Source organism: Aeromonas sp. S2(2024) (assembly GCF_041402505.1).
Classification (GTDB): Bacteria; Pseudomonadota; Gammaproteobacteria; order Enterobacterales; family Aeromonadaceae; genus Aeromonas; species Aeromonas media.
This window is the reverse complement of the sequence record NZ_JBGLRL010000006.1, coordinates 1-223142: the sequence shown is the minus strand read 5'-3', so window position 1 is coordinate 223142 and position 223142 is coordinate 1. Positions and strand designations below refer to the sequence as shown.

Sequence of the window (223142 nt, the reverse complement as noted above, 5' to 3'; positions counted from 1 at the left end):
CACCGCCTTTGCCAGCGACGCCGACGCCACCACCAATGCCGTCACCTACAGCCTGTCCGGCAATCCCGGCGGCCTGTTTGCCATCGATCCCGCCACCGGTGTGGTCACCGTTGCCGCCGCCATCGACCGTGAAGCCCTCGGTGCCAGCGTGAATATCGAGGTCACCGCCATCAGTGCCGATGGCTCCAGCCAGGCGCAGACTTTCACCATCGCCATCAACGATGTTGACGAGTTCGATGTCACTACCCCGACCGACACCAACGCTGCCACCAATGCCGTCGACGAGAACATCGCCATCGGCTCCCTGGTCGGCGTCACCGCCTTTGCCAGCGACGCCGACGCCACCACCAATGCCGTCACCTACAGCCTGTCCGGCAATCCCGGCGGCCTGTTTGCCATCGATCCCGCCACCGGTGTGGTCACCGTTGCCGCCGCCATCGACCGTGAAGCCCTCGGTGCCAGCGTGAATATCGAGGTCACTGCCACCAGTGCCGATGGCTCCAGCCAGGCGCAGACCTTCACCATCGCGGTCAACAACCTCGACGAGATCGCACCGACCATCACCTCCGGTGGCACTGCCGCCGCTATCAATGAAAACAGCGGCGCCGGTCAGGTCGTCTACACCGCCACCGCCGACGACAGTGCCGACATCAGCGCAGGCGTGACTTTCAGCCTCGCCGGTACCGATGCCAACAAGTTCACCATCAACGCCATCACCGGTGCGGTCACCTTGCTCGGCAACCCCGATCACGAGACCCAGTCCAGTTACAGCTTCAGCGTCCTGGCCAGCGATGGCGTCAACCCGGCCACCGAGCAGGCCGTCACCCTCGCGGTCAACAACCTCGACGAGGTCGCTCCGACCGTACTCTCCATCACGGGCATCAGTTCACGTAGCGGCAACTCCGGCACCGCGACCTTCACCGTCACCTTCTCCGAACAGGTCAACGGGGTCAGCGCCGAAGACTTCACCCTGTTCGGCAGTGCTACCAGCGTTTCGCCCTTCCCCAGTATCACGGGCGTCTCAGGCTCCGGCTCGACCTGGACGGTGACTGTTGCCTACGATGGTCGACAGCCAGCCAATGGCGACCGAGGTAACACTCTAGGGCTAAACCTGAATGCGGGTAACAATGTGATCGATAGCAATGGCAATGTCGCCACATCAACTTCCTTCGGCACACCACAGATTGCATCTCTTGCACCCGCTGGTATTGCCGGTGAACCGATCCACCTGGCCCTGGAAGCCCCCGAGGGGCTTATTGGCCTGATCTCGATGAAGATATCCGGCGTTCCCTCGGGTTGGACCATAAACGGCGGCAACGACAATGGCGACGGCACCTGGAGCCTAATGACCGAGGATCCGAGCGGCCTCACTGTCACCACCCCGGCTGACTTTGTCGGGGCCGCAGTCCTGGCTGTCAACATGAGCTGGACCAACGTCGACGGCAGCATGGGCAGCGCCTATATCGCCGACAACGTCGAGGCCTATGCCCCAGGCTCCCCCATCTTCGCCCTGTCGCAAGACGACAACCTGACCGGCTCATCCGGTGCGGATCAGTTCGTGTTCGCCCAACCCATCGGCAACAACGTCGTCTACAACTTCGACGTGACCACCGACAGGCTGGATCTGATCGGCTTTGCCGGCGTCACCAGCATGGCAAACGTGCAAATAGGCAATGACGCCGATGGCAATGCGGTGATCAGCATTGGCGAGGGCCAGAGCATCACGATCAAGGGGGTCGATGGGGCGTTGCTCGGCGAGGCGAACTTCGAGTTCAACGTCGATCCGGTGACCCGCAACGGCGGTACCCTCACCATAGATGACGGGGCCATCATGCCGTTTGGTGGCAGTCTCATCAACGAAGGGATGATTGCCCTTGGTGGCCACGACAGCGGCGCCAGCCTGGAGATCCTGTTCCGCGGAGCCAGCCTGAGTGGCGGCGGGCAGTTGGTGCTCTCCGACAGCGACCACAATGCTCTGTTCGGTGGCAGCGCCGATACAGTGCTGTTCAACATCGACAACAGCATCCGCGGTGCAGGCCAACTCGGCGCCGGGCAGCTGATATTGAACAACGCAGGCAGCATCATCGCCGATGGCAGTCATGCCCTGGTGATCGACACAGGCGATGAGGTCATCATCAACTCCGGCATGCTGGCAGCGATCGGGGCCGGTGGTCTGATCATCGACAGTGGGCTCGACAACAGCGGCCTGCTGTGGGCCAATGGCGGCAATGTGACCTTGAACGCGGCTGTCAGCGGTACCGGCAGCGCCTTGATCAGCGGCATGGCTACGCTGGCTTACGCTGCTGCGTCGAACATGGACACCGCTTTTGCCCTCGAGGGGGATGGGATCCTAAGGCTGGCACATGCCGCCGACTTCACCGGCACTGTCTCTGGCTTCAACGCAGGAGATAAGTTCGAGCTGGCCGACGTTGGCAACGCAACCATCAGCTATGTCAGCAACGCCACCGCGAGCGGCGGTGTGCTGACCATCGACGATGGTACCCACCGTAGCGAAATCCAGTTGCAGGGCACCTATACGACAGCCGGTTTCCAGATGACACAAGGAGAGGATGCGAGCACCACGATCAGCTACCACGCGATACTGGCTGATCAAATACTGACGGGGACAGAGAGCGATGACGGCCTGGTGGGCAGCGATGGCAACGACACCCTGAACGGGCTGGTTGGCCATGATGTTTTAGTCGGCGGGGAAGGAAGCGATACCTTCGTCTTCGGCCGCGAAGGGGGGGTGGATACCATAACCGACTTCAATGGTGCCAACCTGATACAGGGGGGAGACGTATTGGATCTGCGAGATCTGTTCCAGGATACGACGGGCGGCGACCTGTCGGACTATCTGGCGGTGCGGGAAGAAAATGGCAGCACCATCCTTAGCGTGGATAGGGATGGTGCAACGGGGGATGCCGGCTTCCAGGATCTGGTTCTGCTGCAGGGCACCACAGGCCTGCATCTCGACGAGCTGCAGCAGCAAGGCAACCTGCTGACCCACGGATAACCCCAGCTCACGCCATCCAAAAAAGCAAAAGCCCTGGCCGCACACGCGGCCAGGGCTTTCGTCATAGGGGCACCAGAGGCCGCTACTGTGCCAGCAGGTGGCCCACCAGCTCATGACGCCAGCCTTGCAGCAGCATGGGCTTGTCGGCACGTGCCCGCTCCTCGGCGCTCATGCGCCAGCTCCAGGTGAAGTACTGGTGGATGATCTTCTTGCTCGCGACCAGCTCCGGCGGGATGTTGCTGGCCTTGGCCTTCTCTTCCACCATGGCCTTGATGCGCTTGAGCTCGGCCTTGTACTGGGGGAAGTCCACCAGTCGGCGAATGGGCTCTGGCCAGCTGTCAGGATCGCTCTGCTGGGCGGAGGCGACGATGTCCAGCATCCGCTTGCCGTGGATCTTGATCTCGATGGGGGCCAGCCCCAGCTCGTTGAGATCCCGCAATGAAGTGGGTCGGCGCTCCGCCACCTTGAACAGGTGCAGCTCCTTGACCACGAAGTTCAGGGCCAGATCCCGGCGCACCGCCTCTTGCTGACGCCAGGCGGCGAGCTCGCGCAGGATGGCCAGCTCACGCCGACCCAGTTGCCAGGCGTTGATGATCTCGAGGTAGGCCTGACGGGGATCGTTGCCCTGGGTCTTGCGGGCGGAGTGGTTCTGGCACTCCTGCTCGAACCAGGCAAACTTGCCGCTTTCATGCAGCCTGGCCATCACCTTCTCGTAGAGGGGCATCAGGTAGAAGACATCCGCCGCCGCGTACTCGAGCTGGCGCGCGGTCAGGGGGCGGGCCAGCCAGTCGGTGCGGGCCTGATCCTTTTCCAGTTCCACCCCGAGGAACTCTTTCACCAGGGCGCCGAAGCCCACCGAGACGCCGTACCCCAAGAAGGCCGTCGCGAGCTGGGTGTCGTGCATCTGGTTGGGCAGGTGGCCCGCCTGATGCTGGATGAGCTCCAGATCTTCACCGGAGGCGTGCAGTATGGCGATCTGCCCTGCCCGGCCGAGCCGCTGCCACAGGCCGGAGAGATCCAGAGTCAGCGGATCCAGCAGAGCGAGGCGTTCGCCGTCATAGATCTGGAACAGACCGAGCTGGGGATAGTAGGTACGGGTGCGAACGAATTCGGTATCTATGGCCAGGGGAACGTCGGCCAGGGAAGCGAGATACTGCTCCAGTTCGGCTTGCTGTGAAATGAGTTGATATTGCATCTTTGCCTGCACGTTGGTCGGGACCCAGAAAGAAAAAACCGTGGCATGACCCACGGTTTTGCATAACGACAGCGCTTGACTGCAGAGCAGTGCATGCCGGTTACTGCTTGGCAATCTCCTCGTCGCGCAGCACGCGCCGCAGGATCTTGCCCACATTGGTCTTGGGAAGTTCGTCGCGAAATTCTACCAGTTTCGGCACCTTATAGGCAGTCAGATGTTTGCGGCAGTGGGCAATTATCTCGTCCTCCGTCAGCTTTGCATCTTTCTTGACCACGAAGATTTTCACCAGCTCGCCGGAAACCGGGTTAGGCACGCCGACGGCAGCCACTTCCAGCACCTTGGGATGGAGCGCCACCACGTCTTCAATCTCGTTCGGATAGACGTTGAAGCCGGAGACCAGGATCATGTCCTTCTTGCGATCGACGATCTTGAAGAAGCCCTGCTGGTCGCACACCGCGATGTCACCGGTACAGAGCCAGCCATCCTGCATCACCTCGGCGGTCGCCTCGGGACGCTGCCAGTAGCCCGTCATCACCTGGGGGCCACGCACCTGCATCTCGCCGGGGGCGCCCAGCTCGGTGATAACCAACCCCTTGTCATCCACCAGCCGGATCTCGGTGGAGCAGACCGGCAGACCGATGGAGCCGTTGTAATCCACCAGATCGTAGGGGCAGACGCTCACCAGGGGTGAACATTCGGTCAGGCCATAGCCCTCCAGCAGCGGGGTCCGGGTCAGCGTCTTCCACTGCTCGGCCACCGCTCGCTGCACCGCCATGCCGCCGCCTATGGTGAGCTTGAGCTTGGAAAAGTCCATGCCCTGGAACTCGCCATTGTTGACCAGGGCATTGAACAGGGTGTTGACCCCTGTGATGCAGGTGAAGGGGTATTTCTTGATCTCTTTGACAAAGCCCGGGATGTCGCGGGGGTTGCTGATGAGCAGGTTGTAGCCACCCAGGCGCATGAACAGAAGGCAGTTCACCGTCAGGGCGAAGACGTGGTAGAGCGGCAGCGCCGTGACCACGAACTCCTTGCCCCGCTCCAGCACGGGACCATAGACACCGAGGCACTGCTCCACGTTCGCAATCATGTTGCGGTGAGTCAGCATGGCCCCCTTGGAGAGACCCGTGGTACCGCCTGTATATTGCAGGAAGGCGATGTCCTGGTTACTGATCTCCGGCTTGATGTACTGCAGGTAGCGCCCCTTGGCCAGGGCCTGGCGCATAGTGCTGGCGTGCGGGAGGTTGTATTTGGGCACCAGCTTCTTGACGTACTTGACCACGAAGTTGACGAGGGTGCCCTTGGCCAGGCCGAGGTTGTCCCCCATGCGGGTCAGGATCACGTGCTTGACCGGGGTGTCGTAGACCACCTTCTCCAGGGTATGGGCGAAGTTGGAGACGATGACGATGGCCTTGGCGCCGGAGTCCTTGAGCTGGTGCTCCAGCTCGCGCGGGGTATAGAGGGGGTTGACGTTGACCACCGTCATACCGGCCCGCAGTATGCCGAACACGGCGATGGGGTATTGCAGCAGGTTCGGCATCATCACCGCCACCCTGTCGCCCTTGCCGAGCTTGAGCTCGTTTTGCAGGTAGGCGGCAAAGGCACGGGACTGCTCTTCCAGCCGGCGATAGGTAATGGTCTGCCCCATGTTGACGAAGGCGGGCTGGTCGGCGAACTGGGTCACCGACTCTTCAAACATCTCGACCAGGGAGCCGTATTGGTCTGGATTGATCTCGGCGGGCACCCCTTCTGGATAACGCTTCAGCCAGACTCTTTCCACGAACTTCTCCTGCATAACTAGCACCTGTGCGCTCACTGTGTTGCCTCCGTCCCTGTCACATCCATTTCAATCAGTTGTTTTAAGCTACAGCTCTAATGCCGCACATAGTTACATAAGGCAACATCGATTAACAGCAAATTAACAACGAGAAGTGTGAGGGAGAAAGCAAACCTGACATGATTGAAAGCCGGCGATCCTACCGGATCTGACAGAAGTTTTCGATATAAACGGCGGTTTTGGCCGAATTTTCCATATGGAAGTGATGATTTCCCGCCACTTGTACCATTTCAATCTGGCCAAAGAGTGGTCCCCGCTGCTGCCACTGCGCCAGCAGACCCTGGAAGCCCTGCTCGCCACGGATGAAGAGCACAGGGCATTCGATGGCCCGGATCAGCGCCTGGGCCTGGCCTTCGCTCATGCGCATGGGCGAGAGATCCCGCAGACGGGGATCGCTGCGCCAGTGCCAGCGCCCTTCCCGCACCTCCAGCTGGCGCTCGCAGATGAGGCGCGCCGCCGCCAGGGAGATCTCCGCCACCTTGCAGCGGGCCGCCACCGCCTCGTCGAGGGAGGCAAACCCACCGGACGCTCGCTCGCGAGTGCGGCTGCGATTGAGAATGGCCCGCCGCAACTGGGCAGGCACCTCCTCATCGGGTTGGCTCAGCGGCCCAAGCCCCTCCAGCAGGATGAGCCGCACTATCTGCTCGGGGAAGACCCCGGCATAGGCGCTGGCGATCAGGGCCCCCAGCGAATGGCCGAGCAGGATGAAACGCTGCCAGCCCGCAGCCTGGGCAATCTGGTGCAGATCGTCGAGCCAGTCGACGAAGACATAGGGAGTCGGTTTGTGATCCGAATGGCCGTGACCCGGCAGATCGACGCAGACGAGGTGGCACTCAGCGAGATGGGGGGCAAGGGGCAGGAAGCTGGCGCCGTTGTCGAGCCAGCCGTGCAGGGCAATGACCAGGGGCTTGCCCTGCCGGCCGTTATCCAGCAGGGCGATACGCCGGCCATCGGCCAGGGTGAGGAAGCGCTCTTCCATCATCACCAGCGGGAGTAGTGGCGTCTTGGCCAGAAGGGATCATAGAAGGGGTCGTAGAAGTAGGGGTCCATGTAGCGGATCTCCACCTCCTTCACCGGCGGCCACAGCTTGCTGGCGGTGACCTTGAGCACGGAGAAGCGATACTTGTGATCGCCTATCTGGCTGTCCACCGGCTTGTCCAGGGTGCCGAGCACCGTCAGGCTGCGCCCCTTGGCATAGAGCGTCGGATCCACAAACCCCTTCATGACGGCCAGAAAACGCCCCGGGCTCTGCTCCGTCTGGGTCGGTACGCCGTTGGCTTTGAGCGGCAGGTAGACCACCTCGATGACGCTCTGATCCTGCTCGTTGTGCACCGCCGAGATGACGCCGCTCCAGCGCGCAGGCTTGCCCTCCATCCCCTGCAGGGCAGGTTGATAGGCCACCAGCTGGCTTTCCGGCTCATAGGCCAGCTCCTTGGGCACAGTGCTGCAGCCGCCGAGCAGCAGCCCCGTCAGGCCCAGCATGATCACGCGTTTCATCATTTGCCTCTCCTTCTCCGCACCGCCCGCCTTCACTCACTGGCGTCGAGTCACGGCTCGCCGTTGGATGTCACTCGCGACCCGGCAGTTTTTTCCAGGTCACCTTGTCGCGCAAATAGACGGGGGTCGCCTGCTCAACAGCCACCGCCTCCCCCGCCAGCCAGGCGCTGCGTGCCAGGGGCAGCATGTCGACCGCCGCCGGGAAACGCACCTGGCTCACCGCCAGCTCGTCGGCCAGCGCATTGAGCATCTCGCCATAGGTTTCGAAGCCGGTCCCGACGCAGCTCAGGCTGCCCGCCAGCTTGCCGCGCGCGTCAATCAGCGCGGCGGGATCGCTCACCACTTCCTCACCCACCAGCTGCATGCGGCCGTCAAGCAGCTCGTAGTGGCCAAAATAGACTTCGTTCATTCGCGCATCGATGGCGGTCAGCACCCGCGTTGCCCCCTCCAGACGATGAGCCCCCTGGGCCATGGCAGCCAGGGTGGAGATGCCGATGAGCGGCACGCCGGCGCCAAAGGCGAGCCCCTGGGCCACGCTGATCCCGATGCGCACGCCGGTAAAGGAGCCAGGTCCACGCCCGAAGGCGATGGCGTCGAGCTCGTCCAACGATAGACCGGCCTCGTCTAACACAGCCTGAACCATGGGCAGGATTTTTTGGGTGTGATCCCGCGGCGCCTCTTCCCAACGGGAGAACAGCTTGTCACCCACCAGCAGGGCGGCGGAGCAGGCTTCGGTGGCGGTATCAACGGCCAGGATCTTCAACTCGGTCATGGGTTACAATCTCTATAAAATCAGTCAATTACATAACGTGTAAGCGAGCAGTGCTCACCCGTTTTCTTAACATGGCAAATCCGTCAATCGCTATTCACCCGCCAGCATCTCAGGGCGAATGCAGAGGGCGCCTGGTATGCGGCCTGTCAGGCACAAGCGCCCCGCGCGAAAAAATGCCCCAGGGTAGCCAGCTCCCACGTTCTGGTAAATAACCTGCCGAGTTACTCGCCGCGGTCAAAGAAACTCCCCAGCGACCCTAACTCCCGGGTGCGAGGGATGGCGGGCAGACTCTTGATGAAGGTGGCGCCATAGGGCTTGTTGACCATACGCGGATCACAGATGACCAGCACGCCGTGATCACTGCGATCACGAATGAGCCGCCCCACCCCCTGTTTCAAGGCAATCACCGCCTTGGGTAGCTGCAGCTCGGCGAAGGGATCGCCCCCCTTGAGCTTGCAATCATCCACCCGCGCCTTGAGCAGCGGATCGTCCGGGCTCGCAAACGGCAGCTTGTCGATGATAACACAGGACAATGCCGCCCCTCGCACGTCGATCCCCTCCCAGAAACTGCTGGTGGCCACCAGCACGGCGCGCCCGTTCTCGACAAACTCCTTGAGCAGCCGCTGCTTGTTGTCCTCTCCCTGCAAGAGCACGGTGCGGCCGATTTCCCGGCGCAGCACCTCAGCCACCTGACGCATCACCTGATGGCTGGTGCAGAGGAAGAAGCAGCCCCCCGGCGTCTTGTTGATAAGGGGGATCATCAGATTGGCCAACTGTTCCCCCCGCCCGAAGGCATTGGGTTCGGGCAGGAAGCGCGGCACACAGAGCCGCGCCTGCTCGCCATAGTCGAACGGGCTGTCGAGGATAAGCTCGGCGCTGCCAGCGAGCCCCAGCTCAGCCTTGAAGTGATCGAAACGGTTGTCCACCGTCAGGGTAGCGGAGGTAAAGATCCAGGCCACCTCGGGCTTTTGCACCTCGGCGCCAAATCGCTCGGCCACCGACAAGGGGGTGAGATTGAGGGAGAAGTGCAGCCGGGAGCAGTCATACCAGTAGGAGAAACCGGTCTGATTGACCGCCAGCACCTCCCCAAGGCGGGTGCGCAGCTCGCAGACTCGCTCGAAGGCGTGATCCAGCTGCTCGCCACGGCCGAGCGCCAGTTTCAGCACCTCGTAGCAGAGCCCGATGGCGTCGTTGAGACGAGCCAGGGCCTGGCCCCAGAGCGGCTGGCGCAGGATATCGCGGGTATTGCCACGCCCCCCGTCTATCCCGAAGGCGAGGCGCAAGTCCTGGCTCGCGATGGAGAGCCTGTCCGCCGCCTTGCCAAGCTGCCCCATATCGTGGGCCTCGGCCCTGTAGGCGAGCTGGATGTCCTGCGCCAGATCCAGGATGGTGCGGCTGCCCACCGACTTGCCAAAATAGTTGGTGGCGATCTCCGGCAACTGGTGCGCCTCGTCGAACACATAGACCTGCGATTCGGGCACCAGTTCGCCAAATCCCGTGTCTTTCACCGCCATATCGGCGAAGAAGAGATGATGATTGATCACCACCACCTGGGCATCCATGGCACGGCGGCGGGCCACCACCAGATGGCAGTCGTCATAATAGGGGCAGTCGCGACCGAGGCAATTGTCATTGGTGCTGGTGACGTGGGCGAGGATCTCGGCGTTCTCCTGCAGCCCCGGAATGTCACCCACATCACCGTTATCGGTGGCCGTGGACCAGGACTTCACCTTGACCAGATCGCTGAGGATCTCGGGCTTTTGCAGGTGGGATTCGCTCAGGAGGCGGTTCATGCGCTCGATGCAGAGATAGTTGCTGCGCCCCTTGAGCAGGGCCACTGGCGGGGTGTAGGAGAGCGCCCCCGTGATGGTGGGGAGATCCCGGTAGAAGAGCTGCTCCTGCAGGTTCTTGGAGCCGGTGCTGATCACCACCCGCTTGCCGGATTCCAACGCCGGCACCAGGTAGGCGTAAGTCTTGCCGGTGCCGGTGCCCGCCTCCACCAGCAGGCGGCCGCCACTCTTGATGGCGCGCGCCACCGCTTCGGCCATCTCCAGTTGCGGCGCACGGGCCTTGAAGCCGTCGATGTGGCTGGCCAGAGGGCCATCTGGCTTGAACAGGGTCTGGATGGTCAAAGGAGCGTCCCGCGCAAAAGCGGCCATTATGCCAAAAGCACGACGAAAGCGGGACTGATAATGCGTTCAGACGAAGAGATCGATCTGATGGTCCGGATCCGGCTTGTGATCATCATCCTGCACCTTTGGCTGATCACGCTTGGCCGGAGGGTACCCCTGCTGGTGCTGCTGGGCGCCGCCACCATTGTCGGTGCCAATCTTGCGCAACTGATGTTTCTGGCTGATTTGGGTCACCTCCCGCTTGATGTCGTCGGGGCTCGGGGTCGACGGTGCGCGCGGCAAGATGGGAAATAACAGATCCTGGCTGGGCATGGTGATCACTCCTCAGGTTATCTTGATTAGTTATCGACCAGAAAACCGTTTTCCCCACTTTAATCGGGCAAAACACAATTTCAGGTTGCATTTTCCGTCAAGGCAGGTAGTTTAAATCAGGCGTCAACTACGACATCTTATTTGTAAAGGATTGATTACATGAAGTTCACCCTGCTGAAGACTCATCATCACCATCATCATCCCGACTAGTCTTTCAGGAGGTTGACTGCTGGAAGACACTTAACTGGTGACTTCCAAAAGGACCGCAAGATTCATAAACCCTCGGAAGCACACACTTCCGAGGGTTTTTTCGTTTTTGACTAGAAGGAAATCGAGCAATGGAAACACAACGTCTGCGCATCGCCATGCAAAAATCCGGTCGCCTGAGCCAGGACTCCCAGGCCCTGTTCAAGAGCTGCGGCCTCAAGATCAACCTGCGGGAACAGCGCCTCATCGCCCACGTGGAAAACATGCCCATCGACATCCTGCGGGTGCGTGATGACGACATCCCAGGGCTGGTGATGGAAGGGGTGGTCGACCTTGGCATCATCGGCGAGAACGTGCTGGAAGAGGTGCAGCTTATTCGCGCCTCACAGGGACTCCCCTTCGAGGTCAAAACCCTCAAGCAGCTCGACTTCGGTGGCTGCCGCCTCTCCCTAGCGGTGCCGGAAGACGTCACCTACACAGGGCCGGATAGTCTGGCAGGCAAGCGCATCGCCACCTCCTACCCCGGGCTGCTCAAGCGCTTCTTCGACGAGAAGGGGCTCGGCTTCAAGAGCGTGATGTTGGGTGGCTCGGTGGAAGTGGCCCCCCGCGCGGGACTGGCCGACGCCATCTGCGATCTGGTCTCTACCGGCGCGACCCTGGAGGCCAACGGCCTCAAAGAGGTGGAGGTAATCTACCGCTCCAAGGCTGTGCTGGTACAGGCCCCCAACCCCTTGAATGAGGCCAAGCAGAAGCTCATCGACAAGCTGCTGCCCCGCATCCAGGGGATGCAGCAGGCCCGCGAGAGCAAGTACATCATGCTGCACGCCCCCAAGGACAAGCTCGATGCCATTACCGATCTGCTGCCGGGTGCCGAGCGCCCCACCATCATGCAACTGGCCGGTGACACTAACCAGGTGGCCCTGCACGTCGTCTCCAGCGAGACCCTGTTCTGGGAGACCATGGAGCAGCTCAAGGCCCTCGGCGCCAGCTCCATTCTGGTGCTGCCCATCGAAAAAATGATGGAATAAGGAAGGGACATCATGCAGACCCTGATCTGGAAGACCCTCTCCCTCGCCCAGCAGGCCGATGTGCTGACCCGCCCCGCCCTCAACGATGAGGCGGATATCGGCGCCGTGGTCAAGGAGATCATCGCAGCTGTGCGCAGCCGGGGTGACGATGCGCTGCGCGAGCTGAGCCTGCGCTTCGAGCGCGCCCCCCGTGAGCAGTTGCGCGTCAGCGAGGCCGAGATCGAGGCCGCCTGTGCGCGCCTGGATGACGGCATCAAGGGTGCCATCGAGGCGGCGATTGCCAACATTCGTACCTTCCACGCCGCCCAGGTGCAGCCAGTGGTGCGTGTCGAAACCCAGCCCGGTGTGGTGTGCGAGCTGCGCACACAGGCCATCAGCCGGGTCGGCCTCTACGTGCCGGGGGGGAGCGCACCGCTCCCCTCCACCGTGATGATGCTGGCCATTCCGGCAGGCCTGGCCGGTTGCCGTGAGGTGGTGCTCTGCACCCCGTCCCCCGCCAGCGACGAGATCCTGTTTGCCGCCCGCGCCTGCGGCGTCGAGAAGGTGTTCGCCATCGGCGGCGCCCAGGCCATCGCCGCCATGGCCTACGGCACCCAGAGCATTCCCAAGGTGGACAAGATCTTCGGCCCGGGCAACGCCTACGTGACCGAAGCCAAGGGCCAGGTCTCCCGGGACTGGCGCGGCGCCGCCATCGACATGCCGGCCGGCCCCTCCGAGGTGCTGGTGATTGCCGACGAGAGCGCGAGCCCCGCCTTCGTGGCCGCAGATCTGCTCTCCCAGGCCGAGCACGGCCCCGACAGCCAAGTGGTGCTGGTCACCACCTCGCCGCTCCTGGCAGACGCCATTGCCGGCGAGATCAAGGGCCAGCTGGCCCAGCTCAGCCGCCGCGACATCGCCGCACAGGCGCTCGGCAGCAGTCTGGTGATCCTCTGCGACGATCTGGACGAGGCCTGCGCCATCTCCAATGCCTATGCGCCGGAGCACCTGATCGTGCAGACCAAAGCGCCACGGGAACTGCTGGATAAACTCGAGAACGCCGGATCCATCTTCCTCGGGGCATGGACGCCGGAATCGGTCGGCGACTACGCCAGCGGCACCAACCACACCCTGCCCACCTACGGCTATGCCCGCACCTGTTCAAGCCTGGGGCTCGCTGATTATCAGCGTCGCTACACTGTGCAGGAGCTGAGCATCGAGGGGATCCAGGGCCTTGGCCCCATAGTCCAGCGCATCGCCGATGCGGAGGGCCTCGATGCCCACAAGAATGCCGTGACCCTGAGATTGAACGCACTTTCAAACCAGCAGCAAAAGGATTTGTCATGAGCATCGCCAATCTGGCTCGCCGCGTGGTGCGGGCCCTCACCCCCTATCAATCCGCCCGCCGCATCGGCGGTCAGGGTCACGTCTGGCTCAACGCCAACGAGGCCCCACTGGCCTACCCCTTCACCATCGAGGGCAATCGCCTCAACCGCTACCCCGAGTGCCAACCTGCCGAGGTAGTCAACAGTTATGCCGCCTACGCCGGTGTTAATCCGGATCAGGTGCTGGTGAGTCGTGGCGCCGACGAGGCCATCGAGCTGCTGATCCGCACCTTCTGCGACGCCGGTGAAGATCAGATCCTCATCTGCCCCCCCACCTACGGCATGTACGCCATCAGCGCCGAGACCTGTGGCGTCGGCATCGTCGAGCTGCCGCTCACCGCCAGCCGTCAGCCGGACTGGCCCGCCATCGCGGATCGGCTCTCCGACGTGAAACTGGTGTTCCTCTGCTCCCCCAACAACCCCACCGGGGATCTGGTGGGCCGCAAGGGGCTTATCGCCCTGCTGGAGAAGGCTCGGGAACGCGCCATCGTGGTGGTGGACGAAGCCTACATCGAATTCTGCCCGGAAAGCTCAGTGGTGGATCTGCTGGCCCAATACCCCAATCTGGTGGTGACCCGCACCCTCTCCAAGGCCTTTGCCCTGGCGGGGATCCGCTGTGGCTTCACCCTGGGGGATCCGGAGGTCATTGCCATGCTGGCCAAGGTAATCGCCCCCTACCCCATCCCCGAGCCCATCGCCCAGATTGCGGCCCAGGCGCTCTCCCCCATGGGGCTATCGCTGATGCAGGAGCGGGTGCAGGAACTCAACAAGCAGAAGGCCCTCATCAAGGCCGAGCTGCTCCGGCTTGCCTGCGTGAAAGAGGTGTTCGAGGACAAGGGCAACTTCGTGCTGGTGCGTTTCAATGACGGTGCCAGCGTCTTTGCCGCCATGAAGGCCGCCGGCATCATACTGCGGGACTTCTCCACCAAGCCGGGCCTGGACAACAGTATCCGCATCACCATCGGCTATCAGGGGGAGATGGATGCCGTGATCAACGTGCTGCGAGATCTGTCACTCAACGCCCCCTCAGCCAGCAACCAGACTGCCGCCAGCATATAAGGAAGTAGCCAGATGAAGACCCCGTTTTTGTTTATCGACCGTGACGGCACTCTGATAGAAGAGCCGGTGACCGACAAGCAGGTGGACAGCCTCGCCAAGCTGCGCTTCGAACCCATGGTGATCCCGGTGCTGCGCGAGTTGCAGGCCGCCGGGTACGTGCTGGTGATGGTGACCAATCAGGATGGGCTGGGTACCGCCAGCCTGCCGCTGGAGAACTTCCAGCCCCCTCAGGATCTGATGATGCACCTCTTTGAGTCCCAAGGGGTGAACTGGGAGCAGGTGCTGATCTGCCCCCACTTCCCCACCGACGGTTGCAACTGCCGCAAGCCCCACCTCGGACTGGTGAAGGAGTACCTCGCGTCCGGTCGTATCGACTTTGCCAACTCCTTCGTCATTGGCGACAGACAGACCGATCTGCAGCTTGCCGAGAACATGGGCATCCGCGGCATCCGCTACCACCCGCAGGATCACGATTGGCTCGCCATCCGTGATCAGCTGCTCGCCAAAGGGCGCACCGCCGAGGTGGAGCGCTACACCAAGGAGACCCGCATCCAGGTGGCGGTGAACTTGGACAAGAGCGGCGGCAACCAGATCGCCACCGGCATCGGCTTCTTCGATCACATGCTGGATCAGATAGCCACTCACGCGGGCTTTCGCCTCAAGCTGAAAGTCAGCGGCGATCTGCATATCGACGATCACCACACGGTGGAAGACGTCGGGCTGGCCCTGGGTCAGGCCCTGCGCCAGGCCCTTGGCAACAAACGCGGGATCGGCCGCTTCGGCTTCGTGCTGGCGATGGACGAGGTGCAGGCGGTGATCGATGGTCGTCCCCGCGAGGGCGACCAGGCTCCCTCCCTGACCGAGCTGGACGTGGCCACCGCGCTGGACTTGAGCGGTCGCCCCTACTTCGTGTTCGACTGCCCGAGCGGCTTTGGTCGCGACAGCGTGGGTGAGATGGCCACCGAGATGGTGCCCCACTTCTTCCGCTCCCTGTCGGACGCCATGGCCATCACCCTGCAGATGAAGGTGGGCAGCGGCAACACCCACCACCAGGTGGAGGCGCTGTTCAAGGGCTTCGGCCGTGCCCTGCGCCAGGCCATCCGGGTGGAAGGGAGCGAACTCCCTTCCAGCAAGGGGGTGCTGTGATGACGAACCAGAAGCTGGTCATCATCGACACCGGCTGTGCGAACCTGGCTTCGGTGCGCATGGCGTTCGAGCGCCTTGGCGTGCAGCCGCAGGTCTCCTGCCAGACCGCCGACATCGAGCAGGCGGACAAGCTGATCCTGCCCGGGGTGGGCACTGCGGTGGCCGCCATGAAGAATCTCAATGAACGTAACCTGGTGCCCCTGATCCGCGCCGCCAAACAGCCGCTGCTGGGCTTTTGCCTCGGCATGCAGATGCTGGCACAGGCCTCCGAGGAGAACATGATCGCCGATGGCGACTCAGGCCAGCTCATCGACTGCCTCGGCATAGTCCCTGGCAGGATCCGGCTGATGGAGGTGGACAATCTGCGCCTGCCCCACATGGGCTGGAACCAGATTGAGCACGATGAGACCCATCCCCTGCTCAAGGGGATCCAAAGCGGCAGCTACTTCTACTTCGTTCACTCCTACGCCCTGGAGGTGACCGACGCGACCCTGGCCACCTGCGACTATGGCCAGCCCTTCACCGCCATCGTCGGCCGTGACAACTTCTTTGGCGCCCAATTCCACCCGGAGCGATCCGGCTCGGCCGGTGCCCGTTTACTGCAAAACTTTCTGGAGCTGTAACAAGGATGATCATTCCCGCAATCGACCTCATCAATGGTCAGGTAGTCCGACTCTATCAGGGGGACTACGGCCAGAAGACCGCATACAGCAGCAGCCCCCAGGCCCGCTTCGACGACTATGTCGCCCAGGGGGCGGAGCAACTGCACCTGGTGGATCTGGACGGCGCCAAGGATGCAAAAGCCCGCCAGCTTGCCCTCATCACGGCGCTGCTGGCGACCACCAGGGCGCCGGTGCAGGTGGGTGGCGGCGTGCGCAGCGAACAGGACGTGGCGGACCTTCTTGCCGCTGGTGCCAATCGGGTGGTGGTCGGCTCCACCGCGGTCAAGTCCCCGGAACTGGTGGCGAGCTGGATGGAAAAATATGGCCCCGAACGCATCGTGCTGGCCCTGGACGTCAATATCGATGCCCAGGGCAAGCGCCAGATCGCGGTGGCCGGCTGGCAGGAGAACAGCGGGGTGACTATCGAGGCGCTGATCGAGCGCTTCCTCCCCGCCGGGCTCAGGCACGTGCTCTGCACCGACATCAGCCGGGACGGGACGCTCTCGGGCAGCAACGTCGAGCTCTACCGGGATCTCTGCGCCTGCTACCCGAGCGTGGCGTTTCAGGCCTCCGGCGGCATCGGCGGTCTGGCCGACATCGAGGCGCTCAAGGACACCGGCGTCAAGGGGGTCATCCTTGGCCGCGCGCTCCTCGAGGGCAAATTTTCGGTGAGTGAGGCCATCACCTGCTGGAATGAGTGATCATCGGGTGATCCAGGGGAGCCTGTCCGGCCATCAGCGCCGGAACAGGCACCTCTTCTGCCGGGAGCCAGCGGCAAGTCCTTATAATCTGGAAGCAATTGACTCTATACTCGGTCTCATCGAGATAACGTCACGGAAGGCTTATGTTCACATCTCACTGTGCCACCATCCTCATCGTCGATGACTCTCCCGAGAACCTGATGGTGCTGACCGAGTTGCTCTCTCCCAGTTATCGGGTGCTCGCCGCCCAGAGCGGGGAGAAGTGCCTGCGTATTGCGAGCGGCAAGACGAGGCCGGATCTCATCCTGCTGGATGTGATGATGCCCGGCATGGACGGCTATGAGGTGCTCAAGCATCTGCGCATCAACCCCGACACCCGCCGCATCCCTGTGGTGCTGCTCACCGCCCTCGCCGATCTCCAGAGCGAAGAGTACGGCCTGTCGCTCGGCGCCGCCGACTACATCACCAAACCCATCAAACCCGCCATCGTCCAGGCGCGGGTGCGCACCCAGCTGGAGGCCAAGCAGGCCCGGGATGGTCTGCAAGATCAGAATGCGGCCCTGGAGGCCGAGGTGGCGCGCCGGATGACGGAGAACGATCTGATCCAGCAAGTCTCCATCCGGGCGCTGGCCCATCTGGCGGAGATCCGCGATCCCGAAACCGGCAATCACATCCTGCGTACCCAGGCCTACGTAAGGTTGCTGGCGAGCGCCCTGGCCAGCCACCCCCGCTTTAGCGACACCCTGACGCCTCGTTACATAGATCTGCTGAGTCGCTCGGCCCCCCTGCACGACATCGGCAAGGTCGGCATTCCCGACCATATCTTGCTCAAACCGGGCAAGCTGACCCCCGAGGAGTGGCAGACCATGCGTACCCACGCCAAACTCGGCAGCGATGCCATCGAGGAGGCCGAGCAGGATATAGAGCAACCATTGGCCTTCCTCACCCTGGCCAAGGAGATAGCCCACTGGCACCACGAGAAATGGGACGGCAGCGGCTACCCGGACGGCCTGCAGGGCGATGCCATCCCTCTCTCGGCCAGGCTGATGGCGCTGGCAGATGTGTTTGACGCCCTTATCAACGTCCGGGTCTACAAACCGGCCATGTCCTATGAGGAGGCCCGCGCCCTGATCCTCTCCGGCAGCGGTCAGCATTTTGACCCTGACGTGGTGGCGGCCTTTGACAGCCACTTCGAGCAGTTCGTCATCATCGCCGAGCGTTATCAGGATGGCGCCGAGGCACCCCATGGCTGAGCAGTCTCCCCTGACCCGAGCCCACGTGCTCAACGTGGTACTCACCTATGCCGCCGTGGCAAGTCTGTGGATCCTGCTGTCGGACAAGGCGGTGGAGTGGCTCTTCAGCACCCCGGCCCAATTCGCCCTGGCCAGCACCATCAAGGGCTGGCTCTTTATCCTCATCACCGCGCTCATGCTCTATGTCATGCTGCGCCGCCGCATCAATCAGTCCACGGCCAGTCCCCGGCTCTCCGGGCGCCAGTGGCTGCCCATCCTATTGCTCAACAGCCTCATTCTGGCCCTGGCTATCATGGCCATCGCCCAGAACATCGGGTTGACCCGGGACAAGGAGGTCGCCCGACTTGAAACCATCGCCGATCTCAAGAGCAGGCGCATCACCGAGTGGCTGGGCAACCGGGAACAGGATCTTCGTCAGATCCTCGACAACCCGAGTTATGGTGCCCTCTCTCTCTCCGGGCAGAGGGACAGGCCATCCGATGAACAGACCCAGCGGCTGATCGAGTTCATCTCGGTGCGGGGATTCGATGGCGCGGCCCTCTTCGACCGGACCGGCCAGGCCCTGTGGCAGACTCCGGGGGCGAGCATCATGAATGCCACGTTGCGCGATGCCCTGACACGGGCGACAGCAGGCAAGGTGCTCAGGGTCGGGCCTTATCTGGATGAACAGGGCCAAACCAGGTTCGACTTCCTGACGCCCCTGGCCACGGCGGCGGAGCCGGCGCCCATCATAGTGCTGCAGATAAGCGGCAGCCACTGGGTAAACCAGATCCTCAACCCCTGGCCCATCCCCGACAGCAGTGGCGAAGCCACGCTGTTTCGCCAGCACGCAGACCAGGTGCAGTATCTGAGTGACCTGCGCTATCGCCCCGACTCGGCCCTGCGCCTGCAGCTTCCGCTCCATCACAGCACCCTGTTGGCGGCCCAGTATCTGCGCCTTGAGACCGGACAACGAAAACCCGGGGTGCTTTCCGGTATGGATTATCAAGGCATAGCGGCCTTTGGCGTCGTCTATCCGGTCGCGGGTACGGATTGGTTCCTGCTGACCAAGATAGACAAGGCCGAGCTCAACCAGGCCAGTTTCAAAGAGAGCATCTGGATCGGTCTCATCACCTTGCTGGTGCTCTTCGTCACCAACGCCGGCATCATCTTGCTGCGCCAGCACACCCGACTGCTGATGGCTGAACAGATCCGTCATTCCCAGACGCAACGGCTGCAGGCATTGCAGCTGCTCTCCGCCATCGCCGACAGCTCGGAAGATGCCATCTTTGCCAAGGACAGAGAGGGCAGATACATACTGTTCAATCGCGCCGCCAGCCAGTTCGTGGGCAAACCGGCCGCCGAGATGCTGGGCCAGGATGACATGGCCATCTTCCCGCCCGAGCAGGCCAAGATGCTGATGGAGGCAGGCCATCGGGTGATCGAGAACAACCGGGTGCAAACCGAGGAGGAGTACCTGACCCTGCCCGGTGGCGATCGGGTGTTCCTCGCCACCAAGGGGCCGCTGCAAGACAACGACGGTCAGGTGATCGGCATCTTCGGCATCTCCCGCGACATCACGGGCTTCAAGCGTGCCGAGGCAGACCTGCGGGAGCGGGAGGGGCTGTTTCGCGCCCTGGTCGAGCAATCGCTCGCCGGCATCTACATCATCCAGCAGGGCAAACTCTGCTACATCAACCCCTGTTTTGCCCACCTGTTTGGCTATGACTCGCCCGGCGCACTGCTCGGCGTCGGCACCCTGCAAGCCCTGGCAAGCCCAGAGGACAGCGACCGGGTGGCCGAGCTGGTGCTGCACTGCGAGCAGGAGGGCGGCGACATCCATACCCGCTTCAGCGCCTTGCACCACGGCAGTCAGACCCTGGAGGTGGAGCTGTACGGGCGGCGTGTCGACTATCGCGGTCAACCCGCCCTGCTCGGGCTCTTGCTCGATGTCACCGAGCGGGAACAGGTCGAGCAGGCCTTGACACATCAAGCCATGGAGCTGCGCCAGCAAAACGAGGAGCTCGAGCGTTTCAACAAGGTGATGGTGGACAGAGAACTCGCCATGCTGACCCTAAAGCACCAGATCAACACACTCTCGCGCCAGCTCGGGCTGGCACCGCCCTACCCCCAGGCTCCCATGCCGCCGGAGGAGCATCCATGATGAACCGACCGCAACTATGGCTCGTCCGCCCCTCCACCCAGCGCTGGGGCGTCTGCCTGCTGGCCCTGCTACTGCCCATCCTGATGTTGCAGATCCGGGTCCAGCTACCCATCGCCTTTGGCGAGCGGCCGCTGCTGGTGCTCTTCATGCTACCCATCATCATCTGCGCCCTGCTGGGGGGCTTGCTGCCAGGCCTGCTCTGTACCCTGATCAGTGCCCTGGCCACCGCCTATTTCCTGCTGCCCCCGGTCTATGAGCTGACCGTGGCAACCGGTCAGGATCTCGTACAGTGGGGGATCCTGATCGCCAACGGCATCCTCGTCAGCCTGCTCAGCGCCGCCATCCACAACTCCCGCGCCCGGGAGATCCAGCGCTGGCAGGAGCTGATTAGCACCCAATCTCGCCTGCAACAAAGCGAAAATCGCTTCCAGGCTACCTTCGAGCAGGCTGCGGTCGGTATCGCCCTGGTCTCTCCCGATGGGTGCTGGCTGCGGGTCAATCAGCGCTTGTGCGACATACTGGGCTACCACGCCGATGAGCTCATGGGCATGAGCTTCCAGCAGATCACCCACCCGGACGATCTCTTGATTGACCAACACTATGTGGCCCGGATGCTGGCAGGCGAGTTGCCCCATTACACCCTGGAAAAGCGCTATCTGCACAAGAGGGGTGACGTCATCTGGACAACCCTGACGGTAGCCCTGGTCAGGGATCTCGAGGGCGAGCCCGATTACTTCATTTCCATCATCGAGGACAATCAACAGAACAAGGAGACCGAGGAGGCCCTGCGTCGCAACGAGGGGATCCTGCGGGAATCCCAGCGACTGGCCAAGATTGGCAACTGGCGTTGGCGCATCGACGACGACAACCATTTCTGGTCGCCGGAGATCTATCGCATCTATGGGCGTGACCCCGCCCTGCCCCCTGCCGTCTATCCCGAGGTGAAAAAATACTTCACCCAGGAGGGCTGGCACACCATCTCCCAGTCCGTCGAGCGCTGCCTGCGTGATGGGTTGCCCTATGAATGTGATGCCAGCGTCATCAACGAGCAGGGGAACGCCGTCTGGGTCATCGCCCGTGGCGCGGCCTTGCGGGACGGTGACGGCCATATCGTCGAGCTCTATGGCACTGTGCAGGACATCACGGAGCGCAAGCTGACCGAGCAGCAGTTGCTGCACAATCAGCAGACGGCCCTCGATACCCAGCGCCGCGCCCGCCTGGCGGCACTGAACCTGATGGACGATGCCATCAGTGCCAGGGTCCGAGCCGAGTCCATCAGCAGCGCCCTGCGCGAGAGCGAGCAACGGTTGCTGATGGCTCAGGAGGGCGCCCACGTCGGGATCTGGGAGTGGGACATGGTCAATGATCGCCTCTTTTTCTCCCCGGAATGCGCCCACCTCTATGGCCGCACCACCGAGCAACTCGCGACGTTTCACGCCTGGCAGGCTTGCCTGCACCCGGACGACAGACCCCGTATCGACCCCTTGCTGGCTGAGCTGTCGGCCAGCGACAAACCCTTCGAGATAGAATTCCGGATCCTGCTGCCAGACGGTGACATGCGCTGGCTGGTGAGCAAGGGCAGCGTCTATCGGGATGCCCGCCAGCGTCCGTTGCGCCTGCTCGGCATCCATCTTGACATCACCGAGCGCAAGCAGGCCGAGCAGCAGTTGCGCCAACTCTCCCTGGCCTTGGAGCAGAGCCCGGATGGTGTCTTCATCACGGATACCCAGGCGCGCATCGAGTATGTCAACGCGGCCTTTCTGGCCATCAGTGGCTACCGGCAGGACGAGGTCATCGGCCAGACCCCCGCCCTGCTGCGCTCCGGCCTCACCCCCAGGGCGACCTATATCGCCCTGCGGGATGCGATTAATCAGGGTCAACGCTGGCATGGAGAGTTCATCAACCGGCGAAAAGACGGCTCCCACTATCAGGTGCTGGCCACTGTCTCCCCCATCCGCCAGGAGAGCGGGATCGTGACCCACTATGTGGCGGTACAAGCCGACATCACCGAGAAAAAGCAGCTCGGCGAGGAGCTCGATCAGTATCGCTACCACTTGGAGGAGATGGTCGATGAGCGCACCCTGCAACTGGCCCAGGCCCATCAGAGAGCCGAGAGCGCCAACCGTGCCAAGAGCGCCTTCCTGGCCAACATGAGTCACGAGATCCGCACCCCCATGAACGCCATCCTGGGGCTGACCTACCTGCTCAAACGCGACACTCCGGACAGCACCCAGCACGAGCGGCTGGAGAAGATCGATCACGCCGCCCAGCACCTGCTCACCATCATCAATGACATCCTGGATCTCTCCAAGATCGATGCGGGCAAGATGGCGCTCGAGCAGGGCGACTTCTCCCTCACCGCCATGCTGGACAACGTCAGTGCCCTGGTGAGCGAGCAGGCCCGCACCAAGGGGCTCACCATCATGGTCGATATGGGAGACTCGCCCACCTGGGTCCATGGCGACATTACCCGCCTGCGCCAGGCACTGCTCAACTATGCAGCCAATGCCATCAAGTTCACCGAACAGGGGGCGGTCACCCTGCGGGTGCGGGTGGCGCGTCCACTCGCCAGCGGTTACCTGCTGCGCTTCGAGGTGGAGGACACCGGTATCGGTATCAGTCCGGAGCAGCGCGAGAAGCTGTTCCAGGCGTTCGAGCAGGCCGATGTCTCCACCACCCGCAAATACGGCGGCACCGGCCTCGGACTCGCCATCACCAGCCGGCTCGCCGCCCTGATGGGGGGGGAGGCTGGCGTCAGCAGCACCCTTGGCCAGGGGAGCTGTTTCTGGTTTACCGCCGCGCTCTCGGCAGGTCAGGGGGAAGTGCCGCAGCCGAGCCCGCTCGTGCAGAGCGTGACGCAGACCTACTTCCCTCACCACGCCCGGGTACTGCTGGTGGAAGACAACGCCATCAACCGCGAAGTGGTGCTGGAGCTGCTTTGCAACAGCGGCCTCGTCATCGAGACCGCCGTCAATGGCCAGGAGGCGCTGGAGCGCGTCCGCCAGCACGCCTTCGATCTCATCCTGATGGACATACAGATGCCGGTGATGGATGGTTACGATGCCACGCGCGCCATCCGTACCCTGCCCGGCCGGGAGCTGCTTCCTATCCTCGCCCTGACGGCGAGTGCCTTTGAGGAAGACCGAAAGGCATGTGAATCTGCCGGCATGAACGATTTCATCACCAAACCCGTCACCCCTGCCAAGTTGTTTGAGGCCCTGCAGCGCTGGCTGCCGAGCAACGGGATGGTGGAGCCCGAGCATCAGGCGCTGTCCCACGACATGCAGGCAGGCCCCCTCGCCCACCTGCAGAGCTTCCACGGGCTGGACCTGCAGCAAGGGCTGACGGCACTGCAGGGCAATCAGGACAAATACATCGCGCTGCTGCGCTACTTCGCCAGCGAGCATGGCCAGGACATGACCCTGCTCGGCCGTCACCTGCAAACGGGGGATAAAACGAGCGCTACCCGGCTGGTTCACACCCTGCGCGGGGTCGCGAGCACCCTTGGGATGGTGGATCTCGCGCAGCAATGCCTGCAGCTGGAGCAAACACTCGCGGGGGATGACCCTGAGCCGACCGCCCTGATGGCGGCCATTGACGGGGCCTTGACTGCCCTGCACGACCGGTTGGGGGAGGAGGTGCCCGCCCACGCGGCGGAGCTCATCCCCCTTGGCAGCCAGTGGCAACGGGCGCTGCGCCACCAGATGGAGGCATTGCTGGTGCAAAGCGATACCGCCGTGATCCCGCTGTTCGAGCAGTATGCCGCCCCCTTGCGGCTCATGCTCGGGCCACGCAGCGAGACCCTGGCCAGGCAGTTGAAGACATTTGACTTCGACGGCGCCCTGCTCACCCTTCGCCAATGCGAGGGCGCATATGAGCCCCAAGCTGAGGCCGTACCCTCACTCACCGATGGCCCTTCGCTGCCCCCGGGCCCGGTGAAGGGAGACAAAGGGTTGAATCACTGAATAAAGTCATGCATATAGTGTTGGTTCCCCCGGGGCCGCGCCGCCCGATGAGCGCGCCGTTTCCCGCTCAGGATCCTGCAGTGAAAGCATGCCAACCGCTTTTCCGTTCGCCGCCTGATCCTGCATCACCGGCAGAACGATGTTTTTTTAACTGTGCTTTACATGGAGCAATGAGCATGCTGTCAAAGCGTATTATCCCCTGCCTCGACGTCAAAGATGGCGTGGTGGTCAAGGGCGTGCAGTTTCGCAACCACGAGGTGATGGGCGGCATCGTCGAGCTCGCCCGCCGCTACGCCGAGGAGGGTGCCGACGAGCTGGTGTTCTATGACATCACAGCCTCGAGTGACGCCCGTGTGGTGGACAAGAGCTGGGTGAGCCGGGTGGCCGAGGTCATCGACATCCCCTTCTGCGTCGCCGGCGGCATCAAGAGCGTGGAGGATGCCCGCCAGATCCTGGAATTCGGTGCCGACAAGGTCTCCATCAACTCCCCGGCCCTGGCCGATCCCACCCTGATCACCCGGTTGGCGGAGCGCTTCGGCGTGCAGTGCGTGGTGGTGGGCATCGACTCCTATTTCGACGCGCAGAGCGGCGAGTATCAGGTCAAGCAGTTCACCGGTGACGAGAGCCGCACCCGCACCACCAGCTGGACCACCCTGGAGTGGGTCAAGGAAGTGCAACAACGCGGCGCCGGCGAAATCGTGCTCAATGTGATGAACCAGGACGGCATGCGCCAGGGCTATGACCTTGAGCAGCTCAAACTGGTGCGGGCCATCTGCAAGGTGCCGCTGATTGCCTCCGGCGGCGCCGGGGCCATGGAACATTTTCGCGATGCCTTTACCCTTGCCGACGTGGACGGCGCCCTGGCGGCGTCCGTATTCCACAAGGGCCTTATCCCCATTCCCGAATTGAAACGCTGGCTGAAAAACGAAGGAGTCGCCATCCGTGAATAATCAAGCAGTAGACAATGCATTGCCCCTCGCCGAGCGCCTGGACTGGGACAAGTGTGACGGCATGATCCCCGCCATCGTCCAGCATGCCGCGAGCGGCGAAGTGCTGATGCAGGGCTTCATGACCCGCGAGGCCCTGGAAAAGACCCAAACCACCAGCCAGGTCACCTTCTTCAGCCGCAGCAAGCAGCGCCTGTGGACCAAGGGCGAGAGCTCGGGCCATGTGCTCAAACTGGTCGCCATCACCACCGACTGCGATCAGGACTCCCTGCTGATCGCCGCCGACCCGGTCGGCCCCACCTGCCATCTGGGCACCCCGTCCTGCTTCGACGGTCACCCACTGCCACCGCTCGGCTTCCTCGCCGAGCTCGAGCAGATCCTGGCATCACGCAAGGGGGCCGACCCGGCCACCAGCTACACCGCCAGCCTCTATGGCAAAGGCACCAAGCGCATCGCCCAGAAGGTGGGTGAAGAGGGGGTGGAAGTGGCCCTGGCCGCCATGGCGAAAGACAGGGAAGAGCTCATCAACGAATCCGCAGATCTGCTCTACCACCTGACAGTGCTGCTGCAAAACGAAGGGCTGGGTTTGAAAGATGTGGTGCAGCGCCTTTATGAGCGCCACACCAAGTAATCGTTGAACTCATCTCGACAAAACGGGCCCTCAGGGGCCCGTTTCATTTCATGGTCGCCACCCTGCCAGGTGATGGCAGGCTCAGCGTTTCTTTCAGCCGATGCGGGTCCAGAAGCTCATGTTCACCGAGTTGCGGTCAAGCAGAGTCAGATACTCCCCTGCCACCTCATTGTGCAACCACTGCTGGCAATAGGCTTCGACCAGTGACTGGCTGGGCGCCATCACCAGGTCGGCATAGAGGCCGTCGGCGCCGCGCAGCAGGCAGTGCACGATGAGCTCGGATTGCTGGACAAGAAACTCGGACTCGACCCGTCGTGACAGAGCAAGCAGATCCGCCTCCGTCACCCCTTTCCTGAGCCTGAAGGTGGCAAACTCGACACCCCCTGTCCCCTGCATGTCGCCATTGATGATCATCTAGTTCTCTCCGTTGTGGATGGTCTGGAGAAACCAGCATAACGAAGGGCTACTGACAGCCTTGTGTCAGTCCCCAATGGCTTTCTTACCGTCAACATCCTCAGCAGCGAATGCATCCGACTGTCGCAGGGCAAGGTAATCGGCCAGGGTCACACCGGGGGGAGCGCTTTCCCCCTGGCGGCACAACGCCAGGGTATCGATGCGATCCACCCTGAAATCCCGGTAGGCTCGACGCAGCGCGCACCAGGCGCCAAGTGTCCAGCATCCACCCCAGTAAAAGAGCCCCAGAGGATAGAGATGGCGCCCTGTCCTGCTGGCCTTGGCATCCTGGTAGCCTATTTCCAGCCAGTGCCCGGCCGTGATGGCGTCGTGCAACCTGTCCCAGCGAGCGTATACCGGATGCTCCGTACGATAGTCCGGCACCCGCACCACGGGGTCGCGAGTCGCCTGGACGTCCTTTGCTGGCAGGGCAGCCTCTATCTTGGCGAGCAGGGATCGCGCCGGGTCGGCCATCCCCTTGCCGGTCAGCACTGCCACCAGATTCACCCCGGTGATGAGGGCTTCCAGTTCGGCAGCACTCAACTGCAAGGGCGCCATCTCGAAACCTTCACTCAGCCGATAACCCAGCCCGGCTTCACCGTAAACCGGGATACCCGCCAGGGAGAGATCGTCCATATAGCGGTAGATGGTGCGCTCAGAGACACACAGACGCGTCGCCAGCTCGCGGGCGGTCAGGGGCTGGTGAGCCCGCAACAGGTTGGTCAATTGGAACAGTCGATCCGATTTTCTCACGGGCATCCTCAGGCCAGCGGGACGTGGAGGGCATGGTAAGCCGGGATGGGCTCGAAAGGCACGCTTTGTTGGCCAGTAGCCTTTACCTGCCCCGGCCGCTCTCGGCAGAGCCTCGTCCCCAGAGGCCGCGAAAAGCAGAACGGGCCCTTGGGCCCGTTGATTGGATGACGACTCCACCTGGGTCACTCCAACTGCTGGCGCAGCATAAATTTTTGCACCTTGCCGGTGGAGGTCTTGGGCAGGGGGGTGAAGATGATGCGCTTGGGGACCTTGAAGTGAGCCATCTGCTCGCGGCAGAACGCGATCAGCTCCGCCTGGCTGAGCACCCGGCCCTCTTTGAGCTTCACAAAGGCGCAGGGCACCTCCCCCCACTTCTCGTCCGGCATGGCGATCACCGCGGCCTCGTCCACGTCCGGGTGGCGATAGAGCACGTCCTCCACCTCCAGGCTGGAGATGTTTTCCCCGCCGGAGATGATGATGTCCTTGGATCTGTCCTTGATCTCCACGTAGCCGTCCGGGTGCCAGACCGCCAGATCCCCGCTTCGAAACCAGCCCTCCGCCATCGCCTCTTCGCTCGCCGCCGGGTTCTTGAGGTAGCCCTTCATGACGATGTTGCCGCGCAGAAATATCTCCCCCAGGGTCTTGCCATCCCGGGGTACCGGCTCGCCGCTGACGGGGTTGGCCACCCGCATCTCCCCCTGCAGCGGCGAGGCCACCCCCTGGCGCGCCTTGAGCCGCGAGAGCGCCGTGGCATCCTGTCCCTGCCAGTTTCGCTGGGGCTCGCACACCACGCAGGGGCCATAGGTTTCGGTGAGGCCATAGACGTGGGTCACGGCGATCCCCATGGCCTCCATGCCGGCGATCACGGTGGCGGGCGGCGCCGCCCCCGCCGTCATCGCCTTGATGGGATGACTGAGCCCCAGTTTTAGCGCAGGATCGGCATTGTTGAGCATGTTGAGGACGATGGGGGCGGCGCAAAAGTGGCTCACCCTGTGTTCGTGCAGCGCCTCATAGATGGCGCCCGCCTGCACGTGGCGCAGGCAGACGCTCACCCCGGCGGTCGCCGCCAGAGTCCAGGGGAAGCACCAGCCGTTGCAGTGAAACATCGGCAGGGTCCACAGATAGACGGGGTGCTTGGGCAGCTCCCAGGAGAGCACGTTGTTGATGGCATTGAGATGGGCGCCGCGATGGTGATAGACCACCCCCTTGGGGTTGCCCGTGGTGCCCGAGGTGTAGTTGAGCGAAATCGCCTGCCACTCGTCCGCCGGCAGCCAGCCTGGCTCCAGCTCATCCCCCGTGGCGACGAAGGCCTCGTAGGTCAGCTCGCCGACAAGCTCCCCCTCCCGAAAGAGGGGATCGTCGATGGCGATCACCAGGGGCTGGCGCTCGATCAGGGAGAGCGCCTTGCGCACCACGGCACCAAACTCCCTGTCCACCAGCACCACCCTGCTCTGGGCGTGCTGAAAGATGAAGGCCATGGACTGTGCATCGAGCCGGGTATTGATGGTGTTGAGCACGGCGCCGATCATGGGCACCCCGAAGTGAGCCTCGAACATGGCCGGCACATTGGGGGCGACGACAGAGACCGTATCCCCCTCACCGATGCCGCGGCGGCGCAGGGCCGAGGCGAGCCGGCGGCATCGCACCTCGGTCTGGGCCCAGCTCTGGCGCAAGGGACCGTGGACCAACGCCGGGTAGTCGGGGTAGACCCGAGCCGCCCGGGCCAGAAAGCTCAAGGGGGTCAGTGCCTCGAAATTGGCAGCGGTTTTCTCAAGACCTGTCTCGTAGATGTTCTGGCTTGTCATCGGGTTCCTTCCTCATCGGGGTGCAAAGCGGCGGTGCAGCCGTGAACGCGCCCTGGCATCGTGCCGGCGGCGGCTTTCTGGTACTGAATGCAAGGGTATCAAGGGGCTCTGGGGGCAGGTATTAGCAAAACGTCTTAGGCAGGCCCGGCCCCACGGCTGCTGGTCTGCGCCCTCAGACCGCCCTCTCTTTTGTCGCCAAACACAGACGCCTTTTTGCCGCGGTCATTTTTTGCGCAGTCAGGCCTTGTCGCAGACCCGGGCCCCTTTGCTTGAGTGGGGGCAGCAAAATGACAAGAATGTTCACAGGCCCCGAGAGCGGGCAATCACAGTAGACAGGAGTTAAAGAGATGAACAAATCCATGTTGGCAGGTGTCGGGATCGGTATTGCCTCTGCGCTGGCATTGTCGGCGGCAGCCAGCGGATCCCTGTTTTCATCAGAGCCCCAGTTTGCCGAGGTGCTGGCCAGCAAACCGGTGACCGAAACTATCAAAACGCCGCGCCAGGAGTGTCGCAACGTCACCGTCACCCACCGCAAGCCGGTGCAGGATGAACACAAGATCCTGGGCACAGTGGTCGGCGCGGCCCTCGGGGGCGTGGTGGGCCACCAGTTTGGTGGCGGCAGCGGCAAGAAGGTCGCCACCGCCGCGGGTGCCGTCGCCGGCGGCTATGCGGGCAACCAGGTGCAGGGCAACATGCAGGCCGGGGACACCTACACCACCACGGAACAGCGCTGCAAGACGGTACAGGATAGCAGCACCCGCACCCTGGGCTATGACGTCACCTACCGCCTCGCCGGTCAGGAAGGGGTGATCCGCATGGAGAAACAACCCGGCCCCACCATCCCGGTCAAGGATGGCAAGCTGGTACTGAGCAACGTGCAGGGTTGATTCTCCGTTAGGAGCGCCCTGCCATGGAGAAGGCCCACCCGACGAGGTGGGCTTTTTTCATGGTGGCGGGATCCCGGCGGCCATCCATGTGAAGAGTCATGTGGAAAACCCTGATAATTCAACGAAATAGGTTTCATAAGATCCCCTTTCTCGCGCTTGACCCACCCCATTCCTCCTATACTCACCCTGTTTGCGTTTTATCTTGACCACGACAACCGGCTGACTAAGATGTTTCCGATTGCCAGCCTGCGGTATAACGGTTTGAATATGTCAAAGATATCAAGTACATCGCCCCTATTGCATGTCCGCTTTGGCGACTTCGAACTAGATGAGCGAAATGCGCGGCTGCTGCGCCATGGCCACGCGGTTCCTCTCTCCCCCATCCCGTTCAACCTGCTCTGCACCCTGGTCCGCGAGCATGGCCAACTGCTGACCAAGGATGAGTTGCTCGACAGGGTATGGGGCCACCGTTTCGTGAGCGCCTCCGTCCTCAAGGGGGCCATCAGCGATCTTAGGACCCTGCTGGGGGACGATCCCCGTCAGCCCAGCTTCATTGAGACCCTCCCGCGCCGCGGCTACCGCTTCATCTGCCCGCTGCAGTCCCAGCAGAGCGATTGCCCCCCCGCCATCAGGGCGCTTCCAATCCGGCAACAAGGGGTCCCTTTGGGGATGTTTGTCGGCCGAGGGGAGGCGCTGGCACGCTTGCAAGAGGCCTGGCAGCGGGCCGCTCAGGGTCTGCGTGCCATCGTCTGGGTCGCGGGAGAACCGGGGATCGGCAAGTCGACCCTGATCGCCCACTTTTGCGCCGGGATCCCCCATGCCCTCTGGGTACGGGGGCAATGCGTGCAGTTGCACGGGGCGGGTGAGCCCTATCTGCCAGTGCTGGAAGCCATCGCCGAACTCTGCCGCCGCAATGAGGAGGCGGTCTCGCTGCTGCGCAGCGTGGCCCCGACCTGGCTGCTGCAACTGCCCTGGCTCTGCGCCCCGACGCAGCGCGAGACCTTGCTGCATGAACTGGTCGGCGCCCATCCCCAGCGCATGCTGCGGGAGATGAGCGAGTTTCTGGATCGCTACACCGAACGGCGGCCGCTGCTGCTGATCACCGAAGATCTGCACTGGGGCGATCCCTCGACCCTCCAGCTCATCGACTACCTCGCCCGCCGACCCGGTCACAGCCGCCTGATGTGGCTGGGCAGCGTCAGACCGGACGAGCCCCTCGCCACCGATCATCCGCTCCACGCCCTCAGGCAGGCGCTGCTCGGGCAGGGGCTGAGTGAGGAGATAGGGCTGCTCCCCTTCAGCCCGCAGGAGGTGGCGACCTATGTGAGCGAACGGATGCCGGCCATGATGGCCGCCCCCGGGCTTGCCCTCGCCCTCCATGAACGCACCGGCGGCGTCCCGCTGTTCGTCGCCGCCCTCGCCACCGAGGTGATGAGCCGGACGACTCATGGGGACGACACCGAGCCCGCCAGCCTGGTTCGCCGGGTGCTGCCCGAGAGCCTGGGCGCCCTGATCGATCACCATGTGGCCAGACTCCCCGAGCAGCGGCGCCAGTTGCTCGCCGCTGCCGCCGTGCTGGGTACTCGGGTCCAGGTCGACGCCCTGGCGTTGGTGCTCGATTGCGGCCTGATGGAGATGGCGCAGCGGTGCGAGGCGCTGATCCGGGAGCGACTCTGGTTGATGGCGTCCGCCCCGAGCGAGCCAGCCGAAGGGGCCAGCCGCTGCGTCCTGTTTCGCCATCAACTGTTTCGCCAGCGCCTCTATGATGGCCTCTCAGCCCCCCTGCGCGGGGCGCTGCACGGCAAGATAGGGAGCACCCTGGAGGCGCTGCGCGCCGGTGGCCAGGAGGTGACCGCCGCCGAGCTGGCCATGCATTTCGACCTTGGCCATGCCCCCATCACCGCCCTTGGGTACTATGCCGAGGCCGCCGAGGCTGCCCTGCTTCATCTCTGCCCCGCCGAGTGCATGAGCCTGACCGCCCGGGGGTTGACCCTCATCGAGCAGCTCCCCGAGAGCGCGTCACGCCACGCCCTGGAGATCACCCTCGCCACCCTGCGCGGCGCGGCCGCCTTCCATACCCTGGGGGCCGGGGAGGAAGCCCTCCTTGCCTACCAGCGGGCCGCCGACCGGCTGGCCGAGGTGCCGGCTCACCCCATGGCCGGCCTGGCGCTCCATGGTCTGGGTTTCCTCCATGCGCTGCGCGCCGAATACCCCGAGGCACTGGCCGTCGCCGCCCGCGCGCGCGCCCTCGCCGCCGCCCAGGCGGATCCCCTGCTGATCCTGGCCGCCTGCACCGTGCAGGGCCAGGCGCTCATGATGCAGGGCCACCATGGCGCGGCCAGAGAGACCCTGGAGCGGGCCCTGCCGCTGCTCGAGCAGGCTCAGGCCGGGGCCGAGCACGGCCTCATAGGCTTTATCGCCGATCCGCAGGCGACGGTACTGGCCCTGCTGAGCCTCTCCCTCGCCCAGCTCGGCCTGTTTGCCCAGGCCCGGGAGCGCCTGGCACAGGCCTATGCCCGCGCCCACCGGCTGGCCCAGCCGATGGCGCTGATGATCACCCTCTGGTGCGATGCCCTGTGCGGGATCCGGCGCGGCGATGTGGCAAGGGTGGCAGCCCTGGCCGGCGAGATGCGCACCCTGGTCGATGAGTTTGCCCTCGCCCAGGGCCAGGCGCCCTGCCGCTGGTTCCAGGGCTGGGCTGACACTCAGTGGGGCCGACCCCGGGAGGGGGCGCACCAGATCCGCCAAGCCTACCTGGATAACCGGGCACTGGGGATGCTGTCTGGGGGCAGCGAGACCCTGGGCTACCTCGCCGAGGCCCTGGTGCTGCAACGAGAGTGGCGCCAGGCGCGGGAACAGCTGGATCAGGCATTCGCCCTGGTGCGGCGCCACGGTGAACGCATTGCCCTGCCACAACTGCTGCTGATCCAGGGGGCGATCGCACAGGCCGCCGGCGATACCCTGGGCGCCGCCACCTCGGCCCGTCAGGCGTTCGAGGAAGCCCAGGCCCAGGGCACCCCCTGGCTGGCCTTGCTGGCGCTGGTCACCCTGTGCACATACCAGACCCCGACCCGGGCCGAGTGGGACACCCTCGCCGCCCTGACGGCCCAGCTCGCCGAGGCGGGGGATACCCCCCTCCTCGCCCAGGCAAGCCGCCTTCTCGCCTGCGGGCCAACCGCCAGATGATCCCCGGGTGCCGGCCGTCACGCGGCCTCACCCAACCTCTACTCTTCCCCCCAGAGCCCGCCATGGCCATAACCTTACTGCCGGGGGGCGACCCGCGTCCCCCGGCGGCCACCCCGCGTCATGGGCCGACGCTGACTCCCGCGGCCGGCGAAAAGGGGCCTGACCCATTTCCGACCAAAGCCTGACCGCTTCCTGACCCCTGACGGGGCGCGCCTTGCTACGCTGACCATCCTGTTTCGCACCATGGATGACGCGAGCGTGACCCTGTCTCCAGCCCCCTTCACTGCCGGCACTGTGTCCGACGAGGATGGCGGTGCGCCGCACCCTTGCTCCGGCCTGGCGGCGTGCGAGCCAGCGTCCACTCGCCTCCCGGCGAAATGACCCCATCTCTGCCAACCAACGAGGAATTGTCGTGAAACGCTTCGTCACCGCGGCCAGCGCCGCCACGCTCACAGCACTGCTCTGCGCATGCTCCGAGCCCGCCCCCTCCACAAGTGCCCTGAGGCCGGTGAACACCCTCGCACTGCACTACGACAGCCTGCGCAACAGCCAGCGCTATTTTGCCTCGGTCGCCTCCCGCTATGAGGTCGAGCAGGCCTTTCGCATCGGCGGCAAGGTGCTGGATCGCAAGGTCGATGTCGGTCAGGTAGTGAATGAGGGGGATGTGCTCGCCGTGCTCGATGATGCGGATTATCTGCTCGCCGAGGAGGCCGCCCGCCAGCGCCTGGATGCGGCCAAGGCCGCCGCCTGGCAGGCCGAATCCGACTGGCTGCGCCTCAAGGCACTCAAGAAGAACGGCTCCGTCAGCGCCTCCCACGAGGAGCAGGCCCACAGCACCCTGCGCACCGCCAGGGCGGCGGCGCAGGCCGAGGCTCGCCAGTTCGAGCTGGCCCGCAACCAGGTCAACTACACCCTGCTGCGGGCCCCCATCAGCGGCGTGGTGACGGCGCTGCACATGGAGAAAGGCCAGGTGGTGGCGGCGGGTCAACCCGTCGTCACCCTGGCCAACGAGGGCAAGCCGGAGGTCGTGGCCGATATTCCCGAGAACCGGCTGGCCGAATTCAAGGCGGCGCGCTACAAGGCGTCGCTCGCCACCGAACCGGAGCGCTATTTTGCGGTCGAGCTGCGCGAGCTGTCGGCCCAGGCCTCGGCGCAGACCCGCACCTACCGCGCCCGTCTCAAGCCGGTCGAGCCGCGGCAGTTGCCACTGGGGGCGACCGCCACCCTGATCGCCGAGCACACCGATGGCGGCACCCGGGTCGCGACCCTCCCTGCCACTGCCCTCACCCAGGAGCAGGGCGCCCCGGCGGTGTGGACGGTGCAACAGGACGGCAAGGGCAATACAGGCACCGTCAAGCTGGTCAAGGTGACCATCCAGGGTTATCGCAGCGACGAGGTGCTCGTCTCCGGTCCCGCCGAGGGGGCCCTCGTCGTCACCGCCGGGGTGCAGAAGATGGCGCCGGGGCTAAAGGTCGCCCTGCCCGCCGCCTCTGCCAGTGAGGAAGTGACCCGATGAACGGCTTCAACCTCACCCAGTGGGCGCTGAGCCACCGCGCCGTGGTGCTGTTTCTGATCCTGCTCATCACGGTGGCGGGCACCCTGGGCTTTGGCAAGCTGGGCCAGCTGGAGGATCCCAACTTCTCGGTACCCTCCATGACCGCCATGGTGGTCTGGCCCGGCGCCACGGCGCAGCAGCTCCAGGATGAAGTGCTCAACCGCATGGAGAAGAAGTTCGAGCAGCTCGATCACTTCGAGAAGGTCAAGACCTTCGCCCGCCAGGGCTTCGGCGGCATGCTGATCACCGTCAAGGGGGGCACCTCCAAGGCGGATCAGCAGGAGGCCTGGTACCAGGCGCGCAAGAAGTTCAGCGATCTCGAGCTCGAGCTGCCAGAGGGGGTCGTGGGTCCCCTCTTCAACGACGAATTTGGTGACGTCTACGGCCTGATGTACGCCATCAAGGGGGATGGGGTCAGCCTCGCCGATCTCGCCGATCAGTCGGAGATCATCAAGCGCCGCCTGCTCAAGGTGCCCATGGTCAAGAAGGTGGATCTGCTCGGCAAGCAGGCGGAAAAAGTCTTCATCGAGTTCTCCCACGAACGCCTGGCGGCGCTGGGCATCCAGCCGGTGCAGATCATGGCGGCCCTCAAGAGCCAGAACGCCATCCTGCCGGCGGGCTCCCTCGATACCGCCTCCGACCGTATCTATGTGCGGGTCAGCGGCCAGTTCCGCAATCTCGACAATATTCGCAACCTGCCCATTACCGCAGGGGGGCGCCTGATCAAGCTCGGCGACTTCACCACGGTGCGCCGGGGCTATGAAGATCCCCAGACCTACACCATCCGCCACAACGGCCAGCAGGTGCTGATGCTGGGTCTCTCCATGACCAATGACGGTAACATAGTCCAGCTGGGCGAGGCGCTTGAGACCGTCATCGCACAGATCCAGAACGAGCTGCCCTACGGCGTCGAGCTCGAGCAGGTCGCCGACCAACCCACCACGGTCAAGGAGGCGGTCTGGGACTTCGAGCGCTCCCTGGTGGAGGCCCTGGTGATCGTCGTCATCGTCAGCCTGCTGAGCCTGGGCTGGCGCACCGGTATCGTGGTCGCCCTGACGGTGCCCCTGGTGCTGTGCATGGTCGCCATCTTCATGCTGGGGACCGGCTGGAATCTGGAGCGGATCTCTCTGGGGTCGCTCATCATCGCCCTGGGCCTGCTGGTGGACGACGCCATCATCGCCCTCGAGATGATGGTGGTGAAGATGGAAGCGGGCTGGGACAAGGTCAAGGCCGCCTCCTACTCCTATCAGGCGACCACCATGCCCCGTCTGTCCGGCGCCCTGATCACCGCCGCCGCCTTCATGCCGGTGGGCTTCTCCCAGTCCACCACCGGCGAGTACGCCGGCGGCATCTTCTGGATCGTTGGCGTGGCGGTGATCTTCTCATGGCTCTGCTCGGGCCTCTTCACCCCCTACCTCGCCGTCAAGATGCTGCCCGACCAACTCGGCCATCACCATGGGGATACGGGCCCTTATGACAGCAAGGGCTACCGCAAGTTGCGTGGCTGGATCCAGCAGGCCATCGCGCGCCGCTGGCTGGTCATCGGCGTCACCTTCGGGGCCCTGGTGCTGGCCGTGCTGGCGGTCAAGCTGGTGCCGCAGCAGTTATTCCCCAACAGCACGCGGCCCGAACTCATCGTCGAGCTGCGTGTCAAGGAGGGAGCCTCGTTCGCCGCGACCACAGAGCAGGTAAAGCGGATGGAGCAACTGCTGGCCAAGGATGAAGACGTGCGTTTCTACACCGCCTACACGGGCGCCGGCGCGCCGCGCTTCTACCTCTCCCTGGATCCCGAGATGCCCAATCCTGGCTATGCCCAGCTCGTGGTGATGACCCGGGACCTGGAGGCCCGCGAGCGCGTGCGTTCGCGCCTGATGGCCATGGCGGGCGAGCAGTTCCCCCAGGCCTGGGTGCGCGTCACCCGCCTCGAACTCGGCCCGCCGGTGGGCTTCCCGATCCAGTACCGTATCGTCGGCGCCGACACTCAGGTGGTGCGCGCCATCGCCCGCAAGGTCGAACACCTGGTGGCGAGCAATCCCCAGGTGCGCGATGTCCAGCTCGACTGGAACGATCCGGTGCGCGCCCTCGGGGTCGAACTCGATCAGGAGAAGGTGCGCGCCCTGGGGCTCTCCCCCGCCGAAGTGGCGATGGCGACCCAGTCCCTGATGCAGGGGGCGACCCTGACCCAGCTGCGTGACGGTGAGGAGCTGATCGACGTGGTCGCCCGCGCCATTCCTTCGGAGCGACTGGATGTGGAGACCCTGAAGGACGTCAACCTCTACACGAGCCAGGGCACTGTGGTGCCCCTGTCGCAGATTGCGACCGTGCGCCATGAGCTGGAAGAGCCTGTGCTGTGGCGGCGCAATCGCGACATGGCGATCACGGTGCGGGCCGACGTGGTGGACGGTGCCCAGGCGGTCTCCGTGACCCAGGCCATCACCCCCCTGCTCAAGGAGATAGAGGCGACTCTGCCCTCCGGTTACCGGATCGACGTCGGCGGCGCGGTCGAGGAGAGCAACAAGGCCAACGAGGCGCTGATCGCCGTGGCCCCCGTGATGCTGATCACCATCTTGCTGATCCTGATGCTGCAACTGCAGAGCTTCTCCCTGATGGCCATGGTGCTGCTGACCGCGCCCCTTGGGATGATCGGGGTCGTGGCCGCCCTGCTGCTGTTCCAGGCGCCCCTGGGCTTCGTCGCCATCCTCGGCATCATCGCCCTGTGCGGCATGATCATGCGCAACTCGGTGATCCTGATCGACCAGATCCAGATAGAGACCGCCAGTGGCCGGGATCCCTGGAGCGCCGTGGTCGAGGCGGCCGTGATGCGGGCCCGTCCGGTGATGCTGACGGCGGCGGCCACCGTGCTGGCCATGATCCCCCTGACCCGCAGCGTCTTCTGGGGCCCCATGGCCATCGCCATCATGGAGGGGCTGACCATCGCCACCCTGCTGACCATCTTCTTCGTGCCCTCCCTCTATGCGGCCTGGTTCAGGATCGCCCCGCTCAAGGAGACCGGGCGCCCCCTGGCGCAGGCCGCTGACGCAGAGGAGCGAGCATAGTGAACAAGCGACGCACTGCGCTGATGTTGGCTGGGCTGCTGCTGAGCGGCGCCAGCCAGGCTGCGGATGGCACCCTGACCATCACGGTGGAGAACGACGTCTTTACCGGCTCTGACAACAACTACACCAATGGCGTGGGGATCGCCTGGGTATCGGGGGACATAGACCCCGATGATCCGGGCGCACTCGGCCAATGGACCCGGCTCTGGTCGTTCCTGCCGTTCGTGGCCGATGAGGGATACACCACTTATGCCTCCTGGGCCCTGGCCCAGGAGATCAACACCCCGGACGACATCGCAGAGCCCCATCCCGATGCCGATGATCAACCCTACTCAGGGGTGCTGGTGGCCGACAGCACCCTCTATGCCCGCAGGTGGGACTGGAGCCACGCCTGGCAGCTCAAACTGGGGGTGGTGGGCCCCGCCTCCCAGGCCGACGACACCCAGCGGGAGTTTCATCGGCTGATCGGGGCCGACAAGCCGCAAGGCTGGGATACCCAGCTGCCGAACGAGCCCATCGCCAACCTCAACTACACGGTGGCCCACCTCGCGGCCGCCGGACACACCGCCGCCGAGCTGGAGTGGCGCCTGGTGCCCCTGGCCACCGCCGGGGTCGGCAACTATTTCACCGGAGCCGGGGTTGGTCTCTATGGCGAAATAGGCTGGGATCTGGTGGATGCCCTGGGGGTCACCGCCTTGCGCTCCGGGCTCAATGCCGCCTCCACGGTCGGGATAGCACCGCGGGATGTCTGGTCCCTCTCGTTCTTTGGCGGCGGCGGCGCCTACGGGGTCGTTCACTACCTGCCCCTCGATGGCCCCCTGTTTCGCAGCAGTCACTCCGTCGATTCCGAGCCCCTCATCGGCATGGGCTCCTTCGGGTTCTGTTTGCGGCGGGGCAAGTTGACCCTGGGGTTCGCCCGCACCTTTTTCAGCGAGACCTTCGACACCCAGCGAGAGCAGACCAACTTCGGCACCCTGAGTCTGTCATGGGTGCTGTAATCGCCATCACAATGGGGCAGCTCGCCGGCAGCCATCGTCCGGACTGAGGCTGGCCTTGCGCAAGATGCAGAGGACGGCGGATCGCTTCACTACCCTTCAATAAAAAATGGGAGCCATGATGGCTCCCATTTTTTTGCTCTCCTCCGGATCAGTGGCGCCCGAAGGGCCACCAGGGCTTGTCGTTGTCCTGAATGTCGACCCGGGTCTGCTGAACTGTGCCCGGCTGGGCCCCTTTCAGCTTCTCGAGGTTGACGCTGAACTGCTCGGTGGACTCCACGAACCAGTCATCCAGGATCAGCACCTTGACCGACTTGCTGCCACCTTCACCGGCGGCCCAGCTCACCGACTGGCCGAACCAGGGCAGGAAATCCAGCCCCCAGCGCGCCGTGATCCCCTCAAGGCCCAGCTGGGCGCGGGCCGGCTTGCTGAGATCACCGCTGCGTACCACAGGGATCTCGGCAAACCACTGCCCCTCGTTCACCGTCAGGCTGGTCTGGGCCAGGGAGATGGTGGACGGTGCCAGCTTGTCCTTGATGGTCACCAGGGTCTGGTGCTGCTCCCCCAGCGCCGCGCCGCTCGGGTCAAACAGCTCCAGGGTGAAGGCCTCATCCCCCTCGTGCAGGGTGTCGCTCTTCACCGGGATCTGGATGGTCTGGCTGTCGCTCTGGCCCGCCGCCCAGTTCAGAGTACCGGTGAGGGGTGCCACGTCGTTGGCATCGGCGCTGCCAAAGGCGATGCGATAGCTGACGCTGGCCTCCCCATGGCTGCCGTCGCGACGCGCAACGCTCAGCGTGAGGGTACTGCCCTCCTCCACGCTGGCGACTGCGCTCTCCAGACTGATCACCCCGGCAGGCGGCAACGGATACTGGATCGCCACCAGCACGGGATCGTGATCCGAGGCGCTGAAGGGGCCGTCCGATTTGGCCAGCTGGCCTGTGTACTTGCTGCCGTACTCGAAGAAGTTGCTCTCGGCGGAGTTGATGTGCCAATCCTCGATGCCGATCACCTTGGCCGCGAGGCTGGGGCTCGCCAGGGCGTGATCCAGGTTGCCGAGCTCACCTTCATAGCTGTAGGAGTAGGTGTCGGTGCCGTGGAAGCGGGTGTTGAGGTTCACCAGACCATAGCCCTTGCCAAGAGCGCTGCCGCTCTCCTCGAAAGGCTGGCCCGCCAGCGTGGTGAAGGAGGCGCTCATGATCTGGCGCGGCTGGGCCGCCGGATCATAGCTGGTCAGCACCCGGATGGGATCCTCCATGCCGTAGGCGTTCATGTCGCCGATGAGCAGCAGATCCCCGCTCAGCGCCTTGAGGCTCTCCCCCAGCACCTTGGCGGCGGAGACCCGCAGCGCGTTGCAGTGGCCCTGCCCGTCCAGCGGATCGGCGGTGGCGTAGTCGGGGTAATCCTCGAAGCAGGCGGAACCCTTGGACTTGAGGTGGTTGACCACCAGGGTCAGGGGCGCATCCCCCTTGGGCGAGCTGAAGCGCTGCAGCAGCGATTCGCGCATGCCCTGCTTGATGGCAACCGGCTTGCCGCTGGCGTCCTGCGCCTCGGCCTGCTGCACCGGCAGCTCGATGAGGCTGGCAGCCCCCTCTGGCATCACGCTGGCGGGCCGGTAGATGAGACCCACCGTGATGGCGTCGGTGCCGATGGGCTGGCCATCGGGGGAAGCCACCCAGGCGTAGTGATCCGCCTCGTCCGGCTGGGCGGCGTTGAGGGCCGCCACCAGGTTGGCGATGGCGGAGTTGTCGCCGTAGCCGTTGTTCTCTATCTCCATCAGCCCCACCACGTCCGCATTGAGACGAGTGATGGCGCTGACGATCTTGGTGCGCTGCAGCTCGAACTCCGCCACCGTCAGGGCGCCCCGGTTGCTGCCGGTGGGGTTGGCATCCCCCCCCACGACGGTGGTGAAGAAGTTGAGCACGTTGAAGCTGGCGACCCGCAGATCCCCCGCCTCGGCCAGCTCAGGGGTCTCGACCCTGTCCCAGCCGCTGTGATCGATGTTGCTGGCATCGATGCGGTTGTTCGCCACCAGTCTGAACAGGTTGTAGGAGTAGCCAAGCGCCCCCTCCAGCCCGTTGAGCTTGTCACCGATGCGCAGGTAACCATCCTCGGCGTTGAAGCCGGGGAACCAGGGCAGCACACCGTCCGGCGCCTTGGCGTCGGTCTCCACCACCAGCTGATTTTGCTGGTTGCGCAGGGCCCAGTCGCTCGCCTCCTGGCTCATGGCGGCAAATTTCTGGGTCGACTTGATAAGTGGCGCGCCATAGGCCAGCACCAGGTTGTTGCGCTTGCCGTCGTAATCGAAGCTGAAGTTGCGGGTCACCACCAGACTGGACTCGGGCACCAGCCGTACCTGCATCCCCTCGTGACGCTCCAGCAGTTGGCTGAGGCTCTCGCCCGCCACCGGCACCAGATCCACCGCTGCCGGCACAGCCCCCACCGGCTGGGTCACTACCAGCGCATCGGCACTGAGCTGGGTCTGGTTGAAATACTCCTTCACCTTGCCCGAGACGCACACCTCGGCGCCCGGCACGATGGCGCCGTTGGCCTGGGTGCTGTGGATGAAGAGACCGTCGGAGGTGGCCGGATCCCCGTCCCCTTGCGGGTCCTGGATGAAGAAGCCCTTGTAGAGACCGTTCACCACCTGAGTGACGATGCCACGGGTGGCATGGGCCTGCTCGGATTCAAACTTGCCGGCCGGTACCAGCGGGCTGCTGCTGCCTGAACCCTGAATGGCGGGCACCGGCACAAGAGTGTCTACCGGACAGACGAAGGCGGGCGGCTGGGTACCATCACAGGAGGCATCGCCGCTGCAGCCGAGACCGCTGGCGTCATCCTTGGCGGCGGCCACGTATTCCAGTGCCGGATCGAAGGGGCCGGTCGCATCAGTCCGGCCCGTGCTGACGGTGGCCTTGCGGCGCAGGGTCATGTCCAGGGTCGAGACGCTGCCAGACACCCAGGCAGTGCCCGGATCCACCCCCACCTGGCCGACGCTGTCCACTATCTCGCTGCCGCGATAGAGCACCAGGGCGTCGTCACCGTTGAACACCAGGTTGCCGCTGGTCTGGGTCGCCTTGGCCAGGATCTCGCCGCTGGCGGAGGGGTTGGCCAGCACCAGGCTGGCACCGGGGGCGAGCGTGCCTTGCAGTGTCAGGCTGTTGGTGGGGACATCGGTGAGAGGCTTGCCGTTGGCATAGAGCGCCAAACGGTATTGAGAGAGATCGACGGGAGTCGCGCCCAGATTGCTCAGCTCCACCGCCTTGTTGTTGCTGGATCCTTCCAGGTATTCGCTGATCAGCAGTTGTGCCTGTGTCTGTCCAGAGAGCGCCAGCCCGACGGCCAGCGCTACCAGAGAGTGTCTTCCTGACATGGTCAGTTTCCTTTTTTTATTTGCAGATTATGTTATTGGCGCCCCGCGCAAGGCGGGCCGCAGCACCTTGTTACCTGTCGAACTCGGCCGATGACCAAGAGCGCGCCTACTCTGCCCTTTTGACGACGGAGCCGCTGGGAGCTGGCTAACAATGACCGCAAATTGTTGCGCGCAGGTGACGATCAATACCCGAATGGGCAGTGCCTGTCATCGGTGCGCAGGAAATCGTCGCCACCTCCGGGGGGCCATGTCAAGGGGCTCGACATCGAGCAGAGTCCGGGGTTGAGAGCCGCTCCAGAGGTGCGAGCGAGGCGGCCAGAGCGTGGTTCCAAGTGCAGCCAGATAGACGCCACAGGCCCCCATGCCCCGTGAAGGCAGTGAGATGGGCTTCATTGGAACGATACTCTGTGCTCGTGTGAAACCGGTTCAGTAATGACAGAAATAACAAGAGAGGAGATGGCACAAACGTTTGTTGCTTTTGCGCTCGCGAATGGCAATAGTTCTCACTTTCTTTTTTGACCGTCTTTATTCCCGAGGTGTTATAAGATGTTTCGTCACCCCCTGGCAAAGCTGCTGCTGCTTGGTCAGCTCGCCCTGATGAGCTGGATGGCGCAGGCCGCCGCCCCCGTTGAAGTGGAAGATGTGATGGGCCGCAAGGTCTCCCTCAGCCTTCCGGCCAGCCGCATCGTGCTCGGTTTCTATCCCGAGGATTATCTGGCCGTGGCCGGTGAAGGCGGCGCCGATCGCCTGGTGGGCATGTCCCGTGGCTGGTTCGTCAAGTCCCGCCCCGCCATCTGGTCCCTCTATGTGGCCAGCCTGCCGCAACTGGCTAGGGTGCCCGACCTTGGCAACGTGCAGGATCAGAGCTTCTCCATCGAAAAGACCCTGGCAGTCAAACCCGATCTGGTGATCCTGGCCCAGTGGCAATATGAGGCCCTGGCCCCGGATCTGCCGCGTCTCGAGCAGGCAGGCATCCCGGTGGTGGTGGTGGACTACAACGCCCAGACCCTGGACCGCCACATGGCGAGCACCTTGCTGCTTGGCAAGGTGACCGGCCAGGAAGCCCGAGCCCAGAAAATGGCCGGCGAGTACAAGGCCAAGATTGACACCATCACCTCCCGCATCGCCGCCGCGAAGCGCCAGCCACCCCGGGTCTATATCGAGCTGGGTGACAAGGGACCGGCCGAATACAGCTACACCTATGGCAAGGACATGTGGGGCGCCATGGCCCTGCTGGCGGGCGGTGACAACGTCGCGGCTCCCTTTGTCGAACGCTGGGGCCCCATCCACCCTGAGCAACTGCTGGCGAGCAAGCCCGAGGTGATCCTGATGGCGGGATACGAGAGCGTGAGCAGTGCAGAAGCGATGCAAGTCGGTCAGGACGTCTCGGCCGAGACGGTGCGCCAGCGTCTGCAGGGCTTTGCCGCCCGTCCGGGCTGGAGCGAGCTGCCCGCGGTGCAGCAGGGTCGCCTCTATGCGGTCTATCACGGCGCCACCCGCAGCATCATGGATGCCGCCCTCATCGAGTTCATGGCCAAGGCGCTCTATCCGGATCTGTTCCAGGATCTCGATCCCCTGGCCACCTATCAGGGCTTCTACCACGCCTATCTGCCCATTCACCCCCAGGGCACCTTCATGCTGGGTATCAAGCAGGGTGAAGCAAACTAAATCCGGTCGTTCGGGCTCTGCCCACCTCGGCAGAGCCCTCTTCGTCATCCCTCTTTAACCGGGCGCCCTCATGGCGCCCGCTTCAGGATTGTCATCATGAATGATTTGGCTGCCCTGCAGCAGACCCTCACCCGCCAGCGGCAACGGGAGCGCCGTCGCTGGCACTGGCTGGCGCTGCTCACCCTGGTGCTGTGCATTACGCTAGTGCTCGACATCGCCACCGGCCCCTCCCTGCTGCCCCTTGGGGAGGTGGTCGATGCCCTGCTCTCCCCCGCCCAGGCGGACTCCATGACCCGCACCATAGTCCATGACATGCGCCTGCCCATCGCCCTGATGGCGCTGGTGGTCGGCGCCTCGCTCGGCCTTGGCGGCGTCCAGATGCAGACCCTGCTGGACAACCCCCTGGCCAGCCCCTTCACCCTGGGGCTCGCGGCGGCGGCCGGGCTTGGCGCCGCACTGGCGCTCTATAGCGGCGGTCTCGGGCTCCCTCCCCTGATTGCCATTCCGGCCGGTGCCTTCATTCTGTGCATGTTTGCCGCCAGCCTCTTGTTCGGCCTCGCCATGATGCGCAACATCAACAGCCAGACCCTGATCCTGGCGGGCATCGCCCTGCTGTTCCTGTTCCAGTCCCTGCTCTCCCTGCTGCAGTTCCTCTCCTCTCCCGAGCTCAACCAGCAGATCATGTTCTGGCTGTTTGGCAGCCTGATGCGCACCACCTGGGACTCCCTGATCATCACCGCCGCCGTCACCCTGATCTGCACCCTGCTCATCTATCGGGATGCCTGGGCCCTCACCAGCCTGCGTCTGGGGGAAGCCAGGGCCCGCAGCCTCGGGGTCAACGTGGACAGGTTGCGCATGAAGACCCTGATCCTGGTCGCCCTGCTCACCGCCACCGCCACCAGCTTCGTCGGCATCATCGGCTTCGTCGGCCTGGTGGCCCCCCACATCGCCCGCATGCTGGTGGGGGAAGATCAGCGCTTCCTGATCCCCCTCTCGGCCCTGTGCGGCGCCTGCATGTTGTCGGCGGCCTCGGTGCTCTCCAAGTCCATCATTCCAGGCGCTCTCTTTCCCATCGGCATCGTCACCGCCCTGATTGGCGTGCCCTTCTTCATCTGGCTGATCCTCGGCAGGGGGCGTAAACGTGCTTGAGATAACCCGACTCTCCCTCTCCCTCGGCCAGCAGACCCTGCTGCGGGAGCTCGACCTCACCCTGCACACGGGCCAGGTCCATGTGATCATCGGCCCGAACGGGACCGGCAAGACCTCGCTGCTGCGCGCCCTCTTTGGGGAATTGACCCCGGGCAGCGGCGACATCCGCCTGGGGGGCCAGAGCGCCCGCCAGATGACCCAAGCCAAGTGGCGCCAGCAGTTTGGCTACATGCCCCAGAACATCCAGCTGGAGCTGGACTTGAGCGTCATCGAGGTGGTGGTGCTGGGGCGCCTCGACAGCCTCTCCATGCGTCTGGCGGACGAGGACATACTGGCGGCCGGCCGCGCCCTGCAGGCCCTTGGCATCGCCCATCTGGCGGATCGCCCCCTCTACTCCTTGAGCGGCGGCCAGCGGCAGATGGTGCTCTTTGCCCAGGTGCTGCTGCGCGATCCCCGCATCATGATGCTGGACGAGCCGGTCAGCGCCCTGGACCTGCATCACCAGATGCAGCTGATGGAGCACCTCTGTCAGCAGACCCGGGAGCAGCAGTGGATCACCCTGGTGGTGCTGCACGATCTCAACCTGGCGGCCCAGTTCGCCGATCAGCTGATCGTGCTGGCAGGGGGCGACTTGCAAGCCTTCGGCCCCCCCGCCCGGGTGCTCGATGCAGCCCTCATCGAGCGCCTCTATCAGGTGCCGGTGCAGATAAGCCACGACCAGAGCGGCACCCCCTTCCTGCGTACCCTGCGAAGACAATCATGACGGCCCCTTCGGCATGTCCCGCAACCGGCTCCCGGGTACACACAAGATGAGCGGCGCCTCCTACTGGCGGGACTGGCAGGGCATGAGCCCGGCCGCCCGCCTGCTCATCATCAATGGTCTGGCGTTCAACCTCGGCTTTTACATGATGATGCCCTTCCTCGCCCAGCACATGGGCAGCGGGCTGGGCCTCGCCGGCTGGGCATGCGGCCTGGTCATGGGAATGCGGGTCTTCAGCCAGCAGGGGCTCTTCCTCTTGGGGGGGACGCTCGGGGATCGCATCGGCTATCACCCCGCCATCGTCTGGGGTTGCCTGGTGCGCTCGGCCGGCTTCCTGCTGCTGGGCTGGGCCGAGTCCCTGCCCATACTGCTGCTGGCGGCGGCCCTGACCGGCTTTGCCGGGGCCCTCTTCACCCCCTGCGCCCAGGCCTATCTGGCGAGCGAATGCGGCACCCCGAGCCAGCGTCAGCGCGCCTTCGCCCTGCACAACCTCGCCAGCCAGGCGGGCATGCTGCTCGGTCCTCTGCTCGGCCTGGCACTGACCCAGCAGAGCTATGCCCTGACGGGTATTCTGGCGGCGAGCCTGTTCGCCCTGCTCGGGGTGCTGCAGTACCGGGTGCTGCCCAAGCGCCCGGTGAGCAACCAGACCCCGCGCGGCGCCATTTTGCGCCAGTGGGGCACCATTTTGCGCCAGCGCCCCTTTATGATGTTCACCCTGCTGGCGGGCAGCTACCAGATCCTGTTCCACCAGCTCTATCTCGCCCTGCCCGCCCATATCCAGAGCCTGCCGGACGCCACCCAGCTGCTCGGCAGCGTCTTCACCCTCTCGGCGGTGATCGGCGTTCTGCTCCAGCTCCCGGCGTCCCGTCTGGTGGAGCGCCGCCTTGGGGTGCCGCTCGCCATGGGGCTGGGGATCGGGGTAATGGGCCTGAGCTATCTGGCCCTGCCGCTGCTCTCCCCCTGGCCGACGTTGGGCGTCCTGGCGCAGGTGGCCCTGCTTTCCTTGGGCTCCATCCTCTGCTTCCCGCTCTTTGCCGCCCAGCTGCCCCGCTACGCGCCCCCTGAACAACTCGCCAGCTACTACGGCTTCTATGCCAGCGCCGGGGGCTGCATGGCGCTCTTTGGCAACCTGCTTATCGGTTTTATGCTGGGGGATGCAGGCAGCCGCCCCGCCACAGCCATCTGGCTGCTGCTGGCCCTCACCGGCCTGCTGGCCGGGTTTGGCCTCTATACCCAGCTACGCAAGGATGGTCAGCCACAACCCGCCACCCATCAATAAACAGGGCGGCCTTGGCCGTCCAGTTTTTATCTCATTCCTCCCTCTCCGCTCTCCCCCCCCCCCCCCTTCGTCTAACCCGAAACAAGGCGATATGCTTGGCATCTATCGCACTCTAGTCAGATATATACGCAGTACCTTCCATAATACCTCCATGAATGGACCTGTTTGCATCTACGATGCCATGTATATCCTCTTGTTTTGTTGGCTTTACAATCAATGGATCTGCCGCTATTAATTGACTGTCGCTGTATCTGTGGAGAGCGGTGTAAGGCTGATCCGGTTGTGCCGGTCAGTACCCGCTCTGAGCCAGTCAGGCCGACGGGACTTCAACTTGAACCGAAGTCCGTCCGGCAATCATTCAATCCATACCGTTACGGACTTCAATATCAAATTTATTGAGGTCACGACCATGGGTAACATCGCCAAACAACGCCACCAAGCTGCCGTTCGCCAATCCTTTCACTGCTTCTATTGCGGACTGCCTATGTGGGAATCCTCCCCTGCCGCACTGATGCATCAGTACAGCCTAACCCCTGCCGAAGCCCGGCTATTGCAGTGCACAGGAGAGCATTTAAAGCCACGCGGCAATGGGGGCTCTGATCAGCCCTCTAATATCGTTGCCGCCTGTCGGCACTGCAACGGCACCCGCCACAAAACCCCCAAGGTGCTATCCCCTGAGCAGTATCAAAAAAAGGTACGGGCACGGGTGGGTAAAGGGGGCTGGTTTCCGAAAGGGATCACCAGCAAGGTCAAGGGGAACAGAACCAATCGGGTTTAGGAGCCGTAGGTTCGATGAGCAAAGCGTAATCGGACATTCGCGATAGCAATAAAAAGGACGCCATCAGGCGTCCTTGAAAAAACCGGGTCAACTCCCCAGATGCAGCGCCAGCCAGACTGCCAGGGGGATCACCAGCACGGAGAGCGCATTACCACCGAGTACTATGCTGGCCACCTTGTCGGGCTGGCACAGGTACTGCTCGCACAGCATGTAGTTGAGCACCGCCGGGGGCAGCGCCACCGAGAGTGTCAGGAGCGGTATCCAGTCAGGATCCAGGGGCAGCAGCCAGACGGCGATCCCAAGAGAGATCCCCCCCGCCAGCAGATAGAGCAGGTTGCATTTAAGCGCCAGCCCCAGGTGGCCCAGCTCCCCCTCCATCAGCCGGATGCCTAAGGCAAACAGCATCAGGGGCACCGCTATCTGGCCGAGCAGGGAGGCGCTGGTCACCAGATAGTCCGGCAGCGGGATCTGCAAGTTGGCCACCAGCAGTCCTGCCAGAGCCGCCCACAGCATGGGGCTGCGCAGCCAGAGCCAGCGCGAGGCATTGGCCGAGAGGATAAACATGCCCACCGAGAAGTGGAGCAGATTGGAGAGCACGAAGAGGATGACGATGGCGCCGAGCTGCTGCTCACCAAAGGCCAGCACCATCAGCGGGATGCCGAGGTTGCCGGTATTGCGAAACATGGCGGGCAAGATGAGCGCCGCTCGCTCTATGCCCTTGAGTCTGAGCAGGGAGAGCAGAAGGCCCGGCAGCAGGATCACCAGGGCCCCGGCCGCGATAAGCGGCAGATGGGCCGCAAGATCCAGCGGGTACTTCACCAGCGCCGAGAAAACCAGCGCCGGGGAGAAGAGCTCTATGTTGGCCCGGTTGATGTAACCGAGTTCGGCTCCCCCGCGCAGCCGCCCGTAGAGGGCGCCGAGGCCCGCCACCGCAAACACCGGGATGACGATATCGAGCAGGGCACTGAGCATGGGGAGTCCGTCTTAGAGTTCGCGGGCGGGGCGCCCCATCAGCACCACGGGATCCAGGGTGACCTCCAGAGTGCCGTTGCTGACCCAGAGCTGGCCGTCCGAGATGGTGCAGGTGAGCTGCATGGTACGCTCCACCATGGCGGTCAGGGGCAGGGTCTGGCTGTCGGAGAGCTCGATCACGGTCAGGTTGTCGTGCAGGCCGAGCTTGCCCTGGTTCTGCTTCCACCAGACGCTGGTGCCGCGGCCACCGTAGAGATAGAGCACCACTTGACGGGAGCGGTTGCACGCTTTCTTGAGGCGCTTCTCGTCGGGCTGGCCGAGTTCAATCCAGAGCTCGATCTCGTCGGAGTAGTTCTTGCGCCAAAGCTCTGGCTCGTCGTCCGCCGAGAGTCCCTTGGTGAACTCCAGCCGCTCGGCGGCGTGCCAGGCAAAGGCCGCCAGCCGGATCATCATCCGCTCGTCGGTCTCGGAGGGGTGACGGGCCAGGGTGAGGGAGAAGTCCTGATAGAGATTGCGGTCCATGTCAGACAAGCTGATCTGGGCCTTGAAGATGGTTGCCTTGAGCGCCATAGAAATCGTGAACACCTGATAAAAGAGAAAAGGGCGGACATGCCGGGCGCCAGTGTAATCAAAATGGCCGCCGGGTTCGACCATATTGACCAAGGTTTCCCCACTTGGACCTGGATAAGTGCTTTAAAAGACACATAAAACAAATGCCAGTCGTGAGACTGGCATTTGGCGGCATGAACGAGAGTGACTCACTTCTCGGCGGACTTGACCCCGAAGGCATTGAGCAGCAGGCAGCAGATCACTGCCACGGCCACGAAGCCGCTCAGGAAGATAAAGGGCATGGCCCCGTATCCCAATATGTTCCAGATGGTTTGTTCAAGCAGACTCATAACGTGTCCTTCATCCAGTGAAATGGGTGTCCCTTTCGTGACGGAGTAGTCCCCGTTCCTGATAAGGCTATTTGACCTCAACCGGTGCCTGAGTCCTATGCCACCAAAGTAATAAATGGGGCACCAGTTTGCGCCAGATCAATGATTTGGCCCCTGATGTGCCGCTTTTTTGTCCATGGAGGCGAGCGTTCCCCCCTTCCCAGCCCACGGTCAGACAAAAAAGCGAGGCGACCCCGGGGTCGCCTCGCGTACATCCTTTGCATGTCGCCCGGGATCAGTAGAAGCGCTGTTGCTCCGCCGCCATTGCCTTGAGGCGTGCGCAGGGGGCGAAGCGATCGCCGTGGCGCTTCTGGTAGTACTCGAGGCGCCCCACCAGGTGATCGATGCCGAGGCTGTCCATGTAGCGGAAGGGGCCGCCCAGGAAGGGCGGGAAGCCGATGCCGAAGATGGCACCTATGTCGCCGTCACGGGCCGAGGCCACCACGCCGCTGTCGAGCGCCATGGCCGCTTCGTTGAGCATCAGCAGCACGCAGCGCTCGGCGATCTCCTGGCGGGCCAGCTTGGGCGATACCTTGACCCCGAGCACTGCGTAGACGCTCTCGTCCACCGTTTTCTTGCCCTCCTTGCCGGTGAGCTTGTTGCGCGGCGCCGCCTTGCCGTAGAGGTAGAAGCCCTTGCCGTTCTTGCGCCCCTTGCGATCGTCTTGCAGCAGCTTGTCAAAGGCCTTGGGGGCCTGGAACTGCTCGCCGCCGAGCTCTTTCTCGAGGATGGGGGAGATCTTGGCCCCCACGTCGATACCGACCTCATCGAGCAGGGTGATGGGACCCACCGGAAAGCCGAAGTCCAGCAGGGCACTGTCCAGCACCTCCACCGGTTCCCCTTCCAGCACCAGGCGCGCCGCCTCGTTCATGTAGGGGGCCAGGATGCGATTGACGTAGAAGCCCGCCTCGTCTTTCACCACGATAGGCGTCTTGCCCTGGGCCCGGGCGAAGGCCAGGGTGGTGGCCACCGTCTCGGCGCTGGTGCCGGCGTGAGGGATGACTTCCGCGAGCGGCATCTTGTCCACCGGGCTGAAGTAGTGCAGCCCCACCACCCGCTCCGGATGGGCGGCATTGGCCGCTATCTGGTGGATGGGCAGGGAGGAGGTGTTGGAGGCAAAGACGGTGTGTTCACCGCACTCGCGCTCCACGTCCGCCACCATCTGGTGCTTGAGGGCGAGATCTTCAAATACCGCCTCCACCACCATGTCCACCCGGTGGAAACCGGAATAGTCCAGGGTGCCGGTGAGCAGGCTCATCTGCTTCTCCAGCTCGCTGCGCAGCAGTTGGCGGCGCTTGAGCTTCCTGGCCAGCAGGTCATAGCTGTAGCGCATGGCGTTGCCGATGCCGGCGCTCCCTACGTCCTTGATCCGCACCGGCACCCCGGCCTTGGTGGCGGTGACGAAGGCGATGCCGCCCCCCATCAGGCCCCCGCCCAGCACGGCGGCATGGGCCACCTTGCGCGGCTCGGCGCCCTGGTAGCTGACCTCTTTCTTCATCTCTGTGGTGGCGAAGAAAATCGAGCGCAGGGCGGCAGACTCCGCCGTCATCACCAGCTCGCCAAAGTGGCGGGACTCGGCGGCGAGGCCGGCCTGCATCCCCTCCTCCACGCCGATGCGCACCACCTCGAGGATCCGCTCAGGGGCCGGGTAGTTGCCACGGGTCTTGGCTTTTACTCCCTTGCGGGCCTGATCGAACAGCACCTTGCGACCCAGGGCGTTGGTCTCCAGCACCTTGCCCTGCAGATCCCGCTTCAGCTGATGGCGGGGCTTGCCCTTCTTGGCAAGCTTGATGGCGGCCTCCAGCAGGATGGAAGGCGGCACCACATCGTCCACCAGCCCCAGTTTCTTGGCCTGCTTGGCCCGCACCTGCTTGCCGGTCAGCATCAGATCCAGCGCCTTGGCCACCCCGATGAGGCGCGGTAGACGCTGGGTACCGCCGGAGCCCGGCAGCAGACCTAGCTGTACTTCCGGCAGGCCCAGCACCGTCTTGCCGTGCTCGGTCACCACTCGGCCATGGCAGGCGAGCGCCAGCTCCAGCCCGCCACCGAGGCAGGGGCCGTGAATGGCGGCGATCACCGGTATGGTCAGCGCCTCGATCTCGGCAAACACAATCTGCCCTTCTCGCGACAGCGTCTCGGCGTCCTGAGCAGTGGTGCAGGCAGCCAGCATGCTGATATCGGCCCCGGCGATGAAGGAGTCCTTCTTGCCGGAAGCGATCACCAGGCCGATCAGATCGCGGTTCCCCTTTATCTCGGCCAACACGGTGCGGATCTCGTCTGCGAAGGCGGCCTTCAGGGTGTTCATGCTCTCACCGGGCACATCCATGGTGAGGATGCCGATGCCGTCTTTGCGAATATCCAGTGAAAAAGTCTTAGCGCTCATCATTCAACCTCCAGCACCATGGCCACACCCAGCCCACCCGCCGCACAGGCGGTGTTGAGCCCCAGTCCCCCACCCCGACGCCGCAGCTCGTGCAGGGTCTGGGTGATCATGCGCGCACCTGTGGCGGCAAAGGGGTGGCCATAGGCCAAAGAGCCGCCGAGGACGTTGAATTTGTCCATATCCACCTCGCCGATGGCCTGGCCCCGGCCCAATTTGTCGCGGGCAAATTCGGCACTGGCAAACATCTTGAGGTTGGCCAGGGTCTGGGCGGCAAAGGCTTCGTGCATGTCGATGAGGGTCAGATCGGCCAGCGTGATACCAGCCCTGTCCAGCGCCAGCGGCGTGGCATAGGAGGGGCCCATCAGCATGTCCTGCCAGACGTCGATGGCGGAAAATGCGAAGCTGCGGATATAACCAAGCGGCTCCAACCCCAACTCCTTCGCCCGCCCTTCGCGCATCAGCAGCACGGCGGCGGCGCCGTCGGTGAGCGGGGTGGCGTTGGCGGCGGTGACGGAGCCATGCAGCCGGTCAAACACCGGCTTTAGCTTGGCGTAACTCGCCAGATCCGAGCTTTCGCGGATGTTGTTGTCCCGCTCCAGCGGCGACTTGTAGGGGGGCACATGGGCGGTGAACACCTCGCCACTGAGCTTGCCCTCGGCCCAGGCTTGCGCCGCCAGCGTATGGGAGCGGTGGGCCAGGGCATCTTGCGCCTCGCGGCTGATATGGTGGCTCTTGGCCATCTGCTCGGCAGTCTGTCCCATGGAGAGGCCGGTGGAGTACTCGGCCACTGCGGGCGGCACCGGCATCAGATCCTTGATGCGCAGACGACGCAGGATATTGAAACGCTGCTGCAGATTGCGCGCCTTGTTGAGATCCACCAGGGCGCGGGCCAGGGTCTTGCTCACCCCGATGGGGAGCACGGAAGAGGAGTCGGCCCCGCCTGCGATGGCGATGTCGACCGTGCCGGCCATGATGGATTCGGTGACGTTGGCCACTGCCTGGAAACTGGTGGCGCAGGCGCGCGACACGCTATAGGCATCTGTGCTGACGCTCATGCCGGTGCCGAGCACGATCTCGCGGGCGATGTTGGGCGCTTCCGGCATCTGGACCACCTGGCCGAACACCAGCTGGTCGATGAGATTGGGATCGAGATCGGTGCGGGCGAGCAGCTCACTCACCACCAGTTTGCCGAGATCCACCGCAGGCACGCCGTGGAAGGCCGTGGCTTGCTTGGCAAAGGGGGTTCGCAGACCCGCCACGACGGCAATCCGTTCGCCCTGGCGAGTCGTCAGTTTCAATGGCTGTTTCATCCTGGCTCCTTGGTTAAACGAGAAGATTAAAAGGGAGAGGTCTGACCTCATAGCGCCACATCTTAACAATCCAATCACAACTTTCATACGGCTGATTGAAACTAAATTGTCCCCATCTTGGCCCCCTCCCTCGCCCTTGGGGACCAACTGGAGTATAAAAAGATCAACTTCCATAAAAACAACGGGTTCATTGCATGGCGGCGGCAGAATTCAGAGCACTTGGGGACTATCTTGGCAGTCAGATCCTGGGACAGGACATCCTCATCGAGGGGCTGCTGATCGCCCTGCTATGTGAAGGACATGTGTTGATCGAGGGGGCGCCTGGCCTTGCCAAGACCCGGGCCGTCAAGGCGCTGGCCGGCGCCGTCGAGGGCCGCTTCGCCCGCATCCAGTTCACCCCGGATCTGCTCCCCGCCGATCTCACCGGCAGCGAGGTGTTTCACCCGCAAGATGCCAGCTTCGTGTTCCAGCCCGGCCCCTTGTTCAACCACCTGGTGCTGGCGGACGAGATCAACCGGGCTCCGGCCAAGGTGCAGTCCGCCCTGCTGGAGGCCATGGCCGAGCATCAGATCACGGTGGGCAAGAAGAGCTGGCGCCTGCCGCCGCTCTTTATGGTGGCGGCGACCCAGAACCCCATAGAGCAGGAGGGCACCTATCCCTTGCCAGAGGCCCAGCTCGATCGTTTCCTGCTCAAACTCATGGTGGATTACCCCAGCCCCGCCATGGAGCTGGCCATCTTGCAGCTCAACGCCGGGGGCGACGCCCTGCCGCCGCCCCCCGTGACCCTGAGCCAGGCCGCCTTGCTCTCGGCTCGCAGCGCGGTGCAGGCCGTGCAGATGCAGACCCGGCTAGAGCACTATCTGGTGCAGCTGATCTGTGCCACCCGCCCCGGCAGCGGCCTCTGCCCCGAGCTCGAATCCCTCATTGCGGTAGGCGCCAGCCCCAGGGCCAGCATAGGCCTGGCCCGCGCCGCCCGCGCCCGAGCCTGGCTCGCCGGGCGCGACTTCGTGCTGCCGGAAGACATCCAGCAACTGGCCCCGGCCATCTTGCGTCACCGCCTCATTCCCAGTTATCAGGCCCTGGCGGACAATCTCGACAACGACACCCTGATCGCCCGTCTGCTGGATGCCATCCCATGTCCCTGACAGCCCGCCAGCCCTGCGCCATGCCCCTGATGATCTGCCCCCATGACCAGATCCGCTGATCCCCGCGCCCATCCCGACATCGCCCTGCCCCTGGCCCGGTTGCTGGCCATCCGGCTCTGGGCGAGACAGGGTCAGCGGGCGCGCATTCACCAGGCCCGTCAAGGGCGGCTCGGGCGCCAGCCGGGCCTGAATTTTCGTGAGCTGCGCCTCTATCAGGCCGGGGACGAGGTGCGCCACATCGACTGGCGGGTCACCGCACGCCTCGGCCGCCCCCACACCCGGCTGTATGCCGAAGAGCAGGAGCAGGCCCACTGGCTGCTGCTGGACCTCTCCCCCGCCATGTATTTCGGCTCTGGCCCCCAGCTCAAGGCCCGCCTCGGCTGCGAGCTTGCCGCCGCCTTGCTGTGGCAGGGGGAGAAGCAGGCAAACACCCTGGTCTGCCACGGGGTGGAGACCCGTAGCGAGTCTCAGCGTGACTCCCTGATCCCCCTGCTGGAGGCGCTCTGTCACCACTATGAGTCGGGGCTGGATCGCGCTCCCCTGGCCAGCTCCCTGGCCCAGACCCTTGCACGCCTCAGCCTGCCCCATGGCGCCAGACTGACAGTGATCAGCCACCATCAGTCCCTTGATCAGGGGCTCAGCCAGCAGTTGCAACGCCTCGGCCAGCGCCACGACATCCACTATTGGCAGATCCGGGACCCCCTGGAGGCGGCCCTGCCCGAGCAGGGGCAACTGGCGGTGCAATCGGGCAAGCGCAGCGGCTGGCTCGACGCCGGACAGGCCCTCTTTCGCTGGCGCTACCAGGCCGCGGCGAGGCAGCAGGCCGACGCTTGCCAGCAGCAGTTGCTGCCCCTGGTGCAGCGCCTCTACCGCCTCGACAACGGCTTGCCGCTGCAACGCCAGTGGCAGGAGGCTGGATGCCGTCTGTTCTGAGCGTCCCCCAAACTCCCCCCCTCCAGCACCCGCCTGGGGAGATCGCCTCGCTGACGCGGCTTCAGGAGATCCAGGGACAGCTTCGCGACATCCATCCGGGCCCCCCCCTGGAGAGCGCGAGCGATCCCCGTCTGCTGGCCTGGGGCTGGCTGCTGATCGCCGTGCTCGCCGCCTTGCTGATCGGGGCCACCATAAACACCCTGTGGCGTCAGCGCCGCTGGGCACGCCAGATAGACTGGCAGGCCGCCGATCTGGTGCCTGACCTGCACGCCGCGCTGAGAGAGGCGGCCATCGCCCGCTGGCCAGAGGCGCGTTCCCTGCAAGGGGAGGAGTGGCTCGCCTGGCTCGACCGCCAGGGGGGCTGCCATTTTGGCGAGTTCGCCCCCCAGTGGCCGGACTGGCTCTATGGCTCGGACGCGCCGGATGGGGGGCAGCGGGCACGGCTGCGCCTTGCCTACCTCAGCTGGGGACGCCGCTGCGTCAGCGCTCCGCGCTGGATGGCGCGCCCTGTGTTGTGGCGCCGCAGGCGCAGCGGAGGGGCTAGATGATCCTCGCCTGGCCCTGGTTTGCCCTCGCCCTGGCGCTGCCGCTGCTGGTGCGCTTCGGGCTGCCCCCGCGCTCCCGCACCGGCCGCGCCAGGCTGGCCCATGCCGGCTTCCCCCTGCTGCTGCCCCAGGCCGGGCAACCCCTGTGGCGCATGGCCCTGTGCTGGTGTGCCCTGGTGCTGGCCCTGTGCCGCCCCCAGTGGCAGGAGCCCCCCCTCATTCACTACCAGGCCAGCCGGGATCTCATCCTGGCGGTGGATCTCTCCGACAGCATGCGCACCCAGGACATGCTGGACGAGGGGGAGCAGCGTGATCGCCTCTCTGCGGTGCGCCAGCAGATAGCGCAGCTCATCGGCGATCGCCCCGGCGATCGCATCGCCCTCATCGTCTTTGCGGATCACGCCTACCTGCTCTCCCCCCTGACCCAGGAGACCCGGGCCCTGCTGGCACTGACCCGCGAGCTCGATTTCGATCTGGTGGGTCGCACCACGGCGCTCGGCGAGGCCATACTACTGGCCCGCCAGCACGCCGACCCCGCCCGCCCCACCGCCCTGCTGCTGGTGACGGACGGGCGCAACACCGCGGGCAACGCAGACCCCCTGATCGAGGCCAGGCGGGCCGCCGCCGCAGGCATCCGCCTCTATACCCTGGGGGTGGGGGCCGATCCCGACACCTTCGCCTCCCCCCTGGGAGGGGCCGATCCCAGCGCGGAGCTGGATGAACCCTTGTTGCAGCAACTGGCCGAGCTGGGCCATGGCCGCTATTTTCGCGCCCGCAGCCAGGCCGATCTCTCGGCCATCAATCAGGCCATAGACACCCTAGAGCCGGCCGCCCGTCCGCAGACCCTCTATCGTCCCCACCATGAGCTCTATCCCTGGCCCCTGGCGCTCGCCTGGCTGCTGCTGGTGTGGCCGACCCGACTGCGCCGGCCGGGGCGGCGAACGGACAGAGACGCGCCGGAGCCACCCCATGAATAAGTGGCTTGAAGGAGCGTCATTATGGAGCTGATGCTGCTGCGCCCGCTCTGGCTGCTGGCCCTGCTGCCCTGGCTGTGGCAGGGGTGGCGCCGTCGTCGGCAGCGCCCCCTGCTGGCCCCCGCCATGCAGGCCTATTTGTTGCCGGCCCGGGGCCGGGCCATCCCCTGGCTCTGGCTGGCCACCCTGCCGGTGATCCTGGCTCTCGCGGGCCCCGCCCTGCGCCAGCAGAGCCAGACCGTCAGCAGCCCTGCCCTCGACATTTGGTTGCTGGATCTCTCAAGCTCCATGCAGGCCAAGGATCTGCTCCCGGATCGGGCGACCCGGGTGCGCCTGTTGCTTCAGGACATGCTGGCCGAGGCGGCGGCCCGGCAGGCGCCCCATCCCCTCGGACTCATCCTGTTTGCCGGGGATGCCTACCTCGCCATGCCCCCTACCCGGGATCATCAGGCCATCTCGCTGCTGCTGCCGGACTTGCGCCCGGCCATCATGCCGCTTCAGGGCAGCGCGCCGGAGCGGGCCGTGGCACTGGCCCTGGCGCAGATCCCCCCGGGCCAGCAGGCACGCCTGCTGCTCATCACCGACGGCCTCTCGGACAGCCAGATGGCGCGCATCGCCACTCTCTGGCCCTGCCTGGACACCCTCTTCTGCCCACAGTCGCCATCCCCCCGACTCGACATTCTGCTGGCCAATGCCGGTGAGAGCACTGCGCTGCCCCTGCCCCCCGCCGAGGGGGGCAGGGGCAGCGCCCTGGGGCAGACTCTTCCGGCACCGGACGGCGCCGCCATGGCGGATCTCGCGGCCAGCACAGGGGGAAGATTGCAATGGCTGCAGGCCGGGCTCCCCTCCTTTGTCCCCCTGCCCATGAGCCAGACCCAGACCGGGGCCCAGTCCCTCGATCTCGGCCCCTGGTTGCTGCTTCCTCTGCTGCCCCTGGCGCTGCTGGCCCGCATAGGGGCCCAGTGGTTGCTGCTGCTCATGGTGGTGTTCATCCCCCCGCCCCCCCTGCAGGCGGCGCCCGCCCCCTGGTGGCCCGCCCAGGAAGTGCCGGGCTGGCACGCCTTCTCCCAGGGGCGTTATCAGGAGGCAGCCCGCGCCTTCCAGGACCCCGTCTGGCAGGGCAATGCCTGGTACAGGGCCGGTGACCATGCCAGGGCCGTCGCCGCCTATGGCCGGGCCGACACGGCCACCGCCCACTACAACAGGGGCAATGCGCTGGTCTGGCTCGGGGATCTCAAGGGGGCCGAGCTGGCCTACCTGGCCGCCCTCAAGCAGGAGCCCGGACACCAGGATGCCCTCCATAACCTGGCGTTGCTGCAGGCCAGCCCCCCCCAGGCGGCCCCTTCTGCTCAGGCCCCCGAGAGCGGCGAGCCCCCCGAACCCTCTGCCGCCCCGGACAACCCCCGCCCCCCGGCGCCCCCCGTGCTCTTGCTGGAGCAGCGGCTGCGCAAGGAGGCCGAACGCCGCCCCCTTCTCAAGGTGGAGGAGCCCTGGTGATCCGCTGGCTGCGTTCATTCATCCGGTTTATGAAGGGCCTAAGCGGCTGCTGGCTGCTCGCCATGCTGCTGGCCGCCCAGGTACAGACCTCTCAAGTGCAGGCGGCCCCACCTCGCGCCGAGCTGCTGGCGGGGGAGAGCGATCGCGACTGGTTGCTCGTCATCGAAGCCGACGGGGATCTCAAGGGCGACGAACTCAGCCTGCTCCCCCTGCTGCGCCAGTTTGCGGTAGGCCGGGTCAGCATCAGCCGCGTCAACACCGAGGTGAGCAGCCTGATCCGCTGGCAGATCCCGCTTCACCTGCTGGAAACCAGTCCCCGCCAGGTGCCTCCTTTGACCCTCGGCGCCGAACAGACGCCCGCGCTGCCCATTCCGACGCCCCCCCGGACGGGCACCCTGATGCCACAACCCGAGGCGCGTCCTTCCCCCGTGGAGCTGCAGGCCAGGGTGCTGCATCAGGGCCCCCTCTACCCGGGACAACCCTTCATCTATGAGCTGAGCCTCTGGCTGCCCGCCAACATGGAGGCCCCCAACCTCGGCGAGCCCCTCGGTCAAGGCTTCACCATACGCCGCCTCGGCGACGATCGCTGGGAGTCCCCCGCCAGTCCCGGCATGCCAGGGCGCCTGATCCGCAAGTGGCTGCTCCAGGCCAGGGAGCCCGGGCTGCATCCCCTGGAGTCCCCCCGTTTCCAGGGTCGATTGCCCCAGGACCCGGACACCGCCGCGCAAAACGACGCGGGGGATCTGCTTTCCGCCAGAGCGGCCACCCTTTTCGTCAAGGTAGACAAGGCACCGGTGGAACCGGTGGCGAGCAGCCTGATCCTGCGCCAGCAGTTCAGTCCGGCCAGGGGAGCCAGCGTCGGGGAGCCGGTGATCCGCACCCTCACCCTGGTGATGGAAGGAGGGGATGGCAACCGCCTGCCACAGATCCCGGCCCCGGCATTGCCGCAGGGTCTTTCGATGAAACCGGACGGCGAGCAGCAGCAGGAGCGTTTCGTGGCCAAGGGGGCGCTGCGCTTCGAACGCCAGTGGCGCCAGGCCCTGACCGCACAAGCCCCAGGCAGCTATACCCTGCCCGCCTTAACCCTCTCCTGGTTCAACACCCGGTCCGGGCGCATCGAGCAGGCCCGCCTGCCGACGCAGACCCTGCACATCGAGGGCGACGCCGCCCCCTCCGATCCCGCCAAGGCGCCGGGCGCAGAGAGCCTCCACTGGGTGCTGTGGGCGCTGCTGCTGCGCGCCCTGTGCCAAGGCGGGCCGCGCTGGCTCGCCTTCTATCGGCTGCAAGGGGCCCTGGCGACCCAGGAGCCTGACCCGGCCAGATGGGCCTTGCTGGCCTGGGCAGCGCTGCGCTTGGGACGGCCTTGCCAGCACCTGGTCAACATGCCCTGTCATAGCGATCCCGCCATGGGCACGCTGCTCGATGACCTGGACAGGGCCTGTTTTGCCGCCCCTGGCGCTGCCGGCCAAGGGGTCGACTGGCAGAGGCTCGCCCAGTCGCTGTGCGCCAGGGAGACTTTTGCGATAGCCTATGTCCTCAGAAAACTGGCGTGGGCACATCCTTGACGCCTGCGGCAAACCACTCATGAAAAAGGAATCGCATTCATGACGTTAGGTTTTTTTAGAAAAAAAAAGGCAGGAACGGGAAAGGATCCCTCGGCCACCCCGGTCTATGGGGATATGGCAGACAAACAAACGAAATACGAGGCCCTGGTGCATGCCCTGCACGGGGACATCTACCGCTACGCCTACTGGCTGTGCCGGGATCCCCAAGTCGCCGAGGATCTGGTGCAGGAGACCTTCCTGCGAGCCTGGAAGGCGCTCGACTCCCTGGTCGATGACAAGGCCGCCAAGGCCTGGCTCATCACCATCTTGCGGCGGGAAAATGCCCGGCGCTTCGAGCGCAAGCAGTTCGATCTCATCGATCTCGACGAGCATCCCCAAAGCGATCCGGATGCGCTGCACAGCGAGCAGGAGATGGAACACGAATGGCTTCGGCGCCACATCGCCCGCCTGCCTGCCGAATATAAGGAACCCCTGCTGTTGCAGGTGCTGGGGGGATTCAGCGGCGAGGAGATCGCCGCCCAGCTCGGCCTGAACAAGAACACCGTCATGACGCGGCTGTTCCGGGCTCGCAACCAGATCAAAGAGGCCATGGAGGCTGCGGTACAACAGAGAGGTCACACCAATGGATGAGCTTGAATTTCGCCGCCGGGCCATCACCCATCCCTCGGACAGGGATCCGGCCTTCCTCGCCGCGGCAGAGGCCTCTTCCGCCAATCGCAAGCATCTGGACGAGATGAAGCAGCTGGACAGCAAACTGCGCCGCACCCTGGAGGTGGAGGTGCCCGCCGGTCTCGCCGAGCGGATCCTGCTCCGCCAGGCGATGGAGGCGGACGACGATGTGATGCCACTGCCCTCCACGACCAAAGGCAGAGGCTGGCGCCCGCTCGCCATGGCGGCATCGGTCGCCTTCCTGCTCGGCATGAGTACCCGCTGGATCAGCTGGCCACCGGCATCGGAACCACTGTCTCTGGCCCAGGTGGCCATGGCCCACGTCTATGGGGAGGAGCCCTTCATCCAGGGGGTGGATGAGAAGGTCAGCCTGCAGACCATCAATGCCAAGATGGAAAAATATGGCGCCACCCTGATGGGCATGCCCGGCATGAAGGTAACCTATGTCAATCACTGTGCCTTTTATCAGGGGCCGGCCCTGCACATGGTGATTCAGGGCAAGATGGGCCCGGTCACCCTGTTCCTGGTGCCCAAGCATGTGCCACTCACGATCCAGCCCGATTTTGCAGACGGTACCCTCAAGGGGGAGATACTGCCGCTCAAGGGGGCAAACATGGTGTTGATTGGAGACATGCAGGAGTCATTGACCCCGGTTGCCCAGCAGCTTGAGTCACGCCTGCACTGGTCCATTTAACAGAACTTGACTGGGGCTGACTGGGCCTCCGTCCCCTCCATATCACAGGCAGACACCGTCGTTGTCTGCCTGTTCATCTCCGAATCCCGACAACTTCCCGCTTGATACCCACCTGAAGTCACATTTTTACTATTTTTTTTGAACGATACAAACGACACCCATTGTATATTATTCATTCAATAATGGATAAAACAGACCATTTAAACGGCAAGTTAAAACAAATGATTAACACAATGGAAACTTTTATGTATTCTGCTGTCACTGGTCTGATTTCTTACCTCCTACCAGATCCATAGAATCACGCCAGAAATGAATGGGAAGAAGCTGACATAACAACAGATCTTGTCGTCTATAGCGGCCAAAGAGCCCTGATGTCGACAGAAAATCTGCTTACAAAGAGAGAACACTATGACAACTGCCTTTTTCAAGAAAAGCCTGATCGCCGCGGCCGTCACCCTGGCCAGCACTCAGACCTTCGCCGCCGCGTTCCAGCTGAACGAACACTCGGCTTCCGGTCTGGGCCGCGCCTATGCCGGGGAAGCAGCCATCGCCGACAATGCGTCCGTGCTGTCCCGCAACCCGGCCGCCATGACCACCTTCGACAAGATGGCACTGTCTGTTTCCGGTACCTATATCAAGCCCGACGTGGATGTCGCGGGCGACATCTATGCCGGTCCGGCCAAGCTGGCCTCTTCCAGCGAGAGCGACATCGCGCCAGATGCCTTCGTGCCGGCCACCTATTTCATCCAGCCCCTGAACGATCAGTGGGCCTGGGGGATTGGCCTGTTCTCCAACTACGGCCTCTCCACCGAGTACTCCAAGACCTTCCCGGCCGGTGCCGGTGCCGGCGATACCGAGCTGTTGACCTTCAACATCAACCCCAACATCGCCTATCGCATCAACTCCAACTTCAGCGTGGGTGCCGGCATCAATGCCGTCTATGCCCAGGCCGAGCTGAACCGCTATGCCGGAGCCCTGGCACCGGGTCTGACTGCCAAGACAGGTATCGTTCACAACAGCGACACCGCCATCGCTCACCTCAAGGGTGATACCTGGGGCTTTGGCTGGAACGTCGGTACCCTGTACGAGATCAATGAGAACAACCGCCTGGCCCTGACCTACCGCTCCCAGGTGGACTTGAGCTTTGACGGAGACTTCAAGGGGCTGACCTCCGGCTACCGGACCGTCGATGGCAACCTGAAGCTGGATCTGCCTGCCCAGGCCGAATTCGCCGGTTACCACCGTCTGAACCAGCAGTTCGCGGTGCACTACTCCGTCAACTGGACCGACTGGAGCGCCTTCCAGGAGCTCAAGGCCACCAGCAACGCCTGTGCCGGTGGGGTCTGCCTGCAAAAAGACGAGAAGTTCAAGGATTCTACCCGTTACTCCCTTGGCGGTACCTGGTACGTCAACCCGTCCTGGGAAGCCCGCATCGGCTTCGCCTACGACAACAGCCCGATCGAGCCGGAATACCGCAGCCTGAGCATTCCTGACTCCGACCGTGTCTGGTACAGCGCCGGCGCCACCTACCACATCGATCAGGACATGAGCGTCGATTTCGGCATGGCCTATCTGGATGGCAAGGAAGTGGACGTGAACGAAGGTCTGACCAGCCATACCGATCCGGTTCGCTGGAAGGGCACTTCCCACGGCAACGCCTTCCTGGCATCTGCCCAGTTCAACATGAAGTTCTGATTTCATCGCGATAAAACAGAGCGCCTCCGGGCGTAATGCCAGTCAGTTAAGCCTGACTGGCATTGTTTTTACTGGCTTTTTCACCGCATATTTCTGGGGCCTTGCCTTCACGCAGCGCGGATAACTTCGCTCCCTGCGCTGAGGCAAAATGAACTGCCCCGCCTGCTGCTCCAGCTCGGCCACTCGCCCCGGGATGTTGCCCGGCGACACATACGGCATCGCGCTCAGTTCATGGATGAGGTATACCGACGCCATGTGAAAACTCAGCTGGCTCGCCGTGTATCCCTTCAGGCTCGCCGCCATCTTCACCATCTGACTGCGTAGCAGGTTGTACGCCAGCAGCACGCCCCACAACTCTTGCCGTATGCCCACCGCCTTCTTGCTGCGCAGGGTCAGCTTGTGCTGTTGCAGGCTGTGTTTCATCTCCCGATACCCCAGCTCGATTTCCCAGCGATGACCATAGAGCGTGACGATGTCCGCCCCCGGGAAGCGCATCGGGTCGACCATCGAGGTCAGCACCTGTCGCGCCTTGCCGTTGATGGTTCGGGTCAGCAGTCGGGCCACCATCGTCGCGGGCAACTGCGGCCATTTCTTCCTCGCCTGCGGGCTGGTCTTGAGGTGCACCAGCGCATCCTGGCGCCCCAGTTTGCGGACCACGTCGTACTGCGTACCCTGCTTGAGCGGCAGTAGCCAGTGCCGCTCACGGCCCGTCGTCTGCCAGGCATGGAGCAGCCCGAGCGAGTAAAAGCCCTTGTCGAACAGGGTCAGCGAGTGGTCCGGTGTGCGTTCAATAAGCTGCTCCGCCAGCACCATCTCGCTGACGGTGCAGCTCTCCATCACGGCCTGGGTGAGCAGATGGCTGGTCAGCGCCATCTGGCAAAGCATGCGTACCTGCGGATAAGCCGTCTCGCCCTGCCGGGTCTTGGGTTTGGCGAAGGCCGCCGTGTTCTCGGCGGTGTCGGGGGTACGCCACATCACCCCATCGACGGCCAGCAGTTGCAGGCCGGCCCAGTCCGGGTGGTGAGACGGTTGATACCAACTGGCAGCGGTCTCGTGGAACAGGCGCTCGATGCTTTTATCCCCGAGCTTCTGGCGGGCTTGCAGAAAGGCGCTGGGGACGACGAAGAGACGCTCACCCGGCAGCAGGATATCGAGCTGATTGACGAGCTGGGTCATGGGAACGTGGCGGAACATGGCCATGCCGATGATGGCCCAGACCAGCCGCTCCATGGGCATGCGGCGACGGCGCAGAGTAACGACCCCTTCTTCGTGGAGCAGGGCAGTAATCAGCTCGGGAGGAATGAGGTCCGAGAGTGAGTCAAACTGAGCAGCATTACTGGCGTGAAGGAAGTCGAGAGCCTGTTCGATACGCATAAAAAATCCGAAACCAAATCAACTGGTTTCGGATTTTTGCATATCAGGAGGATCGGTCAATGGATCCTTAACTGATCGGCATTACGCCTCCGGGCGCTCTTTTTTTATGCGACATCCCCATCTCGGCGCACAGCTGTAGCAAACAGCTGTACTCTTTTTGTTTTTTATCAAGCTATTAGAGGCAATACCTCCAGCATTTAATCCCGTTTTGTCCTCTCTGCCCCCGCCCCCGTTGCCTTACTGGTCATACCATATAAAATCCCGCCCCCAACCAAATCACAGAATGAATTCCAAGTTCATCCCGAGGAAAACAATGCAGTCGACCATCAAGCCCTCCCTCATCGCCCTGTTGGTGCTATCGAGTCAGGCCCAGGCGGCCGGTTTCCAGCTGGCGGAACAATCGGCCACCGGCATGGGCCGCGCCTTCGCCGGTGAAGCCGCCATCGCCGACAATGCCAGCGTGCTCGCCCGTAACGCCGCGGCCATGACCCGCTTCGAGCGCACCGCCTTCTCCGGGGGCGTCATCCATATCCAGCCTGACGTCAACATCGAGGGGCTGACCCGGGTCCCCACCGCCCAGGGACCGGTGACCCTGGATGCAAGCGCCAACGACATCGCGGACGGTGCCTGGGTGCCCAATGCCTATCTCATCATGCCCCTGAATGATCAATGGTGGCTGGGGCTGGCGGCGACCTCCTACTATGGCCTCGGCGTCCAGATGCCGGACAACTACAACGCCGGTCACTTCGGCAACGTCTCCGACATCAAGACGGTGGATCTCGGCGCCTCCCTGGCCTATCGCATCAACCAGCACTGGTCGGTCGGCGCCGGGCTTTCCGCCATACAGGGGGAAGGGGAAGTGGGCGGTACCTTCCCCTCCAACAACAAGATTGCCAAGCACCTCAAGGGGGATGGCTGGGCCCTCGGCTGGCATCTCGGCACTTTGCTGGAGTTGTCCCCTGCCACCCGCCTCGGTCTCTCCTATCGCCATGACGTGACCCTGACCCTCTCAGGGGATGCTGTCGGCACCGATCTGCTGGGCCGTACCTTCACCGACACCGGCACCCTGGACCTGCCGCTACCCGCCACTGCGGAGCTGGCCCTGTTCCATCAGCTGACCCCGGCCCTGGCGTTGCATTCGAGCATCAACTGGACCAACTGGAGCAAGTTCGTCCAGCTCGAGTCCGAGCTCGATCACCATGGCACCATGCACATCAAGGACGAGCACTGGGAAGACAGCTGGCGCTACGCCCTCGGCCTGACCTATCGCCTAGATCCGAAGTGGCAGCTGCGCTCCGGCCTGGCCTACGATCGCAGCCCGGTGCCCGCCGATCGCCGCACCATCTCCATCCCGGACTCGGATCGGGTGTGGTACAGCGCCGGGGTGGGTTACCAGATAGATCGCAACCTGTCGCTGGATCTGGGGCTGACCCTGATCGATGGCAAAAAAGTCGAGGTGAACGAGACCATGCAGCTCAGACCCGGGATGGCACAAACTACCTCCACCTTCCAGGGCACCTCGGAAGGGGATGCCTGGCTGGCTGGCCTGCAGCTCAACTACCTGTTCTGATCCTGCCAACCTTGGCTGCACTCTGCCAGTTGCTGACCGTTTCGACCCGGTCGGCACTGGCATAGTGATCCGCTTCACCATAGAATCAAGCCTTCACCCATGCTGGAGAGATGCATGTATTCCTATGTAGCAAGGCAGCCCATCCTGGATCGGGAGTTGAAAACCCATGCCTATGAGCTGCTGTTTCGCGACAGCCTGGATAATGTGTTTCCCCCCATCTCCGCACAGCTGGCAACCTCCCGACTGGTGACAGAGCAATTTCTGCAACAGAACATCGATCAACTGCTTGGCGGACACCCCTGCTTCATCAACTTCCCTCACTCCCTGCTGCTGGACGGTCTGGCCGAATGCCTGCCCCAGGACAAGGTGGTGATCGAGATACTGGAAGATGCCGAGCCCGACGATGCGCTGCTGGACAAGGTGATCCAGCTCCACGGGCTGGGCTATCGGCTGGCGCTGGATGATTTCACCCTGGTCCCGGCCTGGGACAGGTTCCTTCCCTATATCCACATCATCAAGTTCGATCTGCGGGCCACGCCGCTTGCCAGCATCGAGCGGTTCATGCAGACCCATCGCCACCTGCCGCTCACCTATCTCGCCGAAAAGGTAGAGGACAAGGCCGAGTTTGAACGGATGAAGGGGCTCGGGGTCGAGTTGTTCCAAGGCTTCTTCTTTAGCAGGCCCCAGATGGTGCAGCAGACCACCATGCCCCCGACCCAGCTGGTGGTGATGCAACTGCTGAAGGTGGTCAATCAGGCCGAGCCGGATCTGGACAAGATTGAGCAACTGCTCAATCAGGATCTCTCCCTCTCCCTCAAACTGCTGCGTTACGTCAACCATCTCAAGCACTTTCCCCAGCCCATCGCCTCGTTTCGCCAGGCCGCCAGCTCCCTGGGTCACGCCCAGCTGAAACGCTTCGTGGCCCTGATCGCCGCCACCAGTGCCGGTCACGACAAGAGTGCCGAGCTCTACCAGATGTCCCTCATCCGTGCCCGCTTCTGCGAGCTGCTGGCACAGACCCATGCCCCCACCCAGCAGGCTCAGCAAGCCTTCATCACCGGGCTCTTCTCCCTGCTGGATGTGCTGATGGGGCAGCCGCTGGATCAGTTGCTCGGCACCATACCGCTGACCGCCGAGATCCGTGCCGCCCTGCTGGAGCGCAAGGGCAACCTGGGGTTCTACCTCGCGTTCTGTGAAGAGTACGAGAAGGCCAACTGGCAACGGATCGCCGCCAGCACCGCGCGCCTCGGCCTCAACGAGGAGAAGGTCAGCCACCTCTATCTCGCCGCCACCGCCTGGGTCAATCAGCAGCTCCAGGCCATGGAAGGGATGGACTGAACCCGCGAACCCGCCATGGTTTTCCCTCATGTCATCTCATAACAAAAACGTCCCGCGAGGGGACGTTTCGTTCAGAACACCATATTGAACTGGACCGAGGCCAGGAAGGCATTGCCTTCATTGTTGCCTTCGAAATAGAACGGCTGACCCGGGTCGTTGTTGTGGATCCCTTCCTTCACTCCGCTCGCTTCCCCATTGATATAGGCCATGCCAAAATCGATGCTCTTGCTCTCATCGATGTGATAGGTCGCCCCCGCGCTGTACCACCACTTGTCTGCATCCGGCAGACTGATGGTGGCGTGCTCGCTCTGCACGGCGGATTCGTCATAGGCCACCCCGACCCTCGCTTCCCACTGCGGGTTCACATACCAGGTCGCCCCGACCGCGTAGCGCATCGCATCCTGTAGTTGCTCGTTCTTGCTCAGACAGACGCCACCCGGCAGGTTGCACTGGCTGCTGACGGCTTCCAGTTTTTCAAAGGCGCTCCAGTCGGTCCACATCACGGAGTAGTGCAGTGCAAATTGCGGGGTCAGGCGGTGGTAGCCGGAAAACTCGGCGATGGCGGGCATGGGCACATCGACCGTGGCCTCGGCCTTATAGCCGGGCGCCCCCACAGCCCCGGTGTAATCCCCCTCCAGCTCCACATCGATCTGGGAGCGATAGGTCAGCGCCAGGCGGTTATCCTGGTTGATCTCGAACAGGGTACCGAGGTTCCAGCCCCAACCGTTGCCGGCGCCATCGAAGTTGGCCAGGGTATTGTGAGCACCATTGGCGTTTCCATTGGCATCGACCCTATCGACGTAACCGGTGGCGAGGGTGTAGTTGATACCGGCCCCGAGGCTCCACTGCTCGTTGACGCGATAGGCGACATTGGGGTTCAGATTGACGCTCATCAGGGACGTCTCACCCGCCAACAGGCCGGCGGCAGGATGGCTGCCCGCCCCGAAGCTGTCGTCGAAGCGGGTGCCCAGGCCGTAGTTGGTCATCATGGCGAAACCGACGGCCCACTGGTCGTTGACGGGGTGGATCATGTAGGCGGCGGGGATGACCGCGTTGGGGCCGGCGTTACCATGACTTGCCGGCGTGCTGGAGTCAAACCGGCTACCCGGCAGATCGGTGACAAAGGCCCCGTCCACGCTGTAATCCGGATCGACCATGGTGGCCGCTACCGAGACGGCGGTCTTGTCGAACATCATCATGGCAGCGGGGTTGCGACCCAGCACGGCGGCGCTGTCGGCGATGGCCCCCTCACCTGCGAAGGCTCGGCCAAGGCCGGCGGCGGAGTGTTCGTTGATCTGGAAGCCGGAGGCTGAGGCATGGGTAGCAAGCAGTGCCAGCACGCTGGCAAGGGTGCTGCGCTTGAATGGCGTAGTCATCTGAGTTTCTCTTGTGGGTGCCCACCGCAAGCGGGCATTGATCGTCGCAGTGGCCATGACGGCAACGACGGAACACTGCCGTGGGTCAGTGGCGCACGGGAACGGTGCGAGGACAGTAAAACAGAGGCGAATAGTAGGGAGCCCATCTCCCGCCACAAAGCAGACCAGTGTCGAAAACGGTCATCAGGCTTAATCCCGGCTGAATGAAAGCAAATCAGTCCATGTTCCCCACCAAAACCGGACTTTTCGCCACCGTCTATCCATCAGGCCAGGTGACATGACGAGCGAAAAGCACAGTTGGAAAACCAGGGGTTGATAGAGCGACATGGAGGGAGACAAACGGGTTGCCTGAGCAACCCGCTGCCGGACATAAGTAATGAGTGGAGGGAGAAACAGAGGGAAACGGCCTCAACACCGGACCGGCCTGGGGCCGGTGTTGGGACCAAGGGCTCACACCAGCTCGATGGCCATGGCCGTCGCCTCTCCGCCCCCGATGCACAGACTCGCCACCCCTCGCCTGAGCCCGCGCGTGCGCAGGGCATGGACCAGCGTCACCAGGATGCGGGCACCGCTGGCCCCCAGGGGATGCCCCAGGGCGCAGGCGCCTCCGTTTACGTTCAGCTTGTGATGGGGGATCTGGCACCCCGCCATCGCCAGCATGCTCACCATGGCGAAGGCCTCGTTCACCTCGAACAAATCCACCTCCTCCACCGACCAGTCCACCCGGGCCAGCAACTTGTCGATGGCCCCCACCGGGGCGCTGGTAAACTCCGCCGGCAGGGCGGCATGGCTCTGGTATCCCACCACCCTGGCCAGCACCGGCAAGCCCAGTTGATGGGCCGTCTCGGCCCGCATCAGCACCAGCGCCGCCGCCCCGTCCGAGATGGAGCTGGCATTGGCCGCCGTGATGGTGCCCGTCTTGCTGAAGGCCGGTTTCAGGGTCGGTATCTTGTCGGGCCTGGCCTTCTCCGGTTGCTCGTCGTCGGCCAGCAACAGGGTGTCCCCGGCCACCACGGGCGCCAGCTCTGCCCCGAAGGCGCCGCTTCGCTGGGCTGCCAGGGCCCGCTCGAGAGAGGCGATGGCGAAGGCATCCATGTCGGCCCGGGTCAGCCCGGCTCTGTCCGCGCTCAGCTGGGCATAGTGGCCCATCAGGTGCCCCTCGTAGGCATCCTGCAAACCGTCGAGGAACATGTGATCCAGCACGCTTTGGTGACCCATGCGAAAACCGCTGCGCGCCTTGTCCAGCAAATAGGGGGCCCGGCTCATGCTCTCCATGCCGCCCGCCACCACCACGTCCACCTCCCCCAGCCGCAGCCCGTCTGCCGCCAGCATCACCGCTTTCATGCCGGAGCCGCACACCTTGTTGAGGGTGGTGCAGGGCACGCTGTCCGGCAGCCCGGCCTTGAGTGCCGCCTGCCGGGCCGGTGCCTGCCCGACCCCGGCGCTCAGCACATTGCCCAGATAGACCTCATCGACCCGATCCCCCCCCATCCCGGCCGCCCCCAGGGCGGCGCGGATGGCGCAGGCGCCGAGCTCGGGTGCACTCAAGGCGCTCAGGGCCCCCTGAAAGGCCCCCATGGGGGTACGTTTGGCCGCCACAATCACTATATCCATCAATCGCACTCTCCTTGTTACATTGGGATAACATATGCCGCCGCCGTCCCCGGAACAAGACTTGCGGGGAAGTTGACGTTTGGGTAAGGTGCCAGCCTGCATTGACAACCAGATGACAGCCAAGACAGCCCTATGACCAAATCCAAGGATGACGCCCGGACCTTCAGCATCAGCGAGCTGGCCCGTGAATTCGATGTGACCACCCGCAGTATCCGCTTCTACGAGGATCAGGGCCTGCTGAACCCGACGCGCCAGGGACAGACCCGGATCTACAGCCGCCAGGACAGGGTGCGCCTCAAGCTGACCTTGCGTGGCAAACGGCTGGGCTTCAGCCTCGCGGACATCCGGGAGCTGTTCGATCTCTATGACGCGGACAAGAGCAGTCGCTCCCAGTTGCAGACCATGCTGGGGCTGGTGGCCGACAAGCGGGAGACACTGCAGCAGCAGCTGGAAGACATCCAGATGGTCTTGCTGGAGCTGGAGGCGGCCGAGCAGCGCTGCCGGCAGGCGCTGGGCCAGCTGACTCCCTGAGTCGACAAGGAAGGGACGACCATTCCGGTCCGAGGCAAATAAAAAGAGGGAGGCTTGCGCCTCCCTCTTGTCATTCATGGCAGTGGGCCTGGTCTCAGGCTTCCTTGCTCCAGCGGTTCGGATCGTAATCCGGGCTGTAGCGATCGACTATGATGGCGCAAGCCGCATCGCCGGTGATGTTGAGCGCGGTACGGATCATGTCGAACAGGCGATCCAGCGCGAACAACAGCGGCAGCCCCTCGATGGGAATGCCGGCCGCCAGCAGCACGGCCACCACCAGGAAGCTCGGGCCCGGCACGCCAGCCTGACCGATGGCACCCAGGGTCGAGGTGACTATGATGGCCGCCCAGGCGCCCATGGTGAGATCGATGTTGTAGACCTGGGCGAAGAAGATGGCCACCAGACCGTAATAGATGGCGTTGCCGCTCATGTTGATGGTGGCACCCAGCGGCAGCACGAAGGAGGCGGTGGCGTTGGTCACCTTCAGATCGTGCTCGCAGGTCTCCATGTTGACCGGCAGGGTCGCCATGGACGAGGCGGTAGAGAAGGCCACGATCTGCGGCTTCTTCATCGCCGAGAAGTACTTGCGTACCGGCGTGTTGGAGAAGAAGGCGATCAGCATCGGGTAGACCACGAAGCCGAAGATGAGGATGGCTGCGACATAGACCACGAACAGCTTGAGCACCAGGGTCAGCACGTCGAAGCCATAGGTGCCGATGGCATCGGCCATCAGGCCGAAGACCCCGATGGGGGCTATCAGCATCACCTTGTTGATCATCCAGACGAAGGCGTCCACCAGGGTGTTGAGGCCATCCACCAGCGGCTTGGCGCGCTCGCGGGGCTGCTTGGCCAGGGCGATGCCGAGGAACATGCAGAACACCAGGATCTGCAGTATGTTCGCCTCGTTCAGGGCGCTGAACACATTGGTCGGGATCATCCCAAGCAGGGTAGCCACGGCATCCGGCAGGGCGCCCTTGTCGGCGTAGTCACCGGAGAACATGGCGGCCGTGGAGCCGAAATCGACCCCGACACCGGGCTTGAAGACTTGACCCATCACCAGCGCCAGCAGCACCGCCAGGGCGGAGGTACCGAGGAAGAAGGCGAGCGTGGTCACCCCTATCTTGCCCGCGGCCGGGCTGGCCCCCAGATTGGCGGCCCCGGACAGGATGGCAACCGCCACCAGCGGGATCACCAGCATCTTGATCAGCTGGATGAAGAGCGTCCCCAGGGGGGCGAAGACGGTCGCCTGCTCACCCATGAGGGCACCCACCAGCGCCCCCAGGATCATGGCGACCACGACCTGGAAGCCGATATTTTTAATTAATCCTTTTGTCAACACAGAATGTTCCTTTATTAAGCAATTACTCACACTTTGGCAGTGCAAATGACCACCCAGAGCGTCAAATCCTCTCCATTGCTCTGGCGGCGCGCTTTATCTCATATTTATTACCCGTTTAACATCGTGATCCCTGAACGAAACGAATTTTTATGGTTTTTCACAAAGTTGAGACCCACAAGAAACTCTCCGTTTTTTCCCTATTTCACCATGACAATCGCCAAAATAATGTGCTACTTTTGCTCTGCAAACGTGCATACAGGGAAGAAAAGATGCTGAAAGTTAACGAATATTTTGACGGAAATGTTAAATCCATCGGTTTCGAGCAAAAAGGCGAGAAAGCCACGGTCGGTGTGATGGAAGCGGGTGATTACCAGTTCAACACCGCCGCCCCGGAGCGGATGACGGTGATCAAGGGTGCCCTTCGCATCCAGCTGGCCGATGAAGACGAGTGGCACAGCTACCATCAGGGCGAGTCCTTCGACGTGGCCGGTCACTCCTCCTTCAAGCTGGAAGTGAAGACAGCCACCGCCTACCTGTGCGAGTTCCTCGACTGATAGCCCCGCAGGGGTGCCATGAGATGCAGATCCGCTCCTCCTGGCACCCCTGATCCCCCTGTCTTGCCCCATTTCCACACCGCCATCACAGGCTGTTGCTTCCCCCCTTTTCATCGACTACAAAAAATTTACAATGTTTAGACGAAATCCATAATCGGAGTACGTCATGATCAGTGTCTTCGACCTGTTTTCCATCGGGATTGGTCCCTCCTCCTCCCACACAGTGGGGCCGATGCGGGCAGCCTGCGCCTTCGTGCACACCCTCAAGCAGAGCGCACTCCTCTCCCGCACCGAACGCGTCGTGGTCGAGTGCTACGGCTCCCTCGGCCAGACCGGCAAGGGTCATGGCACCGGCAAGGCCATCATCCTGGGGTTGGCCGGGTTCGAGCCGGAATCCGTGGACATCGAGGCCATCCCCGCCTTCCTCGATCAGGTGGAACACAGCCAGACCCTGCGCCTGGGGGGTGAGCAACCGAGCCAGTTCCCTCGCGTCGGCGCCATCCTCTTCAATCGGCGCAAGACCCTGCCCGCCCACTCCAACGGCATGACCCTGCGCGCCTTCGCGGGTGACGCCCTGCTGTTTGAGCAGACCTACTACTCCATCGGCGGCGGCTTCATCATCGAAGAGAGCCACTTCGCCAACGCCCGCGAAGAGGCCGCCCGCTTCGATGCCGCCCACCCCGTGCCCTACCCGTTCGAGAGCGGGGCCCAGTTGCTGGCCCACTGCCAGGAGAGCGGCCTCTCCATCTCGGGGTTGATGCTGGCCAATGAAAAGGTGTTTCGCAGTGAAGCCGAGATCAAGGCGGGCCTGCGCAAGATCTGGCAGGCGATGCAGGGTTGTGTCGAGCGCGGTTGCAGGAGCGAGGGGGTATTGCCGGGTGGCCTCAAGGTGAAACGGCGCGCCCCGGCCCTCTATCGCCAGCTCTGTGGCGAGACCAACTTCAACAAGGATCCCCTGATGGTGATGGAGTGGGTGGACCTGTTTGCGCTGGCCGTCAACGAGGAGAATGCCGCCGGTGGCCGGGTGGTGACCGCCCCCACCAACGGCGCCGCCGGCATCATCCCCGCCGTGCTGCACTATTACGATCGCTTCGTGCGCAAGGTGGATGACGAGCTGCTGATGCAGTACTTCCTCACCGCCGCCGCCATCGGCATCTTGTACAAGAAGAACGCCTCCCTGTCGGGGGCCGAGGTGGGTTGTCAGGGAGAAGTGGGGGTCGCCTGCTCCATGGCCGCCGGCGCTCTGGCCGAGCTGCTGGGCGGCAGTCCGGCCGTGGTCGAGAACGCCGCCGAGATCGGCATGGAGCACAACCTGGGTTTGACGTGCGATCCCATCGGCGGCCTGGTGCAGGTGCCCTGCATAGAGCGCAACGCCATGGGAGCGGTCAAGGCGATCAATGCCGCCCGCCTCGCCCTGCGTGGCACCGGCGAGCACAAGGTGTCGCTGGACAAGGTGATCAGAACCATGTGGGAAACCGGCAACGACATGAAGACCAAGTACAAGGAGACCGCCCGCGGCGGCCTCGCCGTCAACATCACCGAATGTTAAACCTGAGTAAAAACGATCTCAGATGACCCTCAGATACCCGGCTTGGCCGGGTATTTTTTTGCAAAACGTTTGCCTCGCGCTTAACAAAATGGATAACCATCAAAATAAATTTTATACTCGCGCCGTGAATTCAACAAAAATAGATCTATTTCAACTTTTTTTAGGCAGGAAGCCGTTACACTGCGGTTATCTGGTTTCCCGGCCTTTGTGACGACAGACCCGTCCCATGGATCACCCTTTCTGCGAGCGGGCATGGCGCCCCCTTCTACCCTGAGGTAATTGTTACATGATCAGCGTTTTTGATATCTTCAAAATCGGTGTTGGCCCCTCCTCTTCCCACACTGTCGGCCCGATGAAAGCTGCCAAACAGTTCGTGGATGATCTGCGTGCTAGCGGCAAGATCCGTGACATCACCCGGATCCAGGTTGACGTCTATGGCTCCCTCTCCTGGACCGGCAAAGGCCACCACACCGACACCGCCATCATCATGGGTCTGGCCGGTAACCTGCCGGAAAATGTCGACATCGACGGCATTCCTGAATTCATCTCCCGGGTCGAGCAGACCGGTCGCCTGCCCATCGGCCTGCACTGCCACACCGTCAGCTTCCCGAAAGGCGCCATGGTGTTCCATGACGAGGCCCTGCCCCTGCACGAGAACGGCATGAAGCTGACCGCCTTCATCGAAGACGAGGCCGTCTACAGTAAGACCTATTACTCCATCGGCGGTGGCTTCATCGTCGACGAAGAGAGCTTCGGCAAGGCCGACAGCGGCGACATGACCGTCAACTACCCCTTCAAGAGCGCCGCCGAGCTGCTCGCCCACTGCGGCCAGACCGGCCTCTCCATCTCCGCCCTGATGCTGGAGAACGAGAAGTGCTTCAATACCCCGGAAGAGATCTACAAGAAGCTCGGCAAGATCTGGACCACCATGCGTGAAGGGATAGAGCGCGGCTGCCGCACCGAGGGTGTCCTGGCCGGCCCGCTGCGGGTGCCGCGCCGTGCCGCCCCCCTCTACCGTCAGCTGACCACCAACGAGCATCTCTCCAACGACCCCATGAGCATCGTGGACTGGGTCAACATGTTCGCCCTGGCGGTGAGTGAAGAGAACGCCGCCGGTGGCCGCGTCGTCACGGCTCCGACCAACGGCGCCGCGGGCATCATCCCGGCCGTGCTGGCCTACTACGACAAGTTCATCCAGCCGGTCGGCCGCGACGAATACACCCGTTTCTACCTGGCCGCCGCCGCCGTCGGCATGCTCTACAAGATGAACGCTTCCATCTCGGGTGCCGAAGTGGGTTGCCAGGGTGAGGTGGGTGTCTCCTGCTCCATGGCCGCCGCCGGCTTGACCGAACTGATGGGCGGCAGCCCGGAGCAGGTGTGTGAAGCGGCCGAGATCGGCATGGAGCACAATCTGGGTCTGACCTGCGATCCGGTCGCCGGCCAGGTACAGGTCCCCTGCATCGAGCGCAACGCCATCGCCGCCATGAAGGCGGTCAACTCCTCCCGCATGGCCCTGCGTCGTACCTCCAAGCCCCGTGTCTCCCTGGACAAGGTCATCGAGACCATGTACATCACCGGCAAGGACATGGACTCCAAGTACCGTGAGACCTCCCGCGGTGGCCTGGCCATCAAGGTGATGCAGGTTGCCTGCGAATAAGCGGCAGACAGCAGATACAAACAAGGCGGGAGAGATTCCCGCCTTTTTTTGTCTGTGATTTTCTCAACGGCAGTCGCATTGGCATAAAGAATAAAAAAGAAGCGGGCAATTCGTTCAGATGGGCCTGGCTTATCCGTCAGGTGTCAGAATGGGGAGAGACTATTCCCGCATCCTATTTCGCTCCTTGCCCGCTTTTATTCCACTTTTATTCCACTATCCGATCCGCCAGGGTGCCGACCGCCACCACGAAATAGGGGGAGCGGTTCCAGTGGCGCAGCACCCGATAATTCTCATAGGCAAGATAACTGCGGCCATGGACATCATCGGGCCGAATGAGGGAGGCCTGCATGTCGGCCTTCGGCAGCGGCGAACCGTCCAGTTGCCGTACCCCCAGAGCCTGCCAGGCCGACAGCGGCTTGCGGGTCTCAAGCCCGAACAGGGCAGGATTGAGGGAGTCAGGCACCTTCACCCGCCGTCCCCAGGTCTCATCTTCCCGCCAGCCATTCTGATGCAGATAATTGGCTGCCGATCCAAACACATCCGCCAGATTGCCCCACAGATCCTTCCTGCCATCCCCGTCCTGATCGACCGCGTATTTGAGAAATGACGAGGGCATGAACTGCACCTGCCCCATGGCACCCGCCCAGGAGCCCTTGAAGGCGGCGGGGCTCACGTGCCCCTGCTCTATGATGCGCAGGGCATCGAACAGCTGATCCTTGAAGAAGGCTTCCCGTCGCCCGTCCCAGGCCAGGGTCGCCAGGGAGGAGATCAGCGGGAAATTACCGGTGAGTTTGCCGAAATTGGTTTCTATGCCCCACAAGGCGACAATAAAACGGGGCTGCACCCCATATTCATCACCTATTTTCGTGAGCAGCGGCAGATGCTGGCGATATAAGGATCTGGCCTGCTTGACTTTCCATTGGGGCACGGCGCGGGGAATATAGGAATCCAGGGTCAGTTTGAATTCCGGCTGATTTTTGTCGTGCTTGATGGCCGCCTCGATAAGGCGAATATCGGCAAAGGCGGCCGTTACCGTCGCAGGCTGGATGCCGGCCGCCAGGGCTTGCTGTTTGAGACTCGTCACATAATGGTCAAAATCGGCGCCGGCCTGCGCGGATGCACTTAATAGTGCGCCCAACAATAACAGCACCGGCCGACCCTGCATCAGCGGGCGCCCTTTAATTGTGCCTTGTGCTGCTCCAGCAGATTTTCCGGTGGCGGAGGCACCTGCAGGTAGAAGCCCTGGCTCTGCAAGGCTGCCATCACCCGCTCGGTGGAGGCGATCCCCAGGGGCTTGGCCGGGTCCAGCTTGGTCATCAAGACCAGCTCGGGACGTCCGAAGGTACTCATCAGTGCCTCTGGCACACGGGAAAAGTCCTCTCTTCTTTCAATAAAGAGATAGGTCTCGGCTTTTTTGCGACTTTTATAGACTGCACACAACATGGAAATTGATATAATCCGACGGGTTCATTGCCTCTGGTGGTGGCAAACTATAACATCAGGAATTGAATAACAATAACGTATTACCGTCTCGGTTCGGGGAAGATTCATGGTTGAACGCGATAACGAATTGAAAGGGACCACCTTCACTATTTCTGTGTTGCATCTCAGCGATGGCAATCCGGACCGGATCCGACAACTGCTGGAGGCCAAGGTTGCGCAGGCCCCCCAGTTTTTTAATTGTGCCCCCCTCGTCCTCAATGTGGAACGCCTCAGCGAGATCCCGGATTTCGAGCAGCTCAGGGAGCTGGTCGAGTCGGAAGATTTCGTGCTGGTCGGCATCACGGGGGCGCGGGATGAGGCGATGAAGACGGCGGCCAAGGCGGCCGGGCTGGCGGTCATGGTGTCGGGCAAGAGCCGCAAGGCCGATCCCGAGCCTGCGGCACCAACACCTGACCCCGTGGAGGCGGCTCCGGTCGCCCCGGTTCAGGCTCCTATGGAGCCGAGCAAGGTCCACGTCGGGCCGGTGCGCTCCGGCCAGCAGATCTATGCTGCCGGCACCTCCCTGGTGGTGCTGGGCTCGGTCAGTCCGGGAGCCGAAGTCATCGCCGACGACAGCATTCATATTTATGGCGCCCTGCGTGGCCGAGCCATCGCGGGGGCCAAGGGCAATCCTCTTGCCCGCATTTATTGCCAGCAATTGCAGGCCGAGCTGCTCTCCATCGCGGGCACCTTCCAGCTCAGCGATGCCTTGCCGGCAGGCCTGATACAAGAGCCAGTCCATATCCGACTGGACAACGAACAACTCCGAATAGACCGCATCAAATAGAGTTACAAGGAAGCGAGAATGGCGCGAATCATAGTCGTTACATCGGGCAAAGGTGGCGTTGGCAAGACCACAACCAGCGCGGCCCTGAGCACCGGCTTAGCCCAGCGTGGCCACAAGACAGTGGTCATCGATTTTGACATTGGCCTGCGAAACCTGGATCTCATCATGGGCTGCGAGCGGCGCGTGGTGTATGACTTCGTCAATGTGATCAACGGTGAGGCCAACCTCAACCAGGCACTCATCAAGGACAAGCGCTCGGAAAACCTCTTCATCCTGCCCGCCTCCCAGACCCGGGACAAGGACGCCCTGACCCGTGAAGGGGTCGAGAAGATCCTGGATCAGCTGGCTGAGATGAAGTTTGACTACATCGTCTGCGACTCTCCCGCCGGCATCGAGTCTGGCGCCCTGATGGCGCTCTACTTTGCCGACGAGGCCATCGTCACCACCAACCCGGAAGTCTCTTCCGTGCGCGACTCGGATCGCATCCTCGGCATCCTGGCCTCCAAGTCCCGTCGCGCCGAGCGCGGTGAAGACCCCATCAAGGAACACCTGTTGCTGACCCGCTACTGCCCGACTCGCGTCAGCCGTGGCGACATGCTGAGCGTGCAGGATGTGCAGGAGATCCTGGCCATCAAACTGCTCGGAGTGATCCCGGAGTCCCAGGCGGTGCTGCGTGCCTCCAACTCGGGGGAGCCGGTCATTCTGGACAAGGAGTCCGATGCCGGTCAGGCCTATGAAGACGCCGTCGCGCGCCTGCTGGGCGATACCAAGGATTTTCGTTTTCTGGAAGAAGAGAAGAAGGGCTTCTTTAGCCGACTGTTCGGGAGTTAAACATGTCATTATTGGATTATTTTCGTTCCAACAAGAAACAGAACACCGCACAACTGGCCAAAGAGCGGTTGCAGATCATCGTTGCCCACGAGCGTTCATCCAGAGGGGGGCCGGATTACCTGCCCCAGCTCAAGCAGGATATCCTCGACGTGATCCGTAAATATGTGCAGATCGATCCGGACAAGATCACCGTCCAGCTCGATCAGAAGAGTGACGAGCTGTCGGTGCTGGAGCTCAACATCACCTTCGCCGACGACCAGAAGAAGGGATGAGCTGACGCCCCATGCGTGACCCTTTTCCCCAGTGAAGACCGGATCCTTTGTCAGGATCCGGTTTTTTATTGCCTGGCGCAGAGGCATCTCGCCAAGGCGTGCGGGGCCAGCTAGAATACTGCCCGCCCCTCGGCCCTGCCGACGGGACCTCTCCCCCCTCATCTGGAACACAGCTCTTATGTCTTTGAATGACGAAATGCACAGCGTCGAGGAACTGCTCGATACCGCCCTCGAACTCTTCATGGAGCTGGCCTCGGACAACCTGCCCGAGCAGGAGATAGCCCTGTTCAACCAGGCGTTCAACGACCGCGGCCTGCTGGCAGAGACGGATCCCGCCGATGACTGGGAAGCGGACGTGGGGTTTGCCGTGAGTGATGCCGAGTACGCCGAGATCTGGATTGGCCTTGGCAATGCCGAGCAAGAGTATGAGCACCTGTTCGCCCGCATGCTGCTCTCCCGCCGTGTCGACGAGAAGTTCTGCCACATCGAATGGCTGCCCCAATAATTCCGGATCCCGACGATCCCGGTCACTATGAGTGGGACTCAGAGCCCGAGCCCGTGAGACCGACGCGCTGGCGTCGCCTGCTGGGCTGGCTCGGCAAGCTGCTGCTGGCGGCGCTGGTCAGCTCCATCGTCTCGGTGGCGCTGCTGCGCTTCATCGATCCCCCCATGTGGACCTGGCGCCTCGAGCGGGCGCTGTTTCCGCCCGCCAAGGTGGCCGAGGTCAAGCACGACTGGGTGCCGCTCGAACGCATTTCTCGGGAGTTGCAGCTGGCGGTGATCGCCGCCGAGGATCAGCGCTTCGCCGATCACAATGGCTTCGATATGGACGCCATCAGCTCGGCACTCAAGCACAACCAGCAAAGCAGGCGGGTGCGCGGCGCCAGTACCCTGAGCCAGCAGACGGCCAAAAACCTCTTCATGTGGAGCGATCGCAGCTTCCTGCGCAAGGGGATTGAGGCCTGGTTCACCCTGCTGATGGAGCTGGGCTGGGACAAGTCCCGCATCCTCGAGGTGTACCTGAACATCGTGGAGTTCGGGCCCGGCATCTATGGCGCCGAAGCCGCCGCCAGGCACTACTTCGGTAAACCGGCGGCTCGCCTGACCCGTTACGAGGCCTCCTTGCTGGCCGCCGCCCTGCCCAATCCCTGGCGCTACCGGGTCAAGCCCCCCTCGCCCTATGTGCAGCAGCGCTCGGCCTGGATCCGCCGCCAGATGAGTCAGCTCGGTCAGATCACCCTGAACCGGGTACACGAGGCCGGCTAGGTTCATCGAGGGGATCGGAGGGCGGCCCCAGATGGCCGCCGACGACCTCCCGGTGCAGCGGTAAATAGTGCCACCACCAGGTCTCCCGTCGCCGCTTGATCTGCCGCCTGTGCTGTCGTCGCTTCATGCTGCCCACATGCCTCGTGATGCCGCCCGATGGCGGCAGCTCTGTTAACCTTATCCCCTGTTTCGGCCATTTGACAGCACGGGGTTACCGGCCTCATACGCTGGTCGCCATCCCCAATAATTGCTAAAGTGGCGAACCTGGACGTATCTGGAGTGATTTCATGGAACAACGTAGCCCGGATCAGCTGGTCGAGTGGGCCTATGATCAGTTTCTGGAGCAGGCCGCCGACATGCTGGCCCCCGAACAAATCGTCGACATCACCCTCGAATTTGAGCAGCGTGGCGCCGTCGAGGCGACCCTGCCCAACGCCGACTGGTCGACCGAGCTCGGCGTGCCGGTCGACATGGAGCGTTGGGCCGAGGTGTGGGTCGGCTTGCTGGATCATCAGGAGGAGTTCGAGGTGATCTACGCCACCTTCCTGCTGCCGCGGGATCAGAGCGAACACCAGGTCCATGTTCGCTGGCACCGCCAGCAACAGGCATAAGAAAAGGCGCCCCTGGCGCCTTTTTCGTCTCTGCTGTTTACCCCTTCAGGGGCGAGCCGCTATGGCCTTGACCAGACAACGGCGGCACCAGCAGGCGCTCGCCTCGCTCATGGGCAAGGAAGGCAGCTGGCTGCACCAGCAACGCTCTATGGGTTCACCGGCGGAGACGGCGCAAAACGCCGGCTCGCCGCATCCCGGACACTGATGGGTGCTGCGCGTGCCGTCCAGCTCGGCCATGCGGGCCAGCTGGGCCTCGCTGTCCATGGCGGACCACTGGCCTATCTCGGTCAGGGTGCGGCCGCAACCGAGGCAGAGCCCGTCCTTGGCCCGGCAGTCGCCGATGCAGGGGCTCGGCACCTTATTCGCCGTCCGGTGCGCGTTCGGCAGCAACGAGCGTGATGCAGTTGTCTTCGATGACGATCTTGCCCTGCTTGTAGAGCCCGCCGATGGCCTTCTTGAAGGTGCCCTTGCTCATGTTGAACATCTTGTAGATGAGCTCGGGCTCGCTCTTGTCCCCCACCGCCAGGCTGCCGCCCTGCTTCTGCAGGCGGGTGAGAATACGGCCGCCGGCATCATCCATCCGATCCTGCCCCGGTTTTTGCAGGGTCAGATCCAGCTTGCCATCCTCACGGACCTGCTTGACCCAGGCGGTCAACGGTCGGCCCGTCATCAGGCGGCCGAACACCTCGTTCTTGAACAGCATGCCGGAGTACTGACCATTGACCACGGCTTTGATGCCGAGTGGAGTGTGTTCCCCGGGCAACGCAGTCACCTCGTCACCGGCCTTGAAGGGGGGATCGACGCGCAGGAAGCGCTCGAGGCGGCTGGTGCCCACCATGCGTCCCTCGTTGTCCAGCATCAGGTGCACCAGATAGACATGGCCCACCTGCATCGGCTTGTTCTGCTCGCGGCTTGGCACGAACAGATCCTTTTTCATGCCCCAGTCGAGGAAGGCGCCGATCTTGTTGGCGTTGACCACCTTGAGGCCGACAATGTCACCCACCATGGCAAAGGGCTTGTCGGTGGTGATCACCGGCTCGCAATCCGCGTCCAGATAGAGAAAGACGGACACCTCGCCATCTTCGGCGACGCCTTCCGGCAGCTGACGCTTGGGCAACAGCAGCTCGCCATATTCCCCCGCGGCCAGCCAGGCGCCACGATCTTCGAGCTCAACGACGGTGAGGGTGTTCATCTTGCCAATCTGTAACATGGTGATCTCTTCTTTCAATATCCGGATGGGCCTGCAATTCATGGCCCCTAATAATGTGCATCGCCCCTGTCGTCGACTGAGGAAGTGCAAGGGCTCAGGTTTTTCATGCAGGCGCGCATGTTACCCCAGAGCCGTGACAGGACCTAGTCCCTTGCCCGCCCCCGCGCAGGATTTTCACCTCGGGGCGACCCCGTACTGGCGATATTATCAGCACTTGGTCACCCCTTGGCTGCAAATAACCCCACTTTTAGGTAGACTTCGCGGCCGTCAAATCCGGAGGAAGCGTCGATGAACCCAGCCACTCGTACCCGTCATCTCAATCAATGGATCCAGAACCACAGCCAGCAGGACATGAGTTACCCGGCCCTGCATGGCTTTCTCTGCGCCCGTCTGACGGGGCCAACAGCCCCTGACTGGCAAGATCCCCTGGCCGGGCTGCTGCCCCTTGAGGCCGAGCTTGACGAGAAGAGTGCCGAGGCGCTGCATCACCTGATCGCCGAGCTGGAGGCCCTGGCCGATGATGCCCAGCTGGCCCTGCCGAGCCAGTGCAGGCTCTCTAACGAGACCCCGGAACAGGTGTTCGAACAGAGCCATCCCCTCGGCCAGTGGAGCTACGGCTTCAGTCAGGGGGTGGCCCGCTGGCCCACGCCGACGGATCTGAACGATCCCGCCACCCGCCACCGCTTCAGCCTGGTGGCCGAGCTCTGCCTGTTCCGTGACAAGCCCATGGCCCGGATGCTCCACCAGGCCGCGGCCAGCGAGCTGCCCTTCCTGGATTTTTGCAAGCGTCAGCGCCAGCAGATGAAGACGGCCCTCAACCTCCTGCTGACCCTGGATCAGGATGAGGCACGACATGAAGAAGAACCCCTTCCCGACAACGAACAGAGCCGCCAGTGGCGGCAGTGGTTCGAGCAGGCGGCGCAGTGCCGCGATCCCCTCGCCCGCCTCCCCTGGTTCGACCGCATCATTGCCGATGCCAGCCCCCTGTTCGACGAAGCCTTCTGGCAACAGCACGCAGGCTGCGGCTGGAGCGCCCCCGAGGCCCGCCCACTGATCGCGGCCCAGGCGGGCCGGGCCGATTGCCTGCTGCGACTGGGGCAACGGGAGCAGGCGCGCGATGCATACCTGGCCCTGCTCGACCTGTGCCTGGCCGACGAGCCGGGCTGTCGCCATCCCCTCTCCAGCCTCTATGCCAGGCAAGGGGATTGGGCCGCCCTGCTGGGCCTGCTGCTGCGCTTCAATGAAGCCTCCTGCTGGCTGCTCTACAACAAGGCGCTGATGGTGTTTGTCACCGAAGGCGAGCAGGCGGCGCTACCCCCCATGTGCCCGCCACCCTGCTGGGCCAGCGCAGACTGCCCAAGCAGGAGCCCCGCCACTGGCAGGGGGGAAGCCGCGACGAGGCCGCGCTCTATGCGCTCCAGAGCCGCGAGGCCTGGTTTGCTCATAATGCCTTGATCTGGCTGCGTAAAAGTGTAATCAACAAGGCCAGTTGAGGCCCTGGTTGCCGGGTCCATGACGCAACACGTGCGCAAACGCACATTTTTCTGGTGCCCGTTCAGACAAATGCCCTTGTGTTACGTATCATCAAGGTCAAAGTATCAAGAGAAACTGCACCCGATGCAGCCGCCACAGCAGGATGTCATATGTCGAAGATCATAGAGCTGCTCGCGCACTACCCCCCCTATCAGCTGGTCCATGCCGCTGAAATGGTGCGCGATACCTTTGAACAGTTTTACCAGCAGCGGTACCAGCTGACGGTGCCCCAATGGCGCCTGATGATGGTGCTTGGCCCCCACTATCCCATCAGCCAGAAAGAGCTGGTGGAGGCGAGCGGGATGGACAAGGTGCGGATCTCCCGCGAGATCCACCGTCTGGTGGAGAAGGGCATTCTGTTCACCGAGAGCAGCGCCCAGGACAAGCGCATCAGTCTGGTCTCCTTCACCCCGGCGGGGCTCACCCTGTTCCAGCAGCTCAAGACCGAAGCGGGCAGCTGGCAGCACACCCTCACCGACTACCTGCCCGCCGAGGCGCGCCAGAGCATACGGCTGCACCTGCAAAGCGTGAGCGACGCCATCGAACAACTCCACCTGCTGGACAGCGAGCAACAATCATGACACTGACCCGCTTTGCCACCATGGACATCAACATGCTGCTGAGCCTGGTCAACATGCAGCTTCGTGATCATTACACCGATCTGGACGATCTCTGCCGGGCGCAGGATCTCGACAAGGAGGCCCTGATTGCACGGCTGGCTGGCGGCGATTTTCACTACCAGCCTGATCAAAAGCAGTTCAGATAGGGATCCGGATCACAAGCTGTCTCGTGGCGCTGGCCGTGGCGGCAAAAACTGCTAAGGTGAGAGGCAACCCCGCTGGACCATGAGCCTGAGGTATGGATACATCAGGCTGTCACAGACGGCGGTTAGCCTTAATTTGCTCACCATAAGCCAAGGACGACACCATGATCCTGACCCGACAGACCAGCCTGATCATCATCAGCGCCCTCTTCACGATCGGCCTCTTCTCCCCTCATCTGCCCCAGAGTACGGAGCAGTGGCTCAGCAGCCTGCTGCTGGGATCCTTGGTGGCGGTCTGCCTGCTGGTCGGCAGCGGCTGCCGTCGCTTCATCTGGGATTGAAGAGTGGCGTCCGCCATCTGAAAACAGCAACGCAGCCTGATGGCTGCGTTGTTGTTTCTGGACCTGGGTGAGCAGGCAAACGTCACGGCATCAGTATGCCAGGGTTTCCAGCTGCTCCTTGGCCTGCTCTATGCCCTTGGCCTGCGCCTCGGGACCCATGCCCATGCCCTCGGCGTAGATGAAGTCCACCTCGTTGATGCCGATGAAGCCCAGCACGGTGCGCATGTAGGGGGTCACCAGATCGGTGGCATTGCCCACATGCATGCCACCACGGGGGCTGACCACCAGGGCGCGGGTGTTCTCCACCAGGCCGACCGGGCCGGTCTCGGTGTAGCGGAAGGTAACGCCGGCACGGGCCACCAGATCGATCCAGTTCTTCAGCTGGGTCGGGATGTTGAAGTTGTACATGGGGGCTGCGATGATCACCAGATCGCTCGCCTTGAGCTCGGCCACCAGCTCGTCGGACTGGGCCAGCACGGCCAGCTGACGCTCGTTGAGGTTTTCGCCACCGCGCAGGCCCATGGCCAGCTCGCCGTCGAGCACCGGCAGATTCAGGGTTGCCAGATCACGCACAGTGACGCTGTCACCCTGGCGCTCGGCCAGGTAGCCGTCGATCAGGGCGTTGGATTGGGAATACTGGCCCAGGATGCTGGACTTGAGAACGAGGATGTTGGCCATGGTGAAACTCCATTTGGTTGTCGGTTGAACAGCTTGGCTGTCGATGGAGGTCACTATAAAGATTGAGTTTCAAGGCGGATAGCGAAAATAGATGCTCAAGTTATTCAAATATTTTGATGATTGCGCACTTCCTCGCCAGCAGGGTATTCACCAAGCACCCCGGCCTTGGCAGAACAAACGATTGCCGTTATGATCCGCCGCACTTTTTTTAAGTGACCCGGATCCCATGGCACCCTCCCGCAGGCACTCCCCCTTTGCCGGTGCAGTCTGGATGATGGTGGCAGGCCTCTGCTTTGCCGCCGTCAACAGCCTGAGCCAGTTTGTCAGCTTCAAGCTCGGCCTCCCCTCGACCCAGGTCGCTTTTCACCAATACCTGGTCGCCCTGATCTGCCTGCTGCCCTGGCTCGTTCGTCACGGCCTGCGCCAATCCCTGATGACCAACCAGCTGCGGCTGCACCTGCTGCGCGTCGCCCTGGCAGTCATCGGCATCCAGTTCTGGCTCTGGGCGCTGGCGGTGCCCGTGCCCATCTGGCAGGGCATAGCACTCTTGATGACCTCCCCCCTGTTCGCCACCCTCGGCTCCGCCTTGCTGCTCAAGGAGCAGGTGAGCCGGGCACGCATCCTGGCCACCCTGGCGGGCTTTGTCGGGGCCATGTTGATCCTGGCCCCCTGGACCGATGACTTCAGCTGGGCTTCCCTGCTGCCGGTGGCGGCCGCCCTGTTCTGGGCCGGTTACTCCCTGCTGGTGCGCTATCAGGCGGCGAGCGAATCGTCCCACACCATAGTGGTCTACCTGCTCATCTTCAGCACCCCCTTCAACGCCATGCTGGCCCTGCCGGAATGGCAGTGGCCAAGCGAGATCCAGTGGCTGCTGGTGGCGGCCTCCGGGGTGCTGTCGGCCCTGGCCCAGATGTCCATCGCCCGCGCCTACAGCGTGGCCGAGGCCTCCTTCGTGCAACCCTTTGACTTTGCCAAGCTGCCCATGAACGTACTGGCGGGCTGGCTGGTGTTTGGCTGGGCGCCTCCCGGCCGATTGTGGCTCGGCGCCGCCATCATCATAGGCGCCATCACGCTGCTGACCCATCTGGAGCAGCGCGCCCACAAATCCGTTTCCTGAGGTACGCCATGCGTGCCTCTTTTTTTTACTCACTCGGGTCAGCAACCCTGACCATGGACATCAGGAGAGATCAGATGTTTGGAACCGCCACCCGCCCCGCTGCCACCCGTGCCCTGCTGCTCGGTTCAGGCGAACTCGGCAAGGAAGTCGCCATCGAGCTGCAACGCCTTGGCATAGAAGTGATTGCCGCCGACCGCTACGCCAATGCTCCCGCCATGCAGGTTGCCCACAAAGCCCACGTGCTGGACATGCTCGATGGTGCCGCCCTGCGCGCCCTGGTGGCCGAGGTCAAGCCCGACCTTATCATCCCCGAGATTGAAGCCATCGCCACCGATACCCTGGCGCAGCTTGAGCAGGAAGGGGTCAGGGTCGTGCCCAACGCCCGCGCCACCCAGCTCACCATGAACAGGGAGGGGATCCGCCGCCTCGCCGCCGAAGAGCTGGGCCTGCCCACCTCTTCCTACCGCTTCGCCCAGAGCAAGGAGGAGTTCGTCGCCGCCGTCGAGGCCATCGGCCTGCCCTGCGTGGTGAAACCCGTGATGAGCTCCTCCGGCAAGGGCCAGAGCCTGCTGCGCGATCTTGCCAAACTGGACGAGAGCTGGACCTATGCCCAGGAGGGTGGCCGCGCCGGTCGTGGCAAGGTGATAGTCGAAGGCTTCGTCCCCTTCGAGTACGAGATAACCTTGCTCACGGTGCGTGCCGTGGACGGCATTCACTTCTGCGATCCCATAGGCCATCGTCAGGAAGACGGTGACTACCGCGAATCCTGGCAGCCGCAAGCCATGAGCGAGCTGGCGTTGGCCCGCGCCAAAGAGGTCGCGGCCAAGGTGGTCGAGGCCCTCGGCGGTCATGGCCTGTTCGGGGTGGAGCTCTTCATCAGGGGCGACGAGGTGTGGTTCAGCGAAGTGTCACCCCGCCCCCACGACACCGGCATGGTGACGCTGATTTCCCAGGATCTCTCCGAGTTTGCCCTGCACGTACGGGCCATTCTGGGGCTGCCGGTCGGCACCATCACCCAGTTCGGGCCGAGCGCCTCCGCCGTGGTGTTGCGGGAAGGCCACAGCCAGAACATACGCTATGGCGCCATTGGCGAGGCTCTGGCTCTGGTACCGGGTGCCCAGTTGCGTCTGTTCGGCAAACCCGAGATCGCCGGTCGCCGCCGTCTCGGCGTGGCGCTGGCCCGGGGCGAAGATTGCAATGAAGCGGTCGAACAGGCCAAGGCGGTCGCCGCCCGGGTCGAGGTGCTCTTCTAGAGCGCTCTCTTTGTCACGTAAAAACAAACGTTTATCTGCGTGATCCGGCGCAAGGGGCAGGCTTCTGCCCCTTTTCCATTGAAGCGCCGGGCTTATAATCCCCCCTTCACCTATGTCAGGAGTACAAGATGTTAACTGCCGTGATCTTCGATATGGATGGTGTTCTGATCGACTCGGAACCCTTTTGGCAACGGGCCCAGATGGCCGTCTTCTCCGAGCTGGGCCACTTCCACACCGAGGAGGACTGCAACTCCACCATAGGGGTGCGCATCGATCAGCTGGTGGCCCACTGGTATCGCCTGCGCCCCTGGAACGGCCCGACCCAGGAAGAGGTGGTCCAGCGCATCCTGGATCAGGTGATAGCGCTCATCCTGCAGGAGGGTCAGGCCAAGGCCGGCGTGCTGGAAGCCCTCGACCTCATCGAGGCCCGTGGCCTCAAGATCGGGCTCGCTACCTCTTCCCCCTTCACCATGGTGGAGGCGGTGCTCGGCAAACTCGGCATCCGGGATCGCTTCATGGCGGTCCACTCCGCCGAGGTGGAGCGCTTTGGCAAGCCCCACCCGGATGTCTATATCCACGCCGCCGAGAAGCTGGGAGTGGAGCCCGTGCACTGCTTCGCCATTGAGGACAGCTTCACCGGCCTGCTGGCGGCCAAGGCGGCCTCCATGAAGGCGCTGATTGTGCCGGACCCGGCCCTTGTCGGCGATCCACGCCTCGCCATCGCCGATCACCAGCTGCATTCGCTCGCTGAGCTGGATGCCGACATGCTGACCCGCTGGGTGGCTTGAATCCATCCGGGGCCAAGGGCGTGTCGGATCAGAATATCGGGGCACCGTGCATCCCTTGAACCCTGTCATAAACGTGCGCCCGCTCGCGGTTGGGCCGCCTCTTGCCGACTAGAATCAGGGAACAGAGGCGGCCCAAGGGCCCGAGGAGGTCACCATGATCGAATACATCAGCAAGCGCATCGTCTGCCCGCACTGCGGCCACCACACCCGGGTCGAGCTGGATGCCAGCCAAGGGGATCAGGAGTTCTACGAGGACTGCATGGCCTGTTGCAATCCGATCCACCTGCGATTGCACCGGGATGACGCTCGCGACTGCCTGCAGCTGTTTGTGGATGCGGACGACGAGCAGATGTTCTGATTGCCGTTTCGATGGCTCGGCCTGCATGAGGCATGCCTGTATCATCGGGTGCATACGTGATGCGTCGCCCTGCGCTGGGGATGAGGACTGAAGCGACGCCATGCTGTCGAATCCAGGCTCGCTTCTCCTCAGGTACCTGAGCCCCTCAAAATGATCCCATAGAAAAAAGCCCCTCGGAGAACCTCAAATCATCCTGAAGTTCGCCAAGGGGCCTTGTCGCTTATGTGATGGTTGTCGGCTCATGGATGTGCCAGACACTCGAAGTGTAGGTCCGGTTTCATCCTTCGGCCAGCGTCAGACAGCCAGGCTCCGTGAGACACAGCAGGCCAAGGGGGTGCCGGCCACACCGGGCATGGTGTTTCTCCTCGCCACAGGGTTCTCCTGTTCATCGCTTTGGGCCCGTCATCTTGATGGGCTTCGTCTGGATCAGACACTGCAAGATGCGGACACAGGCCCATGACGGCCTGGGTTCTGCGTTGACTGAAGCCTTTACAGCCACGGATAGGACAGGCCCCCATGATGCAGGCCCAGCTTGAGGGGTGAACGCAGGCGGATCAGGCTGGCTGGCGCGCCGCCAGCACCCGCTCCACTGTGTCGACGATGGCCTGGGTCTGGGGATCGATCTCGATATTGGTTTGCCAGCCCGCCTTGATCCAGCCCAGGTTGGTGCGGGCCAGGGTCTCGGGAATGAGGTTGACGCAAAACTCGCTGCCGCGCACCTCGCCTATGGTCAGGCTGATGCCGTCGATGCCGATGTAGCCCTTGGTCAGCACGTATTTCATCAGTTCGGGGGCGAGGCGGTACCACACCTGGCGATTGTTGGGGGTGTCGATGACCGAGGTCACCTCGGCCGTGCCCATGATGTGGCCGGACATGGCATGGCCGCCAATCTCGTCGCCAAAGCGGGCGGCCCGCTCCACATTTACCTTGTCCCCTACCCCGAGCGCACCGAGGTTGGTCAGGCGCAGGGTCTCCTGCATCAGATCGAAGCTGACCAGGTCCCCCTCCACCCGGGTGACCGTCAGGCAGCAGCCGTTGTGGGCCACGGAGGCGCCAAGCGCCAGCCCCTCACCCCAGGCCGGGCTCGGCATGCGGATCACATGGGTGCGGAAGTTGGGCAGCTCTTCGATGGCCACCAGTTCGGCGGTTCCCTGTACTATGCCGGTGAACATGTCTCGTCTCCACGCTGTAATAAAATTGTCGGCAGGTTACCCCCGGCCACAGTGCAAGACAAGGGTGCCGGCTGACAAGGCGGGCCCCGATCGTTATAGTGACCCCATTCAATCCAGGCTTAACGAGGAAACAAAAATGCAGGTATATCAGTGCTGTGAAGCCATTCGCATCGCCTACAACCAGATAGGCTCAGGTGAACAGGGATATGTACCCCAAGCCATCGCCGCCAGCGTACGGGCGCTCAACGCCGTGGCAAGCGACGATAGGGTGCCGGCAGACCTTCGCGAGCAGGCCGCCTACGCCGCCGCCAACCTGCTGATCAGCGATCACGAGGACGCCTGATCCCGGGTAGAAATGCGCCGCCAACCTTCCACGTTGGCGGATTTTCAGGCTAGAATGACACCCCCGCGCTTTGTTTCTTCCTGCCGAGGAGACCAAAGCCCCTCTCATTTACCCGTTCTTTTCTCTTTTATCTGATCCACTCGGAGGTGTCAGTGCAACGTTATTGGACCGAGGCGAAGCAGCTCGTTCGTCTAGCCAGCCCCATACTGGTGGCCCAGGTGGCCCAGATCGCCATGAACTTCGTCGATACCGTGATGGCGGGTCAGGTCAGCGCCGTGGATCTCGCCGCCGTGTCGGTGGCCTCCAGCTTCTGGCTGCCGATCATCTTGCTGGTGCAGGGCATCATCATGGCGCTCACCCCCATCGTTTCCCAGCTCAACGGGGCCCGCAAACGGGACGAGATCCGCCCGGCCGTGCACCAGGGCTTCTGGCTGGCGCTGATGGTGACCCCCATCGCCATGCTGGCACTCTACTTCAGTCCGCTGGCGCTGCAGTTCATGGATGTGGATCCCGTGATGGCGGAGAAGACCGCCGGTTACCTGCACGCCATCCTGTGGGGCCTGCCCGCCTTCGTGCTGTTCCAGGTGCTGCGCAACTTCAGCGAGGGGCTCTCCCATACCATGCCCACCATGGTGATCGGGTTTGTCGGGCTGGCGGTCAACATCCCCGCCAACTACATCTTCATCCACGGCCACTTTGGCATGCCGAAACTCGGCGGGGTCGGCTGCGGCGTGGCCACCGCCATCGTACTCTGGGCCATGCTGCTGGCGATGATCGCCTACGTGAAGCTCTCCCCCCACTTCAAGAAGATCAACCTGTTCGCCCAGCTGGCACGCCCCAACGGCAGCCGGATCTGGCGCCTGTTTCGCTTAGGGTTCCCCATCGCCATGGCCATCTTCTGCGAGGTAACCCTGTTCACCGTGGTGGCACTGATGCTGGCCCCCTTCGGCGCCGAAACAGTGGCAAGCCACCAGATAGCGCTGAACTTCTCCAGCCTGGTGTTCATGCTGCCGCTCTCCATTGGCGTCGGTGTGACCATCAGAGTCGGCCACAGCATAGGGGAAGGCCAGCCGGAGCAGGCCCGGGTCGCCGCCCGCACCGGTCTGATGCTCGGCATGGCGGTGGCCGCCGGTACCGCCGCCCTGACGGTGTTGCTGCGCGAGCCCATCGCAGGCATCTATACCGATGATCTCCAGGTGATCACGCTGGCCGCCACCCTGCTGTTCTTCGCCGCCATCTACCAGATCTCCGATTCGGTGCAGGTGGTGGCCGCCGCCGCCCTGCGCGGCTACAAGGACACCCAGGCCATCTTCTACATCACCATCATCGCCTACTGGGGCATGGGGCTGCCCACCGGCATGATCCTGGGGCTGACCGACTGGGTGGTGCCGCGCATGGGGCCGCAGGGTTTCTGGGTCGGCTTCATCGTCGGCCTCACCGGCGCCGCCCTGATGCTGGGGGCGCGGCTGAGGTTCATCTATGGCCGCTTCGCGAGCCCGGAGGCCTGCACCGCGCTTTCCCGGGCCCAATAAAGGGCGCCACGACGCCGCTCAATCGAGCTGCTCGCCTGCAAAATCAACAGGCTGCGCAAGAACTGGGCAAACAGTCTCCTTTGTGCATGTCCCTTGTTGACAGCCTTTGGGGGCATGGGTAGTATGCCGACCACGCAAGCAACGTCGTGTTCGCTTGCATGATGAAAAGCGGGTTTATAGCTCAGTTGGTTAGAGCACTACCTTGACATGGTAGGGGTCGTTGGTTCGAATCCAATTAAACCCACCACTTTTCGCGATGCGTCCTTAGCTCAGCTGGTTAGAGCACCACCTTGACATGGTGGGGGTCGGTGGTTCGAATCCACTAGGACGCACCATCACGACACTGTTATGCGTCCTTAGCTCAGCTGGTTAGAGCATCACCTTGACATGGTGGGGGTCGGTGGTTCGAATCCACTAGGACGCACCATAACAGTTTGAATAAATTGCAGATGTGGGTTTATAGCTCAGTTGGTTAGAGCACTACCTTGACATGGTAGGGGTCGTTGGTTCGAATCCAATTAAACCCACCACTCCCCTGCAAATGAAAAAGCCGCATCGCGCACCCTGCGTCCTTAGCTCAGCTGGTTAGAGCATCACCTTGACATGGTGGGGGTCGGTGGTTCGAATCCACTAGGACGCACCAAATTTGAAAAGCCCGCTCCTTGAGCGGGCTTTTTGCATTCTGACGTTGCCCTGTCCTCCCGGTCATCCTGACCCGGATCAGCCCCGGCTGCGGGGGCTGGCTCGCTAGAAGAGATCCAGCTGCTGGCCGCAGATACGGTCGAACGACTCGCCGATGAAGGGGAGGATGGCGTCGGCGATGGGCCTCAGCTGCTTGTCGATGTAGTGCTCGTAGTCGATGGCGCTGCGCCTGTACTCCAGCGGCTCTGGGCCGTTGAGGGTCATCAGATAGGCGATGGTGCCCCTGTGCTGATAGCGCTGGGGCAAGCCGCGGCGCAGGTTCTCTTCGTCCGCCAGGCGCGCCGCCCGCACGTGGGGCGGCACATTCTTCTGATACTCCTCGAGTTTTTGGCGCAGCCGCTTGCGGTAGATGAGCAGATCGTCGTGCAGGCCAGCACGGGTCTCATCCACCATGGTGCGCACATAGCCGCTGGGATCTTCATCGTGAAACACCAGCTCATAGAGGCGGGTCTGAAACTGCTTGGCCAGCATAGTCCAGTCGGTGCGCACAGATTCGAGCCCCTTGAACACCAGCTGCTCACTCCCCTCCTGCCCCTCGCCGCCGACCAGGCCGGCATAGCGCTTCTTGCTCCCCTTCTCCAGCCCGCGGATGGTCGGCATCAGGAAGCGGCGGTAGTGGGTCTCGTATTCGATCTCGAGATAACAGGGCAGATCGAACTCACGCCTGATCAGCGCCGTCCAGTTATCGTTGATCATGGTGGCCAGCTCGCGGCCTATCTGTTCGGCCTGCTGCGGGCTGGTCTCCCTGTTCAGGTGAACGAAGGTGGAGTCGGTGTCGCCATAGATCACCTCGAACCCCTTGGCCTCTATCCACTCCCGGGTCTGCTGCATGATGCTGTGACCGCGCAAAGTGATCGATGATGCCAGCCTAGGATCATAGAAGCGGCAGCCCCCCGATCCCAGCACGCCGTAGAAGGAGTTCATGATGATCTTGATGGCCTGGGAAAGCGCCTTGTTGCTGGCCGCCTTGGCCCTATCCCGCGCCGCCCACAGGGTGGCGATGAGATCCGGCAGGAAGTGCCGGCTGCGGGAGAACAGGGCGCCGCGAAAGCCGGGAATGGCCTGTTCGGGGTGCTGCAACCCCTCCACCAGTCCCATGGGATCGATGAAGAAGGTGCGGATGATGCTGGGATACAGGCTCTTGAAGTCGAGCACCAGCACGTGACGATAGAGGCCGGGCTTGGAGTCCATCACATAGCCGCCGGGGCTCGCCAGCCCCCCGTCGGCGGGCAGATTGGGGGCCACGTAGCCGCCGCGATGCAGCCGCGGCAGGTAGAGGTTGGTAAAGGCGGCCACAGAGCCCCCCACCCGGTCCAGTTCGAGACCAGTGAGGGAGGCGCGCTCTATGGCAAAGGGGATGAGGTGGCAGTAGTCGAAGATCTCCCACACCAGCTTGCAGTCTTCCAGGTTGTAGCGGGCCAGCGCCTCCTTGTCGGAGTGGAACAGCTCGGTGATCTTCTCCCCCCGGTTCGCCACGTCCTCGATATCCTTGCCGCGACCGAGCAACTCGCTGGCCACCGCATCCAGGCTGTAGCTGGCAAACTGCCAGGTGGCGCTTTTGAGAGTATCTATGCCATCGAGCACCATGCGCCCGGGGATGATGACGTTGCCGGTCTGGGGATCCCCCCGCGACGAGCGCCAGAAGCAGAGCTCGCGTCCTCGCCCCAGCCGCAGCCGCCGCTTGCCCAGCTCGGCGCGGCGCAGCAGCAGGCGAAAGTCAAAGTTCACCACGTTCCAGCCGATCACCAGATCCGGATCGTGCAGAGTGAACCAGCTCTCCAGCGCGCCGAGCAGGGCGCTTTCATCCGCCACCCACTCGACCTGAGTGCCCCAGCTGTCGGCATCCGCCTCCGGGTTGCCTATCATGATGACCCGCGCATCCTGCTCGCTGTAAAGGCCGACCGAGAAAAGCGCCCCGTCCATGGCACACTCCACGTCCAGGGACACCCAGGAGAGGGTCGGCGTCACCGCCTGGGGCGCGCAGCGCGCCTCGTTCACCTCCCAGTAGCCCTGCCTGCCCCCCTTTTTTACCGCCCGGCCATCGAAGCGCACGCCGGCGGTGATGAAGCGTTCCATCAGGAAGCGCTCCGGCAGCCGGATATCCGCCTCAAAGTGCTCCAGCCCGCGAATGAGCAGCAGCTCGATGGCGCGGTGAAAGGCGCTCAGGGTGGCAAAATAGCAGCCCACCACAGGGCGGCCATCGAAGGTGTGCATGGGCAGGCGGCGAAACCGCCCACTAACCCCGGCGCCCTTGAACAACTCGGCGGCTTCGGCCATGTGGCTCTGTGGCAGGAAGAAGACCGGCTCCTGCCCCGGCACCACCAGTCGCACCGGCCCCTGGGCACTCCAGAGCCACATCACGATTTCGGTCGTGGCAGCCTGCCCGTTGCGGCCACGCACGTCCCGACCGTGGCGGGTCAGGATAAAACCGTCGAGCGGCGGGGTGGCGGGAACGGGGGGCTGGGTCGCAGTCATGAAGAATAGGGGGTCGGCCTTGGGATGGGACTATTGTACGTTCATACAGTGCCCGGCCGCAATTCCCCCGCGTCATGGGGCGGCCTGGCGCCTTATGGGGGGTGGGTCTGCCATCTGCGGCCGGATTGGTGCATAGTCAGGCTATCATCCGTCCATTGCGTCCTTTCATGGCACCGGGAGCATCATGCGCATCGTCCTCCTTATTCCCCTGCTGGCCCTGGGCCTTGCAGGCTGCAGCAACACCTCCTCATCAGGCGGCGATGCGGGGGCCAGCACTGGTGGCGTCTATGGCGCCTCTTACTGGTGGTATGACGACTATTACGGCTATTGGGATGACTACTACCCCTGGTGCTGCGACAACCAGGGGGAGTTCGACGAGCTGATCAAGAAGTGGTGGAGCGGGCTCGATCCGGAGCGCCAGCAAGAGATCAGGGAGAAGTATCAGGATTGGCAGGAGAACCCTGGCCAGCCAGACGTGGCCGCCCTGCGAGGGGATCTGGCGATCCGCTGGAATGCCATGACGCCAGCGCAGCAACAGGCGCTGCGTGACAACCGGCAGAACAGACCCAGCATCAGCAACCCGGACAACTCCCCGCGCTCACCGCTGGACGACAGAGGCGGCACTCTCCCCAGAACCGAGAATGGCCTGCTAGTCCCCGGGGCGCAGCCCAAGGCCGACAACAGTTTGCTGACCCCCTCCACTCAGCCCAAGGTGGATGCCGGACCCCACCTCCCTCGCACCATGACCACGCCGGTGCGCACCCCCACCGTCAGACCGGCGATAAGACCCGGCTTCGCCCCCATGAGAAGCTTCCCGGCGATCCGCCGCCGTTAGGGCGAAAAACCATACGCCATCAACCCATTGCAAGGAGCACGACATGACGCAACAGTGGCAACGCATTTCCTCCCGCCTCACCGACGTGGGCGGCATCCCGGTGGCCCGCGCCCTCCCGGTCAAGGAGCGACGCACCATAGGGCCCTGGTGCTTTCTCGACCACATAGGGCCGACCCGCTTCGCACCCGGCGCCCCCGGGCTGGATGTGGGGCCCCATCCCCATATCGCCCTGCAGACCTTCACCTGGATGCTGGCGGGGGAGATCCTCCACCGGGACAGCCTGGGCAGCGAGCAGGTGATCCGCCCGGGCCAGGTGAATCTGATGACCGCCGGACGGGGCATAGCCCACACCGAGGAGTCCCTGGCCGGCCATCCCGACTTGCACGCCGCCCAGCTCTGGATAGCCCTGCCCGAGGCGGATCAGCACACCCCGCCCCGCTTCGATCACTACCCGAGACTCCCCCGCTGGCAGCAAGAGGGGATCGATCTCACCCTGCTCATCGGCGAGCACAGCGGCCAGCGCGCCCCCACCCTGCACTTCTCCCCCATCCTGGGGCTGGATCTGCACGCCCCACAGGGGGGAGAAATCACCCTCTCCCTGGATCCCGCCTTCGAGCACGGGCTCTTCCCCTTGCAGGGAGAAGCGACCATAGCAGGGGAAACGCTCGCCCCAGAGCAGCTCCTCTATCTGCCACCGGGCACCCGGGCGCTGAGGGTGACACTCGGCCCAGACACCCGCCTGCTGCTCATCGGCGGCGAGCCCCTGACCAAGCCGCTGCAGATCTGGTGGAACTTCGTGAGCTTCAACCCCGAGGCCATTCGCACCGCCGCCGCGGATTGGGAGAGCGGTCACCCCCGCTTCGGCGAGGTGGTGGGTTACGTTGGGCCGCGCCTAGTCGCTCCGCCCCTTGCCGGGCTCTGAGCCCGACAAGACAGACTTACCGTAACGGCACATATCGAATCGAGAGCTGCCTGCAGACCTGCCAGACGTGGAATCGATCGTTTCAACACGGCCGGTAGCGGGCGTTCTTGGTGAGCAGCAAGGATTGTTTATGGATTTATCACCCTTCTATCACGCCAGCGCAGCTGTCTCCGTCCAGATACTCTTCGGATACCGCTTTGGGCACTGGGGATATGGTGGCCTCATGGGGTGCATATGGTTTGTCGCACGAGAGCAGACACAGGCAGAATATAGATGGATAGCGCTGTTCGGGCAGGGGCGAAGGATCAACATGCCTTGGTGGGGAGGATTCGATCCCAGCGTCTGGGAACTGGGGAGTGTGCTGGATTTTCTGGTGCCGATCGCCGTGTGTACACTGGTGTTTGTGGTTGCACGCCGAACCAGCAGGCAGACTTGCGGAGCCGGCTTGTGAAGTGGCAACCATGTTCCCGGCTGATCCACCACTTAAACAAAGAGGGGCACATAGCCCCTCTCGTCATTGCAACCCCTTTGCACAACCAGCCTGATAGAGGTCGGTGCCCTGACACAGGGAAAGTAGACAGGAGGCGCGCCTCAAGTGCGCATCAGAACTCCTCTTCCTGCTCGGCCTTCAGCCTGGCACGACGGGCCATGGCCTCTTCCTGTGCACTCTCGATCTCGTGCAGCACCCCATCCACATCGATGGCCTCGGCACTCTCCTCGAACAGGCCGGTCAGCTCGGTTTCCGGGCCGAGCTTGCCATCTTCGAACAGGGACCACATCTCCCTGGCATAACGGGTCTTGAGCAGCTCGGGGGCATAGATGCCGTAGTAGTTGCGCATATTGTTGACGTCCCGCTCCAGCATTGCCCTGGCCTGGTTGTTGGCGGCGGCATTCACCACCTGGGGCAGGTCGATGATGACGGGGCCCTGCTCGTCCACCAGCACGTTGAACTCGGAGAGATCCCCGTGGATGAGGCCGGCGCAGAGCATGCGCACCACGTAGCGGATCACCTTGCCGTGATCGATGAGCGCCTGCTCGGGCGAGAGCGCCACGTCGTTGAGGCGGGGCGCGACGTTGCCGTCGGCGTCAGTGATGAGCTCCATCAAGAGCACGCCGTCCAGGCAGACATAGGGGGTGGGCACCCGCACGCCGGCGGCAGCCAGCTTGAACAGGGCATCCACCTCGGTGTTCTGCCATACCTCTTCGTGCTGCTTGCGACCGTACTTGGAGCCCTTCTCCATGGCGCGGGCATCGCGGCTGCCCCGCACCTTGCGCCCTTCCTGATAGACCACGGCCTGCTTGAAGCTGCGTTTGGAGGCCTCTTTATAGACTTTGGCGCAGCGGATCTCGTCGCCGCAGCGCACCACATAGACGTCGGCTTCTTTGCCGCTCATCAGCCGGCTGATGACATCGTCGACCAGGCCGTCATCAACCAGAGGTTGGATTCGATTTGGAATTTTCATGACCGCCCTTTTACCTTATTTGCACCTTGTTTGCACCTTGTTTGCGCCTGTTTGCACATGACGGGAGGCCAGACAGGGCCCCGCTTTGGTCCCCCACCGGCCACTTGCCGGGGGTGGCCTGGTGTGCCCCGCGCCAACCGCCTCTCCCTGGTTGTCAACACGACCCGCAAGGGAGCCCTGTGGTTCAATGCTCGGGGGGCAGCCCCTGGCGGATGCGCCGGATCCCTTCTTCGTAGAGACCATCCTCCCCTTCGTTATCCGCCTGAGTCTCGAAAATCTTGAGAAACCACATGTACTGCTCGGGGAAGCGGCCGAGCTGCTGCTCCACTGTGCGATTCATGGTGTTGACGTCCGCCTCCAGATCCAGGGTGGGATAAGGGTCGAACGGCGGCTCCACCTCGAGCCGGTAGCAGCCCTCATCCTCGTCATAGCAGGCCAGGATGGGCATGGCCCGGGCGCCGGTCAGCTTCACCAGCTTGGGCAGGGCCGGCAGGGTCGCCTTGGGGTGGCCGAAGAAGGGCACGAAGATGCTCGCCTCCCGGCCATGATCCTGATCCGGCAGATAGAAGAAGCTGTCGCCGCTGCGCAGGGCCTTGATGGCCGGCTTGATGCCGACGCTGCGCTCGTAGACACGCCCGCCTTTGCTGCGCTCGCGGTTGATATACCAGTCGAACACCGCATCCTTGGGGCTCTTCATCATGGTGCACAGGGGCACCCCCTCATCGGTCAGGTAGCGGCCGATCATGTCCACCGCCCAGGTGTGGGGCACCACGAAGATCATGGGGCGCCCGGCGGCCAGCTCGGCTTCGATATGCTCCCAGCCACGCACCTTGATCCGCCGTTTGAGGAAGGCGGGGCTGCGCCAGGTTAGCTCGCCAAAGCCCATGAAGGTCTTGAGGCCGACCCGGATGGACTTGAGCAGCAACCGCTCGCGCCCGGCCGCATCCAGCGCGGGGAAACAGATCTTGAGGTTGGTCTCGGCGATGTAGGCCTGCTTCCTGGAGAAGCGCAGCAACAGGGGGGCCAGGGCATCGGCCAGCTTGTCTCTGTAGCTGGCCGGGATCCAGGCCAGCAGGGAGAGCAGGGCAAGCGCAAGCCAACTACCCCACAGACGGGGGTGCAGCAGACGCAGATGAAAGGAGGTGTCAAACACCGGATCTTGTGCGGACATGGTCGCCATCGAATCATCAAAACAGACCGTCATTTTAGTGATCCTGACATTTTTTTCTACCCGGTATCCCCCAAGCGGGGTTTCCAAGTCACTGATCCGACTAGTTAGAAATAAAAAGTGGCCCACATGGGGCCACTTGGAAATGTGTATCAAGCTGCGGTTCAGGAATGGGGGCTGAGTCCCTTGCGGATACGACGGATCCCCTCTTCATAGAGGCCGTCTTCCCCCTCTTGATCCTCGCGAGTATCGAAGATCTTGAGGAACCACATGTACTGTCCCGGGTGGCGAGTCAGCTGCCGCTCCACGCAATCGTTCATGCGGCAGGTATCGGCCATCAGGTCATCGCTCGGGTAGTCGGCGAAGGGGGCCTCGATCTCCAGCCGGTAGCAGTGCGCCGCCTCGTCATAGCAGGCCAGCACCGGCACCGCGCGGGCACCGGTCAGCTTGACCAGCCGTGGCAGGGCCGGCAGGGTCGCCTTGGGATGCTTGAAGAAGGGGACGAACAGGCTCGCCTCGCGACCATGATCCTGATCCGGCAGGTAGAAGAAGCTCAGGCCGGATTTCACCGCCTTGATGACCGGCTTGATGCCGGCGCTGCGCTCATAGACGCGGCAGCCATTCTTGGCCCGCTCGCGGTTGATGTGCCAGTCGAACACAGGGTTGCGGGCGCTCTTCATCATGGTGCACATGGGCAGGCCCCGCTGAGAGAAGTAGTAGCCCGCCGCATCGATGGGCCAGCTGTGGGGCACCACCAGGATCACCGGACGGCCGGCGGCTTGCTCGGCCTCAATGTGTTCCCATCCGCTCACCTGGATGCGCTTCATCAGGTACTCAGGGCTGCGCACCGTGAACTCGCCGAACCCCAGCAGGCTCTTGAGGCCGACCCGGATCGAGGTCATCAGAATGGCGTCCCGCTCTGCCTCGCTCTGCTCCTTGAAGCAGATGGCGAGGTTGGTTCTGGCGATGTAGACCTGCTTCTTCGAGATCTTGAGCACCAGGGGCGCCAAGGCGTCAGCCAGCTTGTCACGCAAACGGGGCGGCACATAGGCGAGCACGCCGAGCACACCAAGGGCGAGCCAGCTCAGCCAGTAACGCGGGTGCAGCAAACGGGTCTGGAAGGCAGAATCAAACACGGGATCTTGGGAGGGCATGGGTACTATCAAACGGTGAAAGTGGGCAATTGCGGCCATCCTGACAGGTAATACCAGTGAAAACCACCTTAATATCACCTGAATGAGCGACTATTTGAGCCTTTTCACGAATTGACTGCAGGCTCCTGTCACCCTGTCGGTGACTGCCGCTCACTCCTTGAGCCAGGCCCTTATGCAGCAGACCCCGCCAGGCGGGGTCTGCTCGTTGATGAGACCGGCTGCACCTTAGCGACGCACGGGCTGATCCAGCATGCCGACCTGGCCCAGCGGCAGGAAAAACATCAGGTAACGCAGCGCCACATAGCCGACGATCAGGGTCGCCGCACCGAGTTCCAGATAGGCCAGCTGATTGATCTGCGCAACATAGTCGACCGCCTCTGGCCACTGCGACAGCAACTGACCCACCTTGAACAGGGCGGTGGCGCCGATCACCAGGGGGAAGGTGAAGGCGGCATAACCCGGAGAGAACGGCAGGCGCAGCAGCTTGATGAAGGCCAGGTAGATGATGCCTGTCATCAGCACGGCTATCCCCAGCAGCACGGCCACCAGCAGCAGGGAGGGATCCTGGCTCACGGTCAGGTAGCCGGCGAGCGACAGGCTGGCAGGAGCCGCCAGGATGGCGATGGTGGGCTTGGCAGCATCCGGCACCTCGTGGCTGAAGATGAGGCGATAGAGCATCAGCGGCAGCATCAGGCCGTAGCAGGCCATGCCGAACCAGAGCAGGCCATTGGCCAGGGCAGCGAAGGGGCCACCCGGGTAGGCGACATCGGCCACGATGATCCCCACCGGCGGCACGAACCAGCTCGGCACCATGTGGTGAATTTCAAACGCCTTGGCCCTGTGCCAGACGAAGGTGGCGAGGAACACCAGGTGAAGGATCACCGCAAACAGCCAGAGCCCCTGACCCAGGGTCGGTGCCAGCAGCCCGACCGCCTTGGAGACCACCATGGTTCCCATGGCATAGGTGGGCACCACGCTGCCCACCACGGGGTGGGCGAGATCCTGCCACAGCAGACGCGGGTGCAGCAGGAACTTGAAGGTGAGAACGAGGAGCAGCACGGCGGCGATGGCGGCCCCCAGCAGTTGCAGGCGGCCATCGAACTGACCGGCATTTTCCCAACACCAGCCGAGGCTGGCGATCCCGAGTGCCAGCCCGGCCATGGGGGTCGGGGCGGCGGCAAGGGAGCGACGGGTGCGTGCGATCATGACTGGTACCCTCTTGTGGATGACGATGTGCATAGGATAAAGAGGGTCTATCGTTTACGATATCTAAATGAATTGAACTAAGCGTTTAGGAAAATCAAACGACATGAAGCTGACCCTGCAACAACTCAAGGTGTTCGCCACCATAGCCCGCCACGGCAACCTGGGGGGCACGGCCAGCGAGCTCTGCCTCAGCAAGGGGGCCGTCTCCCAGTCGTTGCAGGAGCTGGAGCGCCAGCTCGCCACCCCGCTGTTCGATCGGGTACATCCCAGGCTCCAGCTCAACAACGAAGGGCGCCTGCTGCAACCGGCCGCCGAGGAGCTGCTGACCCGCATGCAGGAGATAGAGCAGTTGTTCAGTCCGGATGCCGAACCGAGCGGCCAGCTGCGCCTGGGGGCCAGCCAGACCATAGGCAACTATCTGCTGCCCAGTCTGCTGGCAGGCGGCGCCCAGGAGCTGGGCTCCGCCCCCAGAGTGACCATCGCCAACACCCACCTGCTGTGCCACTCCCTTGCCCACTTCGAACTGGATCTGGCTCTCATCGAGGGGGAGAACCATCACCCGGAGCTGGTGAGCGAGTTCTGGCTTGAAGACGAGATGCTGATCATAGCCCCGCCCCAGCACCCCCTGGCGGGGCAGCGGGATCTGCCCCTTTCCCTGCTCGCAGGCGAAACCTGGGTGCTGCGCGAACCCCAGTCGGGGAGCCGCGAGCAGTTCGAGCAGCAGATCCAGCCCAGGCTGCCGCGCTGGCAGGCGGGGCTCGAGCTCAACACCCTGGAGGCGGTGATGCTGGCGGTGGAGAAGGGGCTCGGCATCTCCTTTATCTCCCGCCTCGCGGTCTCCGATCGCCTGCACAGCGGCCGCCTGGTGGCGCTCACCCCGAGCCAGAGCTTCCCCCGCCAGCTCTCCCTCGTCTGGCACAAGCAGAAGTTCCACTCCGCGGCCCTGCGCCGCTTCCTGGCCTTCTGCCGCGCCCAGACCCTGCCTGCCCCCTGAGCCGCCCCGGCTCAGGAACAGCACCAAAAACCCAGAGGACGCCGTGGCGTCCTCTGGAGTGCGGGAAAAAGAGTGGCGCTATCGGCCCGCACCATGCAGCCCCGTCTCGACCCAGCCAAGCACCCGCCGCGTCAGGGCATGGGGCAGCCAGGGAGAGTCCAGCAGCCGGTGGCGGATACAGTCGGTGAAATGATCCGCCTCGTGTTGCATGCCGCCTCCCTGCACCGGCAGGTAGATGTCCTCCGGCCAGGCGGCCGGCGGCGTACCGCCCTGCCAGCGAATGTGCTGGGGGTTCCACCACTTGCCCTCGATGACCAGGGTCCACTCCTCCCCCGAGAGCCAGGCTTCTCTGTCGAGATCTTCGGCGATGGAGGCGCCTAGCTCGGCCGAGAAGGGGTCACCGAAGTTGAAGCGGGCCGCGAGGTCCACCTCCCCCGGTGCCCGTTCCAGCACCACCTCGGGGGCCTTGGTCGCGAGCCCCAGTCGCTCGCAGAGGGCGGCATAGAGCCACAGCGGGTAGACCCCCACATCCCAGGCGGCGCCGCCGTCCAGGGCAGGATCGAACAGTTTGCCGACCCGGGGCGGGGCCGAGCCAAACGCCGCGCGCAGGTTGCGGGGCGCGGGCAGCAGAGGCAGCCGCTGCAGCAGGGCACGCATGGCGGGGAAACACATCACCTTCATGGCTTCCAGCAGCAACAGGCCGCGCTCATGGGCGAGTGCCACCAGGGCGTCCCAATCCCTCAGCCGGGTCACCGCCGGTTTCTCCACCAGCACGTGCTTGCCCGCCAGCAGCATCTGCCTGATCAGGGCGGCGTGCTGTGGGTGGATCACCGCCACATAGACGGCCTCCACCTCGGGGCTCTCGGCCAGGGCCTGATAGCTGCCATAGGCAAACTCCAGCCCCTGCTCACGGGCGAACTCGTCGGCCCGCCCCTGATCCCGGGCGGCGATCGCCACCACACGCCCGCCCCTGGCGTACTGATTGACGTCGCGGCAAAAACGCCTGGCGATGGCACCCGCCCCGGCGATCCCCCAGCGCAGCAGTGGCGCGGTTCCCTGTGATTGCATCTTGTCTCCTCGTGTGGGTAATGGCCCCGGCCATCGGACGGGACAGCACCATCTGTTCGGGCTGTCCCTGCGGCTCAGGCCCTGGCCAGGCTGCGCAGCCAGCTTATCTCGTCACTCCAGATCGTCTCGTCTATGGTCTCGAGGATAAGCGGAATGCCATCGAAACGGTGGTCGTTCATGATGTGGTGGAATACCGCCTCCCCGAGATTCCCCTCCCGCAGGCTGTGGTGGCGATCGACCCGACTACCGAAGGTACACTTGGCCCCGTTGATATGCATCCCCTTGAGGTACTCAAAGCCCACGATGCGGTCAAAGTCGGCGAACACGGCGACGCAGGACTCCGGGGTGCGCAGATCGTAGCCGGCGGCGAAGGCGTGGCAGGTGTCAAAGCAGACGCCGACCCGGCTCTTGTCCTCCACCCCCTCAATCAGGGTGGCCAGGTGCTCGAACGACCAGCCGAGGTTGGTGCCCTGGCCGGCGGTGTTCTCGATCACCGCGGTAACCCCTTCGCTGCGTTCCAGCGCCCAGTTGATGGACTCGCTCACCAGTTTCAGGCTCGCCGCCTCGGGGATCTGCTTGAGGTGGCTGCCGGGGTGAAAGTTCAGATAGCAGAGCCCGAGCTGCTCGCAGCGTTTTATCTCGTCCAAAAATGCATCCCGTGACTTGGCCAGGGCATCGGGATCGGGGTGGCCCAGGTTGATGAGATAACTGTCGTGGGGCAGGATCTGCTCGGGGCGAAAGCCCCCCTTGTCGCAAGCCTGCTTGAAGGCGCGGATGCTGGCCTGCGACAGAGGCGCCGCCTGCCACTGGCGCTGATTCTTGGTGAACAGGGCGAAGGCGTTGGCCCCGATAGCCTGGGCACGGGCTATGGTGTTCTCCACCCCGCCAGCCGCACTGACGTGGGCGCCGATAAATTTCATCTTGTCTCCTCTGCGCGTTGCCATGTCCCCTCCCCGAACGTTGTAGGCGCGGGACAAGGTACATGGTGATTGGGCGTCATTATGCCCAAGCCCGCCCCTTGCGCCAAACCGGGGTTGTCGAGATGACCCTGGCCATCTCGGCCACCTCTCTTGATCTCCCCTCCCACTTGTCGCTCTCCTTCTCCTGGTTAGGCCTTGTGGCATGCAGGTACCGCTGGCTTTGCTGACGAATATCACTGGCCCATGTTTTCTGTGCCATCAACCCGACCACCGGCTGGTCTGTGGCCGCCAACAGCAATAACTGGCTGGTATGCGCACGCTCCGATGACCAAAGGAGAGCATGAACCTCTCTGCCAGCACCAGTAACAGCGCATGTTGTTTTGCATGCGCAGCCGTGAACCAGTAGACACCTTCCATCTCGGCGGGAACAGGGCAAGGCTGCGGGTCATGGCGTTCAACCTGAGCAGATTGTGCCTGTGCTCATTGGATGGGGTTGGTGAGTGGCATGTGAAATTGCCCTGGGGCGATAACAAAAGATGGCGCCCACGGGCGGGAACAAGAGCTCAAGAAATCTGAGTGATGTTCGGGAGCTTGCGTACAAGAGACAGACCCCGAGGCTGGCCTTGTTTATTGGTGCATTCGCTGCTGAAATGGCCCCCTTCATCGAGAAATGGCAAGGATCCATCATGATATTGGAAGTCGCCCCGCTGCAGATCATCCCGGGCCAGGCTGCCGCCTTCGAGCAGGCATTCGAGCAGGCCCAGCGCATCATCAGCACCCAGCCCGGTTACGCCGGTCACCAGTTGCAACGTTCACTGACCGATCCCCACCGCTACCTGCTGCTGGTGAACTGGCAACGGCTCGAGGATCATACCCAGGGATTTCGCGGCTCCCCTCAATACCAGCAGTGGAAGGCGCTGCTCCACCACTTCTACGATCCTTTCCCCACTGTGGAGCATTTTCAGGCCGTACAACCGTGATCAGCCAAGGATGAGCTTGGCCGATCACGGTTGCGGCATCACACCACCCCGTCGGCCAGCCGCTCGGCCCTGTGTGCGATCTGCGGCTCGGCGAAGGTGGACTGGGCCGCGATCAGCTGCAACTCGTAGGCCTCCGCCTGCCAGGTATGCCGCAACACCGCATCGACCGCAGCGTTGGTGCGCTCGAAGGCGGCCACCGCATCAAACCCCGCCTGCAGGTTGGCCAGCATCAGGGCGCTGATGAGATCCCCCACCCCCACCGGTTGACGGGCAAATTCATAGAGCGGACGGGCGATCAGGTAATCCCCTTGGGGGGTAGCCAAGAGCATCTCGAAGCGACCCGGTTCGCGGGCGGCACGCCCCAGATGCTTGACCAGCACCATCTTCACTCCTCGGGCCAGCAGCTGATGCGCCGCGGCGCGCGTCTGGACCAGATCCGCCAGGTGGGTATCACACAGAGTCTCCAGCTCCAGCAGGTTGGGGGCCATTATGTCCGCCACCGGCAGCGCTTGCTCGGTGAGGAAACGGGTCACGCCGGGGGCGACGATACACCCCTTCTCCGGATGGCCCATGACGGGATCGCAAAAATAGATAGCCGCCGGATTGGCCGCCTTGACCGCAGCCACCACGGTCAGGATCTCGTCCCCCTGCTCCGCCGAACCCAGATAGCCGCTCAGCACGGCATCGCACCGCCCCAGTACTTCTATATCCCCCAGCCCCTTGCACAGGGCGCTGATATGGCCGGCGGGCATTGCCATTCCCTGCCAGCCTGCCGCGTACTGGGTATGATTGGAAAACTGCACCGTGTTGACGGGCCAGACCTCCATGCCGAGACGGCGCATGGGGAAGACGGCGGCGCTGTTGCCGGCACAGCCAAATACCACGTGGGACTGGATAGAGAGAATGCGTTTCATCGACACCACCACTGAAGAAGCATGAGGAAAGCGGGCAATATATCGGATGCAGAGCAGGCTCTGCCAGTGATTCCCGGTAACCCTCACCATTTATGCGGCGAAATGACCATTCCATGGAGTGTTACGCCAACGTCCTCCACCCTTGTTAACCTGGCAAACCAGAACCGTCTCGGTCTCGTCGGTGTGACATGGCTTCTTCATACTCTTGTCTGATGGCATATGAGGGCGTTTTTAATACAGGCAGGCGGATGGCGGGAAAAACACCGAGGAAGAGCGACGAGGCGTGGATAGCACTGAGCCCGAGGCCGATGACCCCGGGCTTTGTAGTTAAGGCTTAAGGCCTGGCGAAGTGATAGACCCAGCCTTCGTCCAGGGGGAAGTCGGGGGGCGCAGAGACAAGATCCGGCAGGGAGGCGACCGCCCCCCCGGCAGCATATTGCAGCGCCATCAGGGCGCAGAGGGCGGCGTCGTAGCGATCCGTCCCGGCCACCACATCAGCCGGCAAGGAGGCCACTATCTCCTCCCTGGCAGGTGAAGCCTTGCCTGCCACCTTGGCAAGAGCCGGATAGACCTCCAGCACGGCGCGCTCGGCCCGGGGCTGTAACCTGGGCACAAGCTGCAGACCCCCAAGGCGCGGCAGCATGGAGAGCGCCAGGGTGGCGTTGTTGCCGAGTCTGTCGAAGGTGGCCGATAGCGGCTTCTTGCCGTATTGCTGATGCAACCAGCGCTCGCAGTCCCGATAGGCATAGGGGTTGTCTATCTCCCGCTGGGGCACGGCGCATTCGACGCCCCTCCCCGCCAGCAGCTCGCCGAGGGCACGGGGAAATGCCAGCGGGGCGTCGATGCCGAGTGCCAGTCGCGGGCAGGCCAGCGCCTGCATCAGCGCCATCTCGTCTTGCAGCGCCGGACGCAGCAAGGCATCCAGATCCGGCGCCACCCTGGAGCTCAATCGAAACAGAGGGGAGACCCCGAGCCAGTGCAACTGCTGCGTGCGGCTCTGCCAGCCCACCACGGCCACCGCCTGGGCATTGCCCTGCCAGCCCCTTACATCCCAACCGATGCCGATCGCATCCATGTGTTCCGTTGTCATGCCCCTGTCACCTTTGCGCACTATTGATGGAGCACAGGGTAATGGCTGCGCCTCCTAAAGCAAGGTCAGGCTCCCCTCCTAGAAGGATTTCTTGAAATTGATGAGGGGCAAGATGGGGAAGATGCCGTTCTCGGCGTAGTTGGCGAGGCCTATCTGCAGACCATCAAGGTGTTTTGTGGCATTGATGAAACCAAGCTGGAAGGTGGTGCGCTCGGCATAATTGACAAAGCCGACGTTGGCCAAGGCATTGCCTTGGGCGATGTTGACCGCCCCCCAGTTCAGCCCCTGCACATTGTTGGTCAGGTTGACGAAGCCCAGGTTGACCCCGGTGTCCTGCCCCTCATGCCAGTTGACGGCATTGATGGCGACCCCGCCGAACTGATGGCGCACCCGACCAGCGCCGAAGAAGATGCCGAGCTGCAGACCGGTGAACTGATCCACGTCGGAGAGTGCGAACACCGGCAGGTCAATGCCCTTCACCTGGCCGGTGCGGCCATACAGGAAGGAGGCGCGTGCGCCTTCCACCTGGTGGGACGAAGGCAGGTTGATGCCGGGCAGGGAGATCTGGACCGGAGTGCTGGCCTGGGCGGTGCCGGCGAGGGCCAGCGCGGAGCAACCGAGCAGCAGGGCGAGAGGGTTCATCGGGATTCCTTGGCAGTCTGAATGACGTGCCAGCCTACCAGCGCGGCGCTGGCGGGACGAGCGTGCACCAGGCCCCGTGCGTCACCTCTCGTCTGACCCCACTCCCGGCGAGGAACGCTGACAAAAAAATTCAAACAGAAATTAACATTTATGTCATTTACACCAAACCGCATTTGATTGCAGAATGCTCAAACGTGTGTTTGAACAGAGCAAACAACACGTGAACATGGATGACGAGTTGTACCCACTCTGGGCCAGTTGGCTCATAACAATACAGTTCAGCCGAAATGGAGACGCATGATGAATATGGACATACTCAAGAGCTTTACCGAGCAGATGCAAGGCTTTGCCTCCCCCCTCACCCGCTACAACCAGTTGCTGGCCAGCAATATTGAACAGCTGACCCGGTTGCAGCTGGCCTCCGCCAACGCCTACGCCGAACTGGGCCTCAACCAGTTGCAGGCCGTGAGCAAGGTGCAGGATACCCAGAGCCTGGCCACCCTCGGTACAGTGCAGCTGGAGACCGCCAGCCAGCTCTCCCGCCAGATGCTGGACGACATCCAGAAGCTGAGCGCCCTCGGCCAGCAGTTCAAGGAAGCGCTGGATACCCTGACCGCGGACGGCATCAAGAAGAGCACGGGCAAGGCCTGATAACCCCTGGCTGCCCGCTCGGGCAGCCACATCTCCCCACGACTCGACGGTGCGGGCTCGTTCCCGCCTCGGGTGTGGGTGAAGGAGAGCACATGAGCCAACCATCTTATGGCCCGCTGTTCGAGGCCCTGGCCCACTACAATGAAAAGCTGCTGGCCATGGCCAAGGCCCAGACAGAGCGTACAGCCCAGGCCCTTCTGCAGACCAATCTGGACGATCTGGGCCAGGTGCTGGAGCAAGGCAGCCAGCAACCCTGGCAACTGATCCAGTCTCAGATGAACTGGTGGCAAGATCAGCTCAAGCTGATGCAGCACACCCTGCTCAAGAGCGCAGGCCAGCAGAGCGAGCCGGTGATCACCCCGGAGCGCAGCGATCGCCGCTTCAAGGCCGAGGCCTGGAGCGAGCACCCCCTCTATGACTACCTCAAGCAGTCTTACTTGCTCACCGCCAGGCACCTGCTGGCCTCGGTGGATGCCCTGGAGGGCGTCCCCCAGAAGAGCCGGGAACGGCTGCGTTTCTTCACCCGTCAGTACGTCAACGCCATGGCCCCCAGCAACTTCCTGGCCACCAACCCGGAGCTGCTCAAACTCACCCTGGAGTCCGACGGCCAGAATCTGGTACGCGGGCTGGCTCTGCTGGCCGAGGATCTGGAGCGCAGCGCCGATCAGCTCAACATCCGCCTGACCGACGAATCCGCCTTCGAGCTCGGCCGGGATCTGGCGACCACCCCGGGCCGGGTGGTGCAGCGCACCGAGCTCTATGAGCTCATTCAGTACAGCCCGACCACCGAGACGGTGGGCAAGACCCCGGTACTGATCGTGCCCCCCTTCATCAACAAGTACTACATCATGGACATGCGGCCCCAGAACTCCCTGGTGGCCTGGCTGGTCGCCCAGGGCCAGACGGTGTTCATGATCTCCTGGCGCAACCCGGGGGTGGCACAGGCGCAAGTCGATCTCGACGACTACGTGGTGGACGGGGTCATCGCCGCCCTGGACGCCGTGGAGGCGGCCACCGGCGAGCGGGAGGTGCACGGCATCGGTTACTGCATCGGCGGCACTGCCCTCTCCTTGGCCATGGGCTGGCTGGCGGCGCGGCGCCAGAAGCAGCGGGTGCGCACCGCCACCCTGTTCACCACCCTGCTGGACTTCTCCCAGCCCGGGGAGCTTGGCATCTTCATCCACGAGCCCATCATAGCGGCGCTCGAGGCGCAAAATGAGGCCAAGGGCATCATGGACGGGCGCCAGCTGGCGGTCTCCTTCAGCCTGCTGCGGGAGAACAGCCTCTACTGGAACTACTACATCGACAGCTACCTCAAGGGGCAGAGCCCGGTGGCCTTCGATCTGCTGCACTGGAACAGCGACAGCACCAATGTGGCGGGCAAGACCCACAACAGCCTGCTGCGTCGTCTCTATCTGGAGAACCAGCTGGTGAAGGGGGAGCTCAAGATCCGCAACACCCGCATCGATCTCGCCAAGGTGAAGACCCCTGTGCTGCTGGTCTCGGCGGTGGACGATCACATCGCCCTCTGGCAGGGCACCTGGCAGGGCATGAAGTTGTTCGGCGGGGAGCAGCGCTTCATCCTGGCGGAATCGGGCCACATCGCCGGCATCATCAACCCGCCGGATGCCAACAAGTACGGCTTCTGGCAGAGCGAGGCCGAGGCCGAGAGCCCGGAGAGCTGGCTTGCTGGGGCGAGGCACCAGGGCGGATCCTGGTGGCCCGAGATGATGGGCTTTATCCAGAGCCGTGACGAGGGGTCGGAACCCGTTCCCGCGCGGATCCCGGCGGAGGGGCTGGCCCCCGCCCCCGGCCATTATGTCAAGGTGCGGCTCAACCCCGTGTTTGCCAGCGCTACCGAGGAGGACGCCGCATGAGCCCACAATCCCTTGAAATAGGCCAGAAGGCTCACCTGACCAAGCGGTTCGGGGCGACGGAGGTGGCCGCCTTCGCCGCGCTCTCGGAGGATTTCAACCCCTTGCACCTGGATCCGGCCTTCGCCGCCACCACGGCGTTCGAGCGCCCCATCGTCCACGGTATGTTGCTCGCCAGCCTCTTCTCCGGGCTGCTGGGCCAGCAGTTGCCGGGCAAGGGGAGCATCTATCTGGGCCAGAACCTCAGCTTCAAGCTGCCGGTCTTTGTCGGGGACGAGGTGACGGCTGAGGTGGAGGTGATTGCCATGCGGGACGACAAGCCCATCGCCACCCTGGCCACCCGCATCTTCACCCAAGGCGGCGCCCTCGCCGTGACGGGGGAAGCGGTGGTCAAGCTGCCTTGAGCACCGACGGCACACAGACACAATCAGCCCGGCCCTCGCCGGGCTGATTGTTTGCCGCGCTCCGTTCCCCTTTTTCGGGACAATTGAGCCCTGGCCCTTTCCCTGCCCCGCCTAACTGCCTAAAATGGCCGCCCTGCCGTGTAGGCATTCATCCAGCTAGAGGATTTCCCATGGAGACGTTTCTGCTCGAAGGTCACCCCTTCGTTGCCTTGTGTGACCTGATCAAACATCAGGGTTGGGCCGATTGTGGCGGTGCCGCCAAGGCGCTGGTCGCAGAGGGTCTGGTGGAAGTGGACGGTCAGGTCGAGACCCGCAAGCGCTGCAAGATAGTGGCCGAGCAGGTGGTCAACTTCAACGGCATGAAAGTTGTGGTAAAGGAAGGTATCAGCCCCGAGATCCTTTAAGTCTCGCGGCCTGATCCTCAATGGCACCAGAGCCCGGCCATCGGCCGAACCCTGACGCCCAGCAGGGGCTGCCTAGCTGGCCTTGATCGACAGGGTCAGCACGAAGCGCGCCATCGCCTCATCCCCGTTGAGCGACGGGCAGGTGGCCACCACCTGGATGGGGCGGTTGATGCGCTGCCCCGTCGCCAGGGACTCGTCGATCATGGCGTCGATGGCCTCCCCGGCCGCGCAGTCAAACTGCACGTCCCCCTCGGGGCGCTTCAGAAACTCCCCCTGCACATCCTTGAAGGCAAAGTGCACCTTCTTGCGCCGTGCCCGCCCCTTCTCCATCACCAGCAAGCCCCCCACCAGATCGGCGCCGGTGGCGAGCGCCCCGAAGTACATGCTGCCCAGGTGGTTGCGGGTGCGCCAGCCCAGCGGAATGCGGATGCGCAGCGCCTTGGCGTTCATCTGCTCGATGACGGGGGCACAGAATCCGATGACGGGAATATAGCGCCAGGCGAACAGGCGCAGTGCCAGATTGGCTTTGAAGCGTTGCAGGTCCATTGCAAACTGATCCGATGAGTGAGTGTGAACGAAATGTTGCCAGTCCCCACCCCAATAGACAAGCCTCCATTGCCGTCCTTGTGAGGGCGATCGGCTCCCGGGTGCATTTGAAAATCACATGATGGGCGCCGTTGCATTCGATGGGGAGAGACTGACCCTGACATCCTCGCCTAAGGGGTGCCATTCCCCCTTAGTGCCAGACATTTTCTTCATTAAGAATCCATATGGCACTTTCATTACACTCCTAGCCGGATGAAAGCTAACGATAAATGGGATTGCCCAGGCGCTAGTTCACCCTCTCGCCAGCGCCACTGAGAATAATCGCAGTAACGAAATACCTCCCCCCTCGCTAGGCTGTTGCTGGCCCGGAAGTAGCCACTCGGCACCGGGTCAACCCGTTTACCAATCTCACCATAAGGATAGAGAGATGAGTCACGTGCAACAGTTGTTCAACGGGGGCGAGAGCGCCGGTACTTTCCTGCTCAACTTCAACAACAACCGTGCCTTTGAGCTGTTTGGCCGGGAGTACCTCAAGTGCTATGCCAACCTCAGCACCAAGGGCAAGATGAGCAAACCTCTGCCCACCGGGCCGCTCAGCTACGCCGTCGACTTCGCCATGGATTGCGGCTGCAGCTCTGTGCTGATCGATTTCAACCTCGCCTACAAGAAGACCTTCGGCAACCAGGCCCAGGCTCCCCTGTGGCGCGAGTCGGACTACGAGGCCGAGATAGTGCTCTGCCAGCTGATGCGCGAGGCCCCGGCCAGCCGCCTGAGCAACCATGATCAGTTCGCCGAGGCCGAGGCCTTCTTCAACGACGTCAACCTGCCCACCACAGCCAAGAATGTGGGGAGCGATCCCTATGCCGACAAGGACGGTCTGGTGGAGTTCATCGTGGCCAACGAGCTGCTGGACGATCCCGCCGTCATGGCCAAGCTGGCGGAGCAGAAGGCCTACCTCATCGCCATCACCTCAGTGGTCACCGCCTACATCAACCGCTACGCCGAGGCCTATGGCGAGCAGTACAAGACGGACGCGGATCTCTGGGCCCGTGCCCTCTCCAAGATCCCCCTGATGGGGCCGAGCAAGATAGATCAGCAGAGCTACAGCCGCCACATCAAGGGGCTCAGCATCGCCACCGACTTCATCAACTTCATCATGGACGTGGTGGTGAGCCAGGGCACCACGGCGCTGGCGAGCTTCAACAAGTTCCTGCAAAAACAGGGGGATGCCATCCGCTTCGGGGTGAAGAACAACAAGGACTTCTACAAGACCATCACGGTCGGCATCACGGTGGAAGTGTTCAAGGTGGGCAGCGAGCTGGTCTATGTGCCGAAGATCAAGCAGTACCGCATCAATTTCGACCGCCAGAACAGCAAGTTCACCTCCGCCTGTGCCAGCGCCGACTTCGTCGACATCCACTTCAACTACCTCTATGCCGCCAACGTGTTCGACTACGAGGCCTTGAAGGATCCGGAGATCAAGCGCGACTTCGACAGCTTCATCCAGAAGCAGCGCAAGGCCCAGATCGAGGAAGCCGATACCTTCTTCAACGACGACTTCCCGCCCCTGCAACCCAAGCAGATCGCACGGAGCAAGGCCACGGTCTGATCCTCCCCAATAACAAAAACAACACAGCCGGCATCTGCCGGCTGTTTTTATATGAGGAACCTCAGGCCCGTTTCTCTTCGAGCCAGGCCCCCTGACTCTGCATCTCGAACAGCTGGGCGTAGTGGCCCCCCAGCGCCATCAGCTCCCCATGGGTGCCGCGCTCGCTGACCTGGCCGCGGGAGAGCAGCAGGATCTCGTCCGCATCCACTATGGTGGAGAGCCGGTGGGCGATGGCGATGGTGGTGCGGCCACGGCGCGCCGCCGAGAGCGCCTGGGAGAGCGCGAGCTCGGTCTGGGAGTCCACGCTCGCGGTCGCCTCGTCCAGGATGAGGATGCGCGGATCCCCCACCAGGGCGCGGGCAAAGGAGAGCAGCTGGCGCTGACCGGCGGAGAGGTTCTTGCCCCCCTCCTCCATCAGGGTCTCCAGCCCCTGTGGCAGATGGCGCACGAAGGCGGCCAACTGCACCTCCTCCAGGGCCTGCCAGAGCCGCGCCTCATCGATGCCGTCACGGCCGAGGCGCAGGTTGTCTGCCAGGGTGCCGACGAAGATGAAGGGATCCTGCTGCACCAGGCCTATGCTGCGGCGCACCGCCGAGAGCGACAGCGCGCTCATGGGGTGATCATCGAAACGGATGCAGCCCTGATCCAGCGGATAGAAGCCCATCAGCAGGCTGATGATGGTGGACTTGCCGCTGCCGGTGTGACCCACCAGCGCCAGCATCTGGCCGGGACGGGTGGCAAAGCTCACCTCCTGCAGCACCGGCTGCTGGCCATCGTAGGAGAAGCTCACCCGCTCGAAGCTGACCCGCCCCTGCAACGCAGGACTCTCGCCTTCGGTGCTTTCGCGGGTTTCATCGAGCAGGGCGAAGACCCGCTCCCCCGCCACCATGGCCTGCTGCAGCTGGTTGAGCTGGTTGGTCATCTCGATCAGAGGCTCGATCATGCGCCCCAGATAGCTGATGAAGGCGTAGAGCACCCCCACCTGGATGGCGCCGCCCGTGCTCAACCCCTCGTGGGCAAACAGGGCCAGCAGGCCGATGAGCACCATCATGTAGAAGAGATCGATGAGGGGACGCAGCAGTATGCCGTTGATCTTGAGGCTCTTGATCCTGGCCTGCCAGTGCTGCTGGTTCACCTCGGCAAAGGCATTGGCGAAGTGGCGCTCCTGCACCATGGCCTGAATGACCGGCATCCCCTGCAGGGACTCGTTGAGCCGGCTGTTGATGTCGGAGAGCAGGCTGCGGGTCGCCCGCACCACGGGCACGCTCAGTTTCTGATAGAGCCACATCACGGCTCCCACCGCCGGCAGCAGGGTGGCACACACCAGCATCAGGCGCAGATCCAGCAGCGCCATGGAGATGAGGATGCCGCACAGCAGCACCACCTTTTGCACCAGCAACCCTATCACCTGCACATAGAGGTTCATGATCGCCTCTGTGTCATTGGTGATGCGGGAGATGAGGGAGCCCGAGCGATGCTTGTCGAAATAGCGGGCCGGCAGCCGGATGGCGGTGGCAAACACCTGCTCGCGAAGGGTCTGCACCACCGCCTGGGCGATGCGGTTGAAGCGCAGGGATTGCAGGTAAAAACCCGCCGCCGAGAGCACCTGAAGGCCGAGATAACCGGCGGCAAGAGCGGCGATGTCGGGCCACACCAGCTGGCGCGGCGCCAGATAGTCGTCGATGAAGAGTTTGATGAGCAGGGGCCCGGCCACTTCGGCGCCGGTGGCCAGCAGCAGGCAGATGCCCGCCTGCACCAGCCAGCGCGGGTAACGGGCGCAATAGGCGAGCAGCCGTTTGATGGTCGGGTTCACAGACTTGCCTCCAGCACAGCACTCTCAGGGAATTGACTCTCTTTGCACCCTTCTCCCCTTGCGGGAGAAGGGTTGGGGATGAGGGGAACCACTCGTCTCATCATCGAACTCACAGGCTCTCCTCCACGTCTTGTTCCAGGCGCTGATAGCGCACCATGTCCGCGTACCAGCCGTTGTGGGCCATCAGGGCACCGTGGGCACCGCGCTCGCTGATGGCTCCCTGCTCCAGCACCAGGATCTCGTTGGCCTGCTCCACCGCCGTCATGCGGTGGCTCACCAGAATGAGGGTCCGTCTGTGGGCCTTGAGCGCCAGCAGGATCTGCTGTTCGGTGTGGGCATCCACCGCCGACAGGGCGTCATCCAGTACCAGGATGGGGGCATCCAGCAGCAGGGCGCGGGCAATGGCGAGGCGCTGCTTCTGGCCGCCGGAGAGGGTCACCCCCTTCTCCCCCACCTCGGTCTCATAGCCTCTGGGGAAACGAACTATGTCTTCGTGGACGCAGGCGATGCGCGCCACCCGCTCTATCTCCTCCTGGCTGGCCTCCGGCTTGCCGAGGGCGATGTTGGCGGCGATGGTGGTGGAGAAGAGGAAGGGCTCCTGGGGCACATAGGCAAACTGGTTGCGCAGGGTGCCCAAGGGCAGCTGATCGATGGGCACGCCCCCCATGGTAATGGCACCGGCCGTAGGATTGGCCAGCCGCATCAAGAGCTTGAGCAGGGAGCTCTTGCCTGCTCCGGTGCGCCCCACCACCCCCAGCATGCCTCCTTGTTGCAGGGCAAAGTCGATGCCCGCAAGCAGGCTGCGCTGCTCCAGCCGATAGCCCAGGCCCCTGGCCTCAAGGGGCAGAGCCGAGACAAAGGCCGCAGGCCGGGCGGGCTCTTCGATGTCGCTGCGCTCACTCAGCATGCTCTCGATACGGGAGTAGGCGGCGCTGCCCCGCTCTATGATGTTGAACAGCCAGGCGATGGCAAACATGGGCCAGATCAGCTGACCCAGGTACATGGTGAAGCTGGTGAGCTCCCCCAGGGTCAGCTTGTCTTGCAGCACCAGGGCGCTGCCGCCGGCCACCGCGAGGAAGTAGGAGCAGCCGATGCACAGGTAAATCACGGGATCGAACTTGGCATCGATGCGGGCCACCGCCATGTTGCGCTCTCCCGCCTGACGGGTCAGCTCGGCGAAGCCTTGATCCTCGAGGGACTCCACCGCATAGGACTTGAGCACCCGCACCCCGGAGAGAGCCTCCTGGGTCTTGTTGTTGAGCCGGGAGAAGGCCCCCTGCGCCGCCTTGAACTCCTTGTAGATCTGGGTGCCAAAGCGGTTCATGAAGAAGGCCATCACCGGCAGCGGCAACAGGGAGAGCAGGGTCAGCTGCCAGGAGTACTGGCTGCACATGATGGAGAGCACCAGGATCCCGACGATGAAGGAGTCCACCAGGGTCAGCACCCCCTCTCCGGCCGTCATCTCCACCGCCTGGATATCGTTGGTGGCATGGGCCATCAGATCGCCGGTACGATGGCGCTGGTAAAAGTCCGGGCTCATGCGGGTGAAGTGGGTAAATAGCCGGTTGCGCAGCACATAGGCGAGCCGGTAGGAGGCCCCGAACAGCATGACCCGCCACACATAACGCAGCAGATAGATGATCAGGCCGAGGCCAAGGAGCCCCGCCAGATAGCCCATCAGGGTACCGTCATCGAGCTCCCCCCTGGCGATGCCATCCACTACCCAGCCCACCACCTTGGGGGGGATCACTGTCAACAGGGCCACCATCATCAGCAGGGAGATGGCCATCAGATAACGCCGCCACTGATCCTTGAAAAACCAGCCAAGCCGCAAAAATACGCTCACAGTAAAGTCCTTGCTCGCGGCACAGCCGGCGCCGCGTGGTCATAGAGAGAAGCTCAATACAATCGCCCCCGAGGTGGGGGCGATGGGAGTGGGTCATCATAGCCTGAAGCGGACGACTTGAGAACGATTGCTATCTCACCGGTTCACAGCCGCTTGTCGGGGGGCGAGAACGGGAAGGCGACCGACTCCTGCTGCTCGCCGGTCAGCAGGAAGTGGGAGACCTCCTCCCGGGTCTGGATGAAGACCTGCTGCAACTGGGTCAGTTCGCCCTCGCTCAGCTCCTCTTGCAGCCGCAGCCGCCACTCCAGCTCGCCAGCCAGCAGTTGCAGGCGGGAGGCGGAGATGTTGGCCGACACCCCCTTCAAGGTGTGCAGCAGGCGGCAGGCCACTTCGGGCTGCTGGCGGCGCAGGGCGGAGCGAATGTCCCACAGATCGTCCTTGTGCTCGGAGAGGAACAGCTTGAACAGGATCTGCAGCGCCTCCCTGTCCTGCTCCAGCCGGTGCAGGGCATCCTCCAGATCCAGCACCCCCATCAGATCCGGCGGCTTGACCTCGGGCGGCGCCCGCCGCTCGCCGCTGGCGCTCTTCACCCACTGCAGCAGGTTGTTGTAGAGATCCAGCTTGCTCACCGGCTTGGTGACATAGCCGTTCATGCCGACCCCGAGGCAGCGCTCCCGGTCCCCCGGCATGGCGCTGGCGGTGAGTGCTATGATGGGCACATCGTGTTTGTCCACCATCTTGCGGATCTGGCGGGTCGCATCCAGGCCATCGAGCACTGGCATCTGCAGATCCATCAGGATCACGTCAAAGGGCTGCTCCGCCACCTGCTCCACCGCCTCGCGCCCGTTGTCCACCACGGTGACCACCGCCTCGACCCGGCGCAGGTACTCCATGATGAGTTGCTGGTTGACGCGGTTGTCTTCGGCCAGCAGCACCCGGGTCCCGTGCAGCAGCTCCCGAAAGTGCTGCTGATCGCCCTGCGCCTCGGCCTGACGAACCTTGCTGTCATGAGAGCTGCCGTTGAGCAGCTCGTCCACCTTGGCCAGCAGGGCGTTCTCTGTCATGGGCTTGGGCAGGAAGTGGGTCAGCCCCATGCTCTCCATGCGCCCGTGCAGCCCCTCCCTGGACCAGGCGCTGGTCATCAGTATGGGCAGACGCCGCCACTGGCTGTGCTGGTACATCTCGAGGGCGAGATCCAGACCGTCCTCCTGCCCCATGCGCCAGTCGAGGATGGCAAGCCGGATGTGGTGGCCCTCCTCTCGCAGCACCTGGCGGGCACGGGAGAGGCTGTTGACCGCGATCACCGAGGCACCGGCCCGGCCCAGGATGTCCTTGGCGAGCTCAAGCACCAGTTCGTTGTCATCCATCATCAGGATGAGGGGCTGGTGATCGAAGAAGACCCGGCGCCCGGAGACCCCGTAGACAGCCTGGGACAGGGGGATCTCGAACAGGAAGGTGGAGCCCACCCCGGGCTTGCTCTGCACCTTAATCTCCCCCCCCATCAGCCCCACCAGCCGCTGGGAGATGTTGAGCCCAAGCCCCGAGCCGCCATATTTGCGGGTGTTGCCCGCCTCCAGCTGGGTGAAGGGCTGGAACAGCTGCGCCTGTTTCTCCGGCGCTATGCCGATGCCGGTGTCCCGCACGCTGAAACAAACCCGCATCGGGTATTGATTGACTAGAGTGATGGCCACCTCCACCTCCCCCCGTTCGGTGAACTTGATGGCGTTGTTGACCAGATTGACCAGCACCTGACCGAGTCGCAGCGGATCGCCGCGCAGAAAATCGGGCACCGCAGGCGACTTGTTGATGATGGCCTCGATCTGCTTGCGCTCCGCCAGGTCCGCAAACATGGCAGCCAGGGAGTCGAGCTGCTCGCTGAGATCGAAGTCGATCTCCTCGAGCGTCAGCTTGCCGGACTCCACCTTGGTCAAATCCAGGATGTCGTTGATGAGCAGCAGCAAGGTATCAGACGATGACTTTATCTTGTTGAGATAGTCCCGCTGCTGCTGATCGAGCTTGGTCTGCAGCGCCAGGGCACTGAAGCCGATGATGGCATTCATGGGGGTGCGGATCTCGTGGCTCATGTTGGCCAGAAAATCGCTCTTGGCCTGGGCCAGCAAGGCGGCGTGGCGGGACAGCTCACTCAGCTTCTGGTTGCGGCGCCACAGGGTCGCGGCCACCAGCGAGAAGCAGAGCAGCGCCCCCCCCAGCACCATCAGATAGAAACGACTCTTGAGGGACGAGGCCTGATCCAGCTTGCTCTGTTTCCACGCCGGCAGCGAGGACAGCCCCTTCATCTCGACGATCTGGTTACGCAGGCGATGGTACTCCATCACCTGCTGATTGAGCTCCTGGCTGAGTCGGGTGAGGGCCAAGACCTTGGGCTGCCCGGGGGAGGTCTCCATCAGCCGCTGTTGCAGTTGCTGCAGTTGACGCTGTTCGCTTGTGTCCCAGCTGCGCCTGAGGTAGTGGCTCAACCGGGCAAGCTCGGTAAGATCGCGGGATTGCTCGGCCCCGGCCGGCAGCGTTGCCAGCAGTGCCTTGAGCTGGCTCTGGAAACGAGGCGCCAGGTATTCGATGGTCATCTCCATGGTGTAGAACCTGGCGAGATCCAGCAGATAGCTATCGATGTCCCGTTGCAGCGCCTGGGAAGCGGGATCATCCACAGAGCCCGGATCTTCGCGCACCTGGCTCACGAAGCGATCCAGGCTGCTCGACAGCAGGCTGAGGCGCTGCTGTACGCTGCCATCGCTGGCCTTCTCTCGTCCCAGCAGATACACGGTGTCGGTATTGACCCGGTTGAGGACCAGCTCTGCGGCCACGCTCAGATCGGAGGCGCGTTGTTGCTGGCTCAGCAACTGCCAGCAATAGGCAGAAAACGCCAGCAGCGATACGATGATAAGGCCAAAGACAACACGATTGACCCGTGCAACACTCTTCATCCCGTCACGATTCTCATGTCATGGTCAGCCATCCGGTGACTCAGGGTCACGACCAGACAGCCGAGTGTGAAAAACAACTGAGCGCTATGTTACCGTTAGTCTGCTCTGTGAATGCAATAAAGATGTTGCCGGGCCATGAATAAAGGAACCAATTATGTCACTTGTCACTACCTATTGTAGCCATTGCTTCACCCGCAATCGCCTGCCCGCCGAAAAAACAGACTCAAACGCGAAGTGTGGTCGCTGCCACCAACCCCTGTTTTCCCACGCCCCGGTGTCGGGCCGCATGGCGCACTTTGATGCCCTGATCCAGTCCGACATGCCGGTGGTGGTCGACTTCTGGGCCAGCTGGTGCGGCCCCTGCCTGCAGTTCGCCCCCGTTTTTCAAGAGACAGCCCGGGAGCTCGAGCCCCGCATCCGCTTCGTGAAGCTCGACACCGAACAGGAGGCCGCCATCGCCAGCCGCTACGCCATTCGCAGCATCCCGACCCTGATGATCTTCCAACGGGGCCAGATCCTGGCTCAGCGCAGCGGCTCCCTGCCAAAGAGCCTGTTCAAGGAGTGGCTGCTCTCCACCACGGCAGAGACCAAATGAAAACAGAATGTTTAATTTCTGTTTAATAGCAGATCCATTTTCACTTGACTCTGTGAGTCGCCACATGATTTGACCACATCCCCCTGTTTCACGCAGGGGGATAAATGTAATCTCGGCAACACAACAACAACCATAAATTAACCGAGAGAACAACATGCATACCTCTGCAGTCCCTTCCGCCCCTACACGCTGGCTGGACATCAAGGCCGGGATCGTCATCCTGGATCTCCTGCTGCTCTGCGCCATGCTCGCCTGGCTTCCGTTTGATCCCATGGTCAACAAAGGCCTCGGCATCCTGATCTTCATCGCCATCCTCTGGCTGACCGAGGCGGTGAACATCACCATCACGGCCTTGTCCATCCCGGTGCTCGCCACCCTGCTCGGGGTGTTTGACATGGCTAAGTCGCTGACCGACTTCGCCAACCCGGTGCTGTTCCTCTTCTTCGGCGGCTTCGCCCTGGCGGCGGCCCTCTCCAAGCAGGGGCTGGATACCCAGATCGCCGCCAAGGTGATGCAGCTCGCCAAGGGTCACCTCGGCTGGGCCGCCATAGTGCTGTTCACCATCACGGCCGCGCTCTCCATGTGGATCAGCAACACCGCCACCGCCGCCATGATGATGCCGCTGGCCCTCGGCATGCTCAAGGGCCTCGATATTCACAAGGAGCGGCGCACCCTGGTGTTCGTCCTGCTCGGCGTCGCCTACAGCGCCAGCATCGGCGGGATCGGCACCCTGGTGGGCAGCCCCCCCAATGCCATCGCCGCCGCCCAGATGGGGCTTGGCTTCACCGACTGGCTGAAGTTCGGCATCCCGGTGGTGCTCATCTTCATGCCGGTGGGCATAGGCCTGCTCTATTGGGTGACGCGTCCCAACCTGTCGCACCAGGTCAGCACGGAGCGGGTCACCATAGAGTGGACCGGCCAACGCAAGACCACCCTGCTCATCTTCCTGACCACAGTGCTGCTGTGGATTGGCTCCCAGCCCCTAGCCGCGGCGCTCGGCGGCATTCCCCAGTTCGATACCCTGATCGCCATGGGCGCCATCCTGGCCATCGCCGTCAGCCGGGTCGCCAGCTGGGATGACATCAACCAGAACACCGACTGGGGCGTGCTGCTGCTGTTCGGGGGTGGCCTGACCTTGAGCGCCATCCTGAAACAGACCGGTGCCAACGCCTTCCTGGCGGAGCACCTCTCCAGCGCGCTCTCCACCATGCCCATCTTCATCATCCTGCTCTGCCTGGCCGCCTTCGTGGTGTTCCTGACCGAGCTGGTCTCCAACACCGCCACCGCCGCCCTGCTGGTGCCGCTGTTCGCCGGTGTGGCCGAGGCGCTGGGGGTCTCCCCCATAGTGGTGTCTGTGCTGATCGCAGTCGGCGCCTCCTGCGCCTTCATGCTGCCGGTGGCAACCCCGCCCAACGCCATCGTCTTCGCCAGCGGTCATATCCAGCAACGGGAGATGATGCGAGCCGGTCTGGTGCTGAACCTGGTGTTTACCCTCATCCTGACCCTGCTGGCCTATTTCTTCGGCGATATCCTGCACTGATCCCCGGCCAGGCTGATGGGCCTGTGGATGCTGACGGAGCAAGCCCCTGAGCCGTCGAACACCCCAAGTCTGTTGACACACCAGAGCCCCGCACCGTCGGGGCTCTGTTTATTCCTCCCTCTGGTGATTCCCCCAGCCTCTCGCTCTCTCCTTGCCACTGGCCCTGCCCCTGTGGCGCACCTCAGGTCATTAACACGGCCTTAAGAAAGTGCCTCCATGATGCGGACAATGGCACTCCGGCAATCGGCGCATGGAAAGCCGGGATGGATCACAACGAGAGGAAAACATCATGGAGAAAGCGATGGGAAGCAGCAAGGCCATCAGGGTCTGGGATCCCCTGATCAGGGTGTTTCACTGGGCCACCGTCCTGCTGTGCGTGCTCAACCTGTTCATCCTGGAGGAAGGCAGACGCAATCACCGCTATGTCGGGTACGCCTTGGCCGGATTGCTGGTGCTGCGCATCCTGTGGGGATTGGTCGGCTCCGACTACGCCAGGTTTGCCCAGTGGTTTCCGACTCCGGCCCGCCTGGGCCGCTACCTGCAGGCCAGCTGGCAGGGCAAACACCCCTATCATGCCGGCCACAATCCGCTGGGCGCCTTGATGATACTGATGATGTTGACCTGCCTGGTGGGGACAGCGGTCACCGGGATCATGACGGGGTACGAGCAGCTGTTTGATGAAGACCTCATGGAAGAGCTCCACGAGTTCTTTGCCAAGGCGCTGCAGATAGCCATCTTCATCCATGTGTTGGCGGTCATCGTCCTCGATCGCCTGACCCGGGGCGATCTCATCAGGGCCATGATCACCGGCAGGAAGCGCGTGCCAGCCGGCACCGAGATCGTCGACAAGCGTTGAGGCCTCCTCGACCAGATGACATAAAAAAACCCCGCGATGCGGGGTTTTTTCATATTGGGTGTGCTCAGCCGACGTTGCAGCTCTTCAATTTCCAGATCCGGTCCACGTAGTCCTGGATGGAGCGGTCGGAGTTGAACTTGCCCATGGTGGCCGAGTTGATGATGGCCTTCTTCGCCCACAGCGCCGGATCCCGATACCAGGTATCGATCAACTTGTGCGCTTCCGAGTAGGAGGCGAAATCGGCCAGGGTCAGGTAGGGATCCCCTCCTTCCAGCAAGGAGCGCTTGATGGAGGCGAGTTCGCCCGGACGACCCGGCGTGAAGTAGTCGGTGTCGAACCAGTCCAGCACCGCCTTGAGCTCGGAGTTGGCGTAGTAGAAGTCGTACGGGTTGTAACCGCGCGCCTTCAGGGACTTCACCTCGTCCACGTTCAGGCCGAAGATGGCGCAGTTCTCGGCCCCCGCCTCTTCGGCGATCTCGATGTTGGCGCCGTCCAGGGTGCCTATGGTGATGGCGCCGTTCAGTGCCATCTTCATGTTGCCGGTACCTGAGGCTTCATAACCTGCGGTGGAGATCTGCTCGGAGACATCCGCCGCCGGGATCAGCTTCTCGGCCAGGCTCACGCGGTAGTTCGGCATGAACACCACTTTCAGCTTGCCCTGGATGCGGGCGTCGTTGTTGACCCGCTCAGCCAGCTTGTTGATGGCGTAGATGATGTCCTTGGCCAGCTTGTAACCGGGCGCCGCCTTGGAGCCGAAGATGAACACCCGCGGGTGCATGTCATAGTCGGGGTTCGCCAGCAGACGACGGTAGAGCGCCATGATGTGGATGAGGTTCAGCTGCTGGCGCTTGTACTCGTGCAGACGCTTGATCTGGACGTCGAAGATCGCCTCGGCCGAGACATCGATGCCGGTTTCCGCCTTGATGACCTTGACCAGCTTCTCCTTGTTGTGACGCTTGATGGTCATGAACTGCTGCTGGAACGCCTTGTCGTCGGCAAACTTGGTCACGCTGCGCAGCTTGTCCAGCTGCAGCGGCCACTCCTTGCCCACCACCTCGTTGTAGAGAGCGGCGAGCTCGGGGTTGCAGGCCAGCAGCCAGCGACGGGGTGTCACGCCGTTGGTGACGTTGCACATCTTCTCGGGCCACAACTCGGCATACTCGGGGAAGAGATCCTCTTTCACCAGCTTGGAGTGGATCTCGGCCACGCCGTTCACCTTGCAGGAGCCGATGACGCACAGGTTGCCCATGCGCACCTTGCGCACGTCCCCTTCTTCGATGATGGAGAGCTTGGCCTTGATGGCGTCGTTACCCGGCCACTTGGGCTCCACCAGCTCGTTCAGGAAGCGGGCGTTGATCTCGTAGATGATCTCGAGATGACGGGGCAGCACCTTCTCGAACAGGCTGACGGACCACTTCTCCAGTGCTTCCGGCAGCAGGGTGTGGTTGGTGTAGGAGAAGACCTGGTAGCAGATGGCCCAGGCGGTATCCCAGTTCAAGTCTTCCTCGTCCACCAGCACCCGCATCAACTCGGGGATGGCCACGGTCGGGTGGGTATCGTTGAGCTGGATGGCAATTTGCGCGGCAAAGTTGCGGAAGTCCGAACCATGGACCCGCTTGTAGCGGCGCATGATGTCCTTGATGGAGCAGGCACAGAAGAAGTACTGCTGGATCAGGCGCAGCTCTTTGCCTGCATCTGTCTCGTCATTCGGGTAGAGCACCTTGGAGATGGTCTCGGCCTGGGCCTTCTCGGCCTGGGAGTCGATGTAACCACCGGCGTTGAACACGTCCCAGTCGAAGAACTCGGAGGCGCGGGATTCCCACAGGCGCAGGATGTTGACGGTGTGACCGCCAAAGCCGACCACAGGAATGTCCCAAGGCACCCCTTTGATCTTGCGGCCGGCGTGCCACACCTTCTTCAGGCCGCCCTTGTCACCGAACACGGTCTCCACGTAGCCGTAGAGCGGGATCTCCTGCACCGACTCGGGGCGGCAGATCTCCCAGGGGTTGCCATATTCACGCCAGGAGTCCGGGCGCTCGATCTGGCGGCCATCCTGGATCTCCTGACGGAACAGGCCGTGCTCGTAGTGGATGCCATAGCCCACCGCCGGGTAATTCAGGGTGGCCAGGGAGTCGATGAAGCAGGCGGCCAGACGACCCAGGCCGCCGTTGCCAAGGGCCATGTCCGGCTCTTGTTCGCACAGATCGGTCAATTCCAGACCGAGTTCACCCAGGGCCTCTTCGCAGATCTTGTACAGGGAGAGGTTGTGCAGGTTGTTGGAGGTCAAACGCCCCATCAGGAATTCAGCAGAGAGATAGTGAATCGCACGAGTATCTTTCTTGAAGTGAGTCTGCTGAGTGCGGGTAAGGCGCTCGTACACCTGTTCGTTGACGGCGGCAGCGGTCGCTTTCCACCATGCTTCGGGAGAGGCTTTCTGTTCGCTTGTACCCAAGGTAGAACGCAGGTGACGCACGATACTCGCCTTGAGCTGATCTTTATCCAGTTGGAGATCCTGGTCTGTCTTCTTCTTGGTAGCCATAAACCATTTTCCTTCGTTACAAATAAAAAATGTTATCCCCTTGAGGGACCGGCGCTGTTGTTATCTCAGAATATGTTCCGGCGTGGGCATACTAGCTAAAGCCGGGGGTTTAAAAGTTAACGTGAGTCACACTTTAACGCATAAAAATGACAGTTTCACCATGAAAACCCTTTCCTATATCTCGCCTGAACAAAATAAAAATAACCTTAAAAATCAAAACATTGAGTGAAATTAAAAAAGATGGATTCATGAATAGGTTTTCAATGATTGCCAGCGGCTGAAAATACGTGAAAATAAACGCCAACTAGGCCGGCGATGAAATCGCTTTCAATGTTTGGTGTCTCAGCGCGGCAATAAAAGGAAGCTGCCCCAATTGGGGCAGCTTCCCGAGCTGAATTAACCATGGGCCTTGAACTGGTTACTCATGGGGTCGTAGTGATAACCAATCTGCTGCAGACGGGTGGCCAGCTGATCCTCTGTCATGTCGTAGTAAGCCAGCAACTCTTCCAGACCATCGCACTCCAGCCGCAGCTTCTCGTTGATGATCCCGAGCAGAATATTGGCGTCCAGCCGTTGCAAGGTGCTCACATCCATCTTGGTCCCTCCTCTTGCCATACATACTGTATAACCATGAGCGCCGGCCCGCGCTTTGTCTACAGGTTAAAAAACACCCGCCCCGTCATCGATATAAATAGCATTTAAATTCAATAAGTTAATAAAAATCCCTGTTAGTCGGCTCACATTTTTAATCACAAACGCCTTGTCACTGGCATGAGATAGAACTACTGTATGCACATACAGCATGGTTATTCATACAGGACACACATATGAGCCAGCCCCTGAGTCACCGCCCACTCTCCTCCTCTGCCGGTGTGATCACCACCTGGCCCACCCGCCATCAGAGCAAGGCGGAGCATGAGCATCGACTGGCCATGGATCTCCATGAAGCCCCGTTGCTGGATGCGCTGGGAAGATTGAGCCAAAGCGACAGCGGCTGGATTTTGCTCATAGCTCCGCCAGGGCTGCCCGTGGCCAAGCAACTGCAAGCACAGGGGATCAATCCCGCTCGGGTACTGGTGGTTCACGGCCCCAAGATCAAGAACTGGCAACGTCTGCTGGAGCAGAGCCTGGCCAACGGTCATTGTGCAGCCGTCTTGACTTGGTTGCCCGAACGGGTTGCCCTGGATCGCAGCCACCTCAGCACCCTGGGGCAGCGTGCCGGTGTCCTGACTCGCTTCTTCGAGCCCACCCCTGCCCAGGGGGGGCCTCTCTGTTACGGTGGGCAGGACGTCTACCTGAACCATTGAGTCATATCGTGCCGACCCGGGCTGGCAGAGCTCCCCGCCCCGCGCGTCAGTCTGGCAGGGCGGCAACCAAGACGAGAAAGGCGACCCTGAGGTCGCCTTCTGTCATATGGGCTGTGATGAGCTGCCATCTGCCCGGCGCCCCGCGAGGGCTTGCACCGGATCAGGCGAGCTTGGTATCCAGCTCGGCGATTTTGGCAGACCAGTAGGCCGGGCCGGTTTCATGGATGTTGTTGCCCTGGGAGTCGACCGCCACTGTTACCGGCATGTCTTCCACCTCGAACTCATAGATGGCTTCCATCCCCAGATCGGCGAAGGCTACCACGCGCGCCTTCCTGATGGCCTTGGCCACCAGATAGGCGGCGCCGCCCACAGCCATCAGATAGACGGCCTGGTGCTGCTTGATGCTCTCGACGGTTTTCGGACCGCGCTCGGACTTGCCTATCATGCCGATGAGGCCGGTTTCCCCCAGCATCATGTCGGTGAACTTGTCCATCCGGGTGGAGGTAGTTGGGCCGGCCGGGCCGACCACTTCGTCACGTACCGCATCGACCGGGCCGACGTAGTAGATGAAACGGTTGGTGAAGTCGACCCCTTCCGGCAAGCCTTCGCCATTTTTCAGCATGTCGGCAATGCGCTTGTGGGCGGCGTCACGGCCGGTGAGGATCTTGCCGGAGAGCAGCACTGTATCGCCGCTCTTCCAGCTGGCGAGCTCGGCCTTGGTGATGCCGTCGACGTTGACCCGGCGCACGTTGCCGCCCGCTTCACGGGTGATTTCCGGCCAGTCACTCAGCCTCGGCGGAGTCAACTCGGCGGGGCCAGAGCCATCGAGCTCGAAGTGAACATGGCGGGTGGCGGCGCAGTTGGGGATCATCACCACCGGCTTGGAGGCGGCATGGGTCGGGGCGGACTTGACCTTCACGTCCAGCACTGTGGTGAGGCCCCCCAGCCCCTGGGCACCAATCCCCAGCCGGTTGACCTTGTCATAGAGCTCGACCCGCAGCTTCTCTTCTGTGGTCTCGGGACCCCGGGCGATCAGCTCCTGAATGTCGATGTGCTCCATCAGGGCTTCCTTGGCGAGCACGGCCGCCTTCTCGGCGGTACCGCCGATGCCGATCCCCAGCATGCCAGGCGGGCACCAGCCGGCGCCCATGGTAGGCACGGTTTTGAGCACCCATTCGACCACGTCGTCGGAGGGGTTGAGCATCACCATCTTGGACTTGTTCTCGGAGCCGCCGCCCTTGGCCGCTATGCTCACTTCCACCTTGTCCCCCGGAATCATGTCGATGTGCACCACGGCAGGGGCATTGTCCTTGGTGTTCTTGCGACTGCCGGCCGGATCCGCCAGCACGCTGGCGCGCAGCGGGTTGTCTGGATTGGTGTAGGCGCGGCGGGTGCCCTCGTCCACCATCTCCTGCACCGTCATGTCGCTGTCCCACTGCACCTGCATGCCGATCTTGACGAAACAGGTGACGATGCCGGTGTCCTGGCACAGGGGGCGATGCCCTTCGGCAGACATGCGGGAGTTGATCAGGATCTGGGCCAGGGCATCCTTGGCCGCCGGGTTGATCTCGCGGTCATAGGCAGCCTTGGCGGCGTGGACAAAATCGAGGGGGTGGTAGAAAGAGATGTACTGCAGGGCGTCAGCAATGGAATCGATAAAGTCCTGTTTTCTAATGATGCTCATATCATCCTCACTGGTCCTTGTCGTCGCTTGCGCGAGCAAGGGCTTCCATATGAGCCGGGCCTTCGGCAGGCGTCTAATGCGCACAGAGCCGGCGACTACGGCGTGTTTTTATAACGGTGTTTTTCTTAAAAATGCCGGCGGCCATGATACGCTTGAGCACCCGAACCGGCTAGGGAGCCGGGCGCAAACTGTTGCCTATGTAACAAAAAATGAAACCAAGACTGCATATCCACCATTTCGACCCGCAAACATCGCTTCACGCCCTGTTTGCCCGCTTGCAACACCAGGCCTGGGCCATCTTGCTGGAATCGGCAGGCCCAACGGGCGCCGACAACCGCGTTGACATCATCAGCGCCGATCCGCTCGCCACCCTGGAGACCCGAGGTGCCAGCACCTGCCTCACCCGGGCTGGTCACCAGAGCCATCATGACGACGATCCCCTCGCCCTGCTCGCCGAGACCCAACGAGCCCTGCTCGGGGAGCTGGTACAGGATGAGCATGACCAGCCCTTCATCGGGGGCGCCCTGGGACTCTTTGGCTACGATCTGGGCCGGCGATTCGAGCGTCTGCCCGTCCAGGCCAGTGCGGACATCCAGGTCCCCGACATGGCGGTGGGGATCTACGACTGGGCACTGCTGCGGGAGGTCGCGACCGGTCGCTGGCAGCTGGTACACTGGGGAGATGAAACCGGGCTCGCCAGACGCCTGCAGTGGCTGGCGGCGCAAGCCCCTCAGCCCTGCGCCCCCTTCGCCTTGCAGGGCGAGTGGCAGAGCAACATGAGCCGGGCCGAGTACGGCGAAAAGTTCGCCCGCATCCAGACCTATCTGGCGGCAGGGGATTGCTATCAAATCAACCTGACCCAGCGCTTCAGCGCCCCCTATGAAGGAGACGAGTGGTCCGCCTATCTCGCCCTCAGTGCCGCCAACAAAGCTCCCTTCTCCGCCTTTGTCCGGCTGCCCCGTAGCGCCATTTTGAGCCTCTCCCCCGAGCGCTTCCTGCTGCTCGATGGCCGCCACATCGAGACCAAGCCCATCAAGGGCACCCGGCCCCGTCATCCGGATCCCGCTATCGACAAACAAGTGGCCGAGTCGCTCGCCAGTGCCGACAAGGACAGATCGGAGAACCTGATGATCGTGGATCTGCTGCGCAACGACATAGGCCGGGTCAGCCGCCCGGGCTCCGTCAGCGTGCCGAGCCTGTTTGCGGTGGAGTCCTTCCCCGCCGTGCATCACCTGGTCTCCACCATTCACGGGGAACTGGATACGCGCTGGCAGGGGGTGGATCTGCTGCGGGCCTGTTTCCCTGGCGGCTCCATCACGGGGGCCCCCAAGATCCGGGCGATGGAGATCATCGAGGAGCTGGAGCCGGTGCGTCGAAACGCCTATTGCGGCAGCATCGGCTATCTGAGCCAGCACGGCCGGATGGACACCAGCATCTGCATTCGCACCCTGATAGCCGAAGCTGGTCGGCTCCATTGCTGGGCGGGAGGGGGCATCATCGCCGACTCAGACCCGGACGCCGAATATCAGGAGACCTACGACAAGGTGGCCCGCATCCTGCCGCTGCTGGATGCCTTGCGCCAATGAGCCTGTGACTGCCCTCGCCCGCCCCAAGGAGACCAGGACCGAGATGGATATCGAGATGAACCGCGCCGAGCTGCTGACCCGCTTCCTGTTGCAGCGCCCCGCCCCCGCCCACCGTCTGATGCTGGCGGGGATCAAGCCGGCGGCTGTGCTGATCCCCCTGGTGGAGCGCCCCCAGGGGCTGCACCTGTTGCTGACCCGCCGCAGCACCACCCTGCGCCACCACCCAGGGCAGATAAGCTTCCCCGGCGGGCGCCAGGATCCGGAAGATAAGAGCCTGATCCACACCGCCCTGCGAGAGACCTATGAAGAGCTCGGGATCCCCGCCTCCCAGATCCGGGTCATCGGCAGCCTCACCCCGCTCAACACCATTTCCCTGTATGACGTCCTGCCTGTGCTGGCCATGATAGACCCCAACTATCGGCTTGCTCTCAGCCCCGATGAGGTGGCGCAGGCCTTCGAGGTGCCCCTCAGCCATGTGCTGGATCCGGCCCACCACATCGCCCTGACCCTCCCAAGGGCGGGCAAGCGCCACACCATCTACTGGATCCCCTGGCAACACTCCTTCATCTGGGGGGCTACCGCCAGCATGATCCGCCAGCTGGCCCAGCACCTGTCAGGACAACATATTGATAACCTTTCAGGGTGAGAAATTATCCAGTTAACATTCAACTAACACTGCATATGATAAATAAATTTTGATTTTTTATTCTTTTGATCACATTTCCATAAGAAAGTGCGGGTTTCGGCCTCATAAAGGTGAATCTGATCAACATTTTTGATTAAAAAAAAAGTATTCTTGCGCCGACTAATTAAAACCACACATTCGGGGTGAGACACATGTCCAATACTGTCACTGGCGCACAGGACGTTGCAGCCGCACAGGAGCAAGGAATCAGCTCGGTCCAATCACGCGGTTGGAGCAAACAAGACACCACCTGGGTTATCAGCCTGTTCGGCACCGCCGTCGGCGCCGGCATCCTGTTCCTGCCCATCAACGCCGGCATGGGTGGCTTCTGGCCACTGGTAGTGATGGCGCTGCTGGTCGGCCCCATGACCTACCTGGCACACCGCGGCCTGGCGCGCTTCGTGCTTTCCTCCAAGAAGCCAAATGCGGATATCACCGAAGTGGTGGAAGAGCATTTCGGCGTGGGCGCTGGCAAATTAATCACCCTGCTCTACTTCTTTGCCATCTACCCCATAGTGCTGATCTACGGCGTGGGCATCACCAATACCGTCGAGAGCTTCCTGGTCAACCAGCTACAGATGACGGCGCCGCCGCGCTGGATCCTCTCCATCGTGCTGATCATGGCCATGATGTCGGTCATGCTGGCCGGTGAGAAGCTGATGCTGAAGGTCACCGAGTTCCTGGTGTACCCCCTCATCGCCATCCTGGCGGGCATCTCCCTGTACCTCATCCCGGACTGGACCGGCGCCGCCCTGGCCCAGGTACCTTCTGCCAAAGATTTCGCCACCACCCTGTGGCTGACCATCCCGGTGCTGGTGTTCTCCTTCAACCACAGCCCGGCCATCTCCAGCTTCGCCCTGGCTCAGCGCCGTGATCACGGTGACAACGCCGTCGCCAAGTCCGATGCCATCTTGAAGCGCACCGCGCTCATCCTGCTCGGCTTCGTGATGTTCTTCGTCTTCTCCTGCGTGATGAGCCTGACACCGGCCCAACTGGCAGAAGCCAAGTCCCAGAACATTGCCGTGCTCTCCTACCTGGCCAACCAGCATGCGAGCCCCATCATCTCCTACTTCGGTCCGCTGGTTGCCTTCGTGGCCATCGTCTCCTCCTTCTTCGGCCACTATCTGGGTGCCCGTGAAGGCCTGAAGGGCATGGTAATGCAGCAGATGCGCTCCTCCGGCAAGGAACCGAACCACAAGAAGATCGAACTGTTCATCATCGCCTTCTTCATCCTGACCCTGTGGGGCGTGGCCGTGATCAACCCCTCCATCCTCGGCATGATCGAATCCCTGGGTGGTCCCATCATCGCCACCATCCTGTTCCTGATGCCGATGTACGCCATCAAGCGCGTCCCGGCCATGGCGAAATACCAGGGCCAGATCAGCAACGTGTTCGTGGCAACCATGGGCCTCATCGCCATCTCTGCCATCCTCTATCAACTGGTCGGCTAACCCCGTCCCCGATAGCCAGGGTCAACCGGATCGCCGGTTGACCCTGCCAGAGACCCACAGCCCGGCAGGCTCAGCTTGCCGGGCTGTTTTCATTGCGGGGCACCGGGTTCGGCAAGGGCCTGGATAAGGCCATCTTCCCTATCAGCCACCTTTCCCAACCGGCCACCTGCTGCGTTGCCGCCCGTGCAATCTGCCCCTTTCCTCACATCCCGCCCGTGGGCAAAAGGGATGGCAGCCTGGCTGCCCCATGCTGCCGAGTGAGCCCCCACCCATGTTCCCTTCTGACCTTCCCCAGCCCTTTGCCGGGTTCCCGTGCAAGAGGATGGGCGCTATACCGCGCCTACATCGGGCACCTCGGGCCTCCCCGCAGGGGTCTGGGTTTGCATCCAATACACGGGGTACCGTCGCTCGCCAGCCCCGCTCTCAGATGCAACGGCGCCGAGCAGAATCTCTGATGCTCCAGATCGGCGCCCATATGCCCGCTGACGAGCCTTGAGGCCTTGCCGCGATAGCGGCACGGCGGCTGGCTGCCCATCAGCGCCTGAGCCTAGGGACCCCGCCGCCCCTGCTGCCCTTCCTTTCCAGAGGGATAGCGCGACCGCCCTAGCAGGCAGGCGCCGATACTCCCATGAACGAGAGACACCACTGCGGCAACGGGCAGATGGGAAGCAGGAAGGAGCCAGTGTTGCTGGCATGAAATCGCAGGCAATAAAAAGCGCCCTCCGAAGAGGGCGCCAGTATTTAGGGGAAAGCTAAGAGGATCAGGCTTCGCGGCTGGGCAGCGGGGCCGCTTCCAGCAGGCTCTCATCCTCGGCCATGCAGGCGGCCGCGGTGAACAGCACGTCGGTGGAGCTGTTGAGGGCCGTTTCGGCGGAGTCCTGCAGCACCCCAATGATGAAGCCCACGGCAACGACCTGCATGGCAATGTCATTGCTGATGCCAAACAGGCTGCACGCCAGCGGGATCAGCAGCAGGGAGCCGCCAGCCACGCCGGAGGCGCCACAGGCACTGACGGTGGCGACCACGGAGAGCAAAATGGCGGTGGCCATATCCACTTCCATCCCCAAAGTGTGCACCGCCGCCATGGAGAGCACAGTGATGGTGATGGCGGCGCCGGCCATGTTGATGGTGGCGCCCAGCGGAATGGAGACCGCATAGGTGTCTTCCGGCAGACGCAGTTTCTCGGCCAGTGCCATGTTGACCGGGATGTTGGCGGCGGAGCTGCGGGTGAAGAAGGCGGTCACGCCACTCTCTTTCAGGCAGGTCAGCACCAGCGGATAGGGATTGCGCTTGATCTTCCAGAACACGATGAGCGGGTTGACCACGAAGGCGATGAACAGCATGCAGCCGATCAGCACCACCAGCAGTTGGGCATAGCCAAACAGCGCATCGAAACCTGTCTCGGCCAGGGTGGAGGCAACCAGACCCAGGATACCGAGCGGGGCGCAGCGGATCACGGCCTTGACGATGGCAGAGACCCCGTGGGACACATCGGAAATCAGCGCCTTGGTGCTCTCATTGGCGTGACGCATAGCGATGCCGAGGCCGATGGCCCAGGCCAGGATACCGATGTAGTTGGCATCCAGCAGCGCCTTCACCGGGTTGGTCACCACGTTGAACAGCAGGGTCTGCAGTACCTCGGTGATGCCGCCCGGCGGGGTGATCTCGGCAGTGCTGGCAACCAGGTGCAGGTTGGAGGGGAACAGGAAGCTCGCCATCACGGCCACCACGGCGGCCAGGAAGGTTCCCAGCACATAGAGCAGCAAGATTGGCTTCATGTTGGTCTTCTGACCCTGCTTGTGACCGATGATCGCCGACATCACCAGCACGAAGACCAGCAACGGAGCGACCGCCTTCAGGGCACCGACGAACAGGCTGCCAAGCAGACCCGCCGCCTTGGCCCATTCAGGCATGAACATGGCAAGGAGGATACCGAATACCAGACCGACCAGGATCTGGCTAACCAGACTGGTGCTGTTGACCAGTTTTATGAGGGGGTGTTGTTGTGTCATCAAATAGTCCCTGTGCACTCATGGTGCGTGAATCATTAGTCCTGTTGGCAACCTGCCGCGCGCATTGACACCGGCCTGTGGACGGTGGTGCCGTTGGCAAACCTTCTTCTGGGTTTGTCCAGTACGCGTGGGGCTGCGGACAAGGAATATCCCATCTGCCACCGTTTTTTTCCACATAATCACTGAAAAATATCAGGGTTACCTCACAAAAAATCTACAACAATGTGATAACACAATATCAACCACGGTCAAATTGTCACCAAACCAGTCCTATCATCGGCCGATGTGGGGCGAGAGTGGTATCATGCCGCTCACTTTGCACTGGAGCCTGTTGCCATGATCACCTCTTTATTGACCCGACACTTCGGCTTCGATCAGCTGCGACCCGGCCAGGAAGCGGTGATCAGCCGCCTGCTGGCCGGCAAGAGTGCGGCGGCCATCTTCCCGACCGGCGCAGGCAAGTCCCTCTGCTACCAGTTGCCCGCGCTGGCACTGCCCCATCTGACCCTGGTCATCTCCCCCCTGCTGGCGCTGATGCACGATCAGCTCGCCTTCTTGCAACGCAAGGGGATCGCCGCCGCCACCCTGGACTCCAGTCAGACCCCCGAGGAGAGTCGGCGGGTGATGCAGCAGGCCAGTGACGGCCAGCTCAAGATCCTGATGATCTCGGTGGAGCGCCTCAAGAACGAGCGCTTTCGCCGCTTCATCGCCCAGGTGCCGCTCTCCCTGCTGGTGGTGGACGAGGCGCACTGCATCTCGGAATGGGGCCACAACTTTCGGCCCGACTACCTGAAGCTGCCGGACCATCGCCGCGATCTCGCCATTCCCCAGGTACTGCTGCTCACCGCCACCGCCACCCCGGCGGTCATGGCAGACATGCAGGCCAAATTCGCCATCGAGGCCGAGGATCTGGTAGTGACGGGTTTCTATCGCCCCAATCTGGATCTCGCCGTCATCCCGCTGGCTGGCAGTGCCCGTGATGGTTGGCTGCGTGACGAATTGCGCCGCGATCCCGCAGCCCCCACCATCGTCTACGTCACCCTGCAACAGAGTGCGCAGCAGTGCGCCGATCAGTTGCAGGCCATCGGCATCCGCGCCTGTGCCTATCATGCGGGGCTGGATCCCGCCCTGCGCAGCCAGATCCAGCACGACTTCATGGCTGGCCGACTCGACTGCATCGTCGCCACCATCGCCTTTGGCATGGGCATCGACAAGGCCGATATCCGCCGGGTCATTCACTACGATCTGCCCAAATCCATCGAGAACTACAGCCAGGAGATAGGCCGCGCCGGACGTGACGGACTCCCCTCCCGCTGTATGGTGCTGGCGAGCCGCGCCCAGTTGCCTGTGCTGGAAAACTTCGTCTATGGGGACACCCCGGACAGGGAGGCCATCCTTAGCTTGCTCCAGATCCTGCAACAGAGCGGTGCCGAGTGGGAATTCAGCCTGCTGCGCCTCTCCAACGAGACCAACATTCGCCAACTGCCCCTCAAGACCCTGCTGGTCTATCTGGAGATGGCGGGGATCATTGCCCCGGCCTACAGCTACTTTGCCGAGTACCGTTTCAAGTTCGTGCTGGAAAAAAGGGAGATCCTGGCCCGCTTCAATTCCGATCGCCGTCAGTTCCTGGAGCAGCTGTTTGCGTGTGCGCCCCAGGCGCGCAGCTGGTGTACCATGGACTTCGATGCACTGTGGCAGGGTTATCATGGGGAACGCCAGCGCGCCGCGGCGGCACTGGACTATCTGCAGCAGCAGGGCTGGATCGAGCTGGAGAGCAAACAGATGACGGAGGTGTATCGAGTCGTGCGCCAGCATATCGACCCGGCGGCACTGGCCGAAGAGCTGCATGGACTGTTTGAAAAGAAAGAGCAGAGCGAGCTGGCACGCTTGCAGGCCCTGCTGGGGTTCTTTACCTCGACCCGTTGCCTGAGCCATGAGCTGGCCCGCTATTTTGCCGATGAAGAGGCGCCCGAGCGCTGTGGTCACTGCTCCGTCTGCCGGGGGGAGATAGCCGTGCTGCCGCCGCTGCCATCTCCGGGCTTGCCCAACGAGCACGGCTTGCGCGCCTGGTGCGATCCTCTGATTGCCCTGTGTCACCAGCGCCATCCCAGGATCCTGACCCGCTTCCTGTGCGGTATCGCCACCCCACTGACCACCCGGATCAAGGCGAGAAACCTGGCCGGTTTTGGCCAGCTGGCGGCCCATCCCTTCGCCGAGGTGCTGGCGGCGGTGTCGGCGATCTATCCTGCCGACGCTTGATCACCCGCTTGCCGGACGCTGAAAAAATAAGACCCTCGCGGATGCGAGGGTCAAGCCAACGGAAACGTGCTTAAACAGAGCTTAGTATCTGCACAATCACCCACTCTCTTGCTAAAGCGATGACTGCTCGACACAGGGCCAATCTAGAGCAGCCAGAATGTAGCGTCAATGTAAAAATTAGAGCTTAAACACCAAAAAACAAGCATTACGTTAACGTAAGCGTAATGAAAATTCAGCCCTTCTCCCCTGCCACCCTTGCCCTGCCTGCACTTCGATTCCACAAACCGGGAAACCATCATTTCCTGCGCCTGCCACACAAACATTTATTTTTTATGTCTTTGACATTTGCATCACTGTCGTGGCAAAAATAATTTAACAGTCAGTAACATAGAGATGTCATTGGCTGCCTCTTCCCGCATGAGGATCGGGAAGCTCCCGTACAAACTTAAACCAATGATGCGATGGATTACTGGGGGCTGTTGACTAGGCTTAAGAGGTAAACAGAACAAAAGTAGTGATCCACTCTTTTTCAGGGTAAGCGACTATAACGAGGGCTAAGTTATGGGCATCTTCGAGCACTATCAACAGCGGTATGAAAAGGCCAGAGAGGAGGAGTACAGCATCCAGGAGTTTCTGGATATGTGCAAACAGGACAAATCCTGCTACGCCTCCGCAGCCGAACGACTGCTGGTTGCCATCGGCGAACCGGAAATGATCGACACCTCCGTCAATCCGCGCCTCAGCCGCCTCTTTTCCAACCGCGTCGTCGCACGCTATCCTGCTTTCAAAGACTTCTATGGCATGGAAGAGGCCATCGAGCAGATCGTCTCCTACCTCAAGCACTCCGCCCAGGGACTGGAAGAGAAGAAGCAGATCCTCTATCTGCTCGGCCCCGTTGGCGGCGGCAAATCTTCGCTGGCCGAGAAACTCAAGTCCCTGATGCAAAAAGTGCCCATCTATCGCATCAAAGGATCGCCGGTCAACGACCACCCCTTCTGCCTGTTCGACATCGAGGAGGACGGCGAGATCCTGGAAAAAGAGTACGGTATCCCACGCCGCTACCTGAGGCCCATCATGTCCCCTTGGGCGGCCAAGCGGCTGCATGAGTTTGGCGGCGACATCACCAAATTCAAAGTAGAGAAGGTCAACCCCTCCATCCTGGATCAAATTGCCATCGCGAAAACCGAGCCTGGCGATGACAACAACCAGGACATCTCCTCCCTGGTGGGCAAGGTCGACATCCGCATGCTGGAGCACTATGCCCAGGATGATGCCGATGCTTACTCCTACTCAGGGGCGCTGTGCAAGGCGAACCAGGGGATGATGGAGTTCGTGGAGATGTTCAAGGCCCCCATCAAGGTACTGCACCCCTTGCTGACCGCGACCCAGGAAGGAAACTACAACGGCACCGAGGGGCTCTCCGCACTCCCCTTCGACGGCATCCTGCTTGCCCACTCCAACGAATCCGAGTGGCAGCAGTTCCGCAACAACAAGAACAACGAAGCCTTCCTCGACCGGGTGTACATCGTCAAGGTGCCCTACTGCCTGCGAGTCTCGGAAGAGGTGAAGATCTACGAGAAACTGCTGTTCAACAGCGAGCTGACCGAGGCCAAGTGCGCCCCGGGCACCCTGGAGCTGCTGGGTCAATTCTCGGTACTGTCGCGGCTCAAGGAGCCGGAAAACTCCAGTCTCTACTCCAAGATGCGGGTCTATGACGGCGAGAGCCTCAAGGATACGGATCCCAAGGCGAAGAGCTATCAGGAGTACCGCGACTACGCCGGTGTCGACGAGGGCATGAACGGCCTCTCCACCCGTTTTGCGTTCAAGATCCTCTCCCGCGTCTTCAACTTCGACCATGCGGAAGTGGCGGCCAACCCTGTCCACCTCTTCTATGTGCTGGAGCAGCAGATAGAGCGCGAGCAGTTCCCGCAAGAGCTGCACGATCGCTACCTTGAGTTCATCAAGGGCTATCTGACCCCGCGCTACGTGGAGTTCATCGGCAAGGAGATCCAGACCGCCTATCTCGAGTCGTATTCAGAGTACGGGCAGAACATCTTCGATCGCTACGTCACCTACGCCGACTTCTGGATCCAGGATCAGGAGTACCGTGACCCCGAGACCGGCCAGCTGTTTGACCGGGCATCCCTCAACAGCGAGCTGGAGAAAATTGAGAAACCGGCCGGGATCAGCAACCCGAAAGATTTTCGCAACGAGATCGTCAACTTCGTGCTGCGTGCACGGGCCAACAATGCAGGCCGTAACCCCAACTGGACCAGTTACGAGAAGCTGCGCACCGTGATCGAGAAGAAGATGTTCTCCAACACGGAAGAGCTGCTGCCGGTTATCTCCTTCAACAGCAAAACCTCGGCCGAGGAGCAGAAGAAGCACGATAACTTTGTCGAACGGATGATGGAGAAAGGCTACACCCGCAAACAGGTGCGTCTGCTCTCCGAATGGTATCTCAGGGTACGCAAGTCATCCTGACCCTGCCGTGTTCAAGGGGGAGTTATGGCGCATTTTATCGACCGCAGGCTCAACGGCAAAAACAAAAGCGCTGTCAATCGGCAGCGCTTCATCCGCCGCTACAAGAAGCAGATCAAACAAGCGGTCTCGGATGCTGTCTCCAAGCGCAGCATTCAGGACGTGGACAAGGGCGAGAGCATCAGCATCCCGACCAAGGACATCGGTGAACCCCATTTTCATCAAGGCCAAGGCGGCAAACGGGAGATGGTGCACCCGGGCAACGATCAGTTCGTCTCCGGTGACAAGATTGACCGCCCCAAGGGAGGGGGCAGTGGTCAGGATGGCGGCGAAGGCCAGGCCTCGGATCAGGGAGAAGGTGCGGATGATTTCGTATTCCAGATCTCGAAAGACGAGTACCTGGACCTGCTGTTTGAGGATCTGGAGCTGCCACGGCTGCAGAAGACCCAGCTCAACCAGCTGATGGAGATGAAGACCTACCGCGCGGGCTACACCTCCAACGGGGTGCCCGCCAACATCAACGTGGTGCGCTCGCTGCAAAATTCGCTGGCGCGTCGCATGGCGCTGCAGGCGGGCAAGAAGCGCCAGCTGCGTGAGCTGGAGGAGCGGCTGGCCCTGTTGGCCGTCGATCCCAACGAACATTTTGCCGAGATGGCACAGCTCGAAAAAGAGATCAGGGAGCTGAAACGGCGGATCGAGGCAGTACCCTTCATCGACACCTTCGATCTCAAGTTCAACAACTTCGTCAAGCGGCCCGTGCCCTCCAGCCAGGCGGTGATGTTCTGCCTGATGGATGTCTCCGGCTCCATGGATCAAGCCACCAAGGAGATGGCCAAGCGTTTCTACATCCTGCTCTATCTGTTCCTGAGCCGGACATACAAGAACGTCGAGGTGGTCTACATTCGCCACCACACCCAGGCCAAGGAGGTGGACGAGCACGAGTTCTTCTACTCCCAGGAGACCGGCGGCACCATAGTCTCCAGCGCGCTCAAGATGATGAATGACATCATCAACGAGCGTTACCCTGCCAACCAGTGGAACATCTATGCGGCGCAGGCGTCCGATGGCGACAACTGGGCGGATGACTCGCCTCAATGCCGGGAGATACTGATGCGCGACATCATGCCGCGGGTGCGTTACTACTCCTACATCGAGATCACCACCCGCGCTCACCAGACTCTGTGGCACGAGTATGAGTCGGTGGCCGACCAATACCCCCACTTCGCGATGGAACATATTCGCAAGGTTGAGGACATCTATCCGGTGTTCCGGGAGTTGTTCAAGAAGCAAGCGGCTTGAGGGATCACATATGGTAGAAACCGCGAGAAAAATAGCGCCGCTGGACGATGGGCCTGACTGGAACTTCGATCTGCTGGAGATCTATCACCAGGAGATTGCCCGGGTTGCCAAGTTTTATCGGCTGGATACCTATCCCAACCAGATCGAGGTGATCACCGCCGAGCAGATGATGGATGCCTACTCCAGCGTCGGTATGCCCATCGGCTACCAGCACTGGTCATTCGGCAAACGCTTCATCCATACCGAGCGCAACTACAAGCGCGGCCAGATGGGGTTGGCTTATGAAATTGTCATCAACTCAGATCCCTGCATCGCCTACCTGATGGAAGAGAACACCATGCCGATGCAGGCCCTGGTGATGGCTCACGCCTGTTATGGCCACAACTCTTTTTTCAAGAACAACTACCTGTTCAAGGCCTGGACCGATGCCTCTTCCATCATCGACTACCTGCTGTTTGCCAAGAACTACATCACCGAATGCGAGGAAAAACACGGTATCGATGCCGTCGAGCGCCTGCTTGACTCCTGCCATGCCCTGATGAACTTCGGGGTGGATCGCTACAAGCGGCCCCAGAAGATCTCCCTGGCAGAGGAGAAACGTCGCCAGAAGGCACGGGAAGATTACCTGCAAACCCAGGTCAACGAACTGTGGCGCACCCTGCCCAAGCAGCACAAGGCAACCGGTATCGAGGACAGACGCTATCCAGCCGAACCTCAGGAAAACATCCTCTACTTCATCGAGAAGAACGCCCCTCTGCTGGAGCCCTGGCAGCGAGAAGTGGTACGCATCGTGCGCAAGATCAGTCAGTACTTCTACCCGCAGAAACAGACCCAGGTGATGAACGAGGGGTGGGCCACCTTCTGGCACTACACCATCCTCAATCACCTGTATGACGAAGGGAAGATCAGCGATCGCTTCATGATAGAGGTGCTGCACAGCCACACCAACGTGGTGTACCAACCCCCCTACAACAGCCGCTACTACTCGGGGATCAACCCCTATGCCCTCGGCTTTGCCATGTTCACCGACCTGCGCCGCATCTGCGAGAACCCGACCGAGGAGGACAGATACTGGTTCCCCGATTACGCCGGCACCAACTGGGTCGATACCTTGCACTTCGCCATGCAGAACTTCAAGGACGAGAGCTTCATCAGCCAGTTCCTCAGTCCCAAGGTGATGCGTGACATGAAGCTGTTTGCCATCGATGACGACGATCTGAAGAACTACCTCAAGGTCTCCGCCATCCATAACGAGGAGGGTTACCGTCTGGTGCGCAACACCCTGTCAGCCCAATACAACCTGAGCAATCTGGAGCCCAACATTCAGGTCTACAACGTGGCGGTGAAGGGAGATCGCTCCCTCACCCTGCGTTATGTCCCCCACAACCGTATCCCCCTTGGCGAGTCGCGGCACGAGGTGCTCAAGCATCTGCACCAGCTGTGGGGATTCGATGTGGTGCTGGAGCAGGATAACGGCGAGCTCACCGCAGACATCATAGGGCGCTGCCCGGATCGCAAGAGTCTGACCTGATAGGCAGACAAGAAGCATAAAAAAACGCGCCATTCGGCGCGTTTTTTCTGGTGACCTTCATCAGTTATCGCACAGATTGCTCGGCATGTCCTGGCGCAGACGGGTCCACAACTTGCCCGATTCGATACCGTACTGACGCACCGTCATGAACACGGCCTCGTGATTCTTGGTCTCGGCCAAGCCCAGCAGCGTCTTGTAGTAGGCATCCGCCGTCTCGCGCGCCTGCTTGTCGGAGAAGTAATAGCGTCCGACCCTGCTGTACAACCCCTTGAACCCGTTGAGGATCAAGGCATAGATAGGATTACCGGAAGCAAACGAGAGCTGGTGATGCAGGCGGTAATCGAACTCGGCATAGGCTTCAGCCGAATTGTCGACCTCATCGGCCCCGCGCAGGATCTCGGCGGCTTGCTCCGGGTTGTTGCGAATGGCGCCACGGATGAAGATGGTGCAGATGTTGGTGCGCGCCGACAGCAGTTGGGCCACCAGATCCGGCACCTTGTCCTGATCGAGCCGTGCCAAGGTCTCCAGGATGTTGAGGCCCGAGGTTTCCCAGAAGTTGTTGACCTTGGTCGGTTTGCCATGCTGGATGGTGAGCCAGCCATCGCGGGCAAGGCGCTGCAGCACTTCGCGCAAGGTAGTGCGAGTCACGCCAATCAGCTCGGACAGTTCGCGCTCCGCCGGCAGAATGGATCCTGGAGGAAAGCGATTGTTCCAGATGGACTCGATGATGTATTCCTCGGCAAACCCGGCAGGGCTTTGCGCTTTTATGACCATGTAGTGACTCTGTTGTAGTACGTAAAAAGGCTCACGAATAATAGCAAAGCCGGTCATGCTGGCAAGCAGAAGGTCAGTCCTCTGCTCACATTAACCGGATCTTTTTGTTAAAAATATGTATGCGATAACATGACTGGAGCCAACCAAGACCAAATGATGGTGATATCGGCGCCTCGCCACTGGGCAAGCATCGTGGCGTTATTTATAGTTAGCGCTCCCTTGATTAAAATCATGTGCAATCAATTTGATAAAGGTGAATATCCGGATGTTCGGGTCGAGTCGGGCTCGACTGCATAGACGCAGATACCAACAACAAAACAGAGAACCATCATTATGCCAATCAGCCTAGGGCGCGCTTTTGCAAAGAATTTTTTGGGCAATGCTCCACGGTGGTACAAGATTGCCATCGTCATATTCCTGCTGATCAATCCGATCGTATTCCATGTGGATCCCTTCCTGGCTGGCTGGTTGCTGGTCGTCGAGTTCATCTTCACCCTGGCCATGGCGCTCAAGTGTTACCCGCTGCAACCCGGTGGCCTGCTGGCCATAGAGGCCGTGCTCATCGGCATGACCTCGGCGAACCAGATCAAGCATGAGCTGGTTGCCAACATCGAAGTGCTGTTGTTGCTGGTGTTCATGGTGGCTGGCATCTATTTCATGAAACAGCTGCTGCTCTACGTTTTCACCAAGATGCTGGTCCGCATCCATTCCAAGACGTTGCTCTCCCTCGCCTTCTGCCTGGTGTCGGCTTTCTTGTCCGCCTTCCTCGACGCCCTGACCGTGATCGCCGTGGTCATCAGCGTCGCCACCGGTTTCTACGCCATCTATCACAAGGTGGCCTCGAGCGATGAGTCCGGAAATCTGCATCAGGATGACGAGGGGATCGATGAGCTGTCTCGCCAGCACCTGAACGAGTTTCGCGCCTTTTTGCGCAGCCTGATGATGCACGCGGCCATCGGCACGGCCCTGGGGGGCGTCTGCACCCTGGTCGGCGAGCCCCAGAACCTCATCATCGGTGAGCAGGCGGGCTGGCATTTCGGTGAATTTGCCATTCGCATGGCCCCGGTCACCATCCCCGTCTTCTTCTGCGGTCTGCTCACTTGCATCCTGGTGGAGAAATTCCGCTGGTTCGGTTATGGCACCAAGTTGCCAGAGCCCGTGCGCCATATCATGGAAGCCTATGAGCGCGATGAAGATGCCGAGCGCAGCCCGCAAGAGAAGGCCAAGCTGCTGGTCCAGGCGGCTATCGCCATCTGGCTGATCACTGGTCTGGCTCTGCATCTGGCGGCGGTGGGTCTGATCGGCCTTACCGTCATAGTCCTCGCGACGTCCTTCACCGGCGTCACCGAAGAGCACGCTCTCGGCAAGGCTTTCCATGAGGCGCTGCCATTCACCGCCCTGCTCACCGTGTTCTTCAGCGTGGTAGCGGTGATCATCGATCAACAGCTGTTCAAGCCGGTGATCCAGTGGGTGCTGGCTGCCAAACCCGAGGATCAGCTCGCGCTCTTTTATCTGGCCAACGGCTTGCTCTCCATGGTGAGCGACAACGTCTTCGTCGGTACCGTCTACATCAACGAGGTGAAAACCGCCCTGCTCAATGGCGCCATCAGCCGTGAACATTTCGATCTGTTGGCGGTAGCCATCAACACGGGGACCAACCTGCCGTCAGTGGCCACTCCCAATGGTCAGGCCGCCTTCCTGTTCATGCTGACCTCGGCACTGGCCCCACTGCTGCGCCTCTCCTATGGCCGCATGGTGTGGATGGCTCTGCCCTACACCCTGGTGCTGGGTCTGGTGGGTTTCTTTGCGGTGGAGCAACTGCTCGCCCCTGCCACCGAATGGTTCTACCAGGCCGGCTGGCTGACACAGGGCAGCGCTGCCATGCAGACCCTGGCACCTGCGGCACACTGATGAAGCGAGGGGCCCTCTGGCCCCTTTCTTTTCAGGCGGGGCTCTGCTCTAATTCAGCCATTATTTTTCTCTGTGAGATCAATCAGATGATCGAGTTTCTTCGCCGAATTGCCAGTCATCGTCTGGCCTGGGGGCTGCTGGCCGTTTCCGCCCTCGCCTTCGAGCTGTGCGCCCTCTTCTTCCAGCATGTGCTGGGTCTGCACCCTTGTGTGATGTGCATCTATGAGCGGATCGCCATCCTCGGGGTGTTCGCTGCCGGCCTGCTCGGCATGGTGGCGCCAGAGAAGTGGTATCTCCGTTGGAGCGCCATGCTGCTGTGGGGCTACAGTGCCTTCTGGGGCCTGAAACTGGCGCTCAAGCATGTGGATTACCAGGTGAACCCCTCCCCCTTCAATGTGTGCGAAGGCTTTGTCGACTTCCCAAGCTGGGCTCCCCTCGATCAGTGGGTGCCCTGGCTCTTCTTCCCGGACGGCGATTGCAGCGAGATCAGCTGGCAGTTCCTCAGCTTCTCCATGCCGCAGTGGCTGGTACTCATCTTCGCCGCCTACCTGCTGGTGTTCGTCGTGGTCGCCATCGGCAACCTGATCAAGGGCCGCTGCTGCAACTGAAGCTGGTCATTCGATATAGATCGCACACAAAAGGGAGCCATCGGTTCCCTTTTCCATCAGCGGTGTCAGCCACCCAAGCCGCTCCCGTTTCTCCATGCCCCTGTCATCTGGCTGGTTGCCATCTTCGACGCCTACCTGCTGGTGTTTGCGGTGGTCGCCATCGGCAGCCTGGTCAAGGACCGCTGCTGCAACTGAAGCTGGTCATTCGATATAGATCGCACACAAAAGGGAGCCATCGGCTCCCTTTTCATCTGATACCCGATCAGCTGCGCCCAGTCCTTGCCCAACCCCTGCTCCCGCGCCTCCATGCTCTCTTCATCGGGTTGGTGACCAGCGTCGCCGCCTGCTGATGTTTGTAGTGGTCGCGGTTTAAGTACCGTTGTCGCAGTCAAACCCGCGATGCCGGGTTCAGACAGAGACAAACTCGGATAACGAAAAGGGGAGCCATCATGGCTCCCCTTTCTTGTGATCGCAGACTCTGCAGCACGCGACCTTCTTTAACACACCTTCATCCAGCCTTGGCAGTGCTCATCCTGGCCTTCACCATGCCAACGACCATGGGCAGCAGCGAGATGGCAATGATGCCGAAGATGAGCAGAGTGAAGTTGTGGCGCACCACCGGCAGGTTGCCGAAGAAGTGGCCTGCATAGACGAACGACAACACCCACAGCAAGCCGCCAATCAGGTTGAACGCCAGGAAGCGCGGGTAGGTCATGGCCCCCATGCCGGCCACGAAGGGGGCAAAGGTGCGCACTATGGGCAGGAAACGGGTGATGATGATGGTCTTGCCGCCATGCTTGGCATAGAAGGCGTGGGTCTTGACCAAATAGTCACGACGGAAGATCTTCGAATCGGGATTGTGGAACAGTTGATCCCCGAAGAAGTGGCCTATGGTGTAGTTCACCACGTTGCCGAGCACGGCGGCAATGATCAGCACCCCCGCGAGGGTATGTACGTCCAGCACGCTGCCCACGGTGAGGGCACCAGCGGCAAACAGCAGGGAGTCGCCGGGCAGGAAGGGGGTCACCACCAGGCCGGTCTCACAGAAGATAATGAGGAACAGGATGGCGTAAACCCAGACACCATAGTGCTCGAACAGTTCTTTCAGGTGCACGTCAACGTGCAGAATAAAGTCGATTGCAAACAGGATCAGATCCATTTTCTCATACCCATGAAGTGAACGGCGTGGAGTCTACGCCAATGCCTTGCAACCGACAATCTGCGGTATCGCTTCGCCCTTCATTCCAGGGTATCCAGCCCCTGCCTGACCGTTGCAGGCAGGCAGGACTCCCATCCCCAGAGCAGCAACAGCAGCAGGCTGACGTCGTCGAGCCAGCCCACGAAGGGCACCAGATCCGGGATGAGATCCACCGGACTGATGCCATAGACGAGGATGAGGATCACCAGCCCCTTGGCCCACCAGGGGGTGTCCGGGTGGCGAAAACCGGCATAGAGGCGGCGCAGGCGCCGCCAGATCAACCAACGCTTGCCGCTCATGACTCGATCAACTCGCCGCGCAACCGCTGGATCTGATCCCGCATGGCCGCGGCCTGCTCGAACTCCAGATCCCGGGCATGCTGGAACATCTGCTCTTCCATCCGCTTGATCTCTTTGGCGATCTCGCTGGCGGAGCGGGCATGGTACTCCCCTTGCGGCTCGGCCGCCTTGCGACTGCCTCTGCCGGGTTTGCCAGCAGTGCGGCTGCCCCCCATGTCCATCATGTCCCCCACCGACTTGTTGAGGCCCATAGGCGTGATGCCGTGTTCAAGGTTGTGGGCATGCTGCAGGGCACGGCGCCGTTCGGTCTCCTCGATGGCCACCTTCATGGAGTTGGTGATGGTGTCGCCGTAGAGGATCACCTTGCCGTTGAGGTTGCGGGCGGCGCGGCCTATGGTCTGAATGAGGGAACGGGTGGAGCGTAGGAAGCCCTCCTTGTCCGCATCCAGGATGGCCACCAGGGACACCTCCGGCATGTCGAGCCCTTCTCGCAGCAGGTTGATGCCCACCAGCACGTCGAATTTGCCCAGGCGCAGATCGCGGATGATCTCCACCCGCTCCACTGTGTCTATGTCCGAATGCAGGTAACGTACCCGCACGTCGTGGTCCGCCAGGTATTCGGTCAAGTCTTCCGCCATCCGCTTGGTGAGGGTGGTGACCAGCACTCGCTCCTCCACCGCCACTCGCAGCCGGATCTCGGAGAGCAGATCGTCCACCTGGGTGGTGACGGGCCGCACCTCGATTTCGGGATCCAGCAGGCCGGTGGGACGCACCACCTGCTGCACCACGTCGCCGCCGGACTTCTCCAGCTCGTAGGGGCCGGGGGTCGCCGAGACGAACACCGTCTGGGGCATCAGGGCCTCGAACTCGTCAAACTTCAGCGGCCTGTTGTCGAGCGCCGAGGGGAGCCGGAAGCCGTACTCCACCAGGGTCTCCTTGCGGGATCTGTCCCCTTTGAACATGGCGCCTATCTGCGGCACCGTCACGTGGGACTCGTCGATGATGAGCAGGCCATCCCCCGGCAGGTAGTCAAACAGGGTGGGCGGCGGCTCGCCGGGGGCACGCCCCGACAGATAGCGGCTGTAGTTCTCGATACCGGAGCAGTACCCCAGCTCCTGCATCATCTCGATGTCGAACTGGGTGCGCTGGCTGATGCGCTGTTCCTCCACCAGCTTGTTGAGGGAGAGCAACTGCTCGCGGCGTCCCTTGAGCTCCTCCTTGATGTGATCGATGGCCCCGAGGATGGTCTCCCGCGGCGTGGCGTAGTGGGTCTTGGGGTAGATGGTGTAGCGCACCACGGTCTGCTCGATGGCGCCGGTCAGAGGATCGAACTGGGAGAGGCGCTCCACCTCTTCATCAAATAGCTCCACCCGCAGTGCCAGCTTGTCCGACTCCGCCGGATAGATGTCGATCACCTCCCCCCGCACCCGGAAGGTGCCGCGCTGGAAGGCCATGTCGTTACGGGTGTATTGCAGCTCGGCGAGGCGGCGCAGGATATCCCGCTGGTTGATCACATCCCCCACCTTCAGGTGCAGCATCATGCTGAGGTAGGCCTGGGGGTCCCCCAGACCATAGATGGCAGATACCGAGGCGACGATCACCACATCGCGCCGCTCCAACAGCGCCTTGGTGGCTGACAACCGCATCTGCTCGATGTGATCGTTGATGGAGGCATCTTTCTCGATGAAGGTGTCCGTGGTCGGCACATAGGCTTCCGGCTGGTAGTAGTCGTAATAGGAGACGAAGTACTCCACCGAGTTCTCGGGGAAGAACTCCTTCATCTCCCCATAGAGCTGGGCGGCCAGGGTCTTGTTGGGAGCCAGTATCATGGTCGGGCGATTCAGGGTGGCGATGACGTTGGCCATGGTGAAGGTCTTGCCCGACCCGGTCACCCCGAGCAGGGTCTGATGAGCGAGGCCGGACTCGATGCCATCGAGCAGGCGGGCGATGGCTGCAGGCTGATCCCCCGCGGGTTGAAACTGGCTGGCCAGCTTGAAAGGCTTATTCATGACGACTCCCGACAAAAAACGGCAAGGGAGCAGTGTACCCCGAGTTGGCAGGCCTGGGTATCCGCTCTCCTGCCCTGACGGCTATTGACCCCGAAATGCGACCTCTGTATGATGCTCCTCCTTGCCTGATGTTCCCCCGTAGTTCAGTCGGTAGAACGGCGGACTGTTAATCCGTATGTCACTGGTTCAAGTCCAGTCGGGGGAGCCAATTCCTCACCATCTCGGTGCAAGTTATCCACTTTAGTGCTTTCCTCTGCCAATTTTAATGCACAAGCCGTCCCTCGCGGCGCACTCCCCCTTTGATCCCCGGTTCCTGACCAGCAGCGTTTTGTTCTGCTGCGTATAACTATTTGATTTTTATAGAAACATTTTTTTGCCGATATTTTTTGAACAGCGCTTGCACCCCAGTATTGGCGCGGCTTGCAGGCTGATCACCAAGTTTCATGAACAGGGTTATCCACAGTTTCTGTGGGTAAGTGTGCCAAACCCAATGCAGGCCTAGGTTGGCAGCGATTGTCTCCGCTTTGGCAAGGTAAAACTCCTCACCCCCCATTTTCTCCTGTTTTTGCCCTCCCCCCTAAATGGGTCGGGCGGGGGCGAGACATCCTATTTCTCCCGCTTTTTTTTTCGCCATGCCCCGTGCCATGGGTCAGCCTCAACCGAACGGAAAAAAGGGTTCCTTTGCATCCCGCCAACCACCCCAGTCAAAAATGCTGAAAATCATGCTCAATCGCCTCCTGCGCAGCAGGTAATAAATTGTCCACAGGGCTGTCACGCCCTCCCCCGCCGACAGCAGAAATCACTCATTGACAGCGGGAACAGCAGCGCAAAATAGAGGTATTTTCCTCAAGTCGCCCGCGCATCGCTCCCCACCCCGGAGAGACCAGCACTTAACTGGCTGTTAATCCGCTTTCGCGCTTCTTTCTTGGTGAGGGATCCGGCACAATATCGGCCCCACTTTTTTCCTCGGTTTTTCCGGGCATGACCATAGATTTCGTGACACTGCTACATCAAAGCGACTCCCTGCTGCTGTTCGTGGTGCTGGCCTTCGGCCTGCTGCTGGGCAAGGTGCGCATCGGCAACTTCCAGATTGGCAACACCATAGGGGTGCTGTTCACCGCCCTGCTGTTTGGCCAGATGGGGTTCCAGTTCTCCACCTCCACCGAGAACGTCGGCTTCATGCTGTTCATTTTCTGTGTGGGGATCGAGGCGGGCCCTCACTTCTTCAGCGTCTTCCTGCGCGACGGCATCCACTACATCACCCTGACCCTGGTGATCCTGCTGACCGCCTTGCTGCTGACGGTGGGACTGGCCAAGTTCTTCAACCTGGGACCCGGCATGGCGGCGGGGATACTGGCGGGGTCGCTGACCTCGACCCCGGCGCTGGTGGGGGCCCAGGATGCTCTGCGCAGCGGCCTGCTCAATCTGCCCCACGGCACCGACATGCAACCCGTGCTCGACAACATGGGGATAGGCTACGCCCTGACCTACCTGGTGGGCCTGGTGGGGTTGATGCTGGTGGTGCGCTATCTCCCCTCAATGGCGCGGCTCGATCTCAATACAGAGGCGCAAAAGATAGCCCGCGAGCGGGGACTCTCCGACAGCGAGAGCCGCAAGACCTATCTCCCCATCATTCGCGCCTATCGCGTCGGCCCGGAACTCGCCGCCTGGATCGGCGGTCGCACCCTGCGCGAAACCGGCATCTACCCCCACACCGGTTGTTACGTGGAGCGGATCCGCCGCAACGGCATTCTGGCGAGCCCGGACGGCGACGCCGTCATCCAGGAGGGGGACGAGATCGCCCTGGTCGGCTATCCGGAGAGCCACGAGAAGCTCGACGTCAACTACCGCAACGGCAAGGAGGTGTTTGACCGCAACCTGCTCGACCTGCAGATCGTCACCGAAGAGATAGTGGTGAAGAACGACGCCGTGGTGGGCCGCCATCTGGTGGAGCTCAACCTGACCGAGAAGGGCTGCTTCCTCAACCGAGTGGTGCGCTCCCAGATCGAGATGCCGTTCGATCGCAACATCATGCTGCAAAAAGGCGACGTGCTGCAGATCAGCGGCGAGAAGCAGCGGGTCAAGCTCCTGGCCAACAAGATCGGCTTCATCAGCATCCACAGTCAGACCACAGATTTGGTGGCCTTCACCACCTTCTTCGTGCTCGGTCTGCTCATCGGCTCCGTCTCCCTGGTGTTCGGCCAGATAGAGTTCGGCCTCGGCAACGCCGTCGGCCTCTTGCTGGCAGGGATACTGATGGGTTACCTGAGGGCCAACCACCCCACCGTCGGCTATGTGCCGCCGGGCGCGCTGCGCCTGGCCAAGGATCTCGGCCTCGCCGTCTTCATGGTGAGCACGGGCCTCAAAGCCGGTGGCGGCATCCTCGACCACCTGAGCGAGGTGGGGATGGTGGTGCTCTTCTCCGGCATGCTGGTGACCACCTTGCCGGTGCTGGTGGGCTATCTGTTCGGGGTCTGGGTGCTCAAAATGAACCCGGCCCTGCTGCTCGGGGCCATCACGGGTGCCCGTACCTGCGCCCCGGCGATGGATGTGGTCAACGAGGCCGCCAACAGCTCGATTCCGGCGCTCGGCTACGCCGGCACCTATGCGGTGGCCAACGTGATGCTGACTCTGGCAGGCTCCTTCATCATCGGCTTCTGGTTCTAGCCACTCATAAACCGATGCAATCCTCACAGAGTGAGCCCGAGGGCTCCCTCTTCCATTACAGGACTGACCGTCCTTTCACCCTCAAATGACACGTACCTCTGGATAGTAACAATCGTGCTATCGGCTGGCTCCGTTGAAACTCAAAGAGCTAAAGCGTCCCTTGCGCCCCACTTACACTCAGTAAAACGAGTGAGGTGAACATCATGAAACGCTTATGGATTGTCATGGTCTGGATGCTATGTTCTCTGGCACCGGTCTGGAGTGCCGAGCCAGAGAAAAAGGTCACCGTCGAGGAAGAAGAGGAGCGCAGCGCCCTGGCTTTTGACAGCGCGGAGCTCGCCAAACCCATGCAGGGGGATTTCGACGCCATGCTGGAGAGGCGCACCATTCGGGTGCTGACCACCTACAACAAGACCGGTTACTTCATCCACAAGGGAGTGCAGCGGGGCGTCACCTATGATGCCTTCATCCAGGTGGAGAAACGCCTCAACGAGCAGTTGCGCAAGGACAAGGCCATCAAGCGCCACCTCAAGGTTCATATCGTCTTCATTCCCGTGGCCCGTGAAGCCCTGCTGGCCTCCCTCATCGAAGGCAAGGGCGATATCGCCGCTGCCAACCTCACCATCACGGACAAGCGCAAGCAACAGGGGGTGGAGTTCACCGATCCTTTGCTTGAAAACGTACGCGAACTGCTGATCTCCGGCCCCCACTCTCCCAAGGTGGAGAGCGCCGCCGATCTGGGGGGCAAAACCATCTTCGTACGACCCTCTTCCAGCTATTTCGAGAGCCTGATGGCCTATAACCAGGCTCGCAAGGAGGCGGGAGAGCCCCTCATCGACATCCAGCCTGCCTCCGAGGTGCTGGAAGATGAAGATCTGGTAGAGATGGTCAATGCCGGTCTGCTGCCCTTCATCGTCATGGATGAACACAAGGCCCGCTTCTGGCAGAAGATCTTCCCCAAGATAACCATCCATGAGACCCCGGTGTTCCGGGAAGGGGGCGTCATCGCCTGGGCAGTGCGCAAGGAGAGTCCCAAGCTGCTCGCCATGCTCAATCAGCAGATCAAGGCGATACGGGGCAAGGCAACGGGGGAAGAGATCCTGGCCCGCTATCTCAAGCAGAACAAGTTCGTCAAGAGCGCTGCCGCCGCCGCCGAACGCAAGAAATTCCTGCAGGTAGTGGAGCTGTTTCGCGAGTATGGCGACCGCTATGACGTGGACTGGCTGTTGATGGCGGCTCAGGGTTATCAGGAGTCGGCCCTGAACCAGAAGGCGCGCAGTCATGTCGGCGCCATCGGCATCATGCAGATCATGCCCGCCACCGGCAAGGGACTGAAGGTGGGCGACATTCGCCAACTCGAGCCCAACATCCACGGGGGCGCCAAATACATGCGCTGGATGATCGATCACTATTATGCCGACGAGCCCATGACCGCCCTCGACAAGGCCCTCTTCTCCTTCGCGTCCTACAACGCCGGCCCCGCCCGGGTCGCCAGACTGAGAGCCGAGACCAAGAAACGGGGCATGGATCCCAACGTCTGGTTCCACAATGTCGAATACGTGGCGGCGGAGAAAATTGGCCCCGAGACAGTCACCTATGTGGGCAATATCTACAAGTACTACATCGCCTACAAGCTGGTGATGGAACAGATGCAACTGAGACAGAAGGCCAGCGAAGCCCTCCAGCAGCAAGAGAAGGTCTCGGCGGCAAAGAAATCATAAGCGACTCAGGCCAGCACCAACCACGGGCGGGGCCCCTCTCTTCACCAGAGGTGAGCCCCGTTTCTAGTTCAGCCCCCCTCCCTCTTGGCGGCGGGTTCCCTCTCTCCCCATGACCACAATGAACAGAATGGGCACAACAGCCTTAATAGCCATTACGGCCAGATTGTTTTCCAACCACACACCATTCATTAACCTCTTTGCAACAATCACAAGGAGAACATCATGTTGCAAGGAACCTTCAAGCACACTCTGCTCTGCTGCCTGCTGGGCGCCAGCCTCGGCGTCCAGGCCAAGATAGACGAAGTCCACTTCCTGATCCCGGGTGGCGCCGGCGGCGGCTGGGACAACACGGCCCGTGGCACCGGCGAGGCACTGACCAAGTCCGGCCTCATCACCACCGCCTCTTACCAGAACATCTCGGCCGGTGGCGGTGCCAAGGCCATCGCCCATCTGATCGAAACCTCGGCCCAGTCCGACGAGACCCTGATGGTCAACTCCACCCCCATCATCGTCAAATCCCTCTCCAAGGAACTGCCGCAATCCTTCCGGGATCTCACCCCGGTGGCCGCCATCATCGCCGACTATCAGGCGCTGGCGGTACCGCTGGACTCCCCCTATCAGAACTGGGCCCAGTTGCTGGCCGCCTATGAGGCGAACCCCGCCAAGGTGAAGATTGCCGGCGGCTCCGCCCGTGGCAGTCTGGATCACCTGGTGGCCGCCATGACCTTCAAGAATGCGGGGGCCGATGCCGGCAAGCTGCGCTACGTGGCCTATGACGCCGGTGGCAGCGCCATGGCGGCGGTACTGGCGGGGGAAACCCAGGTGCTCTCCACCGGCTTTGGCGAGGCGATGGAGGCGGTCAAGTCCGGTCAGATGCGGATCCTCGGCGTCACCGCCCCCGAGCGGATGCCGGATGCCAGCCAGGTACCCACCTTCTCCGAGCAGGGCAACCCCACCGTGTTTGCCAACTGGCGCGGATACTTCGCCTCCCCCGGCATCAGCCCGGAGAAATCCGCCGAGTTCGCCGCCCTGCTCAAGCAGATGTACGACAAACCGGAGTGGGAAGCGGTGCGGGCGCGCAATAGCTGGATCAACCAGTATCAATCCGGCCCCGAGTTCACGGCTTTTCTCAACAGCCAGGAGCAACAAATTGGCGGCCTGATGCGCGAGCTCGGCTTCATCAAGTAACCCTCAGCCTGTGGCGGGTTCGGCCCGCCCATCGGAGTCATCATGCGACTGACCAAGGAAAGGTTCGGGGGGCTGCTGTTTTTGCTGCTCTCCCTCGCCTACGGCTATCACGCCACCCAGATCCCCGGCTACCCGGGGGACGAATATGAACCCTTTACCGCCAGCACCCTGCCCTATGCCCTGGCCGGAGCCGGGGTCCTGCTCTCCCTGTTGCTGATCTGCTCACCGGGGGGAGAACCACTGGGCAAGGAGTCCGGCAACTGGCGGCTGGTATTCGCCCTGTTGGGGCTGATGCTGGTCTACGGCCTCGCCCTCGGCTGGCTCGGCTTCCTCGTCGCCACCATCTTGTTCCTCATCGGCGGCATCCTGCTGATGGGCGAACAGAGCCTCGCCTTTGCCTGCAAGGTGAGCATCCCTTTCACCCTCATTTTCTGGGCCCTGCTCACCAAGGGGCTCAATGTCTACCTCGAGCCGGGTCGGCTGTTCACCCAGTTGCTGGGATAAGGAGAACCCATGTTAGACGGAATCCTGCAAGGGCTCGGCACCGCCATGATGCCCATCAACCTCTTCATGGTGGTGGTCGGCTGCTTCGTCGGCACCTTCATCGGCATGCTGCCAGGGCTGGGGCCGGTCACCGCCATCGCCCTGATGATCCCCATCACCTACGGGCTGGATCCGGCCTCCGGCATCATCCTGATGGCCGGGGTCTATTACGGCTCCATGTTCGGCGGCTCCACCGCCTCCATCCTGATCAACACCCCGGGCTGCTCCGCCAGCATGATCACCGCCATCGACGGCTATCCGCTGGCCTGCAAGGGGTATGCAGGCAAGGCACTGGCCATCGCCGCCTATGCCTCCTTCGTCGGCGGCACCCTGTCGGCCATCTTCCTGATGGTAGCGGCGCCGCTGCTCGCCAAAGTCTCCCTCGCCTTCCAGTCGGCGGACTACTTCGCCCTCATGGTGCTCGGGCTCTCCGCGGTGGCGGCCTTCGCCGGCAAGGGGCAGGTGCTCAAGGCGCTGATCATGGCGCTGTTTGGCATCATGATCTCCACCGTCGGCATCGATCGCAGCGTCGGGGTGGACAGATTCACCTTCGGTCTGCCGGACTTGCGCGATGGCTTCTCCTTCCTGCTGCTGGCCATGGCCACCTTCGCCCTCGCGGAGATCCTGATGACGGTGCTGCGCCCGGGCAAGGACACCAGCAAGGAGGAGGCGAGCAAGATGCAACAGCTCGGCTCACTCAAGCTGAGCCGGGACGAGGTGAAGGAAATAGCGCCCCCCATCGCCCGCTCCTCTGTGCTGGGTTTCCTCATCGGCGTGCTGCCGGGGGCCGGTGCCACCATCGCCTCCTTCATGGCCTATGGGGCCGAGCGCAACTTCGCCCGCAAGGGTAAACGGGACGAGTTTGGCAAGGGCAGCCTGACCGGCATAGCCGCGCCGGAAGCGGCCAACAACGCCGCCTCCAGCGGGGCCTTCGTGCCGTTGCTGACCCTGGGGATCCCGGGCTCAGGTACCACGGCCCTGATGCTGGGGGCGCTCATCGCCTATGGCATCCAGCCCGGCCCGCGCCTCTTCATGGAACACCCGGATGTGTTCTGGTCGGTGATCATCTCCATGTATCTGGGCAACGTGGTGCTCTTGATCCTCAACCTGCCGCTCATTCCCTACCTGGCCAAGGTACTGCAGGTGCCACACCCTGTGCTCATCCCCATGGTGCTGCTGTTTTCGCTCATCGGGGTCTATCTGGTCTCCTTCAACACCATGGACATCTATGTGATGGTGCTGGTGGCTCTGGTGGCCATAGGGCTGCGCCTGCTGGACTTCCCCATGGCCCCCATGCTGCTCGGCTTCATCCTGGGGGGCATGCTGGAGGACAACCTGCGCCGGGCCCTGGTGATCAACGACGGCTCCCTGAGCTTCCTGTGGGAGCGCCCCATCACACTGGGCTTCACCCTGGTCACCCTGGTGATGCTGTTGCTGCCGCTCTGGCAGTGGTGGCAGGCCCGTCGCACGCCGGTGGCGACCCTGCAATCCGACCCGACCTGATCCCAGCCATCACACAAAGAGCGCCAAAGGGCGCTCTTTTTTTGGGTTGGAACCGGCCACTCAACGCTGGCGGTAGCGCCGCTCCGGCCGCCCGACGGTGCCGTATTCGAGCTCGGGGCTCGCAAGCTGCTGGCCCACCAGAAACTCCAGATAGCGGCGCGCCGTGGTGCGACTCACCCCGACCCGGCTGCCTATCTCCTCGGCGCTGGCCCCCTGCAGGCTCAGGGCCGCCAGCACCCGTTGCAGGGTGAGGGCGTCTATTCCCTTGGGCAGGCCGCCCGCCGCCACCTGTTGCAGCGGGGTGCCAAAGAGCGCATCCACCGCCTGCTGATCGATGTCAGCCAGAGCCGCTAGGGCGGCGCGGCTCTGGCAGTATTTGTCGAGGGTGTCGCGCAGTCGCTCGAACACCACGGGTTTCAAGATGAAATCCACCACCCCGAGGCGCATCGCCTCCTGCAGGGCCGCGGCCTCACGGGCGGCGGTGAGCAGGATGACGTCGAGATGGGCCCCGCACTGGCGCAGCTCCCGCAGCAGGGAGAAACCCTCCCCGTCCGGCAGCCACACGTCCAGCAGCACCAGATCCGGCTTGAGGATGGCTATCTGCTCTCTCGCATCGAACAGGGTGAGCGCCACCCCCAGCACCTCGAACCCCGCCAGCCGTTGCACGAAGCGCCGGTGGATCTCGGCAATGGCCGGATCATCCTCGACGATCAGGATCTTGATCACTCACACCTCCTTGGGAATGTAACAGACGACGCAACTCCCCTGCGCCGTGGCTTCGATGGTGATGGTCCCCTGCAGGGCATCCAGGGTCTTGCGCACCAGGGCGAGGCCTATGCCGTGGCCGGGTTCGGCCTTGCTGCTCACCCCGCGCTCGAACAAGGTGTCCGCCAAAGCGGGATCCACCCCACCGGCCCCGTCCTCCACCTCCAAGATGAGATCCTGGCCGAGATCGCTCAAAGAGACCCGGATCGGCTGATAGGGGGCGCCATGGCGGCGGGTCGCCTCGAAGGCGTTGTCGATGAGGTTGCCAAGCAGGGTCACCAGCTGGGAGCCGCTGACCCGGGCGGGGATGTCGTACAGGCGGGAATTCGGGTCCACCTCCAGCACCAGTCCTAGCTCGTGGGCCCTGTGGTACTTGCCAAGCAGCAGGCCCGCCACCTTGGGCTTGGCGATGGCTCCCATCAAAAAGCTCAGCAGGGTCTGCTCGGTGGCCGCCTCCCGGCCGATGAAGGCGAGCGCCTCCCGGGTGGCCCCCAGCTCGATGAGACCGGCGATGGTGCCGAGCTGGTTGTTGTGTTCGTGGGTCTGCACCCGCAGCAGATCGCTGTAGGCCTGCACCTGGGAGAGCTGGGCGCTGAGCTCGGCCAGCTCGTCCTTGCGCCGAAAGCTCGACACGGCGCCGATCAGCTTGCCCTCGCGCACCAGCGGCAGCCGGTTGACGATGAGAGACTGGCCGTTGAGCACTATCTCCTCGTCAAACTGGGGGCTCTGTTCTTGCAAGATGGAGAGCATGCGGCTGCCCGGCAGCAGTTGACCGACGGGCTGGCCGATGGCGGCCTGCGCGGCCCGCTCATCGAGGCGCAGCAGCCGGATGCCGTTGGGATTGAGGGAGGTGAGCCTACCCTGCTCGTCTATGGTAAGGATCCCCTCGCGCACGGTGCGCAGGGTGCAGTCGAGTTCCGCATAGAGGCGCCCTATCTGCTCGGGCTCAAACCCCAGCAGGGCCCGCTTGTAGCGCTTGGCCAGCCAGGCTGCGGCGGCGCTGTTGAGCAGCACGATGAGCAGGGTCATGGCGAGGCCGAAGCGCAGGAAACCCTGCAGGTCTGCCTCTATGTCCCGCACCAGATAACCGACCGAGACCACACCGATGACCCTGCCCATCTCATCCCGGATGGGCCCCTTGCCGCGCACCGAGACCCCGAGGGAGCCCTGGGCGCGAGAGATGTAGAACTCCCCTTGCAGAGCGCGCCCGGGATCATCCCCCATCATGGGTTTACCTATCCTGTCCGCATTGGGGTGCACCAGGCGGCGCGCCTCGCCATCACCGATGACGATGTAGCTGGCGCCGACCTCGGCGCGCATCCGCTCCACCAGCACATTGAGCCGCGCGGTATCGGCCCGCTTCACCCCGGCGATGACGCCGGGCTCTCGGGCCACCAACCGGGCCACGTCCAGGGCCTGATCCCCCACCTCCCGGTAGCGCTGCTCGGCGACATAGTAGTAGCTGGCCCCGCTCAGCAGCACCAGTTGCAGCAGGCTGACCAGGCAGAGCATGAGCAGGATGCGTCCTTGCAACCCGAGCCTCATGCCTCCCTGTCACCTCGCAACAGATCGAGCAGCAGGCTGCCGTCCCGCAGCGCCTTGTGCACCTGCACCGAGGTGGGCTTGGTGGGATCTTCGTAAAAATGGGTGGACTCGATCTGCAGGCGCACCAGGTACTCCGCCGGCAGCTGGCTCGCCAGGGACTGGTGCAGCATGGGGAACAGCAGCCGATCGGCCCGGGTGATCTCCCCCCCCAGCAGCAGCTTGCCCGGGTTGAGCAGGCAGATGAGGTTGGCCAGCACCCGGGAGAGCCGGCCCGCCGCCTGGTGCAGGATATCCTGACAGAGGCTGTTGCCCGCCAGCGCCAGCTCGCACAGCTCGCGGATGTTGACGCTCGCCGGCAGATCGTGCTCCTGCATCCGCTCGCGCAGGTCCCGATACTGGGCCTCCAGGGCCTGGTTGGTGACCAGGGTGCAGGCGCAGCCGAAGCCACCGCAGTAGCAGCGCTGGCCATAGGGTTCGAGCTGCAGGTGGCTGAGATCCCCGAGCAGGGCCGACTCGCTCTCGATGAGCTGGCCGTTGACCACCATGCCCACCCCTATGTCGTTGTGGACGAACACCAGCACCGCATCGGCGCAGTTCCTGGCGGCGCCCCACTCCCGCTCGGCCTGGATCCAGGTGCGCACGTCGCCGCTCACCAGCACAGGCACCTCGAACGCCTGCTGCAGGGTGGGGCCGAGGGGCCAGTTGCGCAGATCATAGAAGGGGAAGTGCTTGACCATGCCGGAGTGGCGCTCCACCTGCCCGGGCAGGCAGAGGGCGATGCAGGCGAGGCGCAGCGCCTTCTTCGGCAGGAAGCCTTCGATGGCCCGCACCAGGCTGGCCAGCAGGTCATCGCGCTCCGACTCGCTGAACAGGTGACGATGGCGCGCCAGGGAGTGACCGGCGAGATCGAACAGGGCCATGTCCACGTAGCCGCGGCCAAGGCGCATGGAGAGAAACTGGAAGCGGCGCTCGTTGATGCGCAGCAAAGTCTGACGACGGCCACGCCCCACCGAGCTCTCGCCACAGGTCACCACCAGGCCGCCATCGAGCAGTTCACGGGTGATCTTGGTGATGCTGGCCGGTGAGAGGCCGGTCAAACGGGACAGATCGGTACGGGACAGTTCCTTGTGCTCCTCCAGACTGGCGTAGACCAGGCCGTAGTTGAGCTGACGGATCAAATCGATACTGCCTTTCACGATCTCATTCATAGGGTAGGGGCTAACGAAAGGAACGAATGGCGCGATTTTCCCACATTCTGCGCCGATCCCCAAATTTGCCGTCCGGACATGACGTCCAGACGGCAAAAATGTGACTAGTAACGGAAGCGGGAGACCAGTTGACGCAATTTGTCACCCGTGCCAGCCAGGGCGCGGGTGGTGGTGTTGGACTCCCCGGCGGCCTCGGTCAGCTCGCTGACGATCTGCTGGATGGCCACCAGGTTCTTGTTGATCTCCTCGGAGACCGCGTGCTGCTCCTCGGCGGCGGTCGCTATCTGGATGTTCATGTCGTTGATGGTGCTGACCGCCATCACCATGCTGTCGAGAGAGCTGGCGATGTGGCTCGCCTCCTGCACCGTCTCCTGGCTGCGCGATTCGCTCGCCTGCATCACCTCCACCGCCTGGCGCACGCCCCCCTGCAGCCGTTGCAGCATCTCGTTGATCTCCTTGGTGCTCTGCTGGGTGCGACCGGCCAGGGATCGCACCTCGTCCGCCACCACCGCAAAGCCGCGCCCCTGCTCACCGGCCCGGGCCGCCTCGATGGCCGCATTCAGGGCCAGCAGGTTGGTCTGGTCGGCGATGCCGCGAATCACCTCCACCACGGATCCTATCTTGCCAGTCTCCTGGGCCAGCTGCTCGATGACGCCGGAGGCGGTGTGCACCTCCTCCACCAGCCGGTTGATGCTGCCGATGGCGCTGCCCACCACCTCGCGAGCGGCATCGGATTCCCGCGCCGCGTCGCTGGTGGCCGTGGCCGCGTTGGAGGCGCTGGCCGCCACTTCCTGGACGGTGGAGCTCATCTCGGTCACGGCGGTGACCACCTGATCCGTCTCCCGGCCATGGCCCTGCATCTGCCGGTCGGCGTGCTCGCTTAAGCTGTGCAGGCGATCCACTGCCCCCAGCAGCTGATGGCTGGTCTCCCCGACCTGGCTCACCACCGACTGGATCCGCTCCACGAAGCGGTTGAAGGCGCTGGCCAGCTGGCCCACCTCGTCCTCGCTCTGCACCTTGAGGCGTCGGGTCAGATCCCCCTCCCCGTCGGCGATGTCATTGAGGGCCGCGACCGCATCCGCCAGCGGCCGGGTGACCCGGTTGCCGAGCACCACTGTCACTGCCAGGGTCACCCCCAGGATCACCAGAATGAGCAGCACGCTGCTCTGCAAGGAGCCGTGCATGTTCTCCTCGCGCTCGCTGCGCAGGGCCGCCAGCTCGGTGTCGATATCATCGATGTAGAAGCCGGTGCCCACCACCCACTGGTATTTGTCCAGCACCAGGTTGAAGGAGAGCTTGGGCGCATCCCGCCCGATGGAGGGCTTGTTGGTCCAGTACTCCGAGTAGCCATCCCCCTCGCGGGCCGCCTTGACGATCTCCTGAATGAGGAAGGTGCCCTTGGTATCCTTGTCCTGCCAGCGATTCTTGCCCTCCACCTCGGGGCGAGTGGGCAGCAGCAGGGTATTGCCCTGGAAGTCGTAGACGAAGAAGTAGCCGTCACTGCCATAACGCAAGGGGCGCAGCAGCTCCTTCACCCGGGCACGCGCATCCGGGCTGTCCGGCGCAGCATACTCTTTCTCGATGGCGGTCTTGGCGAGCATCAGGTAGCTGCTGAGCAGGGCCTTGCGCTCCTTGACCGCCTTGTCCCTCGCCACCACCAGCTCGGACTCCAGATCGCTCCTGGCCACCAGGTAGTTGCTGAGGTTGACCACCAGGGCCATCAGCAGCACGGGGATAGCCCCCAGTAACAGGATCTTCTGCTTTAGTGTCATTGTGTAATCCTTTCTGCTGTTTATTCTTGATGTTCCGTTCCTGCTGCATCGGCATGGGATGCTGGCCGAGGGGGGGCCGCTTTCGCTACAATCCCGCCACCTTCTATTATCGACCCGATGAACTGACCCATGAGCCAATGTCCTTGCGGTTCCTCTCTTTCCCTCGCCCAATGCTGCGGCGCGCTTCACGCCGGCCAGGCCGCCACTACCACCGAGCAGCTGATGCGCTCCCGCTACAGCGCCTTCGTGCTGGGCTTGGGGGAGTACCTGGTCCACAGCTGGCACCCGGACTATCTGAACGGACTGACCGCTGATGAACTCTCCCAGACCGACACCCAATGGGACGGACTCGAGATCATCGCCGCCCAGGGTGGCTCTACGGATGAAGCTGGCATGGTGGAATTCAAGGCCTGGTTTCTGGAGGGCGAAGAACGTCACTGCCTGCATGAGCGCTCCCGCTTCATGCGCCACCAGGGGCGCTGGGTCTACACCGATGGGGAACAAGATCCGGCGCCGCTGCGGGTCGGTCGCAACGACCCCTGTCCCTGTGGCAGCGGCAAGAAGTTCAAGAAGTGCTGCGGCTGAGCGCCGTGACTCGTGTCGACAGAGGGGGCCCGGTGGCCCCCTCTGCTGTTGCTGGAGTGTGACAACAATCACGATTTGCTCATTAACGCCCCCTTTGGTGAGCGTTTGCGAACATTAACTTGGCCCATATCAAACATTTTCCACCAGACAGGCGCCACACTGGCCTCATCTGGAAGAGATGAGACGGGCAAGAATGAAAAGAATCACCACAGAAGTCGTCATCATAGGGGGTGGCGCCACCGGGGCCGGCATCATGCGCGACTGCGCGCTGCGCGGCATCGACTGCATCCTGCTGGAGCGGGACGACATCGCTGCAGGCACCACGGGGCGCAACCACGGCCTGCTCCATTCGGGGGCACGCTACGCGGTGACGGATCCGGAGTCCGCCCGCGAATGCATTCAGGAGAACCGCATTCTCAAGCGGATCGCCAGCCACTGCGTGGAGGCGACCGGCGGTCTCTTCGTCACCCTGCCGGAAGATGACATCAATTTCCAAGGCACCTTCATGGAAGCCTGCGCTCTGGCGGGTATCGACACCCGCCAGCTGGATCCCCGCGAGGCGCTGCGCCTCGAACCCAACGCCAACCCGGCGATGATAGGCGCTATTCATGTGCCGGATGGCACGGTCGATCCCTTCCGTCTCGCCGCCGCAAACGTGCTGGACGCGAAGGAACATGGCGCGCGCATCTTCACCCACAGCAAGGTGCTGGGGCTGTTGCGTACTCAGGATAGGGTACACGGGGTCAAGGCCATCAACACCCGCACCGGCGAGACGTTCGAGGTGGAGTGCCAGGAGGTGATCAACGCCGCCGGCATCTGGGGCCAGCAAATTTGCGAATATGCCGATCTCGGCATCCGCATGTTCCCGGCCAAGGGCTCATTGCTCATCATGGATTACCGCATCAACCAGCTGGTGCTCAACCGCGCACGAAAACCGGCGGATGCTGACATCCTGGTGCCTGGCGACACCATCTCCCTCATCGGCACCACCTCGAGTCGCATCGACTACCACAAGATTGATCAGCTCACCGTCGACCCCGAAGAGGTCGAGGTGTTGCTGCGCGAGGGGATAAAACTGGCCCCCATCATGGCCCGCACCCGCTTGCTGAGGGCCTATGCCGGGGTACGCCCCCTGGTGGCGGTGGATGGCGACGAGAGCGGCCGCAACATCAGTCGCGGCATAGTGCTGCTGGATCATGCCGAGCGTGATGGCCTCAAGGGCTTCAACACCATCACCGGCGGCAAGCTGATGACCTACCGCCTGATGGCGGAGTGGGCCACGGATCTCGTCGCCAACAAACTCGGCAACAACAGGCCCTGCCGCACCGCCGAACTGAGCCTGCCCGGCTCGCGGGATCCGGAAAAGGTCTCCGCCCCCGGCCTCTCTGTGCCGGTCGAAGGCTCGGCCCAGTACCGCCACGGCGAGCGGGTCATCGCCTTTTTCCGCGACAATCCCAAGGCCAACGCTCTCATCTGCGAGTGCGAGATGGTCACCGCCGGCGAGATTGAATACGCCCTGCGGGAGCTCGACGTGGACAACCTGGTGGATCTACGCCGCCGCACCCGTCTGGGCATGGGCCCCTGTCAGGGAGAGCTGTGCGCCTATCGCGCCGCCGGCCTGATGCAGGAGTACGGCAAGGCCGACGGTCGTCAGGCTTGCGTCATGCTGCGCCAGTTCCTGGAGGAGCGCTACAAGGGCACCCGTCCGGTGCTCTGGGGCGATGCCCTGCGCGAAGCGGAATTTACCTACTGGATCTACGAAGGGCTGTTCGGCCTTGGCGAGTGGACGGCCCCCCACCTGGTGGCCGAGCCGCCCTTCCCGCTCGATGCCAGCACCGCAGCCAACCCCACCAAGGAGTGCAGCCATGAAATTTGACAGTATCGTGATAGGTGGCGGCATGGCGGGCCTCTCGGCGGCGCTGCGTCTGGCCGAGGCGGGTCAGAAGACGCTGCTGATGGCCTCGGGCCAGAGCGCCCTGCACTTCTCCTCCGGCTCGGTGGATCTGCTGGAGAGCGAAGGCGACCCTCGCGCCGCCCTGCCCGCCTTTATGGCCGAGCACCCCGATCATCCCTACAACAAGGTGGGTCTTGCCAGCATAGAGGCGAGCCTCGCGGATCTGCAGCGCCACTGCGCCCTGCAGGGCTTGCCCCTGTTTCGCCAGGAGCGCAACCACCAGCGCCTGACCCCCATAGGCACCCTGAAATCCACCTGGCTCTCCCCCGAGACCTGCGCCTGCGTCACTGAGGCGCCCGCACCGGACGTCCTGCTGCTGGCGACGCTCGAGGGTTTTCGTGACTTTCACCCCGCGCTGGCGGCGGCCAATCTGGCGACCCACTCGCGCTTCGCCCACAGCCGTATCCTGACTGGTGAAATTCGCCTGCCCCAGCTCGCCGCGTTCAGCCACAATCCCCACGAGTTTCGCTCTGCGGACATCGCCCGCCTGTTTGACAAACAGCAGCACGACAAGCAGGACCTGCTGACGGATCTGGCCCGCGAGATAGGCCGCATGATGCAGGAGTGCGGCGAGCCGGGCTGCCGCCATATCGTACTGCCCGCCTGCCTGTCCCTGGGGTTGGTCGGCCCCCGTCTGGCGGAGCTTGAGCAGCGCACCGGCTGCACCATCAAGGAGGTGGCCACCATGCCGCCGTCCCTCATCGGGATGCGGATGCAGGAGGCCCTCAAGCGCCGCTTCCTGGCCCTCGGCGGCACCTTCCTCACCAGCGAGCGGGTGCTGGGCGCCCGCTACGAGGGCGACAGGGTGGTAGGCGTACACAGCCAGAATGGTGACGATCAGCTGTTCGAGGCGAACCACTTCGTGCTCGCCTCCGGCAGCTTCTTCAGCCGCGGGCTGGAGTCCCGCCTCGGGGGCATTCGCGAGCCCATCTTCGACGCCGACGTCTTGAGCCTCCCCGAGCGTGACACCTGGGCCGGTCGCCGCCTGTTCGATCACCACCCCTTCATGGGCTTCGGGGTCAAGACCGACGACCAGCTGCGGGTGCTGCGCGGCGGCACCCCCCTCGCCAACCTCTATGGCGCCGGCAGCGTGCTGGCCCACTACGATCCCGTCAAAGAGGGCTCGGGCTCCGGGGTCGCCGTCGCCACCGGCTGGCAGGCCGCCGGCCATATTCTGGCGGAGGGCTGAGATGCCTCCCCTCCACTTCCTGACTGCGGGCAGCCAACTGCCCGTTCGACAATCCCATTGCCGCGTCCCTTGCGCTTTTCATCCGGCCCGGGAGGAGTAAATCATGCTACTGGATCATGCCAACCAAACCTTCGATCAGTGCATCAAATGCACTGTCTGTACCGCCTACTGCCCGGTGGCCAAGGCCAACCCCGCCTACCCAGGCCCCAAGCAGGCGGGCCCGGATGGGGAACGGCTGCGCATCAAGAGCCCCGAGCTCTTTGACAGCGCCCTCAAGTACTGCACCAACTGCAAGCGCTGCGAAGTTGCCTGCCCGAGCGGGGTGCGCATCGGCGACATCATAGCCCGGGCCAAGCACCAGTACGGCGGCTTCAAACCGGGAGTACGCGAGTTCGTGCTCTCCCACACCGATCTGATGGGCAGCATGTCCACCCTGATGGCGCCCGTGGTCAACTTCACCACCGGCCTCAAGCCGATGAAGCTGGTGCTGGACAAGGCGCTGGGGGTCTCCTCCCACCGCGATCTGCCCAAGTATTCGCAAGGCACCTTCCGCGGCTGGTACAAGAAACAGAAAGCCAGTCAGGCCCGCTTCGAACGTCAGATAGCCTATTTCCACGGCTGTTACGTCAACTACAACCACCCGCAGCTCGGCAAGGAGCTGATGCAGGTGCTCAACGCCATGAACATCGGCATGCAACTGCTGGAGCGGGAGAAGTGCTGCGGCGTGCCGCTGATTGCCAACGGCTTCATGGACAAGGCCAAGCAGCAGGCGGCCTTCAACATCCAGCAGCTGGAGAACACCCTGCTCGGCAACGAGATGCCGCTGCTGGCCACCTCCTCCACCTGCGGCTTTACCCTGCGCGACGAATATCCCCACCTGCTGGAGCAGGACAACCACAAGGTGCGCGATCGCATCTCGCTGGTGACCCGCTTCCTGTGGAACGAGTTTTACCAGGGCAACAAGCCGGCGATGAAGCCACTCAATCTGCACATCGCCTACCACACCCCCTGCCACATGGAGAAGATGGGGGGCGTCATCTATACCCTCGAGCTGCTGCGCGCCATTCCCGGGGTCAAGGTGACGGTGCTGGACTCCCAGTGCTGCGGCATCGCCGGCACCTATGGCTTCAAGTCGGAGAACTACCAGACCAGCCAGGCCATCGGCGAGGGGCTCTTTGATCAGATAAACCGGCTCAAGCCCGATCTGGTCATCACCGACTGCGAGACCTGCAAGTGGCAGATCGAGATGAGTACGCCGTTCCCCTGTGAACACCCGATCCATCTGCTGGCCCAAGCCCTGGCCTGATCCCCTTGCAATGCCAGGCCGGATGGCCCGCTCGGCAAAGGGGTCGATAGGTAAAAACCAGATAAAGGAAGAGCCGGCAAGCGCCGGCTCTTTTCATTCAGCTTGTCCCGCCATCTGTCCCATCAAGGGTGCTGGATGATCAGGCTGTGCTGATCCAGCATGGATTGCAGGATGTCGTGAGAGGAGGAGCCGCCGCTCAGGTTCCAGCCGCTCAGATCCACGTCCTTCAGGGTGATCTGCTGGGTCACCTGACCATCCCCCGCCGGGGAGACCGAGAGATTCACATCGCTCAGGCCCGCGCTGCCCGTGGTCACAGACGCAGAGAGGTGGCCCAGCAAGCCATCCACGCTGTTGTCGGTCACCCCCTTGAGCAGGTCCGCCAGATCTATCCTGTCCCCCTCCTCCGGGTGGAAATCGGTGACGGTGTCGATGGCAGGCTGCGTCGCGGTTCCCTCGTCACCCTGGCCCCACACGAAGAGATCGCTGCCGGCGCCGCCGCTCAGGATGTCGTTGCCCTGGCCGCCCCGGATCACGTCATCTCCCTGACCACCCAGGATCCGATCACTGCCGGTGGAGCCGAACAGCCAGTCTCCCCGATCCGAGCCAACCAAGTCGTGGCCGCTCTGGCTGTGGATGGTGAGGGTCTCCTCGGCCGAGCTCAGGGTGCTGCCACCCGCACTCGACTCGGCGGTCAGGATCAGGCTGTGATCCCCGGCCGCCAGATCTTTCACATAGAGTGGGACCGAGTGTTCCATGGGCAGCAGCCAGTCGCCGTTGTTGTCGGCATGACCCACGCTCTGGCCGTGTTCGTCCACCACCTGAGCACCGCCCAGATTCTGGATCCGCACCGACAGCTCGCCCGGTGCCGGGTTGACCACGCTGGCGCTCAGGTTGAGCGGCACCCAGGCCCCTTGCAGGGCGTGGATGTCGTGGGTGCCCAGCCCGAGCTGGGGAGCGTCCGCCTCGGCGGTGACAGTGATGCCGACCTGGGTGGTATCGGTGAGCGCACCGCCCGCCCCGGTATTGCCCCGATCCGAGGTGGTGATGGTGAGGTTGTCCTCTCCCCAGAAGTCCTTGGCCGGCTCGTAGTGCAGATTGCCGTTGAGCAGGCTGTTGAGATCATCGAGCGACCCTACTAGGGTCATTTCGTTGCTGCCCGCCCCCTGCACCGAGACGGCGCCCGCTGCCCCGAGCAGGGTCAGTACGCCATGCTCGACCCGCAACACCATGGACATGGGCGCACTGCCCGCATCCACGTCCTTGACACTGATCCCGGAGAGGGACAGCGAACCATCTTCCTTCACCGCCATGGCGTCCGGCACCTGGTTGATCGGGGCGTCGTTGACCGGTTGCACCTCGATGGACAGCACATCGGTGTCACTCAGGGCGCCGCCACTGCCGGTGTTGCCCCTGTCGTTGGTCACCATGGTCAGGGCATCCTGACCGTTGAAGTCCTGCTCGCCCTGATAGGTCACCCCGCCAGAGAGCAGCGCATTGATGGCATCCTGGGAGCCGCTCAACACCAGGGAGCCGGTGCCATTACCGGTCACTGTCACCCCGCTGCCGACCGGCAGGTTCAGGGTGCCGTGCAGTACGGACAGGGTCACCTCCATGGTGCTGCTGCCTGCATCCACATCGCTCACCTGCAGACCGTGAATGACGAAGGGTTGATCCTCCTGGGCCACCTGGGGCTCCCCTGGCAGCACGTTGACGGGGGCATCGTTGACCGGGCTCACATCCACCTGGATGCTGCCACCCACCTCGGGGCCAAGGGCACCATGATCCAGACTCTGAGCCGTCACCTTGATCTCCAGGGCGCCATTGGCGTCGTTGGTCACCAGCTCCACCGCATCGAGCCTGCCACCGTCCGTGGTGACCTGCCAGCGGCCGCCGCCCAAGTCCACCACAGTGCCGCTGACCCCGTTCGGCAGGCGAATTTCTGCCCCGTCCGGTACCCCTTCCAGGGCGACGCGCACCTGCTCGGGGCCATTTTCATGCACGTTGCCGGCACTGCCGCCGGTGGCCTGGGTATCCCGCGTCTCCAGCCCCAGGTTCAGGGTGATCACATCGCCCTCGGCACCGCTCGCCTTGCTTTCTATGTCGGCGATGATGACATCCCCCACCGGATTGACGGTGACGGTGAAGCCCGCACTGGTTTCAAGGGGCAGGGTCAGTCCCTTGTCCAGGGTAAACGCGCTCAGGGTCAGATCCACGGTGCCGCTGAAATCGGCAGGCGGGATCAGGGCCAGCCTGGTGAAATCGGTGCCCACCGGCACCTGCCACACCCCACCGCCGTTGTTGACCGCAGGGGCGGACAGGGTGAAGCCGTCCGGTACCCCCCTGATCTGCAGCCCCACTATCTGCTCGGAGCCGTCGGTGTCGATGAGGCTGGCCCCCAGCCCGCCAAGGCTGATGCTACCATCCTCGTCGCCGCTCACGTTCTGCACCGTGAGCTGGGCCGGATCGTTGACCGGCAGCACCTCGAAGCTCGCATTGCCGCTCCAGCTACCGCGATCCGTCCCCGTGGTGGCGGTGTCGAGAATGTCCACCTTGATACCCAGGGGGACCTGACCACTGAAGTGCTCCTTGGGCACGAACACCAGATCCTTGAGCGCCGCCGGGTCGTCCACCCTGAGGGTGGAGACCGGCTGGCCGTTCTTGTCGAGGAAGTGACCATATTGGGGATCCACGGTCACGACCACTCGCGCCACGGTCTCGAGACCGCCATTGGCCACAGTGGGGCTGATGTCCGCGAGCTTGACCGAGAGATCGAGGTGGATTTCGGTGTCTTCCAGGTTGTCCGGCTGGCCGTCGCCGTTCACATCCTTCACGTTCAGTTGCAGTTCGGGCTGACCGTCCGGCCCGCCGTTGATGTCTACCTCCGGGGTGATGGAGAGGCTGATATCCTTCTCCACCTGCTTGGTGTCACCACTCACGGTGTCGGTGTTGACCAGGCGCACCTTGAAGCCCAGGCCGTCGCCGGCATAGTCGTCAGGCAGGGTCAGGGTCAACTTGTCGAGGTCATCGAGCCCCCCCGGCAGCTTGATCAGGTACTCGCCGTTGACGAAGTCATAGGTGAGCCCCTGCACGTTCACGCCGGGGGGCAAGCCGGTGATGACGATGCTGAGCTCGTCGTCCCCGCTGTCCGCCGTGCCCAGGGTCACCATGTCCTTGAACTGGCTGCCGAAGTTGACGCCCTGATCCTCCACCCCGGTGATGGGGGCGCTGTTGTCAAAATCGACATCGGCGGCCACCTGGCCCGAGTGGGTTGCCCCCTGGAAATCGGCACTGGCGGTCATCTCTCGATAGGCCGGCGCGCTCAGATCCCCCTCGTTGTTGTCGCCAAGGTCGATCACCCTGGCGCTGACCTTGAAGATGACGGTGCCGGTGAAGCCGTCCGGGGAGCGCAGGGCATAGCTGCCGAGGGCATCGTGGGGAACGGTCCAGTTGCCCTGGCCATCGTGGATCCCGCCCACCACCACGAAGCCGGGGGGCAGATCGCTGATGACCAGGTAGTCGATGGTCTCGACGCTGCTGGGGTCCAGATCCTGGAACACGAAGACGCCGTCCAGCGGGATATCGTGCCCATCCGGGCTGATCAGATCTCCCCCCTGCTGCACCAGGTTGCCATCGGGCTCCACCACGGCCTGGATATCCACATGCAGGGTGCCGTCGATCACCTTCTCGGCAACGGCGCCCGAATCCACATCATGCTGGGTTACGGTCACATGGCTCTGGAGAGTGGTGTCCCGATCGCTGTCTTCCAGCCCCTTCACCAGCAGCTGGCCGCCGCCGAGCAGGCTCTGCAGCTCGGCGTCGCTCAAGTCTACGGCGCCGCCGGTGACCGTCAGCTGGGTATCCACTCCCCCGACCCGGATCCAGATCTCGTAACCCGGCGCTATGCCGGAGAGGCCGAGGTGCGTCACCTGTTCGGCGCCGTCGGTCAGGTCAGGCTGCCAGTCCAGCACGGTGAACTGATCCTCCAGGCCATGGCTGGTCCTGGCGTAGTCGGTGGCGTCGATCGCGGGCTCCACCTTGATGGTGAGCGGCACGTCGAAGCCCTTGTGATCCCCGTCGTTTTCGGTCACCACCACGTGGCCGATGAGGTGAAGATCGGCGGTGCTGTTGGGGGGCGGCAGGATCTGCAGGTTGCCAAGGCTCGACACGTCGACCTGATAGAGGGGGTTGCCCTTGCCATCGAGCCCGGCGAAGGTGAGGGTCAGCTCCTTGCCGTTGCCATCGAACACCCTGGCTCCTTCCGGCAGGCCTTCCAGCACCAGGTTCAGGGTTTCCGAGTGATCGAGCGGGGTATCCGTCCACTCCCCCGAGGTGAGCTTGAAGTCGAGCGGTGCCCGGCCATCCTCGGCGATGGTGATGCTGTAGCCATTGCCATCCTGGATCCAGTCGCCGGCATTAAGATCTAAATGGGACTCATCCACCACCCCCACCAGATCCACGTGCAGGCCCTGGGAGCCGGTCTCCTTCTCATTCACCACTGTGTGGGTCTGACCATTGGCGTCGGTCAGGGTGGCGCTGTCCTTCACGACGCCCTTGATGGTGAGCTCGAAGTCGACGTTGCTGTTCTTAGGCGGCTCGAGCTTGAGCTCACCGATGCGGTCATAGGGCACCTCGTAGTAGCCGTTGGCATCCAGGGTCACCGCCACGCCACCCAGCAGCAGGGTGGCCCCGGCGGGCAGGCCACTGATGCGCACAAACAGCTGCTCCGAGCCGTCCGTGGTGTCGCCCAGATGGCTAAGGACTATCTTGCTGCCCAGATCGAGCAAGGTATCTTCCTTGCCCTGGATCTCGCGCACGGTGAGCCTTGGCGTCATCCGCCTGCGGGTTGACGTTGATCACCAGATCCAGGGGATCCCCGAGCGCCTTGTTCTGGCCGCTGACCACAGGGCTCTTCTCCGTGCTCACCGGCGTCACGGTGAGCCTGATGTCGCCGCTGTAGTCCTTGCCGGGGAGCACGGTGATCTTGTTGATATCCCCTGCCGTCACCGTGTAGAGGCCGTTGCTGCCCGGCTGGAGCACCTTGCCATTCAGCGTCAGGCTGCCCAGGCCGGACTCCCACTTGATCTGGTAGCTCAGGGTCTCGGAGCCATCGGTGTCGGTGAGGCTGGCCTTCATATTGAGGGCGATGCCGCTGCTGTCCTCGCCCGTGCTGTAGTGCTGATGGGTGCTGCCCGCATCCCACAACGGCTTGTCGGCAATGCCCTGCACCGTGATGGCGAGATCGCCGGTCACGGCGGGCGGTGGCGTTCCCTCGGTCACCCCGACCTGCAGTTGCACCTGGAAGTGCAGCGGCTGCTTGTTGTTGCTCCAGCTGGACCAGTCATCCGCTGGCACGAAGGTGAGACCCTGGGTCTGGTAGTTGACGTTGTCCGTGGTCACCATGGCCGCCGGCGGCACGATGAACCACTTGCCATCGGCCGTGGTGGTGAGGGCCACCCCGTGGTAGTAGAAGGTACCGTGGACGTTGGCCGGCGCCTGGATCAGCAGTTGTTCCACGTGTTCGCCCCGGTCGAAATCGCCGATATCGAGGCGCATGTCGATGGCAATGCCATGGCCCGGATCCTGGGCTCCCTGATCTTCCTGCCCGGTGACCGCCTTCACGGTGAAGCTCACCGCCTCATCCTGCAGATTGAGGGTCAGGGTGCTCTCGGCGGTGTCGCCGTCACCGTCGACCAACTGGGCGCTGATGACCTGGCTAAGGGAGGCGGCATCGTGAGCGAAGCCGGGCCTCGGCGTGAAGCTGTAGTTGCCGTCCTGCCCTATGGTCAGGGATCCCATCACCTGCTTGCCGTCCGGGCTCATCACATCCAGGGTCAGGCTGCCGTTGATGGCATGCAGCTGGCCGTTCACGGTGACCGAGGCAACTCTGGCACCGTCGGCTCCCTCGTTGGCGGGGGGCAGCAGATCGCCGCTCACGGCGCTGCCGGTTTCGTTCAGGTGATGAGTCAGATGAGTACCAATCGGCATGTCATCCTGCACCTGCACTTCCACCGTCACGTTGGGGCTGCGATCCCCGTCAGAGTCGGTCACGAACAGCGGTATTTCGATACCCAGTTCATCCTTGCCCTGGGCGCCGTGATCGAGCTGGCCCACCAGGTGGACGCTGTAGCTGCCATTGACGTCGAGATGGACCCAGAACACCGGCTTGCCACCCTCCGCACTCGCCAGATACCAGCCAGGGCTATGGGCCGCCAGGGTCACCTCTTTGCCACCCGAGGTGAGGTTATTCGCCTGATTGAAGGCCGCCACATCCAGCTCGAGGGAGGCCACCCTGTCCGAGCCGGCGCCTATGGTCACCTGGCCGCCTGCCGTCTCCCCGTTCTCGGTGGGGGTGGTTCCCGGACGCTGGCTGCCGCTCGCATCCAGATCCGCCTCCTCGACCCGCACGGATTCTATGGCCGAGATCACGGGGTCGGCCGCATCGGTGATCACCGCCGTGGCGCTGCCGGTGATCACCGAGCCATCGCTGTCGGTCACCTTGACCGGCAGGGTCAGGCTGTCGCTCGCCCCGTGATCCAGGTTGGTGTGTACCTTCACCTGGTAGTCGAGGGTCGCGTCGGTATGCGCTTCGATACGGCCCGGCACGCTCGGCAGGGTAATGCTCAGCACCAGGGTGCCGCTCGCGGTCACCCCCTGGAAGCCGTGGCCGTTGCTGCCCGGTACCTCCTGCCAGGTCAGCGTCTCGCCGTTGTGGGTGATGGGGTTGCCGCTCCCATCCACCACCTGGCCAAAGAGGGTCAGCCGCACGTCGACCACGGGATCCGAGTCCGCGGTGATGGTCAGGGTGCCGCTGGCCTGCTGATCATCCGCGGTCTGGTTGGTGGCGGCGCCGTCGAAGCGGCCTTCACTGAGCGTCACCCCGGTCAGGGTGATGGTCGGGTTATCGCCCTCGACGAGGCTGACGTTGAGGGTGCCCGTGGTGCTGTCGTTGTTGCCGCTGCCCTTGTCGCTGTCGACGACATTGATCTTGAACGGCAGCTCGGTGGCACTGTCACCGCGCTGGTGACCCCCCTCAAACAGGGTCACCTTGTAGTCAAAACCGTTGCTGGCGGCCTTGTCGAGCTTGCCAATCAGCTCCACCTGGAGCACCTCGACGCGCTGGCCGTTGACCTCGACGTAACCCTTGAGCACCTGGTTGCCCGGGATGGCGGGATCCCCGCCCACCAGTTCGTATTTCACGCTCTGGCCCAGGGCGGTCAGGGCCGGTTGCTCGGCGGGATCGGCGAACGACACCTCACTCACCCGATCCGAGCCCGCATCGATCTGGAAGTGGCCGGTGCCGGTCAGCGGGTTGCTGCCATCGAGGTTGCCCTCATCCAGGCTCACCCCGCTGCCCGCCACGAAGACGGGCGCATTGCCGTCTTTGATGGTCAGCGGCAGCCGGGTGGAGACCCTGTCCCCGTCCTTGTCGGTCAGCGTCACATCGAGCGGCAGATTGAGGGACTCGCTCCCCTGGTGATCCAGCTCGCCGATCAAGGTGACCTTGGTTGTCACACTCCAGTTGCCGTTGCTCTCCACCAGGCTCAGCTCGGCCCGCAGCACCTCGCGGCCGTCCGCGCTGGTCCCCACCAGATCCCCGTTGGCATCCAGGGTGAAGGTGACCTGGCTGCCGTGGCTGCTGTATTTGCCATCCAGGCTCTGCTGAATGGCCGCGATATCGAACTTGAGGCTGTCGGGGGCCAGGGCATCAGCCCCGTGGCTCACGGTGAAGCTCATATTGCCCACCACGGTTCCTGCGCCTTGATCGCCCTCGGTCAGGCTGGTGCCGGTCACGGCGCTGATCACCGGGTTGGCCCCATCGCCGATGGCGACGGTCAGGGTGGAGGAGACTTTGTCGCCATCGGAATCGGTCAGGGTAAAGCCCGCCAAAAGCCGACTGTCGGCGCTGCCCTGATCCAGCGGCTGGTTCAGGGTGAAGATGTAGTGACCTTTCTGATCCAGCGCCAGCGTAAAGACGTTCTGGCCGTTGACGCTGCCGCTGATGCTGTTGCCGCTGACGCTGATGATCACGGGTGCGCCACCGCTGGTGAGCCCCTGCAGGCCCGGCTGGCTGGCATCGAATGCGATGTTGACCAGGGGGTCGGCACCTGCGGTGATGGCAAGATCCCCGATGAGGGTCTGGGCCGTACTCCAGTCGCTGTCTTCCACCAGAGTGAGGGAAACCGGGTCCACCTGCGGCAAGGCGCCATCGGTGATGGCTATGTTGAGGGTGCCGAGCTTGCTCTTGTCGCCGTCAAAGTCGGAGCCCTGTACCTGCAGCCCCAAGTTGACGCTGTTGGTGCCCACCGGTTGATCCAGCACGCCATCAAGCTTCACATGGTACTTGCCGTCCAGATCCAGGGTGACGGTCAGCACCGTCTTGCCACCCGCATCCAGCAGGGTGACCTGGTTGCCATTAACCTGATAGCTGGTCGGCTGGCCGCCGCTGGTGAGGCCGTTCAGGCCGGGCTGATTGGCCTCGAAGTTGAGGGACACCAGGCGATCGCTGCCCACGTTGATCGGCAACTGACCGTCCAGGGTCTGGCCGGCCCCGCCCTCCTGCAGGCTGACGCCGGCGTCTAGGCCGAGGCTCGGATCGGTGCCGTCATTGATGGCGATCTGAAGGTCGGCACGGGTCTCGTCGCCGTCTATCTCCCTGGCAGAGACGGATAGCCCCAGAGAGAGCCGGTCGTTGCCCTGATGGTCGAGGGGACCATTAAGCGAGACAGTGACCTTGCCCTTGACGTCGCTACCCGACTGGCTGGCGTCGAGTTCGGCTTTCAGCACCTCGACCCTGTTGCCGTTGCCATCGAGGTAATAACCGGTCAGCAGGCGATCACCGCTGAATTCGAAGCTGAGCACATGGCCGTCGCTGCTGAGCACGCTGCCGTTCAGACGAGTGAGGGTCGCTGCCTGATCGGCAAAGGCAAGGGAGTCCGCCAACAGGGGATCGGACTGGTGCCCGATCAGGAACGGGCTCTGCCCCACCACGGCATCTGTGTTGTCAAAGCCATCCTCGGTGAGGGTGACGGGGGCGATGGTGAAGTCCGGCGGTGTGCTGTCCACCAGCTCGACGCTGAGGTTGGCGTGTACCAGATCCCCGTCGCTGTCGCGGTACTCCTGGGCAAAGGGCAGGCTCAGACTCTCCTGGCCGTGATCCAGGCTCTGGTGCCAGACGATGCGATAGCTGCCGTCATTGGCCAGGGTCAAAGTGAAGACGGTGACGCCCCCCGCGCTGGCACTGAGGGTCTGACCGCTGATCTGATAGTTCAGAGGCGAACCCTGGCTGCTGAGGTTCATCTGCTCAAGGGCGCTCTGATCGGCGCCGAAGCTCACCTGCAGGTTGCCGTCCATGCCGGCGCCGGTATGGAGGGAGCCGCTGGCAGTGACCGGGCCCTTGGCCAGATCCGCCTCGGACAGGGTCAGTACGTCGCTCTGCCCGATGAGGGGAGCCCCGTCGATCACCCGGTTGCCCGCGAGATCCGTCACCTCGGCGCGCACCTCGTAGGGGCCTTCGATGCCAGAGAGATCCAGGCCGCTGAGTTGCCAGCGACCGTCGCTGCCCACCAGGGCGCTGCCGCTATGGAGGGTCCGGCCACTCTGGTCGATGAGGGTGATGGTGACGCGCTGGCCCGCCTCCACCTCGCTGGTGCTGCCGCTCAGGGTCACGTTGTCACGACCCAGGATGCTGCCGGTGTCGAGATCATCGATATCGATGGCGGCCCGGGTGTCGACGGTGACGGTCAGGATGTCGCTGGCCCGGTTGCCGGCGATGTCGACCGAGTCGACCCGAAAATCATGGGCGCCGTCGGTCAGGGTATCGGGGATGGGGTATTGCCAGTTGCCGTTGCCATCCACGGTGAGCACGGCCAGCACCTTGCCCTCCAGGCTCAGGGTGACGGTGGCGCCGGGCTCCCCCTTGCCCTGCAGCAGCGGCCTGGTGTCGCGGGTGAGATCGTCCACCTGACTGGCGCCGGTGTCGCTCTCGTCGCTGAGATCGAGGGTAATGGTGGTGATGGTGTCGAGCAGGGTCTGGCCAGTGTCACTGGCCCGGTTGCCGGCCGCGTCCTGGGTATCGGCCTGGATACTGAGCGGGCCATCCACCAGCTTGCCGGTGACGTCGCCGAAGTTGGCCTCCCAGACGAAGCCCGGCAGCACCACTGTGGTGGTGGTGAGGCGGTTGCCCTCCTGATCAATCAGGGTGACGGTCACCGTCTGGCCTACCTCGACGTCCTCGACGACGCCGCGAATGATGACGCCGGTCGCCTCGTCGCCGTTGATGATGTTGTCGGCGGTCTGGGGCTCGGTGATGGTGATGGCCGCCAGCAAATCCTGATCTTCCGAATAGAGCAGCTCGTCCCCTGGCAGGACTCCCTGATGATCGGTGTCAAAGCCGGCCTCCACCAGGGTCGCATCATTGATGCGATCCACCACCACGAAGCCGCCGGCGCTGGAGCCGACCACACCACCCGCAGTGCCGGCGGCCGCGTCACCGGCCGCGGTCTCCTCAAACAACTCGGTCGGGTCGGCACCCTGACGGATGGCCTCCTGCAGAGTGGCCAGCTCGGGATTCATGGCCCCGGCAGGACCCACTCCCCCCTGTTCGGGTTGGCTGGCATCGGGGGCCTCACCGGCAGGGTCAGCCAGCTCGAATCGCCCATCGGATTCGGTGAGCAGGCGCATCCCCGGCTCCAGTTGCATGCCAGGGGTGGCACGGCGCAAGGTGCCGTCGGCATCCATCACAACCACGGCGCCCTCCACCTGGGTAACAAGAGTCGGTTTCTCGATTCGCAGCTCGGCCATATATCCTCCAACGGGTAAACACAGGCTTTCCCAGAGATGAAGCGTAAGGAAAACCACCGTGACAGGCGGACATTTTACCGCCACCCCACCCGTGTAACCCTTCGCCATTTTCGAAAATATCGAAAGTAAATGCCGTAAAACATCCTATTTAATTCAATTAAACGCTGCGAACCACGGAGGGAATCGAGATATAACGCTTTTTTTCACGCCTCAGATGACAAACATGGCTCTTCTTCTCCCCGTTCATACGACAGCTTCTGACAGGCATCCATCCGTTCAGGGTTTACCACTATTTCACCAGGCGAACGTCAGACCTCCATCCCCATCACGAAAAAAGAATATATATTCACTTACACTTGAAGCCTCTCCGCACCATAGGGGCTGACCCCCTACTCGTCCTCACCCAGACACGCCTCTTCCACCCCGAGATGCTGGCTCGTCGCAGTGCGTCATCAAAGGATAAGGATGGGGATAACCGCTAGATTGGGCTCAATAATTCAATCTGGATCTCACTTTTTGCATTAGCAGTCCATGCCAATTGATCTAGCGCAACTCCCGGGGGGATAAATGATTATCCATTTTACCCATTTGGTATTATCTCCACGAGCAAGTGCATAAAAATCATTTTATATGCAGTCATAACAATTAATCAGCCTGCCATGCCCATCGACCATGGGCACAGATGTCCACGCACCAAGATGGAACGGTCAGGCTCGGCATGGACAATTTATCTGGGAGTGATGACCGTGGGTTCACACAACAAGCCATTTCGGCCGGGTCTGGCCGCCCTGCTGCTGACTGCCCTGCTGGGCGCCAGCATGCTGGCGCAGGCAGACGAGACAGCCCCCGAAGGCAAGATCGAGGCGCGCAGCGAGCTGTTCGCCAAGGATCACGCCGATCAGTTCAGCAGCTGGAAAGGCACCAGCGAGAGCAAGGAGCGCACCGACGCCCTGGCGGACGATCCGCAGATGGTGGTGCTCTGGGCCGGCTACCCCTTCTCCAAGGATTACAACAAGCCGCGCGGCCACTTCTATGCGCTGACCGACGTGCGGGAAACCCTGCGTACCGGCGCCCCCAAGACCGCCGAAGATGGCCCCCTGCCCATGGCCTGCTGGAGCTGCAAAGGCCCGGACGTGGCCCGCGTCATCGACGAGAAGGGTGAGGATGGCTACTTCAAGGGGATGTGGGCAAAAGGCGGACCCGAGATCGTCAACACCATCGGCTGCGCCGACTGCCACGACACCGCCTCGAAAGAGTTCAAGGAAGGGAAACCTGCCCTGCACCTCTCCCGTCCCTATGCCGACCGCGCCATGACCGTCATCGGCAAGCCGTTCAAGGAGCAGGGGCGTTTCGATCAGCAGTCCCAGGTGTGCGGCCAGTGCCACGTGGAGTACTACTTCAGCGGCCCCACCAAGGCGGTGAAATTCCCCTGGGACAAGGGCACCACGGTTGAGCAGATGGAGCAGTATTACGATGAAATAGGCTTTGCCGACTGGACCCATGCCCTCTCCAAGACCCCCATGCTCAAAGCCCAGCACCCCGAATACGAGACCTGGCGCGCCGGCATTCACGGCCAGAACAATGTCGCCTGCGTCGACTGCCACATGCCCAAGGTGCAAAACGAGCAGGGCAAGGTCTACACCGATCACAAGGTGGGCAACCCCTTCGATCGCTTCGATCAGACCTGCCGCAACTGCCACACCCAGAGCAAGGAGATGCTGCAAGGCATAGTCCAGCAGCGCAAGGATGCGGTGACCGAGATCAAGCTCAAAGTCGAGAAGCAGCTGGTGCACGCCCACTTCGAGGCCAAGGCCGCCTGGGATGCCGGTGCCACCGAAGCCGAGATGAAGGACATTCAGCAGGACATCCGTCACGCTCAATGGCGCTGGGACTTCTCCATCGCCTCCCACGGGGTGCAGATGCACGCCCCGGAAGTGGCGCTGCGCATGCTGGGCACCGCCCTGGACAAGGCCGCCGATGCCCGTACCAAGCTGGCACGCCTCTTGGCCGCCAAGGGGATCAGCCACGAGATCGCCATTCCTGACATCTCCAGCAAGGAGAAGGCCCAGGCCGCCCTTGGCATGGACATGAAACAGATGAATGCCGACAAGGCCCAGTTCCTCAAGACCACAGTCCCCGCCTGGGATGCCGAGGCCAAAGCGGCCGGACGGCTCGCACAATGACGAGATTTGCGGGCCCGCCGAGTCGGGCCTGCAATCGGATGGAGGCTTCCTATGGGTGATTTAACGATGGATTTCTTACGACTGATGCTGATGGCAGCCATGCTGCTGACCAGCCTGCAGGGCCAGGCCGCCGATGCGGCGAATGCCCCTGCGGCCCTCCCCGCCACACCTGTCTCTGCCACACACGAGGTGGAATTTTTGCGCAGCCCCGACAAGGCCTGCACCGACTGTCACAAGGAGCAGACCGAGGGGATGCACGGCAAGCACGGCCAGGCGACCAACCCCAACAACCTGGCGCCGGTCACCTGCACCAACTGCCACGGTCAGCCCTCCTCCCAGCACCGGGAAGGGGTCAAAGACGTGATGCGCTTTAGCGACAGCTTCAATGACAAGCAAAGCGCCCTGGCAGACAAGCAAAGCGGCTTGGCAGAGAAGCAGAGCACAGAGAGCTACCCCATCGCCGAGCAGAACGGGGTCTGCATGAGCTGTCACGAACCCAAAGTGCTGCGCGAGGCGCTCTGGGCCCACGACGTGCACGCCACCAAGCTCACCTGTACCAGCTGCCACCAGCTGCACCCGGCCAAGGAGCCCATGGCGGAAATCCCGGAAAAGTCCCGCATCAAGCTCTGCGTCGACTGCCACAGCAAGCAGCATCAAGCCAAGGTGGCCGGCCTGCCGAGCAATGCGGGCAAGGAGGCACCATGAGCTGTTCTCGTCGTGACTTCATGGCGGGGATGAGCGCGGGAGCCCTCATCATGATGACGGGCCCGGTGCGCGCCGGCACGGCCATCCTCGCCCACAGCCAGACCATCAACGGGGTTCGCTATGGCATGCTCCATGACGAGACGGCCTGCATCGGCTGCACCGCCTGCATGGATGCCTGCCGGGAGGTGAACAAGGTGCCAGAGGGGGTCTCGCGCCTCGAGATCATCCGCTCCGGCCCCATCGGCACCTTCCCCGATGCCGAGTACCACTTCTTTCGCAAGTCCTGCCAGCACTGCGACAACGCGCCCTGTGTACACGTCTGCCCGACCGGTGCCTCCCATATCCGCAAGGAGGATGGCATCGTCGACGTCAACCCGGATCTCTGCGTCGGCTGCATGTACTGTCTGGCCGCCTGCCCCTATCAGGTGCGCTTTATCAACCCTGTGACCAAGGTTGCCGATAAGTGCGACTTTTGCCGCAAGACCAACCTGGCGGCGGGCAAGGAGCCGGCCTGCGTGGAATCCTGTCCCACCAAGGCGCTGGTGTTCGGCAATCTGGATGACCCGGACAGCCCCATCGCCAAACGGCTGGTGAAGGAGACCACCTATCGCTACAAGCAGGCACTCGGCACCTCGCCCAAGATGTACCGCGTGCCCAAAGGGGAGATTAAGTCATGACGATGCAAGAGGCGTTTCACTTCCCTTCCCTCGTGTGGGGATTTGTCCGATCGCCATCTATCGCAGTAACAGAAGGAGGAATGGATCATGTTGCATGACGCATTTCACTTCTCCTCGCTGGTGTGGGACTGGCCGATCGCCATCTATCTCTTTCTGCTCGGCATCTCCGCCGGGGCCACCACCCTCTCGGTGCTGCTGCGCCGCAAGGGGGCCGGCAGCGAGAGCGGCATCATCAAGGCGACCGCCATCCTGGCGCCGGTGAGCGTGGTGCTGGGGTTACTGATCCTTATCTTCCATCTGGCCCGCCCCTGGACCTTCTGGAAGCTGATGTTCCACTACCAGTTCGACTCCGTGATGTCGATGGGGGTCATGCTGTTCCAGGTCTACATGGCGGTGCTGTTCGCCTGGCTGGCGGTGGTATTTCGCACCGAGATCGAGACCTTGCGCCGTCACCTGCTGCAAGAGAAGTTCGCCTTTGTGGATGATCTCATCGCTTGGCTTGCCCGCATCGAGCGGCTGCTGGCGCCGCTCTTGCTGCTGCTTGCCGTGCTCTTGGGGGCCTACACCGGCTTTCTGCTGTCGGCGCTCAAGACCTATCCGCTCTTGAACAACCCAGTGCTGCCGGTGCTATTCCTCATCTCCGGCGTCAGCTCCGGCATCGCTTCCACCATCTTGCTGGCGGTCACCCTGTTCAAGGAGAACCATCACAGCCAGGGGGTGAGCTTTGTCCACCGCTTTGAGCGGCCGGTACTGGCGGTGGAGGTGTTGCTGCTGGTCTGCTTCTTTATCGGCCTCTACTTCGGTGGCGGCCAGAAGGAAGCAGCCATGTGGGCCGCCATCGGCAGCGGCTTCTGGGCTCAGGTGTTCTGGCTCGGGGTGGTGGGCATCGGCATGCTGCTGCCCCAGTTGCTGGCCCTGCTGGCCCCCGCACCGCTGCGGGCCAAAAACGGCTATCTGGTGCTGGTCTGCAGCCTGACCCTGGTGGGGATCCTGCTGCTGCGCTACTTCGTGCTCTACGCCGGCCAGATGACGGTAGTTTAAAGGTATGATCACCAGCGCCAGCCACCTTCGGGTGACTGGCGCTTATTTGTTGCGATGAGTTGTTGCCAGAAATGTGGATGTTATCCCCCAGCGCCGGTACGGTGCAGACGCTGCGGCATAACATAGACGAATGATTGACTGGAGGTTGTGTGCTGGCGGAGCTCGGCTATCTCTCACTGTTGCTGGCGACCGGGCTCGCCCTGCTGCAAGGCACCCTGCCCTGGCTGGGGCTGCGGCTCGCCTCACGCCCGCTGCTCGGCTGCGCAACACCGCTGGCCCTCCTGGTCGCGCTCCTGCTGTTGGCCGCCCTGCTGCTGCTCGCCAGCTGTTTTGGCCTCGATGACTTCACCCTGGTCTATGTGGCCCAGCACGCCAACAGCGCCCTGCCGCTGGGCTTCAAGCTGGCGGCCGTGTGGGGCGGCCACGAGGGCTCCATGCTCTTTTTCGTCTTTGCGCTGGGGCTGTGGGGCGCCCTGGTGGCCCTTTGCTCCAAGCGGGTCGATCCGCTGATTACAACCCGGGTATTGGCCATCATGGGGCTGATCGTCGGGCTGTTCGGCCTCTATACCCTGATCTTCTCCAGCCCGTTTGACCGCCAGTTCCCGGGGCCGCTGGAGGGGCGCGATCTCAACCCCATGCTGCAAGATATCGGCCTCATCATCCACCCCCCCCTGCTCTATCTCGGTTACGTCGGCTTTGCGGTCAACTTCGCCTTCGCCATGGCGGCGCTGCACTCGGGTCGGCTCGATGGCGCCGTGGCCCACTGGAGCCGCCCCTGGGCGCTCGGCTCCTGGGTGTTTCTCACCGCCGGCATCGTGCTGGGCTCCTGGTGGGCCTATTACGAGCTCGGCTGGGGCGGCTGGTGGTTCTGGGATCCGGTGGAAAACGCCTCCCTGCTGCCCTGGCTGCTCGGCACCGCCCTGCTGCACGCCCTGGTGGTGTGCGAGAAGCGCGGCGCTTACGGCCACGCCGTGCTGCTGCTCTCCATCTTTACCTTTTCGCTGAGCCTGCTTGGCACCTTCGTGGTGCGCTCGGGGGTACTCACCTCGGTGCACGCCTTTGCGGTGGACCCCAGCCGCGGCCTCACCCTCTTGTTGCTGCTCGGCTTGCTATTGACCTGCGCCCTCACCCTGTTTGCCCTGCGGGCGGACATTCGCGCCCCCTATGCCCGCTTCGGCTTACTGTCAAAGGAGGGGCTGCTCGGCGCCGCCATCCTACTGCTCTGCGTGGCCTGCGCCAGCGTGCTGCTCGGTACCTTCTACCCCATGGTGTTCCAGTCGCTCCATCTGGGCTCGCTCTCGGTGGGCGCCCCCTATTTCAATACCATCTTCGTGCCGCTGGCCCTCTGCCTGATGGCGCTGATGACCCAGCTGCCGCGCCTGCGCTGGCAGCATCTGGCAGCCCAGCGCCGCATCAAGGTGCTGCTCCCATGCCTGTTCGGCCTGCTGGGGGGCGCCTTGCTGAGCCTCGCCTATCCCGAGCCGCTGCGGGGCGGCTGGCTGGGGCTCGCGGCCAACGTGCTGAGCCTCTGGCTGATGGCCAGCCTGCTGCTACCGCTCTTGCAACCGACATCGCTGCGCGAGCTCACCCTCAATCGGTTCGGCAGCCTGCTGGCCCACCTCGGGGTGGCGGTGTGCGCCCTCGGCATTGCGCAGGTGAGTCACCACAGCCAGGAGGGGGGCGCCGTGCTCGCCGCAGGCCAGCCCTATCACCTCAGCGCCTTCGAGTTTCGCTATGAGGGGAGCGAGCCTTTCATCGGCCCCAACTACACCGCCGAGCGCATCACTCTCAGCGTGCATAAGGACGGTAAAGAGGTGGCGCGGCTGACGCCGGAGCGGCGTCACTACAGCGTGCGCACCATGAACATGAACGAGCCCGGCATCGCGTGGGGAATGCTTGGCGATCTCTACGTGGTGCTCGGCGATAAGATGGGGCCCGGCGCCTATGCCATGCGGCTGCACTACAAGCCGCTGGTGCGCTGGATCTGGCTCGGTGGCCTGTTGATGATGGCAGGCGGCACCCTGCGCCTGCTCGCCCGCCGGCCGCTGCTGGCACCTAGCCGCAGCCCGGTACGCTCTTCGCCTCGCCCTCGGCTTGAACAGGAGTCCTTATGAACGCCCGTCTGCGCCTGTTCGTGCCGCTCGTGCTCGCCCTGGGGCTCGGTGCCCTGCTCTGGCTCGGCCTTGGCAACAACCCCTACAGCCAGGATGAGGCCGTCGCAGGGCGCACCCTACCCGCCTGGCAGAGTGACGATCTGCTTGGCGGCGCCCCCATCCACACCGCGGCGCTCAAGGGGGAGCCCTTCGTGCTCAACGTCTGGGCCAGCTGGTGCCCCAACTGCCGCGCCGAGCATCCGTTGCTCCATGATCTGGCCAGCGCCGTGCCCCTCTATGGCCTCAACTACCGGGACAAGGGGGACGCGGCCCACGCCTGGCTTATCCAGGCGGGCAACCCCTATCGCGCCGTGCTGGCGGACCCCGACGGCCGACTCGCGCTGGAACTCGGCGTCTACGGCACGCCGGAGACCTATCTCTTCACCGGCGACGGCGCCCTGCTGACCCGCCATACCGGCCTGCTCACCCGGGAGATCTGGCAACGCCAGTTTGCCCCCCTGCTTGCAAAGGCCCGCAGCAACACCGCTAGCCAGGCCGAAGTGGAAAGAGAAGTGGAGAGACAAGTTCAGGAGAGCAAGCCATGAGCCGTCTCGGCCACGCCCTGATCGCGCCGCTCTTGCTGGCATTGAGCCTCGGGGCCCTTGCCAGCGGGGTCGACACCTATGAGTTTCGCCATCCCGAGCGGCAGACCCGCGCTCAGGAATTGGCCCGCGCCCTGCGCTGCCCCCAGTGCCAGAACCAGAACCTGGTGGAGTCCAACTCCCCCATCGCCCGGGATCTGCGGCTCGAGGTCTACCGCTGGGTGGACGAGGGGCAGTCTGATGAGCAGGTGATTGCCCGCATGACAGAGCGCTTCGGCGATTTCGTGCGCTACGATCCCCCTTTCAAGAGCAGCACGGCGCTGCTGTGGGGCGGCCCCGCCCTCTTGCTGCTGCTGGCGCTCAATCGCCTGCGCAGGAGCCTGCATCGCCGGCAACCGGCGCGGGTGCCGCTTATCGGCGACAGCGCCAAGGGGAAGCTCGCCCACGACCCCAGGGCCGAGCTGAATCGGCTGATCATGGCCGAGCAGCAAGCGGGGCTTGCCCCTCACAGCCGCCTCTACCGGGAGCTGGAGCTGGCCCGCCTCGCCAACGCCACCCCACCTGCCGAACAGGCCCTGCGCGATCGGCTGGTAAGGGATCGCACCGTTCGTCCGCAGCTTAGGTTGCGCTCTTGGATACTGCTTGGGGCCCTGCTGCTGGCGCTGATTGCCGGTATTTATGCCGGCACCAGCCGCTATCAGGCGTGGCATGCTTATCAGTCGCGCCCCGATCCGCTGGCGGCATTGAGCCCGCGGGATCTGCAGGACAAGGCGCTAGGCGCCCTGCACCAGCGCCTGCAAGCCAACCCCGCCGATCTCGAGGCCTGGGCCGAGCTCGGCCAGCTCTATCTCTATCGGGACGAGTACGACAACGCCCTGCTCGCCTACCAGCGCCTAGCCCTGCAAGAAGGGGGCGCCAGCGCGGCGACCCAGGCCGCCCAGGCCACCGTGCTCTACTACCAGGCAGGTCAGCGGCTCACCCCACAATCGCAGCGCCTGCTCGATGATGCGCTCAAGCAGGACAAGGGGGAAGTGAGCGCCCTGATGCTGCTCGCCTCCGATCACTTCCTGCACGGCCGCTACCCCCAGGCCATCGCCCTCTGGCAGCAGTTGCTCGACAGCGAGCGCCCCCGCATCAACCGGACGGCGCTGATTCAGGCCATTCAGACGGCGCGGATGATGGGGGGCTGAATCAGCGCCCGGCGGCTGTAAGAAACGACGTCCCTCCTCCCTGCGCTGGCGCTGTTTTCCACGCCATCAGGGTCATTAATCGCGTCTTCGACGGGGCAATGCTTCCTGAGGTGCGAAAAGTGTCGTCAGCACGGCCATCACCGGCTTATAGTGCGCACCGTGCCGGGGGAGCAACGGACCCCGACCGGTCCGTCATGACTCCCTTGGCTGCGCCCATAGCCCCAACGCGGGTTATTTCAAGGTGCGCCAACCCATAAAATTGAAATATCGGGCCCACGGACGTTGTGAAGCGTCAATTACCGTCATATAACTTAGCCAAATGTCCCTGTCTGTCGTAGTAGAGCCAAACCATGAACCTTCGTCCTTTTCTTCCCCTGCTGCTCGGCGCCTTCCTCCTTCCCGCCAGCATGGAAAGCGCCCATGCCAACCCGTTTTCTGCGACCTCTTCCTCCACCAACAGCCTGCTCGAACCTCGCACCAGTCTCGCCCTGAGATCCGATGCCTTCGTGGTCGCCAATCCACGAACCGGGGAGATCCTGGCTGAACGCAACGCCAACCGGGTGATGTCCATCGCCTCCATCACCAAGCTGATGACGGCGCTGGTGGTGCTGGACGGCAACCAGCGCCTCAACGAGACCCTCACCGTCACCATGGACGATGTGGACAGGCTCAAGGGCACCGGCTCCCGCCTGGCCGTCGGCTCGCGCCTGAGTCGGGCCGACATGCTGCACATCGCCCTGATGTCGTCGGAAAACCGTGCCGCCTCGGCATTGGGACGGCACTACCCGGGGGGTCGCAAGGCCTTTATCGAGGCGATGAATGCCAAGGCCCGCATGCTCGGCATGTGGAGTACCCATTTCGCCGATAGCACCGGGCTCAACCCGCGCAACGTCTCCACCGCCCACGACCTCGCCAAACTGGCCGCCGCAGCGTCCACCTACCCGCTGATCCGCCAATACACCTCCTCCGAACAGCGCCTGGTACGCAACGGCAAGCGCCAGCTGCACTATCTCAACTCCAACCGCCTGGTCCGGGAAGGCGAATGGCCTATCCTGGTCTCCAAGACCGGCTACATCCGCGAGGCAGGTCGCTGCCTGGTCATGGGAACCCGGGTCAACAATGAGCCCGTGGTCATGGTGCTGCTCCACGCCAACACCACCAATGAGCGGGTGGCCGATGCCAGAAAGATCAAGAGCTGGCTGGAAACCTCGGGCCGCATGACCCTGACCGCCCAGTCCACGCCCCCCGCCAAGTTGTTCAGCAACCAGTGATCATACGGGCAAGCAACGAGGCCCCCGCACCGACAGGTGCGGGGGCCTTCTCATTGCGCCTCTCCCTTGACGCAACCCGGAACGCCCCCTTTCCCATCGCACTGTGATCCCATCCTGACTGCGCTTCGTTATGCAGGCAGAGATAGGCCAACCCAGTGAACGAGGCGGAACATGCACCGCAAACCCCATCTACCCGAGAAAGTCTGCCCCGTCTGCCTGCGCCAGTTCGCCTGGCGGCGCAAGTGGGCGCGCTGCTGGCACGAGGTGCGCTATTGCAGCGAGCGTTGCCGCCGTCATCAGGGAGAGTCGGACTGATGGAGCTGCGGCTCATCCTCGGCGATCAGCTGAACGCCGGCCACAGCTGGTTTCGTACGCCGGATCCCACGGTCTGCTACCTGATGGCGGAACTACGCCAAGAGACAGACTACTGCCGCCACCATCGCCAGAAGGTGCTCGCCTTCTTTGCCGCCATGCGCGCCTTCGCGGCGGCCCTTGGCAAGGCCGGTCACCGCGTCTGTTACCTGACCCTGGACGAGAGCGCCCGCTGGCCCGAGTTGCCCAGCTTGCTGGAGGCCCAGCTCGAAGCACATCAAGCCGACAGCTTTGCCTGGCAGAGCCCGGACGAGTGGCGCCTCGCCAGCCAGTTGAAAAGCTGGGCGGCTGGCCTTGCCATCCCGGCCCAAGAGGTGGAGAGCGAACATTTTCTCACCCCCCGTGATGGCTGGCAGCGCTACCCCCACAGCCGGATGGAGTTCTTCTACCGCGCCCTGAGAAAACAATACAGGGTGCTGCTGGATGAAGGCGGCCAACCCCTTGGCGGGCGCTGGAATTTTGATGACGAGAACCGCGCCAGACTGCCGGACAACCAGCCCATCCCGGCACCCCTCACCTTTGCCAACGAGGTGAGCGAGATCGACGCCATGCTGACTCGTCACGGGGTCAGCACCATTGGCCATGCCGATGCCAGCGCCCTGCCCTGGCCGGTCACCCGGCGCCAGAGCCGCGCACTGCTCGAGCACTTTCTGGTGCACTGTCTGCCCCACTTCGGCCGCTATCAAGATGCCCTGAGTGAGCGGGGCTGGAGCCTGTTTCACAGCCGCTTGTCATTTTCGCTCAACAGCAAGATACTCCACCCCCTCGAGGTGATCCGCGCCGCCGAGTCCCGTTGGCGGGCCAACCAGGCCACCATTTCGCTCTCTCAGGTGGAGGGCTTCATTCGCCAGATCCTCGGCTGGCGCGAGTTTGTCCGCGCCCTCTACTGGGAGCAGATGCCCGCCTATGGCCGCGTCAATTTCCTGGGTGCCGACCGCCCCCTGCCCGGCTTCTTCTGGAGCGGTGAAACCAGAATGGCGTGCATGCGCCACGCCATTCGCCAGTCCCTCGAGCACGGCTACGCCCACCACATCCAGCGGCTGATGGTGACCGGCAACTTTGCCCTGCTGGCGGGGATAGATCCGGACGAGGTGGACGCCTGGTATCTCGGCATCTACGTGGATGCCATCGAGTGGGTGGAGCTGCCCAACACCCGCGGCATGAGCCAGTTCGCCGACGGCGGCCTGATGGGCAGCAAGCCCTACGCCAGCAGCGGTGCCTATCTGGCGCGCATGGGCCACTACTGCAAGGGGTGTCATTATGAGGTGAAGGCACGCAGCGGTCCGGACAGCTGCCCGTTCAACGGCCTCTACTGGCACTTTTTATGGCGTCATCGGGACAAGCTGGGAGCCAATCCCCGCCTCGCCCTCCCCTATGCCAACTGGGACGGCCAACCCGAGACACAGCGGCAGGCCATGCTGGCGACGGCGGAGCACCATCTGCTCCACCTGGAGCGCCTCTGAGGCTGCAGGATTTCATGCCAAAACTAGAGAAAATAACAACATTGAGAGCCAGTTAACAAAATGTAAACAGCGATAACCACCAATGACATCGACACCAGTTGAATATCCTGTGGCGGCTGATTAAGGTGAAGGCCCCAGTCAAGGAGAGACAAGATGGACATAGTGGTACTCGGTGGTGGCGTGGTCGGTGTGACCAGCGCCTGGTATCTGGCCAAGGCCGGTCACAAAGTGACCCTGCTGGAGCGACGTGACGGGGTGGCGCTTGAAACCAGCCATGCCAATGCGGGTCAGATCTCCCCGGGTTATGCCTCCCCCTGGGCTGCCCCAGGCATTCCCCTCAAGGCCGCCAAGTGGCTGCTGCAAAAGCACGCCCCCTTCACGGTTCGCCCCACCGCGGATCCCTTCCAGCTGAGCTGGATGCTGAAGATGTTCGCCAACTGCACCCCGGCGGCCTATGCGGTCAACAAGGGGCGCATGGTGCGGCTGGCCGAATACAGCCGCGACTGCATGAAGGCGCTCAGGGACGAGCTGGCCCTGGACTACGAGGGGCGCCAGCTCGGCACCCTGCAGCTGTTCCGAAGCCAGGCTCAGCGGGACGCCAGCCAGCGCGATATCGAGGTGCTGGAAGAGTACGGCGTCCCCTACCAGTCCCTGGATGCCGGCGGCTGTGAAGAGGTGGAGCCCGCCCTGGCCCGGGTACGCGGCAAGGTGGTGGGGGGCCTGCGCCTGCCGGGGGACGAGACGGGGGACTGCTTCCGCTTCACCCAGGCCCTGGCCGCCGAGGCACAGAAACTCGGGGTGACCTTCGTCTTCAACTGCCCCATCGACGAAATCGAGCTCGCCAAAGGGTGCGCCGTGGCGGTGCGCGCGGGCGAGCAGCGCTTCCAGGCCGACGCCATCGTCTGTGCGCTGGGGAGCTATGGCACCGGCTTCCTGAAGCCCTTGGGAATAGCGCTCCCCGTCTACCCGGTCAAGGGCTACTCCCTCACCCTGCCGATGACGGACACCGATGGCGCTCCCCGCAGCACTGTGCTGGATGAAACCTACAAGGTCGCCATCACCCGTTTCGATGAGCGGATCCGGGTCGGCGGCATGGCCGAGCTGTCTGGCTTCAATCTGGCGCTCAACCCCAAACGTCACGACACCCTGGCCATGGTGGTGAGGGATCTCTTCCCCGAGGGGGGCGATCTTTCCCGCGCCGAGTTCTGGACCGGGCTGCGCCCCATGACGCCGGATGGCACCCCCCTGGTAGGCCCCAGCCCCATCCCGGGTCTGTGGCTCAACACCGGCCACGGCACCCTGGGCTGGACCATGGCCGCGGGGTCGGGCCAGCTGCTCAGCGATCTCATCTCGGGCAGCGCCCCCGCCATCAGCGACGAGGGGCTGACCCTGGCGCGTTACGGCTAGCCCGAATGGCGCAGCATCCAATGTAAGAGAGGGAGTGCCAGGCACTCCCTCTCTCGTTTCTCCAAGCCTTGTCAGGCCGCGGGCACCAACCCGGGCAGGGCATGCCAGACCCGGGCGGGATCCGCCTCCTCGATGGCCGCCATCATCAGTTGCTCGCTCCAGCGCCGGTGCAGTTGCCACAGCGCACTACCCGCCTCCCCCTGCCCCTTGGTGCACTGCTTGGCCACGTCTGCGGTGCGGTAGAAGTAACGCACCAGGGTGGTGAGCTCGGGCTCGGGCCAGCGGCAGCCAAAGTGGCGCAGCCGCTCGGACCAGAAGGCTATCTGGCGTCCCTCGTGCTCCTGCTCGACCCCGTGCAGGGCGGGGATCAGATCCATCGCCTGCCACAGCGCCCCATAGCCGACGAAGCGATCGTCCAGCGCCTCCAGTGCCTCATCCAGCAGCAGGAGCGTCTGCGGCCAGCTGTCGGCCTGCTCGCGGATGGCCTCCTGCGCCTCGCACACCGCCGCCAGCCACGCCATGGCCAGCTGGCAGATGATCGCCTCCTTGTTGGGGTAGAGGTGATAGAGGGACTTGATGCCCACCCCGGCGCGGGCGGCGATGGTATTGGTGTTGAGGGCCGCAAACCCCTGTTCCCCCAACAGAGCCAGGGTCGCCTGCTCGATGCGGTTCACCACCTCCTGACTGCGCTGCTGCCTGGGTTGACGCCGCATGCAGAGCCCATCCGGCAAACAATGTTCCGCCATCCCGTATCTCCCGCCATGGTGACTGTTTTTCATAACTACATGATGAGACAAGATAAACACAAGTCAAAAAAAGTGCAGCAATAACTGGCATTTTTCAGAATAGCTGCAATAACCATAGGTGCTCATATCTGCAGTAAAAACTGCAATTAACCCAAGGAGAGCGCGCTATGGATAGCAAACACCCCCGTCTCCGGCTGGGCGCCATCGCACTGCTGGTGACTGGCCTGCTCGGCTGCCAGCAGGACAGCAGTGAAGCACCACAGGACAATACCCTCTATCTCAACGGCAAGATCCACACCCAGGATGGGACACGCAGCCAGGCTGAGGCCATGGTGGTGCAAGGCGGCAAGTTCACCTACGTGGGCACCCGCGAGGGGGCCGAGGCCCTGAAGAACGGGGCGACCCGGGTGGTGGATCTGCAAGGCAGGATGGTGCTGCCAGGCCTGCACGACAACCACATCCACCTGCTCGGCACAGTGGCGCTGGACATGTGCGATCTGGACGGCCAGAGCGTCAACCTGGATCAACTCGTGGCCAAGATCGGTGAGTGCCTGCCCCGCTACGCCCCGGCGTCCGGGGACTGGCTGGTGGTCAACCAATGGTCGCCCTATGACGGCAACACCCCGACCGCCACCCATGCCACCCTGCTGGCGGCCCTGGATGCGGCGGCGCCGAACAACCCCGTGATGCTGGCCGGGGTCGACGGCCATGCCGGCGGCTACAACTCCCAGGCTCTGGCACAGGCACAGGACAAAGACGGCAATGTGGTCGGCTTCAATGCCACCACCCTGGCCCCTGGCGGCGTGTTCGAGGCCTTCATCCCCTATGTGGATCTGGCGAGCGGCGTGATCCGGGACGCGGCACGCAGCGCCATTGCGGTCCCCGACACCGGTGTGCTGAGCGCGGAGGGCGTGCAGGATGCCTGCGCCAACGACTTCATCCGACAGCGCCTGCTCAACATGCAGGACCAGGATCTGCTGCACATGCGCGTCACCGCCGCCACCTGCTTCCACCAGGATGACTACAGCGGCAAGCTGGACATCGCCGGCCACCTGGCCAAGGCGAGCCAGGTGCGCGACGCCTTCGCAGGCAACCCCCTCATCAAGGCCGATACGGTGAAGATCTTCCTCGACGGTGTGCTGGAGGGAGATCCCTTCACCAGCCCCCCCTTCCTGCCCAATGCCGGCATGCTGGAGAATTACCAGAACCCGCATCTGGCCCTGGATCCTGCCAGCGGCGAGGTGAGCATCACAGCGGACAGCGAGGATGCGGGCAGCAACGGCATCGTCAACTACAAGGAGACGGATCTGGCGCGCTACGTCACGGCGTTGGATGGGGCCGGGTTTGGCATTCACATGCACAGCATCGGCGATCGCAGCACGCGAGTGGCCCTCGATGCCCTGGAGGCGGCCCGCGCCAGCAACGGAGAGAGCCACATCCCCCACACCCTGGCCCACCTGCAGGTGGTGCACCCGGACGATCAGAAACGCCTCGGCGAGCTTGGCCTCTACCTCACCTTTACCTATGCCTGGACCACGCCCCAGCTCGCCTACGACATGCTGGTCAGCCCCTTCATCCAGCCAACCAGAGCAGGACAGTCCCTGAGCGAGGCCATCTACGATCCCATGGGATATCTCCATGATGCGCTCTATCCGGTAGAGCATTCACGCCAGGCCGGCGCCGTGCTGGTGGCGGGCAGCGACGCCCCGGTGGACAGCCGGGATCCGCGCCCGTTCGAGAACATGGCCGCCGGCATAATGAAGGCGGCCGGCAGCGGCGACGACTTCCGGGCCAGTCAGCGCACCTCGCTGGCCGAGATGCTGGCCGCCTACACCATCAACGGCGCCAGGGCGGTACGCCAGGAGGCGATCACCGGCTCCATCGAGGCGGGCAAGTCGGCGGACTTCATCGTGCTGGACCGGGATCTGTTCGCCCTGGTCAAGGCCGGCACGCCGGAGCAGATCGCACAGACCCGGGTCGAGCAGACGGTCTTCATGGGGGAGACCGTCTACCGCAAACCCTGAACGACACGGGCCCCGCGAGGGGCCCGTTTCTTATGGCTCATTCTTATGGCTCACAGGGGGCACCTCGTCCTCCGTCAGCCCGGGTTTCAGGGCCAGGGTGAAGAGCGCCGCCACCATGTCGGACTGGGTGATGATGCCCACCAACCGATCCCCTTCCACCACCGGCATGTGGTGAAGGCCGCCGTCTGAGAAGGCTTCCACCAGATCGTAGAGGGGCTGGTAGCGCCGCGCCTTGTGTACCTCCCGGGTCATCAGATCCGCTACCGTCAGTTGCTCGAGCTCCGCTCGCGCCCTGGGCTGGCGGCCCACCCGGTCAATCATCAGATCATGCAGTGTGATGATGCCGACCAGCTTGTCTCCCTCGTCCACCACCGGCAGCGCCTTGATCTGGTGGTGGGAGAGCAGGTGCCAGGCCTCCATGGCGAGCGCTTGCGGCGCCGTGACGACGAGATCCCGCGACATCACCTCCTGGCAGCGCACCGTGCCCACTCGCCCCCGCAGGGCGTGCAACTGGGCCTCCTGCAGCAGCTCCTGCAGATCCTGGCGGCTGATGTCCAGCAGCTCCTCATGCTTTTCCAGGGCAAAGTCGATGTCCTGGGTGGCCAGCCGGGCACTCGGCTGGGGATCCGCCGTCTGGTGGCGATTGGGCGCCACCTTGCCGCCATGAGGATAACGGCGCCCCAGGGCGCGGTTGTAGAGCAACCCCAGAGTCAGCAACAGCAGGGAGTTGAGCAGCACCGGCAGCAACACATAACCCACCCCCAGCGCCCGGATCCCCTCACCGCCGATGACGGCGGTCAGGGCCACGGCGCCGCCGGGGGGATGCAGACTGCGGGTGAGGAACATGGCGGCAATGGCCAGCATCACCGCCAGGGCCGAGGCGAGCGCCATGTCCGGCACCAGGCTGGCACTGACCACCCCCATCAGGGCCGATACCCCGTTGCCCACCAGAATGGACCAGGGTTGAGCCAGAGGACTCGCCGGGGCGGCAAACAGCAGCACGGCGGAGGCCCCCATGGGGGCGATCAGCCAGTGCACCTCGAGTCCCAGTCCCCACTGGCACAGCAAGGCGGTGCCCAGCAATCCGACGAAGGCGCCAAGGGCGCCGTAACAACTCTCTTTGAGGCTGGTATTGGTCGATACCGGTAAAAAATCCCTGAACTGCATCCTGCTCCCGCCGACGATAACATTTATTTCAAATGCGTGATTCTAGCCAATTCTCACCCCCCAGCACCAGCACGGGCATCATTGCGGCCTCAGGATCCCGGCGCCCCGGACGCGGTACACCTCAATCCGGTGAGCGGGGGTCGCAATACCATTTCCCTCGACCGGCGCTGGCTGGCCGAGGCGCTCGCGCGGTAGGCGCCATCGCAGGCGCGTCACCGGCCGCAAAGCCCGGCACCATACTCGCCAACCGGCACTCCCCTGCCGCTCCCCCCTGAGGGCCCCAAGGCCGTCATGCAAAAAAGGAGGGAAGGCTTGCGCCGTCCCTCTCTCGTTATGCCCGTACTCTCTTGTTGTTTGCTGGGGGATCAGGCCAGCTCGGCCCGCAGCGCCCGGGTCGCATCGACCATCACCTTGAGGGCAGCCGTGGTCTCTTCCCAGCCGCGGGTCTTGAGGCCACAGTCCGGGTTGACCCAGAGCCTGTCGGCCGGGATCTGCTTGGCCGCCTTGCGAATGAGATCCTCAATCCAGCCCTGGCTCGGCACGTTCGGCGAGTGGATGTCATACACACCCGGGCCGATCTCGTTGGGGTAGTTGAAGCGCTCGAACGCTTCGAGCAACTGCATCTGGCTGCGGCTGGTCTCTATGGTGATCACGTCCGCATCCAGCGCCGCCACCGCCTCTATGATGAGGTTGAAGTCGCTGTAACACATGTGGGTGTGGATCTGGGTGCTGTCCACCACCGGGCTGGCACTCAGGCGGAAGGCGCGCACCGCCCAGTCCAGATAGGCCTGGTGATCCTGTTTGCGCAGGGGCAGCCCCTCACGGATCGCCGGCTCGTCGATCTGGATGATCTTGATGCCGGCGGCTTCCAAGTCAGCCACCTCGTCGCGAATGGCGAGACCAATCTGCAGGGCGGACTGCTCCCGGCTCACGTCTTCGCGCGGGAAGGACCAGCAGAGTATGGTCACCGGGCCGGTCAGCATGCCCTTGACCGGCTTGTCGGTCAGGCTCTGGGCAAACTGGGTCCACTCGAGCGTCATGGGGGTGGGTCTGTCGATATCCCGGGTGATCACCGGCGGCTTGACGCAGCGGGAGCCATAGCTCTGTACCCAGCCGAAGCGGGTGATGGCAAAGCCATCCAACAGCTCACCGAAATACTCCACCATGTCGTTGCGCTCGGCTTCGCCGTGCACCAGCACGTCCAGCCCTATGGCTTCCTGGCGCTCAATTGCGTCCTTGATCTGGGCCTGGATGCCCGCCTCGTAAGCTGCGTCGTCGATGCGACCGGCACGCCACTCCTGGCGCAGCAACCGGATGTCGGAGGTCTGCGGGAAGGAGCCTATGGTGGTGGTGGGCAGCAGCGGCAGCTTGAGATCGGTGCGCTGAGCGTCGGCACGCACCGGGTAGGCGCTCTGGCGATCGAAGTCGCTGTTGGTGAGGCTGGCGAGCCGCGACTGCACCGCTTTCTTGTGGACCCGGCTGTCGGACTCCCGATCGACGATGGGCTGGCTGTATGCAGTGATCTTGTCGAGCTCGCCCCCATCCAGGTAGTCCGCCAGCAGCCCCAGCTCGTAGCACTTTTGCAGGGCGAAGGCGAACCAGCTGCGGGTCTGGGGGTCCAGCTCGTGCTCCAGGGTCAAGTCCACCGGGCTGTGCAGCAATGAGCAGGAGGAGGCCACCCAGAGGCGCTCGCCGAGCTTCTCCTTCAGCGCTTTCAGCGTCGGTGCCAGCTTGCCCAGGTTGGCACGCCAGACGTTGCGGCCGTTGATGACCCCAGCCGAGAGCACCCACTGGGCTGGCAAATGCGGCACGAGCGACTCCAGCTGCTCGGGGGCGGCCACCAGATCCAGGTGCAGGCCATCCACCTTGAGGCTGGTGATGATGTCGCGCTGATGGGCGACAGAGCCGAAATAGGTGGTGAGCAACAGCTTGCAAGGGCCGGCCAGGCGCTCATAGGCATTGAGGTAGGCCAGACGCCACTCATCCGGCAGGTCCAGCGTCAGGGCCGGCTCGTCTATCTGCACCCACTCAACTCCCTGGGCCGAGAGCCTCCCCAGGATCTCCTGGTAGACGATGAGCAGGCGATCGAGCAATTCCAGACGAGAGAAGCCGCTCTCTTTCTCCTTGCCGAGCCAGAGGTAGGAGACAGGACCCAGCAGCACCGCCTTGACCGGCAGCCCCAGCGCCTTGGCCTCTTCGACCTCTTCAAAGAGTTGGCTCCAGCCCAGCTTGAAGCGCTGGTCGCGGCTAAATTCCGGCACCAGGTAGTGATAGTTGGTGTTGAACCACTTGGTCATCTCGGCGGCGGCGGCGGCCGGGCCGGTCGGCGCACGGCCACGGGCCACCCGGAACAGGGTGTCGAGATCGGTGTCGCCATGGCGGTGGCGGGCAGGCACGGCGTCCACCAGCAGGCTGGTGCCGAGCACCTGATCGTACCAGGCGAAGTCGCCCACCGACAGCAGGTTGACCCCGGCGGTGCGCTGCGCCTGCCAGTGGCGCTCACGCAAGCTCTTGCCCACGGCGACCAGCTCGGCCTGGGTGGTCTCGCCACGCCAGTAGGATTCGAGGGCAAATTTCAGCTCGCGCTTGGCGCCGATACGGGGGAAGCCCAGGGTGTGTGCTCGTGTCATAGGTCCAATTCCTTATGCTCATTCATCTGATGGGACACTGGATGATTTAGCCATCCAGATGTTTACACATCTAGAGTGACGAGATAAGGTGGCCTTGGCTATTGAATCCTCTTCAACTGGCTCTCAAGAAATCCTCAACTGACGCACAAAGGAGCAGTGCCATGGGTGTGCCCAACCAGTCGACCAGCCATCAGAACACCAACGCGGGCATCGATCTCAAGCACCTGAAGACCATCAGTGCCCTGGCCGAACAGGGCTCCCTGGCGGGGGCGGCGCTCTGCCTCAACCTCACCCAGTCCGCCCTCTCCCACCAGTTGAAAGAGCTGGAGACCCGCCTCAACCTGGAGCTCTATCTGCGCAAGAGCCGCCCTCTGGTATTGACGGCGGCCGGCCAGCATCTGCTGGCCCTGGCCCGCCAGGTGCTGCCCGCCCTGGCCCAGACCGAGCGCCAGCTGCTGGCCCTGCACAGCGGGGATGCGGGCAGGCTGCATCTGGCGCTGGATTGCCACAGCTGCATCCAGTGGCTGCTGCCGCTGTTGCCGGGCTTTCGCCGCCAGTGGCCCGGGGTGGCGCTGGAGGTGGAGTCGGTGCCCGGCTTCGATGCCATCAGCGCCCTGCTCGGCGGCCAGCTCGACCTGCTGCTCACCTCGGACGTACAGGCGCGCGGGGATCTCCATTTCGAGCCCCTGTTCGCCTTCGATCTCACCCTGGTGATGGCTCCGGATCACCCCCTCTGTCAGCAGGGCCGGATAGCCCCGGAAGACCTGCGACCCGAGGTGCTGCTGGTCTACCCGGTGGAGCGGGCCCGCATGGACGTATTCAGCCGTTTCCTGCAACCCGCCGGGGTGGAGCCCGCCCGCTGCAAGCCGGTGGACAACACCTCCGTCATGCTGCAGATGGCCGCCGCAGGGCTCGGGGTCGCCGCCCTGCCGCGCTGGGCCAGCGAGGAGTTTGTGCGCCAGGGCTTGCTTGAGGCGCGCCCTCTGGGCACCGGGATCCGCCGCCATATGTATGGCGCCGTGCGTGCCGCCGACAAGGATCAAGCCTGTCTGCAGAGCCTGTTCGAGCGCATTCGCACCCAGATGGCCGAGCAATGAGAGGGCATGAAAAAGCCGCCCCTGGGGGCGGCCTTGCCAGCCATTCAACCGTTTATTGCTGTGCTTGCGTCGTCCCATCACCACAGCGGGCTTGAGGATCCTGCTGCCTTGGGCAGTTGTCGCACAGGCTGCCGTCGCTGCGCTTGTGGTGCAGGCAGCAGCGCTGGCGCACATAGCCGGGAGCGGCGCTCGTCTCACCCGCCGGCTCCACCGCCAGGCGCCAGCCCGCCAGATGCTCGGCGGGCAGGCCGCAGGCGGCCAACCAGAGCGGCGCATGGGCCGCCACCTGCTCGCGGCTCACCTCGTCGAAGAAATCCGGCACCCGCACCAGGGCCGCCAGCAGATCGTCAGCCAGGAGCGGGCGCACGAAGCCGGGCCTCAGCCGCTGCCCGCTGGCCATCGCCTCGAACAATCCCTGCCAATGGCGGCGCAAGCGCCGTCCTGCCGCCTCGATCAGTACCTCCCGCTCGCCCCTGATCATGGGCAGGGCCGGCAGGCTGAAACCGGACACCAGTCCGGCACCATAGCCCAGCCCCATGCGATCCAGGGCGGGCACGGCCCCGACGCGATAGACGGCCACCATGGCGAGATAGATGGACTGCCAGCAGAGCATGCCCCAGCTGCGGGTCAGCCAATAGGCGGGGCCCGCCTCCGGATGTGCCAGCCGCCAGTGCTCGTGCAGCGCCAGCGTCACAGCCCCGGGAGCCATGTCGGCATCAGCCATCGCCAGCAGCGGCATATCCCCAGCCGTCAGCCGCCCCTTGAGGGAGGGAATGAGCTGCTCGGCGGCGGCGAACAGGGCATCGTGGTCCGCCTGGTGGCGGGCCTGCCGGTGGTTTAGCAGACTGCCAAACCCAGACGAGGTGCTGCCAGAGGGGCCGCCACGCGCCGGTATCCCGTGATGAGAGGGCCCCGGCGCAGGTCCGGGGCGCAAGGTCAGAATACGTATTTGAGTCGAGCCTCCACATTGCGCTCAGCCCCGAACCAGCAGTTGTTCTGGTCGTAGCAGGAGTAGTAGGTCTTGTTCAGCAGGTTGCTGGCGCTAAGCGATACCCCCACCCCCTTCATGCTCGCGCTGAGGGCGGCGAGATCATAGGAGGCGGACATGTCCATCAGCAGATAATCCGGCACAGTATCGGTGTTGGCGGCATCGAGCTGGGCCTCCCCCACGTAGCGCAGGCCGGTACCGACCCGCATCCCCTCCAGGCTGCCGCCCGGCAGGTAGTTGCTCCACAAGGAGGCCATCTGCTTGGGTACCCAGACCGGGGTCTTGCCCTGCAGATCCGTGGTGTCCTTGGTGATCTCCATGTCCTGGCGGGTATAGCTCAGCGCCAGATCCAGCCGGCTGGTGAGATCGGCGCGCCCTTCCAGCTCTATCCCCCTGGAGACGATTTCGCCGGTCTGCAGCTTGGGCCCGTAGACGTTGTCCGGATCCGTCACCAGGGCATTCTCCTTGGTGATATGGAACGCCGAGATCGTGGCCGTCTTGCTCATGTCCTCGGAGAGGAACTTGAGCCCCCCCTCCCACTGGTGGCCGGTAGCGGGATCGAACGCCTTGCCGCTCTTGTCCGCCCCCGGCACTGGCTCGAAGCTCTCGGCATAGCTCACATAGGGTGACAAGCCATAGTCCAGCTCATAGAGGGCGCCGAGGCGGAAGGAGAGGTTGTCCTGATCGATCTGGGCCAGAGACTGGCTGGCGGCTCCCAGGTAGAGGCCGCGGCTGTCGGTGCCCATCCGGTAGCTGTCGTAGCGGGCGCCACCGATGGCCACCAGCCGGTCGAGGCGCACCTGATCCTGCAGATAGACGCCGGTCTGGGACTGGCGAATGGTCTTGCGATCTTCATAGGAGAAGGTCAGGGCATCCGGCCGGATCTGGTTGTGATCCGGGTTGAAGATGTCGATGGCGGGCGCAGAGTAGTCGAGCGTGTCCTGATAGAGGATGCGCGCGTCCAGATATTGGTAATCGACCCCGAGCAGCAGGTTGTGCTGGGCGCCGCCGGTCTGCACCTTGCCCGCCAGCTGGTTGTCGATGACAAAACCACGGGACGCCTCATCGGTGAGATAAGCGTTGCGGGCCAGGGTGCGGTTGTCCGCCGCCAGGGCCGCGTTGTAGGTATTGCGCTGATAGGCGGAGGCATCCATGTAGCGGGCATTCTGCAGCACCTGCCAGTTGGCGTTGAAGTCGTGGCTCAGCTTGTAGCCGAGCAGGGTCACGTCCCGGTTGTACTCGTTCCAGTTCTCGTCGCCGAGGAAGGTATCGCTGCCAAGCTGCCCCAGGGGGTTGCTCTTGACCGAACCGCTGGCGGGGACAGTGGTGTAGATGCCGGCTTGCGGATCCTTCTGGTAGTAGAGGTTGAGGTTCAGCAGGGTGCGATCACTCAGCTGCCAGTCGAGGGAGGGCGCGAATACGTAGCGCTCCTCTTCGGAGGTCACCGCCTGCCCCTCCTTCTGACGGGCTAGCCCCACCACCCGGTAGGCGAGCTGCTCGTTGATGGCGCCTGTGCTGTCGAGGGTCATCTCCTTGAGGGTGCCCGTCCCCGTCGCCACGCTGACGCTGTGCTTGCTCTCCCGCTGAGGGCGCTTGGCAATGAGGTTGACCATGCCGCCGGGGGGCATGCTGCCGTAGAGCACCGAGGTTGGCCCCTTGAACACCTCCAGCTGCTCTATGGCCACAGGATCTATCTGGGGTTGCAGGTTCCACTCGTTGTATTGCAGCAACAGGCCGTCATAGAAGTTCTGGTAGTTGTCAAAGCCGCGGATGTTGAACAGATCCAGCCGGTTGACCGCCCCGCCTCGCAGTTCGGTGTTGACGCCGGGCACGTAACGCAGCGCCTCGCTCACCGAGCTGACACCGCGCTGCTCCAGGGGCTCGCTGTCCACCACCGAGATCGCCTGGGGCGTCTCGATGGGGTCAAGCCGGGTCTTGGTCGCCGTGTTGCGATAGGTCTGACCGAGCACGGTCAGGGTCTCGTTGGCAAGCGCTGCGTCCTGGCTGCCGGGCGTGGCGGCCAGCACAGAGCCTGCCAACAGGGCGGAGATGGTCGCGGCGACCACGGTCAATGGGGGGTGAACAAGTTGCATCTGATCCTCGACTGCCTACTGCATGTGAATAGTAACAAATATCATTTGCATTTTATTGTGCTAATTTGCCCCTGAATTAACAATTTGGGGCATCTTGGCGGGCAGAGAGGCGAAAAACAGGCGAGATTAGCCTCAGTCGACGACGCCTTATGTCGATGAGAAAAGACCATGAATTCAAATGACTATCTTTGGCAGGCGCACAGAGGGTCGGCCATCAGCCGCAAGCGGCCTCGCCAGGGATAGGGGACTTGAGTGAAGACGTGCACGCTCAACCCGGGCAGGGAACGATGGGTAGCCAGTACTCCATGGAGGCATCCGCCCTCCGACCGTCAAAACCCGGGGCATAGCGTTCCAGTTCGAAGCCATCCAGCCCGCGATAGCTGGAGGAGGGCAGCCAGTGCTGGATGAACCAGTTGAGACTCGGCCCCAGTTGCTCGATGGGGCCCTGGTGGCTCAGCACCGCATACTCCTGGGACGGAACCCGAAGGCACGCCAACCCGGGCAGGGGTTCAGTCCCCTCCTCTGTCGCCACCCCGGCCCAGTAAGGCAGCCGCTCCCCCGCCCCCGAGACGTCCACCACGCCAAGCAGTTCGCTGGTCAATGGCAGCCCCCCCGCCTCGCGCCAGGCACGCCAGATGGCAGGCACCGTCTGCTGAAAGTCCGGGTCTTCGGCAAAGAGGCCCCGGATCTCCCCCCTGACGCCGTGCAGGGTGAATCCCGGCCGGCTCTCCACCCGCACCTGCACCAGCCTGGGGGGACTGGTCAGCGACATGGGGACCCGTACCAGGGGGGTACGCAGCCCCAGCCGCAGGCCCCGTTTGCGATAGGCCAGGGGCGAGCAACCAAAGTGCTGTTTGAAGGCCCGGCTGAAGCTCACCTCGGAGCCAAAACCATGGTTCAGCGCCAGATCCAGCACCCGCTGGCGGCTCGAGAGCAACGCCTCCGCCGCCAGGCTCAGCTTCAGCTCGCGCACATAGTGGGCCACCGTCTGGCCGGTCTCGTGCAAGAAGACCCGCTGCAACTGCCAGCGCGACCAGCAGCTCTGCTCGGCCAGTTGCTCCAGCGACAGGGGCTGATCCAGGTGGGCGTGAATGTAGTCGAGCACCCGCTCGATGCGGGTGAAATGGGGACGCGTCCGTGGCGCCGGGTCGGAAGGTGCGAAAGATGTGGTGATTGTCATGCCGGGTGCTGGTCTCTGCCTGCAGAGGATCAGCCTCTGTTCAGGAGTGCACATTAAACATGGCCGCCGTGCCGGGAGCAAGGGGGCTGGCGGCGCCACCTCCCCCTTCTGGTGGGGTCTGCCCTCCCTCTTGTCACAAAAGTGACGCCTTCCTCTGTCAGATTGTTTGAAAACAGATTTATCAGTTGTCTGGCATCGATCATCTGGCTCTCATTCGAGCCAAATTGCAGGGAGTGCAACCATGAAGAAGATTGCCTTGATCACCGGAGCCCGGGGCGGCATCGGATCCGCCATCACCACCGCCTTGCTGGCCCAGGGGTATCGCATCATCGCCACCCACTCCAGCATCAATGCCGCCGCTGCACGGGAGTGGTACCAGGAGCAGGGGTATCAGCCGGATCGGGTGCGGCTGCTGGCGCTGGATGTAGCCGACACCGCCATGTGCCGCGAGACCCTGGGCCGCCTGCTGCAGGAGGAGGGCCGGGTGGACGTGCTGGTCAACAACGCCGGCATCACCCGGGATGGGGCCTTCAAGCGGATGGTGCCGGATCAGTGGTTCGAGGTGATCCACACCAATCTGTGCAGCCTCTACAACGTGACCCAGCCGCTGTTCGACGCCATGTGCGAGCAGCGCGATGCCCGCATCATCAACATCTCCTCGGTCAACGGCCAGAAGGGGCAGTTCGGTCAGGTCAACTACTCGGCGGCCAAGGCAGGCATGCTGGGCTTCACCAAGGCGCTGGCGGCGGAAGGCGCCCGCTTCGGGGTCACGGTCAACGCCATCGCCCCCGGCTACACCGCCACCCCCATGGTGGAGGCGATCCGCAGCGACATCCTAGACAGCATCAAGGCCGACATTCCCATGCGTCGCCTCGCCAAACCGGAGGAGATTGCCGCCGCCGTGGCTTTCCTCGCCAGCGAAGCGGGGGCCTATATCACGGGGGAGACCCTGGCCATCAACGGCGGCCTCTACATGAGGTAATGCGGGATAAGCAGGATCCACAGGGGGCAGCCAACGGGCTGCCCCCTGCTTTTGGCCTGCTACAAGAGGCGCGCCGTACCCGTCGGCTCGGCGAAGTGGCTGCGCAGGGCGGTGATCACCCGGCGCACCTTTTCCGGGATCTCCCGCTGGGGTGTGATGGCGTGGATCTCCATGGGCGGCACCCGAAAGCCTGGCAGCAAGGCGAGCAGGCGGCCCTGGGCGAGATCCTCAGCAACTTCCCCCTCGGGTTGCAGGGAGATCCCCTGCCCCGCCAGGGCAAACTGGCGCAGGGGCAGCACGTTGTTGCATTGCACCCTGGGTTTGCACCTCACCCTGTGCTCGCCCCCCTTTTCGTCAAGGAGCAGCAAGCCGCTCCCCAGCATGTCGCCGCAGAGCCAGTCGTGCGCGGCCAGCTCTGCCGGGGTGCGCGGCGTCCCCTTGCGCGCCAGGTAGGCGGGGGCGGCGCACAGCAGCATCCGGGTCTGGCCCAGCTTGCGGGCCACCAGAGTGGAGTCCGGCAGGGAGCCGACCCGCAGCGCCACGTCGATGCGCTCGGCAATGAGATCCCGCTTCTCGTCGTCGGCGATGATCTGGATGCACAGGCCAGGATGGGCCTGCAGCAGGGGCGACAAGGCCAGCGCCAGCGGCTGGCCCGCCATCCCCACGGGCGCGGTGATCCGCACCTCCCCGAGCAGGCTGTCGCGCACTTCCGACAGGCGCAGCTCGGTCTGGTTGAGGGTCTGTTGCAGGGACTGGCACCCCTGCCACACCACCTCCCCCGCCTCGGTCAGACTGAGGCGACGGGTGGAGCGATGCAGCAGGGTGAGGCCGAGCAGGCTCTCCAGCTGGCCGATGTGCTGGCTGACGGCGGAGGGGGTCATGCCGAGGGCCTTGGCGGCCCCCGTCATGGTGCCCGCCTCCACCACGGCGGCGAAGATGGCGTAACGTCTGAGCTGATCCATTATTAAATCCAGCTTACAAGTGAACGCAATTTACAGAGGATTATTAAATCACATCCAGGGGCGTAGGATAGCCCCATTCCCACAGTGAAGGAGAGATATTCATGAAGATTGCCCTCATAGGTGCCAGCGGTTTTGTCGGTTCAGCCATCCTCAATGAGGCCGTCAGCCGTGGCCATCACGTCACCGCCATCGTGCGTGACGTCAGCAAGGTCGCCGCCCATCCGCAGGTCACCACAGTGGCGGTCGATGCCCAGGACCCGCAGGCGCTGGCCGATGTGCTCAAGGGGCACGATAGGGTGATCAGCGCCTACAACCCGGGCTGGAGTGCCCCGGATATCCATGATCAGTACCTCAAGGGCGCCAGCGCCATCGTCGAGGCAGCCAACGCCGCCCACAGCTGGCTGCTGGTGGTCGGCGGTGCCGGCAGCCTGGAGATAGCCCCCGGGGTGCAGCTGGTGGATACCCCGGACTTCCCGGCCGAGTGGAAGCAAGGGGCGCTCGCGGCCCGCGACGGTCTCACGGCGCTTCGCCGCGAAACGACCCTCGACTGGCGTTTTGTCTCCCCGCCGGTGTTCCTCGAACCCGGCGAGAAGCGCGGCGGCTACCGTCTCGGGGGCGATCAGGTGCTCTTTAGCGGCGACAATCCTGCCGGCATCACAGTCGGGGATCTGGCGGATGGGGTGTTGAACGAGGCGGAAACACCGGCTCACCTGCGCCAGCGCTTCACTCTGGGTTACTGAAGAGGCTGATCTGGGCGCGCTGGGCGGGCGCTCGCCCTCTATCCTCTGCGCCACACTACCCAAGGGGAGGCTGATGCCTCCCCTTTGTTCATTCGCCTCCCGCGGGCACTGCGCCTTCCCTGCCCCTGGAGGATTCATGGGCAAGGCGATCGCCAGGGGCGCATTTTCTCCGTGCAATCGACAGGCTGCCCCAAAGAGATCGAATTCTATTTCGACTTTTGTATATAACTAAGAATATTTTGTTGCTTCCACCTTATAACCCCGAACAGTAGCATCCCCTTAAACCCAAATGGTGCCATCGTGAGCCACGGACCCGAGTCCTGCCACGAGCCACACCGCCGTCTTTGTACCGGATCCTCGGGACTGCACCCGACATCCGGCAAGTGAGGAGATGCACATGGAACATTCATCACTGCCCATCATCGACTATGCCGCGATCAATGGCGCCCCCGAGCAACGTCGCCAGATGCTGGCCAAGCTTGGCCGGGCGGCCCGCGACATCGGCTTCTTCTATCTGACAGGCCATGGTCTGAGCGAAGCGCAGCAACGGGATACCCTGGCGCTGGCGGCCCGCTTCTTCGCCCTGCCCCTGCAGGAGAAGCTGGCGGTGCAGATGGTGCACTCCCCTCACTTTCGTGGCTACAACCTGGTGGGGGCCGAACTCACCCGGGAGCGGCCGGACAGGCGGGAGCAGTTCGACGTCATGAACGAGGAGCAGGCCCTGCCTTCGGCGCAGATCCGTGAGCCTTGGCAGCGACTGATCGGCCCCAACCAGTGGCCCGCCGCCCTGCCCGAGATGAAGACACAACTGCTGGCGTGGCAGGCGCGGCTGAGCGATATCACCCTCACCCTGCTGTCGGCCTTTGCCGAGGTGCTGGAGCAACCGGCCGGGGTGTTCGATGAGAGCATCCAGGGCGCCCCCTATCAGCACATGAAGCTCATTCACTACCCGGGACGGGAAGCGGGAGGTAGCGGCCAGGGGGTCGGCGCCCACAAGGATCCCGGCTACCTGACCCTGGTGATGCAGGACCATCACTCCGGCCTCGAGGTGGAGACGGCGAGCGGCTGGATTTCCGCGCCGCCCCTGCCCGGCGCCCTGGTGGTCAATATCGGCGAGTTGCTGGAGCTTGCCTCCAACGGCTACCTCAAGGCGACCCTGCACCGGGTGCAGAGCCCGCCCCCCGGGGTCTCGCGTCTCTCCTGCGCCTTCTTCATGGCGGCGAGGCTCGATGCCACAGTGCCGCTGCTCACCCTCTCCCCCGAGCTGGCTGCGCAGGCACAAGGCCCTGAGAGCGACCCCGCCAACCCCCTCTTCTATCAGGTGGGAGAGAACGTGCTCAAGGGGAGGCTGCGCTCTCACCCCGATGTGGCGGCGCGCCACTATGCTCAGCAACACAGGGTAGCGCAGGAGCCGATACCGGCCTGACACCATCAAGGCGGTGGCGACAAGCCGCCATCCCGACCACAGGACAGGGGCGCCAGTGTGGCCCCGTCCACCGATTTCCACACCAGAACAACAACGCCATAGCCTTGCGACCACGGAGCAAAACGATGAAATTCAAGACCATGAGCGTGCACAGCGGCCAGCGGATCGATCCCCAGACCGGCGCCCTCACCACACCGCTCTACCAGAGCAGCACCTTCAGCTACGTCAATGCCCAGGCGGGCAAGGAGCGCTTCGCAGGCCAGGCCCCGGGCTTTATCTACAGCCGCTTCGGCAACCCCACCACCGCCGAGCTGGAGCTGAAGCTGGCGGCCCTCGAGGGCGCCGACGAGGCGCTGGTGGTGGCGAGTGGCATGGCGGCGGTGAGCGCCATCCTCTATGCCCTGGCCAGCAGCGGAGATGAAGTGGCCTATGTCGGCCCCCTCTACGGCGGCACCGATGCGTTCCTGAAACAGACCTTCAGCCGGGCCGGCATCACCATCACAAGTTACGACAGCGATCAGGATCTGCTGGCCAACATCAACCCCGCCACCAGGGTGATCCTGTTCGAGACCCTGACCAACCCCACCCTCAAGGTGGTGGATCCCCGGGTGGTGGTGGAAGCGGCCCGCAAGGTGGGCGCCATCAGCGTCTGTGACAACACCTTCCTCACCCCCTATCTGCTGCGCCCGCTGGCGCTCGGCATCGATCTGGTGATGCACAGCGGCACCAAGTACCTCGGTGGTCACGGCGACATCATCGCCGGTGTGGTGGCGGGCTCCCACGCGCTGATGAAGTCGGTACGCACCGTGGCCCTCAAGCACATTGGCTCCCCCATCGGGCCACAGGAGGCCTACCTGCTGCAGCGCGGGGTCAAGACCCTGCCCCTGCGCATGGATGCCCACCTGCACAACGCCCAGAAGGTGGCCGACTTCCTCGCCGCCCACCCGGCGGTGAAGAAGGTGATCTACCCGGGGCTTGCCAGCCATCCGGGTCACGACGCCCTCGGCGCCTTCGCCAGCGGCTTTGGCGGCATGGTGAGCATAGAGCTGGAGGGCGGCTTTGCGCGCTGCGCCACCCTGCTCGACAACCTGCAGCTGTTCGTACAGGCGGTGAGTCTCGGGGATCTCGAGAGCCTGGCCTGCCATCCGGCCAGCACCACCCACGCCGCCATGGACGAGGCGAGCCGCCTCGCCGCCGGGGTCAACGACGATCTCCTCCGCTTCAGTATCGGGGTGGAAGACGCCGACGATCTCATCGCCGATCTGGCGGCGGCGCTGGCCCTGATCTGACCCTCAGCCGCATGCACGACCGGCGCCACGCGCAATAAAAAAGGGAAGGCCAGGCCTTCCCTTTCTCTCATCCATTCCCGGGTGTGGGAAGGGGCCCTGCTCAGGCGTCGTGATAATCCTGGCAGGCGCTCAGGGTGTTCTCCATCAGGCTGGCCACCGTCATGGGCCCCACGCCACCGGGCACAGGGGTGATGAAGGCGGCGTGATTGCGCGCCGTTTCAAACTCCACGTCCCCCACCAGGGAGCCGTCGGCCAGGCGGTTGATCCCCACGTCGATCACCAGGGCCCCCGGCTTGACCCACTCCCCCGGGATGAAGTTCGGCTTGCCCACCGCCACTACCAGCAGATCGGCACGGCGCACCTGGGCTTCCAGATCCTGGGTGAAGCGGTGACAGGTAGTAGTGGTGCAACCCGCCAGCAGCAGCTCCAGCGTCATCGGGCGACCGACGATGTTGGAGGCACCGACCACCACCGCATGCAGACCGTGGGTCTTGACGCCAGTCGCCTCGATCAGGGTCATGATCCCCTTGGGGGTGCAGGGACGCAGCGCCGGGATGCGCTGTGCCAGACGACCCACGTTGTAGGGGTGGAAACCATCCACGTCCTTGTCGGGACGAATACGCTCCAGCACCTGGGTGGTGTCGCAATGAGCCGGCAGGGGCAACTGCACCAGGATGCCGTCCACCTCCGCATCCTCATTGAGCCGGTCGATCAGGGCCAGCAACTCTTCCTGGGTCGCATTGGCGCTGAGATCATAGGAGCGCGAGACAAATCCCACCTCTTCACAGGCACGACGTTTGCTGCCCACATAGACCTGGGACGCCGGATCCAGCCCCACCAGGATCACCGCCAGACCCGGTGCCCGCTTGCCCAGTGCCAACCGCTGTTGGACTTGTTCGGCGACCTGATTGCGAATCGTTTGCGCAACCTGTTTTCCATCAATGATTTTGGCAGACATCGTTCTTCACTCACCATGTGTTCAACTGCCGCGCATTGTCGCATTTTTTTGGCGCAGGTGTTAGCGGCTCTCGCCTAGCGGGCAATAAGTAGGCATTTGAATTTACTGGTGGAAAAAGTCGTTGACGCTGACTTTGACGCTTGGGTATGATGCCCGCCCGTTGCCCAGTCGTACCGCCCCCGGTATGCTGGACGATGAGATTTCGGTGATTAGCGCAGCCCGGTAGCGCATCTGGTTTGGGACCAGAGGGTCAAAGGTTCGAATCCTTTATCACCGACCAGGTTCATCGAGACGTCTTGTGGCGGCTCGATACAGAGCGCCCTTAGCTCAGTCGGATAGAGCAACGGCCTTCTAAGCCGTGGGTCGCAGGTTCGAATCCTGCAGGGCGCGCCATTTTAAATGTGTTTAAAATCAGTTGGTTATTGATTGAGATGGTGTATTTTAACCGTCTTATTGGTTTCTGGACTGATGCCTTTGGCAATGCCTTGGCAGGCACAAATGGCGATGATTTCAGTGGTGGCTGTAGCTCAGTTGGTAGAGTCCCGGATTGTGATTCCGGTTGTCGTGGGTTCGAGCCCCATCAGCCACCCCATTATTTTCTGTTGAATTGCTCGCAACTCACAGACCGTCAGCCTGGCTGACGCTATGCCCTTCGGGCAGCACCAAACCGGCTTGCGCCGGTTTTTTGTTTTTGCCCCCTAACGCTACCGTGGCCGATGTCAGCGCTGCTGCGGGATGATGAAATGCTGTGGCGGTTTATGTCAGACGACGAGATAGCGTTGACGAACAACGAGGCCGAGCAGGCTATGCGGATGCGATGCCTCTGGCTGTAAACATGCTCATGCCCATAAGGGCAAATGGTAAAAATCCGGGTCTTCAACAAACTTAGTTTTTTTGATAAAAGTCAGTTGGTCTTATGCGCTCTTTCCCTAGATAGTAATTGACACTCCAAACTCTATTCCATTTTGCTTTTTTTAATGGCCCCTCGTCACACTCATAAACCAATTGCAATGTTTTCACCAACATATTCGCGCAGATACGTGGTGCAGCACTATCTTTTTTGTTCCAACCATCAAATTCTTTGAATACAATTACTCTTGACATATCAACATAGTCGTTAATTTTTCGTTTTAGCTTCTCCTCACCATAAGAAATAACCAATGCGTTATATTTTTCAACGGCAGCGTCAAATCCATTTGGACTTGATAATGCTCCAAGTGTAAATAGTGACCTCACGTTTGAGAAAGGCAAGTGACGTAACATTTCCATGGGAGGCATACTAAGTCCCCACTGAAATAGATCTGCTGCAATGAGTTCTTCAAAAATCTGGCTATCCAATCCGATAGGTAGCGTTAGCATACTTGCCCTATGATCAAGATACCAACTACCTGTTTCAGGAGAGACAACAGCCAGAATGTCAGCCAACTCTTCGCGCCTAGCAAATGCTTCCCATCTAGAAAGATTATCATCTTGAAAAAAAGGGGCTTCCCAATCGTAATAATGTTCGTCTAGTTCTGGCCAATATATACCACAACGCATCGCTTCTGTTATGGCTACCTCTCGAAAATATAGATTTCCTTTTAAATACTTTCCTAATGCTGAGGTAAATGGTTTTATTCCTTCCTCATAGCGAGCATGGAGTTTTACCTCTTCTTCAGCAATTACAAGCGTAAATTCTGTTGGCAATGGTTGTCGTCGTGATGGCAATGAATAGTTCATATTGAATGAATACGCCACCTTATCCTTTACTTCACTCTCAAGTGGAGATAACCGAGATGGCCAATGAATGGGCCATGGATCGTCGATGAACTCTTTAGGTTTAGTCGGCCAAGGAACTGTTTGCCCAGCATGCAAACCAGAACGGGTCTCATCGATAATATAATTAATTGTACGCTCGATTTCCTGCATGCCTGTTAAGTACCGGCTCAAATTCCCCTTCAACTCGCTGCGGTAATACTCAAGTGAATCTAAATCCCTCTGCATACGAGTTTGCACCGGGTATGACGACACATCATGACCCGGATACAGCGAGGCTGCCTTTCCCAACAGATTTTCTGTCCATTCTCGAACTAGCACTTCTTTACGCGATATAATAACAAGTTGATGTTCAATCTGTTCGCGAATTCTGATTACCCGGTTATATGTGCTCTTTAGGGCAGAAGCAAAAGGCTTCACAATCCTCTTGGGTACTTGCATTTTCCTTAGTTCCCCACGATAAATGAATCCAAATAACCCCCAATAGATTATCAGTTGACTCTCAAGTCAGGGTGGGATTAGTCTTATTACGAGCTATTCGTATCTGTCATCACACCAATAACATCTCCATTCGAAAATCATCACACCAGCAAGTGCATTTGATCTTTGCCACCTGCTGACTGACCTCGTATTAGGCCGCGCAATGCTCAGCACGATGCGACGAATCAGGGCAATCACCTCTGCCGCCTCCTTGTCACCCATCCGTCTCAGGTCTTCCGAAGGTTACATCCCGTACCTAGTGTGTTGGTTTTCAATGTGCCAATGCTGGCGTACCGCCTTGGCGGCTTGCTCCGGCTCGATCTCCAACGAACTGATATAGTATTCGTGGCCATGCCTTATTGACTACGGCTACGCTCCACGTCGGTAAGGCTTGTATGCTGGGTCAAGCCAGTTTCAGTTCAGCAGGGAGTTCAGCTGAAAAACCGTTCGCTCCTCCTGGCGCCCATGGCCATGCTCTTGCGTGCTGTGTTAAGCCAACCCTTTGCCATCTGCTCCCACCAAGCCTTGAACTGGCTACGGATTGCCGTAAGCAAGCCGGCCTGGCATTCCTTTATCTGGACGACTGAGCCGCCACGCTTTTACTGGATTTCACTGTCCAACCCCCACCCATTAGATACATCAATTAGTCACTGCCAACTAATCCAAGCAGAATCTGCTCCAGGCGATCCGACTCTGAAGCAACGGAGCACGCAATGAACTCCAGCTCCTCACTGTTTAGGTGAGACACAGGGTGACACGCTCTCACTGCCAACTGGCCGAGATGATCAACGTGGAAATCCACCAGATCGAAAGCCAGATTACGCTTTAGCGTGTGTGTGACCAGTGGGCAGTCAGCAACGGTTTCACCTGCCTCTGCGAGTGCCAAGGTGTGCTGGTTATCCAGCACGACCGAAGAGAAAAACACATGCGAGCCGCTAAGCCACCATTTAACCGGCTGCTGTCGCCCCTCATGATGGAAGGTAAATAAAAGGCATCCTTCGCCCTGCTCGCTGATGCTGACTCGATCATTTTGCTTGCAGAGCGACCTGATCTTGTATGGGATCTCTTCGCATTGCCCACTGGACGTACCCTCTTCCCCTACAGCTCCCAATACCCGCTGATAGATGTCATCCACCTCGATGCTGATCAGCACCTCTTCACCGCCCGCGTAGACCTCTGCGTTGCGCCTGAATGTCACCTCTCCAGTGGCCGAGTCAAAGTCACACCACTGCAATCGAACAAGCGGATCCTGTTGCAAATCTCGCAGCCAATCCACTCGACTGTATGAGACTGCTTCGCTGGGAGGGCACGCAGTTTCTTGAACTGCTGTCGCAGATATCAGAAGCTCGGCTAACCCCTTGGCACTACGCACCTGGAATGTGGCCGGCACCGAGCCGTTACTACCGTCCCAGCTCCACCCATTCGTAGTCTCTTGCAGACGTACCAACTCGGTCGAATGGTTAAACCGGATTAAGCAGTGCTCGACTTGATTGCGCACGTGAACCAGGCGGCGGTCAACACCATCCTGTTCTGACTCCAGTGAATCACTGAAGTCCCCACCCTCTAGGTCATACGAGCTGATCCTAAATAGGCTCTCAAGCTGCTCGGTAATTTGTGGTTCGATGGCATTTGCGCTGGCCAACTGCTGGCGCAGGTCGATGTCTTGCCGGAATGCAACGTCGCTATCGCCCAGAGTATGCAGTGAGCGCTGAAAAGCGTTCAGGTTGGCTGATGCCTGCCGAACCTGAAAAAACTCAAGGCTCTCTCGAATATGCGGGTAGGTCACTTGAATGAAGTGCTGCTGATATTGCTCACCGGCACTGACCATGCCTCGATGCGCCATGGATGCAATTCGGTCAACCCGCCCAACCTTCTGCTCCAGCGCAATTGGACTGGCTGAGATGCCGTAATGCTGAATGCTGTCGCAGAAGGTGTGGAGATCCTCTCCTTCCTGAAATACATCCGTTGAGACCAAAACGCGCGGGTAACCGGGCATCCTAAACTTACGGGCCAACGGGGAACGATTGGCGCTGTTTTCCCCCGTAGCCCCGCTCACTGGCGACAAGGGATTGAGTTGAGCCGTCAGGTAGCGGGTCAATTTGTCTGCCGAGGTATGGTACGCATCGGCGAAATTGAGCTTGATGAGCAGATCCAGGTTGGTGGCAATATCATGCAGGATTTGAAACGAGCTAAAGCCTGCACCTGAGCGACGCTGTTTCACGAGAAGCTCTGCAAAACCGGTGATCAAATTGCTATCCGCATCCGTTTCGTCATCTCCTTTGCGTGCACCACGCAATGAGTAGAGATCAATGAACGGATGATCGATTCGACACACCACGGCCAACAGCTCGGTGTGAGTCAAAATCCGGCGAATACCGCGCTCAGCATCCAGCTCCTTTGGCCCTGCCAGTAGTTGAATAGTGTTGTCACCCCAGTTGGGGCTCAAACTATTCAGCTCAGTCGAAGATCGCATGACATCCCACAATGTTCTCCGCTTCAGATCAGCTTGCAGCCCAGTCAAATCAGCCAATTCGATCTCGGCTTTGAAGCCTTCAAACGCGATGGACAATATGCGCCCCGCAGCAGCCTTGGCCTGATCACTACCCTGGCTTTGAACCGTCTTGAGGTAAGCGTACTGCGCCAAACGAAAACGCAGCTGCGGGGTGGGCTTTGGTTTTCCGTTGCCCTGTATCCACCGTTGCCAATGGATCTGGCAATCGGCGACAGCAGGCATCCCTGATAGCGCAGTCCAATTGGGCTCAAACATGTAGCTGTTCTGCGCCAGGGCGCTCCTGAAGTTGAAGGGCAATGGCTGCAATTGCTCAGCGCCATTCTCCAGATCCGCATTTTTCCCTCTGTAGAACCATGTGAAAAAATTTTCATCGCTGGTCTCGACCTCACCGTCCTCTCTTACCTTATCTGTCAGTGCCTGATTCCGAACTGGTACCTGGAAACTGTACTTATCAAACCAGTAAGCAACGGCGGAATCCGCTCGCACATAGTCACTCAGCCATGCGTCGTACTCACGCTCCAACTTGAATTTGAGCTCTGAAACGCTCTTGACCCGGCGCACAAAGATCAGCTGCTTCTTACCCTTCTCGACGCTGAGTTGATGCGTCTGCTCAGCCACCCAATTCATCTTTGGGTGAGGAGGCGTGGTCTTGAACTCCTGATTGAAATCGTCAATCAGACTCTCAACCACATGCCGATCCTGAGCGTCACGCTTGCTATCTTCACTCGGCTGGTCACCCCGCCCATCGAATTCGATGGCTCTGTCTTTGTCGCCTGGCAGGTAGCTCTCAAAAGAGGCCAGCATGCCTAGTTCAAAGCGCCCCGCACAGTTTTCCTGCAAGTACTCACTGACTTTCTTCTGCATCAGCGCAGCAAACAGTTGCTGCTCGATGGTCATCTGCACTTCAGCCAATACACCTGTTCGATGCTCATGGCGGTACATGTTGCGTGTATGGCGCTTGCCACACAGCTCAATGACATTGAGTCGACGGACGATCAGCCGAGCCAGGGCAGACTGGGCCTCGTCAGTAGTGCAGTCGTTACCAGAAGGCAGAGCTGCTTCTTGTGACAGGCCAAAGAGGTCGAGTTGATTGTGCAGATGATTAAGTTGACGGTCGAACGGGGTAGCCGACAGCAATAACAAGCGTCCAACACGATTGGTATCTTTAGGGTCTTTAGGGTCTTTAGGGTCTTTAGGGTCTTTAGGGTCTTTAGGGGCTGAGCCCAAAATCATCGCTAGTAACTGATTGCGGTAGCTGGTATCGAGCCCCTTTTTCAGGTTGTGCGCCTCATCGACCACAACAAGATCAAAGCGTGGAAGGATACTGTTTAAGGCTTTTGCCCAAGCAACCTTCACTTCGGTCTTCAGCTTTGAAATTTCCTCATCCGAGAGCCCCTCATGTAGTTCAGCTCTCAGTGTGTCGGCTGCCTCCACGTGATGCGGCAGCAATTGGACAAACCGATCCAGTGATGCTTGCAGTTCGGGGACGGTTTCGCCCAAGGCGAAACTGAATGCAGATGTGCAAATGAAATAGTCACGGGTGCTACTGGTGGCGACCGCCTGAATCAGTTCGGGTAGCCCAGAGCAAGCCAGGTAAGGTGCAACAGGCTGGTTACCAAGCCCCTTTACTGAAAGGTCGCGAGGCACGTAGTTGTACTCGATGAAGCTCTTGTAGTCCTTGACCCATTTGTCGCGCACATTGTTCTTGGGCAGCAGGTAAAGCACGCGCAATGATGGGTTGAAACGCCTCATTAATGCGGTCACACCCAGAGCAATATAGGTCTTCCCCATACCGACTTCGTCGGCAAGATAGGCTACCCGGTTATCAGCCAATCGGTTGTGAAGTGCAACTGCCCCCTCTAGCTGTTGCGCTGCCAGCAACTGTAGTTCTTTCTTGCCAGCGGAAAAATCAATCAAGCTCGCAGCAGTGCCTTGGTCAATCCGTTTCAAAACGATTCCCTTCCCTATTTGAGCGTCATCTTTGCGACAGGCTCAAAAAATTTGGCTTTAAACCAGTGCAGAAACTGCTCACCCTTCGTGCCATCAAGCTGTGTCAGAAGCTCATTCTGTTCCAAGGATGAGAGTGCTTTTTCTGCGTCATTGAGCAAGGTCTCATCAGTATGCTTGGCAAAGCGTTTCAGCAGATCGGCAACGCTAAGCAACGTCAGATAACGAACGATAAGCGAGGGCGCTTTGCTGGTCGGGTTCGCCATAGCGATGGTCTCAAGCAGCATGCGAAGGGAGTCAGGTTGATGGCCCTTGAGGTAGTAAGCCAAGGTCTGCACGTCACCTGCCTGCTCTGCCTTTTCTAAGCGCTCAGCCAACGCCCAGAATGCCCCGTTTACTTGGGAGAACTCGGCAAAGAAACTCTCAAACGCTTCATCAGCTGTGAGCTCAGGCAAAAACTCATCCTGAAGGCCCTCATCTTGACTGGCATGGAGAAGACGAACTGCCAGATCGCCAAACAAGGCTAGGCGGCGGGACTCATGCATGCCAATGAAAATCCTGAGCAGTGCCTGCAAATCCAGCGGCGGTAGATGAGTCGGCCTACGGAAGAGGTTGCGCTGTGAGATCAACACCGTACCGTTGGCTAATTTTTTATCCGACTGCCATTGCGCATGCATCAGTGACGAACGTTGCAGGTGCTGCTTCAATTGAGAAGCAGAGATAAGCTGCTCGTCCACTCCATCGAGTTGCACGCCGAGCAAGATCTCAGAGGCGCTATTGAGCAATGCGAGCGAACCGGCCTGCGGGCTGAATACATGCAAGGTCTCGTTCAGCCAATCGAACAGAGCCTGAATAGGGGGCATTTCCTGATTGCCAGAATCGCTTTGACTATTGGCTTCTGGCTCAACCTTAAAGCTATCTGGTGGTGTTTGCAGAGGAGCCAGTAGAGCCTCTACGGTATGCTTCTTTAGCAAAAATCCTGCTTCCACATTTTGCCGAAAGGCTTTGAAACTCAGGTTGACTGAGCCAACAAAAGACCAAGGATCTGTTCCCAGAGATTGGTAGATCTTGGCATGCAGCCGCCGGTAGCTACCGAGGTGGCTCTTGCGAACGGACTCAGCCCAGCGCCCCCACGAGATCGTTTCGCCCGGTAGGGCCTCGTACACCGATTGTCGATCTACCAGCGCCTGACCGTGCTCATCCAGCGGTAAGAGCACGGTGACAGATGGGCAGCGCCTCAGAAAATCGACGATGGTTCGGTTGTCACCTTCTGCAGCGAAAAACGGGCTGATGACCTCCAGCGGTGCCCCAGCATCGGTGTGTCCGGCAATGAATGCATCGAAGTCCGTTCGCCCTGTGCCACTGCCTGAGAAGTAAAAGCTGCAACTCGGATCGTCAGCAGACGCTTCAAATGTTTGCGCCACGCCAAGGATTGCCTCCAACACTGGAGAAAGAGTTTGGGCTTGGTAAAAACGTAGCGCTTCGAGCAGTGGTCTATGGATGTTGCCGGGCGCAAAACCTTCGCGAAGTTCAACCCAATGACCGACCTCAAGGTTCTCCCACCAGCCAGCTTTGGTCAGGTTGAACGAGCCAGCCCCTAGGACAATGCTCTGTTGCTGGGACTGGCTGTCACGAACAACCAACACCATAAGCTTGGCGTGTTGGCAGGCACCGCCAACTCGCATGGGCAAGTAGTCAACCTCAAGCTTGGGTGCCAGCTGAGGATCAAACACGCTCAGGTCATAAACCACTGCCAAGCGAACTGCGTGCTGATGCATGAGGCTCTGCAATTGGTCATAGCGGATCGACTCGTTGCTTGATAGCGCAGGGTTTCCCAGTAGCAGCGGCAGTACTTCGAGCTCAAAAAAATCAGGCTCAAAGCTGTACGTGCTGAAGAACGCCTGCACAACCTCTCGCTCGCCAATTGCTGTGCGAAAAGCCTCGCTAATGGTCATAGATTTCATTTCACGGCCTGCCTGGCAATCTGTAAAAACGAGCTGATGAAATAGCTATTTCGCCATCCATCATGTCTATGGCAGTGCAAGTCTAGGGACTCCGGAATAGATACGCGGTCATTGGCAACGCGCACTCTCAAGGCATCGCCTCGCCACTCAATCCAAGCGGCGCCACCTCGTTGTTGCATTACGAGCTTGTTTTGCTCCAGTACACAGCTGATCAAGGCATCTGCGTCATGTGCATTGCCCGATTCGAAAAGACGGGACAGGAAACCACGATGCGGGAGCTTAGCCACCTCCTGCCAGACACCTGAAAAACTCAGACCTTCCAGACGTGGCTTAAGGACATCGAGCAGCGCAGCACGGTCACTGCCTTTCTGGCCTTGCAGCCACTCCATCAACGTGGCTGCAAGCACAAGCAACGGCTCCAGGGACTGGATTTGAATGATCGTCTCCCGCAGTGCATCACTGGTTTCTGTCCGTTCCTGTAGCCACTTACAGAAAACAGGAACACGGATATCCCCACTGAAATGACTCAGATAATCCGTTGCCCTGCTGTAGAGTTCCAGTTGCAATGGTTTTGCGCTTTGCCAATTGAGCAGTGCATCCACCACAGCGCGACGCAGCTGGGTGTTGTGCAACATGCGATTGAACGCGAAAGCAAGGGCTTCGACATCAGTCATGCTGACTTGGCTGCTTTGTGCCAGGACATTGAATGACTGCCACTGATCTTCGCCCATGCAAGTGACCATTTCAGCAACCAACGCTCGACCTTGGTCGGTCAATCGCCGCTCAGGGCCCGCTATCAAGCCAGCTACTTGCATGGCCGTGGAGTACAAACCCCATAGTCCGGAGCTCAATTGGTTACTCAGAATCTGTGCAGACTCAGCCTCACCCAATGGTATTTGGCCACTCTTGAAGTTAGCCTTAGCCCGAGTAATGCCCAGGAAGTTTTCGTTTCCAGCAGCCAGGCGAAGGTAGGCCGCCAGTTGTTCGGCTCGCTGGTAGTTAATCTGGATTAGCTCCAGCTGATCTGTGCTGGTGCTTGCATATGCGCAGCACAGCAAGCCGACCATGAAGTTATCGAGGTTGCTCGTGACGGTGGTCAGGTTACCTACCACCTTTCGCCCCATAAAGCTCCAGACTGCTTCTATTCCCAAGGGGTCTCGCGAACCTTTGGGTCGCGAGCGCTCATCCATAAGTGAAAGGACTGTCAGCATGTAATTTTTATCTCGGCGTGGCAAAGAATGCACGATGTAGCGCCAATTTGACCGAATCTAGCTATCAAATCAACAAGCGAAGCTGCGTCAGATCGACTCTCCGCTGCACTTGTCAGGACACCTCAGTTGCTCATACCCTGAATAGCCATGGCGGCTGCTCTGGACTCTTCGGAGGTTAGCTTGTCCACGGTAGTTCACCTAGGTGTTATCACCGAAATCAATGTCTTCTGGATTGCCTTCCTCATACTGCAGCCCATTGTCCCCCTCGTAGGGCTTGGTGTGATCCACCTCGCCCATCGTGATCGAGATGGGAATACCTTCGGGGAAAGCTAAGCAGTGGCGAGGCACAACCGCAGAACCGTCACGCCATTTACAGGTATTGCAGATCGGGGTGTGAAACTGGACTTGAGTTGCCGTGAACTTTTCGGATACCAACTTCTCTTCCTCGGACTGGATGAGGCCGAGACCGCTCTTGCCAATGGGCATACCATGCTCCTTCTAGTGAGAGTGGAGGAATGAAACATCCCCACGGTGTGGGTAAGGCTGCACAGAAAAATTACGCCCAATTAAGGATAAAGCGGTAATCCCCCCATTTTTAGGGGCATTCAAAAGTAGAGTTCATGCGGCCTGCGCCAAGTGCTGCTTCGGTGTATAACCACCCAGCGCCATATTGGGCCGCTCATGGTTATAAATCCACTGCCATTCTGTTGCAAATACCTGTAACTCGTTCAGTGACTCAAACAGGTGATGACCCAGCCAGTCGTAGCGTACCGTTCGGTTAAACCGTTCGATATACGCGTTCTGCTGCGGGTTTCCCGGTTGGATATATCCAAGCCGGATCTCCTGTTTTTCAGCCCATCTTTTCAGCTCTTCACTGATGTACTCCGGACCGTTATCGCAGCGGATCATCGCTGGCCTGCCGCGCCATGCGATTATTTGCTCCAGTGCCCGCTTGACCCGGGACGCAGGCAAGGAGAAATCCACCTCGATACACAGCGCCTCGCGATTAAAGTCATCGATCACATTAAACAGCCGGACCGAACGGCCATCGCTCAGTTGGTCGTGCATGAAGTCCATTGACCAGCAGAGGTTTGGCTGCTCGGAAACCGCCAAGGTCTCTGGTCTGGCGCATACTAACCGCTTCCTGGGATTTATCCACAGATTGAGTTCCAATTCCCGATAGATCCGGTACACCCGCTTGTGGTTCCAGCCAAACCCTTTGACGTTGCGCAGATAAAGAAAGCAGAGGCCAAAGCCCCAGTTGCGCTGGCTGGCGGTGATACGTAGCAACCAGTCGGCAATATCCCGATTTTCATCGGCCAGCACGGGTTGGTAGCGATAACAGCTCTCGCTGACGTTGAACACCTGACATGCCAAGCGAATGGATATGGCGAAGTGAGCCACAGCCTTGGTTGCCATCTCCCGACGGGCAGATGGCGTCACCACTTTTTTGCCATGGCCTCGGCAATGATCTCAGCCTTGAGGCGCTCCTCGGCGTACATCTTCTTGAGGCGGCGATTCTCGTCCTCCAGCTCCTTGAGACGAGCCATGAGGGAGGCATCCATGCCCCCGAATTTGGAACGCCACTTGTAGAAGGTGGCGGTGCTGATGCCATGCTCTCGGCAGAGTTCCGGGACGGGTGAGCCCGCCTCAGCGTGGTTGAGGATGGCGATGATCTGGGCATCGCTAAACCGTGATGTTTTCATGTAGAACCTCCTGCATTCAAGGTACGGGAAAATTCTACTTATGAGCACCCCGGTTTTTCGGGGGGATTACCCCAGGAGGAAGTCCGGCTTGTTGGAATGGGTCAAGGTCAACGGAAACGAGAGCCGATCAAACGGCAGCGTTGCGAGCACATGCGCGATGCAATAGCGTTCTGCTTGGTGGTACGCCAATCCGGTCGTTGCGCCGATCCACCAGCTCATCTGGGGTGGTAGCGAACCGGACGACCGCTGTTGCGAACGCCTAGCACGCTGCCAGGTGATTCCAGGTGAAGTGCAGATCCCAGGATGTTTTCTTCCGGGCAGGACATTGAGGGTAGCCTCTTCCAGGCATTCCTGGCCAACGAAGTGTTCGTCGAACTCCAGCACCTGGGTGGGAGCCCGGCGAGATGGATGAGCTCGCTATGCTGAGGTCCGTAACGGACAGCCACTGCGGCTGTCCGGCAGAGGAGGAGATGTCGGCCGACTTCACGGCGCTGTTCCCGAAACGTATTGGTGCCTATTTTTGGCTTTATTACAGGTGTTTATGAAGGTTGGCTCGCCATAGTTAGTGATATGAATGGAGCCGACTCCCAGCCACATTTGGTTAAAATGCGGCTATTTGGGTCTCTTTTTAGCTGCTTTTGTGATGACTTATTGGAGCCAAAAGGCTCGTCAACACATAACGGGAACAGCGCCGACGTCACCCCTCAAGTTACATGTCTCCCAAGATAGTTTGCACATAAGCATTGCCTTGTTCAGCAGCTTCGTGGATATCGTGAATGCTTGTTAATATTAATTTTTGCATTGGGGGCTCCATCACAGTCGCTCTGGAAACTTATTTTATTCATTGCACTAATATCACCTAAATTATTATAAATAACAAACTGTTTAGTTTAATCAATTAAATAAGACTTTTATACCATTTGCCTAGGAATGTGCAAATAAACCCCTCTGCAATCAAAACAAAAACTCTTGGCATTTAAGAAAAATTACATTGGCATAACATTATGCTTGGTGACTGAATATAATTTTTCCTAAACGATAATAAGGTGCCTAATCTCTAGCACTTCAAGTATGGGTTCCAATTCCGTAGTTTCTAACACAAGATTCCAATGATCTCGCATGGACCAATTATGTAGGTCTACATCTTTTCCAGTGTGCGTCACAATTTGTATCCTTGGCTTTTCGTAACGACGAAATGGATTTTCGAGATTGCATCCAGTATTGCGAGGGTGAATTCTGTTCAATTCATTATCTGATACTTTGCTGATTCGAGCAATCGGATACAACACCAGTTTTTCAAACGACTCATTACCAGTATGGTACAAGTCAACTAACACTGACATGGGCACCACATGCTCACACATAGCATCTACATTATTCATCTCCTTCTCATGGTAAAGGCAGCCCATTTTTCTGGAGCCAGCCATACCTAGAAAATCATTGGCTAATCGTATTCGTCTGTTCACCTCATCGTTAATTTCCCGTTCGGTACGAACATGTGCTAACTTTCTGATGGTATCTATGTTGGCTTCACACAATAATTTCTGCTCTAAAATAATATCGGCAGTACTGTACTTAGAATTTACACCCGGTATCTGTATGCTCATTATTACATCATCCATTATGGTTTGGACATTTTAGTTAAACAGCGTTTATTCACGCACCGGCTTAGGTACCAATACCTCACGTTTGCCACTCTCATTCAGAGCACTAACGATGCCCTCTTCTTCCATTTTTTCAACGATCTGCGCCGCCCGAATATAACTCGTTTTAAGCAAACGCTGCACGCTGGCGGCTGTGTAGTTGCGAGTTTCCACCACAAAAGCGACGGCCTTCTCGTACTTCGCGACAAAATCGTCATGCTCGCTCAACTCCACCCATGGCTTTGGCTCAGACCATACCGGGATAACTGGGGACTTGGCCACACTACGGGCCTCATTATAGGGGTTCGAAAAGGGGGTGGGATCCGGCTTACGCTCCATATCAACACCTGTCGCCACCAGGGTGACTCCTTACTGATCCCCTCATTTTTCGAGACTCATATAATTCCAAGTGTGCGGGTATTGTAGTGGTCAACTAAATCCGGACACTTGGTTAGGCCGATCCTCGGCTTTTGCTGGCGCGATCCCGTCATTGTGTTGATGTGGACGCCGCCAGTTGTAGTAATCCATCAGG

The 223142-nt window shown here is 62.3% G+C and carries 167 protein-coding genes, 9 tRNA genes, 3 pseudogenes and 1 other annotated feature; of the genes and pseudogenes, 110 read left to right on the top strand and 69 right to left on the bottom strand.

Features of this window, described 5'->3' with window-relative positions:
- Window positions 1-3016: beta strand repeat-containing protein (locus ACB039_RS09035; RefSeq protein WP_371165532.1), on the top strand; the 3016-nt coding region annotated here is incomplete at its 5' end.
- A gap of 82 nt (window positions 3017-3098) precedes the next feature.
- On the opposite strand, the gene rnd is transcribed toward ACB039_RS09035, so the two are convergent.
- The 7 genes from rnd to ACB039_RS09000 form a co-directional block, all read right to left on the bottom strand.
- Entirely contained in the window at window positions 3099-4211 is a 1113-nt protein-coding gene (rnd, locus tag ACB039_RS09030) for a ribonuclease D (RefSeq protein ID WP_371165531.1), read from the bottom strand.
- A 100-nt stretch (window positions 4212-4311) separates the two neighbouring features.
- Window positions 4312-5988, bottom strand: a complete 1677-nt coding sequence (gene fadD / locus ACB039_RS09025) for a long-chain-fatty-acid--CoA ligase FadD (protein ID WP_081934458.1) — start codon at window positions 5986-5988, stop codon at window positions 4312-4314.
- Window positions 5989-6184: 196 nt separating this feature from the next.
- Window positions 6185-7027: an alpha/beta fold hydrolase gene (locus ACB039_RS09020; protein WP_371165530.1), complete on the bottom strand. Its 843-nt coding sequence runs from the start codon at window positions 7025-7027 to the stop codon at window positions 6185-6187.
- Window positions 7027-7545 carry a Slp family lipoprotein gene (locus tag ACB039_RS09015; RefSeq protein ID WP_218409808.1) on the bottom strand — a complete coding sequence of 173 codons (519 nt, stop codon included), beginning with the start codon at window positions 7543-7545 and terminating at the stop codon, window positions 7027-7029. Before ACB039_RS09015 ends, ACB039_RS09020 begins: the two co-directional genes overlap by 1 nt.
- A gap of 67 nt (window positions 7546-7612) precedes the next feature.
- A complete protein-coding gene (tsaB, locus tag ACB039_RS09010; protein ID WP_371165529.1) occupies window positions 7613-8314 on the bottom strand; it encodes a tRNA (adenosine(37)-N6)-threonylcarbamoyltransferase complex dimerization subunit type 1 TsaB in 702 nt (233 codons plus the stop codon).
- A gap of 221 nt (window positions 8315-8535) precedes the next feature.
- Window positions 8536-10446 carry an ATP-dependent DNA helicase gene (locus ACB039_RS09005; protein ID WP_371165528.1) on the bottom strand — a complete coding sequence of 637 codons (1911 nt, stop codon included), beginning with the start codon at window positions 10444-10446 and terminating at the stop codon, window positions 8536-8538.
- 66 nt (window positions 10447-10512) lie between these two features.
- Window positions 10513-10758, bottom strand: coding sequence for a hypothetical protein (locus tag ACB039_RS09000; RefSeq protein WP_270823529.1), 246 nt, complete (start codon window positions 10756-10758; stop codon window positions 10513-10515).
- A 185-nt stretch (window positions 10759-10943) separates the two neighbouring features.
- Window positions 10944-11068: a sequence feature (His leader region), on the top strand.
- Between the two features lie 28 nt (window positions 11069-11096).
- Here ACB039_RS09000 and hisG point away from each other — a divergent pair.
- The 11 genes from hisG (at window position 11097) to hisIE (ending at window position 25861) form a co-directional block, all read left to right on the top strand.
- Complete coding sequence (gene hisG, locus ACB039_RS08995) at window positions 11097-11993, top strand: ATP phosphoribosyltransferase (RefSeq protein WP_005324991.1); 897 nt, start codon at window positions 11097-11099, stop codon at window positions 11991-11993.
- Window positions 11994-12005: 12 nt separating this feature from the next.
- Complete coding sequence (hisD, locus tag ACB039_RS08990; protein WP_270823528.1) at window positions 12006-13316, top strand: histidinol dehydrogenase; 1311 nt, start codon at window positions 12006-12008, stop codon at window positions 13314-13316.
- Window positions 13313-14413 carry a histidinol-phosphate transaminase gene (gene hisC, locus ACB039_RS08985; RefSeq protein ID WP_005324996.1) on the top strand — a complete coding sequence of 367 codons (1101 nt, stop codon included), beginning with the start codon at window positions 13313-13315 and terminating at the stop codon, window positions 14411-14413. The genes hisD and hisC overlap by 4 nt, the downstream gene beginning before the upstream one ends.
- Before the next feature lie 12 nt (window positions 14414-14425).
- Window positions 14426-15559 (top strand): bifunctional histidinol-phosphatase/imidazoleglycerol-phosphate dehydratase HisB, encoded by a 1134-nt coding sequence (hisB, locus tag ACB039_RS08980; protein WP_371165527.1) that lies wholly within the window; start codon window positions 14426-14428, stop codon window positions 15557-15559.
- The gene (gene hisH / locus ACB039_RS08975) at window positions 15559-16182 is read left to right on the top strand and encodes an imidazole glycerol phosphate synthase subunit HisH (protein WP_041205736.1); all 624 of its coding nucleotides are present in this window, start codon (window positions 15559-15561) and stop codon (window positions 16180-16182) included. Before hisB ends, hisH begins: the two co-directional genes overlap by 1 nt.
- Window positions 16183-16187: 5 nt before the next feature.
- A complete protein-coding gene (gene hisA, locus ACB039_RS08970) occupies window positions 16188-16922 on the top strand; it encodes a 1-(5-phosphoribosyl)-5-[(5-phosphoribosylamino)methylideneamino]imidazole-4-carboxamide isomerase (RefSeq protein WP_043129925.1) in 735 nt (244 codons plus the stop codon).
- Window positions 16923-17065: 143 nt separating this feature from the next.
- Window positions 17066-18175 (top strand): two-component system response regulator, encoded by a 1110-nt coding sequence (locus ACB039_RS08965; RefSeq protein ID WP_226172800.1) that lies wholly within the window; start codon window positions 17066-17068, stop codon window positions 18173-18175.
- Window positions 18168-20318, top strand: a complete 2151-nt coding sequence (locus tag ACB039_RS08960) for a PAS domain S-box protein (protein ID WP_043129922.1) — start codon at window positions 18168-18170, stop codon at window positions 20316-20318. The genes ACB039_RS08965 and ACB039_RS08960 overlap by 8 nt, the downstream gene beginning before the upstream one ends.
- Window positions 20315-24283, top strand: a complete 3969-nt coding sequence (locus ACB039_RS08955) for a PAS domain S-box protein (protein ID WP_371165526.1) — start codon at window positions 20315-20317, stop codon at window positions 24281-24283. Before ACB039_RS08960 ends, ACB039_RS08955 begins: the two co-directional genes overlap by 4 nt.
- A gap of 176 nt (window positions 24284-24459) precedes the next feature.
- Complete coding sequence (hisF, locus tag ACB039_RS08950; protein ID WP_226172794.1) at window positions 24460-25233, top strand: imidazole glycerol phosphate synthase subunit HisF; 774 nt, start codon at window positions 24460-24462, stop codon at window positions 25231-25233.
- The gene (gene hisIE / locus ACB039_RS08945; RefSeq protein ID WP_371165525.1) at window positions 25226-25861 is read left to right on the top strand and encodes a bifunctional phosphoribosyl-AMP cyclohydrolase/phosphoribosyl-ATP diphosphatase HisIE; all 636 of its coding nucleotides are present in this window, start codon (window positions 25226-25228) and stop codon (window positions 25859-25861) included. Before hisF ends, hisIE begins: the two co-directional genes overlap by 8 nt.
- A gap of 93 nt (window positions 25862-25954) precedes the next feature.
- Here the strand turns inward: hisIE and ACB039_RS08940 are convergent, their stop codons facing one another.
- From ACB039_RS08940 to ACB039_RS08930, 3 genes are all read right to left on the bottom strand, one after another.
- Window positions 25955-26275 (bottom strand): hypothetical protein, encoded by a 321-nt coding sequence (locus ACB039_RS08940; RefSeq protein WP_161507167.1) that lies wholly within the window; start codon window positions 26273-26275, stop codon window positions 25955-25957.
- Window positions 26276-26341: 66 nt separating this feature from the next.
- On the bottom strand, window positions 26342-27040 hold the full coding sequence (locus tag ACB039_RS08935) for a YafY family protein (protein WP_201035492.1): 699 nt from the start codon (window positions 27038-27040) through the stop codon (window positions 26342-26344).
- Window positions 27041-27249: 209 nt separating this feature from the next.
- Window positions 27250-28872 (bottom strand): acyl-CoA synthetase, encoded by a 1623-nt coding sequence (locus tag ACB039_RS08930; protein WP_371165524.1) that lies wholly within the window; start codon window positions 28870-28872, stop codon window positions 27250-27252.
- A gap of 359 nt (window positions 28873-29231) precedes the next feature.
- Between ACB039_RS08930 and ACB039_RS08925 the strand changes: the two genes are divergently transcribed.
- The 5 genes from ACB039_RS08925 to ACB039_RS08905 all read left to right on the top strand — a co-directional run bounded on the left by ACB039_RS08925 (window position 29232) and on the right by ACB039_RS08905 (window position 38554).
- Window positions 29232-29759 (top strand): glycine zipper 2TM domain-containing protein, encoded by a 528-nt coding sequence (locus ACB039_RS08925; protein ID WP_371158269.1) that lies wholly within the window; start codon window positions 29232-29234, stop codon window positions 29757-29759.
- Between the two features lie 267 nt (window positions 29760-30026).
- Entirely contained in the window at window positions 30027-32945 is a 2919-nt protein-coding gene (locus tag ACB039_RS08920) for an AAA family ATPase (protein WP_371165523.1), read from the top strand.
- Window positions 32946-33357: 412 nt separating this feature from the next.
- Window positions 33358-34461, top strand: coding sequence for an efflux RND transporter periplasmic adaptor subunit (locus ACB039_RS08915; protein WP_371165522.1), 1104 nt, complete (start codon window positions 33358-33360; stop codon window positions 34459-34461).
- Window positions 34458-37556, top strand: coding sequence for an efflux RND transporter permease subunit (locus tag ACB039_RS08910; RefSeq protein ID WP_371165521.1), 3099 nt, complete (start codon window positions 34458-34460; stop codon window positions 37554-37556). Before ACB039_RS08915 ends, ACB039_RS08910 begins: the two co-directional genes overlap by 4 nt.
- Entirely contained in the window at window positions 37556-38554 is a 999-nt protein-coding gene (locus tag ACB039_RS08905) for a lipid A deacylase LpxR family protein (protein WP_371165520.1), read from the top strand. Before ACB039_RS08910 ends, ACB039_RS08905 begins: the two co-directional genes overlap by 1 nt.
- 148 nt (window positions 38555-38702) lie before the next feature.
- On the opposite strand, the gene ACB039_RS08900 is transcribed toward ACB039_RS08905, so the two are convergent.
- Window positions 38703-41921: an ExeM/NucH family extracellular endonuclease gene (locus tag ACB039_RS08900; protein ID WP_371165519.1), complete on the bottom strand. Its 3219-nt coding sequence runs from the start codon at window positions 41919-41921 to the stop codon at window positions 38703-38705.
- 546 nt (window positions 41922-42467) lie between these two features.
- Between ACB039_RS08900 and ACB039_RS08895 the strand changes: the two genes are divergently transcribed.
- The 5 genes from ACB039_RS08895 to ACB039_RS08875 all read left to right on the top strand — a co-directional run bounded on the left by ACB039_RS08895 (window position 42468) and on the right by ACB039_RS08875 (window position 47555).
- Window positions 42468-43589, top strand: a complete 1122-nt coding sequence (locus tag ACB039_RS08895; RefSeq protein ID WP_371165518.1) for an ABC transporter substrate-binding protein — start codon at window positions 42468-42470, stop codon at window positions 43587-43589.
- A 96-nt stretch (window positions 43590-43685) separates the two neighbouring features.
- Window positions 43686-44738 carry a FecCD family ABC transporter permease gene (locus ACB039_RS08890; protein ID WP_371165517.1) on the top strand — a complete coding sequence of 351 codons (1053 nt, stop codon included), beginning with the start codon at window positions 43686-43688 and terminating at the stop codon, window positions 44736-44738.
- Window positions 44731-45501: an ABC transporter ATP-binding protein gene (locus ACB039_RS08885; protein WP_371165516.1), complete on the top strand. Its 771-nt coding sequence runs from the start codon at window positions 44731-44733 to the stop codon at window positions 45499-45501. The genes ACB039_RS08890 and ACB039_RS08885 overlap by 8 nt, the downstream gene beginning before the upstream one ends.
- A gap of 46 nt (window positions 45502-45547) precedes the next feature.
- A complete protein-coding gene (locus ACB039_RS08880) occupies window positions 45548-46777 on the top strand; it encodes an MFS transporter (RefSeq protein WP_182788752.1) in 1230 nt (409 codons plus the stop codon).
- Window positions 46778-47186: 409 nt separating this feature from the next.
- On the top strand, window positions 47187-47555 hold the full coding sequence (locus ACB039_RS08875; protein ID WP_081934455.1) for an HNH endonuclease: 369 nt from the start codon (window positions 47187-47189) through the stop codon (window positions 47553-47555).
- 87 nt (window positions 47556-47642) lie between these two features.
- On the opposite strand, the gene ACB039_RS08870 is transcribed toward ACB039_RS08875, so the two are convergent.
- The 5 genes from ACB039_RS08870 to fadI all read right to left on the bottom strand — a co-directional run bounded on the left by ACB039_RS08870 (window position 47643) and on the right by fadI (window position 53158).
- The gene (locus ACB039_RS08870) at window positions 47643-48527 is read right to left on the bottom strand and encodes an AEC family transporter (protein WP_139750898.1); all 885 of its coding nucleotides are present in this window, start codon (window positions 48525-48527) and stop codon (window positions 47643-47645) included.
- A 12-nt stretch (window positions 48528-48539) separates the two neighbouring features.
- On the bottom strand, window positions 48540-49097 hold the full coding sequence (locus tag ACB039_RS08865; RefSeq protein ID WP_043129908.1) for a YaeQ family protein: 558 nt from the start codon (window positions 49095-49097) through the stop codon (window positions 48540-48542).
- A gap of 188 nt (window positions 49098-49285) precedes the next feature.
- Window positions 49286-49426 (bottom strand): TIGR02808 family protein, encoded by a 141-nt coding sequence (locus ACB039_RS08860; RefSeq protein ID WP_081934454.1) that lies wholly within the window; start codon window positions 49424-49426, stop codon window positions 49286-49288.
- Between the two features lie 274 nt (window positions 49427-49700).
- Window positions 49701-51848, bottom strand: a complete 2148-nt coding sequence (gene fadJ, locus ACB039_RS08855; protein WP_371165515.1) for a fatty acid oxidation complex subunit alpha FadJ — start codon at window positions 51846-51848, stop codon at window positions 49701-49703.
- Window positions 51848-53158, bottom strand: a complete 1311-nt coding sequence (fadI, locus tag ACB039_RS08850; protein WP_139750900.1) for an acetyl-CoA C-acyltransferase FadI — start codon at window positions 53156-53158, stop codon at window positions 51848-51850. The genes fadJ and fadI overlap by 1 nt, the downstream gene beginning before the upstream one ends.
- Before the next feature lie 194 nt (window positions 53159-53352).
- On the opposite strand from fadI, the gene ACB039_RS08845 reads away from it, so the two are divergent.
- The 9 genes from ACB039_RS08845 (at window position 53353) to ACB039_RS08805 (ending at window position 62875) form a co-directional block, all read left to right on the top strand.
- A complete protein-coding gene (locus ACB039_RS08845) occupies window positions 53353-54303 on the top strand; it encodes a MoxR family ATPase (protein ID WP_139750901.1) in 951 nt (316 codons plus the stop codon).
- Window positions 54304-54345: 42 nt separating this feature from the next.
- On the top strand, window positions 54346-55236 hold the full coding sequence (locus tag ACB039_RS08840; protein ID WP_139750902.1) for a DUF58 domain-containing protein: 891 nt from the start codon (window positions 54346-54348) through the stop codon (window positions 55234-55236).
- Window positions 55221-55784, top strand: coding sequence for a DUF4381 family protein (locus ACB039_RS08835; protein ID WP_232092387.1), 564 nt, complete (start codon window positions 55221-55223; stop codon window positions 55782-55784). Before ACB039_RS08840 ends, ACB039_RS08835 begins: the two co-directional genes overlap by 16 nt.
- Window positions 55781-56758, top strand: coding sequence for a VWA domain-containing protein (locus ACB039_RS08830; RefSeq protein ID WP_371165514.1), 978 nt, complete (start codon window positions 55781-55783; stop codon window positions 56756-56758). The genes ACB039_RS08835 and ACB039_RS08830 overlap by 4 nt, the downstream gene beginning before the upstream one ends.
- A gap of 21 nt (window positions 56759-56779) precedes the next feature.
- The gene (locus ACB039_RS08825; protein WP_371165513.1) at window positions 56780-58252 is read left to right on the top strand and encodes a VWA domain-containing protein; all 1473 of its coding nucleotides are present in this window, start codon (window positions 56780-56782) and stop codon (window positions 58250-58252) included.
- 29 nt (window positions 58253-58281) lie between these two features.
- The gene (locus ACB039_RS08820) at window positions 58282-59817 is read left to right on the top strand and encodes a hypothetical protein (RefSeq protein ID WP_371165535.1); all 1536 of its coding nucleotides are present in this window, start codon (window positions 58282-58284) and stop codon (window positions 59815-59817) included.
- Between the two features lie 39 nt (window positions 59818-59856).
- Entirely contained in the window at window positions 59857-60447 is a 591-nt protein-coding gene (locus ACB039_RS08815) for a sigma-70 family RNA polymerase sigma factor (protein ID WP_371165512.1), read from the top strand.
- Window positions 60440-61180: a DUF3379 domain-containing protein gene (locus tag ACB039_RS08810; protein ID WP_371165511.1), complete on the top strand. Its 741-nt coding sequence runs from the start codon at window positions 60440-60442 to the stop codon at window positions 61178-61180. The genes ACB039_RS08815 and ACB039_RS08810 overlap by 8 nt, the downstream gene beginning before the upstream one ends.
- A gap of 408 nt (window positions 61181-61588) precedes the next feature.
- The gene (locus ACB039_RS08805) at window positions 61589-62875 is read left to right on the top strand and encodes an outer membrane protein transport protein (protein WP_043129896.1); all 1287 of its coding nucleotides are present in this window, start codon (window positions 61589-61591) and stop codon (window positions 62873-62875) included.
- A 46-nt stretch (window positions 62876-62921) separates the two neighbouring features.
- Here the strand turns inward: ACB039_RS08805 and ACB039_RS08800 are convergent.
- Window positions 62922-64249: pseudogene (locus ACB039_RS08800) on the bottom strand (IS4 family transposase).
- Window positions 64250-64562: 313 nt separating this feature from the next.
- Between ACB039_RS08800 and ACB039_RS08795 the strand changes: the two are divergent.
- Complete coding sequence (locus tag ACB039_RS08795) at window positions 64563-65819, top strand: OmpP1/FadL family transporter (RefSeq protein ID WP_371165510.1); 1257 nt, start codon at window positions 64563-64565, stop codon at window positions 65817-65819.
- 114 nt (window positions 65820-65933) lie between these two features.
- Window positions 65934-67157, top strand: coding sequence for an EAL and HDOD domain-containing protein (locus ACB039_RS08790; RefSeq protein WP_268423228.1), 1224 nt, complete (start codon window positions 65934-65936; stop codon window positions 67155-67157).
- A gap of 71 nt (window positions 67158-67228) precedes the next feature.
- On the opposite strand, the gene ACB039_RS08785 is transcribed toward ACB039_RS08790, so the two are convergent.
- Both ACB039_RS08785 and ACB039_RS08780 read right to left on the bottom strand, forming a co-directional pair.
- Entirely contained in the window at window positions 67229-68533 is a 1305-nt protein-coding gene (locus ACB039_RS08785) for an outer membrane protein transport protein (RefSeq protein WP_371165509.1), read from the bottom strand.
- A 450-nt stretch (window positions 68534-68983) separates the two neighbouring features.
- Window positions 68984-70147 (bottom strand): acetyl-CoA C-acyltransferase, encoded by a 1164-nt coding sequence (locus ACB039_RS08780; protein ID WP_371165508.1) that lies wholly within the window; start codon window positions 70145-70147, stop codon window positions 68984-68986.
- A 132-nt stretch (window positions 70148-70279) separates the two neighbouring features.
- Between ACB039_RS08780 and ACB039_RS08775 the strand changes: the two genes are divergently transcribed.
- A complete protein-coding gene (locus tag ACB039_RS08775) occupies window positions 70280-70678 on the top strand; it encodes a MerR family DNA-binding transcriptional regulator (RefSeq protein WP_005325128.1) in 399 nt (132 codons plus the stop codon).
- A gap of 94 nt (window positions 70679-70772) precedes the next feature.
- Here ACB039_RS08775 and ACB039_RS08770 read toward each other — a convergent pair whose 3' ends face one another.
- Complete coding sequence (locus tag ACB039_RS08770) at window positions 70773-72017, bottom strand: dicarboxylate/amino acid:cation symporter (protein ID WP_202045526.1); 1245 nt, start codon at window positions 72015-72017, stop codon at window positions 70773-70775.
- 269 nt (window positions 72018-72286) lie between these two features.
- Between ACB039_RS08770 and ACB039_RS08765 the strand changes: the two genes are divergently transcribed.
- The 3 genes from ACB039_RS08765 to ACB039_RS08755 all read left to right on the top strand — a co-directional run bounded on the left by ACB039_RS08765 (window position 72287) and on the right by ACB039_RS08755 (window position 75777).
- Entirely contained in the window at window positions 72287-72571 is a 285-nt protein-coding gene (locus ACB039_RS08765) for a pyrimidine/purine nucleoside phosphorylase (protein ID WP_025326892.1), read from the top strand.
- Between the two features lie 166 nt (window positions 72572-72737).
- Window positions 72738-74120, top strand: a complete 1383-nt coding sequence (locus ACB039_RS08760; protein ID WP_041205714.1) for an L-serine ammonia-lyase — start codon at window positions 72738-72740, stop codon at window positions 74118-74120.
- 286 nt (window positions 74121-74406) lie between these two features.
- Complete coding sequence (locus ACB039_RS08755; protein ID WP_005325119.1) at window positions 74407-75777, top strand: L-serine ammonia-lyase; 1371 nt, start codon at window positions 74407-74409, stop codon at window positions 75775-75777.
- 205 nt (window positions 75778-75982) lie between these two features.
- Here the strand turns inward: ACB039_RS08755 and ACB039_RS08750 are convergent, their stop codons facing one another.
- Together ACB039_RS08750 and ACB039_RS08745 are read right to left on the bottom strand one after the other, a co-directional pair.
- Window positions 75983-76942, bottom strand: coding sequence for a lytic transglycosylase domain-containing protein (locus ACB039_RS08750; protein ID WP_043129891.1), 960 nt, complete (start codon window positions 76940-76942; stop codon window positions 75983-75985).
- The gene (locus ACB039_RS08745) at window positions 76942-77220 is read right to left on the bottom strand and encodes a YcgL domain-containing protein (protein WP_025326888.1); all 279 of its coding nucleotides are present in this window, start codon (window positions 77218-77220) and stop codon (window positions 76942-76944) included. Before ACB039_RS08745 ends, ACB039_RS08750 begins: the two co-directional genes overlap by 1 nt.
- A gap of 106 nt (window positions 77221-77326) precedes the next feature.
- Between ACB039_RS08745 and minC the strand changes: the two genes are divergently transcribed.
- The 6 genes from minC to ACB039_RS08715 all read left to right on the top strand — a co-directional run bounded on the left by minC (window position 77327) and on the right by ACB039_RS08715 (window position 81026).
- A complete protein-coding gene (gene minC, locus ACB039_RS08740) occupies window positions 77327-78046 on the top strand; it encodes a septum site-determining protein MinC (RefSeq protein WP_043129890.1) in 720 nt (239 codons plus the stop codon).
- 18 nt (window positions 78047-78064) lie between these two features.
- Complete coding sequence (minD, locus tag ACB039_RS08735; RefSeq protein ID WP_005331693.1) at window positions 78065-78877, top strand: septum site-determining protein MinD; 813 nt, start codon at window positions 78065-78067, stop codon at window positions 78875-78877.
- A 2-nt stretch (window positions 78878-78879) separates the two neighbouring features.
- The gene (minE, locus tag ACB039_RS08730; RefSeq protein WP_010674646.1) at window positions 78880-79149 is read left to right on the top strand and encodes a cell division topological specificity factor MinE; all 270 of its coding nucleotides are present in this window, start codon (window positions 78880-78882) and stop codon (window positions 79147-79149) included.
- A gap of 178 nt (window positions 79150-79327) precedes the next feature.
- On the top strand, window positions 79328-79654 hold the full coding sequence (locus ACB039_RS08725) for an HI1450 family dsDNA-mimic protein (RefSeq protein ID WP_043129889.1): 327 nt from the start codon (window positions 79328-79330) through the stop codon (window positions 79652-79654).
- A 53-nt stretch (window positions 79655-79707) separates the two neighbouring features.
- Complete coding sequence (gene mtgA / locus ACB039_RS08720) at window positions 79708-80415, top strand: monofunctional biosynthetic peptidoglycan transglycosylase (protein ID WP_081934449.1); 708 nt, start codon at window positions 79708-79710, stop codon at window positions 80413-80415.
- Between the two features lie 287 nt (window positions 80416-80702).
- Window positions 80703-81026, top strand: a complete 324-nt coding sequence (locus ACB039_RS08715) for an HI1450 family dsDNA-mimic protein (protein WP_043129887.1) — start codon at window positions 80703-80705, stop codon at window positions 81024-81026.
- A gap of 45 nt (window positions 81027-81071) precedes the next feature.
- On the opposite strand, the gene ACB039_RS08710 is transcribed toward ACB039_RS08715, so the two are convergent.
- Complete coding sequence (locus ACB039_RS08710) at window positions 81072-81383, bottom strand: DUF1289 domain-containing protein (RefSeq protein WP_043129886.1); 312 nt, start codon at window positions 81381-81383, stop codon at window positions 81072-81074.
- Between the two features lies 1 nt (window position 81384).
- The gene (locus ACB039_RS08705; protein WP_371165507.1) at window positions 81385-82254 is read right to left on the bottom strand and encodes a S1 RNA-binding domain-containing protein; all 870 of its coding nucleotides are present in this window, start codon (window positions 82252-82254) and stop codon (window positions 81385-81387) included.
- A 270-nt stretch (window positions 82255-82524) separates the two neighbouring features.
- On the opposite strand from ACB039_RS08705, the pseudogene ACB039_RS08700 reads away from it, so the two are divergent.
- The 4 genes and pseudogenes from ACB039_RS08700 to ACB039_RS08685 all read left to right on the top strand — a co-directional run bounded on the left by ACB039_RS08700 (window position 82525) and on the right by ACB039_RS08685 (window position 84873).
- Window positions 82525-83729, top strand: a pseudogene (locus tag ACB039_RS08700) (UPF0149 family protein).
- Between the two features lie 150 nt (window positions 83730-83879).
- Window positions 83880-84350 carry a MarR family winged helix-turn-helix transcriptional regulator gene (locus ACB039_RS08695; protein WP_005331665.1) on the top strand — a complete coding sequence of 157 codons (471 nt, stop codon included), beginning with the start codon at window positions 83880-83882 and terminating at the stop codon, window positions 84348-84350.
- A complete protein-coding gene (locus ACB039_RS08690; protein WP_338886858.1) occupies window positions 84347-84535 on the top strand; it encodes a DUF4250 domain-containing protein in 189 nt (62 codons plus the stop codon). The genes ACB039_RS08695 and ACB039_RS08690 overlap by 4 nt, the downstream gene beginning before the upstream one ends.
- Window positions 84536-84696: 161 nt before the next feature.
- The gene (locus ACB039_RS08685) at window positions 84697-84873 is read left to right on the top strand and encodes a hypothetical protein (RefSeq protein ID WP_163137691.1); all 177 of its coding nucleotides are present in this window, start codon (window positions 84697-84699) and stop codon (window positions 84871-84873) included.
- 90 nt (window positions 84874-84963) lie between these two features.
- On the opposite strand, the gene ACB039_RS08680 is transcribed toward ACB039_RS08685, so the two are convergent.
- Window positions 84964-85551, bottom strand: a complete 588-nt coding sequence (locus ACB039_RS08680) for an FMN-dependent NADH-azoreductase (protein ID WP_041205704.1) — start codon at window positions 85549-85551, stop codon at window positions 84964-84966.
- Window positions 85552-85777: 226 nt separating this feature from the next.
- Between ACB039_RS08680 and ACB039_RS08675 the strand changes: the two genes are divergently transcribed.
- From ACB039_RS08675 to ACB039_RS08660, 4 genes are all read left to right on the top strand, one after another.
- On the top strand, window positions 85778-86668 hold the full coding sequence (locus tag ACB039_RS08675) for a DMT family transporter (RefSeq protein ID WP_041204258.1): 891 nt from the start codon (window positions 85778-85780) through the stop codon (window positions 86666-86668).
- Window positions 86669-86742: 74 nt separating this feature from the next.
- A complete protein-coding gene (gene purT / locus ACB039_RS08670; RefSeq protein ID WP_226172718.1) occupies window positions 86743-87921 on the top strand; it encodes a formate-dependent phosphoribosylglycinamide formyltransferase in 1179 nt (392 codons plus the stop codon).
- A 128-nt stretch (window positions 87922-88049) separates the two neighbouring features.
- On the top strand, window positions 88050-88709 hold the full coding sequence (gene hxpB / locus ACB039_RS08665; RefSeq protein ID WP_371165506.1) for a hexitol phosphatase HxpB: 660 nt from the start codon (window positions 88050-88052) through the stop codon (window positions 88707-88709).
- Between the two features lie 154 nt (window positions 88710-88863).
- Complete coding sequence (locus ACB039_RS08660; protein WP_005324812.1) at window positions 88864-89067, top strand: CPXCG motif-containing cysteine-rich protein; 204 nt, start codon at window positions 88864-88866, stop codon at window positions 89065-89067.
- Between the two features lie 554 nt (window positions 89068-89621).
- On the opposite strand, the gene ACB039_RS08655 is transcribed toward ACB039_RS08660, so the two are convergent.
- Window positions 89622-90239: a riboflavin synthase subunit alpha gene (locus ACB039_RS08655; protein WP_317842533.1), complete on the bottom strand. Its 618-nt coding sequence runs from the start codon at window positions 90237-90239 to the stop codon at window positions 89622-89624.
- 136 nt (window positions 90240-90375) lie between these two features.
- On the opposite strand from ACB039_RS08655, the gene ACB039_RS08650 reads away from it, so the two are divergent.
- From ACB039_RS08650 to ACB039_RS08620, 7 genes are all read left to right on the top strand, one after another.
- Window positions 90376-90582 carry a YaeP family protein gene (locus ACB039_RS08650; protein ID WP_323981274.1) on the top strand — a complete coding sequence of 69 codons (207 nt, stop codon included), beginning with the start codon at window positions 90376-90378 and terminating at the stop codon, window positions 90580-90582.
- A 152-nt stretch (window positions 90583-90734) separates the two neighbouring features.
- Window positions 90735-92114, top strand: coding sequence for an MATE family efflux transporter (locus ACB039_RS08645; protein ID WP_226172710.1), 1380 nt, complete (start codon window positions 90735-90737; stop codon window positions 92112-92114).
- A 170-nt stretch (window positions 92115-92284) separates the two neighbouring features.
- Window positions 92285-92361 (top strand) — tRNA-Val (locus ACB039_RS08640).
- An 11-nt stretch (window positions 92362-92372) separates the two neighbouring features.
- Window positions 92373-92449: transfer RNA gene (locus tag ACB039_RS08635), tRNA-Val, on the top strand.
- A gap of 15 nt (window positions 92450-92464) precedes the next feature.
- Window positions 92465-92541, top strand: a tRNA-Val gene (locus ACB039_RS08630).
- Window positions 92542-92567: 26 nt separating this feature from the next.
- A tRNA-Val gene (locus ACB039_RS08625) sits at window positions 92568-92644 on the top strand.
- A gap of 36 nt (window positions 92645-92680) precedes the next feature.
- Window positions 92681-92757 (top strand) — tRNA-Val (locus ACB039_RS08620).
- A gap of 104 nt (window positions 92758-92861) precedes the next feature.
- On the opposite strand, the gene ACB039_RS08615 is transcribed toward ACB039_RS08620, so the two are convergent.
- A complete protein-coding gene (locus ACB039_RS08615; protein WP_371165505.1) occupies window positions 92862-95291 on the bottom strand; it encodes a DNA polymerase II in 2430 nt (809 codons plus the stop codon).
- Between the two features lie 184 nt (window positions 95292-95475).
- On the opposite strand from ACB039_RS08615, the gene ACB039_RS08610 reads away from it, so the two are divergent.
- Window positions 95476-96126 carry a hypothetical protein gene (locus ACB039_RS08610; RefSeq protein WP_371165504.1) on the top strand — a complete coding sequence of 217 codons (651 nt, stop codon included), beginning with the start codon at window positions 95476-95478 and terminating at the stop codon, window positions 96124-96126.
- Window positions 96127-96169: 43 nt separating this feature from the next.
- Entirely contained in the window at window positions 96170-97048 is an 879-nt protein-coding gene (locus ACB039_RS08605) for a pirin family protein (RefSeq protein ID WP_371165503.1), read from the top strand.
- Between the two features lie 602 nt (window positions 97049-97650).
- Here ACB039_RS08605 and ACB039_RS08600 read toward each other — a convergent pair.
- The 4 genes from ACB039_RS08600 to ACB039_RS08585 all read right to left on the bottom strand — a co-directional run bounded on the left by ACB039_RS08600 (window position 97651) and on the right by ACB039_RS08585 (window position 102039).
- Window positions 97651-98511: a PA4780 family RIO1-like protein kinase gene (locus ACB039_RS08600; protein ID WP_371165502.1), complete on the bottom strand. Its 861-nt coding sequence runs from the start codon at window positions 98509-98511 to the stop codon at window positions 97651-97653.
- A 184-nt stretch (window positions 98512-98695) separates the two neighbouring features.
- Window positions 98696-99691: a lauroyl-Kdo(2)-lipid IV(A) myristoyltransferase gene (locus ACB039_RS08595; protein WP_371165534.1), complete on the bottom strand. Its 996-nt coding sequence runs from the start codon at window positions 99689-99691 to the stop codon at window positions 98696-98698.
- A gap of 152 nt (window positions 99692-99843) precedes the next feature.
- On the bottom strand, window positions 99844-100833 hold the full coding sequence (gene lpxM / locus ACB039_RS08590; protein ID WP_268434556.1) for a lauroyl-Kdo(2)-lipid IV(A) myristoyltransferase: 990 nt from the start codon (window positions 100831-100833) through the stop codon (window positions 99844-99846).
- 225 nt (window positions 100834-101058) lie between these two features.
- The gene (locus ACB039_RS08585; RefSeq protein ID WP_270823513.1) at window positions 101059-102039 is read right to left on the bottom strand and encodes a TDT family transporter; all 981 of its coding nucleotides are present in this window, start codon (window positions 102037-102039) and stop codon (window positions 101059-101061) included.
- Window positions 102040-102142: 103 nt separating this feature from the next.
- Here ACB039_RS08585 and ACB039_RS08580 point away from each other — a divergent pair, with 103 nt between their 5' ends.
- On the top strand, window positions 102143-103033 hold the full coding sequence (locus ACB039_RS08580) for a LysR substrate-binding domain-containing protein (protein WP_371165501.1): 891 nt from the start codon (window positions 102143-102145) through the stop codon (window positions 103031-103033).
- Window positions 103034-103111: 78 nt separating this feature from the next.
- On the opposite strand, the gene ACB039_RS08575 is transcribed toward ACB039_RS08580, so the two are convergent.
- Both ACB039_RS08575 and nfo read right to left on the bottom strand, forming a co-directional pair.
- Window positions 103112-104101, bottom strand: a complete 990-nt coding sequence (locus ACB039_RS08575; RefSeq protein ID WP_270823512.1) for a Gfo/Idh/MocA family protein — start codon at window positions 104099-104101, stop codon at window positions 103112-103114.
- 74 nt (window positions 104102-104175) lie between these two features.
- Window positions 104176-105021, bottom strand: coding sequence for a deoxyribonuclease IV (nfo, locus tag ACB039_RS08570; RefSeq protein ID WP_005324932.1), 846 nt, complete (start codon window positions 105019-105021; stop codon window positions 104176-104178).
- A gap of 686 nt (window positions 105022-105707) precedes the next feature.
- Between nfo and ACB039_RS08565 the strand changes: the two genes are divergently transcribed.
- On the top strand, window positions 105708-106001 hold the full coding sequence (locus tag ACB039_RS08565; protein WP_218409860.1) for an antibiotic biosynthesis monooxygenase: 294 nt from the start codon (window positions 105708-105710) through the stop codon (window positions 105999-106001).
- Between the two features lie 38 nt (window positions 106002-106039).
- Here ACB039_RS08565 and pdxY read toward each other — a convergent pair whose 3' ends face one another.
- From pdxY to ACB039_RS08550, 3 genes are all read right to left on the bottom strand, one after another.
- Window positions 106040-106915 carry a pyridoxal kinase PdxY gene (gene pdxY, locus ACB039_RS08560; protein ID WP_371165500.1) on the bottom strand — a complete coding sequence of 292 codons (876 nt, stop codon included), beginning with the start codon at window positions 106913-106915 and terminating at the stop codon, window positions 106040-106042.
- A gap of 334 nt (window positions 106916-107249) precedes the next feature.
- Window positions 107250-108005: a DUF429 domain-containing protein gene (locus ACB039_RS08555; RefSeq protein ID WP_371165499.1), complete on the bottom strand. Its 756-nt coding sequence runs from the start codon at window positions 108003-108005 to the stop codon at window positions 107250-107252.
- Window positions 108006-108083: 78 nt separating this feature from the next.
- On the bottom strand, window positions 108084-108647 hold the full coding sequence (locus ACB039_RS08550) for a VC2662 family protein (RefSeq protein ID WP_005324927.1): 564 nt from the start codon (window positions 108645-108647) through the stop codon (window positions 108084-108086).
- Between the two features lie 300 nt (window positions 108648-108947).
- On the opposite strand from ACB039_RS08550, the gene ACB039_RS08545 reads away from it, so the two are divergent.
- The 4 genes from ACB039_RS08545 (at window position 108948) to ybcJ (ending at window position 111980) form a co-directional block, all read left to right on the top strand.
- A complete protein-coding gene (locus tag ACB039_RS08545) occupies window positions 108948-109298 on the top strand; it encodes a phasin family protein (RefSeq protein ID WP_371165498.1) in 351 nt (116 codons plus the stop codon).
- A 92-nt stretch (window positions 109299-109390) separates the two neighbouring features.
- Window positions 109391-111175, top strand: a complete 1785-nt coding sequence (locus ACB039_RS08540) for a class I poly(R)-hydroxyalkanoic acid synthase (protein ID WP_226172696.1) — start codon at window positions 109391-109393, stop codon at window positions 111173-111175.
- A complete protein-coding gene (locus tag ACB039_RS08535) occupies window positions 111172-111576 on the top strand; it encodes a MaoC family dehydratase (protein ID WP_042649100.1) in 405 nt (134 codons plus the stop codon). The genes ACB039_RS08540 and ACB039_RS08535 overlap by 4 nt, the downstream gene beginning before the upstream one ends.
- A gap of 170 nt (window positions 111577-111746) precedes the next feature.
- On the top strand, window positions 111747-111980 hold the full coding sequence (ybcJ, locus tag ACB039_RS08530; protein WP_005324920.1) for a ribosome-associated protein YbcJ: 234 nt from the start codon (window positions 111747-111749) through the stop codon (window positions 111978-111980).
- 72 nt (window positions 111981-112052) lie between these two features.
- On the opposite strand, the gene ACB039_RS08525 is transcribed toward ybcJ, so the two are convergent.
- On the bottom strand, window positions 112053-112526 hold the full coding sequence (locus ACB039_RS08525; RefSeq protein WP_371160267.1) for a DUF4442 domain-containing protein: 474 nt from the start codon (window positions 112524-112526) through the stop codon (window positions 112053-112055).
- Window positions 112527-112953: 427 nt separating this feature from the next.
- On the opposite strand from ACB039_RS08525, the gene ACB039_RS08520 reads away from it, so the two are divergent.
- Window positions 112954-114135 (top strand): hypothetical protein, encoded by a 1182-nt coding sequence (locus tag ACB039_RS08520; protein ID WP_371165497.1) that lies wholly within the window; start codon window positions 112954-112956, stop codon window positions 114133-114135.
- 61 nt (window positions 114136-114196) lie between these two features.
- On the opposite strand, the gene ACB039_RS08515 is transcribed toward ACB039_RS08520, so the two are convergent.
- The 3 genes from ACB039_RS08515 to ACB039_RS08505 all read right to left on the bottom strand — a co-directional run bounded on the left by ACB039_RS08515 (window position 114197) and on the right by ACB039_RS08505 (window position 120736).
- Window positions 114197-115948 (bottom strand): ABC transporter transmembrane domain-containing protein, encoded by a 1752-nt coding sequence (locus ACB039_RS08515; RefSeq protein ID WP_371165496.1) that lies wholly within the window; start codon window positions 115946-115948, stop codon window positions 114197-114199.
- Between the two features lie 109 nt (window positions 115949-116057).
- On the bottom strand, window positions 116058-117794 hold the full coding sequence (locus ACB039_RS08510) for an ABC transporter transmembrane domain-containing protein (RefSeq protein ID WP_371165495.1): 1737 nt from the start codon (window positions 117792-117794) through the stop codon (window positions 116058-116060).
- Window positions 117795-117937: 143 nt separating this feature from the next.
- Window positions 117938-120736, bottom strand: a complete 2799-nt coding sequence (locus tag ACB039_RS08505) for a response regulator (protein WP_371165494.1) — start codon at window positions 120734-120736, stop codon at window positions 117938-117940.
- A 154-nt stretch (window positions 120737-120890) separates the two neighbouring features.
- Here ACB039_RS08505 and trxC point away from each other — a divergent pair, with 154 nt between their 5' ends.
- The 3 genes from trxC to ACB039_RS08490 all read left to right on the top strand — a co-directional run bounded on the left by trxC (window position 120891) and on the right by ACB039_RS08490 (window position 123727).
- Entirely contained in the window at window positions 120891-121331 is a 441-nt protein-coding gene (gene trxC, locus ACB039_RS08500) for a thioredoxin TrxC (protein WP_371165493.1), read from the top strand.
- Between the two features lie 154 nt (window positions 121332-121485).
- The gene (locus tag ACB039_RS08495) at window positions 121486-122871 is read left to right on the top strand and encodes a DASS family sodium-coupled anion symporter (protein WP_371165492.1); all 1386 of its coding nucleotides are present in this window, start codon (window positions 121486-121488) and stop codon (window positions 122869-122871) included.
- Window positions 122872-123172: 301 nt separating this feature from the next.
- Window positions 123173-123727 carry a cytochrome b/b6 domain-containing protein gene (locus ACB039_RS08490; protein ID WP_005323528.1) on the top strand — a complete coding sequence of 185 codons (555 nt, stop codon included), beginning with the start codon at window positions 123173-123175 and terminating at the stop codon, window positions 123725-123727.
- A gap of 64 nt (window positions 123728-123791) precedes the next feature.
- Here the strand turns inward: ACB039_RS08490 and ACB039_RS08485 are convergent, their stop codons facing one another.
- The gene (locus ACB039_RS08485; RefSeq protein ID WP_171276242.1) at window positions 123792-126266 is read right to left on the bottom strand and encodes a glycogen/starch/alpha-glucan phosphorylase; all 2475 of its coding nucleotides are present in this window, start codon (window positions 126264-126266) and stop codon (window positions 123792-123794) included.
- 396 nt (window positions 126267-126662) lie between these two features.
- Window positions 126663-126860: a DUF4250 domain-containing protein gene (locus ACB039_RS08480; RefSeq protein ID WP_005323525.1), complete on the bottom strand. Its 198-nt coding sequence runs from the start codon at window positions 126858-126860 to the stop codon at window positions 126663-126665.
- A gap of 233 nt (window positions 126861-127093) precedes the next feature.
- On the opposite strand from ACB039_RS08480, the gene ACB039_RS08475 reads away from it, so the two are divergent.
- Window positions 127094-127573, top strand: a complete 480-nt coding sequence (locus ACB039_RS08475) for a cell division inhibitor (protein ID WP_042649886.1) — start codon at window positions 127094-127096, stop codon at window positions 127571-127573.
- Window positions 127574-127733: 160 nt separating this feature from the next.
- Here ACB039_RS08475 and ACB039_RS08470 read toward each other — a convergent pair whose 3' ends face one another.
- Window positions 127734-129257 carry a fumarate hydratase gene (locus ACB039_RS08470; RefSeq protein WP_371165491.1) on the bottom strand — a complete coding sequence of 508 codons (1524 nt, stop codon included), beginning with the start codon at window positions 129255-129257 and terminating at the stop codon, window positions 127734-127736.
- A 209-nt stretch (window positions 129258-129466) separates the two neighbouring features.
- Between ACB039_RS08470 and pabB the strand changes: the two genes are divergently transcribed.
- The 3 genes from pabB (at window position 129467) to ACB039_RS08455 (ending at window position 132979) form a co-directional block, all read left to right on the top strand.
- Entirely contained in the window at window positions 129467-130843 is a 1377-nt protein-coding gene (gene pabB / locus ACB039_RS08465; RefSeq protein WP_371165490.1) for an aminodeoxychorismate synthase component I, read from the top strand.
- Between the two features lie 55 nt (window positions 130844-130898).
- On the top strand, window positions 130899-131489 hold the full coding sequence (locus ACB039_RS08460) for a CoA pyrophosphatase (RefSeq protein ID WP_371165533.1): 591 nt from the start codon (window positions 130899-130901) through the stop codon (window positions 131487-131489).
- 191 nt (window positions 131490-131680) lie between these two features.
- Window positions 131681-132979: an HAAAP family serine/threonine permease gene (locus ACB039_RS08455; RefSeq protein ID WP_042649889.1), complete on the top strand. Its 1299-nt coding sequence runs from the start codon at window positions 131681-131683 to the stop codon at window positions 132977-132979.
- A gap of 761 nt (window positions 132980-133740) precedes the next feature.
- On the opposite strand, the gene sstT is transcribed toward ACB039_RS08455, so the two are convergent.
- Complete coding sequence (sstT, locus tag ACB039_RS08450) at window positions 133741-134991, bottom strand: serine/threonine transporter SstT (protein ID WP_041205671.1); 1251 nt, start codon at window positions 134989-134991, stop codon at window positions 133741-133743.
- A 336-nt stretch (window positions 134992-135327) separates the two neighbouring features.
- On the opposite strand from sstT, the gene ACB039_RS08445 reads away from it, so the two are divergent.
- From ACB039_RS08445 to ACB039_RS08430, 4 genes are all read left to right on the top strand, one after another.
- Window positions 135328-137250, top strand: coding sequence for an ATP-dependent DNA helicase RecQ (locus tag ACB039_RS08445; protein ID WP_371165489.1), 1923 nt, complete (start codon window positions 135328-135330; stop codon window positions 137248-137250).
- A gap of 561 nt (window positions 137251-137811) precedes the next feature.
- A complete protein-coding gene (locus ACB039_RS08440; protein WP_005327853.1) occupies window positions 137812-139734 on the top strand; it encodes a PrkA family serine protein kinase in 1923 nt (640 codons plus the stop codon).
- 24 nt (window positions 139735-139758) lie between these two features.
- The gene (locus ACB039_RS08435; protein WP_371165488.1) at window positions 139759-141030 is read left to right on the top strand and encodes a YeaH/YhbH family protein; all 1272 of its coding nucleotides are present in this window, start codon (window positions 139759-139761) and stop codon (window positions 141028-141030) included.
- 10 nt (window positions 141031-141040) lie between these two features.
- Window positions 141041-142561: a SpoVR family protein gene (locus tag ACB039_RS08430; protein WP_139751786.1), complete on the top strand. Its 1521-nt coding sequence runs from the start codon at window positions 141041-141043 to the stop codon at window positions 142559-142561.
- Window positions 142562-142621: 60 nt separating this feature from the next.
- Here the strand turns inward: ACB039_RS08430 and fadR are convergent, their stop codons facing one another.
- Window positions 142622-143335, bottom strand: coding sequence for a fatty acid metabolism transcriptional regulator FadR (fadR, locus tag ACB039_RS08425; RefSeq protein ID WP_041205666.1), 714 nt, complete (start codon window positions 143333-143335; stop codon window positions 142622-142624).
- 333 nt (window positions 143336-143668) lie between these two features.
- On the opposite strand from fadR, the gene nhaB reads away from it, so the two are divergent.
- The gene (gene nhaB / locus ACB039_RS08420; RefSeq protein ID WP_041205664.1) at window positions 143669-145246 is read left to right on the top strand and encodes a Na(+)/H(+) antiporter NhaB; all 1578 of its coding nucleotides are present in this window, start codon (window positions 143669-143671) and stop codon (window positions 145244-145246) included.
- A gap of 86 nt (window positions 145247-145332) precedes the next feature.
- Window positions 145333-145854: a disulfide bond formation protein DsbB gene (gene dsbB, locus ACB039_RS08415; protein ID WP_041205661.1), complete on the top strand. Its 522-nt coding sequence runs from the start codon at window positions 145333-145335 to the stop codon at window positions 145852-145854.
- A 508-nt stretch (window positions 145855-146362) separates the two neighbouring features.
- Here dsbB and ACB039_RS08410 read toward each other — a convergent pair.
- The 3 genes from ACB039_RS08410 to uvrB all read right to left on the bottom strand — a co-directional run bounded on the left by ACB039_RS08410 (window position 146363) and on the right by uvrB (window position 149360).
- Entirely contained in the window at window positions 146363-147013 is a 651-nt protein-coding gene (locus ACB039_RS08410; RefSeq protein WP_371165487.1) for a DedA family protein, read from the bottom strand.
- A gap of 80 nt (window positions 147014-147093) precedes the next feature.
- Window positions 147094-147351 (bottom strand): YkvA family protein, encoded by a 258-nt coding sequence (locus tag ACB039_RS08405; RefSeq protein WP_043129838.1) that lies wholly within the window; start codon window positions 147349-147351, stop codon window positions 147094-147096.
- On the bottom strand, window positions 147348-149360 hold the full coding sequence (gene uvrB / locus ACB039_RS08400) for an excinuclease ABC subunit UvrB (protein WP_171273767.1): 2013 nt from the start codon (window positions 149358-149360) through the stop codon (window positions 147348-147350). The genes ACB039_RS08405 and uvrB overlap by 4 nt, the downstream gene beginning before the upstream one ends.
- Before the next feature lie 132 nt (window positions 149361-149492).
- Here uvrB and ACB039_RS08395 point away from each other — a divergent pair.
- The 6 genes from ACB039_RS08395 to ACB039_RS08370 all read left to right on the top strand — a co-directional run bounded on the left by ACB039_RS08395 (window position 149493) and on the right by ACB039_RS08370 (window position 156982).
- A tRNA-Asn gene (locus tag ACB039_RS08395) sits at window positions 149493-149568 on the top strand.
- A 773-nt stretch (window positions 149569-150341) separates the two neighbouring features.
- Window positions 150342-152027: an aspartate:alanine antiporter gene (locus tag ACB039_RS08390; RefSeq protein WP_005327876.1), complete on the top strand. Its 1686-nt coding sequence runs from the start codon at window positions 150342-150344 to the stop codon at window positions 152025-152027.
- Window positions 152028-152230: 203 nt separating this feature from the next.
- Window positions 152231-153748: a lytic transglycosylase F gene (locus ACB039_RS08385; protein ID WP_182788736.1), complete on the top strand. Its 1518-nt coding sequence runs from the start codon at window positions 152231-152233 to the stop codon at window positions 153746-153748.
- 222 nt (window positions 153749-153970) lie between these two features.
- Window positions 153971-154936 (top strand): tripartite tricarboxylate transporter substrate binding protein, encoded by a 966-nt coding sequence (locus ACB039_RS08380; protein WP_182788734.1) that lies wholly within the window; start codon window positions 153971-153973, stop codon window positions 154934-154936.
- Between the two features lie 42 nt (window positions 154937-154978).
- A complete protein-coding gene (locus ACB039_RS08375; RefSeq protein WP_182788733.1) occupies window positions 154979-155440 on the top strand; it encodes a tripartite tricarboxylate transporter TctB family protein in 462 nt (153 codons plus the stop codon).
- A gap of 9 nt (window positions 155441-155449) precedes the next feature.
- Window positions 155450-156982 carry a tripartite tricarboxylate transporter permease gene (locus tag ACB039_RS08370; protein WP_182788731.1) on the top strand — a complete coding sequence of 511 codons (1533 nt, stop codon included), beginning with the start codon at window positions 155450-155452 and terminating at the stop codon, window positions 156980-156982.
- Between the two features lie 60 nt (window positions 156983-157042).
- Here the strand turns inward: ACB039_RS08370 and ACB039_RS08365 are convergent, their stop codons facing one another.
- The 4 genes from ACB039_RS08365 to ACB039_RS08350 form a co-directional block, all read right to left on the bottom strand.
- Complete coding sequence (locus ACB039_RS08365; protein WP_171273766.1) at window positions 157043-157708, bottom strand: response regulator; 666 nt, start codon at window positions 157706-157708, stop codon at window positions 157043-157045.
- The gene (locus ACB039_RS08360; RefSeq protein WP_171273765.1) at window positions 157709-159292 is read right to left on the bottom strand and encodes a sensor histidine kinase; all 1584 of its coding nucleotides are present in this window, start codon (window positions 159290-159292) and stop codon (window positions 157709-157711) included. It abuts the gene before it with no gap.
- The gene (locus ACB039_RS08355) at window positions 159289-160500 is read right to left on the bottom strand and encodes an ROK family transcriptional regulator (RefSeq protein WP_171273764.1); all 1212 of its coding nucleotides are present in this window, start codon (window positions 160498-160500) and stop codon (window positions 159289-159291) included. The genes ACB039_RS08360 and ACB039_RS08355 overlap by 4 nt, the downstream gene beginning before the upstream one ends.
- A gap of 104 nt (window positions 160501-160604) precedes the next feature.
- Window positions 160605-162272, bottom strand: coding sequence for a methyl-accepting chemotaxis protein (locus tag ACB039_RS08350; protein WP_371165486.1), 1668 nt, complete (start codon window positions 162270-162272; stop codon window positions 160605-160607).
- A gap of 129 nt (window positions 162273-162401) precedes the next feature.
- Here ACB039_RS08350 and ACB039_RS08345 point away from each other — a divergent pair, with 129 nt between their 5' ends.
- From ACB039_RS08345 to glpC, 4 genes are all read left to right on the top strand, one after another.
- Entirely contained in the window at window positions 162402-162857 is a 456-nt protein-coding gene (locus ACB039_RS08345) for a YchJ family protein (protein ID WP_371165485.1), read from the top strand.
- 193 nt (window positions 162858-163050) lie between these two features.
- On the top strand, window positions 163051-164733 hold the full coding sequence (gene glpA, locus ACB039_RS08340; protein ID WP_371165484.1) for an anaerobic glycerol-3-phosphate dehydrogenase subunit A: 1683 nt from the start codon (window positions 163051-163053) through the stop codon (window positions 164731-164733).
- Complete coding sequence (glpB, locus tag ACB039_RS08335; protein WP_371165483.1) at window positions 164723-166000, top strand: glycerol-3-phosphate dehydrogenase subunit GlpB; 1278 nt, start codon at window positions 164723-164725, stop codon at window positions 165998-166000. The genes glpA and glpB overlap by 11 nt, the downstream gene beginning before the upstream one ends.
- Window positions 166001-166103: 103 nt before the next feature.
- A complete protein-coding gene (glpC, locus tag ACB039_RS08330; protein WP_371165482.1) occupies window positions 166104-167306 on the top strand; it encodes an anaerobic glycerol-3-phosphate dehydrogenase subunit GlpC in 1203 nt (400 codons plus the stop codon).
- Window positions 167307-167428: 122 nt separating this feature from the next.
- On the opposite strand, the pseudogene ACB039_RS08325 reads toward glpC, so the two are convergent.
- Window positions 167429-178106: pseudogene (locus ACB039_RS08325) on the bottom strand (retention module-containing protein).
- 740 nt (window positions 178107-178846) lie between these two features.
- Between ACB039_RS08325 and nrfA the strand changes: the two are divergent.
- From nrfA to ACB039_RS08270, 11 genes are all read left to right on the top strand, one after another.
- Window positions 178847-180289 carry an ammonia-forming nitrite reductase cytochrome c552 subunit gene (nrfA, locus tag ACB039_RS08320; RefSeq protein ID WP_041205647.1) on the top strand — a complete coding sequence of 481 codons (1443 nt, stop codon included), beginning with the start codon at window positions 178847-178849 and terminating at the stop codon, window positions 180287-180289.
- Window positions 180290-180340: 51 nt separating this feature from the next.
- The gene (gene nrfB, locus ACB039_RS08315; protein WP_041205646.1) at window positions 180341-180994 is read left to right on the top strand and encodes a cytochrome c nitrite reductase pentaheme subunit; all 654 of its coding nucleotides are present in this window, start codon (window positions 180341-180343) and stop codon (window positions 180992-180994) included.
- Entirely contained in the window at window positions 180991-181671 is a 681-nt protein-coding gene (gene nrfC, locus ACB039_RS08310) for a cytochrome c nitrite reductase Fe-S protein (protein ID WP_005327898.1), read from the top strand. The genes nrfB and nrfC overlap by 4 nt, the downstream gene beginning before the upstream one ends.
- 87 nt (window positions 181672-181758) lie before the next feature.
- Entirely contained in the window at window positions 181759-182712 is a 954-nt protein-coding gene (nrfD, locus tag ACB039_RS08305) for a cytochrome c nitrite reductase subunit NrfD (RefSeq protein WP_005327900.1), read from the top strand.
- A 149-nt stretch (window positions 182713-182861) separates the two neighbouring features.
- Entirely contained in the window at window positions 182862-184826 is a 1965-nt protein-coding gene (nrfE, locus tag ACB039_RS08300) for a heme lyase NrfEFG subunit NrfE (protein ID WP_371165481.1), read from the top strand.
- Window positions 184823-185410 carry a DsbE family thiol:disulfide interchange protein gene (locus ACB039_RS08295; RefSeq protein WP_371165480.1) on the top strand — a complete coding sequence of 196 codons (588 nt, stop codon included), beginning with the start codon at window positions 184823-184825 and terminating at the stop codon, window positions 185408-185410. The genes nrfE and ACB039_RS08295 overlap by 4 nt, the downstream gene beginning before the upstream one ends.
- Window positions 185407-186597 (top strand): heme lyase NrfEFG subunit NrfF, encoded by a 1191-nt coding sequence (gene nrfF / locus ACB039_RS08290; RefSeq protein WP_371165479.1) that lies wholly within the window; start codon window positions 185407-185409, stop codon window positions 186595-186597. The genes ACB039_RS08295 and nrfF overlap by 4 nt, the downstream gene beginning before the upstream one ends.
- A 350-nt stretch (window positions 186598-186947) precedes the next feature.
- Window positions 186948-187868, top strand: coding sequence for a serine hydrolase (locus tag ACB039_RS08285; RefSeq protein WP_268424129.1), 921 nt, complete (start codon window positions 186948-186950; stop codon window positions 187866-187868).
- A gap of 171 nt (window positions 187869-188039) precedes the next feature.
- Window positions 188040-188183 carry a DUF2256 domain-containing protein gene (locus ACB039_RS08280; protein WP_171273757.1) on the top strand — a complete coding sequence of 48 codons (144 nt, stop codon included), beginning with the start codon at window positions 188040-188042 and terminating at the stop codon, window positions 188181-188183.
- Complete coding sequence (locus tag ACB039_RS08275) at window positions 188183-189703, top strand: cryptochrome/photolyase family protein (RefSeq protein WP_371165478.1); 1521 nt, start codon at window positions 188183-188185, stop codon at window positions 189701-189703. The genes ACB039_RS08280 and ACB039_RS08275 overlap by 1 nt, the downstream gene beginning before the upstream one ends.
- A gap of 153 nt (window positions 189704-189856) precedes the next feature.
- A complete protein-coding gene (locus tag ACB039_RS08270; RefSeq protein WP_371165477.1) occupies window positions 189857-191110 on the top strand; it encodes a D-amino acid dehydrogenase in 1254 nt (417 codons plus the stop codon).
- A gap of 71 nt (window positions 191111-191181) precedes the next feature.
- Here the strand turns inward: ACB039_RS08270 and ACB039_RS08265 are convergent, their stop codons facing one another.
- Window positions 191182-191856 (bottom strand): TetR/AcrR family transcriptional regulator, encoded by a 675-nt coding sequence (locus tag ACB039_RS08265; protein WP_371165476.1) that lies wholly within the window; start codon window positions 191854-191856, stop codon window positions 191182-191184.
- A gap of 167 nt (window positions 191857-192023) precedes the next feature.
- On the opposite strand from ACB039_RS08265, the gene ACB039_RS08260 reads away from it, so the two are divergent.
- Window positions 192024-193880 (top strand): amidohydrolase, encoded by a 1857-nt coding sequence (locus ACB039_RS08260; protein WP_371165475.1) that lies wholly within the window; start codon window positions 192024-192026, stop codon window positions 193878-193880.
- 30 nt (window positions 193881-193910) lie between these two features.
- On the opposite strand, the gene ACB039_RS08255 is transcribed toward ACB039_RS08260, so the two are convergent.
- On the bottom strand, window positions 193911-195047 hold the full coding sequence (locus tag ACB039_RS08255) for an HPP family protein (RefSeq protein ID WP_005327912.1): 1137 nt from the start codon (window positions 195045-195047) through the stop codon (window positions 193911-193913).
- A gap of 365 nt (window positions 195048-195412) precedes the next feature.
- Window positions 195413-197677: a 5-methyltetrahydropteroyltriglutamate--homocysteine S-methyltransferase gene (gene metE, locus ACB039_RS08250; RefSeq protein WP_371165474.1), complete on the bottom strand. Its 2265-nt coding sequence runs from the start codon at window positions 197675-197677 to the stop codon at window positions 195413-195415.
- Window positions 197678-197838: 161 nt separating this feature from the next.
- On the opposite strand from metE, the gene ACB039_RS08245 reads away from it, so the two are divergent.
- A complete protein-coding gene (locus tag ACB039_RS08245; RefSeq protein ID WP_371165473.1) occupies window positions 197839-198774 on the top strand; it encodes a LysR substrate-binding domain-containing protein in 936 nt (311 codons plus the stop codon).
- Between the two features lie 52 nt (window positions 198775-198826).
- Here the strand turns inward: ACB039_RS08245 and ACB039_RS08240 are convergent, their stop codons facing one another.
- The 3 genes from ACB039_RS08240 to ACB039_RS08230 all read right to left on the bottom strand — a co-directional run bounded on the left by ACB039_RS08240 (window position 198827) and on the right by ACB039_RS08230 (window position 203035).
- Window positions 198827-199618, bottom strand: coding sequence for a siderophore ferric iron reductase (locus ACB039_RS08240; RefSeq protein WP_270823563.1), 792 nt, complete (start codon window positions 199616-199618; stop codon window positions 198827-198829).
- A 92-nt stretch (window positions 199619-199710) separates the two neighbouring features.
- On the bottom strand, window positions 199711-201855 hold the full coding sequence (locus ACB039_RS08235) for a TonB-dependent siderophore receptor (protein ID WP_371165472.1): 2145 nt from the start codon (window positions 201853-201855) through the stop codon (window positions 199711-199713).
- Between the two features lie 268 nt (window positions 201856-202123).
- Complete coding sequence (locus ACB039_RS08230) at window positions 202124-203035, bottom strand: helix-turn-helix domain-containing protein (RefSeq protein WP_371165471.1); 912 nt, start codon at window positions 203033-203035, stop codon at window positions 202124-202126.
- A 241-nt stretch (window positions 203036-203276) separates the two neighbouring features.
- Between ACB039_RS08230 and ACB039_RS08225 the strand changes: the two genes are divergently transcribed.
- On the top strand, window positions 203277-204017 hold the full coding sequence (locus ACB039_RS08225) for an SDR family oxidoreductase (protein ID WP_371165470.1): 741 nt from the start codon (window positions 203277-203279) through the stop codon (window positions 204015-204017).
- Window positions 204018-204076: 59 nt separating this feature from the next.
- On the opposite strand, the gene ACB039_RS08220 is transcribed toward ACB039_RS08225, so the two are convergent.
- On the bottom strand, window positions 204077-204979 hold the full coding sequence (locus tag ACB039_RS08220; RefSeq protein ID WP_371165469.1) for a LysR family transcriptional regulator: 903 nt from the start codon (window positions 204977-204979) through the stop codon (window positions 204077-204079).
- Between the two features lie 101 nt (window positions 204980-205080).
- On the opposite strand from ACB039_RS08220, the gene ACB039_RS08215 reads away from it, so the two are divergent.
- The 3 genes from ACB039_RS08215 to ACB039_RS08205 all read left to right on the top strand — a co-directional run bounded on the left by ACB039_RS08215 (window position 205081) and on the right by ACB039_RS08205 (window position 208434).
- The gene (locus ACB039_RS08215) at window positions 205081-205719 is read left to right on the top strand and encodes an NAD(P)-dependent oxidoreductase (protein WP_371165468.1); all 639 of its coding nucleotides are present in this window, start codon (window positions 205081-205083) and stop codon (window positions 205717-205719) included.
- A gap of 397 nt (window positions 205720-206116) precedes the next feature.
- Window positions 206117-207145, top strand: coding sequence for an isopenicillin N synthase family dioxygenase (locus ACB039_RS08210; protein WP_371165467.1), 1029 nt, complete (start codon window positions 206117-206119; stop codon window positions 207143-207145).
- A 125-nt stretch (window positions 207146-207270) separates the two neighbouring features.
- Window positions 207271-208434, top strand: coding sequence for a PLP-dependent aspartate aminotransferase family protein (locus ACB039_RS08205; RefSeq protein WP_226172617.1), 1164 nt, complete (start codon window positions 207271-207273; stop codon window positions 208432-208434).
- Between the two features lie 100 nt (window positions 208435-208534).
- Here ACB039_RS08205 and folD read toward each other — a convergent pair whose 3' ends face one another.
- Complete coding sequence (folD, locus tag ACB039_RS08200; RefSeq protein WP_005326697.1) at window positions 208535-209392, bottom strand: bifunctional methylenetetrahydrofolate dehydrogenase/methenyltetrahydrofolate cyclohydrolase FolD; 858 nt, start codon at window positions 209390-209392, stop codon at window positions 208535-208537.
- A 203-nt stretch (window positions 209393-209595) separates the two neighbouring features.
- Here folD and ACB039_RS08195 point away from each other — a divergent pair.
- From ACB039_RS08195 to ACB039_RS08185, 3 genes are all read left to right on the top strand, one after another.
- A tRNA-Pro gene (locus ACB039_RS08195) sits at window positions 209596-209672 on the top strand.
- A gap of 36 nt (window positions 209673-209708) precedes the next feature.
- Window positions 209709-209785, top strand: a tRNA-Arg gene (locus ACB039_RS08190).
- Between the two features lie 123 nt (window positions 209786-209908).
- A tRNA-His gene (locus tag ACB039_RS08185) sits at window positions 209909-209984 on the top strand.
- 293 nt (window positions 209985-210277) lie between these two features.
- Here the strand turns inward: ACB039_RS08185 and ACB039_RS08180 are convergent.
- The 8 genes from ACB039_RS08180 to ACB039_RS08145 form a co-directional block, all read right to left on the bottom strand.
- A complete protein-coding gene (locus tag ACB039_RS08180; RefSeq protein ID WP_371165466.1) occupies window positions 210278-211588 on the bottom strand; it encodes a hypothetical protein in 1311 nt (436 codons plus the stop codon).
- Between the two features lie 682 nt (window positions 211589-212270).
- The gene (locus tag ACB039_RS08175) at window positions 212271-216089 is read right to left on the bottom strand and encodes a DEAD/DEAH box helicase family protein (protein WP_371165465.1); all 3819 of its coding nucleotides are present in this window, start codon (window positions 216087-216089) and stop codon (window positions 212271-212273) included.
- A gap of 14 nt (window positions 216090-216103) precedes the next feature.
- Window positions 216104-218050, bottom strand: coding sequence for a hypothetical protein (locus tag ACB039_RS08170; protein WP_371165464.1), 1947 nt, complete (start codon window positions 218048-218050; stop codon window positions 216104-216106).
- Window positions 218047-219174 (bottom strand): hypothetical protein, encoded by a 1128-nt coding sequence (locus tag ACB039_RS08165; RefSeq protein WP_371165463.1) that lies wholly within the window; start codon window positions 219172-219174, stop codon window positions 218047-218049. The genes ACB039_RS08170 and ACB039_RS08165 overlap by 4 nt, the downstream gene beginning before the upstream one ends.
- Before the next feature lie 285 nt (window positions 219175-219459).
- Window positions 219460-219747 carry a hypothetical protein gene (locus tag ACB039_RS08160; protein WP_371165462.1) on the bottom strand — a complete coding sequence of 96 codons (288 nt, stop codon included), beginning with the start codon at window positions 219745-219747 and terminating at the stop codon, window positions 219460-219462.
- A gap of 132 nt (window positions 219748-219879) precedes the next feature.
- A protein-coding gene (locus ACB039_RS08155; protein WP_371165461.1) for an IS3 family transposase occupies window positions 219880-220967 on the bottom strand; the annotation gives its coding sequence in 2 pieces (ribosomal slippage) (window positions 219880-220715 and window positions 220715-220967; 1089 coding nt in all).
- 1031 nt (window positions 220968-221998) lie between these two features.
- A complete protein-coding gene (locus ACB039_RS08150) occupies window positions 221999-222574 on the bottom strand; it encodes a hypothetical protein (RefSeq protein WP_371165460.1) in 576 nt (191 codons plus the stop codon).
- Between the two features lie 45 nt (window positions 222575-222619).
- Window positions 222620-222967: a DNA translocase FtsK gene (locus ACB039_RS08145; RefSeq protein ID WP_371165459.1), complete on the bottom strand. Its 348-nt coding sequence runs from the start codon at window positions 222965-222967 to the stop codon at window positions 222620-222622.
- Window positions 222968-223142: the final 175 nt, after the last annotated feature.

What these genes read in the sequence shown, in the direction of transcription:
- rnd (WP_371165531.1), bottom strand. Translation starts at nt 4,211, where the DNA reads ATGCAATATCAACTCATTTCACAGCAAGCCGAACTGGAGCAGTATCTC.
- ACB039_RS09020 (WP_371165530.1), bottom strand. Translation starts at nt 7,027, where the DNA reads ATGATGGAAGAGCGCTTCCTCACCCTGGCCGATGGCCGGCGTATCGCC.
- ACB039_RS09015 (WP_218409808.1), bottom strand. Translation starts at nt 7,545, where the DNA reads ATGATGAAACGCGTGATCATGCTGGGCCTGACGGGGCTGCTGCTCGGC.
- tsaB (WP_371165529.1), bottom strand. Translation starts at nt 8,314, where the DNA reads ATGACCGAGTTGAAGATCCTGGCCGTTGATACCGCCACCGAAGCCTGC.
- ACB039_RS09000 (WP_270823529.1), bottom strand. Translation starts at nt 10,758, where the DNA reads ATGCCCAGCCAGGATCTGTTATTTCCCATCTTGCCGCGCGCACCGTCG.
- hisG (WP_005324991.1), top strand. Translation starts at nt 11,097, where the DNA reads ATGGAAACACAACGTCTGCGCATCGCCATGCAAAAATCCGGTCGCCTG.
- hisD (WP_270823528.1), top strand. Translation starts at nt 12,006, where the DNA reads ATGCAGACCCTGATCTGGAAGACCCTCTCCCTCGCCCAGCAGGCCGAT.
- hisC (WP_005324996.1), top strand. Translation starts at nt 13,313, where the DNA reads ATGAGCATCGCCAATCTGGCTCGCCGCGTGGTGCGGGCCCTCACCCCC.
- hisB (WP_371165527.1), top strand. Translation starts at nt 14,426, where the DNA reads ATGAAGACCCCGTTTTTGTTTATCGACCGTGACGGCACTCTGATAGAA.
- hisH (WP_041205736.1), top strand. Translation starts at nt 15,559, where the DNA reads ATGACGAACCAGAAGCTGGTCATCATCGACACCGGCTGTGCGAACCTG.
- hisA (WP_043129925.1), top strand. Translation starts at nt 16,188, where the DNA reads ATGATCATTCCCGCAATCGACCTCATCAATGGTCAGGTAGTCCGACTC.
- ACB039_RS08965 (WP_226172800.1), top strand. Translation starts at nt 17,066, where the DNA reads ATGTTCACATCTCACTGTGCCACCATCCTCATCGTCGATGACTCTCCC.
- ACB039_RS08960 (WP_043129922.1), top strand. Translation starts at nt 18,168, where the DNA reads ATGGCTGAGCAGTCTCCCCTGACCCGAGCCCACGTGCTCAACGTGGTA.
- ACB039_RS08955 (WP_371165526.1), top strand. Translation starts at nt 20,315, where the DNA reads ATGATGAACCGACCGCAACTATGGCTCGTCCGCCCCTCCACCCAGCGC.
- hisF (WP_226172794.1), top strand. Translation starts at nt 24,460, where the DNA reads ATGCTGTCAAAGCGTATTATCCCCTGCCTCGACGTCAAAGATGGCGTG.
- ACB039_RS08940 (WP_161507167.1), bottom strand. Translation starts at nt 26,275, where the DNA reads ATGATCATCAATGGCGACATGCAGGGGACAGGGGGTGTCGAGTTTGCC.
- ACB039_RS08930 (WP_371165524.1), bottom strand. Translation starts at nt 28,872, where the DNA reads ATGACAAGCCAGAACATCTACGAGACAGGTCTTGAGAAAACCGCTGCC.
- ACB039_RS08925 (WP_371158269.1), top strand. Translation starts at nt 29,232, where the DNA reads ATGTTGGCAGGTGTCGGGATCGGTATTGCCTCTGCGCTGGCATTGTCG.
- ACB039_RS08920 (WP_371165523.1), top strand. Translation starts at nt 30,027, where the DNA reads ATGTCAAAGATATCAAGTACATCGCCCCTATTGCATGTCCGCTTTGGC.
- ACB039_RS08910 (WP_371165521.1), top strand. Translation starts at nt 34,458, where the DNA reads ATGAACGGCTTCAACCTCACCCAGTGGGCGCTGAGCCACCGCGCCGTG.
- ACB039_RS08900 (WP_371165519.1), bottom strand. Translation starts at nt 41,921, where the DNA reads ATGTCAGGAAGACACTCTCTGGTAGCGCTGGCCGTCGGGCTGGCGCTC.
- ACB039_RS08895 (WP_371165518.1), top strand. Translation starts at nt 42,468, where the DNA reads ATGTTTCGTCACCCCCTGGCAAAGCTGCTGCTGCTTGGTCAGCTCGCC.
- ACB039_RS08890 (WP_371165517.1), top strand. Translation starts at nt 43,686, where the DNA reads ATGAATGATTTGGCTGCCCTGCAGCAGACCCTCACCCGCCAGCGGCAA.
- ACB039_RS08880 (WP_182788752.1), top strand. Translation starts at nt 45,548, where the DNA reads ATGAGCGGCGCCTCCTACTGGCGGGACTGGCAGGGCATGAGCCCGGCC.
- ACB039_RS08875 (WP_081934455.1), top strand. Translation starts at nt 47,187, where the DNA reads ATGGGTAACATCGCCAAACAACGCCACCAAGCTGCCGTTCGCCAATCC.
- ACB039_RS08870 (WP_139750898.1), bottom strand. Translation starts at nt 48,527, where the DNA reads ATGCTCAGTGCCCTGCTCGATATCGTCATCCCGGTGTTTGCGGTGGCG.
- ACB039_RS08865 (WP_043129908.1), bottom strand. Translation starts at nt 49,097, where the DNA reads ATGGCGCTCAAGGCAACCATCTTCAAGGCCCAGATCAGCTTGTCTGAC.
- ACB039_RS08860 (WP_081934454.1), bottom strand. Translation starts at nt 49,426, where the DNA reads ATGAGTCTGCTTGAACAAACCATCTGGAACATATTGGGATACGGGGCC.
- fadJ (WP_371165515.1), bottom strand. Translation starts at nt 51,848, where the DNA reads ATGAGCGCTAAGACTTTTTCACTGGATATTCGCAAAGACGGCATCGGC.
- fadI (WP_139750900.1), bottom strand. Translation starts at nt 53,158, where the DNA reads ATGAAACAGCCATTGAAACTGACGACTCGCCAGGGCGAACGGATTGCC.
- ACB039_RS08845 (WP_139750901.1), top strand. Translation starts at nt 53,353, where the DNA reads ATGGCGGCGGCAGAATTCAGAGCACTTGGGGACTATCTTGGCAGTCAG.
- ACB039_RS08840 (WP_139750902.1), top strand. Translation starts at nt 54,346, where the DNA reads ATGACCAGATCCGCTGATCCCCGCGCCCATCCCGACATCGCCCTGCCC.
- ACB039_RS08835 (WP_232092387.1), top strand. Translation starts at nt 55,221, where the DNA reads ATGCCGTCTGTTCTGAGCGTCCCCCAAACTCCCCCCCTCCAGCACCCG.
- ACB039_RS08830 (WP_371165514.1), top strand. Translation starts at nt 55,781, where the DNA reads ATGATCCTCGCCTGGCCCTGGTTTGCCCTCGCCCTGGCGCTGCCGCTG.
- ACB039_RS08825 (WP_371165513.1), top strand. Translation starts at nt 56,780, where the DNA reads ATGGAGCTGATGCTGCTGCGCCCGCTCTGGCTGCTGGCCCTGCTGCCC.
- ACB039_RS08820 (WP_371165535.1), top strand. Translation starts at nt 58,282, where the DNA reads ATGAAGGGCCTAAGCGGCTGCTGGCTGCTCGCCATGCTGCTGGCCGCC.
- ACB039_RS08815 (WP_371165512.1), top strand. Translation starts at nt 59,857, where the DNA reads ATGACGTTAGGTTTTTTTAGAAAAAAAAAGGCAGGAACGGGAAAGGAT.
- ACB039_RS08810 (WP_371165511.1), top strand. Translation starts at nt 60,440, where the DNA reads ATGGATGAGCTTGAATTTCGCCGCCGGGCCATCACCCATCCCTCGGAC.
- ACB039_RS08805 (WP_043129896.1), top strand. Translation starts at nt 61,589, where the DNA reads ATGACAACTGCCTTTTTCAAGAAAAGCCTGATCGCCGCGGCCGTCACC.
- ACB039_RS08795 (WP_371165510.1), top strand. Translation starts at nt 64,563, where the DNA reads ATGCAGTCGACCATCAAGCCCTCCCTCATCGCCCTGTTGGTGCTATCG.
- ACB039_RS08790 (WP_268423228.1), top strand. Translation starts at nt 65,934, where the DNA reads ATGTATTCCTATGTAGCAAGGCAGCCCATCCTGGATCGGGAGTTGAAA.
- ACB039_RS08785 (WP_371165509.1), bottom strand. Translation starts at nt 68,533, where the DNA reads ATGACTACGCCATTCAAGCGCAGCACCCTTGCCAGCGTGCTGGCACTG.
- ACB039_RS08780 (WP_371165508.1), bottom strand. Translation starts at nt 70,147, where the DNA reads ATGGATATAGTGATTGTGGCGGCCAAACGTACCCCCATGGGGGCCTTT.
- ACB039_RS08775 (WP_005325128.1), top strand. Translation starts at nt 70,280, where the DNA reads ATGACCAAATCCAAGGATGACGCCCGGACCTTCAGCATCAGCGAGCTG.
- ACB039_RS08765 (WP_025326892.1), top strand. Translation starts at nt 72,287, where the DNA reads ATGCTGAAAGTTAACGAATATTTTGACGGAAATGTTAAATCCATCGGT.
- ACB039_RS08760 (WP_041205714.1), top strand. Translation starts at nt 72,738, where the DNA reads ATGATCAGTGTCTTCGACCTGTTTTCCATCGGGATTGGTCCCTCCTCC.
- ACB039_RS08755 (WP_005325119.1), top strand. Translation starts at nt 74,407, where the DNA reads ATGATCAGCGTTTTTGATATCTTCAAAATCGGTGTTGGCCCCTCCTCT.
- ACB039_RS08750 (WP_043129891.1), bottom strand. Translation starts at nt 76,942, where the DNA reads ATGCAGGGTCGGCCGGTGCTGTTATTGTTGGGCGCACTATTAAGTGCA.
- ACB039_RS08745 (WP_025326888.1), bottom strand. Translation starts at nt 77,220, where the DNA reads ATGTTGTGTGCAGTCTATAAAAGTCGCAAAAAAGCCGAGACCTATCTC.
- minC (WP_043129890.1), top strand. Translation starts at nt 77,327, where the DNA reads ATGGTTGAACGCGATAACGAATTGAAAGGGACCACCTTCACTATTTCT.
- minD (WP_005331693.1), top strand. Translation starts at nt 78,065, where the DNA reads ATGGCGCGAATCATAGTCGTTACATCGGGCAAAGGTGGCGTTGGCAAG.
- minE (WP_010674646.1), top strand. Translation starts at nt 78,880, where the DNA reads ATGTCATTATTGGATTATTTTCGTTCCAACAAGAAACAGAACACCGCA.
- ACB039_RS08725 (WP_043129889.1), top strand. Translation starts at nt 79,328, where the DNA reads ATGTCTTTGAATGACGAAATGCACAGCGTCGAGGAACTGCTCGATACC.
- ACB039_RS08715 (WP_043129887.1), top strand. Translation starts at nt 80,703, where the DNA reads ATGGAACAACGTAGCCCGGATCAGCTGGTCGAGTGGGCCTATGATCAG.
- ACB039_RS08695 (WP_005331665.1), top strand. Translation starts at nt 83,880, where the DNA reads ATGTCGAAGATCATAGAGCTGCTCGCGCACTACCCCCCCTATCAGCTG.
- ACB039_RS08690 (WP_338886858.1), top strand. Translation starts at nt 84,347, where the DNA reads ATGACACTGACCCGCTTTGCCACCATGGACATCAACATGCTGCTGAGC.
- ACB039_RS08685 (WP_163137691.1), top strand. Translation starts at nt 84,697, where the DNA reads ATGATCCTGACCCGACAGACCAGCCTGATCATCATCAGCGCCCTCTTC.
- ACB039_RS08680 (WP_041205704.1), bottom strand. Translation starts at nt 85,551, where the DNA reads ATGGCCAACATCCTCGTTCTCAAGTCCAGCATCCTGGGCCAGTATTCC.
- ACB039_RS08675 (WP_041204258.1), top strand. Translation starts at nt 85,778, where the DNA reads ATGGCACCCTCCCGCAGGCACTCCCCCTTTGCCGGTGCAGTCTGGATG.
- purT (WP_226172718.1), top strand. Translation starts at nt 86,743, where the DNA reads ATGTTTGGAACCGCCACCCGCCCCGCTGCCACCCGTGCCCTGCTGCTC.
- hxpB (WP_371165506.1), top strand. Translation starts at nt 88,050, where the DNA reads ATGTTAACTGCCGTGATCTTCGATATGGATGGTGTTCTGATCGACTCG.
- ACB039_RS08660 (WP_005324812.1), top strand. Translation starts at nt 88,864, where the DNA reads ATGATCGAATACATCAGCAAGCGCATCGTCTGCCCGCACTGCGGCCAC.
- ACB039_RS08655 (WP_317842533.1), bottom strand. Translation starts at nt 90,239, where the DNA reads ATGTTCACCGGCATAGTACAGGGAACCGCCGAACTGGTGGCCATCGAA.
- ACB039_RS08650 (WP_323981274.1), top strand. Translation starts at nt 90,376, where the DNA reads ATGCAGGTATATCAGTGCTGTGAAGCCATTCGCATCGCCTACAACCAG.
- ACB039_RS08615 (WP_371165505.1), bottom strand. Translation starts at nt 95,291, where the DNA reads ATGACTGCGACCCAGCCCCCCGTTCCCGCCACCCCGCCGCTCGACGGT.
- ACB039_RS08610 (WP_371165504.1), top strand. Translation starts at nt 95,476, where the DNA reads ATGCGCATCGTCCTCCTTATTCCCCTGCTGGCCCTGGGCCTTGCAGGC.
- ACB039_RS08605 (WP_371165503.1), top strand. Translation starts at nt 96,170, where the DNA reads ATGACGCAACAGTGGCAACGCATTTCCTCCCGCCTCACCGACGTGGGC.
- ACB039_RS08600 (WP_371165502.1), bottom strand. Translation starts at nt 98,511, where the DNA reads ATGAAAATTCCAAATCGAATCCAACCTCTGGTTGATGACGGCCTGGTC.
- ACB039_RS08595 (WP_371165534.1), bottom strand. Translation starts at nt 99,691, where the DNA reads ATGGCGACCATGTCCGCACAAGATCCGGTGTTTGACACCTCCTTTCAT.
- lpxM (WP_268434556.1), bottom strand. Translation starts at nt 100,833, where the DNA reads ATGCCCTCCCAAGATCCCGTGTTTGATTCTGCCTTCCAGACCCGTTTG.
- ACB039_RS08585 (WP_270823513.1), bottom strand. Translation starts at nt 102,039, where the DNA reads ATGATCGCACGCACCCGTCGCTCCCTTGCCGCCGCCCCGACCCCCATG.
- ACB039_RS08580 (WP_371165501.1), top strand. Translation starts at nt 102,143, where the DNA reads ATGAAGCTGACCCTGCAACAACTCAAGGTGTTCGCCACCATAGCCCGC.
- ACB039_RS08575 (WP_270823512.1), bottom strand. Translation starts at nt 104,101, where the DNA reads ATGCAATCACAGGGAACCGCGCCACTGCTGCGCTGGGGGATCGCCGGG.
- nfo (WP_005324932.1), bottom strand. Translation starts at nt 105,021, where the DNA reads ATGAAATTTATCGGCGCCCACGTCAGTGCGGCTGGCGGGGTGGAGAAC.
- ACB039_RS08565 (WP_218409860.1), top strand. Translation starts at nt 105,708, where the DNA reads ATGATATTGGAAGTCGCCCCGCTGCAGATCATCCCGGGCCAGGCTGCC.
- pdxY (WP_371165500.1), bottom strand. Translation starts at nt 106,915, where the DNA reads ATGAAACGCATTCTCTCTATCCAGTCCCACGTGGTATTTGGCTGTGCC.
- ACB039_RS08555 (WP_371165499.1), bottom strand. Translation starts at nt 108,005, where the DNA reads ATGACAACGGAACACATGGATGCGATCGGCATCGGTTGGGATGTAAGG.
- ACB039_RS08550 (WP_005324927.1), bottom strand. Translation starts at nt 108,647, where the DNA reads ATGAACCCTCTCGCCCTGCTGCTCGGTTGCTCCGCGCTGGCCCTCGCC.
- ACB039_RS08545 (WP_371165498.1), top strand. Translation starts at nt 108,948, where the DNA reads ATGAATATGGACATACTCAAGAGCTTTACCGAGCAGATGCAAGGCTTT.
- ACB039_RS08540 (WP_226172696.1), top strand. Translation starts at nt 109,391, where the DNA reads ATGAGCCAACCATCTTATGGCCCGCTGTTCGAGGCCCTGGCCCACTAC.
- ACB039_RS08535 (WP_042649100.1), top strand. Translation starts at nt 111,172, where the DNA reads ATGAGCCCACAATCCCTTGAAATAGGCCAGAAGGCTCACCTGACCAAG.
- ybcJ (WP_005324920.1), top strand. Translation starts at nt 111,747, where the DNA reads ATGGAGACGTTTCTGCTCGAAGGTCACCCCTTCGTTGCCTTGTGTGAC.
- ACB039_RS08525 (WP_371160267.1), bottom strand. Translation starts at nt 112,526, where the DNA reads ATGGACCTGCAACGCTTCAAAGCCAATCTGGCACTGCGCCTGTTCGCC.
- ACB039_RS08520 (WP_371165497.1), top strand. Translation starts at nt 112,954, where the DNA reads ATGAGTCACGTGCAACAGTTGTTCAACGGGGGCGAGAGCGCCGGTACT.
- ACB039_RS08505 (WP_371165494.1), bottom strand. Translation starts at nt 120,736, where the DNA reads ATGAAGAGTGTTGCACGGGTCAATCGTGTTGTCTTTGGCCTTATCATC.
- trxC (WP_371165493.1), top strand. Translation starts at nt 120,891, where the DNA reads ATGTCACTTGTCACTACCTATTGTAGCCATTGCTTCACCCGCAATCGC.
- ACB039_RS08495 (WP_371165492.1), top strand. Translation starts at nt 121,486, where the DNA reads ATGCATACCTCTGCAGTCCCTTCCGCCCCTACACGCTGGCTGGACATC.
- ACB039_RS08490 (WP_005323528.1), top strand. Translation starts at nt 123,173, where the DNA reads ATGGGAAGCAGCAAGGCCATCAGGGTCTGGGATCCCCTGATCAGGGTG.
- ACB039_RS08485 (WP_171276242.1), bottom strand. Translation starts at nt 126,266, where the DNA reads ATGGCTACCAAGAAGAAGACAGACCAGGATCTCCAACTGGATAAAGAT.
- ACB039_RS08480 (WP_005323525.1), bottom strand. Translation starts at nt 126,860, where the DNA reads ATGGATGTGAGCACCTTGCAACGGCTGGACGCCAATATTCTGCTCGGG.
- ACB039_RS08475 (WP_042649886.1), top strand. Translation starts at nt 127,094, where the DNA reads ATGAGCCAGCCCCTGAGTCACCGCCCACTCTCCTCCTCTGCCGGTGTG.
- ACB039_RS08470 (WP_371165491.1), bottom strand. Translation starts at nt 129,257, where the DNA reads ATGAGCATCATTAGAAAACAGGACTTTATCGATTCCATTGCTGACGCC.
- pabB (WP_371165490.1), top strand. Translation starts at nt 129,467, where the DNA reads ATGAAACCAAGACTGCATATCCACCATTTCGACCCGCAAACATCGCTT.
- ACB039_RS08460 (WP_371165533.1), top strand. Translation starts at nt 130,899, where the DNA reads ATGAACCGCGCCGAGCTGCTGACCCGCTTCCTGTTGCAGCGCCCCGCC.
- ACB039_RS08455 (WP_042649889.1), top strand. Translation starts at nt 131,681, where the DNA reads ATGTCCAATACTGTCACTGGCGCACAGGACGTTGCAGCCGCACAGGAG.
- sstT (WP_041205671.1), bottom strand. Translation starts at nt 134,991, where the DNA reads ATGACACAACAACACCCCCTCATAAAACTGGTCAACAGCACCAGTCTG.
- ACB039_RS08445 (WP_371165489.1), top strand. Translation starts at nt 135,328, where the DNA reads ATGATCACCTCTTTATTGACCCGACACTTCGGCTTCGATCAGCTGCGA.
- ACB039_RS08440 (WP_005327853.1), top strand. Translation starts at nt 137,812, where the DNA reads ATGGGCATCTTCGAGCACTATCAACAGCGGTATGAAAAGGCCAGAGAG.
- ACB039_RS08435 (WP_371165488.1), top strand. Translation starts at nt 139,759, where the DNA reads ATGGCGCATTTTATCGACCGCAGGCTCAACGGCAAAAACAAAAGCGCT.
- ACB039_RS08430 (WP_139751786.1), top strand. Translation starts at nt 141,041, where the DNA reads ATGGTAGAAACCGCGAGAAAAATAGCGCCGCTGGACGATGGGCCTGAC.
- fadR (WP_041205666.1), bottom strand. Translation starts at nt 143,335, where the DNA reads ATGGTCATAAAAGCGCAAAGCCCTGCCGGGTTTGCCGAGGAATACATC.
- nhaB (WP_041205664.1), top strand. Translation starts at nt 143,669, where the DNA reads ATGCCAATCAGCCTAGGGCGCGCTTTTGCAAAGAATTTTTTGGGCAAT.
- dsbB (WP_041205661.1), top strand. Translation starts at nt 145,333, where the DNA reads ATGATCGAGTTTCTTCGCCGAATTGCCAGTCATCGTCTGGCCTGGGGG.
- ACB039_RS08410 (WP_371165487.1), bottom strand. Translation starts at nt 147,013, where the DNA reads ATGGATCTGATCCTGTTTGCAATCGACTTTATTCTGCACGTTGACGTG.
- ACB039_RS08405 (WP_043129838.1), bottom strand. Translation starts at nt 147,351, where the DNA reads ATGAGCGGCAAGCGTTGGTTGATCTGGCGGCGCCTGCGCCGCCTCTAT.
- uvrB (WP_171273767.1), bottom strand. Translation starts at nt 149,360, where the DNA reads ATGAATAAGCCTTTCAAGCTGGCCAGCCAGTTTCAACCCGCGGGGGAT.
- ACB039_RS08390 (WP_005327876.1), top strand. Translation starts at nt 150,342, where the DNA reads ATGACCATAGATTTCGTGACACTGCTACATCAAAGCGACTCCCTGCTG.
- ACB039_RS08385 (WP_182788736.1), top strand. Translation starts at nt 152,231, where the DNA reads ATGAAACGCTTATGGATTGTCATGGTCTGGATGCTATGTTCTCTGGCA.
- ACB039_RS08380 (WP_182788734.1), top strand. Translation starts at nt 153,971, where the DNA reads ATGTTGCAAGGAACCTTCAAGCACACTCTGCTCTGCTGCCTGCTGGGC.
- ACB039_RS08375 (WP_182788733.1), top strand. Translation starts at nt 154,979, where the DNA reads ATGCGACTGACCAAGGAAAGGTTCGGGGGGCTGCTGTTTTTGCTGCTC.
- ACB039_RS08370 (WP_182788731.1), top strand. Translation starts at nt 155,450, where the DNA reads ATGTTAGACGGAATCCTGCAAGGGCTCGGCACCGCCATGATGCCCATC.
- ACB039_RS08360 (WP_171273765.1), bottom strand. Translation starts at nt 159,292, where the DNA reads ATGAGGCTCGGGTTGCAAGGACGCATCCTGCTCATGCTCTGCCTGGTC.
- ACB039_RS08355 (WP_171273764.1), bottom strand. Translation starts at nt 160,500, where the DNA reads ATGAATGAGATCGTGAAAGGCAGTATCGATTTGATCCGTCAGCTCAAC.
- ACB039_RS08350 (WP_371165486.1), bottom strand. Translation starts at nt 162,272, where the DNA reads ATGACACTAAAGCAGAAGATCCTGTTACTGGGGGCTATCCCCGTGCTG.
- ACB039_RS08345 (WP_371165485.1), top strand. Translation starts at nt 162,402, where the DNA reads ATGAGCCAATGTCCTTGCGGTTCCTCTCTTTCCCTCGCCCAATGCTGC.
- glpA (WP_371165484.1), top strand. Translation starts at nt 163,051, where the DNA reads ATGAAAAGAATCACCACAGAAGTCGTCATCATAGGGGGTGGCGCCACC.
- glpB (WP_371165483.1), top strand. Translation starts at nt 164,723, where the DNA reads ATGAAATTTGACAGTATCGTGATAGGTGGCGGCATGGCGGGCCTCTCG.
- glpC (WP_371165482.1), top strand. Translation starts at nt 166,104, where the DNA reads ATGCTACTGGATCATGCCAACCAAACCTTCGATCAGTGCATCAAATGC.
- nrfA (WP_041205647.1), top strand. Translation starts at nt 178,847, where the DNA reads ATGACCGTGGGTTCACACAACAAGCCATTTCGGCCGGGTCTGGCCGCC.
- nrfB (WP_041205646.1), top strand. Translation starts at nt 180,341, where the DNA reads ATGGGTGATTTAACGATGGATTTCTTACGACTGATGCTGATGGCAGCC.
- nrfC (WP_005327898.1), top strand. Translation starts at nt 180,991, where the DNA reads ATGAGCTGTTCTCGTCGTGACTTCATGGCGGGGATGAGCGCGGGAGCC.
- nrfD (WP_005327900.1), top strand. Translation starts at nt 181,759, where the DNA reads ATGTTGCATGACGCATTTCACTTCTCCTCGCTGGTGTGGGACTGGCCG.
- ACB039_RS08295 (WP_371165480.1), top strand. Translation starts at nt 184,823, where the DNA reads ATGAACGCCCGTCTGCGCCTGTTCGTGCCGCTCGTGCTCGCCCTGGGG.
- nrfF (WP_371165479.1), top strand. Translation starts at nt 185,407, where the DNA reads ATGAGCCGTCTCGGCCACGCCCTGATCGCGCCGCTCTTGCTGGCATTG.
- ACB039_RS08285 (WP_268424129.1), top strand. Translation starts at nt 186,948, where the DNA reads ATGAACCTTCGTCCTTTTCTTCCCCTGCTGCTCGGCGCCTTCCTCCTT.
- ACB039_RS08280 (WP_171273757.1), top strand. Translation starts at nt 188,040, where the DNA reads ATGCACCGCAAACCCCATCTACCCGAGAAAGTCTGCCCCGTCTGCCTG.
- ACB039_RS08275 (WP_371165478.1), top strand. Translation starts at nt 188,183, where the DNA reads ATGGAGCTGCGGCTCATCCTCGGCGATCAGCTGAACGCCGGCCACAGC.
- ACB039_RS08270 (WP_371165477.1), top strand. Translation starts at nt 189,857, where the DNA reads ATGGACATAGTGGTACTCGGTGGTGGCGTGGTCGGTGTGACCAGCGCC.
- ACB039_RS08265 (WP_371165476.1), bottom strand. Translation starts at nt 191,856, where the DNA reads ATGGCGGAACATTGTTTGCCGGATGGGCTCTGCATGCGGCGTCAACCC.
- ACB039_RS08260 (WP_371165475.1), top strand. Translation starts at nt 192,024, where the DNA reads ATGGATAGCAAACACCCCCGTCTCCGGCTGGGCGCCATCGCACTGCTG.
- ACB039_RS08255 (WP_005327912.1), bottom strand. Translation starts at nt 195,047, where the DNA reads ATGCAGTTCAGGGATTTTTTACCGGTATCGACCAATACCAGCCTCAAA.
- metE (WP_371165474.1), bottom strand. Translation starts at nt 197,677, where the DNA reads ATGACACGAGCACACACCCTGGGCTTCCCCCGTATCGGCGCCAAGCGC.
- ACB039_RS08245 (WP_371165473.1), top strand. Translation starts at nt 197,839, where the DNA reads ATGGGTGTGCCCAACCAGTCGACCAGCCATCAGAACACCAACGCGGGC.
- ACB039_RS08235 (WP_371165472.1), bottom strand. Translation starts at nt 201,855, where the DNA reads ATGCAACTTGTTCACCCCCCATTGACCGTGGTCGCCGCGACCATCTCC.
- ACB039_RS08230 (WP_371165471.1), bottom strand. Translation starts at nt 203,035, where the DNA reads ATGACAATCACCACATCTTTCGCACCTTCCGACCCGGCGCCACGGACG.
- ACB039_RS08225 (WP_371165470.1), top strand. Translation starts at nt 203,277, where the DNA reads ATGAAGAAGATTGCCTTGATCACCGGAGCCCGGGGCGGCATCGGATCC.
- ACB039_RS08220 (WP_371165469.1), bottom strand. Translation starts at nt 204,979, where the DNA reads ATGGATCAGCTCAGACGTTACGCCATCTTCGCCGCCGTGGTGGAGGCG.
- ACB039_RS08215 (WP_371165468.1), top strand. Translation starts at nt 205,081, where the DNA reads ATGAAGATTGCCCTCATAGGTGCCAGCGGTTTTGTCGGTTCAGCCATC.
- ACB039_RS08210 (WP_371165467.1), top strand. Translation starts at nt 206,117, where the DNA reads ATGGAACATTCATCACTGCCCATCATCGACTATGCCGCGATCAATGGC.
- ACB039_RS08205 (WP_226172617.1), top strand. Translation starts at nt 207,271, where the DNA reads ATGAAATTCAAGACCATGAGCGTGCACAGCGGCCAGCGGATCGATCCC.
- folD (WP_005326697.1), bottom strand. Translation starts at nt 209,392, where the DNA reads ATGTCTGCCAAAATCATTGATGGAAAACAGGTTGCGCAAACGATTCGC.
- ACB039_RS08180 (WP_371165466.1), bottom strand. Translation starts at nt 211,588, where the DNA reads ATGCAAGTACCCAAGAGGATTGTGAAGCCTTTTGCTTCTGCCCTAAAG.
- ACB039_RS08170 (WP_371165464.1), bottom strand. Translation starts at nt 218,050, where the DNA reads ATGAAATCTATGACCATTAGCGAGGCTTTTCGCACAGCAATTGGCGAG.
- ACB039_RS08165 (WP_371165463.1), bottom strand. Translation starts at nt 219,174, where the DNA reads ATGGGGCGAAAGGTGGTAGGTAACCTGACCACCGTCACGAGCAACCTC.
- ACB039_RS08160 (WP_371165462.1), bottom strand. Translation starts at nt 219,747, where the DNA reads ATGCCCATTGGCAAGAGCGGTCTCGGCCTCATCCAGTCCGAGGAAGAG.
- ACB039_RS08150 (WP_371165460.1), bottom strand. Translation starts at nt 222,574, where the DNA reads ATGAGCATACAGATACCGGGTGTAAATTCTAAGTACAGTACTGCCGAT.